203 protein-coding genes, 2 tRNA genes, 3 rRNA genes and 2 pseudogenes (1 of these 210 only partly in view) are annotated in these 228217 nt (G+C 69.1%); 75 read left to right on the top strand and 135 right to left on the bottom strand.

Annotated elements, in window-relative coordinates:
* Positions 1-657: 657 nt before the first annotated feature.
* On the bottom strand, positions 658-1821 hold the full coding sequence (locus BLT44_RS07535) for an acyl-CoA dehydrogenase family protein (RefSeq protein ID WP_010157774.1): 1164 nt from the start codon (positions 1819-1821) through the stop codon (positions 658-660).
* A 68-nt stretch (positions 1822-1889) separates the two neighbouring features.
* The gene (locus tag BLT44_RS07530; RefSeq protein ID WP_010157775.1) at positions 1890-3113 is read right to left on the bottom strand and encodes a CaiB/BaiF CoA transferase family protein; all 1224 of its coding nucleotides are present in this window, start codon (positions 3111-3113) and stop codon (positions 1890-1892) included.
* Positions 3114-3278: 165 nt separating this feature from the next.
* Between BLT44_RS07530 and BLT44_RS07525 the strand changes: the two genes are divergently transcribed.
* A complete protein-coding gene (locus BLT44_RS07525; protein WP_010157776.1) occupies positions 3279-4862 on the top strand; it encodes a PucR family transcriptional regulator in 1584 nt (527 codons plus the stop codon).
* Here BLT44_RS07525 and BLT44_RS07520 read toward each other — a convergent pair.
* The 3 genes from BLT44_RS07520 to BLT44_RS07510 all read right to left on the bottom strand — a co-directional run bounded on the left by BLT44_RS07520 (position 4856) and on the right by BLT44_RS07510 (position 8757).
* On the bottom strand, positions 4856-5497 hold the full coding sequence (locus tag BLT44_RS07520; protein WP_010157778.1) for a hypothetical protein: 642 nt from the start codon (positions 5495-5497) through the stop codon (positions 4856-4858). The two genes, BLT44_RS07525 and BLT44_RS07520, sit on opposite strands and share 7 nt — an antisense overlap.
* A gap of 4 nt (positions 5498-5501) precedes the next feature.
* Positions 5502-6041, bottom strand: coding sequence for an amino-acid N-acetyltransferase (locus tag BLT44_RS07515; protein ID WP_010157779.1), 540 nt, complete (start codon positions 6039-6041; stop codon positions 5502-5504).
* Between the two features lie 190 nt (positions 6042-6231).
* On the bottom strand, positions 6232-8757 hold the full coding sequence (locus tag BLT44_RS07510) for an ATP-dependent Clp protease ATP-binding subunit (protein WP_010157753.1): 2526 nt from the start codon (positions 8755-8757) through the stop codon (positions 6232-6234).
* Between the two features lie 179 nt (positions 8758-8936).
* On the opposite strand from BLT44_RS07510, the gene BLT44_RS07505 reads away from it, so the two are divergent.
* The 9 genes from BLT44_RS07505 to BLT44_RS07465 all read left to right on the top strand — a co-directional run bounded on the left by BLT44_RS07505 (position 8937) and on the right by BLT44_RS07465 (position 17103).
* Entirely contained in the window at positions 8937-9602 is a 666-nt protein-coding gene (locus tag BLT44_RS07505) for a hypothetical protein (RefSeq protein WP_010157754.1), read from the top strand.
* Positions 9599-9829: a helix-turn-helix domain-containing protein gene (locus BLT44_RS07500; protein WP_010157755.1), complete on the top strand. Its 231-nt coding sequence runs from the start codon at positions 9599-9601 to the stop codon at positions 9827-9829. The genes BLT44_RS07505 and BLT44_RS07500 overlap by 4 nt, the downstream gene beginning before the upstream one ends.
* A gap of 170 nt (positions 9830-9999) precedes the next feature.
* Entirely contained in the window at positions 10000-10860 is an 861-nt protein-coding gene (locus tag BLT44_RS07495; protein ID WP_010157757.1) for a MurR/RpiR family transcriptional regulator, read from the top strand.
* Between the two features lie 152 nt (positions 10861-11012).
* Positions 11013-11726 (top strand): tyrosine-protein phosphatase, encoded by a 714-nt coding sequence (locus BLT44_RS07490; RefSeq protein ID WP_074690094.1) that lies wholly within the window; start codon positions 11013-11015, stop codon positions 11724-11726.
* Positions 11723-12538: a metallophosphoesterase family protein gene (locus BLT44_RS07485; RefSeq protein ID WP_010154650.1), complete on the top strand. Its 816-nt coding sequence runs from the start codon at positions 11723-11725 to the stop codon at positions 12536-12538. Before BLT44_RS07490 ends, BLT44_RS07485 begins: the two co-directional genes overlap by 4 nt.
* Positions 12528-13556, top strand: a complete 1029-nt coding sequence (locus BLT44_RS07480; RefSeq protein WP_010154651.1) for an ABC transporter substrate-binding protein — start codon at positions 12528-12530, stop codon at positions 13554-13556. Before BLT44_RS07485 ends, BLT44_RS07480 begins: the two co-directional genes overlap by 11 nt.
* A complete protein-coding gene (locus BLT44_RS07475) occupies positions 13540-15249 on the top strand; it encodes an ABC transporter permease (RefSeq protein ID WP_081473268.1) in 1710 nt (569 codons plus the stop codon). The genes BLT44_RS07480 and BLT44_RS07475 overlap by 17 nt, the downstream gene beginning before the upstream one ends.
* 7 nt (positions 15250-15256) lie before the next feature.
* Positions 15257-16501, top strand: coding sequence for an ABC transporter ATP-binding protein (locus BLT44_RS07470; RefSeq protein WP_083351988.1), 1245 nt, complete (start codon positions 15257-15259; stop codon positions 16499-16501).
* Positions 16498-17103, top strand: a complete 606-nt coding sequence (locus tag BLT44_RS07465) for a histidine phosphatase family protein (protein WP_074690092.1) — start codon at positions 16498-16500, stop codon at positions 17101-17103. Before BLT44_RS07470 ends, BLT44_RS07465 begins: the two co-directional genes overlap by 4 nt.
* A gap of 243 nt (positions 17104-17346) precedes the next feature.
* Here BLT44_RS07465 and cls read toward each other — a convergent pair whose 3' ends face one another.
* The 13 genes from cls to tilS form a co-directional block, all read right to left on the bottom strand.
* Entirely contained in the window at positions 17347-18828 is a 1482-nt protein-coding gene (cls, locus tag BLT44_RS07460) for a cardiolipin synthase (protein WP_010157759.1), read from the bottom strand.
* A gap of 76 nt (positions 18829-18904) precedes the next feature.
* Complete coding sequence (locus BLT44_RS07455; RefSeq protein ID WP_010157760.1) at positions 18905-19084, bottom strand: hypothetical protein; 180 nt, start codon at positions 19082-19084, stop codon at positions 18905-18907.
* A gap of 55 nt (positions 19085-19139) precedes the next feature.
* A complete protein-coding gene (gene lysS, locus BLT44_RS07450; RefSeq protein WP_010157761.1) occupies positions 19140-20687 on the bottom strand; it encodes a lysine--tRNA ligase in 1548 nt (515 codons plus the stop codon).
* Positions 20688-20775: 88 nt separating this feature from the next.
* Positions 20776-21504 carry a Rossmann-like and DUF2520 domain-containing protein gene (locus BLT44_RS07445; RefSeq protein ID WP_074690090.1) on the bottom strand — a complete coding sequence of 243 codons (729 nt, stop codon included), beginning with the start codon at positions 21502-21504 and terminating at the stop codon, positions 20776-20778.
* On the bottom strand, positions 21501-23210 hold the full coding sequence (locus BLT44_RS07440) for a PH domain-containing protein (RefSeq protein WP_244887471.1): 1710 nt from the start codon (positions 23208-23210) through the stop codon (positions 21501-21503). Before BLT44_RS07440 ends, BLT44_RS07445 begins: the two co-directional genes overlap by 4 nt.
* The gene (locus BLT44_RS07435; protein ID WP_010154656.1) at positions 23207-23731 is read right to left on the bottom strand and encodes a PH domain-containing protein; all 525 of its coding nucleotides are present in this window, start codon (positions 23729-23731) and stop codon (positions 23207-23209) included. The genes BLT44_RS07440 and BLT44_RS07435 overlap by 4 nt, the downstream gene beginning before the upstream one ends.
* Before the next feature lie 23 nt (positions 23732-23754).
* Positions 23755-24279, bottom strand: coding sequence for a DUF3180 domain-containing protein (locus BLT44_RS07430; protein WP_010154657.1), 525 nt, complete (start codon positions 24277-24279; stop codon positions 23755-23757).
* Complete coding sequence (gene folK, locus BLT44_RS07425; RefSeq protein WP_029608000.1) at positions 24266-24805, bottom strand: 2-amino-4-hydroxy-6-hydroxymethyldihydropteridine diphosphokinase; 540 nt, start codon at positions 24803-24805, stop codon at positions 24266-24268. The genes BLT44_RS07430 and folK overlap by 14 nt, the downstream gene beginning before the upstream one ends.
* Positions 24802-26088 (bottom strand): dihydropteroate synthase, encoded by a 1287-nt coding sequence (gene folP / locus BLT44_RS07420; RefSeq protein ID WP_244887470.1) that lies wholly within the window; start codon positions 26086-26088, stop codon positions 24802-24804. Before folP ends, folK begins: the two co-directional genes overlap by 4 nt.
* Complete coding sequence (gene folE, locus BLT44_RS07415) at positions 26085-26672, bottom strand: GTP cyclohydrolase I (protein ID WP_029608003.1); 588 nt, start codon at positions 26670-26672, stop codon at positions 26085-26087. The genes folP and folE overlap by 4 nt, the downstream gene beginning before the upstream one ends.
* Before the next feature lie 4 nt (positions 26673-26676).
* Positions 26677-28800, bottom strand: coding sequence for an ATP-dependent zinc metalloprotease FtsH (ftsH, locus tag BLT44_RS07410; RefSeq protein WP_010154660.1), 2124 nt, complete (start codon positions 28798-28800; stop codon positions 26677-26679).
* Between the two features lie 141 nt (positions 28801-28941).
* Positions 28942-29499: a hypoxanthine phosphoribosyltransferase gene (hpt, locus tag BLT44_RS07405; protein WP_010154661.1), complete on the bottom strand. Its 558-nt coding sequence runs from the start codon at positions 29497-29499 to the stop codon at positions 28942-28944.
* Between the two features lie 4 nt (positions 29500-29503).
* A complete protein-coding gene (gene tilS, locus BLT44_RS07400; RefSeq protein WP_010154663.1) occupies positions 29504-30637 on the bottom strand; it encodes a tRNA lysidine(34) synthetase TilS in 1134 nt (377 codons plus the stop codon).
* Positions 30638-30736: 99 nt separating this feature from the next.
* On the opposite strand from tilS, the gene ppa reads away from it, so the two are divergent.
* Positions 30737-31231 (top strand): inorganic diphosphatase, encoded by a 495-nt coding sequence (gene ppa, locus BLT44_RS07395; RefSeq protein WP_010154664.1) that lies wholly within the window; start codon positions 30737-30739, stop codon positions 31229-31231.
* Between the two features lie 117 nt (positions 31232-31348).
* Here ppa and BLT44_RS07390 read toward each other — a convergent pair whose 3' ends face one another.
* The 6 genes from BLT44_RS07390 to BLT44_RS07365 form a co-directional block, all read right to left on the bottom strand.
* Positions 31349-32680 carry a M23 family metallopeptidase gene (locus tag BLT44_RS07390; protein ID WP_010154666.1) on the bottom strand — a complete coding sequence of 444 codons (1332 nt, stop codon included), beginning with the start codon at positions 32678-32680 and terminating at the stop codon, positions 31349-31351.
* Positions 32681-32827: 147 nt separating this feature from the next.
* The gene (locus BLT44_RS07385) at positions 32828-33298 is read right to left on the bottom strand and encodes a MarR family winged helix-turn-helix transcriptional regulator (RefSeq protein ID WP_010154668.1); all 471 of its coding nucleotides are present in this window, start codon (positions 33296-33298) and stop codon (positions 32828-32830) included.
* Positions 33299-33405: 107 nt separating this feature from the next.
* A complete protein-coding gene (locus tag BLT44_RS07380) occupies positions 33406-34581 on the bottom strand; it encodes an acyl-CoA dehydrogenase family protein (RefSeq protein ID WP_010154669.1) in 1176 nt (391 codons plus the stop codon).
* Positions 34578-36014, bottom strand: a complete 1437-nt coding sequence (locus BLT44_RS07375) for a beta-ketoacyl-[acyl-carrier-protein] synthase family protein (RefSeq protein ID WP_074690088.1) — start codon at positions 36012-36014, stop codon at positions 34578-34580. The genes BLT44_RS07380 and BLT44_RS07375 overlap by 4 nt, the downstream gene beginning before the upstream one ends.
* On the bottom strand, positions 36011-37579 hold the full coding sequence (locus BLT44_RS07370) for a class I adenylate-forming enzyme family protein (protein WP_074690086.1): 1569 nt from the start codon (positions 37577-37579) through the stop codon (positions 36011-36013). Before BLT44_RS07370 ends, BLT44_RS07375 begins: the two co-directional genes overlap by 4 nt.
* A 9-nt stretch (positions 37580-37588) precedes the next feature.
* Complete coding sequence (locus BLT44_RS07365) at positions 37589-38092, bottom strand: Lrp/AsnC family transcriptional regulator (RefSeq protein ID WP_010154672.1); 504 nt, start codon at positions 38090-38092, stop codon at positions 37589-37591.
* Positions 38093-38296: 204 nt separating this feature from the next.
* Here BLT44_RS07365 and BLT44_RS07360 point away from each other — a divergent pair, with 204 nt between their 5' ends.
* A complete protein-coding gene (locus BLT44_RS07360; RefSeq protein WP_083351986.1) occupies positions 38297-39616 on the top strand; it encodes an MFS transporter in 1320 nt (439 codons plus the stop codon).
* A 59-nt stretch (positions 39617-39675) separates the two neighbouring features.
* On the opposite strand, the gene BLT44_RS07355 is transcribed toward BLT44_RS07360, so the two are convergent.
* Positions 39676-40434, bottom strand: coding sequence for a FadR/GntR family transcriptional regulator (locus BLT44_RS07355; protein WP_010154674.1), 759 nt, complete (start codon positions 40432-40434; stop codon positions 39676-39678).
* A 248-nt stretch (positions 40435-40682) separates the two neighbouring features.
* On the opposite strand from BLT44_RS07355, the gene BLT44_RS07350 reads away from it, so the two are divergent.
* From BLT44_RS07350 to BLT44_RS07330, 5 genes are all read left to right on the top strand, one after another.
* Entirely contained in the window at positions 40683-42203 is a 1521-nt protein-coding gene (locus tag BLT44_RS07350) for an ABC transporter substrate-binding protein (RefSeq protein WP_010154675.1), read from the top strand.
* A gap of 145 nt (positions 42204-42348) precedes the next feature.
* A complete protein-coding gene (locus BLT44_RS07345) occupies positions 42349-43296 on the top strand; it encodes an ABC transporter permease (RefSeq protein WP_010154676.1) in 948 nt (315 codons plus the stop codon).
* A gap of 2 nt (positions 43297-43298) precedes the next feature.
* Positions 43299-44222, top strand: a complete 924-nt coding sequence (locus BLT44_RS07340) for an ABC transporter permease (protein ID WP_010154677.1) — start codon at positions 43299-43301, stop codon at positions 44220-44222.
* Positions 44222-46093 (top strand): dipeptide ABC transporter ATP-binding protein, encoded by a 1872-nt coding sequence (locus BLT44_RS07335; RefSeq protein WP_074690084.1) that lies wholly within the window; start codon positions 44222-44224, stop codon positions 46091-46093. The genes BLT44_RS07340 and BLT44_RS07335 overlap by 1 nt, the downstream gene beginning before the upstream one ends.
* A 143-nt stretch (positions 46094-46236) precedes the next feature.
* Positions 46237-47631 carry an amidase gene (locus BLT44_RS07330; RefSeq protein WP_010154681.1) on the top strand — a complete coding sequence of 465 codons (1395 nt, stop codon included), beginning with the start codon at positions 46237-46239 and terminating at the stop codon, positions 47629-47631.
* A 210-nt stretch (positions 47632-47841) separates the two neighbouring features.
* Here BLT44_RS07330 and BLT44_RS07325 read toward each other — a convergent pair whose 3' ends face one another.
* Positions 47842-48639, bottom strand: a complete 798-nt coding sequence (locus BLT44_RS07325; RefSeq protein ID WP_010154682.1) for an SDR family NAD(P)-dependent oxidoreductase — start codon at positions 48637-48639, stop codon at positions 47842-47844.
* Between the two features lie 64 nt (positions 48640-48703).
* Positions 48704-50176: an aldehyde dehydrogenase family protein gene (locus tag BLT44_RS07320; protein WP_010154683.1), complete on the bottom strand. Its 1473-nt coding sequence runs from the start codon at positions 50174-50176 to the stop codon at positions 48704-48706.
* A 147-nt stretch (positions 50177-50323) separates the two neighbouring features.
* Between BLT44_RS07320 and BLT44_RS07315 the strand changes: the two genes are divergently transcribed.
* Both BLT44_RS07315 and BLT44_RS07310 read left to right on the top strand, forming a co-directional pair.
* Entirely contained in the window at positions 50324-51460 is a 1137-nt protein-coding gene (locus BLT44_RS07315; RefSeq protein WP_010154684.1) for a 3-isopropylmalate dehydrogenase, read from the top strand.
* Positions 51461-51501: 41 nt separating this feature from the next.
* Positions 51502-52941 (top strand): MFS transporter, encoded by a 1440-nt coding sequence (locus tag BLT44_RS07310; protein WP_010154685.1) that lies wholly within the window; start codon positions 51502-51504, stop codon positions 52939-52941.
* An 84-nt stretch (positions 52942-53025) separates the two neighbouring features.
* On the opposite strand, the gene BLT44_RS07305 is transcribed toward BLT44_RS07310, so the two are convergent.
* Positions 53026-53370 (bottom strand): winged helix-turn-helix transcriptional regulator, encoded by a 345-nt coding sequence (locus BLT44_RS07305; protein ID WP_010154686.1) that lies wholly within the window; start codon positions 53368-53370, stop codon positions 53026-53028.
* Positions 53371-53448: 78 nt separating this feature from the next.
* Here BLT44_RS07305 and BLT44_RS07300 point away from each other — a divergent pair, with 78 nt between their 5' ends.
* The gene (locus BLT44_RS07300) at positions 53449-54105 is read left to right on the top strand and encodes an FMN-dependent NADH-azoreductase (RefSeq protein ID WP_010154687.1); all 657 of its coding nucleotides are present in this window, start codon (positions 53449-53451) and stop codon (positions 54103-54105) included.
* Between the two features lie 189 nt (positions 54106-54294).
* Here BLT44_RS07300 and BLT44_RS07295 read toward each other — a convergent pair whose 3' ends face one another.
* Entirely contained in the window at positions 54295-55320 is a 1026-nt protein-coding gene (locus BLT44_RS07295; protein ID WP_010154688.1) for an NAD(P)-dependent alcohol dehydrogenase, read from the bottom strand.
* A 169-nt stretch (positions 55321-55489) separates the two neighbouring features.
* Here BLT44_RS07295 and BLT44_RS07290 point away from each other — a divergent pair, with 169 nt between their 5' ends.
* Positions 55490-56569, top strand: a complete 1080-nt coding sequence (locus BLT44_RS07290; protein ID WP_010154689.1) for an NAD(P)-binding domain-containing protein — start codon at positions 55490-55492, stop codon at positions 56567-56569.
* A gap of 72 nt (positions 56570-56641) precedes the next feature.
* On the opposite strand, the gene BLT44_RS07285 is transcribed toward BLT44_RS07290, so the two are convergent.
* The gene (locus BLT44_RS07285) at positions 56642-57673 is read right to left on the bottom strand and encodes an NYN domain-containing protein (protein WP_074690082.1); all 1032 of its coding nucleotides are present in this window, start codon (positions 57671-57673) and stop codon (positions 56642-56644) included.
* 103 nt (positions 57674-57776) lie between these two features.
* The gene (locus BLT44_RS07280; RefSeq protein WP_074690080.1) at positions 57777-59240 is read right to left on the bottom strand and encodes an amino acid permease; all 1464 of its coding nucleotides are present in this window, start codon (positions 59238-59240) and stop codon (positions 57777-57779) included.
* 212 nt (positions 59241-59452) lie between these two features.
* Here BLT44_RS07280 and BLT44_RS07275 point away from each other — a divergent pair, with 212 nt between their 5' ends.
* Entirely contained in the window at positions 59453-60850 is a 1398-nt protein-coding gene (locus BLT44_RS07275) for an MFS transporter (RefSeq protein ID WP_010154693.1), read from the top strand.
* A gap of 205 nt (positions 60851-61055) precedes the next feature.
* On the opposite strand, the gene BLT44_RS07270 is transcribed toward BLT44_RS07275, so the two are convergent.
* The 10 genes from BLT44_RS07270 to BLT44_RS07230 all read right to left on the bottom strand — a co-directional run bounded on the left by BLT44_RS07270 (position 61056) and on the right by BLT44_RS07230 (position 71119).
* Positions 61056-61415, bottom strand: coding sequence for a DUF1048 domain-containing protein (locus BLT44_RS07270; protein ID WP_010154694.1), 360 nt, complete (start codon positions 61413-61415; stop codon positions 61056-61058).
* Entirely contained in the window at positions 61412-61795 is a 384-nt protein-coding gene (locus BLT44_RS07265; RefSeq protein ID WP_010154695.1) for a PadR family transcriptional regulator, read from the bottom strand. The genes BLT44_RS07270 and BLT44_RS07265 overlap by 4 nt, the downstream gene beginning before the upstream one ends.
* Before the next feature lie 265 nt (positions 61796-62060).
* Positions 62061-62753, bottom strand: coding sequence for a response regulator (locus tag BLT44_RS07260; protein WP_010154696.1), 693 nt, complete (start codon positions 62751-62753; stop codon positions 62061-62063).
* On the bottom strand, positions 62750-65461 hold the full coding sequence (locus tag BLT44_RS07255) for a DUF4118 domain-containing protein (RefSeq protein ID WP_074690078.1): 2712 nt from the start codon (positions 65459-65461) through the stop codon (positions 62750-62752). Before BLT44_RS07255 ends, BLT44_RS07260 begins: the two co-directional genes overlap by 4 nt.
* Before the next feature lie 2 nt (positions 65462-65463).
* Positions 65464-66165 carry a potassium-transporting ATPase subunit KdpC gene (gene kdpC / locus BLT44_RS07250; RefSeq protein ID WP_010157876.1) on the bottom strand — a complete coding sequence of 234 codons (702 nt, stop codon included), beginning with the start codon at positions 66163-66165 and terminating at the stop codon, positions 65464-65466.
* A gap of 72 nt (positions 66166-66237) precedes the next feature.
* Positions 66238-68439, bottom strand: a complete 2202-nt coding sequence (gene kdpB, locus BLT44_RS07245) for a potassium-transporting ATPase subunit KdpB (RefSeq protein ID WP_074690076.1) — start codon at positions 68437-68439, stop codon at positions 66238-66240.
* Complete coding sequence (gene kdpA, locus BLT44_RS07240) at positions 68436-70121, bottom strand: potassium-transporting ATPase subunit KdpA (protein ID WP_010154700.1); 1686 nt, start codon at positions 70119-70121, stop codon at positions 68436-68438. The genes kdpB and kdpA overlap by 4 nt, the downstream gene beginning before the upstream one ends.
* On the bottom strand, positions 70121-70210 hold the full coding sequence (gene kdpF / locus BLT44_RS15270; protein ID WP_040504909.1) for a K(+)-transporting ATPase subunit F: 90 nt from the start codon (positions 70208-70210) through the stop codon (positions 70121-70123). Before kdpF ends, kdpA begins: the two co-directional genes overlap by 1 nt.
* 67 nt (positions 70211-70277) lie before the next feature.
* On the bottom strand, positions 70278-70406 hold the full coding sequence (locus BLT44_RS16055; protein WP_280513596.1) for a hypothetical protein: 129 nt from the start codon (positions 70404-70406) through the stop codon (positions 70278-70280).
* A gap of 122 nt (positions 70407-70528) precedes the next feature.
* On the bottom strand, positions 70529-71119 hold the full coding sequence (locus tag BLT44_RS07230; protein ID WP_231291468.1) for a TetR/AcrR family transcriptional regulator: 591 nt from the start codon (positions 71117-71119) through the stop codon (positions 70529-70531).
* 104 nt (positions 71120-71223) lie between these two features.
* Between BLT44_RS07230 and BLT44_RS07225 the strand changes: the two genes are divergently transcribed.
* Complete coding sequence (locus BLT44_RS07225; RefSeq protein ID WP_010154702.1) at positions 71224-72225, top strand: SDR family NAD(P)-dependent oxidoreductase; 1002 nt, start codon at positions 71224-71226, stop codon at positions 72223-72225.
* 9 nt (positions 72226-72234) lie between these two features.
* Here BLT44_RS07225 and BLT44_RS16115 read toward each other — a convergent pair whose 3' ends face one another.
* From BLT44_RS16115 to BLT44_RS07205, 4 genes are all read right to left on the bottom strand, one after another.
* Positions 72235-72408, bottom strand: coding sequence for a YdeI/OmpD-associated family protein (locus tag BLT44_RS16115; RefSeq protein ID WP_342341524.1), 174 nt, complete (start codon positions 72406-72408; stop codon positions 72235-72237).
* Positions 72409-72762: 354 nt separating this feature from the next.
* Positions 72763-73737 (bottom strand): NAD(P)H-quinone oxidoreductase, encoded by a 975-nt coding sequence (locus BLT44_RS07215; RefSeq protein WP_074690074.1) that lies wholly within the window; start codon positions 73735-73737, stop codon positions 72763-72765.
* A 46-nt stretch (positions 73738-73783) separates the two neighbouring features.
* The gene (locus BLT44_RS07210; RefSeq protein WP_083351965.1) at positions 73784-74743 is read right to left on the bottom strand and encodes an IS481 family transposase; all 960 of its coding nucleotides are present in this window, start codon (positions 74741-74743) and stop codon (positions 73784-73786) included.
* Positions 74744-74835: 92 nt separating this feature from the next.
* Positions 74836-75357 carry an FBP domain-containing protein gene (locus BLT44_RS07205; RefSeq protein WP_244887469.1) on the bottom strand — a complete coding sequence of 174 codons (522 nt, stop codon included), beginning with the start codon at positions 75355-75357 and terminating at the stop codon, positions 74836-74838.
* A 280-nt stretch (positions 75358-75637) separates the two neighbouring features.
* Between BLT44_RS07205 and BLT44_RS07200 the strand changes: the two genes are divergently transcribed.
* Positions 75638-77116: a dihydrolipoyl dehydrogenase family protein gene (locus tag BLT44_RS07200; RefSeq protein ID WP_074690072.1), complete on the top strand. Its 1479-nt coding sequence runs from the start codon at positions 75638-75640 to the stop codon at positions 77114-77116.
* A gap of 21 nt (positions 77117-77137) precedes the next feature.
* On the opposite strand, the gene BLT44_RS07195 is transcribed toward BLT44_RS07200, so the two are convergent.
* Positions 77138-78343, bottom strand: a complete 1206-nt coding sequence (locus tag BLT44_RS07195) for an AI-2E family transporter (RefSeq protein WP_143026024.1) — start codon at positions 78341-78343, stop codon at positions 77138-77140.
* Positions 78344-78655: 312 nt separating this feature from the next.
* Between BLT44_RS07195 and BLT44_RS07190 the strand changes: the two genes are divergently transcribed.
* The gene (locus BLT44_RS07190; protein ID WP_010154706.1) at positions 78656-82030 is read left to right on the top strand and encodes a beta strand repeat-containing protein; all 3375 of its coding nucleotides are present in this window, start codon (positions 78656-78658) and stop codon (positions 82028-82030) included.
* A 124-nt stretch (positions 82031-82154) separates the two neighbouring features.
* Here the strand turns inward: BLT44_RS07190 and BLT44_RS07185 are convergent, their stop codons facing one another.
* Genes BLT44_RS07185 through BLT44_RS07160 form a run of 6 tightly spaced genes read right to left on the bottom strand, consistent with a single transcriptional unit; the run spans position 82155 to position 86142 of the window.
* A complete protein-coding gene (locus tag BLT44_RS07185) occupies positions 82155-83381 on the bottom strand; it encodes a C2 family cysteine protease (RefSeq protein WP_176783276.1) in 1227 nt (408 codons plus the stop codon).
* Complete coding sequence (locus BLT44_RS07180; protein WP_010154708.1) at positions 83378-83734, bottom strand: hypothetical protein; 357 nt, start codon at positions 83732-83734, stop codon at positions 83378-83380. The genes BLT44_RS07185 and BLT44_RS07180 overlap by 4 nt, the downstream gene beginning before the upstream one ends.
* Positions 83731-84045, bottom strand: a complete 315-nt coding sequence (locus BLT44_RS07175; protein ID WP_010154710.1) for a hypothetical protein — start codon at positions 84043-84045, stop codon at positions 83731-83733. The genes BLT44_RS07180 and BLT44_RS07175 overlap by 4 nt, the downstream gene beginning before the upstream one ends.
* The gene (locus BLT44_RS07170) at positions 84042-84407 is read right to left on the bottom strand and encodes a hypothetical protein (RefSeq protein ID WP_010154711.1); all 366 of its coding nucleotides are present in this window, start codon (positions 84405-84407) and stop codon (positions 84042-84044) included. Before BLT44_RS07170 ends, BLT44_RS07175 begins: the two co-directional genes overlap by 4 nt.
* Entirely contained in the window at positions 84407-84529 is a 123-nt protein-coding gene (locus BLT44_RS07165; RefSeq protein WP_010154712.1) for a methionine/alanine import family NSS transporter small subunit, read from the bottom strand. Before BLT44_RS07165 ends, BLT44_RS07170 begins: the two co-directional genes overlap by 1 nt.
* A complete protein-coding gene (locus tag BLT44_RS07160; RefSeq protein ID WP_176783275.1) occupies positions 84526-86142 on the bottom strand; it encodes a sodium-dependent transporter in 1617 nt (538 codons plus the stop codon). Before BLT44_RS07160 ends, BLT44_RS07165 begins: the two co-directional genes overlap by 4 nt.
* A gap of 75 nt (positions 86143-86217) precedes the next feature.
* On the opposite strand from BLT44_RS07160, the gene BLT44_RS07155 reads away from it, so the two are divergent.
* Complete coding sequence (locus tag BLT44_RS07155) at positions 86218-87417, top strand: heparan-alpha-glucosaminide N-acetyltransferase domain-containing protein (protein WP_231291470.1); 1200 nt, start codon at positions 86218-86220, stop codon at positions 87415-87417.
* Between the two features lie 50 nt (positions 87418-87467).
* Here the strand turns inward: BLT44_RS07155 and BLT44_RS07150 are convergent, their stop codons facing one another.
* Together BLT44_RS07150 and BLT44_RS07145 are read right to left on the bottom strand one after the other, a co-directional pair.
* On the bottom strand, positions 87468-90614 hold the full coding sequence (locus tag BLT44_RS07150; protein WP_010154715.1) for a hypothetical protein: 3147 nt from the start codon (positions 90612-90614) through the stop codon (positions 87468-87470).
* A gap of 270 nt (positions 90615-90884) precedes the next feature.
* Positions 90885-91631 carry a DUF429 domain-containing protein gene (locus BLT44_RS07145; protein WP_010154716.1) on the bottom strand — a complete coding sequence of 249 codons (747 nt, stop codon included), beginning with the start codon at positions 91629-91631 and terminating at the stop codon, positions 90885-90887.
* Positions 91632-91917: 286 nt separating this feature from the next.
* On the opposite strand from BLT44_RS07145, the gene BLT44_RS07140 reads away from it, so the two are divergent.
* Positions 91918-92904, top strand: a complete 987-nt coding sequence (locus BLT44_RS07140) for an endonuclease/exonuclease/phosphatase family protein (RefSeq protein WP_010154718.1) — start codon at positions 91918-91920, stop codon at positions 92902-92904.
* On the opposite strand, the gene BLT44_RS07135 is transcribed toward BLT44_RS07140, so the two are convergent.
* From BLT44_RS07135 to BLT44_RS07100, 8 genes are read right to left on the bottom strand one after another with little or no spacing between them, the layout of a single operon-like run.
* The gene (locus tag BLT44_RS07135) at positions 92895-93257 is read right to left on the bottom strand and encodes a hypothetical protein (RefSeq protein ID WP_010154719.1); all 363 of its coding nucleotides are present in this window, start codon (positions 93255-93257) and stop codon (positions 92895-92897) included. The two genes, BLT44_RS07140 and BLT44_RS07135, sit on opposite strands and share 10 nt — an antisense overlap.
* Complete coding sequence (locus BLT44_RS07130; protein WP_010154720.1) at positions 93257-93910, bottom strand: hypothetical protein; 654 nt, start codon at positions 93908-93910, stop codon at positions 93257-93259. Before BLT44_RS07130 ends, BLT44_RS07135 begins: the two co-directional genes overlap by 1 nt.
* Positions 93907-94476 carry an RNA polymerase sigma factor gene (locus BLT44_RS07125; protein WP_010154721.1) on the bottom strand — a complete coding sequence of 190 codons (570 nt, stop codon included), beginning with the start codon at positions 94474-94476 and terminating at the stop codon, positions 93907-93909. Before BLT44_RS07125 ends, BLT44_RS07130 begins: the two co-directional genes overlap by 4 nt.
* A 12-nt stretch (positions 94477-94488) precedes the next feature.
* On the bottom strand, positions 94489-95106 hold the full coding sequence (locus BLT44_RS07120; protein ID WP_010154722.1) for a hypothetical protein: 618 nt from the start codon (positions 95104-95106) through the stop codon (positions 94489-94491).
* On the bottom strand, positions 95103-95690 hold the full coding sequence (locus tag BLT44_RS07115; protein ID WP_074690068.1) for a hypothetical protein: 588 nt from the start codon (positions 95688-95690) through the stop codon (positions 95103-95105). The genes BLT44_RS07120 and BLT44_RS07115 overlap by 4 nt, the downstream gene beginning before the upstream one ends.
* The gene (locus BLT44_RS07110) at positions 95691-96065 is read right to left on the bottom strand and encodes a hypothetical protein (RefSeq protein ID WP_010154726.1); all 375 of its coding nucleotides are present in this window, start codon (positions 96063-96065) and stop codon (positions 95691-95693) included.
* Positions 96062-96253 carry a DUF2273 domain-containing protein gene (locus tag BLT44_RS07105; protein WP_010154727.1) on the bottom strand — a complete coding sequence of 64 codons (192 nt, stop codon included), beginning with the start codon at positions 96251-96253 and terminating at the stop codon, positions 96062-96064. The genes BLT44_RS07110 and BLT44_RS07105 overlap by 4 nt, the downstream gene beginning before the upstream one ends.
* Positions 96250-96765 carry an Asp23/Gls24 family envelope stress response protein gene (locus BLT44_RS07100; protein WP_010154728.1) on the bottom strand — a complete coding sequence of 172 codons (516 nt, stop codon included), beginning with the start codon at positions 96763-96765 and terminating at the stop codon, positions 96250-96252. The genes BLT44_RS07105 and BLT44_RS07100 overlap by 4 nt, the downstream gene beginning before the upstream one ends.
* A gap of 276 nt (positions 96766-97041) precedes the next feature.
* Here BLT44_RS07100 and BLT44_RS07095 point away from each other — a divergent pair, with 276 nt between their 5' ends.
* From BLT44_RS07095 to BLT44_RS07070, 6 genes are all read left to right on the top strand, one after another.
* Positions 97042-97383 carry a PadR family transcriptional regulator gene (locus tag BLT44_RS07095; RefSeq protein ID WP_010154729.1) on the top strand — a complete coding sequence of 114 codons (342 nt, stop codon included), beginning with the start codon at positions 97042-97044 and terminating at the stop codon, positions 97381-97383.
* Positions 97380-98276: a DUF5808 domain-containing protein gene (locus tag BLT44_RS07090; protein ID WP_074690066.1), complete on the top strand. Its 897-nt coding sequence runs from the start codon at positions 97380-97382 to the stop codon at positions 98274-98276. The genes BLT44_RS07095 and BLT44_RS07090 overlap by 4 nt, the downstream gene beginning before the upstream one ends.
* A gap of 28 nt (positions 98277-98304) precedes the next feature.
* Positions 98305-98964, top strand: a complete 660-nt coding sequence (locus tag BLT44_RS07085) for a hypothetical protein (protein ID WP_010154731.1) — start codon at positions 98305-98307, stop codon at positions 98962-98964.
* 129 nt (positions 98965-99093) lie between these two features.
* Positions 99094-99489: a PLD nuclease N-terminal domain-containing protein gene (locus BLT44_RS07080; protein WP_010154733.1), complete on the top strand. Its 396-nt coding sequence runs from the start codon at positions 99094-99096 to the stop codon at positions 99487-99489.
* Positions 99486-100463: an ABC transporter ATP-binding protein gene (locus BLT44_RS07075; RefSeq protein WP_010154734.1), complete on the top strand. Its 978-nt coding sequence runs from the start codon at positions 99486-99488 to the stop codon at positions 100461-100463. Before BLT44_RS07080 ends, BLT44_RS07075 begins: the two co-directional genes overlap by 4 nt.
* Positions 100460-101302, top strand: coding sequence for an ABC transporter permease subunit (locus BLT44_RS07070; RefSeq protein ID WP_010154735.1), 843 nt, complete (start codon positions 100460-100462; stop codon positions 101300-101302). Before BLT44_RS07075 ends, BLT44_RS07070 begins: the two co-directional genes overlap by 4 nt.
* 168 nt (positions 101303-101470) lie before the next feature.
* On the opposite strand, the gene BLT44_RS15265 is transcribed toward BLT44_RS07070, so the two are convergent.
* Both BLT44_RS15265 and BLT44_RS07065 read right to left on the bottom strand, forming a co-directional pair.
* Positions 101471-103402, bottom strand: a complete 1932-nt coding sequence (locus BLT44_RS15265; RefSeq protein ID WP_143026022.1) for a hypothetical protein — start codon at positions 103400-103402, stop codon at positions 101471-101473.
* Positions 103403-103469: 67 nt separating this feature from the next.
* Complete coding sequence (locus BLT44_RS07065; protein ID WP_074690064.1) at positions 103470-109985, bottom strand: DUF3320 domain-containing protein; 6516 nt, start codon at positions 109983-109985, stop codon at positions 103470-103472.
* Positions 109986-110227: 242 nt separating this feature from the next.
* Between BLT44_RS07065 and BLT44_RS16050 the strand changes: the two genes are divergently transcribed.
* Together BLT44_RS16050 and BLT44_RS07060 are read left to right on the top strand one after the other, a co-directional pair.
* Positions 110228-110470, top strand: coding sequence for a 3'-5' exonuclease (locus BLT44_RS16050; protein ID WP_143026021.1), 243 nt, complete (start codon positions 110228-110230; stop codon positions 110468-110470).
* Entirely contained in the window at positions 110467-111462 is a 996-nt protein-coding gene (locus BLT44_RS07060) for a 3'-5' exonuclease (protein WP_269208758.1), read from the top strand. The genes BLT44_RS16050 and BLT44_RS07060 overlap by 4 nt, the downstream gene beginning before the upstream one ends.
* Positions 111463-111551: 89 nt before the next feature.
* Here BLT44_RS07060 and BLT44_RS07055 read toward each other — a convergent pair whose 3' ends face one another.
* The 17 genes from BLT44_RS07055 to BLT44_RS06985 all read right to left on the bottom strand — a co-directional run bounded on the left by BLT44_RS07055 (position 111552) and on the right by BLT44_RS06985 (position 132395).
* The gene (locus BLT44_RS07055; RefSeq protein ID WP_074690062.1) at positions 111552-111770 is read right to left on the bottom strand and encodes a helix-turn-helix domain-containing protein; all 219 of its coding nucleotides are present in this window, start codon (positions 111768-111770) and stop codon (positions 111552-111554) included.
* The gene (locus BLT44_RS07050; protein WP_010154738.1) at positions 111763-114873 is read right to left on the bottom strand and encodes a type I restriction endonuclease subunit R; all 3111 of its coding nucleotides are present in this window, start codon (positions 114871-114873) and stop codon (positions 111763-111765) included. Before BLT44_RS07050 ends, BLT44_RS07055 begins: the two co-directional genes overlap by 8 nt.
* The gene (locus BLT44_RS07045) at positions 114870-116060 is read right to left on the bottom strand and encodes a restriction endonuclease subunit S (protein WP_081473271.1); all 1191 of its coding nucleotides are present in this window, start codon (positions 116058-116060) and stop codon (positions 114870-114872) included. The genes BLT44_RS07050 and BLT44_RS07045 overlap by 4 nt, the downstream gene beginning before the upstream one ends.
* Positions 116053-118017 carry a type I restriction-modification system subunit M gene (locus BLT44_RS07040; protein WP_010154740.1) on the bottom strand — a complete coding sequence of 655 codons (1965 nt, stop codon included), beginning with the start codon at positions 118015-118017 and terminating at the stop codon, positions 116053-116055. Before BLT44_RS07040 ends, BLT44_RS07045 begins: the two co-directional genes overlap by 8 nt.
* 189 nt (positions 118018-118206) lie before the next feature.
* Positions 118207-118485 carry a hypothetical protein gene (locus BLT44_RS07035; protein ID WP_010154741.1) on the bottom strand — a complete coding sequence of 93 codons (279 nt, stop codon included), beginning with the start codon at positions 118483-118485 and terminating at the stop codon, positions 118207-118209.
* Positions 118485-119465, bottom strand: a complete 981-nt coding sequence (locus BLT44_RS07030) for a caspase family protein (protein ID WP_010154742.1) — start codon at positions 119463-119465, stop codon at positions 118485-118487. Before BLT44_RS07030 ends, BLT44_RS07035 begins: the two co-directional genes overlap by 1 nt.
* A gap of 10 nt (positions 119466-119475) precedes the next feature.
* Complete coding sequence (locus BLT44_RS07025) at positions 119476-119847, bottom strand: TIR domain-containing protein (protein ID WP_010154744.1); 372 nt, start codon at positions 119845-119847, stop codon at positions 119476-119478.
* Positions 119848-120443: 596 nt separating this feature from the next.
* Complete coding sequence (locus BLT44_RS15255; RefSeq protein ID WP_143026020.1) at positions 120444-121100, bottom strand: hypothetical protein; 657 nt, start codon at positions 121098-121100, stop codon at positions 120444-120446.
* A gap of 39 nt (positions 121101-121139) precedes the next feature.
* Positions 121140-121946, bottom strand: coding sequence for a DUF4747 family protein (locus tag BLT44_RS15250; RefSeq protein WP_143026019.1), 807 nt, complete (start codon positions 121944-121946; stop codon positions 121140-121142).
* A 178-nt stretch (positions 121947-122124) separates the two neighbouring features.
* Positions 122125-123162 (bottom strand): hypothetical protein, encoded by a 1038-nt coding sequence (locus BLT44_RS07015; protein ID WP_074690058.1) that lies wholly within the window; start codon positions 123160-123162, stop codon positions 122125-122127.
* Complete coding sequence (locus BLT44_RS07010; protein ID WP_040504912.1) at positions 123152-124810, bottom strand: HsdM family class I SAM-dependent methyltransferase; 1659 nt, start codon at positions 124808-124810, stop codon at positions 123152-123154. Before BLT44_RS07010 ends, BLT44_RS07015 begins: the two co-directional genes overlap by 11 nt.
* 54 nt (positions 124811-124864) lie before the next feature.
* The gene (locus tag BLT44_RS07005) at positions 124865-126046 is read right to left on the bottom strand and encodes a tyrosine-type recombinase/integrase (protein WP_010154749.1); all 1182 of its coding nucleotides are present in this window, start codon (positions 126044-126046) and stop codon (positions 124865-124867) included.
* A 53-nt stretch (positions 126047-126099) separates the two neighbouring features.
* The gene (locus tag BLT44_RS07000; RefSeq protein ID WP_010154750.1) at positions 126100-126495 is read right to left on the bottom strand and encodes a hypothetical protein; all 396 of its coding nucleotides are present in this window, start codon (positions 126493-126495) and stop codon (positions 126100-126102) included.
* Positions 126496-126694: 199 nt separating this feature from the next.
* Positions 126695-127642 (bottom strand): abortive infection family protein, encoded by a 948-nt coding sequence (locus tag BLT44_RS06995; protein WP_081473272.1) that lies wholly within the window; start codon positions 127640-127642, stop codon positions 126695-126697.
* 25 nt (positions 127643-127667) lie between these two features.
* Positions 127668-131183 (bottom strand): MobF family relaxase, encoded by a 3516-nt coding sequence (mobF, locus tag BLT44_RS06990; protein ID WP_040504913.1) that lies wholly within the window; start codon positions 131181-131183, stop codon positions 127668-127670.
* Positions 131184-131343: 160 nt separating this feature from the next.
* Positions 131344-131478, bottom strand: coding sequence for a hypothetical protein (locus BLT44_RS16045; RefSeq protein ID WP_255180144.1), 135 nt, complete (start codon positions 131476-131478; stop codon positions 131344-131346).
* Between the two features lie 347 nt (positions 131479-131825).
* On the bottom strand, positions 131826-132395 hold the full coding sequence (locus BLT44_RS06985) for a TetR/AcrR family transcriptional regulator C-terminal domain-containing protein (RefSeq protein ID WP_010154754.1): 570 nt from the start codon (positions 132393-132395) through the stop codon (positions 131826-131828).
* Positions 132396-132433: 38 nt separating this feature from the next.
* Between BLT44_RS06985 and tet(33) the strand changes: the two genes are divergently transcribed.
* The gene (gene tet(33), locus BLT44_RS06980) at positions 132434-133657 is read left to right on the top strand and encodes a tetracycline efflux MFS transporter Tet(33) (RefSeq protein WP_074690335.1); all 1224 of its coding nucleotides are present in this window, start codon (positions 132434-132436) and stop codon (positions 133655-133657) included.
* A gap of 886 nt (positions 133658-134543) precedes the next feature.
* Here the strand turns inward: tet(33) and BLT44_RS06975 are convergent.
* Together BLT44_RS06975 and BLT44_RS06970 are read right to left on the bottom strand one after the other, a co-directional pair.
* Entirely contained in the window at positions 134544-135221 is a 678-nt protein-coding gene (locus tag BLT44_RS06975; protein WP_010154757.1) for a response regulator, read from the bottom strand.
* On the bottom strand, positions 135218-136639 hold the full coding sequence (locus BLT44_RS06970; protein ID WP_074690056.1) for a sensor histidine kinase: 1422 nt from the start codon (positions 136637-136639) through the stop codon (positions 135218-135220). Before BLT44_RS06970 ends, BLT44_RS06975 begins: the two co-directional genes overlap by 4 nt.
* 108 nt (positions 136640-136747) lie before the next feature.
* Between BLT44_RS06970 and BLT44_RS06965 the strand changes: the two genes are divergently transcribed.
* Together BLT44_RS06965 and BLT44_RS06960 are read left to right on the top strand one after the other, a co-directional pair.
* Entirely contained in the window at positions 136748-137356 is a 609-nt protein-coding gene (locus BLT44_RS06965) for a DedA family protein (RefSeq protein WP_010154759.1), read from the top strand.
* Entirely contained in the window at positions 137353-137934 is a 582-nt protein-coding gene (locus BLT44_RS06960) for a CDP-alcohol phosphatidyltransferase family protein (RefSeq protein WP_050803074.1), read from the top strand. The genes BLT44_RS06965 and BLT44_RS06960 overlap by 4 nt, the downstream gene beginning before the upstream one ends.
* Before the next feature lie 15 nt (positions 137935-137949).
* Here BLT44_RS06960 and BLT44_RS06955 read toward each other — a convergent pair whose 3' ends face one another.
* Positions 137950-138906, bottom strand: coding sequence for an AraC family transcriptional regulator (locus BLT44_RS06955; RefSeq protein ID WP_010154761.1), 957 nt, complete (start codon positions 138904-138906; stop codon positions 137950-137952).
* A 145-nt stretch (positions 138907-139051) separates the two neighbouring features.
* Here BLT44_RS06955 and BLT44_RS06950 point away from each other — a divergent pair, with 145 nt between their 5' ends.
* Together BLT44_RS06950 and BLT44_RS06945 are read left to right on the top strand one after the other, a co-directional pair.
* A complete protein-coding gene (locus tag BLT44_RS06950; RefSeq protein WP_010154762.1) occupies positions 139052-139921 on the top strand; it encodes an NmrA family NAD(P)-binding protein in 870 nt (289 codons plus the stop codon).
* The gene (locus tag BLT44_RS06945) at positions 139918-140415 is read left to right on the top strand and encodes an anthrone oxygenase family protein (protein ID WP_010154763.1); all 498 of its coding nucleotides are present in this window, start codon (positions 139918-139920) and stop codon (positions 140413-140415) included. The genes BLT44_RS06950 and BLT44_RS06945 overlap by 4 nt, the downstream gene beginning before the upstream one ends.
* A 31-nt stretch (positions 140416-140446) precedes the next feature.
* On the opposite strand, the gene srmL is transcribed toward BLT44_RS06945, so the two are convergent.
* The 4 genes and pseudogenes from srmL to BLT44_RS06925 all read right to left on the bottom strand — a co-directional run bounded on the left by srmL (position 140447) and on the right by BLT44_RS06925 (position 144232).
* Positions 140447-141565 carry a PheS-related mystery ligase SrmL gene (srmL, locus tag BLT44_RS06940; RefSeq protein ID WP_029608016.1) on the bottom strand — a complete coding sequence of 373 codons (1119 nt, stop codon included), beginning with the start codon at positions 141563-141565 and terminating at the stop codon, positions 140447-140449.
* A 174-nt stretch (positions 141566-141739) separates the two neighbouring features.
* Positions 141740-142208: pseudogene (locus BLT44_RS06935) on the bottom strand (helix-turn-helix domain-containing protein); the annotation flags it as partial.
* Positions 142205-143386 (bottom strand): Cmx/CmrA family chloramphenicol efflux MFS transporter, encoded by a 1182-nt coding sequence (locus BLT44_RS06930; protein ID WP_010154765.1) that lies wholly within the window; start codon positions 143384-143386, stop codon positions 142205-142207. The gene BLT44_RS06930 and the pseudogene BLT44_RS06935, both read right to left, overlap by 4 nt.
* A 249-nt stretch (positions 143387-143635) precedes the next feature.
* Positions 143636-144232 carry a TetR/AcrR family transcriptional regulator C-terminal domain-containing protein gene (locus BLT44_RS06925; protein ID WP_010154766.1) on the bottom strand — a complete coding sequence of 199 codons (597 nt, stop codon included), beginning with the start codon at positions 144230-144232 and terminating at the stop codon, positions 143636-143638.
* Between the two features lie 57 nt (positions 144233-144289).
* On the opposite strand from BLT44_RS06925, the gene BLT44_RS06920 reads away from it, so the two are divergent.
* Positions 144290-145507, top strand: a complete 1218-nt coding sequence (locus BLT44_RS06920) for a beta-ketoacyl-[acyl-carrier-protein] synthase family protein (RefSeq protein WP_331270899.1) — start codon at positions 144290-144292, stop codon at positions 145505-145507.
* 169 nt (positions 145508-145676) lie between these two features.
* Here the strand turns inward: BLT44_RS06920 and BLT44_RS16160 are convergent, their stop codons facing one another.
* From BLT44_RS16160 to BLT44_RS06885, 7 genes are all read right to left on the bottom strand, one after another.
* Positions 145677-146081 carry an MFS transporter gene (locus BLT44_RS16160; protein ID WP_074690052.1) on the bottom strand — a complete coding sequence of 135 codons (405 nt, stop codon included), beginning with the start codon at positions 146079-146081 and terminating at the stop codon, positions 145677-145679.
* 58 nt (positions 146082-146139) lie between these two features.
* Positions 146140-147291 (bottom strand): epoxide hydrolase family protein, encoded by a 1152-nt coding sequence (locus BLT44_RS06910; protein WP_029608018.1) that lies wholly within the window; start codon positions 147289-147291, stop codon positions 146140-146142.
* A gap of 37 nt (positions 147292-147328) precedes the next feature.
* Positions 147329-148099 (bottom strand): hypothetical protein, encoded by a 771-nt coding sequence (locus BLT44_RS06905; protein WP_010154770.1) that lies wholly within the window; start codon positions 148097-148099, stop codon positions 147329-147331.
* An 85-nt stretch (positions 148100-148184) separates the two neighbouring features.
* Positions 148185-149387: a hypothetical protein gene (locus BLT44_RS06900; protein WP_143026018.1), complete on the bottom strand. Its 1203-nt coding sequence runs from the start codon at positions 149385-149387 to the stop codon at positions 148185-148187.
* The gene (locus BLT44_RS06895) at positions 149362-150051 is read right to left on the bottom strand and encodes a response regulator transcription factor (RefSeq protein WP_010154772.1); all 690 of its coding nucleotides are present in this window, start codon (positions 150049-150051) and stop codon (positions 149362-149364) included. Before BLT44_RS06895 ends, BLT44_RS06900 begins: the two co-directional genes overlap by 26 nt.
* The gene (locus BLT44_RS06890) at positions 150048-151250 is read right to left on the bottom strand and encodes a sensor histidine kinase (protein ID WP_029608020.1); all 1203 of its coding nucleotides are present in this window, start codon (positions 151248-151250) and stop codon (positions 150048-150050) included. The genes BLT44_RS06895 and BLT44_RS06890 overlap by 4 nt, the downstream gene beginning before the upstream one ends.
* A gap of 297 nt (positions 151251-151547) precedes the next feature.
* The gene (locus BLT44_RS06885; protein ID WP_029608021.1) at positions 151548-152762 is read right to left on the bottom strand and encodes an FAD-dependent monooxygenase; all 1215 of its coding nucleotides are present in this window, start codon (positions 152760-152762) and stop codon (positions 151548-151550) included.
* Positions 152763-152890: 128 nt separating this feature from the next.
* Between BLT44_RS06885 and BLT44_RS06880 the strand changes: the two genes are divergently transcribed.
* On the top strand, positions 152891-153826 hold the full coding sequence (locus BLT44_RS06880) for a TetR/AcrR family transcriptional regulator C-terminal domain-containing protein (RefSeq protein ID WP_029608022.1): 936 nt from the start codon (positions 152891-152893) through the stop codon (positions 153824-153826).
* A gap of 130 nt (positions 153827-153956) precedes the next feature.
* On the opposite strand, the gene BLT44_RS06875 is transcribed toward BLT44_RS06880, so the two are convergent.
* Both BLT44_RS06875 and BLT44_RS06870 read right to left on the bottom strand, forming a co-directional pair.
* The gene (locus tag BLT44_RS06875; protein WP_196794976.1) at positions 153957-154805 is read right to left on the bottom strand and encodes a class I SAM-dependent methyltransferase; all 849 of its coding nucleotides are present in this window, start codon (positions 154803-154805) and stop codon (positions 153957-153959) included.
* Entirely contained in the window at positions 154798-155319 is a 522-nt protein-coding gene (locus tag BLT44_RS06870; protein ID WP_010154777.1) for a GNAT family N-acetyltransferase, read from the bottom strand. Before BLT44_RS06870 ends, BLT44_RS06875 begins: the two co-directional genes overlap by 8 nt.
* A gap of 484 nt (positions 155320-155803) precedes the next feature.
* On the opposite strand from BLT44_RS06870, the gene BLT44_RS16155 reads away from it, so the two are divergent.
* The 24 genes from BLT44_RS16155 (at position 155804) to BLT44_RS06750 (ending at position 178053) form a co-directional block, all read left to right on the top strand.
* A complete protein-coding gene (locus BLT44_RS16155; RefSeq protein ID WP_081473273.1) occupies positions 155804-156499 on the top strand; it encodes a helix-turn-helix transcriptional regulator in 696 nt (231 codons plus the stop codon).
* A 262-nt stretch (positions 156500-156761) separates the two neighbouring features.
* Entirely contained in the window at positions 156762-157832 is a 1071-nt protein-coding gene (locus tag BLT44_RS06860) for a DNA-methyltransferase (RefSeq protein ID WP_010154780.1), read from the top strand.
* 92 nt (positions 157833-157924) lie between these two features.
* Positions 157925-158398, top strand: a complete 474-nt coding sequence (locus BLT44_RS06855; RefSeq protein ID WP_029608024.1) for a hypothetical protein — start codon at positions 157925-157927, stop codon at positions 158396-158398.
* 210 nt (positions 158399-158608) lie between these two features.
* Positions 158609-159946 (top strand): hypothetical protein, encoded by a 1338-nt coding sequence (locus tag BLT44_RS06850; RefSeq protein WP_143026016.1) that lies wholly within the window; start codon positions 158609-158611, stop codon positions 159944-159946.
* 254 nt (positions 159947-160200) lie between these two features.
* A complete protein-coding gene (locus tag BLT44_RS06845) occupies positions 160201-161085 on the top strand; it encodes a bifunctional DNA primase/polymerase (protein ID WP_081473361.1) in 885 nt (294 codons plus the stop codon).
* A gap of 74 nt (positions 161086-161159) precedes the next feature.
* Positions 161160-161885: a DUF2637 domain-containing protein gene (locus BLT44_RS06840; protein ID WP_231291475.1), complete on the top strand. Its 726-nt coding sequence runs from the start codon at positions 161160-161162 to the stop codon at positions 161883-161885.
* Entirely contained in the window at positions 161878-162309 is a 432-nt protein-coding gene (locus BLT44_RS06835) for a hypothetical protein (protein WP_010154785.1), read from the top strand. Before BLT44_RS06840 ends, BLT44_RS06835 begins: the two co-directional genes overlap by 8 nt.
* A gap of 370 nt (positions 162310-162679) precedes the next feature.
* Positions 162680-163378 carry a hypothetical protein gene (locus BLT44_RS06830; protein ID WP_143026015.1) on the top strand — a complete coding sequence of 233 codons (699 nt, stop codon included), beginning with the start codon at positions 162680-162682 and terminating at the stop codon, positions 163376-163378.
* Positions 163375-164490 carry a ParB/RepB/Spo0J family partition protein gene (locus BLT44_RS06825; RefSeq protein WP_010154787.1) on the top strand — a complete coding sequence of 372 codons (1116 nt, stop codon included), beginning with the start codon at positions 163375-163377 and terminating at the stop codon, positions 164488-164490. Before BLT44_RS06830 ends, BLT44_RS06825 begins: the two co-directional genes overlap by 4 nt.
* Entirely contained in the window at positions 164474-164953 is a 480-nt protein-coding gene (locus BLT44_RS06820; protein WP_010154788.1) for a hypothetical protein, read from the top strand. The genes BLT44_RS06825 and BLT44_RS06820 overlap by 17 nt, the downstream gene beginning before the upstream one ends.
* A gap of 69 nt (positions 164954-165022) precedes the next feature.
* Positions 165023-165712: a hypothetical protein gene (locus BLT44_RS06815; protein WP_010154789.1), complete on the top strand. Its 690-nt coding sequence runs from the start codon at positions 165023-165025 to the stop codon at positions 165710-165712.
* Positions 165713-165725: 13 nt separating this feature from the next.
* Positions 165726-166895 carry a M23 family metallopeptidase gene (locus tag BLT44_RS06810; RefSeq protein WP_010154790.1) on the top strand — a complete coding sequence of 390 codons (1170 nt, stop codon included), beginning with the start codon at positions 165726-165728 and terminating at the stop codon, positions 166893-166895.
* Positions 166896-166967: 72 nt separating this feature from the next.
* The gene (locus tag BLT44_RS06805) at positions 166968-167282 is read left to right on the top strand and encodes a DUF6112 family protein (RefSeq protein ID WP_010154791.1); all 315 of its coding nucleotides are present in this window, start codon (positions 166968-166970) and stop codon (positions 167280-167282) included.
* Between the two features lie 82 nt (positions 167283-167364).
* The gene (locus BLT44_RS06800) at positions 167365-167688 is read left to right on the top strand and encodes a DUF6112 family protein (protein ID WP_010154792.1); all 324 of its coding nucleotides are present in this window, start codon (positions 167365-167367) and stop codon (positions 167686-167688) included.
* A 33-nt stretch (positions 167689-167721) separates the two neighbouring features.
* Positions 167722-169164, top strand: coding sequence for a TrbL/VirB6 family protein (locus tag BLT44_RS06795; protein WP_010154794.1), 1443 nt, complete (start codon positions 167722-167724; stop codon positions 169162-169164).
* A 185-nt stretch (positions 169165-169349) separates the two neighbouring features.
* Positions 169350-170813 carry an SCO6880 family protein gene (locus BLT44_RS06790; protein ID WP_010154795.1) on the top strand — a complete coding sequence of 488 codons (1464 nt, stop codon included), beginning with the start codon at positions 169350-169352 and terminating at the stop codon, positions 170811-170813.
* A gap of 53 nt (positions 170814-170866) precedes the next feature.
* The gene (locus BLT44_RS06785; protein WP_010154796.1) at positions 170867-172396 is read left to right on the top strand and encodes an ATP-binding protein; all 1530 of its coding nucleotides are present in this window, start codon (positions 170867-170869) and stop codon (positions 172394-172396) included.
* Positions 172393-172890 carry a hypothetical protein gene (locus BLT44_RS06780; protein WP_143026014.1) on the top strand — a complete coding sequence of 166 codons (498 nt, stop codon included), beginning with the start codon at positions 172393-172395 and terminating at the stop codon, positions 172888-172890. The genes BLT44_RS06785 and BLT44_RS06780 overlap by 4 nt, the downstream gene beginning before the upstream one ends.
* A gap of 59 nt (positions 172891-172949) precedes the next feature.
* A complete protein-coding gene (locus BLT44_RS06775) occupies positions 172950-173417 on the top strand; it encodes a hypothetical protein (protein ID WP_176783274.1) in 468 nt (155 codons plus the stop codon).
* Between the two features lie 71 nt (positions 173418-173488).
* Positions 173489-175291, top strand: coding sequence for a type IV secretory system conjugative DNA transfer family protein (locus tag BLT44_RS06770; protein WP_010154799.1), 1803 nt, complete (start codon positions 173489-173491; stop codon positions 175289-175291).
* A gap of 75 nt (positions 175292-175366) precedes the next feature.
* Entirely contained in the window at positions 175367-175891 is a 525-nt protein-coding gene (locus BLT44_RS06765) for a single-stranded DNA-binding protein (RefSeq protein WP_010154800.1), read from the top strand.
* A gap of 113 nt (positions 175892-176004) precedes the next feature.
* Positions 176005-176649: a hypothetical protein gene (locus BLT44_RS06760; protein ID WP_010154801.1), complete on the top strand. Its 645-nt coding sequence runs from the start codon at positions 176005-176007 to the stop codon at positions 176647-176649.
* The gene (locus BLT44_RS06755) at positions 176646-176846 is read left to right on the top strand and encodes a helix-turn-helix transcriptional regulator (RefSeq protein ID WP_010154802.1); all 201 of its coding nucleotides are present in this window, start codon (positions 176646-176648) and stop codon (positions 176844-176846) included. The genes BLT44_RS06760 and BLT44_RS06755 overlap by 4 nt, the downstream gene beginning before the upstream one ends.
* Positions 176833-178053: a tyrosine-type recombinase/integrase gene (locus BLT44_RS06750; RefSeq protein ID WP_029608026.1), complete on the top strand. Its 1221-nt coding sequence runs from the start codon at positions 176833-176835 to the stop codon at positions 178051-178053. The genes BLT44_RS06755 and BLT44_RS06750 overlap by 14 nt, the downstream gene beginning before the upstream one ends.
* A 169-nt stretch (positions 178054-178222) precedes the next feature.
* On the opposite strand, the gene BLT44_RS06745 is transcribed toward BLT44_RS06750, so the two are convergent.
* The 3 genes from BLT44_RS06745 to BLT44_RS06740 form a co-directional block, all read right to left on the bottom strand.
* Positions 178223-178296 (bottom strand) — tRNA-Pro (locus BLT44_RS06745).
* Between the two features lie 11 nt (positions 178297-178307).
* A tRNA-Pro gene (locus BLT44_RS15595) sits at positions 178308-178376 on the bottom strand.
* 180 nt (positions 178377-178556) lie between these two features.
* Positions 178557-179012: an aminoacyl-tRNA deacylase gene (locus tag BLT44_RS06740; protein WP_010154804.1), complete on the bottom strand. Its 456-nt coding sequence runs from the start codon at positions 179010-179012 to the stop codon at positions 178557-178559.
* Positions 179013-179155: 143 nt separating this feature from the next.
* Between BLT44_RS06740 and BLT44_RS06735 the strand changes: the two genes are divergently transcribed.
* Positions 179156-180052, top strand: a complete 897-nt coding sequence (locus BLT44_RS06735; protein WP_050803148.1) for an NUDIX domain-containing protein — start codon at positions 179156-179158, stop codon at positions 180050-180052.
* Here BLT44_RS06735 and BLT44_RS06730 read toward each other — a convergent pair.
* From BLT44_RS06730 to BLT44_RS06720, 3 genes are all read right to left on the bottom strand, one after another.
* Positions 180018-180857 (bottom strand): lysoplasmalogenase family protein, encoded by an 840-nt coding sequence (locus tag BLT44_RS06730; protein WP_074690046.1) that lies wholly within the window; start codon positions 180855-180857, stop codon positions 180018-180020. The two genes, BLT44_RS06735 and BLT44_RS06730, sit on opposite strands and share 35 nt — an antisense overlap.
* A gap of 42 nt (positions 180858-180899) precedes the next feature.
* Complete coding sequence (rraA, locus tag BLT44_RS06725) at positions 180900-181370, bottom strand: ribonuclease E activity regulator RraA (RefSeq protein WP_010154808.1); 471 nt, start codon at positions 181368-181370, stop codon at positions 180900-180902.
* A 184-nt stretch (positions 181371-181554) separates the two neighbouring features.
* Positions 181555-182019 (bottom strand): hypothetical protein, encoded by a 465-nt coding sequence (locus BLT44_RS06720; RefSeq protein ID WP_010154809.1) that lies wholly within the window; start codon positions 182017-182019, stop codon positions 181555-181557.
* 138 nt (positions 182020-182157) lie between these two features.
* Between BLT44_RS06720 and BLT44_RS06715 the strand changes: the two genes are divergently transcribed.
* The 3 genes from BLT44_RS06715 (at position 182158) to BLT44_RS06705 (ending at position 185052) form a co-directional block, all read left to right on the top strand.
* Positions 182158-182781 (top strand): TetR/AcrR family transcriptional regulator, encoded by a 624-nt coding sequence (locus BLT44_RS06715; protein WP_010154810.1) that lies wholly within the window; start codon positions 182158-182160, stop codon positions 182779-182781.
* A gap of 66 nt (positions 182782-182847) precedes the next feature.
* Complete coding sequence (locus tag BLT44_RS06710; RefSeq protein WP_010154811.1) at positions 182848-184416, top strand: MFS transporter; 1569 nt, start codon at positions 182848-182850, stop codon at positions 184414-184416.
* A gap of 267 nt (positions 184417-184683) precedes the next feature.
* A complete protein-coding gene (locus BLT44_RS06705; protein ID WP_010154812.1) occupies positions 184684-185052 on the top strand; it encodes a DUF4190 domain-containing protein in 369 nt (122 codons plus the stop codon).
* 22 nt (positions 185053-185074) lie between these two features.
* Here BLT44_RS06705 and BLT44_RS06700 read toward each other — a convergent pair whose 3' ends face one another.
* The 8 genes and pseudogenes from BLT44_RS06700 to BLT44_RS06665 form a co-directional block, all read right to left on the bottom strand.
* Positions 185075-186019, bottom strand: coding sequence for a DUF817 domain-containing protein (locus BLT44_RS06700; RefSeq protein WP_083351983.1), 945 nt, complete (start codon positions 186017-186019; stop codon positions 185075-185077).
* A 302-nt stretch (positions 186020-186321) separates the two neighbouring features.
* Positions 186322-188004 carry a ribosome biogenesis GTPase Der gene (der, locus tag BLT44_RS06695; RefSeq protein WP_010157820.1) on the bottom strand — a complete coding sequence of 561 codons (1683 nt, stop codon included), beginning with the start codon at positions 188002-188004 and terminating at the stop codon, positions 186322-186324.
* Entirely contained in the window at positions 188004-188786 is a 783-nt protein-coding gene (gene cmk, locus BLT44_RS06690; RefSeq protein WP_010157821.1) for a (d)CMP kinase, read from the bottom strand. Before cmk ends, der begins: the two co-directional genes overlap by 1 nt.
* The gene (locus BLT44_RS06685) at positions 188783-189973 is read right to left on the bottom strand and encodes a prephenate dehydrogenase (protein WP_083351982.1); all 1191 of its coding nucleotides are present in this window, start codon (positions 189971-189973) and stop codon (positions 188783-188785) included. Before BLT44_RS06685 ends, cmk begins: the two co-directional genes overlap by 4 nt.
* Before the next feature lie 212 nt (positions 189974-190185).
* Positions 190186-190917 (bottom strand): annotated as a pseudogene (locus BLT44_RS15895) (pseudouridine synthase); the annotation flags it as partial.
* Between the two features lie 152 nt (positions 190918-191069).
* A complete protein-coding gene (scpB, locus tag BLT44_RS06675; protein ID WP_143026013.1) occupies positions 191070-191756 on the bottom strand; it encodes an SMC-Scp complex subunit ScpB in 687 nt (228 codons plus the stop codon).
* A gap of 163 nt (positions 191757-191919) precedes the next feature.
* Positions 191920-192822: a segregation and condensation protein A gene (locus tag BLT44_RS06670; protein ID WP_010157824.1), complete on the bottom strand. Its 903-nt coding sequence runs from the start codon at positions 192820-192822 to the stop codon at positions 191920-191922.
* Between the two features lie 4 nt (positions 192823-192826).
* Positions 192827-193678 carry a ParA family protein gene (locus BLT44_RS06665; protein ID WP_010157825.1) on the bottom strand — a complete coding sequence of 284 codons (852 nt, stop codon included), beginning with the start codon at positions 193676-193678 and terminating at the stop codon, positions 192827-192829.
* Between the two features lie 68 nt (positions 193679-193746).
* Here BLT44_RS06665 and zapE point away from each other — a divergent pair, with 68 nt between their 5' ends.
* Both zapE and BLT44_RS06655 read left to right on the top strand, forming a co-directional pair.
* A complete protein-coding gene (gene zapE, locus BLT44_RS06660) occupies positions 193747-194856 on the top strand; it encodes an AFG1/ZapE family ATPase (RefSeq protein WP_010157826.1) in 1110 nt (369 codons plus the stop codon).
* Positions 194853-195473 carry a hypothetical protein gene (locus BLT44_RS06655; RefSeq protein WP_074690044.1) on the top strand — a complete coding sequence of 207 codons (621 nt, stop codon included), beginning with the start codon at positions 194853-194855 and terminating at the stop codon, positions 195471-195473. The genes zapE and BLT44_RS06655 overlap by 4 nt, the downstream gene beginning before the upstream one ends.
* Before the next feature lie 31 nt (positions 195474-195504).
* Here BLT44_RS06655 and BLT44_RS06650 read toward each other — a convergent pair whose 3' ends face one another.
* From BLT44_RS06650 to BLT44_RS06595, 12 genes are all read right to left on the bottom strand, one after another.
* The gene (locus BLT44_RS06650) at positions 195505-196806 is read right to left on the bottom strand and encodes a M1 family metallopeptidase (RefSeq protein ID WP_010154814.1); all 1302 of its coding nucleotides are present in this window, start codon (positions 196804-196806) and stop codon (positions 195505-195507) included.
* Between the two features lie 9 nt (positions 196807-196815).
* A complete protein-coding gene (locus tag BLT44_RS06645; protein WP_074690329.1) occupies positions 196816-200709 on the bottom strand; it encodes a Pls/PosA family non-ribosomal peptide synthetase in 3894 nt (1297 codons plus the stop codon).
* A gap of 308 nt (positions 200710-201017) precedes the next feature.
* On the bottom strand, positions 201018-202001 hold the full coding sequence (locus BLT44_RS06640) for a site-specific tyrosine recombinase XerD (RefSeq protein ID WP_010154818.1): 984 nt from the start codon (positions 201999-202001) through the stop codon (positions 201018-201020).
* Positions 202001-202684, bottom strand: coding sequence for an NUDIX domain-containing protein (locus tag BLT44_RS06635; protein ID WP_010154819.1), 684 nt, complete (start codon positions 202682-202684; stop codon positions 202001-202003). Before BLT44_RS06635 ends, BLT44_RS06640 begins: the two co-directional genes overlap by 1 nt.
* A complete protein-coding gene (locus BLT44_RS06630; RefSeq protein ID WP_010154820.1) occupies positions 202677-204371 on the bottom strand; it encodes a CTP synthase in 1695 nt (564 codons plus the stop codon). The genes BLT44_RS06635 and BLT44_RS06630 overlap by 8 nt, the downstream gene beginning before the upstream one ends.
* Before the next feature lie 44 nt (positions 204372-204415).
* Positions 204416-205678, bottom strand: coding sequence for an AI-2E family transporter (locus BLT44_RS06625; RefSeq protein WP_010154821.1), 1263 nt, complete (start codon positions 205676-205678; stop codon positions 204416-204418).
* Positions 205679-205715: 37 nt separating this feature from the next.
* Positions 205716-207407 (bottom strand): DNA repair protein RecN, encoded by a 1692-nt coding sequence (gene recN / locus BLT44_RS06620; RefSeq protein WP_010154822.1) that lies wholly within the window; start codon positions 207405-207407, stop codon positions 205716-205718.
* A complete protein-coding gene (locus tag BLT44_RS06615; protein ID WP_010154823.1) occupies positions 207404-208330 on the bottom strand; it encodes an NAD kinase in 927 nt (308 codons plus the stop codon). The genes recN and BLT44_RS06615 overlap by 4 nt, the downstream gene beginning before the upstream one ends.
* Positions 208327-209265 (bottom strand): TlyA family RNA methyltransferase, encoded by a 939-nt coding sequence (locus tag BLT44_RS06610; protein WP_010154824.1) that lies wholly within the window; start codon positions 209263-209265, stop codon positions 208327-208329. Before BLT44_RS06610 ends, BLT44_RS06615 begins: the two co-directional genes overlap by 4 nt.
* Complete coding sequence (locus tag BLT44_RS06605; RefSeq protein WP_010154826.1) at positions 209252-209467, bottom strand: hypothetical protein; 216 nt, start codon at positions 209465-209467, stop codon at positions 209252-209254. Before BLT44_RS06605 ends, BLT44_RS06610 begins: the two co-directional genes overlap by 14 nt.
* 35 nt (positions 209468-209502) lie before the next feature.
* Entirely contained in the window at positions 209503-210549 is a 1047-nt protein-coding gene (locus tag BLT44_RS06600; protein WP_010154827.1) for an HAD-IIA family hydrolase, read from the bottom strand.
* Positions 210549-211634: a hypothetical protein gene (locus BLT44_RS06595; protein ID WP_074690042.1), complete on the bottom strand. Its 1086-nt coding sequence runs from the start codon at positions 211632-211634 to the stop codon at positions 210549-210551. The genes BLT44_RS06600 and BLT44_RS06595 overlap by 1 nt, the downstream gene beginning before the upstream one ends.
* Positions 211635-211646: 12 nt before the next feature.
* Here BLT44_RS06595 and BLT44_RS06590 point away from each other — a divergent pair, with 12 nt between their 5' ends.
* Positions 211647-212651 carry a hypothetical protein gene (locus tag BLT44_RS06590; protein ID WP_074690040.1) on the top strand — a complete coding sequence of 335 codons (1005 nt, stop codon included), beginning with the start codon at positions 211647-211649 and terminating at the stop codon, positions 212649-212651.
* A gap of 5 nt (positions 212652-212656) precedes the next feature.
* On the opposite strand, the gene rrf is transcribed toward BLT44_RS06590, so the two are convergent.
* From rrf to speB, 7 genes are all read right to left on the bottom strand, one after another.
* Positions 212657-212773 (bottom strand): 5S ribosomal RNA (gene rrf, locus BLT44_RS06585).
* A gap of 125 nt (positions 212774-212898) precedes the next feature.
* A 23S ribosomal RNA gene (locus BLT44_RS06580) occupies positions 212899-216005 on the bottom strand.
* A gap of 466 nt (positions 216006-216471) precedes the next feature.
* Positions 216472-217997 (bottom strand): 16S ribosomal RNA (locus BLT44_RS06575).
* The 16S, 23S and 5S rRNA genes sit together here, the layout of an rRNA operon.
* Positions 217998-218519: 522 nt before the next feature.
* Positions 218520-219230: a cyclase family protein gene (locus tag BLT44_RS06570; protein ID WP_010154830.1), complete on the bottom strand. Its 711-nt coding sequence runs from the start codon at positions 219228-219230 to the stop codon at positions 218520-218522.
* Position 219231: 1 nt separating this feature from the next.
* The gene (locus BLT44_RS06565) at positions 219232-220656 is read right to left on the bottom strand and encodes a purine-cytosine permease family protein (protein WP_010154831.1); all 1425 of its coding nucleotides are present in this window, start codon (positions 220654-220656) and stop codon (positions 219232-219234) included.
* A 2-nt stretch (positions 220657-220658) separates the two neighbouring features.
* On the bottom strand, positions 220659-221087 hold the full coding sequence (locus BLT44_RS06560) for a nuclear transport factor 2 family protein (RefSeq protein WP_010154832.1): 429 nt from the start codon (positions 221085-221087) through the stop codon (positions 220659-220661).
* 50 nt (positions 221088-221137) lie between these two features.
* Positions 221138-222085 (bottom strand): agmatinase, encoded by a 948-nt coding sequence (speB, locus tag BLT44_RS06555; RefSeq protein WP_010154833.1) that lies wholly within the window; start codon positions 222083-222085, stop codon positions 221138-221140.
* Positions 222086-222198: 113 nt separating this feature from the next.
* Here speB and BLT44_RS06550 point away from each other — a divergent pair, with 113 nt between their 5' ends.
* Entirely contained in the window at positions 222199-222780 is a 582-nt protein-coding gene (locus BLT44_RS06550; RefSeq protein WP_010154834.1) for a helix-turn-helix domain-containing protein, read from the top strand.
* A gap of 8 nt (positions 222781-222788) precedes the next feature.
* Here the strand turns inward: BLT44_RS06550 and BLT44_RS06545 are convergent, their stop codons facing one another.
* From BLT44_RS06545 to BLT44_RS15890, 3 genes are read right to left on the bottom strand one after another with little or no spacing between them, the layout of a single operon-like run.
* Positions 222789-223919, bottom strand: a complete 1131-nt coding sequence (locus tag BLT44_RS06545) for a zinc-binding dehydrogenase (protein ID WP_010154836.1) — start codon at positions 223917-223919, stop codon at positions 222789-222791.
* Between the two features lie 2 nt (positions 223920-223921).
* A complete protein-coding gene (locus tag BLT44_RS06540) occupies positions 223922-225427 on the bottom strand; it encodes a purine-cytosine permease family protein (RefSeq protein ID WP_010154837.1) in 1506 nt (501 codons plus the stop codon).
* Positions 225424-225594 (bottom strand): hypothetical protein, encoded by a 171-nt coding sequence (locus tag BLT44_RS15890; protein ID WP_231291477.1) that lies wholly within the window; start codon positions 225592-225594, stop codon positions 225424-225426. The genes BLT44_RS06540 and BLT44_RS15890 overlap by 4 nt, the downstream gene beginning before the upstream one ends.
* Positions 225595-225822: 228 nt before the next feature.
* Here BLT44_RS15890 and BLT44_RS06535 point away from each other — a divergent pair, with 228 nt between their 5' ends.
* Complete coding sequence (locus tag BLT44_RS06535; protein ID WP_010154838.1) at positions 225823-226872, top strand: Lrp/AsnC family transcriptional regulator; 1050 nt, start codon at positions 225823-225825, stop codon at positions 226870-226872.
* Here BLT44_RS06535 and BLT44_RS06530 read toward each other — a convergent pair.
* Both BLT44_RS06530 and tyrS read right to left on the bottom strand, forming a co-directional pair.
* On the bottom strand, positions 226760-227554 hold the full coding sequence (locus BLT44_RS06530) for a nitrilase-related carbon-nitrogen hydrolase (RefSeq protein ID WP_010154839.1): 795 nt from the start codon (positions 227552-227554) through the stop codon (positions 226760-226762). The genes BLT44_RS06535 and BLT44_RS06530 overlap by 113 nt on opposite strands.
* Positions 227555-227563: 9 nt before the next feature.
* Positions 227564-228217 carry the 3' end of a tyrosine--tRNA ligase gene (gene tyrS / locus BLT44_RS06525; RefSeq protein ID WP_050803076.1) on the bottom strand. Its footprint extends 672 nt past the window's final position, so the window shows 654 of its 1326 coding nt (coding positions 673-1326); its start codon lies off the right edge, out of view — the gene reads right to left on this strand; it ends in the stop codon at positions 227564-227566.

Genomic DNA, 228217 nt, shown 5'->3' with positions numbered 1-228217 from the left:
GCGCGTGCCCGACGAGCGCCACCACCGTCGCGATCGCCGGCGTGAACATCATTGCGGCGGCGAGCAGCCCGAACCACAGGCCGTAGTCGGGCGCATCGGGGTCCATGCGCCAGAGGGGCAGCGCCACGAGCCACGCGAGGCCGCAGGCCACCATTGCGAAGAGCGCCACCGCGCCCCACGGTACGCGTGCCATTCGATCGGGGCGCGGCGCCGGAGCGGCTTCGCCGCCGCCCTCGGCGCCCGCCGCAGCGGTCGTGTGCGCAGATTCCGGTGACACGCACTCCCCCTCCCACTCGCCTGCCACCCTAGCTCACGGGCTGGGTCGGCCGCGCCTCAAGCGTACGTCCCGCCACCCACGCACCAGCGAGCCCCGCGCGGCGGGCCGGCGTCATGCAGGGGATTTGGCGTCGCGCAGGGGATCCGGCTTCGGCGTCATGCAGGAGATTCGGCGTCGTGCAGTGCCGCATAGCGCTTTCCGGCCCGCCCGACGCCGAATCTCCTGCACGGCGGAGGTTGGAGCAGCGGGTGGGTCGGCGGGCGCGTGGGTCAGCGCGCGGGACAGCGGGCACGTGGGTCAGCGCGCGGGACAGCGGGCGCGCGGGCGGGCGCGCCCGCGAGAGCGCCCGCCCGGCGCCGCGCACCGCCCGCGCGCCGCCCTCAGAAGGCCGCGATGCCCGTCAGCTCGCGCCCGATCACGAGCTGGTGCACCTCATCGGTGCCCTCGTAGGTGCGCACGGACTCGAGGTTGGCCATGTGCCGCATCACCGGGAACTCCGACGTGATGCCGTCTCCGCCGAGAATCGCACGCGCGGTGCCGGCGATCTTGATGGCCTCCCGCACGTTGTTGAGCTTGCCGACGGAGATCTGCCCGTACGTGAGGGTGCCCGCATCCTTCAGCCGCCCGAGGTGCAGCGCCAGCAGCAGCCCCTTCTGGTACTCGACGAACATGTCGGCGAGCTTCGCCTGGATGATCTGCTTGCCCCCGATGGGCGCGCCGAAGACCTCGCGCGACTGCGACCGCTCGACGGCCGCCTCGAGGCAGGAGCGCGCGGCGCCCATCACTCCCCACGCGATGCCGTAGCGGGCCTCGTTCAGGCACTTGAACGGCGACGAGAGCCCCTTCGACTTCGGCAGGATCGCGTCGGCGGGAATGCGCACGTCTTCGAGCACGATCTCGGTCTGCAGGGAGGCCCGCATCGAGAGCTTGTTCTCGATCGCGGTCGCCGTGAAGCCGGGGGTGTCGGTCTCCACGATGAAGCCGCGCACGATCCCCTCCTCGTCCTTCGCCCAGATGACGCCGAGCTTCGCGATAGTGGCGAGCCCGATCCACCGCTTCTTGCCGTTCAGCACCCACTCGTCGCCCTCGCGGCGAGCGGTCGTCAGCATGGTGTTGGGGTCCGATCCGCCCTGGGGCTCGGTGAGCCCGAAGAAGCCGATCGCCTCGCCGCGTCCCATGAGCGGCAGCCAGCGCTGCTTCTGCTCCTCGGAGCCGAACTTGTAGATGGCGCCCATCGCGAGCGAGCCCTGCACGGAGAGCGCGGTGCGGAACCCCGAGTCGACCGCTTCGAACTCCATGGCGACGAGCCCGTACGCCACGGAGGAGGCGCCCCGCAGCCCGTACCCCTCGAGGTACATGCCGAACGCGCCGAACTCGCCCACCTCGGGCAGCAGCTCGACGGGCAGGCGGCGCTCCTCGAACGCCTGATCGATGACGGGGCGGATGCGGCTCTGGGCGAACTCGCGCGCCTTGAGCTGCCACTCCCGCTCCTCCTCGGTGACGAAGTCGGCGACGTCGAACAGCTGGTCGATGGTGGTGGTCATGATGCTCCTCGGGAACGGTGTGCGGGAAGGATGGGGTGTGCGGTGCCGTATGGTGCCGTGCGGTGCGGTCAGCGCGCCAGCCAGCGAGCGCCCTGATGCTCGCCGATGCCGGGAGGCGGAACCTCGTAGCGCGCGGGGGTCTCCGACAGCGAGATGGGGGTCGACACCGAGCGCAGCGCGTGCTCCGCGCCGTCTGCGTCGGTCGCGGTGGTCGTCGCCACGGGGGCGAGGCCGAGCGACTCCGCGAGATCGAGGGCCTGCGAGATCGAGTTGACGCGGCCGGCGGGGATGTTCGCGGCGGTGCAGGCGTCGATCCACTCGGCTGCGGATCGCGCGCGCAGCGCGGTCTCGAGCTCCGCCCGCAGTGCGACGCGGTGCGCCACGCGCTGCGGGTTCGTGGCGAAGCGCTCGTCGGCGGCGAGCTCGGGGATGCCGAGCGCGTCGCAGAGCCGGGCGAACTGGCCGTCGGTGCCGACCGCGAGGGCGATCGGCTGGTCGGCGGCGGCGAAGGTCTCGTACGGGGCGATCGAGGGGTGCGCGTTGCCCATGCGCCCGGGGGCGACGCCGGTCTCGAGCGTCGACGAGGCCTGGTTCGCGAGCGCGGAGAGCAGTGAGCCGAGCAGGGTGACCTTCACGTGCTGCCCGCGCCCGGCGGTCGGAGACGCGGCGGCATCGCGGGCTCGCAGCGCGGCCTGGATGCCGATGACCGCGTTCAGCCCGGTGAGGATGTCGACGAGTGCGACGCCGACCTTGGTGGGCTCTCCCCCGGCCTCGTCCGATCGGCCCGTGATGCTCATGAGGCCGCCGACGGCCTGCACGAGCAGGTCGTAGCCCGGGAGGTCTCGGCCCTCGGCGTCGCCGAAACCCGAGATCGAGCAGAACACCACGCCCGGGTTCTCGGCCGCCACGGCGTCGTAGCCGAGGCCGAACTTCTCCATCGTCCCCGGCTTGAAGTTCTCGATGACGACGTCCGCGGAGTGGGCGAGCTCCCGGGCGCGCGCGAGCCCCTCCGGATCGCGGAGGTCGCAGACGACGGAGCGCTTGCCGCGGTTGACGCCGGCGAAGTAGGTGCTCTGGCCGACCGCGTTGACGGGCGGGCTCCACTGGCGGGTGCCGTCGCCCTCGGGGCTCTCGATCTTGATGACGTCGGCGCCGAGGTCGGCGAGGATCATCGTGGCGTGCGGCCCGGCGAGCACGCGCGAGAAGTCGGCGACGCGGATGCCCTGGAGGGCGCCAATCTGCGCGCCTCCGCTCTGCTGGCGGTCGTACTGCGGCTGCCCGGTGCCCGTCATCGGTGCGCTCCTCTTCCTAGCTGGTGGTGCCATCGGCGGTCGGACGGCGGCGTGCGACCCGAGCCGACTGCGCTGTTCGCTGTCGCCAGTGTATGCCGAACCGCGCTCGCGCCCGCTGTCGGGTGTGCATACCGATCACGACCGCCCCTGTGCAAGAATCGCACCATGGTCGCCTTCTCCCAGCTCCTCGCCATTCCGCATCTGCACCTGCGCCTCGTGCAGTCGGGCGCCGGGGATCCGGCGATCACCTGGGTGTCGAACACCGAGCTGCTCGACCTCGGCTCGTACCTCGAGGGCGGCGAGATCGTGCTCACGACCGGGCTCGCCCTCGCGCCCGACGACCGGCGCTGGCGCGACTTCGTCGCCGGCCTGAACCGCGCCCGCGTCGCCGCGATCGGCTTCGGCGTCGGCGTCAACCACGAGCGGATTCCGCAGCCGCTCGTGCAGGCTGCGAGCGCGTACCGGGTGGCGCTGTTCGAGGTCCCGCTGCCCACCCCGTTCATCGCCGTGAGCAAGGCCGTCGCCGAGCTGCTGCGCGCAGACGAGCTCGGCGCCGCCCGCGGCGCGCTGCGGGCGCAGCAGCGCCTCCTGGAGGGCGCCCGCGGCGATCAGCAGCCCGCCGAGGTGCTCGCGAGCCTCGCCCAGGCGACGGGCAAGCACCTCGCGCTCCTCGGCTCCGACGGCGGTGCGCTCGCGGCGACGGCGGGCTTCGCGGCGGCCGCCGACTCCGCCGACTCCTCGGAGGCGGAGCTCATCGATCTCGACGCGGGCGGGCGCTTCCGGCTCGCGGTGGCGGGGCGCTCCCCGCTCTCGCCGGAGGGCCGCTCCATCGTCGCCGCGGGCGCGATGGTGCTCGGACTCGCGCTCGGCGAGAATCACGCTGAGAACGCGCGCGAGCGTGAGCGATGGGAGCGGCTGACGGCGGCGCTTCTCGTGCATCGCGTCGACGCGCACGGCATCGGGATCCTCGCCCCCGGCCTCGCCGCCCCGGAACGCGTGCGCGTGCTCGCGCTGCAGGGCACCGCGGAGGATATCGCGGCGTGGCGGCGGAAGCCGCGCTCCGGCCTCGACCGCCTCGTCGCGCCGAACGAGTCGCCGGCGCCGGCTCCCGGGCTGGAGCGCGCCTGGCAGATCGTCGCCGACAGCCCGGGCTCGCTCGACGCGGCGCTCGCGTCGGCCGCATCCGCCAATCTCGACGCGGTCGTCGGCCGCCCGTCGACGCTCGACGACGCCCCGCACAGCAGAAGGTCGGCGGCGAGCCGGCTGCGCGCGCTCTCCCCCACCGCGCCGCTCTACACGGCGCCCCGCGTGCCGGCCGTGATCTGGGCGGATCGGGACACTCCACTCCTCGAGGCGCTGCTCGAGCTCGAGGGTGCAGCTCCGGAGCAGCTCGGAGCCCGGGCCGCGGGCGCCGGGGGCGGCCCGGGCGACGGCGCACGGATGTCGCGTCGCGTGCTCGGCCCCCTGTCGGAGCGCTCCGACGCGCGCGGCGGCACGGTCGAGAGCACCGAGGACCGCGCAATGCTGCGGGAGACGCTGCGCGCGCTCTTCATCGCGAACGGGCAGCGCGGGCCCGCGGCCGCCGCACTCGGCATCCATCGCAACACCCTCCGCGACCGCGTGGCGCGCATCGAGCGCGCGACGTCGCGATCCGTGAACGACCCCGACGACCGGGCCGAGCTCTGGCTCGCGCTGCGGATCGAGGACGCGGAGACCGCGGGCGACGCGGATCGCGCGGGTCGTCAGTAGAGGAGGAACTGCGCGGTGCCGGTGCCCTGCACGCCGGCGGCCGTCGTGCGGAGATGGTACGACGCACCGTCGGCGCTCACGGGGTCGCGGCTGATATCGCAGGTCTCCGGGCTCGACCGGGTGCGATCCCACGAGATCGCCTCGGTGGTGAGCGGCGCGCCCGGTTCCAGGATCACGGCGAGGTGCTCGGGGTTCTCCTGGCAGTCGGCGGAGCGCCACACCTCGTCATCGCCGCTCGCGATGACGAACTGGAGATTCGCGCTCCCGAGGTCGGCCGAGCAGGGCTCCTCCCCGGTGTTCTCGACGCTGAGGGAGAGCTGCGGCTGCTCGCCCGCGGCGTAATCGCCCTTGTCGGTCGCGGGCGTCACCGTGAGCTGGCCCGCCGCGCACGCCGCGACGTCGTCGCTCTCGCTCGCGGCGCCGCCCGCCTCGTCGGAGTCGGGCGACGGGGACTCCACGAGATCTTCGGGCACCTCCACCTGGCTCGCATCGGCGACGCCCCCGCTCGACCCCGGCCGCACGATGATGAGCACCACCACCGCGACGACGGCGAGGAGCGCCAGCAGCACGATCAGACGGCGGCGCAGGTACACCTTGCGGTCTTTCGGCCCCACCGGATCCTTCAGCGTCGACATGGCGTCAGCGTATCCGCTCGGGCTCCGAAAGATGCTTCAGCATGCGCGTGTTGCCCAGGGTGTTGGGCTTCACCCGGGCGAGGTCGAGGAACTCGGCGACGCCCTCATCGCTCGAGCGCAGCAGCTCGGCGTACACCTCGGCTGCGACCAGCTCGGTGTCTTCGCTCAACTGCTCGAAGCCGTGCCTGCCGAAGAACTCGGTCTCGAAGGTGAGGCAGAACAGCTCCTGGAGGCCGAGCGCCCGCGCCCGATCCTCGAGCGCGGCGAGCAGGCGGTGCCCCACGCCGCGCCCCAACCACGCCTCGGAGACGCCCAGCGTGCGCACCTCGCCGAGCCGCTCCCACATCACGTGCACCGCTCCGTAGCCGATGACGGCGTCGTCGCCGTCGACCGCGACCAGGAACTCGGGCACCGCCGCGTAGAGATCGACGAGGTCTTTGCCGAGCAGGATGCGTCGCGCGACGAGCGGCTCCATCAGGGCGACCATCTGCGGCACGTCTCCCGTGCGCGCGCTGCGGATGCGGATCTCGGGTGCGGCGCTCATCGTTCCAGTCTATGCCCGGCCGCCGGGTCGATCGGTGCTCGGGGCGCAAGGCGCACTCGGCATGCTCGGGGCACTCGGCGCGCTCCGGGCACTCGCCGCGCTCGGGGCGCTCGGCCCGCTCGGCGCCCGCGCCCCGCCGCAACGACGACGGGCCCGCTGCCGGAGCAGCGGGCCCGTCGGGGGTGCGGAGTTACTCGGTGATGCCGGGCGTCGCCGCCGTCGAGGCGACCGCCGCCGCGGCCGAGGCCGATGCGGCGCTCGCGTCGCGATCGGCTCGCGGCTCCGTCGCGAAGGTGAACTCGCCGTCGACGAAGTCGACCTTCACCAGATCGCCGGCGAGCAGCTCGGCGCTCAGGATGCGCTCCGACAGGCGATCCTCGATCTCCCGCTGCATCGCGCGACGCAGGGGTCGGGCGCCGAGTGTCGGATCGTAGCCCACCTCGGCGAGGCGCTCCCGCGCCGCCGTGGAGATCTCGATGTGCATGTCGCGATCGAGCAGGCGATCCTTCAGCTGCTTCACGAACAGGTCGACGATCTGCAGCAGCTCGGGCTTGGTGAGCTGCGGGAACACGATCGTGTCGTCGACGCGGTTCAGGAACTCGGGCTTGAAGTGCTTCTTGAGCTCCTCGTTCACCTTGCCCTTCATCATGTCGTAGCCGACCGACGAGTCGCCCTCGATCTGGAAGCCCACGGGGCCACCCGCGATCGCGGTCGACCCGAGGTTCGTCGTCATGATGATGACGGTGTTCTTGAAGTCGATCACGCGGCCCTGGCCGTCAGTCAGTCGGCCCTCTTCGAGGATCTGCAGCAGCGAGTTGAAGATGTCGGGGTGCGCCTTCTCGATCTCGTCGAAGAGCACGACGGAGAACGGCTTGCGGCGCACCTTCTCGGTGAGCTGGCCGCCCTCCTCGAATCCGACGAACCCGGGAGGGGCGCCGAAGAGGCGGGAGACGGTGTGCTTCTCGCCGTACTCCGACATGTCGAGCGAGATCAGCGCGTCCTCGTCGTCGAACAGGAACTCGGCGAGCGCCTTCGCGAGCTCCGTCTTGCCGACGCCGGTGGGGCCGGCGAAGATGAACGAGCCCGAGGGGCGCTTCGGATCCTTGAGACCCGCGCGCTGACGACGGATCGTCTTCGCGAGTGCCGAGATCGCTTCGTTCTGGCCGATGACGCGCTGGTGGAGCGCCTCCTCCATGAAGCGGAGTCGCGAGGTCTCCTCCTCGGTCAGCTTGAAGACCGGGATGCCGGTCGCCTGCGCCAGCACCTCCGCGATCAGGCCCTCGTCGACCTCCGCCTGCGTCGCGACGTTGCCCGAGCGCCACTGCTTCTCGAGGCGCAGCCGCTCCGCGATCAGCTTCTTCTCCTCGTCGCGCTTGTTCGCGGCCGCCTCGAAGTCCTGGCCCTCGATCGCCTGCTCCTTCTCGGCGCGGACGACGGCGATCTTCTCGTCGAACTCGCGCAGCTCGGGCGGGCTCGACAGGATCGACAGCCGCAGGCGGGCGCCGGCCTCGTCGATCAGATCGATCGCCTTGTCGGGCAGGAAGCGATCCTGCACGTAGCGATCGGCGAGGTTCACCGCGGCGACGATGGCGCCGTCGGTGATGGAGACCTTGTGGTGCGCCTCGTAGCGGTCGCGCAGGCCCTTCAGAATGTTGATCGAGTGCGGCAGCGAGGGCTCCGCGACCTGGATCGACTGGAAGCGGCGCTCGAGCGCCGCGTCCTTCTCGAAGTGCTTGCGGTACTCGTCCAGCGTGGTCGCGCCGATGGTCTGGAGTTCGCCGCGCGCGAGCATCGGCTTCAGGATGTTGGCGGCGTCGATCGCGCCCTCGGCGGCGCCGGCGCCCACGAGCGTGTGGATCTCATCGATGAAGATGATGATGTCGCCGCGGTTGCGGATCTCCTTGGTGACCTTCTTGAGGCGCTCCTCGAAGTCGCCGCGGTAGCGGCTGCCCGCGATCATGGAGCCGAGGTCGAGCACGTAGACCTGCTTGTCCTTCAGCGTCTCGGGCACCTCGCCCTTGATGATCGCCTGGGCGAGGCCCTCGACCACGGCGGTCTTGCCGACGCCGGGCTCGCCGATCAGCACGGGGTTGTTCTTGGAGCGGCGCGAGAGTATCTGCATGACCCGCTCGACCTCCTTCTCGCGCCCGATGACGGGGTCGAGCTTGCCCTCGCGGGCTGCCTGCGTGAGGTTGCGGCCGAACTGGTCGAGCACCTGCGAGCCCTTCGACTCGCCGCCCGACTCCGGCGCACCCACTGTGGCGCTCTCCTTGCCGGCCTGGTAGCCGGAGAGCAGCTGGATCACCGTCTGGCGCACGCGGTTGAGGTCTGCGCCGAGCTTGACGAGCACCTGCGCGGCGACGCCCTCGCCCTCGCGGATGAGCCCGAGCAGGATGTGCTCGGTGCCGATGTAGTTGTGGCCGAGCTGCAGCGCTTCGCGCAAGCTCAGCTCGAGCACCTTCTTGGCGCGCGGCGTGAACGGGATGTGCCCCGCGGGCGGCTGCTGCCCCGTCCCGATGATGTCGGTGACCTGCGCGCGCACGGCGTCGAGCGAGATCTCGAGCTGTTCGAGCGCCTTCGCTGCGACGCCCTCGCCCTCGTGGATCAGGCCCAGCAGAATGTGCTCGGTGCCGATGTAGTTGTGGTTGAGCATCTTCGCCTCTTCCTGGGCGAGCACCACCACCCGGCGAGCACGATCGGTGAATCTCTCGAACATCTCCTACCTCCTTACGGCGCCTGTTGCACGGTGAGGCGCCGCCGATGGAAACAGGCTACGGGGTGATGCCGGATCGCGGGGCCGTGTTCGCCGCAGGCGTGACGGGCGGTTGACGCGCGGCGCGATCCTCACGTACCTTATCGAACAACGATAATAACGATGATCGATAAGGAGTTGCCATGCCCGCATCGCAGGGATCGCCCCTCGCCCCGCGCGAGTTCAGCCCGCGCCGTGTGCGCGCCGACGCCATCGCCGTGCTCGCCCTGGGCCTCGTCGCCGCCGCCTCCGTCGTCGCGCTCGCGATCGCCGAGTACCTGCGGCGCTTCGTGCCGGGCGGCGTCACCTGGAGCGTCCCCGTGCAGCCGCTGGAGATCACGGCGACGGGCCTCGCCGTCTACGACCGCGACGGGGCCGCGACTCCGGCTGCGGTCGCGGGCGCGGTCGGTCGGCTCGACGTCGTCGTCTCCGACCTGAACCCCGTCTCGACCGTCTGCCTCGCGCTCGCCATCGCGGTCGCCTCGCTCACCGCGCTCACCGTCATCGCCTGCATCTCACGCCTGACCTGGAGCGTGCTGCGCGGCCGGTTCTTCACCCGGGCCGCGAGCCGTGCGCTCAGCCTGGCGACGTGGGTCGGGGCCGGCGGAGCGCTCGGAGCATTCGCCCTGTGGCACTTCGCCGCGAACGGAGTATCGGCGGCGCTCCAGGTGCGCGCCGCCGAAACGGGCGCGCCGGCCTGGTGGGGGTGGTACTGGATCATCCTCTTCGCACTCACGGCCTCCGGCCTCCTCGACATCGCGCTCCGGCGCGCCGTGCGCCTCGAGCGCGAGACCGAGGGACTCGTATGACGCCCGCCGACCCCGAGGAGGGGCACGCGATCCACTGCAGGCTCGACGAACTGCTCGCAGCGCGCGGTCTCACACTCACGCAGTTGAGCGAGCGAGTGGGGGTGAGCCTCGTCAACCTCTCCGTATTGAAGAACGACCGCGCCCGGGCCATCCGCTTCTCCACCCTCACCGCCATCTGCCGGGCGCTCGACTGCGAGGTGGGCGACCTGCTCGTCGTCGCGAACTGATCCCGCGGCGGGATCGGTCTGCCGCCGGAGCAGCCGAGTAGCCGCCCGCGCAGCCGGGCAGCCGACCCGCGCAGCCGGCCGGCCGACCCGTGCAGCCGACCCGCGCAGCCGACCCGCGCAGTCCATTCGCGCGACACCCGGCGTTCACCGGAGCCGCCTACCGTGAACGCATGCCGCCGACCCCGATGCCTCCCGCGACCCCCGCATCGGCGCTCGCGCTCATCCGCGCGTTCGCCGCCACCCTCGGCGAGCGCGAGGGCGCGGTCGCCCGCGTCATCCTCGAGCGCCCCGCAGAGGTGCCGCAGTGGTCGACGCAGGAGCTCGCCGCGGCGGCCGGCACGTCGACCGCCACCGTGATCCGCGCCTGTCAGCGCCTCGGCTTCCGCGGCTTCCAGCACCTGCGCCTCGAACTCGCGCGCGAGGCGCCGGCGCCGCTCGCCGAGCAGCCGACGCCGGGCGACACCGTCGACCACGTGTTCGAGAGCGCGCGCGCGGCCCTGCTCGTGGGGCGCTCCTCGATCGACCGGGGCGCGCTCGCCGATGCGGCGACGCTGCTCGCGGAGGCGTCGCGCGTCGTCTGCGCCGCCAACGGGTTCTCGGCTCCGCCGCTCCAGGACGCGGCGATGCGCCTGGCGACCGTGGGGCGACCCGTCGAAGCCCCCCTCGACATCCTTGCGCAGCAGTTCGCAGCGCACAGCCTGACGGCCGGCGACGTCTGCTTCGCGCTCAGCCACTCCGGCGCGAACGCGCACACGCTCGCGACGGTGCGCGCAGCGCGCCGCCGGGGCGCGCGCGTGGTCTCGCTCTGCAGCTACGACCGCGGGCCGCTCGCCGACCTCTCCGACGTCGCCCTCTCGACCGGCGCCGTCGGCACCCCGCACGCCGTCGACCCCTTCTTCAGCCGCCTCGGCCACTCCGTGCTGCTGCAGGCCCTCGTCACAGAGGTCGCGGCGCTGCGCGCGAGCGCCGGCGCCGACGCCGAAGACATGCGCGAGGTGGTCGTCGACGCCCTCGCCGAAGCGCACCCCTGAGCGCTGCCGGCCCCGGGTTCTCGATCCTTCCCCCGCCCGACAGCCGCGCGCCTCCCCGCGTTCACCGACGCGACACCCGGCCCCGAGATGCTGCTCATGTAATCGCATTTCACGCCCGGCGAAACGGGCCTCGCAGGCAGGAGAACGCAGCAGTGCACGTCATCACGCTCGAGGGCAGCTACAACGCGCGGGGCATCGGGAGCGGGCGCCGGCCGTGGCTCGTGCGGTCGGCCGGCCTCGACGCGCTCACGGCCGGCGGCGAGCGCACGCTCCGCGACGTCGGCGTCGATCTCGTCATCGACCTGCGGGAGGGCGCGGAGCACGCCGGGCGCTCGCACGCGATCCCCGTGCGCTCCGTGCCGCTCTACGGCGAGACCCCACCCGCCTCGGGAAGCCTCGAGACGGTCTACGCGGGGCTGGTGCGCGAGCGCGGCGCCCGCCTCGCCGCCGCCGTCATCGCCATCGCCGAGCACCCCGGCACCGCCGTCGTGCACTGCACGGCGGGCAAGGACCGCACGGGGCTCGTCGTCGCGATCGCCCGGCTCGCCGCAGGCGACGCTCGCGCCGACGTCGTCGCCGACTACGCCGCGTCGGGGGCGGCGGTGCGGCCGGCGCGGCAGGCGATCGCCGCGGCGCAGCTGTCGGGCCTCGGGCTGACAGCGGAGGCGCGCGCCGCCTCCGAGCGCCTGCACCTCGACAGCCCAGCGGAGGCCCTGGAGGCGGCGCTCGACATCGTCGACGAGCTCGGCGGGGTGGCGCACTACCTCCGCACGCACGGCGCCGGCGACGCCCACCTCGCGGCCCTCGCGGCCCTCGCCGAGCGGGCCGGCGGCCGCACCGCGGTCATCGCGGAGCCGGTCGCATGAGCCGCGACACCGGCCGGTTCACGGTGCTCCACGTGAGCGACCTCCACGCGACCGAGAGCGGCCTGCTCTACGACGCGGTCGACGGGGTCGGCCGCTTGGAGCGGGTCGGCGAGTACGCCCTCGCGACCGGCATCACCCCCGAGGCGGTCGTCGTGACCGGAGACCTCATCGAGCGCGGCAACCCCGGCGCGTACGCGGCCGTCGCGGCGGGGTGCGAGCGCCTGCAGGATCGCCTCGGCGCCCCCGTGCTCACCGTGCTCGGCAACCACGACGACCCCCGCGCCGCACGGGCGCTCCCCGGGCACATCGCCGGCCACACCGCCGCGCACCGCATCGACGGCTTCCGGGTGCTGCGCCTCGATTCGCACACCGGCAGCATCGACGCCGAGCAGCTCGCCTGGCTCCGCGACGAACTCGCCCGGCCGTCGGAGCGCGGCACGATCGTCGCCCTGCACCACGCCCCGCTCGGGTCGCCCCTGCCGACGCTCCGGCGCCAGGGGCTGCGCAACGCCGACGCCCTGCTCGGGGTGCTCGACGGCGCCGATGTGCGGGCGATCCTCGCCGGCCACTTCCACCACAGCCTCTCGGCCTCGGTGCACGGGATCCCGGTGTTCGTCGGCCCGTCGCTCGCCTACCACCAGGTGATGAACGCCGGCCCCGACGCCGTGGCCGGCCACGACTCCCCCATGTTCTCCCTCGTGCAGTTCACCGCCGAGGGCGTCAGCGCGTCGACCGTCGCGCTCCACTCCCCCGAACCCCTCTTCACCCAACCCATCATCCGCACCGCACAGAAAGCGACCCATGTCTCGTAATCGCTCCACCGGCGTCATCGCCGCCTTCGCCCTATCGGCCCTCGCACTCACCGGCTGCGCCGCCTCGGCAGACGCCGCCGATACCAGCGCCACCGACGCTGCGGAGGCGTCGACCATCACCCTCTACACCTCCGAGCCGCAGGAGAAGATCGACGCGATCGTCGCAGCGTTCGGCGAGCAGCACCCCGAGATCACGGTCGACGTCTTCCGCGCCGGCACCGGAGACCTCACCGCACGCATCGCCGCCGAGGAGAAGGCGGGCGACATCGGCGCCGATCTGCTCCTCGCCGCCGACGCCGGCACGTTCGAGGACTACGCGGAGCGCGACCTGCTGCTCGAGTACGCATCCCCCGAGGCGGAGGCGATCAACCAGGATCTCGTCGACCCCGAGCACTTCTACGTCGGCACGCGCCTCCTGCCGACCGTCATCGCCGTCAACACGAACGCGATCGACGAGGCGCCGACCTCGTGGCAGGATCTCACCGACCCCGAGTACGCGGGCAAGATCGCGATGCCGAACCCCGACGTCTCGGGGGCCGCAGCCTACAACGCGGCGGTGTGGCTCGACGAGGACGCGCTCGGCTTGGCTTGGCTCGAGGGCCTCGCCGCCAACGAGCCGCTCATCGCCGAGAGCAACGGCCCGGTCTCGCAGGCCGTCGCCGAGGGCAGCAGCCCCGTCGGCATCGTGGTCGACTCCCTCGTGCGCGACCTCGCCGCGGCGGGATCGCCCATCGAGGCCGTCTACCCGGAGGAGGGCGTTCCGTTCGTGTCGCAGCCGGTCGGCATCTTCGCCGACACCGAGGAGGCCGAGGCGTCGCAGCTCTTCGTCGACTTCCTCATCAGCCGGGAGGGGCAGGAGATCGCCGCATCGCAGTCGTACCTGCCGATCCGCGACGACGTCGAGAGCCCCGAGGGCGCACCCGCGATCGGCGACATCACGCTGCTGAACCCCGACCTCGAGACCATCCGGGCGTCACAGGCCGACGCCGTCGAGACGTTCAATGGCCTCTTCCAGTAGCACCCTCGCCCGGCCGCTCGCGGGCCCGACCGGCTTCGGCCGGGCCCGTGGGGGCCGCACTGGCCGCCCCGCACCACGGCCGCGCGCCCGGCTCGACGGCCTCGGAGCGGTGCGCGTCGCCCTGTGGTGCGCGGTCGCCGCGCTCGTGCTCGTGCCGATCGCCGCGATCCTCGCGCTGGCCGCGACCGGCGGCGGCTGGTCGGCGCTCGGCGATCCCGACGTGCTCGGAGCCGCACGCAACTCCCTCGTCTCCGCCGCGCTCTCGGCCGTGCTCGCCGTGGTGATCGGCACCGCCCTCGCCCTGCTGCTCGAGCGCACCGACCTGCCGGGCCGCCGCGCGCTCCGCATGCTCGCGCTCAGCCCCATGCTCATGCCGCCCTTCGTCGGCGCGATCGCGTGGCTCAGCCTCCTCGGCCCGTCGTCGACCGTCAACACGCTCTGGTCGCAGCGCTTCGGGGCGCCCCTGTGGAACCTGTACGGCGGCGACGGCGTCGTCTTCCTCCTCACCCTCCACAGCTACCCGATCGCGATGATGATCGTCACGGCGGCCCTCCGCCGCGTGCCCGCGGACCTCGAGCAGGCGGCCCGCATCGCCGGCTCGTCGGCGCCGCGCGCGCTCTGGGAGGTCACCACTCCGCTGCTGCGCCCCGCTATGCTCTCCTCGCTCACCCTCATCGCCGTGTCGAACCTCGCCGACTTCGGCATCCCCTCGATCATCGGCCTCCCCGAGCGCTACGTCACCCTCTCCACGCTCGTCTACCGCTACCTCCAGTCGGGCACGGTCGACGACCCGCTGGCCGTGGTCTCGGCCATCGGCTTCGTGCTGCTCGTCATCGCGCTGCTCGGCGTCGTCGTCGACCTCATGCGCGCACGCACCCGCGTCGAGCTCGACGCCCAGGCCGGCTCGCCGGCGCTGCTCCCCCTCGGCCGTGCACGCGCCGCAGTCGGGGCGCTGACGGCGACCGTCGTGCTGGCGGCCACCGTGCTCCCGCTCATCACGCTCGCGATCCAGTCGCTGCTGCCCGCCCCGGGCGTGCCGCTGAGCCCCGAGACCGTGACGCTCGCGAGCTTCGGCCGCGCCCTCGGCGCCTCGGGCACGCTCACCGGCATCGGCAACTCGCTCATGCTCGCGACCCTCGCCGGGCTCATCTGCGGGGTGCTCGGGCTCGGGATCGGCACGTTCGTCACCCGCACCCGCGCGCGCAGCAACCCCGCGCTGCTCGGCCTCTCCCTGCTGCCCCAGGCGATTCCAGGGCTCGTCATCGCCGTCGCGTGGCTCGTAATCGCGCCGCGGATCGGACTGTACAACACGCCGTGGCTGATCCTCTGCGCCTACCTGACGTCGTTCCTCGCGCTCGTGGTGCAGTCGGTGCACGCCCCGCTCTCCGCGACGCCGACCACCGCCGAGGAGGCGGCGCGCGTCTCCGGCGCCACCCGCCTGCGGGCGCTCTGGGACATCTCGTGCCGCATGGCCGTGCCCGCCGCGATCTCCGGCGCCGTGCTCGTCGCGCTCACGGCCGTGCGCGAGCTCACCCTCTCCGTGCTGCTGCTCTCGCCCGGGTCGCAGACGCTCGGAGTGGTCATCTTCAACCTGCAGCAGGCCGGCGCCTACAACGCGTCGTCAGCGCTCTCCCTCATCGTCGCCGTCGTCGGGCTCGCCGGCCTCGGCCTCACCGCCCGCACCCCCCGTTAGGAGCCCCGTGTCCTCCGTCGCACTCGAATCCGTCAGTCTCGCCTACCCCGGCGGCCATCTGGGCCTCGCCGACGTCGATCTCCGCATCGGAGACGGCGAGTTCATCGCGCTCGTCGGCCCCTCCGGATCGGGCAAGACCACGCTGCTGCGCACCGTCGCCGGCTTCATCGCGCCGACGGCCGGCACCGTGCGCATCGGCGATGCCGTCGTCGCGTCGCCCGGGCGCAGCGTCGAACCCGAACGGCGCGGGCTCGGCATGGTGTTCCAGCAGCACGCCGTGTGGCCGCACTGGAACGTGGGCCGCAACATCGAGTACCCGCTGCGGCGCGCGGGAGTCGGGCGTGCCGAGCGCCGCCGCCGCGTCGCCGAGGCCCTCGACCTCGTCGGCCTGCCCGGCGCCGAGCGGCGGAACCCGGCCACGCTCTCGGGCGGGCAGCGGCAGCGCGTCGCGATCGCTCGGGCGATCGTCGCGCGGCCGCGCGTGCTGCTGCTCGACGAGGCCCTCTCCGCGCTCGACGAACCGCTGCGGGATCGCCTGCGCCTCGAGCTCCGCGCGCTCACTCGCGAGCTCGGCTTGACCGTGGTGCACGTCACCCACGATCGGAGCGAGGCGCTCGCACTCGCCGACCGCGTCGTCGTCGTGGACGGCGGCCGCATCCAGCAGGTCGGCACACCCGCCGAACTGCTCGAACGGCCCGCGTCGGCCTTCGTCGCCGAGTTCGTCTCCGACGCTGCGATCCTGCGGGGTTCGCTCGACGCCGCCGGCTTCCGCGCCGACGGCCATCCGTTCGCGCTCGACGGCGCGCGGATCGACGGCGCGGCGGGGATGGCCCGAGCGGCGGGGATGACCCGAGGGGCCGGGACCGCGAGCGGGGCGGGCATCGCCGTCGACCTCGCCGTGCAGCCCGAGCACGTGCGCGCGATCCCCGACCCATCGGGGCCGGCGACCGTCACCTCGTCGCTCTTCGGCCGGAGCGGCGACGACCTCGTGCTCGACTGGCACGGCCTCGCCATCCGGTCGCGCGCGCAGGGCGTGCGATGCCCCGCGGGCACCCGCGTGCGCGTGGAGATCGAACGGGCCGCGGCCTTCCGCGCGGGCGCCGCCGGCGCGGAACCGGGGGCGGCGCGGAGCGCGGGGGCGGGGGCGCGGAACGGGGGCGCCGACGGCGCGGAGGGCGGCGCCCCCTCGGGCGGGCCCGACGCGGACCCCGCACCCGGCGCACCGCGCCGACCGGTTAGCGTGGGAGCATGACCACCGACACCCGCGCATCCTCCATCGTCATCGTCCGGCACGGCGAAACCGACTGGAACATCGGTCGCCGCATCCAGGGGCGCACCGACATCGCCCTGAACGAGCGCGGCCGCGCGCAGGCCGGCGAGATCGCGGAGCTGCTGCACGGCGAGGGCCCGTGGCGACGCGTCATCACGTCCCCGCTCGGCCGGGCGGCCGAGACCGCGCGGATCATCGCCGACCGGCTCGCGCTGCCCCCGGCGGAGGTCGTCGCCGACGTGATCGAGCGCGACTTCGGATCAGCGGAGGGCATGCTCGTCGCCGACGCGAATGCGCAGTGGCCTGGCCTCGACGTGCCCGACGCCGAGGGGCTCTCGGCCCTCGCCGAGCGCGGGTCCGCGGCCCTCGAACGCATCCTCCGCGATGCGCCGGGCGCGATCGTGGTCGCCCACGGCGCACTCATCCGCTCCGCGCTCACGGCGCTCGGCGGGGCGCCCGCGCCCCGCATCCTCAACGGGGAGGCCTGGCTGATGGAGCCCGCCGCCGGCCCGCATGCGGGTGCCGGGGTCGGGCGGTTCGCGATCCGGCGCCTCGGCACCCCGGCCGAGCAGCACGACTTCTGAGCGCCGCGCCGCCCCGTGCCGCCCGCCGGCCGCCCGCCCCGTGCCGCCCGCCCCGCGCCGCCCGCCCCGTGCGCGCCAGCTCTTCCGCCGAGACCGAGGGTTCGCGCCGAGACGGAGGGTATTCGCGTCGAGTATTCCCTCGCGCTCGAGAGGAACCCTCGGTCTCGGCGAGTCGGGGGCGTCCGAAGAAGCGAGCCGGGAGCGCCCGGACGAGAGCGCCCCCGCCCGGAGTGCCGGGCGCCCCTACTGGAGTGCCGAGGTGAGGCGCGCGAGGCCGTCGAGCAGCTGCGCGGGTAGCGACTGCTGCTCCCACTCCTCGAGGGTCAGCTCGCGCGAGTTCTCGCGGTAGTAGTCGGTGACCTCGTCGAGGTCGCGCACGAACTCGGCGCCGTGCACCACCATGGAGATCTCCATGTTGAGGCCGAACGACCGCTGATCCATGTTCGACGACCCGACGACCGCGACCTCCTCGTCGACGGTGAAGTGCTTGGAGTGCAGAATGTACGGCGGGCGGAACATCATGATGCGCACCCCCGCCCGCAGCAGCTCTTCGTAGTAGGAGCGCTGCGCGTGGTACACCATGGCCTGGTCGCCGACCTCGGAGACGAAGAGCTCCACCTCGACGCCGCGCGCCGTCGCGGCGCGCACCGCGTTCATGATCGAGCCGTCGGGCACGAAGTACGGGCTCGTGATGCTGATGCGCCGCTGCGCGGAGTACATCAGCGCGACGAACACCTGGAGGTTGTTCTCGCCCGCGTACCCGGGCCCGCTCGGCACGATCTGGCAGTCGAGGTCGCCGGGCTGGGCGACGGTGAACGCCTCCTCGGTGAGGTTCGTGAGGTACTCGCCCGTCTCCAGGTACCAGTCGCCCTGGAACACGGCCTCGAGCCCGAGCACGATGGGGCCCTCGACCCGCACCATGAGGTCCTTCCAGTGCAGCCCGCGGCGCCGATTCGAGCGCTTATTGTACGACGAATCGACGAGGTTCTGCGAGCCCATGAAGCCGACCGCGCCGTCGACCACCACGATCTTGCGGTGATTGCGCAGGTCGGGGCGCTGGTACTCGCCGCGCCACGGGCGCACGGGCAGCATGTACGACCACTCGGCGCCGATCTCGGTGAGGCTCTGCGCGGTGCGCTTCGACCCCGGGTTGCGCACGGCCGAGATGTGGTCGAGCAGCACGCGCACGGTCACGCCGCGGGCCACCGCCTCGCGCATGGCCGCGAACACGTCGTCGGTCGCGGCGTCGTGCACGAGGATGTAGAACTCGACGTGCACGTACTCCCGCGCACCGCGGATCGCCTCGGCGATGCGGGCGAACGACTCCTCGTAGTCGATGCAGATGGACGCCGTGTTGCCCTGCAGCATGGGCTGCGCGCCGAGCTGCCTGCCGAGCTTCACGACGCTGTCGAGGCCGGGGAGCAGGCGCTCGGGCGGCGTGATGAGATCCGCCTCCTCCTGGTCGGCGATCTGGGCGACGAAGTGGTTGATCGCGTCCTGCTTGCGCTCGCGCGACCGCGGGAGCCGCTTGCTGCCGATGATGAGGAAGAGCAGGAGCCCAGGGACCGGCAGCGCGAAGATCGCGATCAGCCAGGCCATCCCGGCCGTCGGGCGGCGATTGCGGGGAACGACGAAGAGTGCGACGATGCGGATCAGGTTGTCGACGACGAGCACGAACCAGGCCCAGACGACGGGCCAGTTGACGCCGAGCCAGTCGAAACTCATCCGGCTCCCTCCGTCACCTCAGCGCACTGAGCGCGCAGGTGCGCGCACCTCAACTGTAGCGGGGATCGCGCGGCGCTCAGGCGTCGTCGCGCGCCGGGAGCCCCGCCTTGGCGCGCTCCTCGGCCTCGATGCGCTGGTACGCCTGACGCTCGGTGCGGTCGGCTCGCAGGATGAGTCGCAGCACGAGCCAGAAGAAGATGCCGATCAGCACCGTCGGCGTCAACGACCAGACCGCGTTCAGCCACCAGTTATCCATAATGCCCCCAGTGTACCTGCGCTCCCCGGGCGAACCCGGGGAGCCCGAACCTCGACTACTTGACGAGCGGGAAGAGGATCGTCTCGCGGATCCCGAGCCCCGTGAGCGCCATGAGCAGGCGATCCATGCCCATGCCCATGCCGCCCGACGGCGGCATGCCGTGCTCGAGCGCGCGCAGGAACTCCTCGTCGATCGGCATCGCCTCGTCGTCGCCGCGCGCCGCTTCGGCCGCCTGCTGCACGAAGCGCTCGCGCTGCACGACGGGGTCGACGAGCTCGGAGTACCCGGTCGCCAGCTCGAAGCCGCGCACGTACAGGTCCCACTTCTCCACGACGCCCGGGATCGACCGGTGGTGGCGCGTGAGCGGGCTCGTCTCGACCGGGAAGTCCATGACGAACGTGGGGCGGGCGAGGCCGCCCTTCACGAAGTGCTCCCACAGCTCCTCGACGAGCTTGCCGTGGTTCGGGAGGTGCACGTCCACACCCTCGGCGTCCGCGATCGCCTGCAGGTCGGCGACGCTCGTCTCGGGGGTGATCTCGCGGCCGACGGCCTCGGAGAGGGTGCCGTACATCGAGATCCGCTCCCAGTCGCCGCCGAGGTCGAAGAGCGTGCCGTCGGCCCACTGCACCACGTGCGTGCCCTCGCGATCGGTGCCGACGTTCGCTGCGAGCGCGGCGTTCTGGATGAGCAGCTGCGTGAGGTCGGCGATGCCCTGGTAGTCGGAGTACGCCTCGTAGGCCTCGAGCATCGCGAACTCGGGGCTGTGCGTCGAGTCGGCGCCCTCGTTGCGGAAGTTGCGGTTGATCTCGAAGACGCGCTCGAGTCCGCCCACGGCGGCGCGCTTCAGGTAGAGCTCCGGCGCGATGCGCAGGTACAGCTCGGTGTCGAAGGCGTTCGAGTGCGTGACGAACGGGCGCGCCGAGGCCCCGCCGTGCATCGTCTGCAGCATCGGGGTCTCGACCTCGATGAAGGCGCGGTCGGCGAACGTCTGCCGCAGGCTGGCCATGGTGCGGGCGCGGGTGACGACGTTGATGCGCGCCTGCTCGCGCTGGATCAGGTCGAGGTAGCGCTGGCGAATGCGCGTCTCCTCGTTGAGCTCCGCGTACATGTTGGGGAGCGGTGCGATCGCCTTCGCCGCGATCGTCCACTCGCGCACCATGATGGAGAGCTCGCCGCGGCGGCTGGAGATCACCTCGCCGCTCACGAACAGGTGGTCGCCGAGGTCGGTGAGCTCCTTGTACCGGCCCAGCGACTCCTCGCCGACCTCGGCGAGGCTCACCATCGCCTGGATGCGGGTGCCGTCGCCCGCCTGCAGCGACGCGAAGCAGAGCTTGCCCGTGTTGCGCTGGAACACGATGCGCCCCGCGACGCCGACGATGTCGCCCGACGCCGTGTCCGGGGTCTCCTCCAGATGCCCGTATGCGGCGCGCACGGCGGGGATCGTCGTGGTGATCGGGAGGGCGACCGGGTACGCACCGCCCCCGAGGCCTGCGTCGGCGTTGAGCCGGTCGCGCTTCTCGAGACGCACCCGCTTCTGCTCGAAGATCTCTTCGGCGGTCGCCTCGGGGGCGCTCTCTGCGGGTGCTGCGGTCTGCTCGCTCATGGGGGCGGGGTCCTCCGGATCGTGTCGGCGTACCGACCCATCCTAGCTTCCGCTTGCGGCGGCGAGCGGGCGGCGGGCGCGGCCCGGCTCAGAGGTCGGGATCGGGCTCCCCCGCGATCAGCTCCTCCTCGACGGCGGCGCGCACGATCCCGCCCACGACGCGTTCGGGGCGGTCGATGCCGAGGGCCCGCACGGCGTCGATGCCCTGCCGCACGATCGCTCGGGAGAACTCGCCGGCTGCGGCGACCGCTTCGGCGTATGCCGCACGATCCTGCTCGGCGACGATCACGGGTTCGGCGCCCATCTCCACGGCGAGCGCCTGGCCGATGGGCAGCACGGGTGCGGGGGCGGTGACGGCCACGGTCGCCTCGGCGAGCCGGGTGAGGTCGAGGCTCGTTCCCGTGAAGACCATCGCCGGGTGGAGCGCGAGCGGGATGACGCCGACCGCGAGCGCCGGCGCGAATACCCCGTATCCGTGCTCGGGCGAGGTGTGGATCGCCAGCTGCCCGGGCTGCCACGCGCCGGTCGCGGCGAGGCCCCCGACCAGGTCGGGCAGTTCGCCGCCGGGCACCGCGAACAGCACGAGCTCGGACCGCCGCACCACCTCTGCGACGTCGAGCACCGGCACGCCGGGGAGCATCGCTGCGGCGCGCTCCCGGCTCTCGTCGCTCAGCGCGGTGATGCCGACGATCGCGTGCCCGGCGCCCGCGAGTGCGCGGGCGAGCACGGGGCCGACGCGGCCCGAGCCGACGACGCCGATGCCGAGCCGGGAAGCCGCGGCACCGCCGGCCGCGCCCGCGCCTCCGCCCGCGTTCACGCGCCGGGCACCCGGTCGTCGGACGCTGACGGATCCGCGCCCGCCGCGCCGGCCGCGCCCGCCGTCGGCTGCGCGCCGGGCGCCGCGGTGCGCGCGTCGAGAATGCGCTGCGCCTCCGCTCCCTGCACCCGCAGCACCTGGGCCGCCAGCGCGTCGAAGACCTCGCGTGCGGTGCCGAGCTCCAGCCCGCGCATCTCCATGCGCACGGGCCCGAGCACCGTGTGCGCGGAGATCGACGCGAGCCCGAGCATGCGGTGCACGAGCGGGCGTCGCAGCTGGATCGACTGCGCCCGCACGATCGGCATGATCGACAGCGACCGCGTCAGCACGCCGCGCCGGATGCGCAGGGTGGCGTCGTCGCCGCCCGTGTCGGCGAGCGCCAGGCCCGCGCGTCGGCGACCCCAGAGCAGCACCGCGCCCGAGCGCCGGCCGCCGCGCACGTACCCCTCCGCGGGCCCGATGAGCCCGTCGCGCAGCGTCTCGATCTCGTCGGCCTCGTCGCCCGTTCCGGGCAGCAGCGTCTCGATGACGCGGAGCACGTCGTGCTCCCGCCCGACGGGCAGCACGACGTTCTGCGTGGCGTTCTGACCGCCCTGCGCCACCGAGTGCCCGGCGGTCGTGATGCGCACCTTCCACCACCCGAGCGGTCGCCACAGCAGGGGCTGGCGCGCCTCCACGGCGTGGATGCGCCCGAACGGGATCGACTCCGTGATGGTCGACGTGAGCCCCGATCCGGTGCGCACCGCGTCGTCCGTGCGCGAGAGGGTGAAGTTGAACCCCTTGTTGAACTGCCCGAACATGACGCCGGCCATCACGATCAGCAGCGGCACGACGCCGAAGATCAGGAATGCCTCGAGCACGGCGCCGCCGATGACGATGCCGATGATCATGACGACGAGGACGACCGACTCCCAACTCAGCGCGATGCTCGCCGCCAGTCGACCGACCGGCACCCTGACGAGCGTCTGCGCTTCGAGCGCCCGCGGGTCGACGTCGGAGTCGACGAAGTCCTGGGCCCGAGCGGTGAGGCCGTCGCTCGCCGTGGTGTAGACCGACCCGTCGAGCCCCACCGGGGCCGCACCGGCGACGCCTGCGACGCTGCGGGGCTCGCCGCCGCGTCGTCGGGAGCCGGAGACCTGGAGGATCTGCTCGCGCACCGTCTTCGCGTCTCGATGGCCGAGGAAGGAGAGCTCGACCTTGCCGCCCTGCCCGGCCGTGACGACCTCGATCTTGGTGAGGCCGAGCGCGCGCGCCAGCAGTGACCGCTGCAGGTTCACGCTCTGGATGCGTTCGAGCGGGGCGCGCCGGTGCGACCGGAACACGACGCCGCCCCGCACCTCGACCGCGGTGTCGGTGATGCGGTAGGTCGCGAACCTCCACGCCAGCCAGGAGAAGAGCACGATCAGCAGCAGCACGAGCAGGATGCCGCCCAGCACGGCGAGGAGCAGGCCCTCGGCGACGAGGAACTCGTAGACGTCGACGAGGTCGCGGTCTCCGGAGACGTCGACGGACGAGTCGCCGTTCTCGAGGTTGTTCGCGAAGAAGAACTGCACGAAGTGGTCGCGGAAGTTCGCGACGATGATGCCGGCGATCACGATCAGCGCCAGCCCGCCGCGCAGCAGCGGGGACAGCGGATGCATGCGACGCCAGCCGTCCGCGTCGGAATCCCCCGGCAGCTGGGCGTCGACCTCGGGGTCGACGGTCACAGGCCCGACCTCCGCGCTTCGGCGAGCTGCACGAGCCGGTCGCGCAGCTGCTCGGCGTCCTCGGAGCGCAGGCCGGGCAGGTTGACGCCGGTCGCGGCGGAGGCGGTGACGAACTTGAGGGTGGCGAGGCCGAGCGCGCGCAGCAGCGGACCGCGGGTCACGTCGACGAGCTGCAGTCGGCCGTAGGGCACCGCGATGATGCGCTCGAACATGATGCCGCGTCGGAAGAGCAGGTCGTCCTTCCGCAGCACGTACCCGATGGCGCGCACGCGGCGGAAGGCGAAGATGGCGTTGATCAGGAAGAGCACCGTGATGACCGGAAGCCCGACGGTGACGACGAGCGGCGCCGAGCCGTCGGTCGAGACGAAGATCACGGCGAACACCGCCGCGAGCGCGACGACGAACAGCAGGTTGCCGACGAGATCCGCCCAGGCGTATGACGGGGATACCCGCTTCCAGTCCACCTGCTCCGTCTGCCACTCGGCTGCGGACTGTGCGTCGTCGACCTCACCCGTAGTCATGTGCCCAGTGTAGGGCCAAGCGGTCAGCGGTCTCGGGTGGCGACGGGATCGGCCGGCCCGCGCTCCGGGTCCTCGCCGCCCTCCCCGCCGGCCTCATCGGAGCCGTCGCCGGGCGGCACGCGGCACCACTGCTCGACGAGCGCGCCGCAGCCGAGCAGCACCGCGCCCGACACGAGGACCACCACCATCGGCCCCCACGTCGCGCCGCCCGCGGGTACGCTCCGCCCGGAGAGCGACAGCAGCAGGCCCGCCGCGAACCCGCCGAACAGCGCGCCGACGAGCTGCGCCGCGCGCGCCGTCACCAGCAGGCGGACGGCCTGGAACGGGTCGATCGCACCGGGCTGATTGCGGATCTGGCGCCGCAGTCGCAGGCCGAAGACGATCAGCACGGCGGCGACCAGAACGAGTGATGCTGCGAGCGGGGGCGGCGGAACGAGCGGAGCGTGCCCGCCGCTCGACAGCGCGAACTGCACGACGAGCCCGACGGCGGCTCCCATCGCGGCCGTCGCGAGGACGGCGAGGGGGTTGGTGCGCTCAATCCTGCGCATCGACCGCTCCGGGTTCGCGAGGCGCGGCGTGCGCCGGGACCGTGGTGTCGCCGATGCGGGCGAGCAGATCGGCCACCCGCCCGTGCCCCATCAGCACCGCCTCGGGATCGAGGTCGAGCCAGGGGGCGAGCACGAAGTCGCGCTCGTGGGCGCGGGGGTGCGGCACGTGCAGGCGTTCGTCGTCGATGACGCGCCCGCCGAAGAGCACGAGATCGATGTCGAGCGTTCGGTCTCCCCAGCGGGTCTCGCGCACGCGGCCGTAGCGCGTCTCGACGGCCTGCATCGCGTCGAGCAGGGCGTGCGGAGTCAGGGTGGTGCGCGCCCGCGCGACGCCGTTGATGTAGCGGGGCGCGTCGGGGTCGGGCCCCGCCTCCGTCAGCGCGATCGTCTCGCGCAGCGGGGAGGCCTCGAACCCCTCGATGCCCGGGGTCTCGGCGAGCGCCCGCTGGGCGGCGCGGATCGTCTCGCCGCGGTCGCCGAGGTTCGCGCCGAAGGCGAGGAGCACGGGCATGATCTGGGCGATCATGCGTGCGCTCCTTCGTCGGCGCGACGCTCGACGGTCACGGAGACGTCGGAGAACGTCTGCGCGATGGGCGCGTCGGGCTTGTGGACGGTGATGCGCGCGGAGCGCACACCGGCGAAGCCGAGGGCGACGCGGGCGACGCGCTCGGCGACGGTTTCGATGAGATCGACGGGATCGCCCGCGACCGCGTCGACGATCGCATCCGCCAGCTCCCCGTAGTGCACGGTGCGGGCGAGCGCGTCCTCCGCCGCGGCGCCTGCGAGATCCACCTCGACGACCGCGTCGATGACGAAGCGCTGCCCCTGCTCGCGCTCGAAGTCGAACACGCCGTGATGGGCGAACACCTCGAGGCCGGTGAGCGCGATGCGGTCGGGCGAGGCGGCCCGCGGCCGCCGTGCGCGCACGAGCCGCCGCGCGTCGCTCCAGGCCGACTGCACGGCGAGCGCCTGCCGCGTGCCGTGCACGTCGTGCACGCGCACGCCCCAGGACCCGGCCTCGGCGGCCAGCGCACTGACCACCGCGGTCGCGAGGTCGCGGTCGTGGGCGGGTGCGGCGGCGACGGGCTGGGCCGCCGCGCTCGCTGCTGCGCTCCGCGGCGCGGCCAGCCCGTCGATGGCCTCTCCCAGCATGCGCTTCCGAGATGCCCCGATGAGCACGGGGAAGCCGAGCGCGCGCACCTCGTCGAGCCCGGCGAGCAGCTGCCAGCCCTGCGCGCCGGTCTTGTCGAATCCCAGCCCGGGATCGAGCACGATGCGCCCCGGGTCGACGCCCGCGGCGACGGCGGCGCTCGCCCGCTCCGCGAGCGCGCGAGTCACGTCGCTCACGACGTCGGCGTAGTCGGAGCGCAGGTGCGCCGGGTCGGGCACGCCGCGCCAGTGCCCGATGATGAGCCCGGCGGCACCGCGACGGCTCGCGTCGGCGGCGGCGGCGAGCATCTCGGGGTCGTGCAGCCCGCCCGAGACGTCGTTGATCCAGCGCGCCCCCGCCGCAACCGCGGCACGCGCGGTGTCGGCGTGCAGCGTGTCGACGGAGACGCCGATGCTGCGGCTCGCGAGGGCCCGGATCACGGGGATCACGCGCTCCTGCTCGTCGGAGCTGCGCACCGGCGCGGCTCCCGGTCGGGTCGATTCTCCGCCCACGTCGACGAGGTCGGCGCCGAGGCGCGCGAGCTCGACGCCGTGGGCGATCGCCGCGTCGTGCTCGGCGTACGCGCCGCCGTCGCTGAACGAGTCGGGGGTGACGTTGAGCACGCCCATCACCACCGGGCGGGCGTCGCTGCGGCTCACGCCGCCCCGCCTTCGGGCCGGCCGATCAGCGCGAACACCGCCGCCTGCTCCGCGGCGCCCTCGAGCGACCCGCGCGAGGCGACGGTGATGATGGTGGAGTCGCTCTGGCGCACGCCTCGGTCGGCGACGCACCCGTGGCTCGCCTCCAGCACGACGAGCACGCCGTGCGGCCTCAGCCCGTCGTCGAGCGTCTGCGCGATCTGCTCGCCGAGGCGCTCCTGCATCTGCGGCCGGGCGGCGAGCACGTCGACGACGCGCGGGATCGCGCTCAGCCCGACGACCCGCTCGTTCGGCCGGTACGCGATGTGGGCGCGCCCCCGGAACGGGAGCAGGTGGTGCTCGCACATCGATCTCAGGGAGATGTCGCGCACGACGACGAGCTCGCCGGTGTCGTCGCCGACGGGCACCGAGTCGGAGAGCAGCACGGCGGGGTCGCGCCCCACACCCGCGAAGAACTCCGCATACGAATCGGCGACGCGGAACGGCGTGCTCGCGAGCTCGGGGCTGTCGGGGTTCTCCCCGATCGCGCTGATGAGCTCGCGCACCGCCGAAGCGATCCGCTCCCGATCCACCGTGTCACCCATCGTGTTACGGGGTGCTGTCGCGATCATCGCCGCCGGGCGCGCCGAGGTTGCGCGGGGGCAGACCCGGCTCGTCGGTCACCTGGGGCGGGACGGGGCCCGGCACGGGGTCGGCAGCGATCACGGGGCCGTCGTTGGGCGACTCGGGATCGAGACCGGCTCCGGGCTCGGGGTCGCCGACCGCGCGATCGTCGGTGCGCACCGCTGCGGGCACCTCGATCGGGGGGCGGCTCGACACCGGCCGGTCGCTGTGCGACAGCCAGGTCGGCCGCGGAGCGAGCTTCTGCACATTCGCGAAGATCTCGGCGATCTGGATGTGGTCGAGCGTCTCCTTCTCGAGCAGCTCGCGCGCGAGGGCGTCGAGGATGTCGCGGTTGCGCACCAGCACCTCGTACGCCTCGTTGTGCGCCTGCTCGAGCAGATCGCGCACCTCGGAGTCGATGGTCACGGCGACGCCCTCCGAGTAGTCGCGACTCTGCCCGAACTCCCCCATGAATGCGCCGGGCTGCGCCTGCCCCAGCTTCACCGGGCCGACGGTCGCCGACATGCCGTACTCGGTCACCATCTTGCGGGCCGTGCTCGTCGCCTTCTCGATGTCGTTGCCCGCTCCCGTGGTGGGGTCGTGGAACACGAGCTCCTCCGCCACCCGGCCGCCGAGGGCGTACGCGAGCTGATCCTGCAGCTCGTTGCGGGTCACCGAGTACTTGTCCTCCAGCGGGATCACCATCGTGTAGCCGAGCGCTCGGCCGCGGGGCAGGATCGTGATCTTGGTCACCGGGTCGGTGTGGTTCAGGCCGGCCGCGACGAGCGCGTGCCCGCCCTCGTGGTAGGCCGTGATGAGCTTCTCGTGGTCGCGCATCAGGCGCGTGCGCCGCTGCGGACCGGCGATCGACCGGTCGATCGCCTCGTCGAGGGCGCGGTTGTCGATCAGCTGCGCGTTCGAGCGGGCGGTGAGCAGCGCCGCCTCGTTGAGCACGTTCGCCAGGTCGGCGCCCGAGAACCCGGGGGTCTTGCGGGCGACGACCTCGAGGTCGACGTTCTTCGAGAGCGGCTTGCCCTTCGCGTGCACCTGGAGGATCTTCAACCGGCCGGGCATGTCGGGGGCGTCGACGCCGACCTGGCGGTCGAAGCGGCCCGGCCGCAGCAGCGCGGGGTCGAGCATGTCGGGGCGGTTCGTCGCCGCGATCATGATGACGTTGGTCTTCGGATCGAAGCCGTCCATCTCGACGAGCAGCTGGTTGAGCGTCTGCTCGCGCTCGTCGTGACCGCCGCCCATGCCCTGACCGCGTCGCTGGCCGACGGCGTCGATCTCATCGACGAAGATGATCGCCGGGGCGTTCGCCTTCGCCTCCTTGAAGAGGTCGCGCACGCGACTCGCACCGACGCCGACGAACATCTCGACGAAGTCGGAGCCCGAGATCGAGTAGAACGGCACGCCCGCCTCACCGGCGACCGCGCGCGCGAGCAGCGTCTTGCCCGTGCCGGGAGGGCCGTACAGCAGCACGCCCTTCGGGATGCGCGCGCCGACCGCCTGGAATCGGGTCGCGTCTTGCAGGAAGTCCTTGATCTCGTGCAGCTCCTCGACGGCCTCGTCGGCGCCCGCGACATCGGCGAACGTGACCTGCGGCGTCTCCTTCGAGACGAGCTTCGCCTTCGACTTGCCGAACTGCATGACGCCCCGGCCTCCGCCCTGCATCGACGAGAGCATCCACCAGATGAGCAGGCCGATGATGAGGAGCGGGAGGAGGAAGCTCAGCAGCGACCAGATCGGGCTGGGCTGCGGCACCTGATCGGTGTAGCCGTCCTTCAGATCGGCCGAGTTCACGGCCTCGACCACGTCGACGCCGCGCGGCAGCACGTAGTAGAAGTACACCTCTTGCGAGCCGGTCTTCTTGTCGGCCTGCTCGAGCTTCAGGTTGACCCGCTGGTCGCCGTCGATGATCTCCGCGTGCAGCGCCTTCCCGTCCGCGAGCATCTCGAGGCCGCGCTCCGTCGACACCTCGCGCGTGCTCCCGCCCGAGAGCAGCGACCAGCCGAGCAGCACGATGATCGGGGCGAGGATCAGGTAGAGCAGGGGCCCGCGCAGGAGCCGACGGCTCTTCGATGTGCTCTTCGTCGAATTCTCTGCCAAGTCTGGACCTTTCAGAAGGTGCGTGCCGGGAGATCCAGCATCGGTAAGCGTAGCCAATGCCACTGACATCGGTCTGAGCCGCGGGGATTTGTCCGCTCACGGCGCACTCGACGCTCCGGGCGCGCGAGGAGTTCGGTGCGCTTACTCGCCGCCGTACACGTGCGGCGCGAGCACCGCGACGTCGCGCAGGTTGCGGTAGTTCTCGGCGTAGTCGAGCCCGTAGCCGACCACGAACTCGACCGGGATGTCGAAGCCCACGTACGCGACGTCGACCTCCACCTTCAGCGCCTCCGGCTTGCGGAGCATCGTGCAGATCCGCACCGACTTCGCGCCGCGGCTCTCGAGGTTCTCCTTGAGCCACGACAGCGTCAGACCAGAGTCGATGATGTCTTCGACGATGAGCACGTCGCGCCCCGTGATGTCGGCGTCGAGATCCTTCAGAATCTTGACGACGCCGCTCGACTTCGTGCTGGCGCCGTACGACGAGACCGCCATCCAGTCCATCTGCGCGTGGAAGCGCAGCTCGCGCGCGAGGTCGGCCATCACCATGACCGCGCCCTTCAGCACGCCGACGAGCAGCGGGGGCTCCTCGGCGTAGTCGGCCTCGATCTCCCGGGCCAGTTCGGCGAGCCGCTGGTGCAGCTCGGCTTCGGTGTGCAGTACGACGGAGAGCTCATCGCCCAGATGTTTCGCATCCATGGGTCTATTCTTCCATCGCCGCGGGGGTGCCGGCGACACTGCGGGCCCCGGTGCCCTCCCGTCGCTCGCCGTCCGAGCCTCCCCGTCGCCTCCGCGGTGAACCGGTGCGCCGCGCGAACTCGATGCGACCGCCCGCCCGCGACACCGTGATGCCGGGCACCTCGAGCGGACCCTGGCCGCGCCAGTGGGTCACCAGTGCGGCGATCGCGAGCGTGTGCTCACGGCTGAGCTCGCGGCCGAACTCCGCCTCCGCCACCCGGCGGATGATGCGGTGGCGCAGCGCGGCCGGGTTCGCCGCCAGCGCGGCGACCGAGACCGCGATCCCCGCTTCGGCGTGCTCCACGATCTCCTCGATCTGCTCGGCGACCATCGCGTCGAACGCCTCCGCGTCCTCGCGGGCGAGATCGGCGGTGCGGGCCAGCGCCGCGGAGACGCCCGGTCCGAGTTCGCGCTCGAGCAGCGGCAGCACGCTCGCGCGCACCCGCGCACGGGCGAAGGCGGGCTCGGCGTTCTGCGGATCCCGCCAGGCGTCGAGACCCGCCTCCCGGCACGCCTCCTCCGTGACGGCGCGGGTGATCGACGGATCGGCGCGCACGAACGGGCGCAGCACGACGAGACCGTCCCCCAGCTCCCGGCGCGGTGGCACCCCCGAGAGGCTGCGCGCCCCCGAGCCCCGGGCGATGCCGAGCAGCACCTGCTCGGCATGATCGTCGCGGGTGTGTGCGGTCAGGATCGCGACGGCGCCGATCTCCCGCGCCGCACCCGCGAGCGCCCGGTAGCGCGCGTCGCGCGCCGCCGCCTCCGGCCCGCCGACCTCCGACGACTCCCGCACCGAGACGCGGCGCACCAGCACCGGCTCGAGCCCGAGCCCGCGCGCCTGCGACGCGGCACGCTCGGCCACCCGATCCGACCCGGCCTGCAGACCGTGATCGACGACGACGGCGCCCGCGGCGAACCCGTCGCGCTCCCCGACGTGCGCCACGGCCGCCGCCAGCGCGAGGGAGTCCGCGCCGCCCGACAGCGCCACGACCACCGGGCCCCGCTCGCCCGGGCCCCGCTCGCCCGAGCCTCTGCCGAACTCTTCCCGCAGCGCATCCCTGACGGCCTGACGGGTGGCGAGAAGCGCGGTCTGCAACATGTCTCAACGGTACCGGCAGGGCGCCGTCGGGTAGCCTGGACCCCGCATATGCACACTCGGCCGCTCGCGGCCGCTGACAGAAGGCACGGAGGAGCGCGCATGGCCGCAGCATTCGACGCTGTTATCGAGATCCCCAAGGGGAGCCGCAACAAGTACGAGGTCGATCACGAGACGGGGCGGGTGTACCTCGACCGCGTGCTCTACACGGGCTTCGTCTACCCCACCGACTACGGCTTCTTCGAGCAGACCCTCGGCGAGGACGGCGACCCGCTCGACGTGCTCGTGCTGCTCGACTACCCCGTCTTCCCGGGCGTCGGCATCAAAGTGCGCCCCGTCGGGGTGCTCAAGATGAGCGACGAGGCAGGCGGCGACGACAAGGTCATCGCGGTGCAGCACAAGGATCCGCGCTGGGCGCACATCCAGGACGTCGCCGATATTCCGGAGTACACCCGCAAGGAGATCGAGCACTTCTTCGAGCACTACAAGGACCTCGAGCCGGGCAAGTGGGTCAAGGTCGACGCCTGGGGCTCCGCGGCGGACGCCGAGCAGCTGATCGTCGAGGCGCAGGATCGCCTGAAGACCGCAGGGCACTGACCCGGCCGGCGCCGGCGGCCCGCGGTCGCTCGGCGCCGTCTCCGGAAGAACGAGTGAGGGGCTCGGGATCGCGAAGATCCCGAGCCCCTCACTCGTCGCCGGCCGGCCCGCGCCCGATCAGAAGGCGATGTACCAGGCGGGGTTCACGAAGTCGTACCAGCCGTTGTCCTGATTCGGGCGCATCTCGAAGTGCAGGTGGCAGCCCGTGCTCGCGCCGGTGTTGCCGACGTAGCCGACGACCTGGCCCGCCGACACCTGCTGGCCCGCGCTGACGGTCGCCCAGCCGATCATGTGGGCGTAGCGGGTCTGCCAGCCGTCCGGATGGTTGATGGAGACCATGTTGCCGCCGCCGCCGCCGTCCCAGTACGCCATGGCGACGGTGCCCCCCTTCGCCGCGAAGATGGGCGTGCCGCAGCCCGTGGCGAGGTCGATGCCCGTGTGATCGGGTCGGCCCGGGGGCCGGAAGCCCTCGGAGACGTAGAAGCCCGCGGTCGGGTAGATCCAGCCGTTCGAGCCGCCGCCACCGCCGCCGCTCGGAGGCGGTGCGCTTCCGCCGCCGCCGCCACCGCCGCCACCGCCGGGAGCCGGAGCACCGCCGCCTCCTCCGCCGCCGCCTGCTGCGGCACGACGGGCGGCCTCCTCCTCGGCGGCCTTCCGCGCCGCTTCGGCCTCCTTGCGCAGACGCTCGGCCTCGGCGCGCCGCTGCTCCTCCTCGATGCGCAGGCGCTCCTCGTACCCCTCGACGGTCTTCGTCGTGGTGTCCTTCAGCGCGGCGAGCTGGGTCTGCAGCGTCTTCTGCTGCTCCTCCTGCTTCCGCACCTTGTCGCCCTGACCGGCGACGGCCTCAGCCGCGGCCGCCTCCTTCTCCTCCTGCACCTGGCGCAGCTCCTCGCGCTCCTGCGCGGCGGCCTCCGCCTGCTTGCCGAGGGTGTCGGCGGTGTTCGCCGCCTGCTCGGCCTCCTGCGAGAGCGTCGTGTTGCGCTCGGTCGCCTTCGACATCGAGGCCATGCGGTCGAGCAGGGCGTCGGCGGTGCTGCCGTCGGAGTCGAGGAACATCTCGACGCTGCGATCCACCCCGCCCGAACGGTACATCTGGGCGACGATCGCGCCGGCCCGATCGGCGGCCTCGTCGGCCTCCTTGCGGCTCGCCTCGGCCTGCGTCTCGAGGTTCGCGGCCTTCTCCGACGCCGCCGCGAGCGCGTCCTCCGCCTCGTGCAGCTCGTCGATCGTCGTCGCGTGCAGGTTGCGCAGACGGTCGAGCTCCTTCTCGCCCTCCGCGATCAGCGACTCGATCTCCGTGACCTTCTTCGCCGCAGTCGACTGGTTCTGCTTCGCCTGCTGCACGTCGTCCCACGTCGGCAGATCTAGGGCCTGAGCCGGGGGCGCGTTGAACTGGGCGCCGACCAGCATTCCGGCGCCGATCGCGCACGCGGCAAACGCTCCGAGCACACGCCTCGTCGTGCTCGCCTTCCGTTTCTGCATTCTGCCCCCAAGTCGTGCAATATGCGCAGTTCTCCGGCAACGGTAGCATCTCGGTGCGGTGCGCGCCCAGACTCGACCGCCCGGCCGGGAGCCCCGGGCGGTCGAATCGGCCCCTCAGCCGTGCGACTCGCTGCCGCCATCCGCGCCGAGCGAGGCGCGGCTCGCCTCGATGAGACGCACCATCGACCGGTGCAGCTCCTGCAGTTCGGAGGCCGGCATGCCGAGGCGCTCCGCCATCCGCGCCGGCACCAGCTCGGCCTCCGATCGCAGCGCCTCCCCCGCCTCGGTGAGGGTGATCTCGAGACGCCGCTCGTCGGTCATGCTGCGGGAGCGGTGCGCGAGCCCCTGCGCCTCGAGGCGCTTGATCAGCGGCGACAGCGTCGACGCCTCCTGGTGCAGCAGCTCGGCGAGGGTGCGCAGATCGAGCGAGCGGTGCTCCCAGAGCGCGAGGAGCACGAGGTACTGCGGGTGGGTGATGCCCATCGGATCGAGCACCGGCTTGTACGCGGCCACGATGCCGCGCGAGGCGACGGTGAGCGCGAAGCAGACTTGGCGCTCGAGCGCCAAGGGGTCGTGCGAAGTCATGCGATCATCTTCGCAGACGTCGATGCCCGCCTCTTCCCATCTCCGCAATCACGGGCTATCGTGGCCCGAGACCGCCGACAAGGGCGTCGCCGGTCGTCTGCTTCCCGCTACTGCTCGTCGAGCAGCGCCGCGGCGAACATCGGGCGCGACGCGTCCGTGCTCGGCGGATGGAAGAGCCCCGCGGTCGCATCGCGCAGGAGCCTGCCCGCCTCGCCCCCGTTGTCGAAGCCCGCGCCCCCGGTGCAGGCGAGCGCCGTCTCGGCAGCCCGCCGCGCCGCCTCGCCCGCCGCGATGCGCGACGCGACGAGCCGGATCGGCCACCCCGAGCCGTGATCCACGAGGTCGTCGAAGTCGCGCGTGTACGCGTCGAGCTGCGCCGGGACCGCGAGGAACTCGCGATGCGCGTCGGCGAGACGGGTGCGCCACTCGGGCACCTCGGAGAGCCGTGCGTCTCGCGACGCGGATCGCCGCTGCTGCAGCGCCTCCGCGGCGACCTCGAGTGCGCGTCGCGCCACGCCGGCGTAGACCGACCCGACGAGCAGCTGGAAGTTGGCGGTGATCGCGAAGGTCAGCAGGTCGGGCGTGCGGCCGGGCGCGATGCGCCGCGCCACCCGGTCGGCGCGCATCACGGCGCCGTCGAGGCGGGTCGCCCGGCTCTGCGACGCCCGCATGCCGAGCACGTCCCAGTGATCCGACACCGCGATGCCCGGCGAGGTGCGCTCGATGAACCCGAAGACCAGCTGCGGGGCGCCCGGGTCGCTCGCGTCGAGCCCGTGCGCGATGAGCCGCGTCCACACCGGTGAGAGCGAGGTGAAGATCTTGGTGCCGGTCAACCGGTACCCGCCGTCGGGCTGCGGCTCGGCCGTCGTGTTCGACCCCTGCAGCACCCAGTCGTTCGCGGGCTCGCTGATGCCGAATGCGAAGATCTCGCCCGCGGCCGCCTCCTCGAAGACGTACGCGAGCGAGCGGTCCCCGCGCGCGAGCATCGCGGCGACCACCCCGGTGCACATGAGGTGCATGTTGATGCCGAGCGCGGTGCCGGGGGCGGCGCCCGCGAGGCGCTGCTGCAGACGCGACACCTCGTGCAGCGACAGCCCGGGTCCGCCGAACTCGGCGGGCACGAAGAGCTGCAGGTAGCCGCGCTCGCGCAGCTCGGCCAGGTCTTCGTCGAAGAAGCGGTTCTCGCGATCCACGACGGCGGCCCGCTCGCGGAACCGCGCGATCAGGTCGTCGGGAAGGTAGCGCTCGGCGAGAGCTGCATGCGCGCGCTCGCGATCGGTCACGGGGTCTCCTCCATCGTCTCCGGCGAGGTGCTGCTCGCCCGCATCGGGGTGTGCGTCGTCTCCATCGAGGCTCCGCCCTCGGGCGGCGCCTCGCCCGCTCGGCGCAGCAGAATCGCTCCGTTGTGCCCGCCGAAGCCGAACGAGGTCGACAGCACGGTGCGCAGCGCCGCCGCCCGCGCCCTGCCCGTCACGAGATCGAACTCGGGGAACTCGGGGTCGGCGAGGTTGAGCGTGGGCGGAATGCGCTGGGCTCGGAGCGCCTCGACCGAGATGATCGCCTCCACGACGCCCGCAGCGCCGAGCAGGTGCCCCGTGCTCGACTTGGTCGCGGTGAGGGGAATCGATCGCGCGCGGGCGCCGAGCGCCCGGTCGAGCGCCGCGAGTTCGGCGGCGTCGCCCGCGGGCGTGCCGGTGCCGTGCAGGCTCACGTGGTCGACGTGCTCGGGCGTCGCGCCCGCGTCGGCGAGGCACTGCGCGACCGCGCGGGCCGCGCCGAGGCCCTCGGGGTGCGGCGCCGTCGCGTGGTGGGCGTCGCTCGACGCGCCGAAGCCCGCGAGCTCGGCGAGCGGGGCCGCGCCGCGCGCCGATGCGCGATCCGCCGATTCGAGCAGGATCGCGGCCGCCCCCTGCGCCATGACGAACCCGGTGCGTGCGCGGTCGAACGGGCGGCTCGCCCGCTGCGGGGCCTCCTCGAATCCGGCGGCGAGCGCGCGCAGGTTCGCGTTCGAGGCGAGGTTCACCGGGCCGAGGCAATCCTCCATGCCGACGACGAGCACCGCGTCGGCGTAGCCGTGTCGAATGCGGCGCAGGCCCTCGCCGAGCGCGATCGCACCGCTCGCGCACGTCGCCGACACGCCCTGCGCGGGCCCCGTGGCCCCGTATCGCAGGGAGAGGATCGCCGCGGCCGCATCCGGGGCGCCGTACACGGCGAGCGCCAGCGGAACCGACCGCGGGCCGCCGGCGTCGAGTGCGCGCGTCGCGGCCTGCATGGCGTCGACCGGGCCGGAGCCGGTGGCGGCGATGATCGCCGCGCGATCCGCATCGCCCGCGAACGCAGACGCCCAGCCGCCCGCGAGCGCGTCGCCGCTGCCCTCAGCCGCAGCAGCGCCGCCCTCCGCCGCATCCGCGCCGCCCGCAGCCGCGCCGGCGCTGATGCCGGCCTGACGCAGCGCCTCATCCGCAGCCGCGATCGCCCACAGCTGCACCGGGCTGAGGCGCCGCATGAGCCCGGGCGGCACGAGCCCATCGGCCGAGAACCCGTCGACGCGGCCGCCGATGCGCACCGGCAGCGCTTCGAAGCCGGGCCCCTCGAGACGCCGGATCGCGCTGCGCCCGTGCACCACCGCGTCCCACAGCCCGTCGACGCCGAGGCCGCTCGGCGTCACGGCGCCCATGCCGGTGATGACGACGCGGCGCCCCTGCGGCGCGCTCACAGGCGCACCGCCGATCCGTCGAGCACGCGCTCGGCGGCCTCCGCGCGGCGCACCTTCCCGCCCACCGTGCGCGGCAGCGGCTGCAGCGCGTACCATCTGCGGGGCGCGAACTGCGGCGCCAGGCGCTCGGCGGCGAGCGCGGCGAGCGCCTCGCGATCCGGCGCCGCTCCGGCCTCGGGTTCCACGACGAGGGCGACGACGCTGCCGAGCGCGTCGTGCGGCAGCGCCACGGCGACCGCCGCCGCGATGCCGGGCGCGCCCGCGAACGCCCGATCGACCTCGTGCAGCGACACCTTGTGCCCGCCCGTCACCGCCATGTCGCCGGCCCGGCCGAGCATCTCCAGCCCGCCGTCGACGAGGCGCGCCTGGTCGTGCACCGTCGCCCAGCCGTCCTCGCCGCGCAGCAACTCGTCGGCCGTGCCCGCGAGATAGCCGTCGGAGCACGCGGCCGCCCGCACCCAGAGCGTGCCCGCTGCGCCGCCTCGCACCGGCGCGCCGGCTGCGTCGCGCACACTCACCTCGATGCCGGGGTACACCGAGATCGTCGTGCCGTCGCCGCCGCGGCTGTCGCCGATGAACCCTATCTCGGCGGCGCCGTAGTAGCTGATGAGGCGCACCCGCGGCAGCACGTGCGCGAGGCCGTCGCGGATCGCCGCCGGCAGGTTCGCTCCGCCGGTCACCACGAGTTCGAGCCGCGCGAAGGCCTCCGGGTCGCGGCGGGCGGCGTCGGTCAGCGCCTGCACCACCGCCGGCACCGCGACCACCCGCGTGACTCCCGCGTCGCGCACGCGGCCCGCGACGGCGAACGGGTCGAACGCGTCGGCCACGTGCACGCTGCCTCCCGTCGCGAGGCACTCGATCACGGCGTACAGCGTCAGGCTGTACGAGACGGGGCCCGGCGCGAGCGTCACGACGCCGGGGAGCGGCTCGAGGTGCGCGCTCGACACCGCCACGTTCTCCCGGTACTGGTGGCGCGTCTTCAGGAACGCCTTCGGGCGGCTCGTCGTGCCCGAGGAGAACAGGAGCAGGAACGCCTCGTCGCCGGGCCGCGCGGCGGGCGGCGGAGCGGGATGGGCGCGGCGCTCGCGATCCTCGAACTCGTCGAGGGTCAGAATCGTGCCGCCCCAGTCGCGCTCGGCGAGCGCGGCCGCGAGATCCGCCGAATCGGAGACGATCAGCCCGATCCCCGTCGCCAGCACCACGCCCACGCGATGCTCGAGCGGCCACCGCGGATCGATCGTCGCGGAGACCGCCCGGAAGCCGGCGAGGGACGCGACGAAGCGCGCCGCCGCGAACGCGGAGTCGACGCTGATAGCACTGATCGGAATGCCGCCGGTTTCGGGCGCGGGGCGGGGTGCTGCGCCGGGTTCGGGCGCTGCACCGGGGGCCTCGCCGGTGCGGGCCGCGAGCGGCGCGTGCAGCGCGTGCAGCTCATCGACGACGGCGAACGTGCGCCGCGACTGCTCGACGAGTGCGGCGTAGGTCAGTGCGCGCCCCTCCCCCGCGATCGCGAGTCGCTCGGGATGCTGCTGCGCGACGCGCAGGATCGCCGACGTGATGGGCATGCGGCCAGTCTACGCGCGACCGCCCGGCCCGTTCCTCAGCGCTCGTTCGCCCTGAGCGTGCGCGAGCAGCCCGGTGACGCGGTACGGGATCACCTCGCGCAGGAAGAGGCTCGTCGACGTGCGGGTGATGCCCGGGCAGAGTCGGATCTCCTCGCTCACGCGGTACAGATCGTCGGGGTCGCGGGCGACGACGCGCAGCAGCAGATCGGTGCTGCCGGCGGGCGCGAAGCACTCCAGCACCTCGGGGATGTCGGCGAGTGCCGCCACCGCGGCGCCGATCTGGTGCTGGTCGAGTTCGACCTGCACGCTCGCACCCACCGGCCGGCCGAGCGCCGCGGGGGTGACCCGCGAGCTGTGCAGACGCAGCGCGCCCGCACCCTTCAGCTTGTCGAGCCGCGACTGCACGGTGCCGCGCGCGAGACCGAGCTTGGCCGCGATCATCGCGGTCGGCACCCGCGCATCCTGATCAAGCAGCAGCAGGATACGTCGATCGGTCGCATCAAGTTCGCTCATTATGTCCACTTTCTGCTGGGTCACTGCATTCGCAATTGATCATATCGCTCAATTTCTCGAACGCCGCTTGCGCAGATCGACGCGATACGATGAACTCATTCACGTGCCGGCGGACACCCCCGCCGCACTCGGATCACCGCCCGCACCACCCCGCGGGCTGAACCATCGGACGCGCCACCCCTGCGCCCGAAGAAGGAGCACGCCATGCGCGCGACGGCACCAGCGACCGCGAACCCGCTCACCACCCCGAGCACCCCGCCCCTCCACGGCGCACCGGCCGCCGCGGCCCCCGCGCCCGCGGCACGCGCCCCCGAGGCGTCGACCGCGGTGCTGCACCGTCCCCGAGCCCGCGTCGCGCTCACCTCGCTGGCGCTCTTCGCACTGCTCGTCAGCGCGAACCTCAGCACCCCGCTGTTCCCGCTGCTTGAAACCCAGCTGGGCACCGGATCGCTCGGCATCTCGATCGCGTTCTCGAGCTACGTGCTCTCGCTCATCGCGGGCCTGATCCTGTTCCGGCGCATCGCCGACCGGGTCAACCGCCGCACCGTGCTCATCGCAGCACTCGCGGCCGCCGCGCTCGCCACCGCGGCCCTCGCCTACGCGCCGACGCTCGGCTGGTTCTGCGTCGCCCGCGCCGTGCAGGGCATCGCGGTGGCGTGCGCGACGGGCACCGGATCGGGGGCGCTGCGCGCGCTCCTGCCCGGCCGCCCCGCGCTCGTCGGCCGGCTCACGCTGCTCGCCACCTCGGGCGGTGTCGCAGCCGGCCCCCTCGCGGGCGGGCTGCTCTCGCAGGTCGGCGCGCCGCTCCAGACGCCGTACCTCGCCGTCGCGACCGTGCTCGCGGCCCTCGTACCGGTGATCATCGCCGTCGCGCCGCACGGCGAGTGCGCGCCGCCGATCGCCGGGATCGCGCTCGCCGATGCGCCCGATCCCCGACCCGACGGCCCGGGAGCGCACGAGCGCAACGACCCCGCCGCCGCGCGCGCATTCCGCATCGCCGCCGCCACCGGGTTCCTGAGCTTCATGGTCTTCGGCTTCTGCCTCTCGCTCGCCCCCTCCCACTTCGCGACCATCGCCGGCACCGACTCGCGCGTCGCCATCGGCGCGCTCGCGGCCGTCACGCTCGCCGCCTCCGCGCTCGTGCAGCTCGCGCCGCTCACGGGCGGCTGGCGCATGCCGGTCGGGTTGAGCGCGCTCGCGCTCGCGCTCATCGGGATCGCCGCCGCGGGCGGCGTCGGCGCCGTGTGGTTCCTCGTGCTCGCGAGCGCCGTCGCCGGCGCGGGTCAGGGCATCGCCTTCCAGGCGGCGTTCACGGCGGCCACCGCCGCGGTGCACCCGCTGCGGCACGCCTCCACGGTGAGCGCGGTCTACACGGTCACCTACCTCGGCAGCGCGGTGCCCGTCATCGCGCTGGGCGCGCTCGCCGAGCAGTTCGGCCTCGCGCACGCGGTGATCGTGTTCGCCCTCGCCGCGGCGGCGCTCAGCGCGGCCCTCGCCTGCGTCTCGGGCCGCCGCGCCCGCTGAGGCGCGGGAGGGCGGCGCGTTGCAGCGGGCGGCCCTTCCCGCTCCCCGACTCCCGGGCGCTACTCGGCGAGCGCCGCGAGCGCCCGCCGGTCGAGATCGCTCTCGACGAGCAGCCCGAAGCGGTCGGCGACGGCGCGCCGCGCGATCCGGCTCGCGAGCGCGCCGTCGCGCTGCTCGATCGCGACGAACAGACTCCGGTCGATCTCCGCCGATTCGAGCTTCAACCGGTTGTCGTGGTGCTCGTTCTCGACGTCGCGGCGGATGATGGCGCGCAGCACCCCCGACACCGCCTCGCCGGTGAGGCGCAGCACCTCGTTGCCGCTCGCCTCCCAGATCGCCTCGTGGAACTCGATGTCGGCGGCGGCGAACGAGTCGGCGTTGGCCTCGGCGTCGCGCTCCATCTGCTCGATGGCCGCGCGCATGCGCGCCAGTTGCTCGTCGTCGTGCCGCACGGCCGCGAGCCGGCTCGTCGTGCCCTCGAGCACGACGCGGTACTCGACGAGCGCGGAGACGTCGAGGGCGTCGGTGCCGACCAGGGCGCGCAGCGAACGGGAGAGCGGCTTCGACGACGGCGCGAGCACCACCGGGCCGCCCCGCGTGCCGGGGCGCGACTCGATGAGCCCCATGCTCTGCAGAATGCGGAGCGCCTCGCGCACGGTGGGCCGGCTCACGCCGAACTGCACCATGAGGTCGCGCTCGCTGGCGAGCTGCGATCCCACCGGGATGTCGCCCGAGACGATCGCCTGCTCGATCTGGTCGACGATGCGCTGGTAGGTGTGCACGGGAACCGCGGGCTCGAAGCTGTGGGTCGTGGACACCTGGGTCTCTTCCTGATCGGCGGGGCGGATCCGAGTCGCGTCGGCCGCGTGCTCCGATGATAGCGCCCACCTCAGTGGCCTTACCATGTATCCTGGTTCGAAATCTTCCGGGATTTGCACCACACTGCTTCAACACCCACGCCGATTCGCGAATACGCTGTGCAATGCGGATCGGCGACCGGGCACCGTCGCCCGACCCCACCCTCCATCCCGGCTTCGCCCCGCGAAGCCACAGTCACAGGAAAGCAATGATGCGACGTAAGAATGCGATTCTCACCACGGCCGCACTCGCGACCGCGGCCACCCTCGGCCTCGCAGGCTGCTCCGCGGGCGCCGGCAACAGCTCGTCCGACGGCGGAGAGACCCCCACCACGGCGACCATCGCCCTCACCGGCACGCCCACCAACCTCGACTTCACGACGACGGCGGGATCCGCGATCCCGCAGGCACTCATGTCGAACGTGTACGAGGGCCTCGTCGAGCTCGACCAGTCGGGCGAGATCCAGCCGCTGCTCGCAAGCGAATGGACCGTCAGCGACGACCGCAAGACCTACACCTTCACCCTGCAGGAGGGCGTCACGTTCTCGAACGGCGACGAGTTCACCGCCGACGACGTGAAGTTCAGCTTCGACCGCGTGAAGACCGACTGGGTGTCGAGCCTCAAGGCGAAGATGGACGTCGTCGACAGCGTCGAGGTCGTCTCGCCGACCGAGGTCGCCGTCACCCTGACCAAGCCCTCCAACGCCTGGCTCTTCAGCCTCGCCACGCCCGTCGGCGCGATCTTCTCCGAGGACGGGGTCGACGACCTCGCGAACACGCCGGTCGGCACCGGGCCCTACGCCGTCGAATCGTGGACGCCGAACGAGAGCCTCGTCTTCGACACGCGCGACGACTACTGGGGCGAGGCGCCCGGCGTCGAGCAGGTCACCCTGCGCTACTTCGCCGACGCGACCGCCACCACCAACGCCCTGCAGACCGGCGACGTCGACGCGATCGCGAACCTGCAGGCCCCCGAGCTGCTCTCGAGCTTCGAATCCGACGACAAGTTCGTCGTGACGACGGGCACGTCGAGCGGCGAGGTGTCGCTCTCGCTGAACAACAAGGCGGCGCCCTTCGACGACGTGCGCGTGCGCCAGGCGGTGCTGTACGCCCTCGACAAGCAGGCGATCCTCGACACCGCGTGGAACGGCTACGGCTCGCTCGTCGCGACCTACGCCGCGCCCACCGACCCGTACTACGAGGATCTCAACGACGCCTACCCCTACGACCCCGAGAAGGCGAAGGAGCTGCTGCAGGAGGCCGGCCAGGAGAACCTCGACATCACCTTCACCGTGCCGACCCGCCCCTACGCGCAGGCCGTCTCCGAGATCGTGGTCTCGCAGCTCAAGGACGTGGGCATCAACGCCACCATCGAGTCCTCCGAGTTCCCGGCGGTGTGGCTCGACGAGGTCTTCACGAAGCACGACTACCAGATGACCACCGTGCTCGCCGTGGAGGCCCGCGACATCCTCACGGTCTTCAACGACCCGAACTACTACATCGGCTACGACAACTCGAAGATCGCTCCGATCGCCGAGGAGGCGGACGCCGCCGATGAGGAGGGCTACGTCGCGGGCATGAAGCAGGTCGCCGAGCAGATCGTCGACGACGCCGCATCGGGCGTGCTCTTCCTCTTCCCGAACATCACGGTCGCGAAGGCGGATCTCCAGGGCATGCCCGAGAACGCCATCATCGAGGCGCTCGACCTCACCAACCTCAGCTGGAACTGAGCGGATCGGCGGTGCTGCACCGCTGACCCCTCCCCTCCAGTGCGCGAGAGCGCAGTCGGGGTCACCCGAGGCGAACGCCGAAGACCACGACTGCGCTCTCGCGGGCGCCGCACCCCCACCCGCCACCGAACCCGAGGAACCCCGCATGGCCATACGGATCCTGATCAACCTCGCGAGATTCGCGGTGACCTACGTCGTCGCCACGGTCGTCGTGTTCCTCTTCATGCGCCTGATCCCGGGCGACCCCGCCCAGATCGCGCTCGGCGTCAACGCCACCCCCGAACTGCTCGAGCAGACCCGGGCCGAGTTCGGCACCGACCGCCCCCTGATCGTGCAGTACTTCGAATGGTTCGGCGGGCTCCTCACCGGCGACTTCGGCACCTCGTACGTGACGCGCACCGACATCAGCCCCATGGTGCTCGACCGCGTGCAGGTCAGCCTCATCCTGGTGCTCACCGCGATGGTCGTCGCCCTGCTCGTCGCGATCCCGCTCGGCACCTGGGCGGCCGTCAAGCACCGCAACTTCTCGGGCGTCGCCATCGGCCTCGGCTCGCAGATCGGCGTCGCCGTACCCGGCTTCCTCGCGGGCATCCTGCTCGTCATCGTCTTCGCCGTCGGCCTCGGCTGGCTCCCCGCGAACGGGTGGACGGCCCCGGCGGTCGACTTCGGCGACTTCATACGCCGCCTGATCCTGCCCGTCGTCGCGCTCGCCTCCGTGCAGGGCGCGATCCTCACCCGCTACGTGCGCTCCGCCGTGCTCGAGGTGATGAGCGAGGACTACCTCCGCACCGCCCGCGCCAAGGGCCTCAGCAAGAACGGCGCGCTCCTCAAGCACGGCCTGCGCAACGCCGCCATCCCGGTCATCACGGTGACGGGCGTGCAGATCGCCGCGCTCATCATCGGCGCCGTGGTCATCGAGCGCGTGTTCGTGATCCCGGGGCTCGGCTCGATGCTGCTCGACGCCGTCGGCAATCGCGACATGCTGACCGTGCAGTCCGTCGTGATGGTGCTCGTCGCCATCACCCTGATCCTCAACCTCGTCGTCGATGTGCTCTACACGCTCATCGATCCGCGTCTGCGAAGGAGCGCCTAGCCATGAGCACGCAACAGGTTCCCACCCCACCCGCGCAGGCCCCGCGCACCAGCGCGATCAGCGCTCCGGGCAACGCCTCCACGAGCGTCGTGTCGAAGCCGGGCAGGCGCCGGCTGTCGGCCACGCTGCTCATCGGGCTGATCCTCATCGGCCTCGTCGCCCTCGCCGCCATCGTGTCGTTCTTCTGGACTCCCTACGATCCGACGCAGGCGATGCCCGCGGATCGCCTGCAGGGATCGAGCCTCGCCCACCTCATGGGCACCGACAAGTACGGCCGCGACGTGTTCTCCGCCATGCTCTACGGCGCGCGCATCACCCTCTTCGTGGGGGTCATCTCGGTCGGCATCGCCATCGTGATCGGCACGCCGCTCGGCATCCTCGCCGGCATCCGCGGCGGCTGGATCGAAGAGGTCATCATGCGCGCCTCCGACATCGCCCTCGCGTTCCCCGCGCTGCTGCTCGCCATCATGTTCAGCGCCGTCTTCGGCGCCTCGACGCTGACGGCGATGGTCGCCATCGGCATCGCGACGATCCCCGGCTTCGCCCGCGTCGCCCGCTCGGGCACGCTCCAGGTCATGACGACCGAGTACGTGCTCGCGGCCCGTGCGGCGAGCCAGTCGCGATTCCGGATCGCCCTGCGCCACGTGCTCCCCAACATCATCGGCATGGTCGTCGTGCAGTCCTCCGTCTCGTTCGCGCTCGCCGTGCTCGCGGAGGCCGGCCTGAGCTTCCTCGGTCTGGGCACCCCGCCGCCCACCCCGTCGTGGGGGCGCATGCTGCAGGAGTCGCAGCAGTTCCTCGGCACCGAGCCGATGCTCGCCGTCTGGCCGGGCATCGCCATCGCCATCGCGGTCATGGGCTTCAACCTGCTGGGTGACGGCCTGCGAGACCGCTTCGATCCGAAACTGAACGGGAGCCGCGGCTGATGCACACCGAACTCACCGCCTCGCACGCCGAGCGCACCGACCTGCTGCTGCGGGTCGACGACCTGAACGTGCGCACGCCGTACCGCACCCTCGTCTCCGACTTCTCTCTCCACATGGCGCACGGCGAGCGGATCGGCCTCATCGGCGAATCCGGATCGGGCAAGTCGATGACCACGACGGCGCTGCTCGGCCTGCTCCCCAACGGCGTCACCGCCGACGGATCGGTCGAGATCGACGGCTACGCCGGCAATCTGCTGCGAGCCCCCGAGTCCGACCTCATGAAGCTGCGCGGCAACGACATGGCGATGGTGTTCCAGGAGCCCCTCACCGCACTGAACCCGCTGATGCGCGCCGGTGACCAGGTGGCCGAGATCATGCTGCAGCACAAGCTCGCGCCCAACAAGTCGGAGGCGCACCGCCGCGCCGTCGAAATGCTCGACGCAGTGCACCTGCCCGACCCGGCGCAGGCCGCGCGCGCGTACCCGCACCAGCTCTCGGGCGGGCAGCGGCAGCGCGTCATGCTCGCCATGGCGCTCGCCAACGATCCATCGCTGCTGCTCTGCGACGAGCCGACCACCGCGCTCGACGTGACCGTGCAGCGCCAGGTGCTCGATCTCATCCTCGAGCTCGTGCGCGAGCGGGGCACGGGCCTGCTGTTCATCACCCACGACCTCGCAGTGGTGGCGAACATGTGCACGCGCGTGCTCGTCATGAACAACGGCGTCGTGGTCGAGGAGGGCACCACGGAAGACGTGTTCACCCGCCCGACCCACCCCTACACGCGCGGGCTGCTCGCCGCATCGGACCTCGACGCGGTCGACGCCGACGGGCGCCTCTTCACCGTGGCGACGGCGCAGGAGTACGTGCCGCCGACCCTCGACGCCGAGACCGCGGCGGAGGCCCCAGGCGCTCACGCCGCCGAGGCCGGGGGCGCTCACGCCGCGGAGGCCGCGGGCGCGCACGCCGCCGGCCCCGCATTCACCGACCCCGCACCCGCCGCACCGCGCGCAGCCGCCCCCGAGGCGCCGCGTGCCACCGCCGAGGCGCCGCGTGCCACCGCCGAGCCGGTGATGCGCGTCACCGACCTCGTGCGCACCTACACGCGCGGCCGCACCAGCCTCTTGAAGCCGGCGCCCGAGGTGCACGCGCTCAAGGGCATCTCCTTCGAGGTGCCCGAGGGCGGCCGGCTGGGGGTCGTCGGCGAGTCGGGATCCGGCAAGTCGACCCTGCTGCGCATCCTCGCCGGCCTCGACCAGCCCACCTCGGGCAGCGCCGTCGTCGCGGGCAACGAGGTCAAGGGCGCCAAGGAGGCGCAGCTGCGCGCGCTGCGCCAGAACCTCCAGATCGTGTTCCAGGATCCCATGGGCTCGCTCGACCCCCGCATGACGGTCGAGCAGATCATCTCAGAGCCGCTGCTCGTTCCCGGTCGCGGGGAGACCGCAGCCGATCGCAAGCGCATGGTCGCGGAGATGCTGGAGGCCGTGGGGCTGCCCGCGTCATCCGCCGAACGCTTCCCCCACCAGTTCTCGGGCGGCCAGCGGCAGCGCATCTCGATCGCCCGCGCGCTCATCTGCCGGCCCCGCGTGGTCGTCGCCGACGAACCGGTCAGCGCGCTCGACGTCTCCGTGCGCGCCCAGGTGCTCAACCTGCTCGCCGACCTCGTCGACGAGTACGGGCTGACGCTCGTCTTCGTGTCGCACGACCTCAACGTCGTGCGGTACCTCTGCGACTCGGTGATCGTGATGCAGTCGGGCGAGATCGTGGAGGCGGGCGAGACCGAGACGGTGTACCGATCGCCGCAGCACCCGTACACGAGGCGGCTCATCGACTCCTCGCTGACGCTGCGCCAGGAGCTCGCCCACACCGCGTAGCGGACGCCACGTCCGCCCCCGCCGCGCCGTCCGTGAGAGATTCGCCTTCCGCAGGCCGTTCGCTCCCCATCGGTGCTCACCGAAGCCGAATCTCCCACCGACGCAGACGTCTGCATTCCGCACCCTCGACGAAAGGCCCCCGAATGACCTCGCACGCCTCCCTCGACGCCGCCGCGCTCGGCGCGCACTACGCCGACGGCACCCTCACCCCCAGCGCCGTCGCCGAAGACGTCATCGCCCGCGTCGAGTCGCGCGAGCCCGAGCTCAACGCGCTCTACCTGTTCGACGCGGCGCAGGTGCGGGCCGACGCCGCCGCCTCGACCGAGCGCTGGCGCACCGGCGCGCCGCTGAGCCCGTTCGACGGCGTGCCCGCGACGGTGAAGGAGAACATCGCCCGCGCCGGGCAGCCGAAGCCCGCGGGCACCGCGATCCCGAACCCGCCGATCGCTGCGCAGAACGCCCCCGCCACCGACCGGCTGCTCGAGGCCGGGGCGATCATCGTGGGCTCCACGACGATGCCCGACTGGGGCATGCTCTCCTCGGGCGTCTCGAGCCTCCACGGCATCACGCGCGGCGCGCTGAACCCGGCGCACACCTCGGGCGGGTCGAGCGCCGGCGCCGGCACGGCCGCGGCGGCCGGGTACGGACCGTTCCACATCGGCACCGACATCGGCGGGTCGATCCGCCTCCCCGGATCCTGGCAGGGGCTCACGGCGCTCAAGCCCAGCGAGGGGCTCATCCCGCTCGACGCCCCCTACGTGGGCCGCGTCGCCGGGCCGATGACGCGCACCGCCGCCGACGCGATGCGGCTCATGTCGATCGTCGCGCGCCCCGACCCCCGCGACTACCTCACGCGCCCCTACGCCGAGATGGACTGGACGCCCGAGCCGCTCTCCCCCGCCGGCCTGCGCGTCGGGCTGCAGCTCGACGCCGGCTCGGGCCTGCCGGTCGAGCCCGAGACGCGGGCGATCATCGAGAGCGCCGCCGCCCGGTTCGCAGACGCCGGCGCGACGGTCGAGACGCTCGACCCGTTCGTGCCCGCCGCGGTGCTCGAGGGGCTCGTGAACTTCTGGCGCAGCCGATCCTTCGCCGACTACGAGGCGCTCAGCGCGGAGGATCGCGCCGTCGTGCTCCCCTTCATCGCGGAGTGGTGCATCGCCGGCGCCGAGTTCTCGGCCGCGCAGACCGTGCGCAACCGCGGCATGATCGAGGAGATGGCGCGCCTCACGCGCGCCGCGACCCAGCCGTTCGACCTCGTGCTCTCGCCCGTCACGCCGGTGGCCGCATTCCCCGCCGAAGACCCGATGCCCATTCTCGACCCGCTCGAGACGATGGGGCACATCTCCTTCACGGCGCCCTACAACATGTCGGGGCAGCCCGCCGTCTCGATCGGAGCGGGCGTGCAGCGCGACGGGCGCACCGTCGGCCTGCAGATCGCCTCCGGCATCGGCAGCGACGACCGGCTGATGCGGGTCGCGCTCTGGTTCGAGGGCGCGCGCGGCGGCGACGCCGAGATCGACTGGACGCAGGTGGCCTGAGCGCCGCGCGCCCGGCGCCTCCGCGCCGCCCCACCCCCGCCGAGACCGAGGGTTTCGCCCGAGAGCGAGGGATTCCCTCGCGCAGATTCCCTCGCGCTGGGGCGAAACCCTCGGTCTCGGCGCGGAACAGAGCGCGCGGAACGGGGCGCGCCGGGAAGGGGCGCGCCGGAAGGGGCGCACCGCGCCGGGAAGGGGCGCCCGCGCCGCGCCCTAGGAGGCGGGCGGCGTGAAGCGGCCGTCGATGGCCGTCCAGCCGCCGTCGACGAAGAGGGTCGACCCCGTCACGAACGAAGACGCGTCCGAGGCGAGGTAGACGACGGCGCCGGCGAGCTCGTCGGGCCGCGCCCAGCGGCCGAGCGCGGCCTTCTGGGCGTACGCCCCGTACCACTCGTCGTTCGCCTTGATCTGCGCGGTGAGCGGGGTCTCGACGACACCGGGGGCCACCACGTTGACGCGCACGCCCTGCGCGCCGTACTCGGCGGCGGCGGTCTTCGCGAGCTGCACGAGGCCCGCCTTCGTCGCCGCGTAGACGCCCTGGCCGGGCTCGACGACCTGCGCGCGGATCGACGCGAAGCCCACGATCGATCCTCCCCCATTGGCGGCGAACCGGGCGCCGAAGTGCCGGATCAGCTGGAACGAGGCGCGCAGGTTGAGGTTCACGACGCGGTCGAACTCGTCGAGCGAGTAATCCTCCATGCGCTTGCGCACGTTCGTCGCGGCGGTGAACACCAGCGCGGCGGCGGTGCCGAAGCGCTCGGCGGCGGCCTCCACGGCGGCGTCGTCGAGCACGTCGATCTGGAACGCCTCGGCGACTCCCCCGCGCTCGGTGATGAGCGCGACGGTCGCTTCGGCCCCCTCGAGCGAGTAGTCGGCGACCACGACGTGCGCGCCCTGCGCGGCGAGCGCCTGCGCCGATTCGCGGCCGATGCCGCTGCCCGCGCCGATCACGACCACGGTGCGCCCGTCGAGGCGGAAGAGCTGCGAGTAGTCGATCGGCGTGTGGCTCATGCGAGGGCCTCCAGGGTCGGTGCGGGATGTGGTTCGGATTGCGGTTCGGGATCGCGGTGCGGCGTCAGCCGCGCGCCCGAGGGCGGATCATCGCCATGCGGGTGACGGTGAACTCCTCGATGGCGAACCGGGGCCCCTCGCGGCCGATGCCCGAATCCTTCACGCCGCCGTACGGCATGATGTCGGAGCGGAAGCCGGGGATCTCGTTGACGACGACCCCGCCGACCTCGAGCCGGTCGATCGCGGCGAACGCGGTTTCGAGCGATGCGGTGTAGACGGCGGCCTGCAGCCCGTAGCGGGAGTCGTTGACGAGGTCGATCGCGGCGTCGACGGAGTCGACGGCGGTGAGGCAGACGACGGGCCCGAAGATCTCCTCGCACCACACGTCGACGTCGGCGGGAACGTCGCCGAGCACCACGGGGTTCAGGTGCGCTGCCGCCCCGTCGCCCGGTCCGTCGGTGAGCAGTTCGGCCCCGGCGGCGAGCGCGCGGTCGATCATGGCGCGGATGCGCTCGCCCGATGCGGCGTTGATCACGGGCGCCACGTTCGTTGCGAGGTCGCGGGGGTCGCCCACGACGAGTTCGCGCATGCGCTCGACGAGACGGGCGGAGAAGCGCTCCGCGATCCCGCGCTCGAGCACGACGCGCTGCACCGAGATGCAGGCCTGCCCGTTGGCGTAGAAGCCGCCGCGCAGCACGGCGTCGACGGCGGCTTCGAGGTCGGCGTCGGCGGCGACGATGAAGCCGGTGTTCGAGCCGAGCTCGAGCACGGCCTTGCGCGGTGCGGCCTGCTGGGCGATGAGGTGCCCGATCTTCGCCGATCCGGTGAAGGAGACCACGGCGGCGCGGGGGTCGCGCACGAGCGTCTCGCCGACGACGGGGTCGCCGTTGACGAGCTGCGCGGCGGCCGCGGTCACGCCGTGCGCGTCGAGGATCTCGCGGGTGATGGCGAGCAGTTCGATCGTGGCGAGCGGCGTGTTGGGGGCGGGTTTGATGATGACGGGGCAGCCGGCCGCGATCGCCGGGGCGAGCTTGTGCGTGGCGAGCAGCAGCGGGTAGTTGAAGCCCGCGATGCCGATGACGATGCCGGCGGGCTTGCGCGTGTAGTAGCCGATCATGCCGCGGCCGAGCTCCTGGAGGTCGAGGGGCACGGTCTCGCCGTGGATGTGGGAGACCTCCTCCGCGGTCGCCTCGAGCGTGACGATGGTGCGGTTCACCTCGGTGCGGCAGTCGACGCGGGGCTTGCCGGTCTCGAGCACGAGGAGGTCTTCGAGGTGCTGCGCCTCGGCGCGCACGCGGGCGGTGAGGTCGGTGAGGATCGCCTTGCGCTGGGCGGTGGTGAGGGCGGCGACGGCGGCTCGCGCCTGCTCGGCGGCGTCGAGGGCGTCGAGCGACTCCTGCCGACCGCTCACGGGGGCGCGGCCGATGACGCTGCCGTCGAAGGGGAAGACGATCTCGGCGCTCGCCTCGATCGCGCGCCACTCGTCGCCGATGGGCAGTGCTCCGGCGGGCGCGATGAGATCGAGTGCGTCAGGCATGTCGGTTCCTCTGCAACTGGTGGCGGATCCGTTCGGGTGCGGCTGTGCACACGAACCCTTCGCGCCGAGTGGTCTTACCATTTAATATAGATCACCACAGGCCCATCTCCAAGGCGCGAGCGGCCGCACGTTCTCGAAAGGATCGACATGACGAAGAGCTACGCCATCGCCGTACTCCCCGGAGACGGCATCGGCCCCGAAGTCGTCGGCTGCGCGCTCGAGGTGCTCGACGCCGCCGAGGAGCGCTACGGGTTCCGCACCGAGCGCAGCACCTTCGCGGCGGGCGCGAACCACTACCTCGAGACCGGGGAGCTCTTCGACGCGGTCGAGGCGCAGCTGCGCGACAAGGAGGCGATCCTGTTCGGCTCCATGGGCGACCCCCGCGTCACCCCCGGCATCCTCGAGCGCGGGTTCATCCTCGAGATGCGCCAGCGCTTCCAGCAGGCCGCGAACGTGCGCCCCGTGCGCCTCTACCCCGGCGTGCCGACCCCGATCGCCGACCTCACGCCCGAGCGCTGCGAGATGGTGATCGTGCGCGAGAACACCGAGGGCGCCTACGTGGGCCGCGGATCGACCGTGCACGCGGGCACCCCGAACGCCGTCGCGATGCAGGAGTCGCTCAACACGCGCGCCGGCATCGAGCGCGTCGTCGACTTCGCGTTCCGGCTCGCCGTCGGGCGCCGGCGCAGGCTGACGCTGTGCCACAAGACCAACATCCTGGTCGCCGCCGGGCAGCTGTGGCAGCAGGTCGTCGCAGATGTCGGCGAGCGCTACCCCGAGGTCGAGGTCGACTACGTGCACGTCGACGCGATGTGCTTCCACCTGCCGCTCACCCCCGAACGATTCGACGTCGTCGTCACCGACAACCTGTTCGGCGACATCATCACCGACCTCGGCGCCGTCATCCAGGGCGGCCTCGGCGTCGCCACCAGCGCCAACCTCAACCTCGACGGCAGTGCGCCCAGCATGTTCGAGGCCATCCACGGCTCGGCGCCCGATATCGCCGGGAAGGGCTGGGCCAACCCCGCCGGCGCGATCCTCTCGCTCGCGCTCATGCTCGGCCATCTCGGCGAGGGCGAGGCCGCGCGCGCCGTGGAGGCCGCGACCGTCGAGGTGCTCGGTTCCCTGCCGGCGCTCGCGGGCACCGACATGGGCGCGACGACGGCGGAGCTCGGAGCGAGGATCGCCGCGATCGTGCACGACGGTCGCGCCGACACGGGCCTCGTGCCCGACTCGCTGCTCGGCGTGCTCGCGGGCCTCGCACCGTCGCGCCTCGCGGGCTGACGCCCGTCGGGGTATCTCGCCCGCACCGATAGGCTGATCGGATGGGAAGTGCGGATCGGGGCAGCAGAGGCCGCCTCTCCCGCACCCCGCCGCGCTGGGCCACCGTCGCCGCGCTCGCGTACGCGGGCCTCTGCTCGTCGTTCATGTTCACGCTCGTGGTGCCCCTCCAGGCCGAGTTGCCGCGCCTGCTCGACGCGTCGCGCGAGGACACCTCCTGGGTCGTGACGATCACCCTGCTCGTCGCGGCCATCGCGACGCCGATCTCGGGCAGGCTCGGCGATCTCTTCGGCAAGAAGCGAGTCGTGCTGGTGCTGCTCGCCCTGCTCATCGTCGGGTCGGTCATCGCGGCGGTCGCCGGCACGATCGTCGGCGTGATCGTCGGGCGCGCGCTGCAGGGCGCGGTCACCGGGGTGATCCCGCTCGGCATCGCGATCATGCGCGACGTGCTGCCCCCGAGCCGCCTCGGCACCGCGGTCGCGCTCATGAGTGCGACGATGGGCGTGGGCGGCGCCGTGGGCATGCCGCTCGCCGCCTACCTCGCGCTGAACGCAGACTGGCACGCGCTCTTCTGGCTCGCAGCCGGGCTCGGCGTGCTGGGGGCGCCGCTCATCGCCTGGTGCGTGCCCGGCGATGTGCTGCGCTCGACGGGCCGGCTCGACCTGCTCGGCGCGCTCGGCCTCGCGGCGGGCCTCTCGGGCGTGCTGCTCTTCGTCTCCCGCGGCGGGCAGTGGGGGTGGGCGTCGCCGCTCGCCCTCTCGACGATCACGGGCGGCGTCGTCGTGCTGCTGCTCTGGGGCTGGTACCAGCTGCGGGCGCGGGATCCGCTGCTCGATCTGCGGGTCGCCGCCCGCCCCGCCGTGCTCTTCACCAACGTCGCCGCGATCGGCATGGGGTTCGCGCTCTTCTCCTCGAACGTCGCCTTCCCGCAGCTGCTCGAGCTGCCCGTCGCCTCGGGCTCCGGATTCGGACTCGACATGATGGAGGCCGCTCTCGTCGTGATGCCGGCCGGGATCGTGATGATGATCCTGTCGCCGCTCTCAGGCTGGCTCGAGCGCACGGTCGGCCCCCGCCCGCTCTTCACCGCCGGCACCGCGGCGATCGTGCTCGCCTACGTCTTCGTGCTGCTCTGGTCGAGCGAGGTGTGGCACGTGTTCGTCGCGAACCTCTGCATCGGCGTGGGCATCGGGTTCAGCTTCGCCGCCATGCCGATGATCATCATGCGGTCGGTGCCCGCGCACGAGACGGGCGCCTCGAACGGGCTGAACGCGCTCTTCCGGTCGATCGGCACGTCGAGCGCCTCCGCCGTGATGGGCGGGGTGCTCGCGTCGATGACGGTCGAGTTCGGCGGTCAGGCGATTCCGAGTCGCGCGGCGTTCGACGTCTGCTTCTGGCTCGCGATCGCGGCGGGAGCGGCCGCCCTGGTGCTGTCGCTGCTGATCCCCCGTTCAGGCGGCGAGCGGCGGCCGGCCCTGCCCGGCTGACGCTCCGCCCGCACCGCCGACCCCGAAGCCCGAAACGCGAAGCGCGGATCGCCACGCCCCGACCGCAATGCCCGGCTCGTCTCGCTACTCGCGCGGCCTTCCGGGCGCGAGGTTGGCCGAGGCCCATCGACCGAGATCGTCGAGCACGGGCACCAGCTGTTCACCCCCGGGAGTGAGGGCGTACGTCACCGATACCGGTGGTCCGGGCGACACCGTGCGCGAGATGAGCCGCACCTCGGCGAGTTCGGCGAGCCGATCCGAGAGCACCGCGTCGCTGATGCCGGGCACGGCGCGCCGCACCTCGGCGAAGGCGAGCGATCCCCCGCCGAGCGCGTCGATGATCATCCCGTTCCAGCGTTTTCCGAGCACGGAGAATGCGAGGCTGACTGCGGCGTCGCATGCGTGCCGATCGTGCCCGGAGTCTGTCATGCCCCCATTCTACGGTGCTACACTCGCCGAAGTCGCTCTGAAAATATGAGCGACTCACCACAGTAGAACGGAGTCCGCGTGACCTTCTTCCGCCTGGATGCGAGCATCCTCCCCGCCACCTCCGCGAGCCGCGCGCTCGGCGACCGCGTCGAGCAGGAGTGGACGGCCGCTCACCCCGACTCGACGGTCGTGCGCCGCGACATCGCTGCAGAGCCGATCTCCGCCGAGGTCTGGCGAGCCGCCGTCACCGGTGGATTCACCCCCGAAGACGAGCGCAGCCCCGAGCAGCGCGACGCGCGCGCCCTCGCGAGCACCCTCGCCGATGAGCTCATCTCGGCCGACGCCCTGCTCTTCGACGTGCCGCTCTACAACTACGGGCCCTCGCAGCACTTCAAGACCTGGTTCGACGTCGCGTACACCGACCCGCGCATCGACCCCCAGGGCACGGCCCTGCAGGGCAAGCCGGCGACGCTCATCACGGTGATCGGGGGCAACTACGGGCCCGGCACCCCCAAGGAGGGCTGGGACCACTCCACTCCGTGGCTGCGGCGCGTGCTCGAAGACGTCTGGGGCCTCGACCTGCGCATCGTCGAGCGTCCCTTCACGCTCGTCGGCGTGAACCCCGCGCTCGACGACTTCGCCGACCTCGCGGCGTCGCTCAAGGAGCAGGCGGAGCAGGACGCGACCCGCTCGGGGCGCGAACTCGCCGAGCTCCGGGCGCAGCGCTCCGCCTGACCGGCGGGGTCGCTCCCCGCTCGCCGAGCCCCTGCCCGCTCGCCGAACCCCTCTCCGCGCGCCGAGTCCCTTCCGTGTAGACGCCGTCTCGGCAGGGGCTCGGCGCACCCGCAGGGGCTCGGCACGGTAGCGGGGGCCCGGCACAGTAGCGGGGGCTCGGCGCGGTAGCGGCGACTCGACCGGGCGCTGCTACGGCACGATCACGGCGCGGCCGCGCACCTTGCCCGCGTGCAGATTGTCGTAGGCGCGGGGAGCGTCGGCGAGCGAGTACTGCTCGACGTGGATGCTGATCGCGCCGCGCTTGGCGAGTTCGACGACCTCCATGAGCTCAGTACGCGAGCCCCAGTTGATCGCGCGGCCGGCTACGTCGAGCGGCACCGTGGTCTGGCCGATCGGCACCGACCCCGGGGCCACTCCGACCACCACGATCTGGCCGCCGGTGCGGATCATGCCCGCCGCGAGATCCGCCGTCGGCTGAATGCCGACGAAGTCGAAGACCGCCTCGGCGCCGAGACCGCGCGTGAGCTCCTTGACCGAGCCGATCGCGTCGGGGTTCGACAGGAACGCCGCGTCGGCGCCCACCTCGCGGGCGAAGTCGAGGCGATCCTGCGCCACGTCGAGCACCACGACGCTCGTCTGCGTCAGCGCCTTCAGCAGCTGGATCGCGACGTGCCCGAGGCCGCCCGAGCCGATGACGACCGCCGTGCTGCCCGGCGTCAGCTTCGGCAGCGCCGACTTGATCGCGCGGTACGGCGTGAGCGCCGCGTCCGTGAGCGAGACGTTCTGCACGGGGTCGAGATCGCCGATCGGCACGAGGTGGCGCGCGTCGTCGACCAGCATGTACTCGGCCATGCCGCCGTCGCTGAAGATGCCCGGGGCGCGCATGCCGTGCTCGCAGTTCTGCTCCTCGCCGCTCGCGCACGGGTAGCAGCGCCCGCAGCCCCACGGGCCGTAGACGATGACGCTCTCGCCCACCTCGAGCCCGGTGACCCCGGCGCCCAGTTCGGCGACCGTGCCCGCGACCTCGTGCCCGAGCGTGAGCGGCAGGGGCTTGAAGTAGTAGTCCTCGGCGCTCGTGCCCATGATGAACTCGTCGGAGTGGCACGCGCCCGCAGCGGTCACGCGCAGCAGGATCTCTCCCGGCCCGGGCGCGGGCTTCTCCACCTCGACCAGCTCGGGGCGGCTTCCGATCTCACGGTACTGCAGTGCCTGCATGGTGCACCTGCTTCCTCCGGGCTCGTGGCCCGGTACGTGCGCGATGTCGCGCGGGGCGTACGGCGCGTCGGGGTGCGGCGGCCTTCTCCAGGCTACTCCTGCAGCTGTCGGCGCACAGGGCGGCGGCGGTGCCGGGAATGGGCGAGCCGCGGCCGCCGTTGCACCCCGTGTGAGCGACCCCGGCATTCTCGACAGCGTCGTGATCGGCGCCGGCCAGGCCGGGCTGTCGGCCTCCTTCCACCTGCGGCGCCTCGACATCCCGCACGTCGTGCTCGACGCGGACGCGGCGCCCGGCGGAGCCTGGCAGCACCGCTGGGACGCCCTCACGATGCGCGACGTCCACGGCGTCGCCGAGCTGCCCGGCTCCCTCCCGCCCGCACGCAGCCGCGAGCGGGCGAACACGGCGATCCCGCAGTACTTCACCGCGTACGAGCGGGAGCACGATCTTCCGGTGATCCGGCCCGTGCACGTCGACCGGGTGCAGAACGACGCCCGGGATCCCGAACTGCTCGTCGTCTCGGCCGGCGAGCGGAGCTGGCGCTCGCGCACCCTCGTGAACGCGACGGGCACGTGGTCGCAGCCGTTCGTGCCGCGCTACCCGGGCATGGAGACGTTCGCCGGCGAGCAGCTGCACACGGTGGCCTACCCCGGGCCCGAGCACTTCATCGGGAAGCGCACGCTCGTGGTGGGCGGCGGGGCATCGGCCGTGCAGTTCCTGGGCGCCATCGCCCCGCTGACCGACGTCGTCTGGGCGACCCGGAGCGAGCCCGTGTGGCGCACCGACGAGTTCACCCCCGAGGCCGGCGCCGCATCGGTGGCGCTCGTCGAGCAGCGCGTCGCGGCGGGCCTGCCGCCGCAGAGCGTCGTCAGCGTCACGGGTCTCATGCTGCGCGAGCAGGAGCGGGAGGCCGAGCGGCTCGGCGTCTACCGCGCGCGGCGCCCGATGTTCGCGCGCATCGAGCCCGACGGCGTGCGGTGGCCCGACGGCTCGTTCGAGCGCGTCGACGTGATCCTCTGGGCCACCGGGTTCCGCCCGGCGATCGCCCACCTCGCACCGCTGCGTCTGCGAAGCGCCGCAGGGGGCATCCGGCTCGATCGCGGCGGGCGCGGCACGACGGCGGTGGCCGACACGCGGGTGCAGCTCGTCGGGTACGGGCCGTCGGCGAGCACGATCGGTGCGAACCGCGCGGGGCGCACGGCCGCCTCGGGGGTGCGCCGATACCTGCAGCGCAGCGCTCGGGCGGCCTGACGCGCCGACACCCGGCGCGGATCGAGCCGGGGATCGCGCCGGGCACCGCGGGCGGCTGCGGCCCCAGCCCGGTCAGATGCTCTGGTCGCGCAGACGCACCAGCCGCTCGTGCCCGGTCTCCTCGAGCTCCGCGACATCGGAGCGCGACTTCAAGAAATCGGAGAAGGATCGGAACCCGAGCGCCTTCTCGTTGAACGACGGATCCATGCGGCGCATCTGCTGCTTGACCGCAGAGCTGTAGAGCCAGCCCGAGTCGTCCTTGTCCTGGCTCAGCCAGAGCGCTCGGATCAGCAGACCGGTGACCGCGATCTCCGCGTCCTCCCCCGACTCGATCGCGTCGCCCGGCTCGACCGCGTTCGCCGCGTCCTGCGCCGCGTCGAGCGCATCCGCGAGCCGCTGATCGGCTGCACCCTCGGCGTCGTCGCCCGCACCGGCGTCGGCATTCGGATGCTCGGCGGCTCCCCCGCGGCCGCCGCGGCCGCGCGAGCGCTTCGGCTGCTCGTCGCGCTGCGCCGACCGCGCCGCGGCGCGCGGCACCGCTTCGACGCCCGGGAGCGCGTCGTACGAGGCGAACTCGTCGCACGCCGCCGTGAGCGCCTTCGCCGTGGATCCGGCGACGCCGACGCCGACGACGTACCGGCCGAGCCGCTTGCACCGCTGCGCGAGGGGCACGTAGTCGGAGTCGCCGGCGACGATGACGACGTGCGTCAGATCGTCGAGGCGGAACATGTCTTCCACCGCATCCACGGCCAGGCGGATGTCGGCGCCGTTCTTCGCGTACGCGGCGGCCGGGAAGAGCTGCACGAGGTCGACCGCTCGCGAGACGAGCTGCGACCGGTACTCGGCGTTCATCGGCGCCGACCAGTCGGCGTAGGCGCGGGTGAGCACGAGGGTGCCGAACGACGACGCGTAGTCGATGATCGCGCCGACGTCGACCACCGCGGCCCGCAGGCGCTCGGCGATCTCGGGCTCGGAGGGGTTCTCGGCGATGCGCTGCCGATCCCGCGCGAACGAGTTGCGCCCGTGCACCCGGTCGTACCAGGAGAGCACGATGTTATCGAAGTCGAGGTAGACCGCGACTCGGCCGTTCTGTGTATCCGCCATTCCTCAAGTGTGCCATCGAACAGCGGACACGCCAACGGCGCGCGGCGCGCTCACGCGGACGGGGCGCGGCGCGGCGCGCGCACGCGAACGGCGCGCGGCGCGCTCACGCCTCGAGCGCCGCCGATGCCTCCGCCCGCGCGCGCTTCGCCCGCGCGCGACGCACGAGCGGCCAGCACACGACCAGCACGCCGGTCGCGATGAGGCTCGTCCACACCTGGGTGCGGCCCGTCTCGGTCGTGAGCATGATCACGAGCACCGCCGCGATGGCCGCGATGAGCAGCAGGTTCAGCCACGGGTGCAGCCACATCTTGAGCTTGAGCCCGGCGACCTCCTCCGGCGTCATGCGCGAGCGCATGCGCATCTGCGTGAGCGCGATGAAGACGTAGACGAAGAGGGCGACGAGGCCAGCGGAGTTCATGATGAACGAGAACACCCCGGAGTCGGGGGCGGCGAAGTTCACGATGGTCGCGACGACGCCGCCGATCGTCGAGGCGAGGAGCGCGGCCACGGGCACGCCGTTCTTCGCCTTCTTCGCGACGAACCTCGGCGCGAAGCCCTGCTCGGCGAGCGAGGAGAACATGCGCGACGCCGAGTAGAGGCCGGAGTTGAGCACGGAGATGACGGCGGTGAAGATGATGAGCTGCATGACGATCGCGGCTCCCGGGAGCCCGAAGAGCTCGAAGACGTAGGTGAACGGCGCCGATGCCACGTCGACGGGCTCGGGCAGCTCGTCCCACGGAACGATCGTGGTGATGACCAGCACGGCTCCCACGAAGAAGAGCAGGATGCGCCAGATCACGGTGCTGGTGGCCTGACGGATGCCCTTCGCCGGATCCTCCGACTCCGCCGACGCCATGACGGCGATCTCGGTGCCGAAGTACGAGAAGATGACGAGCGCCACACCGGTGAACGCGACGCCGAAGCCGTTCGGGGCGAAGCCGCCGTGCTCCCAGAGGTTGGGGATCGAGTAGGTCGCGTTCGGCCAGAGGCCGAAGGCGAACAGCGCACCGGCGCCGAGGAAGACGACGATCGCGAGCACCTTGACGCTCGCGAGCCAGAACTCGACCTCGCCGAAGGTGCGCACGGAGATCAGGTTGGTGCCGACGAAGATGGCGAGCAGCAGCAGCGAGCCGACCCACGAGGGCAGCACGGGGAACCAGCCGTGCAGCGTCTCCCCGCCGAGCACGGCCTCGTAGGCGAGCACGCCGACCCAGAAGTACCAGTAGAGCCAGCCGACGAGGTACGCGGCCCAGTCGCCGAGGCCGACGCGGGCGTACTCCATGAACGAGCCGATCGCGGGGCGCGCCGCCGCCATCTCGCCGAGCATGCGCATCGCGAGGAACACGAGCAGGCCGCCGATGAGGTACGAGAGCACGGCGGCGGGGCCGACGGTGCGGATCACGTTGCCCGACCCGACGAAGAGGCTCGCGCCGATGATGCCGCCGAGCGTGATCATGGTGACGTGGCGCGGGCGGAGCTTCTTGTGCGCGAGCGGCACCGTTCCGGCCGACGTCTCGGGCGATACCGGCTTCGAGTGCCCGGGCGCGGGGCGTGATTCGGAGTTCATGTCGTGCTGGGGGCCTCACTGGTTCGGATGCGGGTGCCGGCTGGAAACCAGCCGGAAACAACCTGCAAATGTTAAGTCAATGCGGCCCAACCGCGAAATCCGGGCCCCGCCCGGACGGCGGAAGCCGAGTTGCGGCACCGTATCTTAAATCGTATATTATTACCGATCCGGCTCGTCACAGGGCCGTAACCCCGTCACAAAGGAGTGCTCCTATGTCTCCAGCATCCGCACCAGGATCGCTGACCCCGACCGGAACGATCGCCACCACGGGCGACCGCCGCCGCGTCGCCATCGCCACCGTCGTCGGCACGACCGTGGAGTGGTACGACTACTTCATCTACGCCTCCGCGGCGGGCCTCGTCTTCAGCCAGCTCTTCTTCGAGCCCGCGGGCTCCGCGGTCGGCACGATCCTCTCCTTCCTCACGGTGGGCATCAGCTTCCTCTTCCGCCCGCTCGGCGCGTTCCTGGCCGGCCACTTCGGCGACCGCTTCGGCCGCCGCATCGTGCTCGTCGTCACCCTCATCCTCATGGGCGCGGCGACCGTGCTCATCGGGCTCCTGCCCACCTACGGTCAGATTGGCATCGCCGCGCCGATCCTGCTCATCCTCCTCCGCATCCTGCAGGGCGTCTCCGCCGGCGGCGAATGGGGCGGCGCCGTGCTGATGGCCGTCGAGCACGCACCCCGCGATCGACGCGGGCTCTACGGGGCGATGCCGCAGATCGGCGTGCCGTTCGGACTCCTGCTCGCCAGCGCCATGCTCGCGATCATGAACATCGTCTTCCCCGGCGACGCCTTCCTCGAGTGGGGCTGGCGCATCCCCTTCCTCTTCTCCATCGTGCTCATCCTCGTCGGCTACTGGGTGCGCCGCCGCGTCGAGGAGAGCCCGGTCTTCACCGAGATCGCGGAGCGCAAGGAGCAGACCGGCGCCCCCATCGTGAAGCTCTTCGCGCGCTTCACACCGCTGGTGATCCTCGCCGCCCTCGTCTTCGCGGGCAACAACGCCGTCGGCTACATGACGACCGGCGGCTACGTGCAGAACTACGCGACGAACCCCGAGGGCCCCGTGGGCCTCGATCGCGGCGCGGTGCTGTGGGCCGTGACCGCCTCGTCGGTGACGTGGCTCGCCGCGACCTTCTTCGCCGGATGGATCTGCGACCGCATCGGCCGGCGGACCACCTACATCCTCGGCTGGGTGCTGCAAGGCGCCGCGCTCTTCGCGCTCTTCCCGCTCGTCAACACCGCGAACCCCCTGCTGCTCGCCGCGGGGCTCATGCTGCTCACCGTCGGGCTCGGCCTCACGTACGGCCCGCAGTCGGCCTGGTACTCCGAGATGTTCCCCGCCTCCGTGCGCTTCTCCGGCGTCTCCATCTCGTACGCCATCGGCGCGATCCTCGGCGGCGCGTTCGCCCCCACCATCGCCGCGTGGCTGCAGCAGAAGACCGGCACCTCGATGTCGGTCACGCTGTACCTCGTCGGCATGACCGTGGTCGGCCTCATCGCGACGCTCCTGCTGCGCGACCGCAAGGGCATCTCGCTGCGCCCCGGCGACGAGGAGGAGCAGCGCCAGGGCATCTACATCTGGGAGCCGGCGAGCGCCCCGAAGCAGTAGCTCCCCCCCCCCTCCCTGCCCCACCGCCGCCCGCCCCCGAGCGGGGTCACTTCGGGAGGGTGTCGCATCGATTGCGGTGCCCGACACCCTCCCGAAGCGACCTCGCTGCCGGAGACGGGCATCCGGCTTCGGGAGCGCCCCCGGTCGGCGCTCCCGAAGCGCTACGGACCACCGGCGGACTGGGCTGACGAGGCGGATCAGGCGGTCAGGCGGCCTCGGCGGCCGCGATCGCGGTGCGCAGGCGTGCGCGCTCCTTGTCGATCCACTGCCGGTCGGAGTATGCGGCGGCGAAGGACTCGGCGAACTCCACCGGGTCGTCGCCGACGATGTCTCGCACCGTCGCCCCGTCGAGCACCGCGCGCTCCCACAGGTCGGCGTGATCCGTCACCATCGCGGCGAGCACCGCGCCGTCGCTGACCATGCCGTAGTACATGAAGTAGCGCTGCAGCGCTCGCGCGACCTCTCGGTAGGGCGCGGGCAGCGCGTCGATGCGCGCGATCGCGGCCTTGTACTGCTTCTTGTCGTCGAGGGAGCCCGTGAGCGTCTCGATCCATTTCGCGGTCATGCGTGATCTCCATTCGTGAGGTGCGGGTTCGTGGCGCTGACGCCCGGGCTCGGGGCCCATGCGGGGCGCAGGGCGTCGATGTGGGAGGCGAGGAAATCCCAGGATTCCCAGAAGCCCGCCAGTCGTTCTCGGCCGGAGGCATCGAGCGAGTACACCTTGCGGGGCGGCCCCTTCTCGGAGGGAACCCTCTCGACCGAGACGTACCCCTTCTGCTCGATGCGCACGAGCAGGGCGTAGATCGTGCCCTCGGCGATGTCGGCGAAGCCGCGCTCCCGCAGCGAGGCCGTGATCTCGTAGCCGTAGGCCGAGCGCTCGGCGAGGATCGCGAGCACGATCCCCTCGAGCGTGCCCTTCAACATCTCCGTCATCTGCGTCGCCATGCGGTGCCCTCCCTACTCTGCGTCACTCACTACCCTTATAAAGTAACACTAGGTACCGCTACTTGGCAACACCGAATAGTGCACTAAGCGACCCCCTCCGCCACTCCCCCTGCGGGGTCACTTCGGGAGGGTGTCGCCCCGGTTACGGAGCTCGACACCCTCCCGAAGTGACCCCGCTCTCAGAAGAAGAGGCGGCGGGGCGGGGCGGCGCTGACGGCGGGGCGGCGCTGACGGCGGGGCGGTGCACGGGGCGGGGCGGCGGGGCCTACACCGTGACGTTCTCGAGGCGGTAGCCCATTCCCGCCTCGGTGATGAGGTGGACGGGGTTCGCGGGATCCGCCTCGATCTTCTTGCGCAGCTGCGACAGGTACAGTCGCAGATACCCCGTGTCCTCGATGTGCTCCGACCCCCAGATGGTGGTGAGCAGCGTCTGCCGGGTCACGAGGCGCCCGGGGTTGCGGATCAGCAGCTCCAGAACCTGCCACTCGGTCGGCGTGAGCCTGACCTGCTGCTCCCCCTCGGGGGTCGCGCGTGTGACGCTGCGCGCCGCGAGATCGACGGTGACGTCGCCGAGCCGCACCACGGGCACCGCCTCGTCGCGCACGACGCGGCGGGCGAGCGCGCGGATGCGGGCCAGCAGCTCCTCGATGGCGAACGGCTTCGTCACGTAGTCGTCGGCGCCCGCGTCGAGCGCATCCACCTTGTCGGCGGCGCCCGCGCGCCCCGAGACGACCAGAATCGGGGCCTGCGACCACCCGCGGATCGCCTCGATCACCTCGATGCCGTTCAGCGCCGGCATGCCGAGGTCGAGCAGGAAGAGGTCGGGCCGGTGATCGATGGCGGCCGCGATGGCCTGCGCGCCGTCGGCCGCCACGAACACGTCGTATCCCTTCGCGGTGAGCGTGATGCGCAGCGCGCGCAGGATCTGCGGGTCGTCGTCGGCGATGAGGATCTTCACGAGCGGGGGCCTCCTGACGGTGCAGCATCGCGGGCGGGGTCGGAATCGGGCGCGGAGTCGGTGCCTGGCGCGGAGCCGGTGTCGGGTTCGGAGTCGGTGCCTGGCGCGGAGCCGGTGTCGGGTTCGGGATCGGCTCCGGGTGCGACCGGCAGCGAGACGACCATGGTGAGCCCGCCGCCCGGGGTGCCCTCGGGCAGCAGCGTGCCGTGCATCGAGTCGACGAAGCCGCGGGAGAGGGCGAGCCCGAGGCCGAGACCCGAGGTGTTGTCGGTGTCGCCGAGGCGCTGGAACGGTACGAAGATGTCGTCGTACTTGTCGGCGGCGATGCCGGGCCCGTGGTCGATGATGCGGATCTCGAGGCGATCGGCGAACGTACTCGTGGTGACCGTGACCCGCTCCCCCGCGGCCGTGTAGCGCGACGCGTTCGCGAGCAGGTTCACGATGACGCGCTGCAGCAGCACCGGATCGGCCTGCACCGCCGTCTCGCCGTGCTGCAGGGCGAGCGAGACCTCGTTCGGCCCCATGCCGAGCTCGTCGAGCGCCGGTGCGATGACGGCCTCGGGGTCGGTCGGAGCGACGCGGATCGACAGCGCTCCGGCCTGGATGCGGGTGACGTCGAGCAGGTCGGTGACGAGGGCGCCGAGCCCGTCGAGGCTCTCGGCGGCGGTGTCGAGGAGTTCGCGCCGGTCCTCCGCGCTCAGCTCGATGCCGGGGGCCCGCAGCCCGCCGATCGCGGCAGTCGCGGCGGCGAGCGGACGGCGCAGGTCGTGGCTGAGCGCCGAGAGCAGCGCGCCCCGCACCCGGTCGGATGCGGCGATGGGCTCGATCTCGCGGGCGGTGCGCTCGAGGCGCCGGTGCTCGAGCGCGGCCGAGAGCTGGGACCCGACGACCGTGAGGAGGCGGCGCTCGGAGGCCGCGAGTTCGGCGCCAGTGAGCTGCAGGGTCGCGTCGTCGCCGACGGCGATGTCGATGCACGCCGGATCGCCCTCAGCAGGGGCCGGCGCGGCGCCCTCGGCCCGCACTCCGATCCCGGCTCCCGCGCCGGCTCCCGCCTCGGCCCCGTCGGGCGCTGCCGGCACCGCCGACTCGCCCGATGCGGCGAGCACGGTGCCGCCGGCGTCGACGAGCCGCACGGCGCTCAGCCCGAAGGCCTCGCGCGTGCGGTCCACGAGCGCCTGCAGCGCGTCGTCGCCGCGCAGCACGCTCCCCGCGATCGTCTGGATGAGCTCGGCCTCCGCGGCCGAGCGGCGGGCGGCGCGGGTGTACCGCGCGGCGCGGTCGACGATCACGCTGACGAGCACCGCGATGACCACGTACAGGGCGACGGCCAGCAGGTGCAGCGGTTCGTGGATGTGCACCGTGTGCAGCGGCTCGATGAAGAAGAAGTCGAGCGTGATCCCCGAGAGCACCGCGGCGAACAGGGCGGGCCAGAAGCCGCCGACGAGCGCGACGAGCACGACGAGCAGCTGGTAGCTGAGCACGTCGCTCGTGATCGAGTCGTCGCTGCGCAGCGAGGCGAGGAGCCAGGTGAGCAGCGGGCCGCCGACGAGCGCGAGCGCGAAGCCGAGCACCCTGCGCCGCGCGGTGAGCGCCCCGGTGCGGCGCGGCAGCGCGAGCCGGCGCGCGCCCTCCGCGTGATTCACCATGTGCACGTCGATGTCGCCGGATTCGCGCACCACGGTCGCGCCGATCCCCGGCCCCGTGAGCGCGGCGACGAGGCGCCCGCGCCGGCTCGCGCCGAGCACGAGCTGGGTGGCGTTCACGGAGCGCGCGAATTCGACGAGCGCGGTCGGCACGTCCTCGCCGATGACCTGGTGGTAGCTGCCGCCGAGCTTCTCGACGAGCGTGCGCTGCTGCGTGAGGGCGGCGGGGTGCTCGGTGCGCAGCCCGTCCTGGCTCGACACGTGCACGGCCAGCAGCTCTCCGCCGGCCGAGCGCGCCGCGATCCGGGCCCCGCGGCGCAGCAGCGTCTCCCCCTCCGGGCCGCCCGTGAGCGCCACCACGACCCGCTCCCGCGCCTCCCAGGTGCTGCTGATGCCGTGCTCGGCGCGATACCCCTTGAGGGCCTGGTCGACCTCGTCGGCCAGCCACAGCAGCGCGAGCTCGCGCAGCGCGGTCAGGTTGCCGATGCGGAAGTAGTTGGAGAGGGCCGCGTCGATGCGCTCGGCGGGGTACACGGAGCCGCCCGAGAGGCGGTCGCGGAGGGCCTGCGGGGCGAGGTCGATGACCTCGATCTGATCGGCGCCGCGCAGAAAGCGGTCGGGCACGGTCTCGCGCTGCGGGGCGCCCGTGATCTGCTCCACCACGTCGTTTAGCGACTCGATGTGCTGGATGTTGAGCGTCGAGATGACGTCGATGCCGTGGTCGAGCAGCACGTCGACGTCTTGCCAGCGCTTCTCGTGGGCGCCGCCCGGCGCGTTGGTGTGGGCGAGCTCGTCGACGAGGGCCACCTCGGGCGCGCGATCGAGCACCGCGGCGAGGTCCATCTCCTCCAGTTGCACGCCGCGGTGCGTCACCCGGGTGCGGGCCACCTCGGGCAGCCCGGCGGCCATCGCCGCGGTCGCCTGCCGCCCGTGGGTCTCGACGAGGGCGATCACCACGTCGACGCCGTCGGCGCGCATGCGCCGGGCCTCTTCGAGCATGGCGAACGTCTTGCCGACGCCGGGGGCGGCGCCGAGCAGCACCCGGAGCCGCCCCCGTCTCGTCATCGTCACTCCTCGGTTTCGGCGGGCGCCGCGCCGGGCTGCCCGTTCCGCCCCGCGTCGAGGCCCGCGCCGGCGGCCTGCACCGGGTGCGTCGCATCGAGCGCCACGTTGAGCTCCAGGATATTCACTCGCGGCTGTCCGAGGAATCCGAGATCGGCGGCGCGCGTGTGCGCCGCGACGAGATCGAGCACCTCCCCCACGTCGAGGCCCCGGGCTGCGGCGACGCGCTCGGCCTGGATGCGCGCGTACGCCGGGCTGATGTGGGGGTCGAGCCCCGATGCGGAGGCGGTCACGGCGTCGGCGGGCACGGCCGACTCGGGTACGCCCTCGAACGCGGCGATGTCGGCCCGCCGCTGCTCGACGGCGGCGACGAGGTCGGGGTTCTCGGGGCCGAGGTTCGACCCCGAGGATGCGGCCGCGTCGTAGCCGTCGCCCGCGGCCGAGGGGCGGGGCTGGAAGTACTCGGGCAGGGGCGCGCCGTCGGCGTCGGCGAACGACTGGCCGATGAGGGACGATCCGACGACGTCGCCGTCGGGCCCCGAGACGAGGGAGCCCGCAGCCTGCGCCGGTGCGACGAGGTGCGCGACGCCGGTGATGAGCAGCGGGTAGCCGATGCCGAGGACGAGGGTGCCGAGGGCCATGGCTCGGAGGGCGACTCCGATGGTGCGGAGCTGCGGGCGGCCCGCGAGCCGGGTGCGTGCGTGCATGTGAGACAGCTTTCTGTGCGTTGGGGGGGGGCGAGGATCGGGGGCGCGTGCTGCGGACGGAATCGCCGCCGGTCAGAATCCGGGGATCAGCCGCACGGCCTGGTCGATGAGCCAGATGCCCGCGAACGGCGTGATGAGGCCGCCGAGCCCGTAGAGCGCGAGGTTGCGACCGAGGATCTGCGACGCGCTGCCCGCCCGGAAGCGGACGCCGCGCAGCGCGAGCGGAATGAGGAACACGATGACGATCGCGTTGAAGACGATCGCCGAGAGCACCGCGGAGGCCGGCGAGTGCAGGCCCATGATGTTGAGCACCGCGAGCTGCGGGAACACGCCCATGAACATCGCGGGGATGATCGCGAAGTACTTCGCGATGTCGTTGGCGATCGAGAAGGTCGTGAGCGCGCCGCGCGTGATGAGGAGCTGCTTGCCGATGCGCACGATGTCGATGAGCTTCGACGGATCGGAGTCGAGGTCGACCATGTTGCCGGCCTCCTTCGCGGCGGAGGTGCCGGTGTTCATGGCGACGCCCACGTCGGCCTGCGCGAGCGCCGGCGCGTCGTTCGTGCCGTCGCCCGTCATCGCGACGAGGTTGCCGCCCTCCTGCTCGCGGCGGATGTACGCGAGCTTGTCCTCCGGCGTCGCCTCGGCGAGGAAGTCGTCGACCCCCGCCTCCTGCGCGATCGCGGCGGCGGTGAGCGGGTTGTCGCCCGTGATCATGACGGTCCGGATCCCCATGCCCCGCAGCTCCGCGAACTTCTCGGGGAGCCCCTCCTTGACCACGTCCTTCAGGTGCACGACGCCGAGGATGCGGGCGGGCGCTCCGGGGCGGTGCTCGGCGACGACGAGCGGCGTGCCGCCGCTCTGCGAGACCTCGGCGACGCGCTGCTCGAGCTCCGCGCGCACCGCGGCCGGCAGCGCGGCGCGGTCGGCGGCGCTCGCCGCGAGCCCGGCCTCGGCGCCGCTCGTGCCGCCCGACGCTCCCACCGCCGCGACCTCGGCCCGCTCGGCCCGCTCGGCCTGCTCCACCTGCTCCACCCAGGCGGCGATCGCGGAGCCCGCGCCCTTGCGGATGCGGGTGCCGTCGGGCAAGTCGAGGCCCGACATGCGGGTCTGCGCCGTGAACGGCACGATCTCGCCGGCCGGCCGCCGGTCGAACCGGCGCCCCTCCGCCTCGGCGAGCTCGACGATCGAGACGCCCTCGGGAGTGGGGTCGGCGAGCGACGAGAGCGCCGCCGCCTCGACGAGCTCCTGCTCCCGCACCCCGTCGAGCCGCAGGAACGCGCTCGCGCGACGATTGCCGTAGGTGATGGTGCCGGTCTTGTCGAGCAGCAGGGTCGTCACGTCGCCGGCGGCCTCGACCGCGCGGCCCGACATGGCGAGCACGTTGCGCTGCACGAGCCGATCCATGCCGGCGATGCCGATCGCGCTGAGCAGCGCGCCGATCGTCGTCGGGATGAGGCAGACCAGCAGTGCGGCGAGCACCGTCACGCTGACGGGCGCCGCGGCGTAGCTCGCGATGGGGTTCAGGGTGAGCGCCACCACCACGAAGATGATCGACAGGCTCGCGAGCAGAATGTTCAGCGCGATCTCGTTCGGCGTCTTCTGGCGCGCAGCGCCCTCGACCAGCGCGATCATGCGGTCGACGAAGGTCTCGCCCGGCATCGAGGTGATGCGCACCACGATGCGGTCGGAGAGCACGCGCGTGCCGCCGGTCACCGCCGAGCGGTCGCCGCCCGACTCGCGCACCACCGGGGCGGATTCGCCGGTGATCGCCGACTCGTCGACCGAGGCGATGCCCCAGACGATGTCGCCGTCGCCGGGAATGAGCTCCCCCGCCCGCACCACGACGTGATCGCCGAGGCGCAGGTCGGAGGAGGCGACCGGCTCGAGCGTCGCGCGATCCGCCGCCGCGTCCGCCCCCGCGTCGTAGTGCGCGACGCGCTGCGCCGTGGTGGCCGCCCGCGTCTGCCGCAGCGAGTCGGCCTGCGCCTTGCCGCGCCCCTCGGCCACCGACTCCGCGAGGTTCGCGAACAGCACGGTCACCCACAGCCAGACGGCGATGGCCCAGGTGAAGGAGGCGGGCACGGGCGAGCCGCCCGAGTCGGCCGGGCCGCCCGAGTCGGCCGGGCCGCCGACGAAGGGCTCCGCGACGGCGAGCACCGTGGTGAGTGCGGCCCCGACCCACACGATGAACATCACCGGGTTGCGCCACTGCCGGCGCGGGTCGAGTTTGCGGAGAGCGCCGGGGAGTGCGGCGCGCAGCATGGAGATCATGACATCAGCCCTTCAGCCAGGGGACCCAGCGCGAGAACGGGGAAGAACGTGAGCGCGGTGACGAGGAGCGTCACCGCGGTGAGCATGCCGACGAACAGCGGCCGGTGGGTGGGCAGCGTGCCCGCCGTGGTGGGCACGCGATCCTGCGCCGCGAGCGAGCCCGCGAGGGCGAGCACGAGCACGATGGGCACGAACCGGCCGAGCAGCATCGCGACGCCGAGCGCGATGTTCATCCACGGCGTATTCGCCGTGAGGCCGGCGAACGCCGAGCCGTTGTTGTTCGCGGCGGAGGTGAACGCGTAGAGCACCTCGGAGAGGCCGTGCGACCCCGGGTTCCAGATCGAGGTCGCGATGACCTCGTCGCGCACCCCCGGCACCGCGAAGCTGAGCGCCGTGCCGGCGAGCACGAGCGTCGGGGCGATGAGGATGTACAGCGCGCCGAGGGTGATCTCGCGAGTGCCGATCTTCTTGCCGAGATACTCGGGGGTGCGGCCGATGAGCAGGCCGGCGATGAAGACCGCGATGATGGCGAGCACGAGCACGGCGTAGAGCCCCGATCCGACCCCGCCGGGCGACACCTCGCCGAGCATCATGTTCAGCATCGGCAGCATGCCGCCGAGCGCGGTGTACGAGTCGTGCATCGAGTTCACGGCGCCCGTCGACGTGCCCGTGCTCGTCGTCGCGAAGAGCGTCGACCCCACGATGCCGAAGCGCCACTCCTTGCCCTCGAGCGCGCCGCCCGCCAGCTCGGGCGCCGTGCCGCGGCCCGCGCTCTCGATCGCGGTGAGCAGGGCGAACGAGGCGACGTAGAGGATCGCCATGACGCTCACGATCGCGAGGCCCTGCCGGGTGTCGCCGACCATGCGGCCGAAGGCGCGCGGCATGCTGAACGGGATCAGCAGCATGAGCACCACCTGCGCGAGGCTCGTCCACGGCGTCGGGTTCTCGAAGGGATGCGCCGAGTTGGCGTTGAAGAAGCCGCCGCCGTTCGTGCCGAGCAGCTTGATGGCCTCCTGCGACGCCACCGGCCCGCCCGGAATGCTCTGCGCGGCGCCGCTCAGCGTCGTCACGTCGGTGAACCCGGCGAAGTTCTGCACCACGCCGCCGACCGCCAGCACGACGGCGGCGATCGTCGCGAGCGGCACGAGCACGCGCACGGTGCCGCGCGTCAGGTCGACCCAGAAGTTACCGATCGTGCCCGAGCGGCGGGCCGCGAAGCCGCGCACCAGCGCGACCGCGACCGCCATGCCGACGGCCGCCGACACGAAGTTCTGCACGGCGAGGCCGGCGATCTGCACGGTGTACCCGAGGGTCTGCTCGGGCGAGTACGACTGCCAGTTCGTGTTCGTGACGAACGACACCGCCGTGTTGAACGAGAGGTGCTCCGACGGCGCGGGGAGCCCGAGCGCGTAGGGCAGCCACGGCTGGAGGCGCTGCAGCGCGTACACGATCAGCACGCCCACCGCGGAGATGATGAGCACGCCTCGCAGGTACGAGCGCCACGTCTGCTCCGCCCGCTCGTCGACGCCGATCGCCCGGTAGACGACGCGCTCGACGCGCCAGTGCTTGGGCGACGTGTACGTCCAGGCGAGGTAGTCGCCGAACGGCCGGTACAGCACCGCGAGTAGGAGCGCGACGGTCGCGATCGAGGCGAGCGCGACCAGGGCGGTCGACCCGGCCATCAGAAGCGCTCCGGCTTCAGGAGCGCGACGACGAGATAGGCGAGCGCCCCGACGGCGAGGAGCGCGGCCAGCGCTTCGAAGACGATCACAGCCGCTCCACCCCCTTCGCCAGCACGCCGATGAGCGCGAACACGGCGATCACGCCCAGCACGGTGATCAGATCCAGCACGGGATCTCCATTCGAGAAGCGCCGACCGCCGCAGCGGCCGGGAGCCCGTCCTTCGGGCTCACCCCCTGATCGAACACCCGGGCGGCCCGCTGCGCGGCGATCCTCACGGAATCCATACGGCCCCGCCGCGATTGCTCACGCGACGCTCACACCGCCGCGCCCCGGGGCGCTCCGGCGGGCTGCCGCGCCCTGGGGCGGTTCGGCGCGCTGCGGCGCGTTGCCGGGGAGCTGCGGCGCGTTACCGCGGCGGTGCGACGATGCCGTGCATCACGTGCGCGACGATGCCGCGCAGGCGCTCCTCGCTGTGCACGGCGCCGGTGAGCGCGGCGTACGCGGTGATCGCGATGAGGTGGTCGGCGAGCAGGATCGCGTCGACTCCGTCGCGGAGCGCTCCGTGCTCGGCTGCGCGATCGATGCGCCGCTGCACCCACTCGCGGATCGGCGCGGCCAGGCGGTCGTTGAGCGCCGCACCGATCTCGGGGTCGGCGGCGGTGACGGCGATCAGGGCGCGGGCCACGCCGAGCCCCTCGGCGCGCTGGAGCTGCCGTGTCGATTCGGTGAGCCAGGCGAGGAGGTCGGCCGCCAGGTCGGGCGCCGCATCGCCGGTGTCGTGCGGCAGCGGGATGTGCGCGGGCAGCGCGCCCTCGACGAGCGCCTCCCCGAGGATCGCGGCCTTGTTCGGCCACCACCGGTAGATCGTCTGCTTCGAGACGCCGGCGTCGGCCGCGAGCCGCTCGATGGTGAGCGCCTCGTACCCCTCGCCCGTCACCGCGCGGCGCATCGACGCCAGCACGGCCCGGCGGGCGGTTTCGCTTCGCGGTCTCGGCACGCAATCAGGGTACTCGGGTGTACCGTGGTGCATAAGTGGACGCACCGTTGCGAAACACGATTCGCCCCGGTTCCGACGCGCCCGCGCTCAGCGAAGGAGACATCATGGCACTCACGGCTCGATCCAGCATCGGCGACTGGCTCGCGGACCCCGCCGGCGGCGAACTCGTGCGCGGGCTGCTCGCGCAGTCCGGCGCCGACCCCGCATCGCTCGCCCCCGTGCTCGGGCTCCCCCTGCAGCAGCTCGTCACCCTCAGCCAGGGCGCGATACCCCAGTCGGTCGTCGACGACCTCGTGCGCGCGGCGAACGGCGGCGAGCTGCCCGAATCCGCCGAGGAGACCGGGTGGACGGAGCGCATCACGCCCGGGCGCTTCGCCGGGAGGACCATCGTCGTGACGGGCGCCGCGTCGGGCATCGGCCGGGCGACCGCGTCGCGCATCGCGCGCGAGGGCGGCCGCGTCGTCGCCTGCGACATCGCAGCTGAGAAGCTTGAGGCGCTCGCCGCCGAGCTGCCCGACGCCGACATCGTCGCCGTCGCCGGCGACCTCACCCGGCAGGATGCGATCGACCGCGTGATCGCCGCCGCGGGCGACCGGATCGACGGGCTCGCGAACGTGGCCGGCGTCAACGACGACTTCTCGCCCGCGGGCGAGACGCCCGACGCCGTCTGGTATCGGGTGATCGCGATCAACCTCACCGCACCGTTCAAGCTGATGCGCGCCGTGCTCCCGGCGATGGAGGCGGCCGGGCGGGGCGCGATCCTGAACGTCGCGAGCGAGGCCGCACTGCGCGGCAACGCGTCGGGCAACGCCTACACCGCCAGCAAGCACGGCATCGTGGGCGTCACGAAGTCGGCGGCCTTCATGTACGGGCCGCGCGGGATCCGGGTGAACGCGGTCGCCCCCGGCGGCGTCGCCACGGGCATTCCGATGCCGCCGAACATGTCGGAGGCGGGGTCTGCACGGCTCGCGCCGTTCCAGCAGTCGATCCCGACGATCGCGACGGCCGAGCACCTCGCCGCGTCGATCACATTCCTGCTCTCGGATGACGCGGTCAACATTAACGGCGCGATTCTCGCCTCCGACGGCGGGTGGTCGGTGCAGTAACGGCGCAGATCAGGGCTCGCGCAGTCTCGCGAGGAGCGCGGCCGCGCGCCGCGCTCGGGTCTCGGGCCGCACGGCGGTGGCGATCGGGTGGAGGGCGCTGTAGCGCGCGCTGCGACTGAGCGCCTCGAAGGCGGATCGCGCCGCCGCGTCGGCGGCGAGCGCGCTCGCGAGCTCCTCGGGCACGGCCATCGTCGCGGCGCCCGCGCGCGCTCGACCTCGGCGCGCCCCCGCGGGCGCAGACGCCCCTCGGCCTCGAGCCGGGCGATGATCTCGACGTTGCGCTGCGACCACATCGAGCGCGCGCGCCGCGGGGTGAAGCGCTGCAGAAAGGTGTCGGCGTTGCGCGACCGCTTCTGCCCGTCGATCCACCCGCTGCAGAGCGCCGCCTCCAGGGCCTGCTGGTAGCTCAGCGACGTGGGGGTGGTGGTGCCCTTCTTGGCGAGCACCACCCACCCGCCGTCGTGCGCGCCCTCATGGGCTGCGAGCCACGCCCCCCACGCCGCGGCGTCGGCGAACACGGCGGGCTCGGCGAAGACGTCAGCCGGCGACATCGAGGATCACCTTCCCGAGGTGCCCGCCCGCCCGCAGCATCTCGTGCGCGCGGGCGGCTTCGGCGAGCGGCACCCGCGCGTGCACGGGCAGCGAGATCTCGCCGTTCTCGAGCAGCGGCCACACGAGTTCGGCGGTGCGCTCGAGGATGCGCTGCTTGTCGTGCGGTGCGCGCGAGCGCACCGTGGTGCCGATGACGCGGGCCCGCTTGCCCATGAGCGCGGCCACGTCGAGTTCGCCGGCGGCGCCGCCCAGGGTGCCGATGATGACGAGGCGGCCGAACTCCCGCAGCATCGCGACGTTGTCGCGGAGCGCGGGGCCGCCGACGATGTCGAGGATGATGTCGGCGCCGCCCGCGTCGCGCACCGCCGCCGCGATGTCGGTGGTGCGCCGGTTCCAGGCCTCGGCGGCCCCGAGGCGCCGCACCTCGGCGACGGCCTCGTCCGATCCGACGGTGGTGAGCACGCGCGCGCCGAGCGCGCTGGCGAACTGGATCGCGAAGGTGCCGATGCCGCCGGTGCCGCCGTGCACCAGCACGGTCTGGGGTTCGGGTGCCGCTCCCCCGTTGCCGCCGGCGGGCTCGGCGCGCAGGCCCCCCTCGATGACCAGGTTCGAGACGACGGTCGCCGCGACCTCGATGATGCCTCCCGCGTCGGCGAGCGAGAGCGCGGGCGGCGCGGGCACGACCTGCGCCTCGGGCACGGCCACGACCTCGGCGTACCCGCCGCCCGCGAGCAGCGCCACGACCGGCTCGCCGGTGTCTCGGCGGTGCCCCGAGACTTCGAGGCCCGGCAGGTCGGAGGCCCCCGGGGGCGGCGGGTAGTGCCCCGCGGCCTGGGCGACGTCGGCGCGGTTCACTCCCGCCGCGACGACGTCGATGAGGATCTCGCCCTCGCCCGCAGCCGGTTCCGGCAGATCGGCGAGTTCGAGTCGGTGGTCGTCGGTGATGGTGATGGCGCGCATGGGCCCACGCTAGACCCGGCCGCGCGCCGCCGCTAGCTGTACTTGGTCATGAGGTTGGTGCCAGTCGGCTGATCGGGGGACGGCCGTGTGCGGCGGTGTGAGGTCGAGCGTAGTTGTAGTGCTCCAACCACGCATCGAGCGCGGCGGTGCGATCGTCGTTCGATGCGTAGGGGCGTCGATATGCCCACCCGTCGGCCAGGGTGCGGTTGAACCGTTCGGCCTTGCCGTTCTGCCACGGTGAGCGTGGACGAATCAGGACGTGAGTGGCCGTCAGCGCGGCCAGAGCGTTGCGGAACGCGCGGGAACGTCGGTAGGCCAAAGCGTTGTCCGTCATGACCTGACGGATGCGGACCCCGTGGCTCGCGAAGAACGCGGCGGCGTCGGCCATGAACGTCGCGCAGGTGGTCGCCTGCTCATCGGGCAGGACCTGCGCGAATGCCAACCGGGTGTGGTCGTCCACGGCGACGTGGACGTAGTCGAAGCCGATGCCGCGTTTACGAACCTGCTCGGAGCGGCCGTGGGCGCGCCAGCCCCCACCGTCGGGGATGCGGCCCAGCTTCTTGACGTCGACATGGACCAGATCACCGGCACGCTCGCGTTCGTAACGGTGATCGGTGGCCCGTGAGGCACGGATCACTTCTCCGGTCACGCGATCGATATCAGCCAGACGTGGAAGGCCGGCCCGGCGGATGATCCGCCCGGCTGTCGAGGGCGAGACACCGAAGCGGGCTGCCAACTCGAACGCGTTGTCCCGGTCAGCGATCCTGGCCGCTACGACCGCCGTCGCGATCTCCACCGGTGTGGCCGTCGGCATCGATTTGGGCCTGGAGGAACGGTCTTCCAGGCCAGCCGGTCCTTGGCGGCGATAGCGACCCCACCAGCGGTGAGCACACGTGCGGGAGATCCCCATCTCCTTGGCCACATGGGACACCGGACGACCCGCAGCGATCCGTTCGCACAGGATCTGGCGGCCACGAATAGTCAGAACAGCATTACGGTGGGACAAGAGAAGGCCTCCCTCGGCGATGACTTAGACACCACCAATGATGGGGGCCTTCTCCCTTCCCCTCGTGATACCAACCTCATGACCAAGTACAGCTAGCGCCCGGTGATCAGCATGTCGGCGAAGCCGGCGACCCGCTGCTGCAGCCGCTCGATGCGGCGCCGCCGGTCGGCGTCCATGTCGAAGCCGTCGTAGGGTGCGGGCGGATCGGCGCGGACCACCCAGGAGCACTGGAAGTTGCGGCACAGCAGGCTGCCGACGGTGTTGCCGCGCCGGCCCGATTCGCCGACGCGTCGAGCGGAGAAGAAGACCACCTCGTTGATGAGACGGGGGTCGCGGCACCACTCGCAGATCTGCCGCCGCTGGGGCGCCGCGTTCGACTGGCGCAGCAGCACGCCGGCCGGCGCACCGTCGGGGGCGGGGAGCACCGCGTAGGCGCGACCCGCGAACTTGGGGTCGTGCCAGCCGAGGTAGTCGAGGGAATCCCAGTCGCGGGTGTCGAGGTCGTCGGGCAGCCCCGCTACGGAGACCTCTTTTCGCGAGGCGTTGATGAAGCTGGAGCGGATGGTGTCTGCGGTGAGCGGAAGCATGAGCGTGTCCTGTTCGAACGGGGGCATTCGGCCGGGACGCCGAGCGTCGGCGTCGGCGGCGCGTCGCTCGGGTGCGACTCGAGATGCCCGGGTGTGGGTGGGAGGGCCCGCGCCCCGACGGGGGTGCGGGTGCGTCTCGGCGGGGCCGCGGCACGCGGCGCGCATCGCCGAGCGGCGGAGTCAGCTGTCGAGGGCGGAGACTCCGCCGACGACCTCCCCACGCCCCAGGGGCATTCGCTGCGCATCGTTCACCCGGCAACGGTAGCATGCGGATCGGAGAGCACCGCTGCGATCGAGAAGGAGCACCATGTCTGCTGAGTACGACGTCATCGTGATCGGAGCCGGCCCCGTCGGCGAGAACGTGGCCGACCGCGCCGTGCAGGGCGGCCTCTCGGTCGCCCTGGTCGAGTCCGAGCTGGTGGGCGGCGAGTGCTCGTACTGGGCGTGCATGCCCTCGAAGGCGCTGCTGCGCTCGGGCGAGGCCGTGCGTGCCGCCCAGCGGCTCGACGGCGCGAAGCAGGCGGTCGGCGGCTCGGTCGACGTCGCCGCCGTGCTGCGCCGACGCGACTCGTTCACGAGCCGATGGGACGACTCCGGCCAGGTCGAGTGGGTGGCGGGCGCCGGCATCGAGCTGGTGCGGGGCCACGGCGCGATCGCGGGCGAGCGCGAGGTCACGGTGCGCGCGGCGGAGAGCGGCGCGGCCGCCGACGCCCCTGCGGCGGGCACGGTGCTCCGGGCGCGCCACGCCGTCGTCGTGGCGACCGGCTCGGCGGCGCTGCTGCCCGATATCGACGGGCTGGCCGCCGCGAGCCCCTGGACGAACCGCGAGGCGACGAGCACCGAGGTGATCCCGCCCCGCCTCGCGATCGTCGGCGGGGGCGTGATCGCCGCCGAGCTCGCCACGGCGTTCGCCTCGCTCGGCTCGCAGGTGACCGTGCTCGCGCGGAGCGGGCTGCTCTCGGGCCAGGAGCCCTTCGCGGGCGAGCTCGTGGGCGACGCGCTGCGCGAGCTGGGCGTCGACCTGCGCCTCGGCACCTCCCCCGCCTCCGTGGAGCGGAGCGACGACGGGGTCGTGCGCATCACGACGGACGGCGGCGACACCGTCGAGGCCGACGAGATCCTCGTCGCGACCGGCCGCGTGCCCCGCACCTCCGATCTCGGCCTCGACAGCGTCGGCCTGGAGCCGGGCGCCTGGCTCGACACCGACGACACGCTGCTCGTGCTGGGCGCCGACGGGGCGCCGCTCCCCGGCGAGTGGCTGTACGCCGTCGGAGACGTGAACCACCGGGCGCTGCTGACGCATCAGGGCAAGTACCAGGCGCGAGCGGCGGGCGATGCGATCGCCGCCCGCGCGAACGGCACCGCGCTGCGCGACGAGCCCTGGGGCCGGCACGCGGCGACCGCGGATCACGCGGCGGTGCCGCAGGTCACCTTCACCGACCCGCCGATCGCGTCGGTCGGATTGACCGCGGCGGCAGCCGAGAACCAGGGCCTCAACACGCGCGTCGTCGACTACGAGCTCGGCGACGTCGCGGGGGCGAGCCTGCACGCCGACGGCTACCGCGGCACGGCCCGCATGGTGGTCGACGAGGATCGCGGCGTGCTCGTCGGCGCGACCTTCGCGGGCCCCGACGTGCACGAGCTCGTGCACGCGGCGACGATCGCCATCGTCGGCGAGGTGCCGCTCGAGCGGCTGTGGCACGCCGTGCCGTCGTACCCGACGATCAGCGAGATCTGGCTGCGGCTGCTCGAGTCCTACGGGCGGTCGAACGACCGGCTGGCGTAGCCCCGCGATCCGGCGCCCCGCTCACGCCTCGGCGCTCGGCACGCCGTCCGCGGGCTCGTCGGCGCTCGTCTCCACGGCGAGCGGCCGCTCCCCCGGGGGCAGCCGCTTCATGTCCTGCGCCGGGAACACGACCTTCTGCACGATGATGATGACGCTCGCGGCGACCGGGATCGCGACGAGCGCGCCGAGGATGCCGCCGAGCGCGCCGCCCCCGACCGCGGCGATCACCACGAGGGAGCCCGGCACGGCGACGGCGCGGCTCATGATGCGCGGGCTGAGCACGTACGCCTCGATCTGCATGTAGACGAGGTAGTAGATGCCCGCGGTGAGCGCGGTCATCGGCGAGTTCACCAGGCAGACCGCGGTGATGATGATCGACGCGCTCAGCGTGCCGACGAGCGGGATGAGCGATCCGACGAACGCGATGAGCGCGAGCAGCGCCGGGAGCGGGGCGTCGATGATGCTGAGGAAGATGAGGCTCAGCACGCCGTTGCAGAGTGCGAGGCTCACCTGGCCGATCACGTACCGGCCCACGGCGCCCGACACGTCTTCGAGCAGTTCGCGGAAGCGGGGGCGGTGGTAGGCGGGCACGAAGCGCACGGCGAGGCGCTTCATGGCGCGCATGGAGGCCATGAAGTAGAGGGTCAGGATCAGCACGATGATGACCCCCGTCACCCCGCCCGCGATGCCCGCGCCGACCGCGACGATGCCGCCGCCGATCTCGCCCAGGTTCGTCGGATCCTGCAGGAAGTCGAGGGCGCCCGAGATGGCGCTGTCGAAGTCGGTGCCGAGCTGGCCGGTGAGCCACGCGTACCAGTCGGAGTGCACGATGTCGTCGACCATCTGGGGGGCGTTCTCGACGAGATTCGTGATCTGCTGCACGAGCACGGGAACGATCGCGAGCAGCACGCCCGCGAACGCGAGGAGCACTCCGCCGACGACGACCGCGACGGCGGCGGGCCGCGGCAGCCTGCGCTCGATGCGCGAGACGATCGGGTCGAGGCCGAGCGAGAGGAAGAGGGCGACGCCCACGTAGACGAGCACCGTGCCGAGCTGGCCGATGATCGCGCCGATGAGCAGGGCGACGAGCACGCCGAGCGCGCCGAGCAGGCCGAACGTGAAGGGGTTGATGCGAGCGCCGTTGCCCCAGGGGATGTACCCCGGGCTCGACACGGCCTTCCCCGGCCCCTCTTCTGCACTCTCTTTCGCAGCCCACCACCGCAGCATGTCGTTCCCCTTCGTCCGGGTGCCGCGCAGCGCCACCCGGTGCCAGTCGACCACTCGGCGGGGTGCGGGTCAAGCTCATCCCGTTGCGGGTCGTCGCGTGTCGCGGCGGGCGAGCGGGGCCGCGTCGCACCGCGCGCAGCACTCGGGGGTGCACCCGCGGGTGAAAGCGCGGGTGAAAAACTGCCGCAGCGTACCTGGGCGCCACGTCGACTGGGCTATCTTTCACGCGGGGGACGTGAGTGATCACGGTCAATTCACTGTTGAACCAGGCATGAAGATCACTCAACATGTCGCAGAGGTATCTGGGAGCACATGTTGTCATCGTCTGGCGTACCGCGCGCACGCACGCATCGTCTGCGATCTCGCGCCGGTCGCGCGATCGCCCTCGCCGCGACGGCCGCCGTCGCTCTCTCGGGGCTGGTGATCGGCTCGGCCGAGCCGGCAGCCGCCGCCGTCGAGAACATCCAGTTCGAGACCCCGAACAACTCCAGCGTCATTCTCGGCGACCTCGCGAGCCGTTCGCAGCGCGGCCCGGTCGCCATCAGCGGCATCGGCCCGTACACCGTGCGCGGCACCGACGCGAAGTCGGGCGAACCGTACGAGTTCGTGACCGACTGGAACTACTCGGCCACCAATATCGGCTGGCAGCGCGAGAGCGACGAGCGATCCAGCTCGATGTCGTTCAGCTCCGCGACGAACGTCCCCTTCCTGGGCCGCACCGGCGCCCTGCAGCTGACGTCGGGCGGCAACTGCGCGAACAACAACACGTTCGGCGGGCTCACGACGTACTGCTCGTCGTTCGGGCCTGAGGTCTACTCGCAGCCGTTCACCGCGACCGTCGGCCAGGCGGTGTCGTTCGACTGGGCGGCGCAGCGCCTCAGCGACGACTACGAGGTCTACGCGTACCTCGTGCGGGTCGACGGCCAGGGGTACGGCACGCCGGCCGATCACACACTGATCGCATACGGCCGCGGCGGCACTCAGAACTGGACGACGTCGAGCAAGACGATCCCTGCCGACGGCACCTACCGGTTCCGCTTCGTCAACGGCACGTACGACCAGACCGGCGGCTTCGCCATCGGCTCGAACATGTACATCGACAACGTGCTCAAGCTCGGCCAGGCGAACCCGATCGACTTCGGGCAGCTCTCCGACCGGGTCGTCGCCGACGGCCCGCTCACGGTCAGCGCGACGGCGCCGGGCGGCGCCGTGACCTTCAGCACGAGCACCACCTCGATCTGCGCGGTGAACGGCAGCACGGTGACCTTCACCGGCAATGTGGGCACCTGCACCATCGTGGCCAACCAGGCCGGCGGCGGCGAGTACGTACCCGCCGAGACCACCCCGCAGTCCTTCCGCGTGCTCGCGGCGCGCACCGCGCCCGTGAACGCCGGTCTCCCCTTCATCACCGGTTCCACGAACGAGGGCGACACCATCTCCGTCAACGAGGGCACCTGGCTCGACGGCGGATCCCCGATCACGGCGACGCGCGTGCAGTGGACGCAGTCGGTGAACGGCGGCCCGGCGACCCCGATCGCCGGCGCCACGAGCGACTCCTGCTACCTCGTCGACTCCCCCGGCAGCCAGCTGCGCGTGAGCGTCACGAAGGTGAACGCGATCGGCGAGACCACCTCGGTGTCGACGCCGCTGAACGGCTTCGTGTGCGGCGCCCCCGCCGCCCCGGTGTGGACGCCGCAGTCGCTCGGCGATCCCGTCGCCGGCAACGCCGTCTCCGTGACCTTCACCGCGAGCGGCGCGACCAAGCCGACCTACTCGGTGGTCGACGGCGCGCTCCCCGAGGGGCTCGCGCTGAACGCCACCACCGGCGTCGTGTCGGGCACCCCGACCGGGGCCGGCGCGTACGCGTTCACCCTGCGCGCGACGAACCCGACCGGCACCGCCGATCTCGAGGTCTCGGGCACCGTCAACGCGGCTCCCGGTGCGATCACCGGCGGCCCCGCCGCCTTCGTCGTCGGCAGCGGATCGACGGGCGCCGTCGCCGCGACCGGCACCCCCGCTCCCGCCTTCACCGTCACCGCGGGCGCACTGCCCGCCGGCGTGACGCTCGACCCGGCCACCGGCGCGTTCTCGGGCACGCCGACCACGGCGGGCGAGTACGCCTTCACCGTGACCGCGTCGAACGGCATCGACACGGCGACGACCCGCGAGTTCACGGGCACCGTCGAGGAGGCTCCGAACTGGAGCATCGCCGTCGGCTGGGCCCCCGAGGTGGGCGAAGCGCTCGACGTGACCTTCACCGCGACCGGCACCCCGGCGCCGACGTACTCGATCAGCGCGGGCGCACTGCCCGCGGGGCTCACCCTCGACGGGGCGACGGGTCGCATCAGCGGCACGCCGACCGAGGCAGGTCCGTACTCGTTCGTGATCCTCGCGACGAACACGCAGGGCACCCAGGGCCTCAACGTCTCGGGCACCGTCGTCGCCGCGCCGGGCGCCATCACCGGGGACCCCGGGCACTGGATCGTCGGTGCGGGCGCGACCGGAACGCTGCAGGCCGGCGGCACCCCCGCTCCGGTGTACGTGGTGACCGCGGGCGAGCTGCCGCAGGGCGTCTCGCTCAACCCGCTCACGGGCGCGTTCAGCGGTTCGCCGACGACGGCCGGCGAGTACGCGTTCACCGTCACCGCGACCAACGGCGTCGGCACCGATGCGACGCGCGAGTTCTCGGGCGTCGTCGACCAGGCCCCGGTCTGGAATGAGCACGATGGCCTCGCGCTGCAGACCGGGGTCGCCGTCTCCACGGCGTTCACCGCCTCGGGCACCCCGGCTCCGACGTACGCGATCCTGTCGGGCGCGCTGCCCGAGGGGCTGTCGCTGAACGAGACGACCGGTGAGATCATCGGCACGCCGACCACCGCGGGCTCCTACTCAGTGACGTTGGGCGCATCGAACGGCATCGGCGATCCCGTGCCGCTCGAGCTCACCGGCGTCGTGACCGACGCTCCCGTCTGGGTCGATCGCACCATCGGCGACCTGCGCGTGGGCACCGCGTTCACCGACGGCGTCTTCGCACAGGGCACCCCCGCGGCGACCTACTCGGTCACGTCGGGCACCCTTCCGGCGGGCCTCGCCCTGAACGAGCTCACCGGCGCCATCACCGGCACGCCGACGCAGTCGGGCGCCTTCGCGTTCACCATCACCGCGTCGAACGGCGTCGGCGAGGCGATCGCGCAGGAGTTCTCAGGCACCGTCGTGAAGTCGCCCGCGCAGGCCCCCGGGTCGACGGTGAAGCTGCCCCAGCTGCAGCAGGGCAAGTACCTCGAGATCGACCTGAGCGAGGGCGTCGATTCCGACCCCGCGCCGACGTACCGCGTCACCAGCGGCGCGCTGCCCGAGGGGCTGAGCCTCGACCCGGTGACCGGCATCCTGAGCGGCACCCCGCTGCACGAGGGGCCGTACTCGTTCATCATCACGGTCGACAACGGCACCGGTGAGCTGCTCACCTTCGCGTTCGAGGGCTACGTGGACGCCGCGGATGCCGCTGCGCCCGCTCCCGCAGCGCCGGGTGATCCCGCAGCACCCGCCGGCACCGGCTCCGGTTCGGGCGGCGGGCTCGCCACCACCGGTGCGGACTCGGCTCCCGCAGCTCTCCTCGGCGGCGCACTGCTGCTGATGGGCGGGCTCGTCGGCGGGCTCGCGCTGGCCCGCCGCCGCCGCGTCGGCTGAGCTCCGCGCTCGACTCGCGCATCACCTGCGGGTGCGACGAAGCCCCCGGATCCGATCAGGATCCGGGGGCTTCGTCGTGCGCACCCGTTCCGAGCGCCTGTACGCCGCTCCCGTTCCGAGCGCGCTACTCCGTGACGTTCGTCATCGTCGCCCGCCAGAACAGATCCTCGACGTCCGCAGCACTGACGCGGAACTCGCCGCCGCCGTCGGCGCTGTTGCCGGGGCCCCACGGGTTGCGCATCCACACGCTCCCGTCGGGGTCGATGCGGGTGATCACGTACGAGTGCGAGGTGACGACGTCGACCTCGCGGGAGTTCCCGTCGGGGTCGGTGACCGTGATCTGGTGGTCGCCGCTCCGGGGAGACGAGATGACGACCTGCCCGCCGTCGTCGAGCACGTCGCGCAGCTCGTCGACCTGATCGGCGTCGAGGCCTGCGTAGTTGCCGTTCTCGATGACGTCGACCGGGTGCCCGGTGATGATCTCCATCGCCTCGGCGGGCACGCCGCCGTCGATGAAGTCGTACCCGTACTCCTGACGGATGGCCGCCTCGTAGAGGGCGGCGATCGACGGCTTGTCGCCGCCGAAGATCCACCAGTCCCAGTCGCTCTGCTTCGCCCCGTTGTCGAAGACGTACTCGACGAAGACCTCTTCGGGCTCCCCGTTCGCGTAGAGGGTGACCCAGTACCCCTCCCGCTCGGCGTCCCAGCGCACGTGGTCGCGGATGAACGCGTCGCCGGCGTCGGTGTTCAGCAGCGCCACGACCGAGCTCAGCATGAAGCAGTCGCCGATGCTGCCCTGCGCCACGTCGTCGGGGTCGAAGGCGTCGTCGTCGAGGATGTTGTCGGAGACCCGCTCATCGGGGTCCTCCGCATCGTTGAACCAGCCGAACGGATCCCACCAGGGCCGCCCGTCGCCCTCCTCGCCGATGGCGGCGCGCAGTTCCGCGGCCGCAGTCGCCGCCGCCTCCTGCAGCTGCCCGAGCGCCGCCGTCGCCGCGAACTCCGCCCGCAGACCCGTCAGCGCCGCGCCGAGGTCGAGCGGGTTGCCGCGCAGCGCACGGGCCGAGCGGTCGACGTCGTCCTGCGCCTCCGCGAAGGCCGACGCGGCCTCGCGCTGCACCGCGGCGTACCGGCGCAGCGTGGAGCCCGCCGCGTCGAGTGCATCGGCGATGTTCAGGGTCTCGGGCAGCGTCCGCTCGAGCGCCGCCCGGTAGGCGTCGGCCGCCGCACCCGTCCAGGTGTCGGGCCGCGCGCGGGCCGCCTCGTTCCGGGCGCGCTCGGCGGCCTGCGCGCCGCTGCGCAGGCTCGCCGCGGCCGTCTCGACGGCGGCCGGATCGCCGAACCCGCTCACCACAGTCGCCACCGCAGGTGCACCGCGGCCTGCGCGCCGTCGGCGGCGCCCGACTCCTCAGCGCCCGGCTCCGCCACGTCGGGCCCCTCGACGTTCAGCACCTCGACGACGCAGTGCGGATGCACGCGCACCCGGTCGCCCGCGGCGAGCGCCGACTCCGAGACGCCGAGCAGCCGGGCGCTGCGACCCGGCTCGCTCACCGAGACGCCGACCGTCGCCCCGCAGATCCGCGTCTGAGCGCCCGCCGGCACCGTGCGCTCGACGCCGACGAAGCCGAGCAGCCCGACGGCGACGACCGTCCCCGTGAGCGCGACGCCGCCGATGCTCGCGGCGATCCAACCCCCGCGTCTCATGGTCGCGCCCCGCTTCCGGGCGCAGCATCGGCCTCGCGGGGCTCGTCGACCTCGATCGCCGCGGCGGTCTGCGTGCCGTCGGGGCTCGCGAAGATGTCGATCACGCGCACGGATCCTCCGTCGGGAAGCGGCGCCGACTCCCCCGGGCCGAGCTCGACCGCGGTGCGGCCTGCGGGGCCCGAGATGCCGAAACGGGCCGCGAGGCCGCCGCCGGCTTCGGAGGGCCGGAGCGTCGTCGCGATGAACCCGATCGAGCAGGTCGCACCGCGTCGCTGCGCCCCCTGGCGCAGCAGTTCGGGCCGCGCGCTCACAGTCGCGGCCCCGCGCCCGCGCCAGAACCGCTGCCGGGAGGCGCACCGACGGGCGAGCCGCCCGCCCCCGGACCGATCGCCGCGCCGAGGCGCCCGATGCCGGCCGTGAGCTCCTCCTCGACTGCGTTCAAGTCGGCGAAGGTGTCGCGCACCCCGGTCTCGAGGTCGGCCCATCGCCTCGTCAGGCGCTCCGCCTCCCGACGCATCGCGGCTTCGAACGCCGCGACGGCGCTGCCGAGCACCGCCGGCCCGAAGGCCCCCGCGCCCGGCATCGTCGGTACGGCCTCCGCCGCATCCTCCGCCGCGACGCGCAGCCTTCTGCGGATCGCGGCCACGTCGCCGTCGTCGATGGCGAGGGTCATCAGTCGTCCTCGCCGACTCCGCTGACGTCGGGGTGCTTGCGCAGGCGCAGAATCGACCAGGCGAGGCCGCCCCAGAGAATGCCGATGGAGAGCACCATCATGATGAGTGCGCCGGTGGTCATCGCGTTCCTCCAGTGGTGCGTCGCTGCGCGGACGTCTCGCGGGCCTCGGTGATGAGGTCCGTCATCTCGGTGCGGAGCCGGTCGGGCTCGTCGGGAACGAAGCTCGTGGCGTCGCTGCGGCGGTACGCCCGGTAGCTCATCGCGAACGAGAATACCGCGAGCAGGGCGATGGCGCCCCAGCCGATCGTCGTGATGAACCAGGTCGGAAACCCGCCGTAGCCCGCCGTGAGGTACTCGGTGACGCCGCGCACCAGAATGACGGCGAGGATCACGGGGGTGACCGCCGATACGGCGAGCGTCCAGACCCGGCCGAGCTTCAGCGACGAGAGCGCATTGAGGTGCGCGCGCAGGCTCGGCACGGCGCGGAACACCCAGGCGACCAGCACGAGGGTGGCGACGGCCGAGCCGGTCACGCCGATGTTGTTCACGAAGGCGTCGAGCACGTCGAGCACGTTCAGGCCCGAGGTGGTGCCGAACAGCAGCACCGACGGGATGCCCGCGGCGAGGCCGACCGTCACGGCGACGCGGCGCGTCGACCATCCGGTCTTGTCCTGCAGCGAGCCGGTGACCACCTGGTAGATCGAGAGCAGCGATGAGAACCCGGCGAGCACGAGCGACCCGAAGAAGAGCACGCCCATGACGGCGCCGGCGGGCATCTCGCTGAGCAGCGTGGGGAACGTCATGAAGGCGAGCGCGACGCCGCTCAGACCTTCGAGGTCGTCGATCTGCACGTTCTGGGTGTAGGCGAGGAAGCCGAGGGCGGCGAACACGCCGATGCCCGCGAGGATCTCGAAGCCGCAGTTCGCGAACGCGACGACGAGGCCCGACCCGGCGAGGTCGCTGCGCCGCTTCATGTACGACGAGTACGTGAGCATGATGCCGAAGGCGATCGAGAACGAGAAGAAGATGTGCCCGTAGGCCGCGAGCCAGACGCCGGGGTGCGCGAGCGCCGCGAAGTCGGGCTCGAAGAACTGGTTGATGCCGTCCCAGGCACCGGGCAGCGTCATCGCGTAGATCACGATGATCACGAATACGATCACGAGCAGGGGCAGCGTGATGCGGTTCGCGCGATCGAGGCCGCGTCGCAGGCCGAGCGACATCACGACGATGGCGGCGATCCACACGATCAGCAGGGTGACGAGCACGGCGGGCACGAAGTCCAGGGTGACGCCGGGGGCGTCGGCGAGCTGGAGGTAGTCGCCGGTGAAGAACCCGACGGCGTCGTCGCCCCACTGGCGCCCGAAGCTGAACCAGACGAAGCCGAGGGCCCAGGCGATGATCACGGCGTAGTAGGTCAGGATGAGGAAGGAGACACCCACCTGCCACCAGCCGAGCGGCTCCGCCTTGCGGTTGAGCCGCTTGAACGCGAGCGGCGGCGCGGCGCGGTACTTGTGGCCGATGGCGTAGTCGAGGAAGAGGATCGGCAGGCCCGCCGTCAGGAAGGCGACGAGGTAGGGAATCAGGAAGGCGCCGCCGCCGTTCTCGTAGGCCACTCCCGGGAATCGCCAGATGTTGCCGAGGCCGACGGCCGAGCTGATGGCGGCGATGATGAAGGCGCTTCTGCGGCCCCACGTTTCGCGCTCGGGGGCGCTGGTCTGCACTGATTCTGTCACGCAGTCACGGTAGCAGGCGGGCCGTCCGCTCGCGAAGCCCGTCCCACTGCCTGGGAAGCGCGAACGGCGGTGCTCTTGTTCTCGCTTCCGGGCCTGAGCGAGAATAGCGGCATCGTCTCTCCCGCGTCCCGTCTCCGAGCGCAGATCGCGCGACTCGGGCCTCCGGCGCGCATCGCGGGCGTCGACCTCGCCCGCGGGCTCGCCGTGATCGGCGTGTTCGCGGCCCACCTGGCGGTGATCTCGCCGCTCGAGTGGAGCGACCCCGGCACCTGGTCGGGCCTGGTGGAGGGGCGCTCGGCGGTGCTCTTCGCCATGCTCGCGGGGGTGTCGCTCGGCATCGTCTCGGTCGCTGCGGAGCGCCGCCGGTTGGCGAGCGCGGTCCCGGCACCGGCGCCGCTCTTCGGGCTGCGCACGCAGCTGCTGCTGCGCGGCGTGCTGCTCTGGCTGCTCGGCATCTGGCTCGACGATCTCGAGGTGCCGGTGTACGTGATCCTGCCCGCCTACGGAGCGCTGTTCGTGCTCGCGATCCCCTTCACGCGGCTCGCCCCGCGGGCGCTCTTCGCGATCTCCGCGGCGCTCGCCCTCGGGGCGCCGTTCGCCGTGCAGTGGATCGACGACGCGGTCGCCCGCAGCGACGGCCCGCTCGCGGTCGAGGAGTCGCTCCGCCTCATCGCGTGGAACTACCCCCTGCCGCTGTGGCTCGCGTTCCTGCTGTGCGGCATGGCGGCGGGCGCGCTGCTCATGCGCTCGCGCAGATACGCGTGGCCGCTGCTCGGGGCGGGCGTGCTGCTCGCCGTGCTCGGGTACGGAGTGGTCGGGTCGATCGCGCGCGCCGCAGAGGGCGCCGAGGCGCGCGCGTTCTCAGACGGCGCGGGCGCATGGTGGGTCGCCGCGCTGAGCGACGCCCCGCACGGCTCGGGCGTGGGCGAGGCGCTCGGCTCGGGCGGGTTCGCGCTCGCGGTGACGGGCGCCGCGGTGCTGCTGTGCCTCACGCCCCTGCGCTGGATCGCGCTGCCCCTCCGCGCCGTGGGCTCCATGCCGCTCACCGCGTACGTCGTGCACATCAGCATCTGGGCGGTCTGGATCGCGGTCGAGACCGCCCGCGATCCGGGGCTCGACCCGTCGGCCGGGTTCCGGGACCTCGACCCGTTCTGGCCGACGACCGCGGGCGTGATCGCGGGGTGCACGCTGTGGGCGCTCACCGTGGGGCAGGGCCCGCTCGAATGGCTGCTCGGCAGGATCACGAAGGCGCCCGCGCGCTGGCACCGCCCGTGAGCGGTCACTTCCGTGCACTCAGAGCTTCAATACTGCACGGCACTGACCGGTCACGGCTCGAACGGGAACCCGCCCTGCGCCTCCCGCAGCTGCGCGAGCAGCCCCGTGCGGCTGCGTCCGTGCGCGAACTCGCCGGCCTCGACGTACGCGAGCACGCTGCGGCCGTCGGGCAGCGCGGGCGCCGTCAGGTCGAGCTCGCCCCGCATGAGGAGCGAGTGCACGAACGGCTCGATGAGGGCGTCGTCGAGGTCGCGGCCGGCGAGCTGCACGATCGGATGACGCGCGACGCCCGGGCCGCCGAGGCCCGGCCCGGCCTGGGCTCCGGCTTCGAGCAGCCTGATGAGCAGCAGCCGGTCGTCGGCGCCGAGCGTCGGGTTCTCGAACAGCACGTTGATCGGGGTCAGGTGCGACAGCTGCACCGACGCGTCGAGGTCGTCGAGGTCGTCGAGCAGCAGGAACGCGATCTCGGCGCGGTTCCGCGGGTCGGGGTTCGCGAGCGCCGCGTCGAGCACGTAGCGGCGCGGCGGCATGCCGAGCACGGTGTCGAGGAACTGGTTGAGCGACCCGGTGAGCGCCACGCGGTGCACGTCGCCGAGCCGCGCGTAGGCCGCTTCGGCCTGCTCGAAGGCGACGGGGTGCCCGAAGACGACGCTCGAGTAGCGGTCGTCGGCGAGGATGTGCGATCCGAACTCCTCGCCGGCCCCCACCGCCCACTGCAGCTGCGGCACGCCGATCACGGCCGAGTAGAGGGTCGCGAACGGATTCGATGTGTCGGGGGCCGCATGCTGATCATCGCCGCGAATCGTATCGTGAGCTGAGTCGGGAGCCGTGTCGAGGGCCGAGTCGGGTGCCGCGTCGGCGTCGCCCTCCGCCTCCGCCGCCTCCGCCGCCGCCGCGAACGCGGGCCGCACCCGCTCCAGCATGCCGCCCGAAGCGCGCCAGTCGTACGCGTCGCGCCAGAACACCGCCTGCACCGCGGGCAGTGCGCTCGCGGTCGGCAGAAAGCCGGGGATCGCCGATCCGCCGGGGCGTTCCCGCGTCACCACGGGGTACAGCCCGTCGGGGTCGCGGTCGGTGACGAGCGACAGCAGATCGACCGGCACCCCGGCGAAGAGCCGGGCCTGATCCTCGAACGAGAGCCGCGCCTCCTCGGCCGCCGCCGCGTCGACCGGGAACGACATGAGCAGCCCGCGCCCGTCGTGGGCGAAGTGCCACACCCAGTAGTGGTCGTCGGCGCGCACCCGCCCCCGCACCGCGTCCGGGCGCACCGATGATCCTGCGAGGTGCGGCCCGCGCCACGCGATCTCCTGCGGGGCGGGCTCCCCCGCGACCTCCGTCGCGAGCGATGCGATCACCCGGGTGCGCTGCCGCAGCTCCCACGCGCGGGTGCCGCGCATGATGTCGACGACCGCGTCGGCCCTCCCGATCACGATGATCGCCTGCGGCTCCTCACCGGTGCTCGGATCGGGGGCGCCGGCGACCAGCGCCACCGCGTGCCCGTTCACCCACCACATGGGCGCGCTCATGATGCCGATGCCGCGCATCACGCGCGCGACGGGCGTCTTGCGCTCCATGCCCGTCTTCGGTTCGCGCGCGTGCATCTCGAAGGCGGCGCCCCACCGATCCTCCATCGCATCGCTCAGCCCGCCGACCCAGGCCTGCAGCACCTCCACCGTCCAGGGCTCCGCGACCGCGAGCACCGTGCGCAGCACGCGCCCGTCGTCGTCGCGCAGGTCGCGGCCGCCCACGCTGAAGGTGCGATCCTTCCAGTCGACCGACCCCGGGTCGGTGCTCCACCACGCCTCCGTGATCCGCTCGATCTGCGCCACCAGCTCGGCGTGCGTCGAATCGCGCGGCAGCCCGTAGCCGAGGCGCTCGTGGTCCGCCGGCCGCTGCTGCTCCGGGTAGGGGCACGCCGCGAACAGGTGCTCGATCTGCCGGCGGCGCTCGTCGGTCGCGCGCCCGGCGACGTCGTCGACGGTGAAGGATCCGCCGAGCCGGTACGGCCGCCGCACCGCGTCCGCGAACCCGAAGTCGTCCATGCCGAAGTCGTTCAGGCTGCCGATCTCGAGCAGGTTGCGCGTCACCCGCCAGTGCTCCCCGTCGAACCAGACCGCGCCCGAGATGATCGGCAGGGGCTGGTCGCCGAGCATGCGGAACTCGAGCTCGTGCTCGCCCGGCTCGCCGCGGCCGTTCTCGGCGGGGGCGGCGATCAGCTCCCGCAGATCGTCGGGAATGCCGTCGAGCATGCGGGCGATGAGGATCAGCCGGGCCTCCTCCAGCAGCTCCTCCGGATGCGCGGCGTCCGCCGCGTCGCCCGCGGAATGCGCCTCCGCGCCCGACAGCTGGTCGGCGATGAGCTGCCCTGCGGCGCTCGTGATGAACTCGGAATCGGGATCCTGCATGAGCACCAGCACCCGGCCGTCGTCGGCGAACGTCCACACCGTCGTCGTGCCGCCCCGCGACCGCAGGCTGAACCGCGACGCCTCGAGCGCCGTGTCGCGCACCCGCACCTCGCCCTGCCCCGCGAGCGTGCTCATCAGCCACGCGCGCCGGCGCAGTTCGAGGGGGTGCTCGCCGTGCATGATCAGGTCGTGCACCGTGATCTCGTCATCGGCGAGCACCGCCATGCCGCCGAAGGCGTACTCGCGGGGCAGCACCACGAGGATCTGCCGCAGCATGCTCGTCATCGGCTCGCCGTCCCAGCTGGTGAGGAGCACGCAGCACAGCTCGCCGCGATCCCACATCTCGGCCCGGTCGATGCTCACCGCGACCATGAGGAAGTCGAGGATGCCCTCGGGCTCCTGCGAGACGCCCACCAGCTTCGGCGTGCGCACGAGCGGGGCACCCCACGCCTGGTGGAGCACGCGGCGCACGCCCTGGGCCCACGTGTCGGCAACCTCCGCGTAGCCGCCCGGCGGCAGCTCGCGGTCTGCGGGGGCGCCCTCGGTGAGCGTCCTGTCTTCATTCGGGTCGTAGCCGCCGAGCGGCAGAATCCAGACGCCCTGCGACTCCTCCCCCTCCACCCCCTCGAACGTGAACTCGTCGTCGGGCGATTCGACGATCAGGTACTCGACGAGGCGCTCGCAGAAGTCCGGCACCGCGTCGAGGCCGAACGGGGGCTCGTAGATCGGCAGGTCGTCGTCGCCCTCGGGCTCATTCGATCCGCTGGCGCTTCCGGTCGTGTCTTCGGTCATCGCTCACTCGCCGTTCTCGATTCGGACCCGTACGCCGCTTACGCTAGCAAACCCCGTGGCGCTCGCGGCAGGGGCGCGGGCTCGGGGCGCCCTCCCTCCGCCTCCACACCTCCCCCACCCGCCGCTGCCACCCGCCGCTTCGGTGAGAGATTCGCCGTCGGTGAGACCGTTCCCCACCCAAACGTCTCACCGACGCCGAATCTCCGACGCTGGCGAGGGCCCGCGGGCCGCCGCGCGGGAGCAACCCGCGGGTTGCACCGCGCTCGGGTGTCAGCGCCCCGCGAGCAGCTCGGGCAGACCCACGTTCGGCAGGGCGATCCACCCCTCTCGGCGCGCCCGATCGAGCAGCTCCGGCGGGGGCGGTGTGCTGCGTCCGGTCGCCGAGCTGCGCGCCGCGAGCGCGGCGATGACCGCGTCGAAGGCGTCGGCCGAAGCGACCATCAGGTCGCGGAACGCGTAGACGTCGAACCACGGCGCCGCTGCGCCGATCTCGCCGAGCAGCCGCTCACGGCGCTCCGCGTGCGCACGGTATCCCATCGTTGCGAACCCCCAGTGCCGCAGCGTCGCGCCCGGGTAGACCTCGACCACATCGCCCGCGCCGGAGCGGTCGACATCGGCCCCGCTCTCCTCGAGACGGGCGAGCAGTCCGGCGCACCGCATCGCGGTGAGCCCCAGCCGATCCGTGGAGACGCTCAGCGGCCAGCGCCCGGTCCGTTCGCGCACGTCGCGGTCGGTCGCCCGATACGCGAGCGTGCGGCGCCAGGCGATCCCGCCATCGGGCGGCGTGGCATCGCGATCTCGAGCGGCGTGCGCCGCGACGAAGCTGACGAACTCGTCGGGCCATCCGAAGGCGCAGTCGATCCCGAGCTGGGCGACGCGCGGCATGGTCTCGACGATCTGCGCGTCGTCGACGCCGAGCTGCAGGTGCTGCAGCTCGGCGCGAGCGTCACCCCACTCGACCACGGCGAGCGCGGTACCCGTGCGCTCCGCGGCGAGGTCGACTCCGGCTGTCAGCATCCGACCATTTTAGGCGCGGCCGTGTCTCCGGCCGGGGGCGCTGACTGCGCCCCCTCCGCCTCTACACCTCCGCCACCCGCCGCTTCGGTGAGAGATTCGCCGTCGGTGAGACCGATCCCCACCCAAACGTCTCACCGACGCCGAATCTCTGACGCTGGCGAGCGCCGGCGCCCGACGCCCGCGAGCCACTGGGAGCAGAGGTGCCCCGGCACCTCGCCTCCGCATACACTCGGTGAGGGGGCCGCCGTTCGCATCGCGAACACTGACCGGAAAGTGACGGTGACACATGCCTCGCCTCCCGCACCCCAGCCGCTCACGACGCCCGATCGCCATCTGCGGCTCGCTCATCGGCGCACTCGGCGTACTGCTCTCGCTCGTGAGGTTCGTCGACTCCGCCGGGTCATGGATCGTGCCGACGCTGCAGGCGGGTGCGCCCTGGGCTGCGGGCGCCGCCGCCGTGGGGGTCGTCTCGGTGCTGCTCGCCCCGCGTTCACGGACGGCGTGGGTCTGCGCGCTCGTGTCGGCGGCGAACATCGGCGCGGCCCTGATCCTTGTCGCACCCGTGCCCCCGGGGGAAGCGGCGACGGGAGCCGCGGCTGCCGACCGCGCGACGGTGGTGTCGTTCAACGCGCTCTACGGCAACGGGGATCCCGCTGAGCTGCTCGCGGAGGCTCAGGCGCTCGATGCCGACGTGCTGCTGCTCGAAGCGGATCACGACTACGTCGCACGTCTCGACGCCGCGGGGGCCGCGCAGCGTTTCCCGTACCGCCTGGTGAGCGATGCGTCGGGCGGCGCGGCGACCGCGATGCTGTCTGCGACGCCCCTCGACGAGGTCGCGCTGGCGCCGGAGGATGAGATGCGATTCGCCTCGTGGGCCGCCGACGTGCGCATCGGCGGCGAGACGGTGCGCGTGCGCGCCGTGCACCCGGTGCCGCCCCTCGACGGGCGCGCGGAGGTCTGGCGCGACGAGATCGGCGCGCTCGACACCTGGGTCTCGTCGACGCCCGGTCCGCTCGTCGTGGCGGGCGACTTCAACGCGAGTGCCGCGCACCCGGTGTTCCGGGGGCTCTGCGCGGGGCCCGGAGCGCTGGCGGGGTGCGGATCGATCTTCGCCCCTCCGACCTGGGCGCCGCGCGAGTGGATTCCACCCGTGCTGCCCCTCGACCACGTGCTGACGCGCGAGCTCGCGGTGCTCGACCGCGGGGCGTTCCGGGTGTCGGGTTCGGATCACCGAGCGGTCTGGGCGACCGTCGCGCCCGTCGGTCAGCGCTGAGCGGCCGCCTCCGAGGCGGCCTCATCCACGTGACCGACGGTGATGCGAATCTGCGCGGGCAGGCCCGTGAGCTCCAGCACCACCGCGGCGATGACGCGGTGCAGCTCGTGCACCGTCTCGACGACGCTGCGCGTGCGCACGAGGCCGACGGAGCACTCGACCGAGACCGCCTCACTCCCCCGCTCGATGCGCACCGCGGAATTTCCGCGCTCGCCGAGGCCGAGCAGCCTGGCACCCGCGTCGATGACCGCACGGGTGCTGACCCCGCTGCGCAAGAGGGATGCGACGCCGGGCACGGCGAGCGCGGCCGCCTCGATGCGGGAGGCCAGCAGTTCGTTCGTGATCGCGCTCATCAGTGCTCCTCACTCTCCGTTCCGATCCCGTCGCCTCGGCGGCCTCCGAATGACGACGGCACCCCGTGCACGTCCTGCACCACGATGTCGATCCCGGCGAGGTTCAGCAGCGCGTGGGCGGCGATGCGCGCCTCGATCGCCGCGCGCAGCTGGGTCACCGCGGCCTGAATGTCGACCCCGTGCGCCACGCTCACCTCGGCGCAGATCGTGACCGGTTGGCCGGGTTCGGTCGGGTCGCCGTCGATCCTCACCCGCCCGATGAGCACCCCGGCGACGTCGTTCTCGGCGGCGCGCACCATGCCGCGCACGGCGCCCTCGGTGATGCCGAGATCGGCGGCGGGCTCGGGGCTCGGGATCGGGATCCGCCGCCCGGCACGCGCGTCGAGCGAGATGCCCGCGAGGATGCCCAGCACCCAGCTCTCGTCGGCCTCGGGCTCGGCTCGCGTGTCGGCGGCGAGCAGTTCGGGTGAGAGCTGCCGCAGTCGCTGCAGCGCGTCGAGCGCGATGCGGCATCCGGGCGAGCTCTCGATCTCGGGGTTCACGGGGCTGCGCCCGGAGTCGAGGTAGTCGGAGAGCTGCTCGATGGTGTAGCCGTCGAGATCGTCGGGTTCCATGCCGAGACCGTCGGGCGTCGGGCTGTTGAGGTCGTTCATCGCCACTGCTCCATCCGAACGATGATGTCTTTTCGTGCGCGTGCCAGCAACCCCCGCACCGTTGAACGGGAGATCTGCAGTTCGTCGGCGATCTCGTCGTACGAGCTCCCGCCGATCTCGCGCATCACCCAGCACTCGCGCTGGAGGTGCGGCAGCTCCTGGAGCGCCGCGTGGAGCGCGGCGATCCCGGCCCGCGCCTCGGCCTGCCGCGGCGGCGCCGAGCGCTCCGCGGCGGGCAGCTCGACCGTGTCGAGCGCGGCGTACGGCCGCGCCGCCCGCACCCGGTCGATCGCTTTGCGGCTCGTGATGCGCATGAGCCAGCTCTTCACCTTTCCCGGGTCTTCGAGCCCGGGCAGCTGCTCCCACGCCGTGACGAACGCCTCCTGCACCACGTCGTCGACGTCGGCCGTGCCGTTCAGCAGCCGCCGGGCGTACGCCCGCATCATGGGCGTGTACCGCCGCACGAGCACCGCGAACGCGGCCGCGTCGCCGTCGGCTGCGCGCCCCGCGACGATGCGGTCATCGGCCGCTTCGACGCCGGGGGCGCGATCTCCACCACTCACCACGCGTCGATCCTCTCACTGCACCCGCGGCTCGCCCGCGGCGACCCGCGAGCGGAGGCCTGAGCGAATCGACAGCAGCATCGGGGTCTCCCGGCCGGTGAGCAGCGCGAGGTTCTCCGCGAGTCGCCCCACGACCTCGGCGATCTCCCGGGGCGAGGCGTGCTGTCGCGGGGTGACCTTCACGTGGAGCACGTCGACGCCGCGCAGTCTGCGGGAGGTCACGCGCGACGAGAGGATCTCGCTGCGGTTCGCCAGCGCACCGGTGAGGGCGTCGGCGGCGAAGCCGTGGCCGATGGTCACGGCGCCCTGCGCCCCCTCGCGGGCTTCCTCGCGCAGCACCGTGCCGCTGCGCCCGCCGCCGAGCCGCGCGATGATCACGATCGCGATCACCACGACGGCGAGCAGGACGGCGAGCACCGCGATGGCGAACCAGCTCACCGGGCTCGCCTCGGCGATGCGCGTCGCGGTCGAGGCGGCGCGCATCCACTGCGCGGCCGACTCCGCCGCCGTCTTCCATGCCGACCCGATGTCGGGCAGGAGGGCGGCTGCGGCTGCGGCCGCTCCCCCGACGATCAGCACGATGCCGACGACGAGCAGCACGCTGCGGTTGATTCCGCGCCGGGTGGCGTTCATCGTTCTCCTCCTTCTCCGTCTGCGGGCTTCGCGATGCGCGCGTGCACCTTCGGGCTGGGCGACAGGTCGTAGCGGGCGACCTCCTCTGCAGCGAGATCGCGCACGCGATCCTTCTCGATCGTCTGCCCCGGGGCCGGTCGCACCGTCACGTCGATGCTGCGCGAGCCGACTCCCACCACGACCGCACCGGGCGCGAGGTCGAGGGATCGGCGTAACTGCTCGGCGACCGCAGACGCGAGCACCCCGTTGTCGCACACCACCGCGATCGGGTGGCCGCTCAGCGAGTGCCTCGGCCGGCGACCGGGTGCGACGGCGAGCCAGACGAGCGCGAGCCCCGCGATCGCGGCGACTGCGCCGCCCGCGACGACGGCTGCCTGCGGCTCGGCCTCGGGCAGTCCGGTCAGCGCGCGCAGGCCGTCGCCCGGCGCCACCAGCAGCGGGCCCAGCCCGGCGAGCCAGCGCACGATCTCGATGCCGGCGAACACCGCCGCTGCAGCGAGCACGACGAGCACGGTGACGGCCGCGACGGTGCGCGGAGAATGGGTCTCGCGACGCACGCCCAGGTGCAACACCTGGTGCGACATCTATCTCACCCGCTTTCTCTCGGTGGTGACGGCCCCGTTCACGGTGACGGAGATGCGCCGGATCTCCCGGCCCGTCATCCGTTCCAGGTCGTGCGCCAGAGTGGTCTGCAGGGCGCGCATTTGCTCGAACACGGGGGCCTGCGCACGGATCGCCTCGGTGTCGGCGAGGTCGGGGATCGGAAGCCGCGTTGAGAGCCGCACCGCGATTCCCCCGCCCCACTCCGAGACCTCGGCGTGCACGTCGCCGCGGGCGACGCCGATGGCGTGCGCCGATGCCTGCGTCACGATCTTGCCGATGACGCGCTCGTGCACCTGCACGCGCCCGGGCGGCCGGGTGTCGGTGGGTTCGATCGCGCCGTCCCTGCCGGCGCTCATGATGAGGTGCGCCGCCCGGTGAACGCTCCGACGAGCGCGCGAGCGTCGAATCGGCCCGACACCAGGCCGCCCACGAGGGCGCCGAGCGCCATGAACACGGCGACGAGCAGGAAGCCCCAGAACCCGAAGATCAGGGCGGCGAACGCCAGCACGGCGCCCGCCGCCGCCCCGGTCATGGTCGCGTTCACGAGACGCGCGTATCGGCGTCGGCGTCGTCGGCGTCGTCGCCCGGCAGGTGCACGTCGTTCACGGCGACGTTCACCTCGACGACCTGCAGCCCGACGAGACGGGTGATCGCACCGGCGACGGCGCTGCGCACGTTCTCGGCGACCTCCTGGATGGGGGTCGGGTAGTCCACGACGATGGTGAGGTCGGCTGCGACCTGCGTCTCGCCCACCTCGACCTTGACGCCCTGGGTCAGGTCGGTGGCGTTCATGGCGTCGCGCAGCGCGCCGAGCGCCCGTGCTCCGCCGCCGCCCAGTGCGTGCACTCCGGTGACCTCGCGAGCGGCGATGCCGGCGATCTTCGCGACGACGCCCTCGGCGATCGTGGTGCGTCCCGCTGATGCGTCTGCCGCGGTGCCGGCGCTCGTCGTCGACGACACGTGGTCGACGCGGGGTGCGCCGCTGCGGTTCTTGCCGCCCGTAGTGGTCGACGCGGTGTCGAGCTGTGCAGAGGTCTGGGTCTCGTTCGTAGCCATGTGCACTACCTCCTGTGTCTGTGGGCGGTTGACGGGCCGCCCGTGGTGTCGAGCGAAGGATCATCGCTCTGCAGATAGGACGCAGGTGCGGCCTCAGGTGTCACAAAAAATGTCACACATTTTTTGGCGGAAGGCGAGGGGCTGGTGCTCGGCGGCCGTGAGGGGTCAGTGGTGTGCGGTATTCGGGTGCGATGTGCACGCTGCTGACCGCTCACGCGCGACTCGGAGCGCTGCCGGACCGGCGACTCGCTCCAGAGAGCACCTAAGCTGTGGGGCATGCCCACCAGCGACCGCACCGCGCAGCTGCGCAAAGGCGTGCTCGAGCTCGCGATTCTCGCGGTGCTCGACCGCGATGAGTGCTATTCGATCGAGATCATCGATCGGCTCGGGGAGCATCCGGCGCTCACCGCCACCCCGGGCACGGTGTATCCGCTGCTCGCGCGCCTCGACAAGGCCGAGAAGGTGGCGACCCGCTGGGCCGAGGCCCCCGGCGGCCCGCCGCGCAAGTACTACCGTCTCACCGACGAGGGCCGTGCCGCGCTCGCCGAGGGGTCGACGGCGTGGACCGCGCTGAGCGGGGCGATGCACCACATCCTGCACCTGGAGGGGACGGAGTGAATCGGTATCTGCACGAGGTCGAGGCGCAGCTCGGCGCACTCTCCCGGCGGGATCGGGCCCGCGCGCTCGAAGCCCTCTCCGCGCAGCTCGGCGAGCTCGCCGACGCCGGCATCGATCCGGCCGAGGCGCTCGGGCCCGCGGAGCAGTACGCGGCGGATCTGCGCGACGCCCTGACCGGTGACGCGCCCGCCGCCGACTCGCGGCTGCGCGTGCTCGGCGTGCCGCTCGAGCTGCGCGGCCCGGTGAGCGCCGAGGTGCGCTCGCGCACGTGGGATCCCGACAGCCCCCGACTCCTCGTGCCGCGGCTCTTCGGCGCCGGGTGGACCGTGAACCTCGGCGCCCTCGCCGTGCGCCTGCGGCTCATCCGCCCCGATGACGCCACGAGCGACGTGCTCGACCGCGTGCCGAAGAGCGCTGTGAGCGGCGCGCAGCTCGTGCCGCTGGCGATCGCGGCGGCCGCGGCCGGATCCCTGGCGCTCGCCTGGCGGGGCCTCCCCGATCGCGTCGCGACGGGATTCGGGCTCGGCGGACGGCGCACCGGCACCGGATCGCGGCGCTCGCTCATCGCCGCCGTCGCGGTCGGCGCGGTGCCCGCGCTCTGGGCGCAGCGGCGGCGGGTGCCCGTGGAGGATCGGCTCGTGCGCGCCGCGAGTGCGACCACGCTGGCGACGCTCTCGACCTCCGTCGTGGCGGCGACCGTGCTCGATGCCCGCCGCCCCCGCGGGCGCTGGGGCCTCCTCCTTGCCGCGGCGCTGCCCGCGGGTCTCGCCGCCGCGCTCGCGGTGATCGTGCTGCCGCTGCGCGCCGGGCTGCGCCGCGCGTGGCGGGACGCGCGGGCGGAGGGCGCTGCGGAGGGCACTGCGGCGGGCGCTGCGGCGGAGTCTTCGCAGTAACCGCGCCGCGGCATGGGAGCATGAGGGCATGGCTCTCTACGACGCGACCCTGGCCCGCACTCCCGGGCTCGTGTCGCGCCGATCCGCGCCCCGCACCGCCGTCGCCGTGGTCGTGCTGGTGCTCTGCGTGATCGGGATCGCGTGCGCAGTGGCGAATTACCAGGAGCTGGCCGAGTACGCGCGCCGCAGCGCGGAGGAGTCGTCTCGGCCGCGCTATCGGGCGATGCGGGGGCTGGGGGTGCTGCCCGCGGCGATCGTCGTGCTCGCGACGATCTTCGGCGTCTTCGCGGTCGCGGCGCTGCTCGGGTCGGCGACGCGGGTGTGGGTGCGCGCGGAGACGGGCACGCCCCTGCGGCGGCGCTTCACGGGGTACCACGCGCTCACCCCCGACGCGTTCGACCGGCTGCACGCGGCCTTCGCCTCGGGTGACTCGGCGAGGTACACGCCGCTGCCCGAGCAGACCCGCGGCGCCGACGGCGTGGTGCTCATCTGGACGGCCGATGCGGATCGCGAGGGGTACGTCGGCATGACCTGGGGAAGCCGCGGCAGGTCGACCCGCAACGCGCCGCTCATCCGTCTCGCGGGCGATCGGTTCGATGCGCTCGAACAGGCACTGCGCGAGCGCCTCACCACGCCGCAGGGCGCGGCTGCCCCCGCTCCCCCGGGGTCGGCGCCATCGCCCGAGTAACCCGGTAACCCGGTGACGCGGGGGCGGATCCCGAATTGACATCACTACTTTGCATTGCAAGGATGTAGGCAATACCGATCGACCCACTGGCGACGCCCCCGCGCGCCCGCACTGCGAAGGAAGCTGCGCATGAATCTCGACGTCCCCTCCCTCAGCGGCACCGTGTGGCTGCTCATCGGCATCGTGCTCGCCGTGCAGACGCTGCTGCTCGTCATCGGCTTCGTCGTGCTCGTGCGCACGCCGACCGAGCGCGTGCAGTTCGGCCGCAAGTGGCCGTGGGTGCTCATCATGCTGTGCCTCAACATGATCGGGCCGATCCTGTTCCTCGTGGCCGGCCGCCGCCCCGCACCCGTCGCCGACTCCCCCGTGGCCGCCTCGTCGCACGTCGCGAGCACCGTCGCGAGCCTCTACGGCGCGCGGCCGGGGTCGACTTCTGCGGCGCCGGGGGCGACCGGCGCGACCGAGGCTTCCAGCGCGACCGGCGCGACCGGCGCCTCCGGCTCGAGCGACGAGGCGCAGCGATGACGTGCGCCGCGAGTGCCGCCGCCGGTGCCCCCGCGCTCGAGACGCGCGCGCTCACGAAGCGGTACGGCGGGCGGCTCGCCCTCGACGGGGTGAACCTGCACGTCGAGCGGGGGTCGGTGTTCGGCTTTCTCGGCGCCAATGGGGCTGGGAAGACGACGGCGATCCGGATCCTGCTCGCCCTGGCCCGCGCCAGCAGCGGCACCGCCCGCCTGCTCGGCCACGCGCCCGGCAGCGCCGAGGTGCGCCCGCTCATCGGCTACTGCCCCGACGTGCCCGGGTTTGCGTCATGGATGACCGGGCGCGAGGTGCTCGAGCAGGCCGCGACGCTGTTCCAGCTGCCGAAGAGCACGACCCGGCGCCGCGTGCCCGAGCTGCTCGACCTCACCGGCCTGGCCGACACCCGCGCCCGCGTCGGCGGATACTCCCGCGGCATGCGCCAGCGACTCGGGCTCGCTCAGGCCCTCATCAACAGCCCGCAGCTGCTCGTGCTCGACGAGCCGACCTCCGCGCTCGACCCGATGGGGCGGCGCGCGGTGCTCGAACTGCTCACCGAACTCAAGGGACAGACCACCGTGTTCTTCTCCACGCACCTGCTGCCCGATGTCGAGCGGGTGTGCGACGACGTCGCGATTCTCAGCGACGGCCGCGTCGCCGCCGAGGGCCCGCTGCGCGAGGTGCGCGCGCGGTTCGGTGGATCGCGCGGCCGGCTCATCGTCGAGACCGACCAGACCGAGCGGCTTCAGGAGGCGCTGCTCGCTCCGCCTGAAGTGGGCGCCGGATCGGGCTTCGCGCTCGACGTGGCCGAGGAGGCCCCCGGATCGCGCGCACTCGTGGTCACCGTCGACGACGTGGAGGACGGCGCCGCCCGCGTCGCCGCCCTGGTCGGCTCGCTCGGCGCTCGCCTCTACCGCCTCGAACCGCGCGAGGCGAGCCTCGAAGACGTGTTCGTCGACCTCGTGGAGGGCGCCCGATGAACGCGCTGCTGCCGCTGCTGCGCCTGCGCACCCGAGAGATCGTGCGCACCTGGCGCATCTGGGTGCTGCCCATCGTGCTCGTCTTCTTCGCCGCGAGCGGTCCGGTGATCACGCGGTACACGAACGAGCTGCTCGCGGGAGCGCTCGGCGGCGAGGCCGGGGCGCTCGCGCTGCCCGACCCTACCGCTGCGGACGCCGCCGCGCAGTGGGTCTCAGACCTGTCGCAGCTCGTCGTGTTCGTGGTGGTGATCATGGCCGCCGGCGCAATCAACGGCGAGGTGCGCTCGGGCGTCGCGTCGCTGCTGCTCGTGAAGCCCGCGTCGCGCGCGGCGTACGTGGTGAGCCATGCTGTGGTTCTTGTGGGGTTCGTTGCCGTTGCGGCGTTTGTCGGGGCGCTGGTGTCTTGGGGCGTGACCGGGGTAGTGTTCGCGGATGATGTTGGTGGCTTTGGTGGCGCTGGCAGCGGTTCTGCCGGCGCTGCTGCTGCCGCCGGTGAGGCCGGCGGCAGTCTCGGGCCGCTGCTCGTGGCGACGGCGCTGTGGGTGGTGCTCGCCACGCTGCTGATCGCGGTGTCGCTGCTCGCCTCGGCCGCGTTCGACGCGATGGCCGCGGCTGCGGCTGTCGGCGTCGGCGCGTTCTTCCTGCTCGCCGTCGCCGGCGCGGCCCCTCGCCTCGCCGAGTTCACACCCGCGGGCCTGCTCCCGGCGGCGGTGGCGGTCGCGTCGGGCACTCCCCCGGAGGGTGCTGCGCTGTGGTGGCCTGTCGGGACCGGGGTTGGGGCCAGCGTCATGCTGGTTGCGGTGGCCGTGGGGGTGTTTCGGCGGCGGGAGTTGCGGTGATGGGTGAAGATCTCAGCTGCACGAGTTCAACCGGCGCCTCCTTAGCGCCGCTACCCCGGTCTATTCGAAGTTGAAAGAGTTCGGACAGACGGTCAGGAAGACGGGACTGGTTCCTTTCCTTCCAGGAATCCGCCTACACCCTGCAGGAATCTCTCTGCGAGCACGGCGTCAGCTCTTGGTATTCGTCAAGTGCTTGCCGATGTACCCGACATAGATTTTCCCCGTGCCGGACACATCATCGTAGTAGTGAACCCGAGGCGCGAAGGTGTCGCGATGTGCAGGCTTGAAGTGAGCCGCCATCAGTATCTTGCCGGAAGGATCCACCTCTTGCGGAACAGGAAGCAAACGCTCACTCCTCCATTTGGTGTTGTTTAGTACGGTTTCACTTTCGGTACCCGCATGCTTCTTCGGAGAGCATTTGGTCCCCTCCACGCGGTCATCGCCAAGATACATGTGCACTGATCCACTGAACTCTCCCGTTGCTCGCGCTTCGGCGTAGTCATACAAGACCCGTACAAACTCCCACACGGAGGTCGAGTACAGACCACTCACGTATCGTCGGTCGATCTCAAGGGCGATATCCGGATTACCCGTGAACTCCACTCGTTCGAGGGCGACGTGTTGCTTCTCGCCAGGGGTGATGCGCGCAACGAGTTCTTCGATTGAACCGGGCGCCTTCCATACCTCCTCCTCCGGTTCAACATACGCACTTTCTGCATGGCCCGTGCGAGCGAGGCGCTGCCGCAAAACCTGAATTTCGCGGTGCGAATCAGCCCCTTCAATCTCGGCTTGGATGAGATCTAGTTCCAGATCATCAAGTCGACGCCGCAAACGAGCAGCCTCCACCTTGAGGTCTTCCTCGACCTCGGCAGCCTCTTGCAGTTGTTCTTCAGCGACTCGAACTTCTGCGACCTTCGACTCGATGAATGTGTCGAGTTCGTCAATGTGGTTTGGCGCTGGGCTCTCAAGGCCAAGCCATCGTCTCACAGCATTTGCCGCTCGCTGCCATCCTGAAACCGCCAGTGAAGTGCCGGCCACCTGAGTTGTAGTTTCTTGAGGGACATCGAGTGGCGGCAATCCGCTCTGCGGCTGAGGCTCATCCGCATGTTCAACTCGTGTGGTCGGCGAGAGCGCCTCTTTTCGCAGTGAGGCGGCGACGATGGTGGCTACGCGCTCGTTGCGCACCATTCCGACTTCAGCCCGGCGCAGAAGATCGATCATGCGCCGTACATCGCTCGGAAGCTCCATCTCAACGATGCGACGACGCGTGGCTTCTGCATGGCGGATCTGAAGAGGGCGCCCAACCTTCTGACCTCGCAGCGATCGCGCGAAAGTTGCGGGACCCAGCCACTTATGGCGCACAGAGTCGGATGGATCGTTGAGTTGAACGTTCGGCAGAAATGTCCTGACTCGCCCTCGTTCGATCTGATGTCCGTCGGGAAGCAAGTCATTGAGTTCTACCATTGCGTCGGCGTAGACGACGAACGTGGCTGCAATTCCAATGCTCTGTGCGGTAAGACTGGCGATCGCTCCCTTCCAGGCTTCGTCATGCGCGCGGTCGATGCTTCCAGCCACGATTACCGACGCGGTTCGATCGGCATCGGCGATTGCGGCGAACACTCGTTCAACGTCGCCCGGACGAATGACTATCGGTTGCCCTGTGAGAGGAGTCAGGCCATCGTGCACGTCTACGGCGCTTAACAGGTTTCGCACAACTTTTGGCGGCGCCACCTTGCGCAGCGAAGTGTCATGATCCGCGTCTGCGAGGTCAGTTTCGATAACGATCGTCTGCCGATCGGATCTGGCCGTCGGCAAGGACGCGGCATAGAGGGAGACGATCCATCGCCCGTGAGGGTTGGTTTCAATAAGGCGGTAGAGCCGCCGCCGACTGGAATCCTGCGCATGGTCATCATGGATGACGTGAAGCTCGGATCGTCGCCCGAGCCGATGCGTACCCGGGCCCTGCCAGTCGACTACCTCGAGATCGGCGCCTCGGCCTCGACTCTTATCTCGCAGCCACAGGCGAAGTTGATCTTCGACGGTGCTGACAGCATCGTCCTGATCGTTGAGTCGAAGAATTGCTCGATATCCAACGGCCACCGTAGGCTCCTTTTCCGTTCAAGGTCCTTCGCAATGAAGCTACGCGATACTCGCTCGACAACTGAACTTACGCCGAGAGTCCAATACGCCACAGGGATCCAGCTCTCCGAATCCGGCTCGTCTCCTCGGCGAAACGCAGTGCAGCCTGCAATCTGATTGCAATACCGGCAGTAACGCGCTTTCCACCAAACAGCGCGAGCGCTTCACGTTGAATCGCCTCGTCATCCACGCCTCCCGAGAGCTCCGCGACAATCGCCATTGCGTTAGCAATCTCTTCTAGAGCCACCGACTCAATATCCCGTCGGTCCTCTCCAGCGGTTCGCCGCGCGATCGTATAAGCGGCAGTGGAGCTGCCTTCCGGCCAAATGAAATTGCCGTTCTCGCTCGTTGGAAGTCCCTCTGGCGAACACGCCAGAATACTCGCGGCCCGGCCACCAGACACGCGCGAAAGGCCGAAAGCTTCTCCCACAAGCTTCGCCAGCCGCTGGCGATGCACCGGCCCTTCCGTCTGGACGACGGAGTGGATCATTCCGCGCACTTGCTCGACCGCATGAGCGCGCGGCAGCGCATCGAGCGCGTCCGTCGACCCGGTCCCGACTCCATGCGACCATGGGCGAAAGAAACGAAGCCGCTCATGAACGATTCCGGGAGCAGAAGAGACATCTTTTTCCACGATAGGAACAGCAGCAGAGCGCAGAACCCCCGCTACCCCAAGAGCGTTACCCTCACGGGGAGGCACTTCGAGACTTGAGACGATCACTTGATGTTCATCGATACTGCTCGACGGCTGCACGTCGTGCAGCGGCTCGACCGGCGACGGCTTTTCCATGAAGGCCCGCTGGTCAGCAGCCCGGTGAACAGCTTCAGACAGTCGAGTGAGAGCGCCCTCGCGATCCTGCAGCCATTCGGGAAGCCACACTCGCTCAACCGCGGGCCACCGCATAAGATTCTCCAGTACTTCCACGGGAAGACCGTCACGATCTGCGACAGTGCGACGCATGCGCCACGACTCTCCGTCAAGAAGCACCGCGACGAGAGGTCGATCCGGATGCTCTGCAGTGGCGACACTGATATCGACGCGGAAATCAGAAAGACCGAGATCCGTCTGCACCGCAAACCCTCGCATGCGCAACTCGGACGCAATCTCGTCGCGATGCCGATCGACCAAGGGCTGCACTGCGGTACCGAGAGACGAAGCTTGTACGCCGCGCGCTGCAAGCTCCATGTAAGCCTTCAGGTGCTTGACTCCCACGGAAACCGTATTCTCGACACGGAGATCGTCGGGGTCAAAACTGGCGAAGAGGATCACCTGGCGTCGCGCGCGAGTGATGGCGACATTCAGACGCCGCTCACCGCCCGCTCTGGTCAGCGGGCCAAAGTTCAGCGGCACGAAGCCCCGATCGTTTGCGCTGAAGGCCACTGAGAAGAGAATGGTGTCACGTTCATCGCCTTGTACATTCTCGAGGTTCTTGACGAATAGTCCGTCACGCTCCTCCAACGCTGCTGCGAGACGCTCATCCGGATGGTCTCGCAGCATCGCTTCGATCAATGCGCGCTGCTGAGTGTTGAACGTCACAATGCCGAGAGAAGGTGCATCTCCTTCGCTCTTTTCAAATCTGCGGGCGACTTCATCGATGATCGCTTGCGCTTCTATGAGATTTGTACGGAGCAGTTTGCCCTTTCCTGTTCGGTTGAATGTTCCCTCGACCCGAATGAGAGAGATACCGACATCCGCTGAACCGGAAGAACTGAGCGGCGCGGGGAAAGACGACAGGCGGCTGTCGTAATAGGTGTGGTTACTGAAGGAGATAAGTGTCTCGTCTTGGCTTCGGTAGTGCCAGGAAAGCCAGCGCTGAAGCACCCGAGCTTGGACACACTCGGTGAGGATCGACTCTTCGTCGACGACAGACTGTCCCTCATCTTCATGTGCAAGGTCGTCGTTGATCTGCGTCTCTGCAATACTCGTCGGCGGCATCTGTTTGCTATCGCCGACTACTACCACCGAGTTGCCACGCCCCATGGCACCGACCGCGTCTGCCACTCGGATTTGCGAGGCCTCATCGAATACGACGATGTCGAACATTCCCGCCTTCGCAGGAAAGAAACGCGCTACCGACTCAGGGCTCATCAGCACGCACGGCGCAATCTGCAAAATGATCGATTCGTAGTTCTCAAACAACGCACGCACACTCATGCCGCCTCGCTTGCGACCGAGTTGACGCTTCAACTCCCCCATCGCTCCACCTGCAAAGCCGGGGTCTATTCTGCGCTGTTGGATGACCTGCTGCGGAATCCAACGGGGCAATTCGGCGCGAATTCCGGATGCAGTTGTGGTGAACCTCGAGATGGTCCGGTTGTGGGATCCTCCATCGAACGCTGTGAGACCTTGGGAGTCCTGACGCTCAACCAGCACGGAGGATGCCATACCCTTGTCGAAGGCTAGGGTTGCCCGATCTGCAGGAACGCGGCCAGTCTTCAAGGCCTCGTAAGCTTCGACGAGTCCCGCCTCGCGCAATGGCTCGAGCTGGCGCAGGAAAGTGTTCCAGCGGTGTAGTGACAGCGGCGTCTCGACGTCCAGATGGCGTCGCCCCCGAGTCGAAATCCACGCATCGACAATGCCTTGTTCGCCTGCCCAATCTGACATCCGCGCAATGTGGCGATCGGATTGGGAGCCCAGCAGTGATTCGAGGGAGCGCCATGCATGGGCGTACCGCCGAAGAGCGTCGGCTGCTGCTGGATCGTTGGGCGAGCCCGCGTATATGGCCCGGAGATTGTCCAACAATGGCTCGGGAAATGTGCCTGGCTTCGCGAGCGCTTTGACGAGCCAAGTCAGCCAGTCGAGATGCTGAACTACAGGCGCAGCTCCTGGGGCGATGTACGGATTCCAACCCTGCGGCACAAGCCGGATCGGCAGACTCGTCAGGCGCTGCACGATTCCGTGAACAGCCTGCGAAGTCCGCACGATCTCAAGCGTGAGACCCGAAACGCCTTTCGCCGGAAAAGTTCGGGGGTCAATTCGGAGCGCGGTGCCGAACTCCAGGAGTACTGCTCGTTGGCGCCGCTTGCGCCCGAAGAATCCGGATGCGTCAGCGGCGAGAGCCTGAGCGTGGCTCCGGCCCACATCGCTTGCTAGGCACTCGACTCCGACCGTCTGCGACCAACTCGGCGTGTGCTCGGAAAGCTGCAGTAGAGCGTCACGGTTGAACCTCAGCTCGCCGGAGTCGAGATGAGTACGCAGCGCATCAACGGCGTCGAGAGGGTAGCGGGGTGCAGAAAGCAAGGTTGCCCATGCTTCTACCTGTTCTGGCGTTTTCACCATACGCAGAACCTTCGGATCTTGGCCTGCGTTGAGCAAGTTGCCGAGCGCGATATCGAACTCGCGAGCGGCAGCATGGATTTGCTGATCCGTTCCCTGTCCAGGCAAAAGCTGTACGAAGCCCCACGGATGCTGTTGCTCCGGCCGCGCGAGGTCCGCGGACTCCGGCAACGCACGAAGAGCCGATCGGAGGCTCTCAGCGATCTCAGGCGTCGCACCTCTCACGAACGCTAGCGGGACGGGCAATGTCGGAGTGCTTTCGTCCGCGGCGAGAATCCGTTCTCGTGCCTCGTAGAAGGAGAGCCCGAAAGCGTTCGGCTCGTGCAATCGCTCTGCATAGCGACGCAAAGCAGCGCTACTCGACCGGTTCGCCTCTCGAGCGGCGAGCAGCGAAGCCTCATCCGCCTGGGCTGCGGCATCCATGGCAGCCGCGATCTGGGCGCGGACGGCAGCGGGACGCGCGCCCTTATCGTGCAGATCGAGACTGAGTTTACTGAGCCCCACTACGTCGAGCCGCTGTTTCACTACGTCAAGCGCAGCCCTCTTCTCTGCCACGAATAGCACCTTCTTGCCTTGCGCAATGGAATGTGCGAGCAGGTTCGTGATTGTCTGCGACTTACCAGTGCCCGGAGGTCCTTCGAGTACGAACGTGCGGCCTGCAGCGGCATCCACCACGGCCTCGGCTTGGGAGGAGTCAGCCGGCACAGGCAACTCTGAGACGACAGCGTCGAGGTCGACGTTCCCAGCGTCCCTCGCCCGGTCAACGAATACCTCTGTGGGAGTGTGCACCAAATGCTCGACGAGCGAATTTGATGCGAATGTGTCCCAGCTTTCGTCTATGTCCTTCCATAGCCGGAACTTCGCGAACTGCAGGATCGCGAGGTCGACAGAATCATCCACGGTGAACGACAGCTTCGCCTCAGATAGGGCTTTACGCGTGGCGGCAAGAGCCGCTGCAAGGTCAATACCCGATTCGTCGCGCGTCGGGTTTGATAAGCCCGGTATCTCAAGACCGAACGACACTTTGAGCCTCTCGAGCAGGCAATAGTTGGGCGTCGACTCTCCCGTGTCGTCGAGGGTGATGCGATAGCTCTGACCCCGAGAGGCTGTGCTGAGGTTCACGGGAACGAGAATCAATGGCGATCTCAAATCTCGATCGCCGTTGTTCCAGCGAAGCATACCTAGCGCTAGATAGAGGTTATTCGCGCCGGTCTCCTCGACGAGGGTCCGCGCTTTATACCCCAGGGCTCGTAACCGTGCCGCATAGTTCTCTTCCGCAATGTCAATGAACACTTGCTTACGGTCGGTGAGTTGTGTCGCGCGCGCACTCTCGGGAAGGGCGAAGCCGGACTGTATGCCTCGGGACCGGTCAAGCTGCGATACGCGATCAGCGGGCACCAGCGTCACCGGAGTTCCCGAATTGATCAGATCCTCGAAAACCGCAAGCTGCGGCTGAGGAACCGCGAGAGAGTGCCCCGCCCGTGTCGTGTAATTGATCAGGCGATTGCGCAGGCTGAGATCGAGTAGGGCGTTCTTCCATTGCGTGATTCGCTGTGGAAGGCTGCGTGGTGTTGCCTCGTTGGGCCGGGAAGCGGCTAGGACGTAGTCAAAATCTGCAGCGCCCGCGGCGACCCGGTATTCCCTGACGACAACTTCACCGGCCTCATCGAGCGTTCGGCTCGGCAGCGGAAGAACCCCGTTCTCCCTGGACCGGAATACGTCGGTGATACCGGTGAAGTGAGACGCGCCACGCGGCAAGTGATCAAGCATCGGCTTACGTGTCGCCGTCTCGAAGCTCTCGCCGAGCGGGATGCAGGTCGTCTCCACCAGTCGAATGGCGCCGAGGCCGACATGGTTGATGGCCTCCGACGCATCGAGCTCTGCAGCAGTGTCGAGCGAGAACTCGTATCTCCAGTACCCCAAGAACACATGCCCCGGAACGAACCAGAGTGTGCTGTTCACGCCGAGCTCTTCGAGAACAGCGGCAAGCGTAAGGGTAGTGTCGAGGCAGGTACCGAGCCTCCCGGCCAGCACCTCCTCGGGGGTTCGCACCTTCTGCCCGACAAGGCCCCAGCTTGCGGGCGGCTCCGCATACCGGATGTCACGATTCTGCATGGCGCGGTAAGCAGCTTTGACCATTTCATCGACGCGCTCCGGGTTCGCGGACTGGTACCCGTCGAGCGTTGCACTCCCAGTCTCATCTCCCAGGATCTCTGCCGTCTCGCTCGCGACCTTTGAGATTTCGGCAGCGTTGGGCTGCACAAATGCAGCGATGAGTTCAAGACCGAGTTGCTCTGGCGCTCCGGTCCACTGATTCGATGCAAGGATGGTGACCGGGTGCTGCAATTCGGCAATTACTCGCCCATCTGCGCTCCGAAGCGTGACACGGAGGCTTCCCCGATGCACGGTGTCGAGAGCAAGCATTCTGGCGGGATCAAGCTCAAAGGCGACGTCGCGCAATGTGACAGGATGCTCGCCGTCAAGATCAACGAGCAGGATCTTAGGGTCGCCCAGCATTCCCACCGGGCTGAGCGATTCAACTTCCACCGACGCCCCGCGAAGCTCAGGGCCCCGGTAGTGCACGTCGATCTGCTCGACGACGCCGATGCGATTGTGTGCAAGCGCGTAGCTCAGCACATCTGTAGCGAGCGCCTCGAGCTTCGCCGTTTCCTCCGTCATCGGAGGGAGAAATTCCTTTTGTTCACGGTCGTCGAGCTGCTCCGCTCGGTGTTCTACTCGCTGCGATCCCACGGTCGGAGCTGTCGGAATACCCGCGGCGGCTTCCTGATGTTCCTGATCCGATGTGCTTTTCTGAATGTCGGCGAATGGCTGCATTGCCGTAAGTGACTGCAGTTTCAACTGCGTCAGTCGCCCTCGTTGCTCGGAGGCATCGAGGTCCGCGAGCAGGATTTCTGCAGAGTCGAGTGCTCGATAGGCTTCAGCCGCCGAAAACGATTCTCCATGGGCCCACCGGTTCCGAACCGAACGTAGTTCGCTCGCACAGTTGGAAGCTTGTCGGGAAATCGAGTGTTGAAACGGGTAGCCGAGTGTGCCGAGTCGCTCAGTCAGCACTCGCAGCTGAAGCAACAGATCTGCCGGGTTATACGATTCGAAATGCCGCCCGTTCAGTTCGTCTTTCGTTCGGAGCACCGAGGTCCAGTCAGTGACGTCGGGCAGCACCTCAGACATCCGTTCGGTGATGAACGGTTGCAGTCCCGCTGAGAGGGCATCAAAGCCCTGCCCCACCAACACTCGAGTTTCGACCACGCTGACTTCCTCGCTTTCAGCCTATGAGGATGCCGTGACCTTGCGCACCCGAAGCACTAGGAGAGAGTGTAACTAAGACATCCGACGCTGAAGACTGCTCGCCCACTCTGCGGGACCGACTGCATGCTCTTTCTGCTTGCGGAAGCTACCTTTGAGTTGCAGTGCAGCAGGTGCCTTCCGAACAACCAGAATGGCCGTATCGCAGGATACCCTGCCAACGACATAGCAAGGAGCAAGGATTTATGTCGGGTTTCGCAGTGATCGATTTCGAAACGACAGGTTTTGTGCCGGAACGAAACGACCGCGTCGTTGAAGTCGGTGTGGTGCTGCTCGATGAAACAGGTCAGCAGGAACACTCCTGGACGACGCTGGTGAATCCCCGACGAGATGTCGGCGCGAGCCATGTGCACGGGATCAGCGGCGGTGACCTGCTTGGCTTGACGCCCCAGAGTTCTCGGAGATCAGCGATGAGATTCTCACCTTGATCGCCGGACGTGCAGTGGTCGCGCACAACGCGACGTTCGATATGCGGTTTCTCCACAATGAGCTTCTGCGTTCTGGCTACCAGCTTGACGATCGTCCGCGTGCGTTGTGCTCCATGAAGTGGTCCGGGCGTCTGCTCGGCACGGCGAAGCTCGCGCATTGCTGCGAAGCACTTGGCATTCCCCTCGATGATGCCCACACTGCGCTCGCGGACGCGGAGGCGACCGCGCAGTTGCTCAGCAAGCTCATGGAACTGGGCAGCTCGCACGCCGACTGGACGGCGGAACTGACCGCAGCGCGTTCATTCGCATGGCCCGCATCACGGAAACGCCGAGCGACCCGTCTGGCGATCAGACAGTCGAATGCCTCTGCGCAACCGGGGTCATGGATGGCCGAGGTGCTGAACGACGCGTGGATCCCCGGAGGTGCGACGAGTGAGGCCTCATACCTCCTCGCGTTGAATGACGCTTTGCTCGATCTCCACATCTCCAAGTCGGAGGGACGCGCACTGCTCGAGGTGGCGCAAGACTCCGGCATCTCCGGATCTCGCATGTTGGAGTTGCACCGCGAGCATCTCCGGCAGCTCGCGGCGGAGGCCTGGTCCGATGGCGTGCTCACCGATGAGGAGCTCTCGGATCTCTGCAGGGTCGCAGTCAATCTGAACCTCACCGAGGCTGATGTGGCGTCGGCATTGGATGGCACTCGCGAGGCACGTGCAGAACCTCGCGAGACGCTCCTTCAACCCGGCGATCGGGTCGTGTTCACCGGTACACTGCGACGGCCTCGTGAGGACTGGATCAGCGAGATCACTACGGCAGGTCTCACTACTGGCGCCATCACGAAGTCGACCAGAGTAGTCGTCGCGGCGGATCCCGATTCACTAAGCGGCAAAGCCGAGAAGGCGCGCGCTTACGGAGTGCCCGTCATCGATGAGCAGGCCTTCGGGAGGCATTTCGGCGAGTACCTGTCGATGGACCACCCTATGGCGCTGTGAATATCCTGAATCAGCGCACTAGCCAAGAAGCTCCCCGCGATCACGGTGATCGTGGGGAGCTTCTTGGCATCTCGATAGTCGCCGCTCAGTCAGCCTTCGTAGCTTCCTACATGAAGCGACAGCCCCAGGGCTTCGGCGATCTTGCGCAGCGTCACCGTATTGACATCGCCTCCGGCCTCGACGCGAGCCACCGACGGCCGGGAAACCCCCGCGCGGTCAGCCAGCTCATGTTGACTCCAGCCGGCAGCTTCGCGAGCTTTCTTGATCTGATCGGCGATGGCCCGCATGTCCGCGGATGCTTCAGGCATCACCGTTCCCCGGTTCGTGATGCTCGGTGTGCATCTTCTGGGCAGTAATCGCCAACAAGGATGCGAGCACCTCGGGGTCGGCCAGCGCCTTCTTGATCTCGTCGGTGTTCTGGAACGCCTGGAACATCGCGTAGTCACTGGCGTCCGAGAACTTCGTCGATCCCTTCAGCTGCTCGACGTTGTTGCGCTTGGCCATGGCCACAGCTTCTTCATCCGCGTCGAGGAACCCCCAGTACGCTGTGATGAACCCAGCGATACTGCCCGGATCCGCATCGATGCCCTTGTCGCTGAACAGCTCGTTGACTGTGTCTATTGCTTCTTCGAGAGGGCCCCGAGGCTTCGAGCCGATTCCGCCCGGCTCGGTGGTGAATTTTGGCAGCTCGATGGCGATGCCTGTGTCGGTGATGTAGTCCACGCGGAAGTCGGCGTTGACCTTGTCGGGGACGAGCTTCACTCCCCCGAGCTGCACGCCGTCCATGTAGCTGCCATCGTATTCCTCGGGCGTCAGATGCAGGTTACGTGCCAGCAGGGTCATGAGTACCGCGCGCAGGCGCAGGTCCTCATCGTCGTAGTCGACGATCTGGGAGAGGAACTGCCACGCGTTGCGGTAACTAATCGCATCGGAGCGGAACTGCTTCAGTTCTTCCGTGCGGACCTTGTCTTTGGTGAGACGCGCCTGCTGCAGACCCTGGCTCCAGGCGAATTTGATCGGTCCGAGAGCGGACTGGATTGCCTCACCGCCGAGCTCTTCAATGTACGCCTGAGCCACAGCACGCATCTGCGCTTCGGTGTAGAGACCCACGGCGTCCAAGCGCTCGGCGAGCTCGTACAGGGCGTTCGCATCCACTTCGCCTTCGACGCGCGCGTCGGTGTAGTACCGGGCAAAGTCCTTCTGGATGTTCTCCGGTGAGTTGACGAAGTCCACGACCATCGGCGCAGACTTGCCCGGGTACATGCGGTTCAGACGAGAGAGCGTCTGCACCGTGGCGATGTCGCTGAGGACCTTGTCGACGTACATCGCCATGAGCCGTGGCTCGTCGAAGCCGGTCTGGAACTTGTTCGCAACGATCAGCACCTTGTAGTCGTCCTCCTCGCGGAAGGCGCGTGCGACGTCGCTGAGCGCGTTCATCAAGACTTCGGTAACTTCTTCGCCGGCGTCGTTCTTGACGGAGCCGGAGAACGCGACGAGGGTCTCTAGCCCGGTGTAGCCCTTGTCAGCGATGTAGGCGTTCATCTTCTCCGACCACAGGACAGCTTCTTTGCGCCCGGAGGTGACGACCATGGCGCGTGCCTGACCGTTTAGCATGTGGGCGACATTGCGTCGAAAGTGCTCGACAACGACCTGCACTTTCTGCGCGATCGCGGTGGGGTGCAACCGAGTGAAGCGCACGATGTCTTTCACCGCGCGCCCGGTCTCGACCTCGGTGTCGTCGTCTTCCGACTCGAGGGTGTTCTTCACCCGCAGGAACATGTCGTAGGTCGAGTAGTTTGTGAGCACGTCAAGGATGAACTGCTCTTCAATCGCCTGCGCCATCGTATAGGTGTCGAACGCCTCCCAGCGCTCTTCCCCCGGTACCTGAGAGCCGAACAGTCGCAGGGTTTTTGCCTTCGGCGTGGCTGTCAGCGCGATGAACGTGATGTTCGAGCTTGCGGCGATCGCCGAGTCTGTTGCTGCAAGGAGATCATCTGCGCTGAGCTCTTCGTTCGGGTCGAGATCCAGATCGACGAGCAGACCCTTGAGCGCGCGAGCGGTGGACCCAGACTGCGAGGAGTGCGCCTCATCGGCGACGACAGCCCAGCGGCGGCCATGCAGATCCGCGGTGTCCTCGATCAGCTTCATCACGTGCGGGAACGTCTGCAAGGTACAGGTGATGATGTGGTTGCCCTCGAGCAACGCAGCTTTGACCTGGGCGGACTTCGCACCGGAGGCGTCGCCGATGTTGACAACCAGACCTGCGCTGGACTGCACGAGGTTCATGTCGTCGCGCACGTTCTCATCAAGCACGGTGCGGTCAGTGACGACGATGACCGAGTCGAACATCGGCTGGGCATCTTTGCCGACGTGGCGGATCAGGCGGTGGCTGAGCCAGGCGATGGTCTTGGTCTTGCCGGATCCAGCGGAGTGCCAGATCAAGTAGCGCCCACCGGCGCCCTGCTGCTCGATGTCGGCGACGACGCGCTCGACAGCGCGCAGCTGATGGAAGCGAGGGAAGACCAGCCGCCCATCGCCCTTCTTCGAACGGTTCGGCTCAAACAGCGCGAAGTTTCTCATGATGCGCATGAACGTCGGGCGCGCGAGAATCTCACGCCACAGGTAGTTGCTCGCCGAGCCGGTTTCTGAGGGCGGGTTGCCCGCGTGACCGTCGGTGCCCTGATTGAACGGCAGGAAGAACGTCTCAGCGCCCTGCAGCTTGGTGGTCATGTACACGAGGTCGTTCGACACCGCGAAGTGGACGAGCACGCGACCTGGCTGCAGCAGCGCGCGGGTCGGACCAGGCATGCGATCGTTCTTGTACTGGGCGATCGCGTGATTGACGGTCTGCGTGTTGTCAGTCTTCAGCTCGAGCGTGGCCACCGGCAGACCGTTGGCGCACAGCACGACGTCGATGGTCTCGTTGCTCCTGGTGTCGAAACGCACCTGACGCAGGACACGCAGGCGCACGGCATCAGACTGCTCGAGTACACGGAGCAGGTTCGGGTTCTCCGGCGGGAACTCCATCAGCGGGCCGAAGCTCGCTGCCGGGCGGCCGATCTGCGCGAACTTGAACCCTCGGCGCAGCACGCCGAGCAGGCCGCCGACGGGATGCCCGGTGATCGGGTCCATCTTCGTGAACTTGCCCAGCTCCTTGATGATGTGGTCCAGAAGCTTGCGCTGTGCGAGCTCCAGCGCACCATTAGTGAGATCAGACGGCACAGCCTTCTCGTACTCATCAGGGTACTGGGTCGCGAGCCAGTGAAGCACATCAGCCGGCACCATCGCGCGGGCGATGTCCCAGTCAACAGCGTTAGGCTCTCCGGCGTTCTCGTAGAGCCAGCCGCGGTCGGCGAGCTCGTCGCAGAGGTTTGACTCGAACTCGTGCTCGAGGATCTGGTGGTGGCTCATGCCACGTCCTTTCGGCCGGTCACGACATCAGTGATGAGAGCCGCACGGCGTTCGGTGAGGAGAGATTTGAGTTCAGCGACCTTCGCCAGCATGGCGTCGATCTTGCCGGTGACCTCGTCGAGGTGGTCGGCGATGCGCTGTTGCTCGCTGAGCGTCGACGGATATGAGATGTGCGTCATCTTCAACCCGATCACATCGACAGTCGGTACTGGGCCATTCTTAACAAGCGAGGAGATTGAGATCTCGGTCATTGCGTAGGCCAAGAATCGCGGGTTCACGACTCCTTCACGTGGCACAAGTGCCTGCATATTGTTGTCGATGCAGGCAGGCTTGGTTGTCTGCACAAAGCGAGCGAGCATGAGCGCCGCGCCGATCTTCGCCATCAGGATGCTCCCGGGCGGAATAACTCGGGCTCCAAGCTCAACAGCGGTACTTCTGCTCACGGTGTTCTCGTCATAGGCCAAATAGCCATTTATGGCCGAAGATAGGGACCCCACCTTGTAGAACGGTAGCTCTTCTGACGAAACACCTTGATACTTGTCAGGAAAGCCAGATCCTGAGGCGATATCTACCACAAGGGTCAGCTGCACCCGGTTTGGCACGCTCTGCAGTTCTCGAAGAATGGCAGCGGACCTGCGTTCCTCCAGCTGCCCCGCAAGCTCGTCCATCTTCGCGATCATCACGTCGATCTCGCCGGTTTCGCGGTCAAGGTAGTCGGCGATGCGTTGCTGCGAGTCATAGTCGACGTCGAGAACCCTTAGTTCTTGAACAAACCTCGGGGTGATTCGTCGAAGATTTCCCACACCTTGAAGTGCGGAGGCACCTTCGTCAAGGAAAGGCTGGCTTTGGAAGCAATACTGAAGGAATCGAGCATCGGCCGTATCGCGAGCCCTCACGACATGCACTTCTGTTGAAGCCAGCCCCAGCTCGGTGTCGATTTCGGCGATGATGGTACGTCCGGCTTCGAATGTTGGAGTGATTTTGGGAATCAGAATGTCACCCCGACTGAACTGGGTATAGCTCTGCTTGTTCGACCATGCCAACCTGCCAGCGTAGTCAGCGCGCCCTCCTGGCCACACTGCTTCAAGGGGCATGAATGAAACAACCGTGCCTTCAGCAAGCTCTTTGAAGTCGACAGAGAGAGGGTTCACTTCACCGAACTTCCACAGCGGCGCTGTCTCACGCATCGCGATGCACCGCCTCGAACATCTCAGCCAGCTCGCCCATCAGGCGAGACACATCGGCGTCGATCTCCTCGAGCGGGCGTGGCTCCTCGGGCACATAGAAGATGCGCGTGAAAGGAATCTCGTTGCCTGGCTTGGCCTTCTTCTCATCCCAGGCAGCGCCTTCAGCGAAGGGCAGCACCTCGCGCTGCATATGCTCGTCGAGGTCTTCGCTCATCGGCACACGCTCGGTGATCTTCCAGCCGTCCAGCAGCACTGGGTTGCCCTTGCGATCGATGGCCAGCGGAGCAGTATCGTCCTGCACGCCAAGAGCCTGGGCAACTGCGTCGACAAGGCCAATGGGTGCCTTCAGGCCTGCGCTCTTGCACCGCTGACTGAAGAGTACGGGCAGGCTGTTCCATGCGATGCCGTCGAGGCCGCGGATGATGTCGGCGTGCGCGTCGGTGTAGTTCTTGTGCTCGGCGATGGTCTCGAGAGCTTCTTCGGTGAACACGGTCGCGCGACGGGCCTGCTTGAACACAGTGACGTCGCGGAACATGAAGTCTTCCTTGGTGAGCACGCGCGAGATTGCAGGATCTGCGTCTTCGAACTGCTTGTAGGCGTCGTGCACGAGCTGGCGCTTGGCCTTGCCCATGCGGCGACGCTTGTCACCCATCGCCTTGCGCATCGGATCCCACAGACCAGAGCCGTCGATCAGCTGAATCTTGCCCTGGCGCTCGGCCGGCTTATTGGTGTCGAGGATCCACACGTAGGTGGCGATGCCGGTGCCGTAGAACATCTGCGTCGGCAGTGCGATGATCGTATCGATCAGATCTTCGTCGAAGAGCCATTGCCGGATCGCGTTCGGGCCCTTGTCGGAGTTGAACAGCGGCGAGGCGTTCGAGACCACGGCAGCACGGCCGCCGTGTCCGGCCTTGCCTGCGGGAGCGAGCTTCGAGGCGCAGTGCACGAGGAAAAGCATCTGACCGTCGGACTTGCTCGGCAGACCGTGTGAGAAGCGCGAGCCGGGCACCTTTGACTGCTCGACGACGCTCTTGTACTGCTTCTCCCAGTCGCCACCGAAGGGCGGGTTCGAGAGCACATAGTCGAACTGACGGTCGGCGTACTCATCGCGCAGCAGCGTATCGCCCTGGCGGATCGCGTCGGGCAGTCCGCCCTGAATCAGCAGGTCAGCTTTACCCAGTGCGAACGCCGAGTCCATGAGTTCCTGACCGAACAGGTTCACCTCGATGTCGGGATTCAGCTCGGTGAGGTGTTCTTTACCGACCAGCAGCATGCCGCCGGAGCCGGCAGTCGGATCGTAGATCGAGCGGGTGGTGTTCTGGCCGGTGAGGGTTTCTTCATCGGACGCGAACAGCAGGTCGACCATGAGCTTGATCGCATCGCGCGGGGTGTAGAATGCACCGGCTGCTTTGCCCTTCTTATCGAAGGCACGGTACATGACGTTCTCGAACAGGTCACCCATCGCGGTATTGGATACTGACTCCGCCGAGAGATCAAGAGTCGAGAAGTGACGGACGACCTGGTGCAGCGTGTTGGCGTCGGCGAGCTTCTTCACGAGGCGCGGGAACTCGAACGAGGTCCAGATGTCGGCGATGTTGTGCGAGAAGCCAGCGACGTAGTCAAGCACAGATGCTTCAACGTGATCATCGGTCGCCGCGATCGCTTCGAGGCTCAGCGGCGAGGTGTTGTAGAAGCTCAGTCCGAAACGGCGCTTGACCTCCGCGTCGATGAACCGGACGGGTGTGTCCTTCTCGATCAGCCCGTTGACGACCGTGATCAGGTCGGTCTTGGTGGCGGTGAGTAGGCACTCAAGACGCCGCAGCACAGTGAACGGAAGAATGTAGTCGCCGTACTCGGTCTCTTCGACGACGTTGCGCAAGAATTTATCGGCGGTGGCCCAGACGACGTTCTCCGTCGTAGCGACGCGCTGCGTTTGCGGGGGCGTGGTGATGGTCATGGAACCTCTTTTTTGGTGGCCTGACACGTGAAAGCTTGTATCAAAAAGTTTACATTGCGACTTGACCTTGCCCATGGAGACACGCCCCTGACGACGAGTCGACTGCCTCGCTCGAGGAGATCCGGGCGGATCAACAGATGGCGAGAGGTGCCCCCCGACATGGCGTCGGAGGACACCTCTCGCGGCGGCTCAGCTGAGAATGTCGACGATGACGGGCAAGTACTTCAGAACCTGTTCCCGGTCACTCTCCCGCTCTTCGGTAGATAGGTCCGAATAGTGCGTCCGGATCTGCGATTCCCACCGCGCCACCAGCTCGGGCGGAATCACGAGCGAACCGTCAGCCCGACGCTCGCAGCGGGAGTGGACGTACTCCTGCCAGTGCGCCCATCTCTCATGCTCGATCGCCGCAAGCCGATCGACCGTTTGCTCCGCGAACAGCGCCTTACGAACCTTGTCCACAGCAGGCATCAGATCAAATCCGCATTCACCAGCGCCCAGTAGTGCTGCCCAAGCGCCGTGAGTTCGCAGGACTTCGACTCCATGGCCGCGTGCCACATGTGCGGTGCACCGACCGGGCGAACGAGATTGACGCTCTCCATCGCCTGGAGCACCGCAAATTCGGCGTTTCGAGCCGGATCCGGAGCTGGCACCTCATCAGGCTCATGCCCCGCACGTTCCGGCTCGTACGACGGGTCGAGCTGAAGCACGGTGGACTGGCTCACAAACAGCTGGGTCAGCATGCGTAGCTGACTCGCTTCGATCGGTGCGGCCGCTTCCCGAAGCGAGACGAAGTTCTTCACATTGGTCTTGAACACGGGTCGCTGCGCCCAAGGACCCAGCGATTGGTCGATGTGGGCATACACGCTGCCTGGCGTCACTGCGCCAAGCAGGTTCGCCGCAGCTCCATTCAACGCATCGACCAGTAGGTTCGTGAACAGCCCGGAGCCGTTGGACTCCATGGCATATTGCTCAGCGGTTGACGCAGTAAGGATCGTAATGCCCTCGTTGAGCTCCGCGATAGGACTCGTTGCGGCTCCTCCCCCTGCGAAACCGCTGTGGCAGCTGTCCAAGATGATGACCTTGTTCTTGGCTGGAGACCCGTTGGCCATCACTAGCACTTCCGACAAAGACAGGCCGTCGTGACCGGCTTCGCAGTCGCTGGCGCACAGGTACCCGCCGACGCCATCGAGGAACCCGTGTCCAGAGAAGTAGAAAAGTGCAATCTCTGCGTCGCCTTTGAAGAGTTCTGCGACGGCGCTTCGCAGGGCATTCTTGGAGATCGCTGAGCCTGGCCCGGATGCGACCATCAAGTTCGGCTGGGCGAAGTTAACGCGGTTGTCCGCATGGCGCTTCAACACTGAGTTGACCGCGTGCGCATCATTCACGGCGCCATGCAGGCTGCCGATCTGATCATAGTGGTCAATACCGACAATCAAGGCCTTTCGCATCGATTGCCTCCTAGAGCCCGTCGATGAAGCCGGAGATATTGCTGTCGCTCCAGGCGACTGTCCGCACACCAACGAGAGCGGTGCGGTCGTCCGAGTACGCCCAGATGCCCAGCAGCGGCTTGCCTTCTTCCTTCGCGCACTGGATCTCCCACTTCTGGCCCTCCGAAGTGAGGGAGTTCTTGCTGACGAGGGCGATGACGCCATGGGAACGACGAATACGAGTGCGTACCTTGTCCTTCCACCCGGACTCGTAGGCCTCCTTCACCGACATGTCGATGAACTCGTAGGGAGAGCGCGGTCCGAGCGACTGCCCCTTCAAGAAATCACGCTGCCGCACGTCTTCCACAGCAAACGCAACGAACACAATCTTTTTCTCAGCCATGAAGGCCTCCTTAACCGTTGAGCTGCGACACTTTTGGCCGCTGTGAAGCTCTCAAATGAGGCTACCCACGACCACCGAAATCGAGACCTAGCCAGGGCCTTGATGGCGCGCACGCTCAGCAATTGAACCTGCGAACTCGGGCCTTTGGAGCTTCCGCCCGCACGAGGGTCCGAAGGTGGCAAGAAGCGATACGGAACGAGATCGCCGGCTACGTCGACCTCGACGGCGCGAGGCACGACGAGGGACCCTTGTTTCCTAGCAGTGACACTAGCGGCGACATCGTCCAAGATCGACACCGCCTCAGCATGCAAAAACCCCGAAAAATCATTGATTTCCCGGGGTTTCTGACTACTTTCTGGTCGGGCTGACAGGATTTGAACCTGCGACCCCTTGACCCCCAGGTATCCCGTTCGAGCCGATTCGTTGATTTTCCGGGCGCCTCTGCCCGTCAAACCGTGTCATTTCATCTCATGGGTTGCATCAATTGCATGGTTCTGGTCCCGGTTTGGTCCCGGTCCATCAGCTGACGGCGGCCAGTGCTACCAGTGGGGTTACGTCCGGGGAGTTCCCCTACTAAGTACGACTCGGGACTGCCTCTAGTCGTCGAGCAAAAGTAGGGAGGGCTTTACAACATTAGGGTCAGCCTCCGACTCCCCTCCTTTACGATCACGAACCTCGTCACCCTCTCGATCTACATTCATGACGTTTTCCTTTGCTATTGCGCCCGCCACCTGCATAAAGGTTCTAACGACCGCCGTCAACTCAAGAAGTGCGTACCACCAGAGCCAGAAGGACAGGAACACAGCAGCGTAATGCGCAGGGGCGCTCATGACCGTGATTCCGTGAGGTACGACCTTGTACCCGGTACCGATAGCGATCGCAAGAAACGAAACTAAGACGAGCCCGATCTGCGCCATCGCCGACCAAGCGAATGTGAAAAGTAGGTTCTGAAACGATGAGTATTTGGCCCCCTTGGGGACCAAAGTTGACCATCGCTTTATTCGCTTATCTCCCGGCACCCCCAGTGCGATACCTGCTCCGGCGATTGCGGCGCCAAAGCTCAGAGCAGAATAGAGAAGTGCATAGTTTGCTAACTCCTCGACATTCAATGCGCCCAGCGGGATAAGGGGCGCCAAGAGCGTCGTCGCCGCGCCTAGGAGTAGTGCCACCCAGAATGCAGGATCCCGCAGGAGCTGCTTGCGTCGCCCCCATACCTCGTCGCGCCAGAACCCGGGTGATCTCTTCTTTCGCATTTCACACCTCCTGGTTATGCGGCGGGCTTCGGAAAGGAGTTATGCAGTCGCACCCTCATCGTCGACAATCATTTCGATAGAGGCGTCCTTGATGGCATCTAACTCATCAAATGCAGATGCACCTCGATCAATCTCGACCTGCCGCTTCCTTGCGTACCGTTCGAGGTTGATGGTCTTGTTTCCTGCTTCACCATAGGCCTGGCCTACGACAATGACGTTCTTCAGTGAAGAGATCTTCTTGCGTGCGAGGCCCAAGATGTCATGCACGATTCCCTTGCTCTTCGAGAGTCCTTCACCTCGCGGCGCAACAAGTTCGACGCGGGCACTCGCAGCGCTGGATTCTTCCGCATATCGATGGATCTCATTGCTGTCGTCCGACCAGTCGAGGTTCGGCTGGTTGACCGCCACTGTCACCTTCTTAACAGTTTCAAGTTCACGGACAGCCTTGTCGAACTCTTCGGAGGTGACCTGGTTGAGATCAATACTCAACTGCTTGTATCCGGCGTCGCGGCCAAGAGCCTGAAGATACCGCTCGAGGAGCGCGGTTGAAATCCCTGGACGTTTTCGCTCAATGGCGACGAGGCGTGACTTAGTGTTGAAGATCGCCCAAACTGCAATCGCGAAGACACCTTCTTCTCGCTCTATCGATTCTTCGGCGCCAGTTTGCTCGTTGTAGAAGACCGGGACGTCGTCTTCATTTCCAGAGATAAATCTCAGGGCCACGACATCCGCGTCGATGCGGCTTGATTCCGTAACGGCAACGACCTGACCCAGCACACGTTTCCGGCTCTCACGGGCTGAAGCAAGATCAGCGACCATCGCAACAAACTGCTCATAATCGATCACGCCCGAGGCGTCTCGCCCGTGGATTGAGTACGCCGCGATGCTTCTCAGCCGAGTTCGTTTTCCAGCCAATACGTTTCCAATCTATCCAGCCCACAATTCTCATGTGCTTGCTTACAAAGCACGAGGCACCCAAACTCGATGTTTCCGAGTCCTCAATTTCTATTCCAGGTCTTCCACGCTAAGAAAGCGGTAAAGCCAGAATCCGCCTATCCCTCGCGTCTCGATGCATATTAACCGGGGTTGCATCGATCACACGTCGGATCATCTCCGCGATGAAGCGGTCGGGCCGAAGGTCTGCCGGGACTCGTTCCCAGGGAAGATGCACCGGCGGGAGGTTCGCCAAGGCGACGTCGATTTCGGTTGGCTCGACGTGCTCTTCGGCTTCTTCTTCAGAGTCTTCATCTGTACCGACGCCGGCTTCAGCGAGTGGGTCTTCCCCGTCTCCCTGGTCGTCGTCAGCTTCCTCGACAGACAGATGGCTTCCGTAGTCGATGACGATGAGCGATACCGCGTGGTACGCATCGTCTTCTCGGCCGAGCTTCTGCAGGAGGTCGATGAGCCAGTCAGCTTTGTCTGGTGATTCGTCGAAGATGGTCGAGCGCAGACCGTAGACGAAGCCGAGGGCCGCAAGTGGGTGTCGGAGTCGCAGGTTTTTTGCGTCACCGTAGGACTCCTCGACTCGGTTGGCAGCGTTCTTGCCGAAGCTAGAGTCCATTCGCTTCGTGCTGATCAGAAGCTCTGGTCCCGCTGCCCAGTTGGACATCACGACGTCCACTTGTTTGAGGTAGTTCTTTCCGAGGATGTTCGCGGTCGAGGCCGCTGCACCTGCGGGTGGAGTCTTTGCCTGCAGCCGCTTCCATAGCGCTTCGCGCTCCTTGACTGTGACTTTCTTGAGGAGACTGACCACGGGGGCCGGAAGTATGCGTGGAGCTGATGGGCGCGGCCAAACGGCGTCGCCGTCGAACCCTGCTCGCCTGAGCTCATATGAGAGCCACACATCGAGCGCAAGAGCAGGCACGCCTGTTGTCGTCGGGGCTTTCAAGTAAAGCGGCACCCCGAGCAGACGCTTCAGTGTTTCGTAGTCCGGCTCATAAGACAGAGCACCGCTGCCGTCTTTGCGCCAGGGGTTGCTGTACGCACCGTTGGGAGCAGCGTCAGCAACGATGCGATCAAAGATCGCCCATGCTTTCGCCTTGGTTGATGGTTCAGCGGCCACTGCGCCCCCTAGCTACACGGCGTTCGGTCAATGCGGCGTGAGCGTCACGCACCTGTTCGAGCTCAGACTCGGTCACGAGTTGAGAGTTGATGAGGAGCACCTCGTCAACGAGGCTCACAGTCTTCATGAGTTCTCCCTGCCGCAAGAGCTTGGCGACGTCTGGTTTGATAACGCGCAGCTGATCAGCATGCGTCCGAACGAGATCGAGAGATGGCATTGCCCAGACATCGGCTTCCCTCGGCTCGAGTTTGAGGATCCCTCCCCCATACGAGCGCCCGACCATCTCCGCGTTCAAGAGCGTGACGGAGTTTAGGCTTGCGAGCGGCAGAAGCTCGCGGCCGAGTTCGCGATGTTTCTCGTCGAGGTAGACGCCGTGAACAGAGTTGAGGTGGTGTGCTCCAGCGGTGTTGGTCGTCAGGCGCGGAGTATCGGCGTTCATGCACGTCAGCAGCAGGTCAGCCGCTGGCAGCAGGGGCACCCGGTACCAGGGCTTCCTGACCCGGCATTTATATGCCTCGTCCACGCCTGCAACATGTCCAGCATCGATATATGCCCGTGCCGCCTCGGAGTGCTTTTCGGAGGGACGGAACAACCAAGTGGCTTTGCCCTGTTGTCCCAACCTGGTCATTGTGTCGCTGGACAGTTCCAGCCCGCGCAGGTGCGAGCTTCCCGGTGGGGAGAGTCGTACGAGGTCCTTGCGGGTGAGGCCCAGCTCCTTCACGCGGGCTGGTGAAAGCGCGAAGTAGCGGTTGTTGCCGGTCACCATGCCAAGAGTCGTGTCGCCCCAAGTGTCGAGGCTGGTGAAATGTCCTGCAGCGCGAAGAGTGCGGAGAGGCTCCACCGCATCAGGAGCAACCAGCAGACCAGTCCACTTGCCGGACGGGTCGGCGGGCTTCCACGTCAGGGGACCGTCAAGCGAGGTGAGCGCATCGGCATCTTGCGCCTGATAGATCGTCGCCTGATCTGTTGGACCTTCGTTATACCCGTCCGCGAGCAGAAGCACCACATCAGCCTCAGCTTCCGGGAAGACCTGCTCTGTGAACAGCACAAGCTGGACACTCCGGAAGCGATCAAAAAGGAACTGTCGCACCGCAGCGGCGTAGTTCACGCTGAGCAGCTCGGCTGGAAGCACTAACCCCATTCGCCCACCATTTTTGAGGAAGAGCGCCGAGTGGATCGTGAACGCAGCCCAGCTTGAAGCGAGAGCGGTGAGGGAAACTCCGGCTTTCAATGCAGCCGCCCGTGACCGTGTTCGAGACTCACCCGAGAAATCTTGGTAGCGGATATACGGAGGATTTCCGACAACGACTGAATAGTGGGCCTCTGGCTCAACCAGGAAGAAGTCGCTGACGGTGATATTCGCCGTGCCCCCAGCTTCTTCGATACGACGACGCGCGACCTGCGCACTATGTTCGTGGATCTCCACGCCATCGACTCCTGGCGTCGGGATTCCGAGGTTGCGAAGCCGTCTGACAGCTTCGACGAGGAACGCAGCGTCTCCTGCGGAGGGCTCGAGCACTGTGTCGTCGAGGTCGCGAATCGCCCAGTCAGTGATGAATCGGGTTATGGGCTCAGGGGTGAAAAACGCACCGCGAGCTTTGCGCAGCTCTGTCGTATCGACAGGGGCGGTCACGGCAGATTCGAACATGTCTTCATTCTGCCGTACACCACCGACATCTTCGGGATCCGCAGCCGCATTGCGTCACGCCGTCCGCCCGAAGGCCTGTTCCAGATACCCAGCCGTCGCTGGGTTCACAGTCTCGTTGCGGCGGATGTAGTGCTCTCGCGTGATCGCCGGATCGCTGTGGCCGAGCAGCTCAGACGCTAGTTGGAGGCCACCGATCTCGTTGATCGCAGTGGCCGCTGTGCGGCGGAACCGGTGCGGGGTAACGTCGGGAACACCTGCGCGGTCCATGACGTCGCGAAGCTGCCTCCGGACGTTGTTCGTCGTATGCGGAGTACCGATGCGGGTCGAGAACAGCAGCGCGTCAGGGTGGGTGAACCGGATCTGCTCCAACCTCTCCCGGACTGCGCGGAGCGTGAAGCTTGGAAGGGCGACTCGGCGCACCGAACGGGCCGTTTTCGGATGATCCTGCCGATGCGTGGGCTCCCCCTTCCTGCTGATGATCGTGCCGCAGATCCTCACTGCAGGGATCGGCGCGTCGAGGTCGAGATCCCCGAGACGAATCGCGAGCACCTCACCGATACGGGCCGAAGTGCCAAGTAGCACCTCCACGATCTGACCGAGTTGCCCATCTGGGCGCGGACCGGCCGTGACCTCCCGCTGCTCCCACGTCCTGATTCCAGACCGGATGGCTGCGATCTCTTCCCAGGAATAGACGTCCGGCGTTCGAACCGGACGGCGCAGACGCGAGACATGATCCATCGGATTGCGTGACAGGATTTCGTGGCGGACCGCGAGAGCGAGCGCGAGGCGGAGGACGACACGCGCTTGCCGGGCACGGTTGTAGCTCTGCTTCGCGAGTTGCTTGAGGAAGTAGTCGCAGCGCGCGACACCGATCTCGCGGAGTGTGACTTCCTTGAAGAATGGGAGGACGAGAGTTCGCATGTTCCGCTCGTATAGGAGCCGGGTGGTTCGAGAGAGCCGGTCCTCGAGCTCCATGTCTTCCAACCAGTACGAGACAAGTGCGGGGAACGGGCTATCTGCGGTCATACCGGAGAACCCTGGCTGGAAAAGGTCTCGCTCAGCGAGCTTCTTCTTCAGAGCACGTTCGGCTGCAGCGCGGGTGTCGGCGGTGACTTGGACGTGGCGGCTCTTGCCGTCCCAGTCGCGGTATCTCGTGCGGGCAACATACCGCTTCTGGACGGTGCGGGAGGTCGCGATAGTGCCGAAGGTGCCGATGGGGGTACGGGGTCTAGCCACGAGTCGCCACCCCCGTTTCCCAGGGCTGGTCGTCTGGTGAAGTAGTGCTGACGCTATCGAGTTGTGGAGATTGCATCCCTCAAGTCTGAAGAGTCTGCACTCAATGACGAATTTCCCGCTTGCAGCGACGAGGTCTGCACTCGGTGCTCACAGATACGGGTATGAGCGAGCCGGATGAGGCTCCACGGCCCGATCCAGAGGAATTTCATCCCGTTCCACAGCAGCAGGAGGAACAGCAGGTAGAGCGCCTGGTTCCAGCCGTACTGGATGAGGGTGATGCACATGGCGGCGGCGAAGAGGTAGATGCCGCCGAACAGCATCGCTGGGACACCCCATTTGAGGCCTCGGCGGGTGCGGATCTTGTCGAGCAGGATGTTCGTGGGCATGCGGCGGCGCAGGAAGATGCGGGTGCGGACGCTGGCGTTCCACAGACGCTGCATGAGATTCATGATGGCCTCACTTTTCACACGGGAGCACTTCGATGTGGCTGGTCCTGTGTGGTGAGTGCCCCGAGGCTTCTTGGGGCGGTCTGCTCCGCCCGACGTCAGGCTTCGCGCGTGGTCTGTCCTGCCATTTCGCAGTCTACGCTGCTCGGTTGGAGTGCGGAAGAGCGGTGGAGTTCCGCTTGCGGATTGGAGTGGAGAAGCGTCAGAAGGAGGAGCCCAGCGCAGCCTTTTGCTCATGGGAGGTTTCGTGCCAGGTGTCGGCGATGAACTGCGCGACTGCAACAGTCGAGTTGAACACGAGGCGTGCATGTCGTGGAGTCGCGGGGCTCTCGTTGACGGAGCCATGCCCGTCGCCGATTGAGTTGCGTGCCTCCGCGACGGACTGCACGAGAGTGGAGAGGGCGCGCATCGCTTTGCGGAGGGCGTCGCTGCCGCGCTTGCTGCCGTCTACCGCGTCGGCATTGATCGCGAGTGCCGATGCGGTGCTTGCGAAAAGAGCCGGGAGCTCGTCTCGTTCGGAGAACTCGATATCCAGATCCGTGAGCACGATCTTGCACTGGCTCTCGAGGAGGTTCTTGCAGGAGGAGATCGCCGCAGCGGGATCTGAGCTGAGGTCGCGGTTGATTAGATCGAGGTGACGGCGCAGCACAGAGTTCTCGGTGAGGTCGGGCGTCTTGGCGAGCGTTAGCTCGGTTGGGGCGTAATACGCGGAAATCTGACGCCAGCCATAGATGATGCGATCTCCGAAACGGTCTGTCTCGATGAGCTCATACCCATCTCGGCGGAGGGTGTCATTGTAGGCAGCGACCATCGCGGCAGCGGCGTCTGGATCGTCGCGGACAATGGGATGGACTGTCTCGGCTAAGAAGTTGAGGAACGTCTCGTCGCTGCCGTTACGAAGCTGGAAACGGTCGTCGTTGAAGACCCAGTCATCCTCCCAGTCCCAGTTGTTCACCATGTGCTGGTAGATGTCGCCGCTGGCAGTGCGGTACCTGTGGTCTCTGCTCGGCAGCTCCTCCAAGTCGTAGAGCCGGGCGAGGAACTGCGGATGCTGCAGCCGCCCCGACCAGTCGTACTCGGAAAGCGAGAGCCAATCGAACACGTTTGAGCGCGTCTGGCGAGAGATCCGCGCGCGGTTCGTTGGCGTCATGCACTAAGAATATCGGCCGCATACATCAGGAAATCGACCGCCTCTGACTCCGTCTGGACCGCACTTCCTCCGGGGAGTGCTCGGTCTGCTGAAGGCTCACGAGCACGCCCTGGGCGCGTTCGTAGTCGACGCGCTGAGCATCGTCGCCGGGCACCGCTCCGAGTGGGCTGCTCGAGGTGACGCCCCACCGGTCGCGGTACGCAATGACCGCCCGTGCCGCAGCCTCACCCTCTGCGGGAGCGGTCTCGTCGAGTCCCGTCAACCAGGGCTCTGGCTGCTTGAGGAGCTTCTCGACCAGGGCATCGATGCGCTGCTCCATGAGCTGCTCCCGCTCGTCGAGGGCTTGCCTCATCGCGGGATCGGTGATCCCGGTCGCGCGCGGGACCAGGCCGGCGATCATCCTGGCGGTCCGCTGCGGAGCAGGCTGGTAGGCCGCCGTGATGCGCTGGAGCCTGTAACGCAGCAGCGACCCGAGATCCTGCACCTCGTCCAGTCCTCCAACCTGGATGATGCGCGGGAGAAGACTGTCGATGTCGTGCCCGTCGGCTTCGAGCCTGCGCAGCTCGGTGGTGAGGATCCCGAAGGCGTCTGTCTCGACGAGCTCGTCGATCGTCTCCGCCGTGAGGCCTCCGGCGTGCAGGAGGGCGATCCAGCGTTCCTGTCCGGCGACTTGTGCGATGGTGTCGTACTCGGCCGCGAGTTGCTCGAGTGAGCCCCAGAAGTCCTGCTCCACGGTGATCGTGTCGTGTGCGGAGAGCTCTGCGCCAGGGTGCTGCAGGATCCCGTAGAGGATGCTCCGGGCGGTGTTCTGCAGGTCCTCACGGTGCTGATGCTCCTCGAGGTGATGCTCGTCGGTGGCGACGTAGACGCGGTTGGATTCGCGGCCGCGGGTCATCGCGACGTAGAGGGATTCTCGGGTCACTTCCGGTGAGTGGACGACCGCGTGTGCGGTGTCGACGGTGGCCCCTTGGGCACGGTGCGCGGTGACGGCGTAGCCGAGGTCGACGTGCTCGGCGACGTAGCTCACGGGCAGCGTGATCGTGGTGCGCCGCTTCGATCCTGCCCGCCGCACGGTGAGGGATCCGTCGTCGTTCGCATGGGCGACGTGCCAGCGGTCGCCGTTTTTCACCCAGCTTCGCCCGAGCGAGAGGCGCCGATTGTTCTCGCGGGTGATGATGAGATCTCCGCGGGAAACTTCGTTGCCGTCATGGAGTTTGACGCCGTCCACAGCGACGTCGCCCTGGAGGATTCGGTCGGTGCGGGCGCGGGTGTTGAGCGCAGAGACCGTGTCGAGGGTTTCCGCGATCAGCACCGTGCTCTTTCCCGCTGCGAGGTCTGTGCGCCAGGCTTGGTAGGCGGCTTCGAGAATCTCGTCATATCCGCCCGGCGTGACGCGCTGGTGCGCAATGTAGGTATCGATGACGTCGGTGTCGCCGATCCGCAACTGCAGGGACGCCTGCTTCTCCCAGTCGTTTCGGAAGCGACGCACATCGACCAGTTCCGGGGCGTCGCCGCGGTCACGCACGAGCATCCCGAACGCGCCGCCCGCGTCCACCGCTGCGAGTTGCGCCCAATCGCCCACGAGCAGCACTTTCGCGCCGACCTGCTGGGCGTGACTGGTGATGGCATCGAGCGCGAACGTGCCACCCAAGGAGGCTTCGTCGATGATGACGAGCTGTCCGCGCGTGAGGTTCCATTTCCCGAGGCGATGCTCATGCAGCCACTTCGCCGTGTTCTCCGTCCCGATCTCCAGATCCCCGGCGAGGACGTCGGCGGCAGCGGCCGAGGGCGCGAGCCCGGTCACCGAGCCTGGCCCGTAGCGTCGCTCCCAGGCTCGGCGCAGGGCACGCATCGTTGTGGTCTTCCCAGTCCCTGCGGGGCCGACGAGTACGTCGAGGACGCGGCCGGAGACGCCGATCTTCGCGATCGCCTGCTCCTGGTCCACCGACAGGGTGTGCCCGTCGCGGTTCTTCGTTCTGGCAGCGTCCTCGATCCATGCCAGCGGTACGGTCGGCGCCGACCGATCATTCGACGCGCCAAGGAGTCGGTCTTCTGCCGCGAGCACCTGCTCGGAGGAGAACACCGTTCCGGCTTTGGGTCGGAACACGCTCGACCCGTCCGCGCGACGAAACAGCGAGGGGCTCTTCGCGAGCTCGGGCGGAGTGAGGCGCAGCGAGACCCGTTCTGCGGCATCGACGATCTGCTGGGTGATGACGTCCCGGTCGTTCGCGGACGCGAAGCGGAGAGCCATCGTCTGTCGCACGGCCTCCGCGTGGAGGTTCCACCGTTTCCACGTCGCTCGCCGGTCACCGACCTGCTGCACCACGACCTCGGCGACCTCCTCGAGATCCTCCAACGGGATATCGTCTGCCCGCAGCAACGGTTCGTGCTCACTACCGGCGAGCAGTGCCGACGCCCAGGTTGGCGCGTCCTCACCCAGCAACGCGGTCGCGCGTTCTCGCCACTGGGAGGTGAGATCGCTGAGAGAGTGCTGCTGCTTCGGGGGCCGAGTCTCGAGCGTGGCCTGCTGCCGGAACTGCCACACCAGCTTCGGGGACGGCTGCCTCCCGTGCTTCGAGACGTAGTCGTCGACCAGCCGGTCTTTGACCTGCTCGATATCGCGAGTACGGGAAGAGAACTCGTCCATCAGCTCCTGCGGCACGCCAACGATCTCCCACGCCGTGGAGCGCCCCGCACCGCGCTCACGGGCTTCCCACCCGACGCCGAGGATCTGAGTGAGATGGTCCGAGAGGACCGCGTTGTAATGCTCCGATAGGCCGGTGACGGCGGCGTGGATAGCGCGAGAATCGAGCGTGCGCCACTTCCCGTCATGAGCTGCTTGCACGCGGTTGGCGACGACAATGTGCGTGTGGAGTTGTGGATCCGCGGCCCGAGAATCGTAATGATCGTAGGCAGTCGCAATCACACCCCGCACGTCGACTTGCGCGACGGCGCCACGCGCCCCTTTCGCGCCGACCCTGGTCATCGCGACGTCGCGCTCGAGTAGGGCGATCATGTCTCGGATCGCTGCGTGGTGAGCTTGGGCAATGAGTGCTTGCGTGCCGCCGTCGGCAACTGCCCAGAGGGTCGAGACGGACTTCGGGACCGAGAACGTGAGATCGAACCCTGCGACCGGCGCATTCGTTGGCTTCTGTGCTTCCTCCGCCTCGATCAGCGCTTGCTGCGCGGTACGCTCACCTGCGGTAAGGGACTTCGGGAGCTGATCGAGGCGGCGCTGCGTCCGCTCGCCCGCGGTGGCAAACTTTCGGTACGGACGCCCCAGTTGCTCGCCGCTGTTCGGATCCTGCCCGTGCCCCATGAGGCGCCGTAACTGCTCCTCGCTCACCGAGGCACCGACGGCGATCTCTCCGGCGAGTCCTGGGAGGCCGGCCCCGAGCCAGATGCCGGGAGGCGTTCCTGCTTCAAGGTAGTACCTTGTCAGCGCTGACGACGCATCGCGATCCCCGTCGCCAGCGACAACTGCGTTCAGCAGGTACCGGTACCCGTCCCCAGCGGTCATGACCCTGATCGAGATCGTCACACTGGGCAGGTGCGCCGCAGATCTTGGGATCTACCCTCGGAAGGCGGAGAGCGCGATGTTTGCGTCAATGCAGGGAGATAGCGAAGAGCGCGCTTCAACGGAGATGCTCGAATGGGTCCACGACGGATTGGACTCCGTGGTCGCGGCAGACGTAGACGATTCACACGCCGTACCCGTCGGCGCCGCTCGGCTCGGGGTCGCATTCTGCGCGGCAGACGTTACAGAGCCGGTGCTCGTTGCTCCCCCAGACCGTGACCTCGATATCGTCGGGGATCTCCATTCCGTCGAACTCCATATGCGGAGGTTAGCTGTCGCGGATTGAGTCGTGTCAAGATGCGGCACCGATGCTAAACCGCCGTTACCTATGGTCATCGCGCCGGTCACGCACTCGACGCTTAGTTCTTGAGGTACTCGAGGACGGCGATGACGCGCTTGTTTCCTGTGCGCTCGTTAAGGTCGAGCATGGTGAAGATGCTGCTGATGTGCCGTTCCGCGATCGCGACGCGACATGCATACGGTCCCTGATTTGCTCGTTAGTGAGCTCCGTAGCCATGAGCGAATCGTCAGTATCGCGGAGGAGGTGCTGCGGGAGCGGGAAAGGATTGACCTTACCGACGCAGAGACCCAAAGCGCGAGCATCCCTCATCGCTTTGATGCCAGCCCTTCAACCATTGCAACTAACCCGAACTCGAAATCTAGGTCTTGATCGACAGGCTCACATCCGTTGTCGAGCGCTGTTTGTTCTTCTAGTACGAAACCGACCGTATAGCGGCTGATAGCCATGAGAGCTCGGACCGCAGAGACCTCAGCGAATCCTTCGGACACGAGAAACTCGATCTGACTTTCGGGGGCATCCGAGCCCGCTGGCATCTGGTCACTCTTTTGACGGTGAAACTCTGCGTGCAGCCGTGCTCCATCCCGGACTGCCAGAAGCGCTGTCCGGAAGCTCCGCGCGTTGCGCAGGAGAAAGTCGTCCCAGCGCTCCCCTGACTCTGGGAGTGAGGCGTGGTGTTCGCGATCAAGCACATCAGCTGCGAGCGATCCGAGCAGGTGGCCCTTTGTCCGAAAGTGCCAGTAGAGCGCTGGCTGCTGCACCCGCAGATGCGCAGCCAGCGCCCGCGTGGTGAAACCGTCGATCCCCGTGTTATTGAGCACATGCCTCGCACCGCGCAAGACTGCTGCACGATCGAGTCGCGCTTGTTTCTGAGCCATGCTTGCACTTTATCATCGATAACTTTATCGTTGATAAGGTGTCATCTCTCACTTCCGCTCGTGGCTCGTTGGCCACGGTCCTCATCACGGCTAGCCTCGACGCCGCCGGCATGGGCCTGGTGATGCCGATTCTCCCCGCACTGCTACACGAGGCAGGGGTCACCGCTGATGCGGTTCCGCTGAACGTCGGAGTGCTGATCGCGCTCTACGCGGTAATGCAGTTCATCTTTGCCCCCGTACTGGGAACACTGTCGGACCGATTCGGCCGCCGCCGGGTGCTGCTTGTTTCCCTGGCCGGTGCGACCGTCGACTATCTCGTGCTCGCCACGACATCCGCTCTGTCGGTGTTCTATATCGCCCGTGCAGTGGCTGGGATAACCGGAGCGACCAATGCGGTCACCGCCACCGTGATCGCCGACATCACGCCACCCCACCAGCGCGCCAAGCGTTTCGGTTTACTCAGTGCCTGCTATGGCGGCGGAATGATCGCGGGGCCAGCCATGGGTGGACTGTTCGGTGCCATCTCGCCACATCTGCCGTTTTTGCTCGCTGCTCTTCTCTCAGCGAGCAATCTGGCACTCACCTTTATCTTGTTACGCGAGACCCGTCCTGATTCCCCTGCGCGCTCTGCGTCGCTCGCTCAGCATCGTGGTCGCCCCGGCCTCAGCGCGGTGCCTGGGATTACCTTCCTATTAGTCGCATTCGGCCTTGTTCAATTCATTGGGCAGGCTCCAGGTGCGACCTGGGTGCTGTTTACTGAACACCGCCTCGACTGGAGTCCCGTCGAAGTTGGAATCTCCCTGTCCGTCTTCGGGATCGTACAGGTTCTCGTGCAGGCCCTCCTTACTGGCCGCATCGTGGAGTGGATCGGTGAGGCAAAAACAGTCATCATCGGGTGTGTTACCGACGCCTTGGGTCTCGTAGGCCTGGCGATTGTCACTGACGCATTTTCCATGGCGCCTATCTTGGCGGCACTGGGGATCGGTGGCATCGGCCTCCCCGCTCTGCAAACCCTTCTCTCCCAGCGCGTCGATGAACAGCACCAAGGGCGCCTCCAGGGTGTGCTCGCCAGCATCAACAGCGTCACATCGATCTTCGGACCGGTCGCTTTCACAACGATCTTCGCGCTCACTTACATCAACGCCGACGGCTTCCTCTGGCTCTGCGCCGCAGCACTCTACGTGCCCTGCGTGATTCTCATCATGCGTGGTACAGCAGCGTCCCCGAAGTTCGGCTCATGGGCGAGCGGCGACTCGATGTGAGTTGTGAGACGTGAGCAGGAGCAACACGGCGGCGACACTGCTTCGCCATGGCCGACTAGCGAGACGGCGCCACCGGGAAACTCGGCATCATCTACCAAGGACAGGTCAGCTGGGAGCCTGATAGACCCATCGAAATGTGCGTGCCGATCGCGGAGAAAGGCCGGGCGCATCGGATCGAGCCATAGCACCATGAGTCTTCACGGAAGTGCGTTGACGGAGACTTCGTTGTGAACCGGGCCAAGGGAGAGCTGGAGGCCCTCTCCGAGTGGCTTGCCGATGACATGAGCTGGACGCTCATCGAGAAATCCACACACAGCGGCCCCAGTGCAGCCCGAGAGGTGCGCCCGCCGTTCTCCCGAGCGGGTGGAGGTCATTTCTGTCGTCACCCACGGACGACGCGCTTCCTGCGACGGCTACCTCGAGGCTGGAGGAATGCGCGTCCGTTTCAGCCATGCGTTCCGCTTCGTCAGCACCCCCAAGACCGCGATGATCGCAGAACTGCGACGCTACTGCATCGAGACGCAGGTTGACTGAGGCCTGTGCGGACAGCACGAACGACCCTTAAGCCCGTAATCTGGGAACCGCAGAAACTACCCGATCGAAACGCAACTACTTTGCCGGCCCTACGGGGTTGGCTCGCGGTCGTCGTCCTTGGCCGCGACCGTGCGCAGGAGGTGCTTGTAGCCATCCCTCGCGATCATCACGCGCATCGAAACCGTCACGACGCTACTGCCTTCGACGATCAGGGGAGCGGGGACTGATCGCGGACGCGCTGTCCACTTTGGTTAAAAGATTGCGCCGCTGTAGACGACCGCCATCTAGATGCCGACGATGACCATGCTCTCGAGTGCGCCACTACCCACCATTAGTGTGGTCAGGGTCGGCTTCAGGTGATGAGTCCATGTCGGTAGGCGGTGATGGCGGCGTGGACACGGTTGTCGATGCCGAGGGTGTTGAAGAGCTGGGAGACGTATTGCTTGACGGTGCCTTCGGACAGATGCATGGCCCTGCCGATCTGGGCGTTGGAGAGTCCGCGAGCGATGTGGGTGAGGAGCTCGATCTGGCGCTCGGTGAGCAGGGCAGTGAGTTCGTCTCGCGCGGTTCGGGTGCGGTGGCCCGCTCGTTGCTCGGCGGCGAGCCAGCGGGCGACTCGAGGGGAGAACGCGCCTCCGCCGTGCGCGAGGGCCCTGACGCCGGCAATGAGTTGCTGAGGTTCGTCGGACTTGAGGAGGAAACCGAGGGCGCCGGCGTTGATCGCATCGGCGATGAGATGGTCGTCGGAAAAGGTGGTGAGCATGGCGATCGGAAGCTCGGGCAGTCGGTGCCGGATCTCACGGAGAGCTCCGATGCCGTCGAGTCGTGGCATCTGGATATCCAGCAGTGCGACGTCAACGCGGTGTGTTGCCGCGGCGTCGACGGCCTCGTGGCCGTTGCTGGCGAGGGCGGTGATGTCAAGGTCAGTGGCGGAGGCGAGAATAGCGGCGACGCCGGTGCGGACGAGCTGGTCGTCATCCGCGATCAGGACACGGATCGGCGGGGTGTCGGTGCGATCCTCCGGGGTCATGGCGCGGGAACCGTTCCGATCCTGCTGACCTGGTCGGAGGCGAAGCAGACGACGTGGACGTCGACTCGTTCGAAGAAGCTGATTTCCGCCTCGTAATAGTGACAGGTCTCGTCGGGGCGAGGCGGGAACTCATCGCGTGGAGGATCGAGCATCTCCAGGGCGGGGAGGGATCGCTCGACCGTCTCCTGGGTGTCTCCGACGGAGATGTCCGCAAACTGTGCCGTGGTCATCACCGATAGCGTGTTGGCGAGCACGAAGTAAGCGACCGCGATGAACACGAGTGCGCCGAGGATGGCTGTGGGAACGGCGATGGCAGCACGGGTGGCGCGGGATCGAAGGATCGCGGCATCGTCCTCGGCGGCGACGATGTCGCCATCAGGTGCTGCGCTGTCCGCGGATGGGCGTGCGTGCGCGGGAAGGGTGAGGGTCAGTGCGAACTCGGTCGGCATCTGATGGACGGTGAGGGCGCCGCCCAGCATCGCGGCGCGATGCCGCAGGCCATGCAGTCCGAATCCACCATCGAGCGGATGGGCTGAGGACGCCTCCTTGTCACGCGGATTGCAAACGATCGCAGTGACAATATCGCCCTCGACCTCGATGCGCACGGTGACCGGTTGCCCAGGAGCGTGCTTGGACGCGTTGGTGAGCCCTTCCTGCACCACCCGCGCGACAGTGTTGAGCGCTTCATCGCTGAGTCGGTCGGACAGATCTGCGGCGATGTGCGTTTCCACGTGCATCTCGGCCTGACGAGCACCGGTCACTGCTTCGTCGATGCTCGGGGAGCTCCATCCGGCAGCCGGGTCTTCGGACTGGCGCAGCAGTCGAACGGCGAGGCCGAGCTGATCCGCCGCGTCCGCTGCGATCGTGCGGATACCGGAGACCTCTGCCCGGTCGGTATCCGGAAGCGTGGGTGTGAGGGAGAGCTGTCCGAGCCGGACGGCGATGAGCGTCAAGGAGTGGCCGAGGCCGTCGTGCATCTCCGCGGCAAGGCTCATCCGCTCTCGTTGCAGGACCTCACGGGTCTGGCTTGCCCGTCGTCTGGATTCGATCGCGGCAAGCTCCCAGCCTCGGCGGTGAAACTCTCGCCTCTGCGACACCGCGCGCCGCGTGGTCAGCGGTGCGGCGAGCACCAGGGCGGTCAGCAGACCATACACAAGGCCCTCGACGATCTCCTCGACTCGCAACTCGGGGAGCCTGACGACGGTAGCGGCGAGCACGGAACCAGCAAGGATCACGCGCACCCGCGCAGCCGGGGTTGCGAACATCAGCACGATCGCAGCAGTCGCAATAAGGCTCAGCACCAGCACGGGAGCATCGGGCAACCAACGCGTGGACGTGCCGCCGCTGATCGCGACGACGCATCCAACGATGGTCTGCCGACGGCGGAGTGTCGCGGGATCATTGGAGCTACCACTCATACTCCCAATCTATGCGCGCGACTCCGCCCGGTGAACTCACGATCGTTAGGTCATGAATGGGCATTCGGCAATATCGGCACGTTGACCCGTGAATCTACCGTCGTATGCATGGTCGATCTTCTCCGCATGTTCCTTGCGCAGGCAGGCGAGCACGTCACGCTCCTGCTCGCCTGCATGCTCCTGTTCGCGGCCCTTGACGCAGCCCTCGGTATCGGTGCTGTCCTCCCGGGGGAAACGGGCATCGTCCTGGCCGCGGTCACGCTCTCTGACCGTGCCGAGCTGCTCGCCGCCGGTGTGTTCGTTGCTGCGCTGGGCGCATTCCTCGGAGATCATGTGGGGTTCGCGGTCGGACGCGGTCTTGGAGCCCGCCTCGGCGACACCAGACTGATCAAGCGCCTGGGCCGGGACCGCTGGGAGAAGGCACGATATTACGTTGCCGGCCGGTTCTGGATTGTGATCCTCGCCCGTCTGCTTCCGGGTATCCGCACCCTTGTCGCTGCTGCAGCCGGCGCCTCAGCGGTGCCATACTCGCGGTTCGCAACCGCTTGTGGTGTCGCGGCGTTGCTTTGGGCGGGGCTTTGGGTCGTCGGTGGTGCGCTCATCGGAAACGCACTGCTCGACGTCGTTGAGCGCTACACTCTGCCCGCACTCATCGTCGTGGCCGCTGCACTCGTCCTTTGGCTCTTCGCACGCCACAAGCGTGGGGTGCGCGCATGAACCGCATGTCCTCGGCACACCCGCGCCCCGACTGGGCGACTCTGCCCAATCTCATCACCTTGCTGCGGCTTGGGCTCGTGGTTCCGATTGTCATCCTCGTCCTCCACCATGCCCAGCCGGTCCTCACTGTCGTACTCCTGGCGGTCTTCGGCGCAAGCGACTGGATCGACGGCTATCTCGCTCGCGCCCTGAACCAGGTCAGTGCCACGGGAGCGGTACTCGATCCTGTCGCAGACCGCGTCGGCGTTGCGACGATCGCACTCGCCCTCGCCGTAGCAGGTCATCTCTCCCTCGGAGTCGTTCTCACCATCGCAGCCGTCGACGCTGCACTTGCCGTCACTTACCTGGTGACTCGTCCTGCACGAGCGCCGAAGGTCTCCCGTGTCGGCAAGGTACGTACCGCGGCGCTTATGGCAGGCCTTGCGCTCATCGGAGTCAGCTTGGTCCCCGCGCTCCATCCAGTCGGAGCCGCAGGCAGAGTCCTTTGCGTCGTAGGAGCGTTCCTCCACGCTGTCGCAGGATTCGGCTACGTCCGCGCTCTCCTCCGTGACAACCGCGCAGATCCGCCCGATATGTGAGCCCAGGCCGTTCAGCTATCTTCTCCGGCGTCCACGCAGAGAGCCGGGGGTCTGGCCGTTGACCCGGGTGAAGGCGCGGTTGAATGCGGCCTCTGACTGATAGCCGAGTTCGGAGGCGAGGCGTGCTACGGTGATGTCTTCTTCGCGCAGCCGTGATGCGGCGATGCTCATGCGCCAGCGGGTGAGGTAGGCGATCGGTGCTTCGCCGGTCAGTGCGGTGAAGCGGCTGCTGAACGACGACCTGGACATCATGGCGGCCCTGGCGAGACGACCGAGGTTCCATTCGTCGCCGGGGTTGTGGTGGATCGCTTCGAGTGCGCGACCGATTCTGTCGTCTTCGAGTGCGCGCAACCAGCCTGCGGGGGCCGTCGCGTCGCTGATGAGCCAGGAGCGGATCGCCTGTACGACGAGAACGTCGGCAAGTCTGGTCGCGACGGCTTCGCCTCCGATCTGCGGGCAGGCGAGCTCGCCTGCCATGAGGCGCAGGGTGTCCTTGATCGAGGACGCGGCCGAGAGCGTATCGCCGCCGATGAACATCACGGGGGGAAGCGTGCGCATCAGTTCGCGTGCGGCAGGCTCGTCGAAGGAGACGACACCACAGATCAGCTGTGCTGCCCGGCCGCCGCCCCCGTGCTGGAGGATCGAGTAGCTCGTGCTCAGGTACTCCTGGGGAAGGAGGTCGACCCTCGGGCCGCGACACGCGTCGGCGTCACCCAGCAGGTCGTGGCCCAGGCCGTGCGGAACCAAGGCGAGGTCTCCGGCGCGCAACTCGATCGGGTCGGTTTCGGGCAAGCGCAGCCAGCAGGACCCGGCCGTAACGACGTGAAAACTCACCGAGTCAGCGATCGCGGGCATTTCCAAGGCCCAAGGCTCCGAGAGTTCGGCGTGGCAGTAGAAGGTGCTGCGCATTCGTAGCGTGTGGAGCACGCGCGCCACCCGATCCTGATATTCGAAACGCGAGATGCCCTCCATCCTGCAATCGTGTCACATCCCTGAACGGATATGTCCGTTGGATCAGACGAATAAGCAAGAACTTTGCCTATATGGGCATGGTTCTACCGGTCACTACCGCATAGCGTCGAAGAACAATCAATCGAAGCTCACAGGAGGAACCGACATGTACGTCATCGCAGGAGCCACAGGCAGGGTCGGATCGGTGACCGCACGGACACTGCTCAATGCCGGGGCTGGGGTGCGCGTGCTGGTGCGCCGCCAGATCGATGCGGAAGCATGGGCGGCACAGGGTGCCGAGACCCGCGTCGTGAAACTGAGCGACCAGACGGCGTTGAGCGACGCGCTTGAGGGAGCGTCCGGGTTCTTCGCGTTGCTGCCGTTCGATCTGACTGCCGACGACCTCGATGCGCACGCCGATGCCCTGATCGCTTCGATCAGCGGCGCGGTCGCGGATCGGCGGGTACCGCACGTCGTCATGCTGTCCTCGGGCGGGGCGGATCTGGCCGAGGGCACCGGCCCGATCGTGGGGTTGTATCGGCTCGAGCGAGCGCTCCTCACGACCGGCGCGGTTGTGACTGCGCTGCGTTCGGGGCATTTTCAGGAGAAGGTCGTCGACGTGATCGACGTCGCTCGTGACACTGGCGTCTACCCGGTGTTCGCAGCGTCAGCCGAGACGCCGGTTCCCATGGTCGCCACTCGCGACATCGGTGTCGCCGCCGCCCAGACGCTGCTCTCCCCGCCCGCTCGCAGCGAGAATGTCGATATCGTCGGTCCTGCCTACTTGGAACGCGATGTCGCCACGGTGCTCGGTACCGCGCTCGGGCGCGAGCTGCACGTTGCGACGATGCCTGAGGACACCTGGACCGGGGCACTAGTCGATGCGGGATTCCGTCCGCATATCGCCGAGAGCCTCGCCGAACTTTACCGGGCCGACGAGCAAGGGCTGCTTGCCCCGCGCGGCGACCGCATTATCCGTGGGGAGTCGAGCCTCGAGGTCACGATCGATCGTCTGCTCACCTCCGGCTTGGGGTGACGATCGTGTTCGACTGTATTTCCACGATCGTGCTTGCCGCCGGTGTCGTCACCAACGGGCTGCTGGCCGGAGTGTTCTTCGCGTTCTCCTGCGCGATCAGCCCCGAATTCAGACACATCGACGATCGCAGCTACGTCAGAGCGTTCTGCGCCATCAACGGGGCAATTCTCAACGGCTGGTTCCTCAGCGTTTTCCTCGCCGCACCACTCACTACCGTCGCAAGCGCGATCCTGGCCGTCGGCCGAGAGGACGCATCGACTTTCGGATGGCTCGTCGTGGGCGCTGCCTGCTCGATGCTCTCCTTCGGCATCACTGCCGCCGGGAACGTGCCGCTGAACCGCGCGCTCGACCGGGCATCCGCAGATACGGCACAGCGGCTCCACGACACGCGCAAGGGTTTCGAGGCGCCCTGGAACAGATGGAACCACACACGAACCGTCTTGAGCACTGCCGCACTCATAACGCTGGTGATCGCCCCATTCGGTCAGAGTTGAAGGGAGGCTTCGCAACGCAGGCATATCGGGTTCAGATGAGTTCCATCACCGGCCCCTCGTGGACGGCACGGTAGATCGTGTTGCGGATCGAGTTGGCCTGATCTGCGGTGAGTGTCCGGTCGATCGGGCGAAGCACGATCCGCAGCAGCACATTGACCTGCCCCGGCCGCGTCCCCAACCGCGCTCGTGCGGTCTCGGGCAGGTTCTCATGCTCGGTACGGCTGAGTACTGCGACGGTCTCGATCAGGTCAGTGTCGTCACCGAGCGCCGTGCGTATGCGATCGCCAAGGGTCTCCTCGTCCTCTTCGTCTGTGACGACCACGGAGATATCGCGTCGGGCCGGTGGCAGCGTGGATACATGCCGCCACGGTTCCAGGGTCAGCATCTGCTCGGCGATCCTCGGGTCGGTGGCTCGCAGATAGCGGATGTCCGGGATCGCCTTGCGCAGCATGAGCGCCCGTTCGAGCCCCATCCCGAGCGCCAGTCCCGACCACTGCTCGGGGTCGAGCCCTGAGTCGCGCAGCACCGCTGGGTGGATGCGTCCGCACTCGGCGAGTTCGAGCCATTCACCGTCATGCCGAACATCGATCTGACGCCCGCCCACAGTGTAGGGGTGCTCGGCCTCGCTGATCCTCCACTCGGCTCCTGGGAGAACGGCATCGACCAGTTCTCCAATCATGTCGAGCATGTCCTCGTCTCTGGTGCCTGGCGTGCTGCGGATGCGCCACAGGTCGACCTGGTGAGGTTCTCCGACGTGGCTGCGGTCGACGGCGTCGCGTCGATACACGAGCCCCGGCGCGACGATCAGTTCATCGACATCTCCGCAGCCGACGTAGGCTTCCAGCGCGGTGGGGAGCTCCGCGCTCATGTGGCTGCGCAGCATGGCCGTCGGGCTGATGTATCGGGTGTAGCGGCGGGCGCGGGTGACATCGCTCCGGGCATACCCGAGGCGGTCGTAGTTCGCGGTGATCGAGACGATGGGAGAGCTGCGCACGTACCGGATCGTGCTGCCCCAGCTGCGTTCGAGACTTGCGACGACGGCGCTCAGAAGAGCTTGGATGGCATGTTCACCCTGGGCGGGATCGGTGAGATCCCGAAGGTCGAGGGCGCGGCAGAGTTGTTCAGGGGTCAAGTAATCGGCATGAGCCATGAGAGTCTCCAACAGGATTGTGGGCTGATGAACGAGGAGAACACCCCCGGCCGCGCCTGCGGAGACCCAGTGAGCTATAGGCGCACGTCGAGAACCCCGCGGCCGTTACCCGGCCGGGGGCTGGAAAATCGCTGCTGCCAACTCATGGGAGGAATTCTAGCAGGAATCGACTCGGCCGTTCGGGATGTGTCCGGTCTTCATTCACGTCGGTGTGCACCATGTGACCGGGGCGCTCAGCCACGATCCTCTGCGGCTCCCGGTTTGTTGCGCCGGTCGGGTCGATCGTCGCTCGGCGGTTCAGCCCGAGATGTGCGAGCAGGCGCGTGACCATACGGCGGCTGATATTCCTACCGCTCTGTTCCAACTCGAAGGCGATTCGTGAAGCCGACCACTTGTGGTGACGTCGCATGGTTTCGATCATCACCACGATTTCGTTCCGCGGTGCCGTTGGCTGGCGGATTGGAGTAGACGCACGGTCGTGCAAGCCGGGTTCACCGAATCGGCGGTAACGTCCGACCCATTTGGATGCGGTGGCTCGAGAGATGCCCATCTCGGCGGCGATATGCGCGAGAGGTCAAGTCCGACAACGCGCGATGAGTCGGCGACCGCCTTCGACCGTCAGGGGAGAGTTTGCGTGCGTCACTTGACCGCTTCGCTCTCGACGGGTGCAATCAGCCGAAGAAGGAGAACTGCGAGCAGCAATGCCGTTGCGGTCGCGATGGCGGCCACCCAAACGGGCCCGAGCGCGCCCGGCATAACACTGAGTGCGACAGCGGCAAGTACGGGACCGACGGCTGCGCCCACGTTGAGCGCCGCTGTCGCATATGACCCGGCCATGGTGGGCGCACCCGCCGCCGCATAGAGCACTCGCGTGATCAGCGTGCTGCCGACAGCGAACCCCAACACACCCTGAACGAAAACGAGTCCGAGCAGGGCAACGGGGTTCGTCGCGAATATCGCCAACGCGAGCCACCCGAGCACCAGAACGCTGCCACCGCCCACGATGACGATTCGGGGTCGGGCATCCGAGAGCCGTCCCGCAACGGTGACACCGGTGAAGGAGCCGACGCCGAAGAGCACAAGCGCCACCGACACCCACCACTGGCTCAGACTGGCGGTCTCTGTAACGATCGGCGCGAGGAAGGTCAGTGTGGCGAAGGTCCCGGCATTCACCAGGGCAGCGAGCAGCATCGTCAAGACGAGGCGCGGGGAGGCAAGCTGAGCCAGCTCCACCCGCAGCGAGGTCGAGGACGGATCCTCCCTTGACGAGTTGTCAGTTTGAGTGGTGAAGCCCGCGGCGATGCCGATCGCAGCGGGGACGCAGAGAAAAGCGATCGCCCAGAACGTCGACTGCCAACCGAGTGCCGTACCAAGCAGAGCACCCGCGGGGACGCCGGCGACGGTTGCGACGGTGGTACCCGCCAGCAGAACCGCCACGGCCCGACCTTTGGCGTCAGGTGCCACGAGTTGCGTCGCCGCTCGCAGCGCGACCGCCAAAAAACCCGCATTGACGATCGCGGCGATCACGCGCGTGATGAACAGTGCAGTGAAGTCCGGCGTGAGTGCCCCTACGACATGGGACAGCGCGAACACGATCACGCAACCCAAGAGTGTCGCGTTCACGGGGAGGCGACGAGTGAGCGCGGCCATCGCAGGTGCGCCGATCACCATACCTGCGGCGAATGCCGAGGTCAGGAGACCAGCAGTCCCCACGGAAACGCCGAAGTGAGTGGAGATGTCGGGCACGAGGCCGGCGAGCATGAACTCGGAAGTGCCCATGGCGAAGACCACCAGGGCAAGAAGATAGAGAGCGAAAGGCATCGAGATAGCTCCGAAGCGAGAGTACGAACAAGAGAACGTCTCGTCACCACGGTCAGCGCCCAAAGAAACGCCCGAATGTCGTACTGCGTGCAGTACTGGGCGGCAGAGCTAGGGGCTCAGCGGAGGTGAGGGGCTGACGGCGTGACCGAAAGCCCCTGAGTGTCCGATTCAGGGCTCGACATACGGCTCATCGTACCCGTCTGCGCCGCAGTTCCCAAGAAGCGTCAACAACCTCCTGGCCGGCAAGAACTAGTTCTCATCAGCCAGTCGAAGGGATAGCGTGGCTGCCACGTCAACGGATGACGGCCCTCCTGGGAACCCTGCCTGAGAGATGAGCACGGCTCCGAAGACCGCGCTCCAGAATGTCTTCGTAGCACGGTCAATGCCCTGGTCGGTTGTCCATCCGTGTTCTCTCTGCACTCGCTCCAGAAAACGTTCGGATCGGCGGAACAGAAGACCAAGGCCAGCCTCGATAGCCGGCTGCACCATGGGATTCCCGCGCGCAAGGCCGAGCGCACTCACGACAACGGTCGTGGACGGCATAGTGAGAGCGGTTCGAGCGAGCACTCGTCGCAGAGCATCTGGCGTTGGCGCCCGGCGCCCCGCCTTCTGGAGACGTTCGGTATCCAGTAGCAGAAGCCCGAAAGCGGCATCGATGTACAACGCATCCTTCGAGCCGAAATGGTGGGTGATCTGGTTGGGGTACACCCCAGCCGCCTCCGCGAGCTCGCTCACCGTGACATCTGCGGACTTGCGATCCCTGAAGAGCGTCATCGCAGCGTCGCGAATCCTCCGGCGTGTGTCGACCCCGCGAATGGTTTGGCTGCGCTGATCCATACTGGCCATAACTCAATTGTATGTGATACAACTGGCTTGTATGCCATACAAGCCAGGAGGATGCAGATGCGAATCGCAATGACGGGATACGGTGCGGTGACCCCACTGGGACTCGGGGTAGATGCTCTGTGGTCGGGGTTGATCGAGGGGCGCTCGGGAGTGCGCGAACTGGAGAGACTTGATGTCGCGTGGGCAGACCTCCCGGTTCGTGTCGCCGCTCCTGTGACGGCCGACCTCGAGGCGACTCTGGGCGGTGTCCGTGCGAGGAAGCTCGACCGAAGCCAGCAGATGGCCCTCATCGCAACCGACGAGGCGTGGCGCGACGCAGGCCTTCGCGACTGTGATCCCGAACGCCTAGCGGTGTCCGTCGGAACCGGCGTGGGTGGAGTGCAGACCCTCCTCGACCAAGACGACGTACTTGAGAGTCGCGGTCCGCGGCGAGTGTCACCGCGAACCGTGCCCATGCTGATGCCCAACGGCGCTTCGGCTCAGATCAGTATCGAGTACGCAGCTAAAGCCGGAGTCTTCACACCCGCCTCAGCCTGTGCGTCAGGAGCGGAGGCGATCGCGTTGGGTGCTCGACTCATCAGAGACGGAGACGCGGACGTAGTGATTGCAGGCGGAGTCGAAGCGGCGATCACACCTTTGACCCTCGCCGGTTTCGCCCAAGCGCAAGCTCTCGCCAAACCGGACGGCGGCCCTCCGGAGCGGCTCTCCCGGCCGTTCGACGCCGAGCGCCGAGGCTTCGTACTCGGCGAGGGTGCCGGCATCGTGATCCTTGAAAGCGAAACCCATGCTGCCGCGCGTGGCGGGCGCGTCCACGCATGGCTTGCCGGGTGGGGCATCACCTCGGACGCGCATCACATCACCGGCACCGAACCGAGCGGAACCGGCCAGATCCGCGCCATTCACAAGGCACTCACAGTCGGCGTCCTCACAACGAACGACGTCGACCACGTGAATGCCCACGCGACCGGAACGATCATCGGCGACCGCGCCGAAGCGCAGGCGCTCCGTACAGTGTTCGGCGAAAGCATGAACGTCACGGCTCCGAAAGGTGCGCTGGGCCACCTGGTCGGAGGGGCCGGAGCCCTCGAAGCAATCATCACGGCACGAACCCTTGAATCGGATGTCATTCCCGCAACCGCCAACCTGCAGAACATCGACCCCGAGATTCATCTGGACGTGGTCTCGGAGACTCGCCGCAAGTCAGTACGAAGCGCGGTCAGCAACTCCTTCGGGTTCGGCGGGCAGAACGTGACGCTTGCAATGTGCGCCGCATAGGATCAAGCTCGTCTGCGAGCCCGACCACGGGATGCACAACGAGTCCTTTGAAGTTCAGCCCGTACTTGTTCTTGTCGAGCTTCCTACCCGGCCAGGTTCGCTCGGCGTGCGAGAGCGAGCAGGATGAGTGCTTCGAGCGCGAACGCCGCGGCGATGAGCGGAAGTGCAGCTATCCCGAGCCCGGATATGGCAACACCGCTGATCGCGGCTCCCATAGAGACGCCGAGGTAGGTCCCGGAGGTGTTGAGTGCCAGCGCTTGCCCGGCGACAGAGCCATCGCCGCGACAACCCGCAGTATCATCAGCACGGCGAAAGACGGAGCTACAGCTGCTGTGGATTTGGTGAAAATGAAGACCAACAGTGCGAATCCGAACAGGCGCCGACGTGAGGCGTGGGCAAGGACCACTGTCGCAATCGGTGCGGCCAGGGCGACCGTCAATGAGGATACCGCGACGAGCTGCCCGGTTTGCCCCTCGGTAACACCGAGATCATTCGTAAGCTCAGGCAAGACGCCCGCGATTACATAGTCGCCGGTGTAGAGCACAAACGCTGTTGCGAACAACCAAGCGTGCATCTGACGTATCCCCTCTGAACGGAGGCCCTGGCCCCACAATGTCACTTGTGTGCCGTGCTCACCGCAGCGGCCGGAAGAACTCCCTTACATCGTCCAGCAGCAAATCGGGTTCCTCGAGTGCGGCGAAGTGTCCGCCGCGCTCTTCGACATCCGTCCAGCGGACGATGTTGTTCGCCTTTTCTTCCGCGAAGCGCAGTCCGACGTCGTGCGCGAACACGATCACCGCAGTGGGCACCCCGGAGCTTGAGGGTTCTGCGCCCCAACCTGCATCCTGCGCATAACCTACGTACGCCGCCGACCCGCCCGTCGCCGTGAACCAGTACAGCGACGCGTTGTCGAACAGGAACTGCTCACCAACGATTTCAGCAGCCGGTACATCTGCGGGGTGCGTCCATTCCTGGAACTTGTCATGGATCCACGCGAACTGGGCGACGGGACTGTCCGTGAGCATCGCACCGATCAGTCCCGGCCGTGTCGACTGGATCGCGATGTAGCCGAACTCTCTCTGCATGAATTCGCCGACCCGTCGCATCCGATCCTGTTCGATCGGAGTCAACGCCGCTGCGGTTTCCTCATCGACCTCGCCGACAAATGAGCCCACCGACCCGTTCGCATGCACGCCGATCACGCGCTCAGGGGCGAGCCGTCCGATCTCGGGAGCGACACCCGCGCCCACATCGCCTCCTTGCACGGCGAACCGGTCGTAGCCGAGTCGAGTCATCAGCTCGAGCATCACCGCGGCGATGTCGCCGCGTTTCCAGTCGTGTCCGACCAGTGGCGTAGAGAAGCCGAACCCTGGATGTGACGGGACCACAACATCGAACGCGTCGGCCGCATCGCCGCCGTGCGCGACCGGATTGGTCAGAGGCCCGATCAACTTCTCGAACTCGAGGAACGATCCCGGCCAGCCGTGCATCAGCAGCAGCGGTGTCGCCTCCGGATGCGGCGACCGCACGTGTACCGCGTGGATGTTCTGCCCGTCGATGCTCGTGATGATCTGCGGCAGGGCATTCAGGCGTTCCTCGGTGGCGCGCCAATCGTGCTCGGCCCAGCGCGCGATGAGGCTCTGGAGCTCGGACGACGGGATGCCGGTGCTGCGATCATCGACTGGAAGCGGATGCTCGAATCGGGCGTTCGCGAGGCGTGAGCGGAGGTCTGCGACGGCGGCCTCCGCGATCTCGACGCGGAAAGTCTGGATGGTCTCGTTCATGTGCATGTCTTCCTTCTTGTTGGTGTGCTTGGAGTAGTCAGCGTGTCTTGTGATTCTTGGGTGAGAGCCTTCCTGCGGTCGCCAGTGTCGTCATGCCCCAGACCAACCATCCGCCGTACACGAGCAGGCCGGTAGCGGGATCGTCGGCGGGGCTCCGCGCCACGCCCCACAGCCCTGAGACGCCGAGGGATAGCAGGAGGAGGCCGCCGATCAGAGCGACAGGTCGCACCCATTTCGGCGCGGGGCGATTCCACCAGCGCATGGCGATCACGAGCGCCGGTACCGCGGCGAGGGATACTGCCACCGTTATATAGAAGGTCGCATCGACGACGCCTACCGTGTCAGGCGGGGCCGCAACGTCGATCCCGAACGCCCAGAGCGTCTTGAGTGTTGGATAGACGAGCGACGCGGCGATCCCGATGAGGGGCATCCAGGCAGGCACTGGTACGCGCAGATCGCGTCCGGGTCTGAGCGGGTTCGGTAAGAACCACAGGCTAAAAAGCGCGATTGCGGCCCCGAGCGAAACGCAGGCGGAGATCGGATCCACTGGGAACGGGATCGCCCCGACCGCTCGCAGCAGATGCAGGAGCAACAGCGTGCACGCGGTCGGCAGCAGCAGTGCCGTCGCGATGAGCAGCCCGGCGTAGCGCTGCCCCGTCGTCCGTGCGAATACACGGGCCAGAACAGCGACGACGATGCCTGCCAGGACAAACCAGCTCGGCGAGTTGACTGCGACATAGTCTGCGGCCGAGTGCAGGAGCGCGAGGACGCCGACGGCGGCCCCTAGCCCGAGAGCAGCCCAGCTCACGGTCGACCCTCGAGTCTCCACTCGATTCGATTCAGAAGTTTGTTGAAGCATTCTCTTTCTTTCCAAGTCGTGGTGGACCGCGAGGTCATACGTTCTCGGCTCGGCGGTGCAGGGCATATCCCCACGTCGCGAGCGCCAGAAGTGGCCCCCAAAGCCAGAACGGGAAGACTAAAGCCGTGGTCAGCAGAGGTATCGCGATCCCAGTAGGCGACTCACCCGCGAGCAACAGAGAGTCGAGTCCAGCAGCGGTGAATAGGACGGCCACGGTCAGTGCGGGAACGACGGCCACCCCCGTGGGGATTGCCCTACCTCCGACACGGCCGAACCAGCGAGGCACCCGCGAGCCCCACGGCAGGATGAGTCCGAGCGTCAAGACGCCTCCAGCGAGCATCGCTGAGCCGAGGATGAGACCGTTGGCGAATGTCAGAGAGGGGTCGTCCGACTCATGCGGGTTTCCGAAAAGTGGCCATGGCGTCAGCCAGCTGAGCCGCGCGATGACGTACGGCAGCGCGCAGCACGCCGCGATCACCGTGATGGCGACACGGTGCCGAAGCACAAACACCCCGGCCGCTCCCGGAGTGCGGTACAGAAATGACGCGCCGACCAGGAACCAGATCCCCGCGAACAGCATTAAGACCAGTGGCGTGACAGAACGTACGGTGAGCAGATCCACGGCGAAGTCAAAGTACAACGAGCGAAGCGGGGTCGGTCCGAGCAGCAGGACGCCCATCACGGAAAGACCGGCGAGTGTGGCGAACACGCGCATTGCGGGCGTCCTCATCGCGAACACGGCGAGCGCGAGAAGGATCAGGGGCAGTAGGTATGCGAGCGTATAGCCGGCGATGGCGAGTCCGCGCAGGCCAGTCAGACCGACCGCGCACGCCATGCCAATGGCAATGGCGACGCCGCTCAACAGCGGAGTCATGCCGTGCCTGCCGAACAGCGCTGATAGTCCGACTGCAGACGCCATTGCGCCGACGCATGCTTGGAGCGCAGCAGCGGCAATCTGGCCGAGGGCAGTGCTGTTGAACAAATGGTGGATCGGCGCCGGGTTCGGACGAGCAGCGTAGGGGCTGAGCTCTGGCGCGACCAACCACACCAGACTCGCTGAGAGCATGAGGACGCCGAGCGCAGTGCCAAGCCAGAGCAAAGCCCGCACGCGGGATTCCGGCGTACTTGTCCGAGGAAGAGCAGTGGCGTTCATGGCATCTACTCTTCCGAGAGAGACGGCCGAGATCATCGCTCCGGCAGGCGAGAGCGGCTCACCTGAGCGGGTGATCTTCACCAACCGCTGAACTGTCGCCCGGTTGCACAAGGCCGTTCTCGTACGCCCAGATCACGACCTGGATGCGATCGGAGAGCCCCAGACCCGCGAGTACGGCCTTCACGTGTGTCTTCACAGTGTTATCGGTGAGGTAGAGCTTCGAACCGATCTCAGCGTTAGAGGCCCCGCGTGCCAGCAGCGCGAACACCTCGCACTCGCGCGGTGTGAGCGCGTCGAGGAGTCCGTCGGACGGCAGCACCTGGCGGCGCACGTGTCGCAGCAGTGACGCCGCGGCGCGCGGGGCAACCGCGGCGTCTCCTTCAGCGACTCGGATCACCGCATCGCACAGATCTGGCGGTCGCGTATCCTTTGTGAGGAAGCCACTGGCACCGGCCTGGATCGCGCCGAACACATACTCGTCCAAGTCGAAGGTCGTGAGGATCAGTACCCTGGTCTGCGGGCTCACTCTGAGAACCTCGACAGTGGCTGCGATGCCGTCCATGCCCGGCATCCGCACGTCCATGAGGACCACGTCGACGCGATGCGACAGGACAAACGACACGGCTGCCGCTCCGTCGTCGACACCACCTGCGACCTCGATGCGAGGGTCGGCGCCGAGCACCGTGCCGAGCGCTTCACGCAGTAGCACCTGGTCGTCGGCAAGCAGCACCGAGATCGGTCTGTTCATGAGGATTCCTCAACGGGCAGTGTCGCGCGCACGCGCCAACCATGCCCCTTCCGAAGGTCTAGGTCGCCGCCCGCGCGCCGTACCCGCTCGACAAGGCCGATCAACCCGGTCCCGTGCGAGTCTGCCGCTCGGCGCAGAGGACCTTGTCCGCCGTCGTCACCCACCGTGACAACGGTCTCCGTTTTCTGCCAGTCGAGGCTGACGTCGATTCGCATCGGTGGCCGGACATGCCTGATCGCGTTGGTGACCGCCTCTTGGACAACGCGGAATGCCGCGAGATCGGCGTCAGGCGCCAAGCGTCGCGGGGTGCCCTGCACAGTCAGCTCAATCGTATGCTCAGCACTATTGGCGTGTTCGACTAGCCCGGCGATCGCATCGACCCCGGAGACCGGTGTCAGCGGACTTGCGTCAGGATCTCCGAGCGTATGGATCATGCTGCGCAGGCCACGCATGGCCTCGCGTCCGGTCTCCGCGACGCGCTCGAACGCGGCATCGGCCTCCGGACTGTTGCGGGAGGCGCTGGATTCGGTCACAATACGAGCGGCCTCTGCCTGGGCGATCATCACCGTTAGCGAGTGCGACACGACGTCGTGAAGATCCCGGCTGATCCGCGCCCGTTCTTCGCTGACAGCATGTTGCATCGATTCTTGAGCTCGCCGGTACTCTGCGAGACGCGACTGGCGTGCTAGCGCACCGAGAGCCCACGCCGCAAGGATCGCGGCGATGAGGCTTACCGTCTCAAACAACAACGTCATGCGATCGCTGAAAGCGGTTTGCACTGCGCTTGCCGCGGTGATGAGGCCGACCCCGAGTAGGCCAGTAATCAGGGCGCCGAGCGAGTGCCGGCGGTTCTGGCTCGAGGCCAAACGCCACAGCAACAACAGGTAGGCGACGCTTGACGGCAGGAGCGCTGCGCTACCGATGCCAGGAACGATCGTGAACGCGAGGAGGAGCATTAGCACCGATCCACCGACGAACGCCGCGATCGGACGCCCGGTGCAGAAGAACCCGGTCACATGCAGCAATACGAGGAGGGTAATAATCCATGTGAACTGCCCGTGGCTTAGCGGTTCGGGTGCCGCTTGTAGCAGGCCCACAACCGTCAAAGGCAAAGCGAGAACGATCATGATCGTGGCAGCGACAATCTCCCCTGACACGGTTCGCCGGCGCAGCCGGCTGGGAAACTCGCGATCGCTCATCACAACGCCATTATCCGACAGGAGCGAATGTGCCGCCTCACCCGCGAGAGTGAGACGACCCTAGTGAGGGCCTTGTCCTCAGCACCCCTCGGCTGTAGACCTGGGCCGCCGCCGCGCCCGGAACATACGAGTCAGCATCTGCGCACTGTGCCTTAGTCGGATATGCGAGTGATCCCCAATGGCTGCGCCCACGGTGAATCCGGCTTGGAAGCGTGTGACGGGAACACCGGCGTTGGAGTTCGAGGGCGTCAGTCGGTGTCGCTAGGGAGTGACATCTCGTCCCCAACGACCGCAACGTCATACGTTGAGACCGGCCCGAGGATAGTGTGGCAGCTCGATGTCGGTGGATTTGTTGAACTGCTTCTGCATGAATCCTCGCATCGGCCAGCGGGTAGCCCAGGACATCGATGCTTGGACAAGACGGATGGTGAGGTCGTTCATCGGGGCGAATCCTCCCGTGCCGCCCGCGAGCTGCTGGGCACCCTCGGCATAGGGGCGCACTATCCGGTCGTAGGCTTCGAACGCGGCAACATGCCCCGCCCCGGTACTGAGTTCTCCTGCCAGGACGTAAGCCCCGACGAGGGCGACGCTGGTGCCCAGCCCGCTCAACGGGCTCGGGCACGCCGCCGCATCGCCAATCAACGCAACCCTGCCATTCCACCACCGGTCGAGGTCGACCTGACCCATAACGTCGAAGGAGAAGTCTGATGACGTGCGGGCGGCTTCGAGCAGCTGGGGCGTTCGCCAGCCGGCGTCCGCGAAACGCTCGTCGAGGAGCGCAACCTGCGCGAGGCGGTCATGTCGGTTGTGGCGGATCATCTCGCCTCGGCGCAGGCGGAAGCTCAGCGCTGCCTTGGACTCCGTCCTGACCCTACCCGGCCGGACGGAGGCGACGAGCCCGCCGGCACGGTTGTACGTCTGGTACCAACCGTTTAGGTCGTCAAACGCGGGGGCTGTAAACCATGCCGTGTACAGGTCGAGAGGCTTGACGAATTGCTCTTCAGCCCCGAAAGTCGCAGCACGCACGGCCGAGTGGAGGCCGTCGGCGCCGATGACGAGGTCGAAGCGACGTGCTGGCGCGTGGCGGAAGACGACCTCCACGCCGCTGGCGTCCTGGGTGAGCCCCGTGATTGTGTCGTTGAAGAGGTATTCAACCTCGCTGTCGAGTTCACGGTAGAGCAGATCGACGAGATCTCCCCGAAGGATCTCGATCTCGGAGATGAATCCCTCCCCATCGAAGTCATCGGATCTGATCGCTGCGCGTGGGTGGCCGCGCTCGTCGACCCAGGAGATGCCGGCCTGGTCAAGGCAGATGCTGCGGGCATCTTCGAGCAGGTCCATGCGCTCGATCACTGTGCGCCCAGCTCCACGCAGGTCCACCGCCTGCCCGCCCTGCCGTGGCGTTGGCGCGATTTCAACAATCGTAACCGCGAAGCCGTACTTGCGTAGCCAGTACGCACAAGCCAGCCCAGCGATGCTTGCACCCGAGATGAGTATTCGTTGCTCAGTCATGCCGCCACCCTAGGAACCCCCGAGTAGAACGAGCAATCGCGTACTAGTACAGCTGGTATCCCTGGGCAGGGAGATCATGATGATCGCGGTGTTTGCCGATCGGCGGTGTTCTAGTACAGGATGAAGAGATGAGCACCTCGTCGACGACTATTGCCGCTGAACTGCGCGACCAGATCGTTTCCGGTGCCCTGCTGCCCGGAGAGCAGCTTCCCTCTGCGCGAGAGATCATGCGAACCCGGCACGTCGCCATCGCCACGGCCAGCCGGGTGCACGCGCTGTTGCGCGCCGAAGGACTCGCGCTCCCCGTGCCAGGGGTCGGAACCGTCGTGGCGGGAGATCGCAACGGCGGCGCGGCCCGCCTTCGTACCCGTCGGCCGAAGAACCGACATACTCAGTCTGCAGTACAGGGAGCTGCACCACTCAACGTCGAGCGGATCACGGCTGCGGGCATCGCGATCGCCGACAACGAAGGTGTGGAGATGCTCTCGATGCGCAGAGTCGCTCATGTACTGCGAACCCAGCCGACGTCGCTGTACCGGCATGTGACCAGCAAAGAAGACCTCGTCTTGCGGATGATGGAGTACGCCCTCGGAGAATGGTCCCCCGTGGCCGGAAACGGCGATTGGCGAGATCGGCTGATCCAGGGTCACCGGGAGCTCTGGCGGGTCTTCCGCCGTCATCCGTGGCTCGCACCGCAACTTTCAGTGACCCGCCCGCAGCTCCTCCCCGCGGCGCTATCCTTCGCAGAATGGGCGATCCAGACATTGGGGCAGGCCGGCATTAGCTCCGAGGAGGCGTTCGAGGCGCACCTGCTCCTGTTCACGCAGATACGCGGCATGGCCGTCCTGCTCGAGCCGGAGGCTGAGGCCGAATCTGCTTCCGGGGTTGACGCCGACACGTGGGTCGAGGAGCGCATGGATGTGCTCCGGGATCTGACTTACCGGGATCATCATGCTGGCCTGCGATCGCTCGTCGGATCTGGCTATGAGCTCGATCTGGATCGACTCTTCGAACGAGGCGTGGGTCTTCTCGTCGACGGCATCGCTTCTCGACTCGACTCCTAATGCTGCACTTCCAACGTCAGCAGGAGTGCTATGGCGTGCGAACTAACCGACTGGAGAGCGCGCGACCCGATCACGAAAGTGGACGCGACGACCAGGGCGCGTTCGCGACGGTCGACACAATTGTGGTTTCTCACCGCTTGATCGCACGGGTGGCGATGTAGGCCGGGAAATACTGCGCAGTGATGTCTGCGTGATGTGGCGCTTCAGTGAGATCGGTGAGCATGAAACCCGCTGACAGTTGCCCGCCGATCTGCTCGGTCAGCGAGTGACTGTATTCGATGGGGCCATCTCCGTAGGCGCGCAACCGGTCGTATTCCGAGAGGTCGAGTGAGCTGAAGGGAAGCCGATGGCGCACGACGAGCTCTTGTTGATCGAGCGACACTTCGTCGAAGAGGTAGACATTGGGGTTCATGAACCCGGTGAGGAGCAGTCCGCCGGGCCGGAGGACGCGGAACGCCTCTGCCCAGACCGGAGCGAGGTCGGGGCAGAACACGTTCGACACGGGGTTGACGATGATGTCGAACGCGTCGTCGTCAAAAGCGCTGAGGTCCCGCATATCGCCCAGAACAGTGTGAATCTCAAGCCCCTCACGTGCGGCGACCTCGTCGTCACGGGCAAGCTGCCTGGGAGAATTGTCAAACACCGTTACGGTGGCGCCCGCGGCTGCGAGGATAGGCCCCTGCTGACCTCCACCAGAAGCGAGGCAGAGCACGCGCACGCCGACCAACTCTGGCGGAAACCAATTGCGCGGTGTGGATTCATGGCCGATGAGGACCACAGACCAGTCGCCTTCGCGCGCGCGTTCAATGATTTGAGTGTCGACCGGTTGCGACCATTCGATCTCGTTGTCAACGAGACGATCCCATGCGACACGGTTATGTGCAACTGGATCTAAGTCTTCTCCAATGACGGCCGGCCCTAACACGCCGCTGGAACGCTCCCTCGCGTTAGGGGTCATCGAGTCAAGCCCATCAGTCATCTCGAAGCCTAGACGGAAAATCACTAGGGCTTGACATTCTCAGCGTCACCCCGAGTCCTGTAGGCCGTATCAAGGCGACTGAGCTACTCGTCCTATTGGCCGTGTCGTCGTGGAATCCGACCGAGCGGTAGTAGCGGATAGCGTCCTCGTTCGAGCGTTGAATCACGGCACGGATGCGCTGTACTCCGGTTCCCTCTGCGATGGCTGCAGTAGCATGTGACAGGCTCCGGCCGAGGCCCAATCCTCTCGCACTGACTGTAACGAACGTGGCGATGTCCGCCATGTCGTTCGGCAGGTCCGCATGGAAGCGCTCAAGGGCCTGGAAGCCGAGGATCCCCTCGTCAGTGTCTGCTAGGAGGCAGCTGATGCAGTGGGAGCCGGTGATGAACCATTCCGCGAACTCGGGGCCGGACAGCGGAGTATCGATCGCGGTCTTTCCACCTTCGGCAATGATGCTGTTCAGTAGGCGGGCCAACTCTTCTGCGTCGTCGATTTCAGCCTGGCGAATGTGCATACAAACACCCTAGTTCCAGGCTGGAATTCCTCGGATCACCCGTCCGGGTGACCCGGTCTCACCCGACTGAGCGATGATTTGAGCCGCCACCCGCGGAAGAGTGGAAGACATGAATACCGCCGCTCTTGCTTCTACAGGAGAATCAAATACTTCGGTCGGAACCCTGAGCTGGTTTGACATTTTGCTCCAGTCATCACGCTTTCTGCAAGTGTTTATGACTCGTCACAAGACCCAGCGGTTGAGGCGATGGTAAAGCAGTTGTCCGGGGTAGGAGCCGAGCGTGGTGGTATTGACAGCATCTGAATTGTTTAGCAGCCAAGGTCCGCCGCTAACAGTCCGCGAGCAGCACGCAGATGCTCCCTCGGGTCCAGTTATTGCTGAAGCAGTAAAGGTCATCTTCGGAATTTCAGGTTGGGCAAGAGTCTCCTCCTTTGGAGACTCGGTGACCCTCAACACGGGCACGATATTGGTAGTCCCAGCTGAGATGGCGTGCTCAGGATTTCCATTTGGGCACGCTCGAACGATTACGTTGTATCTCAATCCGGAGTATCTAACCGATCAAGTCCGTTGGCTCCCTAACGCACATCCACTCGTGCATCACCTACATCAGGCACTCGACGGCGATACCGGGTTGCAATCACTGCAGCTCGCGGCGACGAGCACGCAAGATCTCGCTCCGCTGCTTTTGCAGCTTGCTCGCCCTCCCAATAACGACTCAAACTTTTTCGCACTCCTGGCTGGGGTGGCTGAGGTGTTTGATGCACTCGGACGACTTGCGGGCACACGTTCTTCCTGTGCCGCAATAGCGGATGCGGTGCCAAGTCGTGAAGTCCTCACTGCGCTATCGCTGTTGCGATCGGATCTGAGCGCTCCGTGGCGGATCGATTCCTTAGCACGGGCCGTCTCGCTATCGACCTCACAACTCACCCGGCTGTTCCGCACCCAGGTTGGCGTATCGCCAGGAGCCTTCCTGAACCAGCTGCGGGCGGATCGGATGGCGGAGCTCCTCGCATCTACACATCTCACGGTCGGCGAAGCTGGAGTGTCCGTCGGCTGGCCTGACCCGGCGGTCGCCTCGCGGTCGTTCAAGCAACGGTACGGACTCGCGCCCAGTACCTACGCGAACTTCTACCGTACCGCTGACCGTTGTCGTTCCGAGCTTCCGTCGCCGGCCCGGTGATTTGGTGCTGTCGACTCCTGGATGCTCATCGGACGTGGTGCTCGTTGATAGCCGATCGTGTGTGGGAGAACGGAGCTCGGGATTTCAGGGTCGCGCAGTTCGCTCGTGGGATGCGGGGAGGCGGAGTAGCTTCTCTGTTTCCAGGCTGTTCGGGGGTGCCGCGACGTGGGCTCAGGAATGCTGGGACGGCCCGTACCTGCTGGGTGATCCTGATCGTCGCACACGGCGGCGAACAGGCCCCGAACAGCAGGGAGCCCTCGTCATGCCAGACCCCACGTCGCCCGGCCCGGGCGCCGCCGCCCTTCCGTCCCCGGCCTTCACCGATGGCCGCGTCACGCTCTACCACGGTGACGCGGTCGAGCTTCTGCGACTGCTGCCCGAGGCCGGCGCCGACGCGCTGGTATCGGATCCGCCGTACGGGTTGAACTTCAACGGGCAGGCCTGGGACGACGCGGCCGGGTTCCGCGAGTCGCTCCCGCATCTCGACACGGCGGGAATGACGCCGCCGGAGGTGTTCGAAGCGTGGTGCGGCGAGTGGGCTGCGGGTGCGCTGCAGGCGTTGAAGCCGGGTGCGCATCTTGCCGCATTCGGCGGTGCACGCACATGGCATCGCATGGTGCGCGGCCTGGAGAACGCAGGCTTCGAAATCCGCGACCAGATTGCATGGCTGCACACCACCGGGATGCCCAAGAGCATGGATCTCTCGCACGCAATCGACAAGCACTTGGGCGTGCAGCGTGCAGACCGGATCGTGCAGCACAGTGAGCACGAGGGCGTCCTCGGCGCAACGCGTTCGGTGCTGTCCAAGGGCACCCCGGTCACCGAGGAAGCTGCACGCTGGGAAGGGTGGGGCACAGCACTGCGCCCCGCGTTCGAACCGATTATCATCGCCCGCAAACCACTGTCGGACAGCATCGTCGGCAACGTCCTCGAGCACGGCGTCGGCGGCATCAACATCGACGGTGGCCGATTCGCCGACGAGCGGTGGCCTACGAACGTGGCATTCGATCCGGGGCAGGCCGACGCGCTGGATGTGCTGACCGGAACGTGGCAGGGCGAGTCGCTGTCGCGGAAGTTCCCGATCTTCCGGTTCGAGCACAAGCCCACCGCCTCTGAGCGGCCCCGCGCCTACGGCGTTTCACACACGACGGTGAAGCCTCTCGCGCTCATGCGCTGGCTGGTCGCCCTCGTCGCCCCGGTCGGAGGTGTCGTCCTCGAGCCGTTCGCGGGCTCGGGCACCACCGTGCAGGCAGCAGCAGCCGCAGGGTTTCGGGTGGTCGCGTTCGAGAAGAACGCCGGCTACGTCCCGCTCATCCGTTCCCGCATGGAATAGTGACCGGCCCGCAGTGGCCGCGGCGCACGGGCGGTGCCCTACCTGAGAGGTAGGCCGTCATCTGGCGAGCCAGCACCGTAAGCGGAGGAACCATGACGACGAGCGAAATGCACGCAGAGGAAGAACGCCCGCAGCGATCGGTGTATCTCGGGGTGATCATCTGGTCTGATGACCCGGACGTTGAGCCGACGGTAATCGCGGACCGGAACCCGGTGACGTTGGCGCGCAGCCTCGCCCTCACGATTCACGAGATGCTCGCCGACATCAACCTGTACGTGGGCGCGACCGAGTTCCTGCAGGAACAGCCGCCGCCACAGGACTGGGCTCTGCCCGAGGACGTCGACGACTGGCTGGAGGCGCTTCGTGCGGGAAGCCCGTATCCGTCGTACTCGTTCCACCAGGTGCCAATCACCGGCGGCGTCGACGGGACGAACCATACCGTCGTGAATCGCCACCTGCAGCAGGCCCTGCATGATCGCGAGCAGGCGCTCGCCGCCGACACCGACGCCACGTCCCCGGCCCCCGCATCGTCTCGGCCGGCGCCCGGCCCGGCTGGGTGGGGATGACGATGCGGCGCAGATTCTTGACCGTACGCCGCAGATCTGGTCCGTCGGCTCGACCGGGCCGACGCGAATCACGTAATCCGGAAGGGGCTGCCTGTGCTTCAGCGGTCCTGGTCGCCGCTTGAATCCCTGGTCCCTGATCGAAGGAGTATGCCCATGTCAGATCCGACCCTCCCGCCCGCGTCCGAACCGGCACCGCTGCGTTCGCATCGCGTGACGATCGAGTTCGACGTCCTCGCCCGTTCCCAACCCGAAGCCGACCACCTGGTGAACGAAGTGCTGATCGAAGAGATCGCAGGCCCGCCAGAGCAGCTCCGCACGGACGGGGATCGCGTGTTCGGCGAAGACTTCGGCGACGACGTGGCGCACGTCCTCTCCTGGGCTTCCCGCAGCGAATCGACTGCCGCTTCGCCGTCCGGGGCGGTGCCGTCGCCGGAGTGGGCACCGTTCGAGGACTCGGGGGTTCCAGAGATCGTCGCCCGCATGTTCCCGCCGTTCCCGTCCGAAGACGATCATCGCCGCGCGGATGGGTCGCTCAACGAGGACGCGTTCGAGTTCGAGGTGCAGGAATGGCGAGACGCGTGCTTGGAGCTCGCAGTCCAGGCTGCCCAGTTGCCGGATCTTCTGGCGCGGCTCGAACAGCTCGAGCATGCGCAGACCAGTCAGGCACGGATCGACGAGGCAGAACGCGTGCGGGACGGGCTCATCGATCTCCTCGACCGCGACCCGCTCCCGGTCGAGCCGCGCAAGGAGGACTACCTCGTGACCATCGCGCCATCATTCGAAGGCGAAGTCGAAGACATGCGGTTCGCATGGGATCACTCGCAATGGCGATCCGACTTCACCGCTGCAGCCCTCCGACGCGACCACACCCTCCGGGAACTCCTCACAGCGGGCGGGCCGCGCACGACGTACCTGCCCGAGCAGTTCCACCGCGACTGGGTTCCCGCCGACCTGATCGCACTCCACACGCTGCGCTCCATCGTCGAATCCGAACAGCCGACCCTCGGGATCTCGATCGAACGGGAACAGGCAGCACAGCTCGAGGCACTCCTCGCCGCCGCGGATCCCGAGGTGCGCGTCATCGATCCCGACGATCCATCCGGGGTCGAACTGTATGCGGGGCCGGCCTCGGAAGCGCATGCCTGGCTCCCGTCCGGCGTCTACGAAGCGACCGGTCCCGACGGCACAGGCGAGTTCCGGGTCGTCGTCGGTCCCATCCCTGGAAGCGAGGGCGTGATGGCCTCGGCCGGGTTCCCGCCGCTCGAGCACGATAGCGCCGCGCTGAGCGAGATCGCCCGCATCCTCGAACACGACACCGAGGTGGCTGACCCGGCGACGGTGCTCGCGCACATTAACGAGACGGTCACGGGCACCGGCCGCATCGGTGCGCTCCCCAGCGATCTCGCCCGCGCGCCCGAGCCGCTGACCCGGCTCGAGCGGGGCGTGCTGCTGAGCGAGCTGCTCGCCGAACGGGAACAGCACCTGGATCCTCCCGCGGACGGTCCCGAACCGCGCGCACCCGAGACGGGGCCGGAACGAAACCTCTAGCACGCGCCGGCACGACTTCCGGGGAGGCGGAGCCTGGCGGGTTTGACGATGCGGCGCAGATCCTTGACGATTCGGCGCAGACCGCTCCGGAATCCTCGCCAGGGCTTCCCTGGCCGGGTAAGGGTGGAGGCCTCAGAGAATGCTTGCGAGCGGACTCTCCCCAAGCCCCGGCAGCACCGCTGCCGCACCTTCTGGAAGACGCCGTACGCGGGCCGCAGAGCTCCTGCGACGTCATCGGAAAGGGGGTGATTCGGGTGTCTCGTCTTGACCCTACCGGCCGGCCGATCCCCCCGAAACTTCCCGGCACGCTCGCGGACGCCGCGGTCGCGTATGCGCAGGCGGGCATCCCGATTTTCCCGTGCGTGCCCGGCGAGAAGAACCCGCTCATTAAGCGTGGCTTCCACCGCGCCACTACCGATCTGCGACAGGTTCGACGGTGGTGGCGCCGTACTCCGGAGGCGAACATCGGGATCGCTACCGGCCGCGGAGTTGAGGTGCTGGACGTGGACGTGCACGCCATCGGGACCGGGTTCCCGCTGCTGCGGACCCTGCACCGCTCCGGGCAGATCAGCGGATGGGCGCAGGCCGTACGTTCCCCGGCGGGCGGCATCCATCTGTACTACCCAACCGATCCAGCCCGTGAACAACGGTCCTGGGCACGCGGAACGGCGCATCTGGATTTCCGAGGGCTCGGCGGCTACATCATCGCCCCGCCCTCCATCGTCACCACCGATCACGGGCCACGCCGCTACGAGCTAATCGCGACGGGTCGCAGTCCCCGCCCGATCGACGCCGACGCGATCCGTGAGTTCCTCACCCCGTCACCGGCCCCGGCCAGCACGACCGCGGCTCCGGCTCGTGGCGGGGCCGGAGCCGAGCGCCTCGTGGCCTGGGTCGCGCGGCTGCCCGAGGGGAACCGGAACGCTGGCCTGTTCTGGGCCGCGTGCCGCCTGGTCGAGGCCGGCCTCACCGAGGCGGAAACGCACGCCGTGCTCGAGCCCGCCGCCCTCGCGACCGCGCTGGACGCACGGGAGATCGCTGCGACCATCCGGTCGGCGCACCGCACCGCGAGCATCGCCCCCGACCCGGCCGAATCGAGAACGGGCGCCTCCAGCGATCTGACGGGGATGGGCAGGTAGCCCTCATGCACGCCCCGGCCCCCTTCGAGCACGCACCGCGCCGGGGCGAGCCTGCGGCCGGAGTGACGAGGCTGGTGATCGTGCTCGCGGTGACGGGGACGATCCTGCTGGCACTGGGCGCGTTCTGGCTCTCCTTCACCACCCTGATGGATCTTGCCGTCTTGTCCGGCATCCCGTCGGGGCAGGCGTGGGTGTGGCCGTTGATCGTCGACGGCGTGATTCTGGAGGCCACGATCAGTGTCGTCGCTCTCCGCAACTCGGCTCCCGCCGCGAGGCGGTTCGCCTGGCTGCTGCTCGCGGCCGGGGCCGGCGTGTCGGTCGCAGCGAACGTCACTCACGCCGTCGTCGCTTCCGATATCCGGGTGCCCGCCGTGATCGCAGCCGTGGTCGCGTCGGTGCCGCCGCTGGTGCTGCTGGCGATGACGCATCTCACCGTCGAACTCACCCGCAACGCCACCCCGCCCGGCGAGCCGCTCCGCGACGGCCCTTCATCGAACGGAGCCTCGAGCACCGCCGAGATCGAGAGCAGTCCCGAAACTGAGGCAGGGCAATCGCCCGCGCCGCGAGCGATCCAGACCGCACCGCCGACACCCGCCGCGACAGACCGGTCAGCGGAGGAGGCGCCTACGGTCTCGCCCCGGCGCGGTGACCGGGAGCAGGCGCGGGCTCGGGCACTCGCGTTGCATGCGCAGGGCGTCCCGAAGCGGCAGATCGCCGCCGAGGAAGGGGTGCATCCGACCACGGTGGGCCGATGGCTGAACGCACCTGATGAGCAACAGGACGGAGCCAATCATGACTGACCCCACCAGAGCGGACCCGATCCGTGCCGCCGCGACCCGTGACGAGGCCGCCCGCCGTGCCACGGCGGAGGCAGAGCGTGCCGCGACGAGCTCGGAGACTCGCAGCACGCAAGATGATAAAGCGTCGAGGTTCGCGACCCACGGAGACCCCACCGTCACCACAGGCGCCGAGACGGAGGCGCAGCGTGCCGGGGTGCAGTGGGTGCGGCCGACCGATCTTGCTGCCCGTGCCGGTGGCGCGGTCGTCGATCGGGGCGCGCAGTGGAATGCCCTGCTGCACGAGGCCGCCCTCGACGGGATCCGTGAGGGCCGCGCCCAACTCCACGAGCGGCTCGCACAGCGACAGGACGACCTCGAGCCTGCGACGACGACCTCGGGTCGGGCCATGCGGCCCGTGGCCGAGAGGACGGGGGTGAGCCGATGACCCATTCGTGGCCCGGCACCGCCCGAGTGCCGGACAACACCCCGACCCTCTAAGCACCTAATCACGCACCGGAAATCCTGGGCGTGAGATGCGCACAGACCCTCCCAGGGGAGGGCCTGCCGGTCTCGTGCGGCCTGCGCCGTGGCACCGTGCTGCCGTTCGCGGGCGACTGTGTCGATTGACCGGATGAGGGTCGTACCTCTCTTCCATCGACGGATCTTTCTTCTCAGGAGTCGCTATGTACCCCCAGTCTCATCACGAGCCCCACGACCAGGCACCGGATTTCACCACGAGTGAAGGCCTGCGCGCGCTACTCACGGAGCTCAACGAGCACAACGCGTGGGCGTCGAGCCCGGTCGCAGCCGAGCTCATGGTCTACGCCACGCAGAAATACACGCCCATCGCGAAGGCCTGGCACCGGGATCCGGCCGATGCCGCCTACGAAGCGTTCCTCGCGATGCGCACCCCGACCACCCTCGCCGCCGATGATCCGTGGGCGGTGATCACGCGGGCGGTGGCGCTCGGCATCGCCGCCGAGGTGCACGCCGACCGGAACATGACCAGCCAAGACAAGGCCCGCCGACCTTCGAAGCGCCCCGCGGAAGAGCCGATGCGGGCCGGGCATTATGAGGAGTTCTTCTACGACGTGCACCCGCACGCCCATTCCCTCGTGCAGCACGGCGGAGAAGATCATTCGGTGGACCGGGTGATCCGCGCGACGTGCGTGTTCCTCGTCCTCACCGACTGGCCGGCCCGCCCCGTCGAGCAAGCGGTCGACTACATTGCTCACCGCGTCACCGGCCTGTCGTCGCGCAGCGCCGCGGTGGAGGTCGTCTCCAAGGAGCTGCACATCGCGCATCGGCTGGGCTACACCGCCGAGACCTGGGCGGCACTGGTGCGCCTGGTCGTCGGCACGACAACCGGGAAACGTAAGAGCGGGCCGTACGGGTTGTTCGCCCGCGTGCTCCTCGGCGATGACGTCACCGATCTGTTGCGGGACGAGGCGCTCGTGTCCGCGTCCCGGCGCAGCGCCCAGCCCGGCACGGAAGGAGACGGGGGTGCGTCATGAGCCGCGGGCATCTCGTGCTCGAGCATGCGATCGACGAGATTAGTATCGGGTTCAGCTTCCGCCGCGACGTCGAGGAGGATCTCGACGAGCTGTGCGCGTCGATCGAGCGCTTCGGCGTCATCCATCCACCCGCGGTCACCGAGCAGTATTCGCTGATCTCCGGCCGACGCGTGCTCGCCGCGCAGAAGCGACTCGGCTACCGAGTTACTCCGGTCTGGATCGTGCACGGTGTGTCCGACAAGCTCTCCCAGGTCCTCGCGATCCGCGACGAGGAAACGCTCCGCAAGGCGTTGAAGCCGCTCGAGCAGGCCGAGCTTTACGACGAGCTGAAGAAGCTGTACGCCGAGGAGAACGCACGCAAGCAGCAAGCCACCCAGTTCGGAGCCGCTACCGGCCCGGATCAGGGCGGTTGGGAGCCGGGCCGCGGGGCGGGAGGTGACGGTGGTGTCGATTCGACACCACCGCAGAGCGCGCCCAAGGGCGAGGGACGTAAGACTCGGGTGCAGGCGGCGAAAGCGGTTACCGGGCAGGACTCGCACGGCAAGCTCGACCAGGTCGTCGAGCTGAAACAGATTGCCGCCTCGGACGAGGAACATCCTGAGCTGCGGCAGGCCGCAGCGGAGGCGCTGCTCGAGCTCAACACCGACGGGAAAGTGAACGGCCGCTACCTCCGCGTGAAACTCCTCCAAGCACTCATGTTGCTCGAGCGTTGGTCCGCGCACCCCGATGAGCCGGACGCGATCCGGCAGGCGGCCGGATCCGAGCTCGCCCAGGTGCGGGCGCAGGAGCATCCGAAGGATGCCCTGCATGACGCGAATCGTGCGATCGCGCGTCTCACGCAGCTCCGCAGGGACGCTGCGGCTGCCGCCCCGCGCGAGGGATGGAAGGACGCTGACCCGCTGCTGCGGGAAAAGCATCAGGTCCGCAAGCTCGTCGACCTGCTCCGTCGCGAGCATGGCTGGTGGGACCGCTTCGACCCGACTGTGTTCGGGACGCACGCCGACGCGGAGCAGTGGGAGCTCGTCGAGACGAGCATCACCCAGGCCGGTGTCTTCCTCGACGCCGCCCGCGAAGCCAGAACCCAGGAGAGTGCTGATGCCAACGTTTCCTGATCCGCAGCAGGACGCCGCTGAGCTCGGCGAAGCCGCCCGCGGCCTCGCGCACGCGACCCGCCATATCGAGCACCCGGCCGATACCTACCAGGTGCTCGGGTCGCTGCACTATGCGCTGACGAGTGTGCAGCAGTCGCTGTCGCAGTTGGCGTCCTGGCATCACCAGCACAGCGGCTACGCCGCGACCGACGATGGGAACCAGCAGGCCGGGCAGGAGCACGCCGAGAAAGCCGGAGGCTGGGCGCGGATCGCTGCCGCGTCCCTGGACCAGGTCGTTGACCTCGTGATGCGCGCGCAGGGCGAGAACGGGCGGATCGCCTGGCAGCCCGACCCGTCACGGGCCGCGCTCCCGAGCGAGCGGTCTCCGCTGGCCGAAGTCCTCCGCGACCGGGAGGCCGAGCTCGCCGCCGAGCAACGGTCGCCGGGCGAGCGGCCGGATCCCGGCGGTGGCGTGACGCGCTGACCACGAGGACGACCTACCGGGTGACGCACCTATCGGCTGACCGCTGCTCACCACCCGGGAAGGCCCGCCATGTCCTCGCCGCAAACTGAATATCGTTCACGTCGGCGTCGCCGCCTCATCATCACGCTCGTCGCCACCGGCCTGGTCCTGCTGCTGCTTGCCGGGATCGGGATCTACGGGCTCCTCACCGGCCCCGCACCATCCGGCACCGATCGCGATACGCCTCCGGCGACGCCAACCGCACCGCAGACGCCGGGCGAGAATCCCGACGGGACGAAGCTGGATCCGCTGCCGCGCACGGACGACCCGCAGGAGTATGTGCGGGCCATCGCACGGGCGCTGTTCGACTGGGACACGTTCACGCTCCTCACCCCGAATGATCATCGCGGCGTCCTGATCGAGGACGCCGACCCCTCCGGCACCGAAACACCGGGCCTGATCACCGACCTCGACGGCTACCTACCGTCGGCGTCGACGTGGCGAGATCTCGCCGAGTACCGCACCCGCCAGCACCTCGAGATCGACCAGATCTCCGTTCCCGCGCAGTGGGAGGAAGCGGTCGCCGTCTCCGACGGGCAGATCGCTGAGGGCACGATCGCATACACCGTCGAGGGCACCAGGCACCGGGAAGGCGTCTGGTACGACGACCCGGTCGAAAGCGCGCACCCGGTCTCCTTCACCGTGTTCGTCGCCTGCGAACCAGTATTCGACCGCTGCCATCTGCTGCGCCTGTCCCAGCTCGACAACCCCCTCCGATAAGCGGGAGGCGCGCATGAAGAAGTTCCTCGCCGTCGGCGTCATCGCGCTCTTGCTCGCCCCGATGCTGGGTCTGCTGAGCATCGGGGTGCTGATGAACCCCGCCGTCATCCACCAGGCGAACTGCATCGCCACCGGCATTCGGCTCGGCCCGATCCCCGACGAACTCGAAGTGACGACGAAGGACGGCACCCGGTTCATGCTGAACAAGCAGCAGCTCACCCACGCCGGCACGATCATCACCGTGGGAGGAAACACGGCAGGGGCAGGCCGGGACGGGATTCTCGTCGCGCTCATGGCCGCCCTCACCGAGTCCACCCTCCGGCAGCTCGCGAACACCAGCACCTATCCCGAGAGCGGCGACTATCCCAATGACGGCGATGCCTCCGATCACGACAGTTTGGGCCTCTTCCAGATGCGGCCCCAGGCCGGCTGGGGCACCGTCGCCGAGCTCATGGACACCACCTACCAGGCGCGCGCCTTCTATGGCGGACCGGACGGCCCGAACTTCCCGAGCCCGAGAGGGCTCTTGGATATTCCGGGCTGGCAGCAGATGGACAAGGGCGAAGCGGCCCAGGCAGTTGAGGTCAGCGCCTACCCGGATCGGTACCAGAACTACGAGCCCGTCGCTCGCACGATCCTCGACGCCCTCACAGTGCCTGACGGCGGCTCGGGCGAGGGCGCACCGGGCGATGAGACGATCCCCGAGACGACGCGGCTCGTGTTCCCGCTGCCCACCGGCACCTACGTCCGCACATCAGGGTTCGGGCCGCGCGTCGACCCGATCACCGGGGAGTCGAGCTTCCACTCCGGCACCGACTGGGCAGCGCCCGACGGGACGCCGATCTTCGCGCTCGCAGACGGGCGCGTCGTCTACGCAGGCATGGTGGATGGCTTCTCAGGGCAGATCACGATCGAGCACACCATCCGCGGCAAGAAGGTCGCAACGATGTACGTGCACATGTGGGCGCACGGGATCCAAGTCTCCGCAGGTGATCGTGTCACCGCCGGGCAGCACATCGGCGATGTCGGCAGCAGCGGCCACTCCACCGGCGCGCACCTGCACTTCCAAGTTCACCCAGGCGGCGCGGGCCAGCCCGCGATCGACGCCGAACCCTGGCTTGCCGAGCACGGCGTCGAAGGCATCGACGCGCCGACCGGCGGCGGACCCGGCTGCGCCGCCTGACCCCCGAACCGGGCGCCGTGCGGGGGCCGTACCTGTGCGATGCCAGATCCCGCGCAGCGTCAGGAGTCCCATATGCATTCGCTTGTCTTCCTCACCAGCAGATTCGCCCTCGTCGCCGCTGAGAACGTCTACCCGGATCTCAGCGGCGTCGGCGGCCGTTCCACACTCATCTCGATCGTCGGCGCGCTCCTCACCTTCGTGCTGATCGTCGCCGTGCTGATGCTCGTCATCTCCGGCACCGTCTGGGCGGTGTCCTCCTCAAGCGGGAACGCGCAGGCCGCACAGAAAGGCAAGGTCGGCGTGTTCGTCGCACTCGGAGCGGCGGCACTGGCAGGAGCAGGGGTGGCGTGGATGAACTTCTTGCTGCGCCTGGGCGACACGCTCTGACCGGCCTGGCGGGGTCCGTACCTGTCGCGGTGACCCCTCCTCACATCCGGGGACGGGGCGTCTGCCCGCGAAGGAGCCCACCATGCTTGCTGTCCTCGACACGCTCACGACCGTCGCCGCGGCACTGCCCGCGAACATCGACATCAGCCCGAACGATTCGGGACTGCCCGGTATCGCGGCGCTGCGCACCATCGTCGGCGCCGTGATGACGATCGGTCTGATCCTGTCGGTGCTCGCGCTCATCGTGTCCGCCGTGGTCTGGGGTTTCGGATCCAATTCCTCAAATCCCCATCTCGCCAGTCGCGGGAAGGTCGGCGTGCTGATCTCCTGCGGCGCGGCCATCGTGACCGGCGCGAGCGTCACGCTGATCAATTTTTTCTGGACCGTGGGCCAGACCGTCTCCTGAAAATCCGGCACCTCGAAGGAAGGGAGGGGTGTCGTGGCTCTGTGTGACGTCCCCATCATCTCGAACGTCTGCGACACGGTCGGCGAGACCGCCGCGACGCTGATCTCGGCCCCGTTCGACTGGCTCGCGCAAGCCATCGGGCAAGCCGCGTCGTGGATCTTCCAGGGAGTTTGGGCACTGTTCGACTCCACCACCCTGGTCGATATCAGCGGCGGCGGCTACATCGGCGTGTACAACGTGATCTTCGGGATCGCGATTTTCCTGATGCTGATCTTCTTCTGCCTGCAACTGATCACCGGGCTGATCCGCCGCGACCCCGGAGCGCTGTCTCGCGCGGCGCTCGGGCTCGCCAAGAGCGTGCTCGGCTCGTTCCTCGTGATCACCATCACCGGCACCCTCTTGGAGGTGGTCGATCAGCTCTGCGTCGGGATCATCCAAGCCACCGGAACGACCCTCGAGGAGATGGGCGGGAAGATCGGCGTCCTGGTCGCCGGCCTGACCGCAATCAATCTCACAGCGCCCGGGGCGGGAGCGATCATCACCATTTTCCTGGCGTTTCTCGCGATTTGTGCGGCAGCGATCGTCTGGTTCAGCCTGCTAGTGCGCAAAGCCCTCATCCTCGTCGCCGTCGTGATGGCCCCGATCGCGCTATCGGGGTCCTCGTGGGATGCGACGAAGGGATGGTTCGGGAAGTGGGCCAGCTTCGTGCTCGCGCTGATCTTCTCGAAGCTCGTGATCGTGATCGTGTTCCTCGTCGCGATCAACCAGGTCAACGCCCCGATCGACCTCGACCTGTCGTCGATCGCGGACCCGATCGCGGGCATCGTGTTGATGTTCATCGCCGCGTTCGCGCCATACATGGTCTATAAGTTCATCAGCTTCGTCGGCTTCGACATGTACCACGTCATGAGCGCGGAGCAGGAGTCCAAGCAGGCCATGAACCGGCCGGTGCCCATGCCCGGCAAGCCCGATGGGAAAGAGCCCCCGCGCGTCCTCGAGGACAACAAAGGCAGCAACGGCGGAGGTGGCGGGAACCCGCCCCCGCCTGGTGGCGGTGGAGGAGGAGGGAATCCTCCGCCGCCTCCTCCTGGCGGCGGCGGTGGCGGCGGAGCCGGAGCCGGAGGCGCTGCAGGTGGCGGCGCGGCGGGCAGTGGAGCCGGTGCTGCCGGCGGCGGTGCGGCGGCCGGAGGCGCAGGTGCCGGGGCTGCGGCAGGCCCGATCGGGATCGCGGCCGTGGCCGGAGCGAAGGTCGCCAAGGGCGCAGCCGAGGCCGGCCCGAAGCTCGGTGCCGCGATCGGCCGTTCCGCCGACGCACACGCGGGAGCGGCAAGCGACGGGCAGAACCCTCCGCCTCCGCCGGATCGGTCGGTGCCACCGACCCCGAATGCGCCGTCGCAGCCACCTGCGAAGCCGGCAGCTCCGCCCCCGGAGGGGCCGAAGAAGCCGCCGCCTTCGCCCTCGGGCGGGCCGAAGTAGCAGACCGTCGAGGACGCAGAGAAAGGAGGTGAGGCCGCCGTCGATGCGGGCGGTGGTGCGACATGCCCGGCACGGGTCAGCCAGCGACCTGGCTCGTGCCCGGTACGCATCACCGTCCGCTTCTGCGCTCTGGGGCGCGTACCTGATCGGCGACCGTGTCTCTTCGTCTGTTCAGGAGCATCCTCATGGCGACCACCGCTTCCACCACGACCGAGTTCGACCTGTCCCCGGTGAAGTTTTCCAGACTCACCCGGCGCGGCATCATCCTCGGCCTCTCCCTCCCGCAGGTGATCGCCCTCAGCGCCGCAGTCGCCGTGTTCGTCGCCTCCCTGTACGCGGGAGGCCCGGCCGCGCTCTATACGGCACCGATCTGGGGCACCGCACTCGGCCTCGCCTGGGTGCCCGTCGGCGGCAGGAAGCTCGTCGAATGGGTGCCCATCACCCTCCACTGGCTGCTCCGGCAAGCCCTGCGACAGACTCGCTATCGGAAGCGGGTCGTGAAGCCACGCCCCGCAGGAACGCTCGCGCTCCCCGGCGATGCGGCGCCGCTGCGCCAGTACCAGGATCCCGAGACCGACGCGGTGATGGTGCACGACCCGCACGGGCAGACCCTCACCGCACTGCTGGAGGTCACGCATCCCTCGTTCATCCTCCTCGACCCCGGCGAGCAGGAACGCCGCGTCCACGCCTGGGGCAGAGTCCTCTCCACCGCATGCCGGTCGACCCGGATCGCCCGATTGCAGGTGCTCGAGCGCACCGTCCCCGACTCCGGGTCCGGGCTCGCACAGTGGTGGACGGAGCACGGCCACGACGACGACTCCTGGGTCGCGAGAACCTACCGCGAGCTCATCGACCGGGCAGGCCCCGCCGGAGAACGGCACATCTCCACCATCTCCCTCTCCCTGGACATGCGCGCAGCCGGTCGCGCGATCCGCACCGCAGGCGGCGGCATGAAGGGCGCTGCCGCGGTGCTGCGACAAGAGATGCAGACCCTCACCACGGCGCTGCGCACCGCCGACCTGAAGCCCTCCGACTGGTACACGCCAGGACAGCTCGCGATCATGCTGCGCTCCGCCTACGACCCCGCGATCGCCGCGACCCTGGAACGGGCCGGCGATATCGGACAGGAGCTCGCCGCCGCCGGCCCCGTCGCCGTCGAGGAGACCTGGGACCGGCTCCGCTCCGACAGCGCACATCATGCGGTGCTGTGGATCTCCGAATGGCCGCGCTCGCTCGTCTACCCCGGATTCCTCGCCCCGGTGCTGCTCTCCAGTGGCATCCGCCGCGCCTTCACGCTGCTGTGCGACCCGGTGCGCTCGGACCAGGCGGCACGAGACATCCGGAAGAAGAAAACCGAGTACATCTCCGACGCCGCGCAACGGCAGAAGGTCGGGCAGATCGAGGATGCGCAGCAGACCGCCGAATACCAAGACGTACTCCAGCAGGAATCCGACCTCACCAGCGGACACGGCGTCCTCCGCTACACCGGGCTCATCGCCGTCTCCGCGACGACCGAGGATGAGCTCGAGGCGGCAGTATCCGCGATCGAGCAGGCCGCGATCCAAGCGTCGTGCGAGACGCGACGCCTCGTCGGGCAGCAGGCCCAGGCGTTCGTCGCGGCAGCGCTACCGCTGTGCCGCGGGATCTGACCGCGGGCGTACCTGATCGGTGGTATCGGCTGTGCGACAGGAAGGCCCCGGTCATGGGAGATCACCAGCGTTCGAAGAAGCTCTACTCCACGGTGCTCGTGGAGGACGGGACCGGGCGGCGCGCCCGCCAAGCCCGTGAGCGTGCCGCCCGCCAAGTCATCGCCCGCGAGCACGCCGACCAGCGGCAAGTAGTTCGGCAGAAGCTTCAGGCCGAGCGTGCGGAGGCACGCTCCACGAACTATCTTCCGCGGGGAGGCGAGCCGGGAGCGGCGGCGCTCGGTTCGTATCGGGGGTTCCGGGTGCCCGCACACCAGGACACATCGGCGGCGCTCCAGGGGGCGTATCCGTTTCTCGCGGAGGGTGGGCTCGGCTCTCAGGGCGTCTTCGTCGGGCAGGACATGTACTCCGGAGGCAGCTTCGTCTATGACCCCTGGGTGCTCTATGAGCGCGGCATCATCACCGCCCCGAACCTGGTGCTGGCGGGCATCGTCGGCTCGGGCAAGTCGTCGCTGGCGAAGTCGCTGTACACGAGGTCGATCCCGTTCGGGAGGCGCGTTTACGTCCCCGGTGACCCGAAGGGCGAGCACACCGCGGTCGCCGAAGCCGTGGGCGGGAAAGCGATCGTTCTCGGCCACGGCCTCCGCAATCGGTTGAACCCCTTGGACGAGGGGTACCGTCCTGCCGGGATCTCCGACAACGAGTGGGCGGCGACCATCGCCTCCCGTCGCCGCGATCTGATCGGGGCGCTCGCAGAGACGGTGCTCGAACGATCCTTGACGCCCCTGGAGCACACGGTCATCGATATCGCCCTTCAGTCGGTCGTCTCCACCGCATCGGTGCCGATCCTCCCGATGATCGTCGACCGCATCCTCGCCCCCGATACAGGCGGTGATGATCGTCTCGCAGAAGATGGGCGCATGGTCGGGCATGCGCTGCGCAGGCTCGTCTCCGGAGACCTCGCCGGATTGTTCGACGGACCTTCGACCGTGTCCTTTGATCCGACGCTGCCGATGATCACCCTGGATTTGTCGCGGGTGGTGGAGAACTCCACGCTGATCTCGGTGCTGATGACCTGTTCCTCGGCGTGGATGGAATCGGCGCTGTTGGATCCCAACGGCGGACAACGCTGGGTCGTCTACGACGAGGCGTGGAGGCTGATGTCGCATCCCGCGCTCCTCAAACGCATGGACGCGCACTGGAGACTGGCCCGCCACTACGGAATCGCGAACCTGCTCATCTTCCATAAGCTCACCGACCTCGACAACGTCGGCGACCAGGGCTCCGCCATGAGATCCCTCGCCAACTCGCTCCTAGCGAATGCAGAATCTCGCATCATCTACCGGCAGGAATCCGACCAGGTCGGCACCACCGGAAAGACCCTCGGCTTGACCGGCACGGAACAGAGACTCCTCCCGAGCCTCGGCACCGGGCAGGGGCTGTGGCGGATCAAGGAATCCAGCTACGTCGTGCAGCATCAACTCCACCCGGATGAGCTGCGAGCCTTCGACACGACCCAGCGCATGACGCAGGCCCAAAATCCGCGGAAACACGCCGGTCCAGGCGGGTCGGAAGACGTGTCATGAGCCTACCGAGCCCCGGCCCCGAGCACCAGGGGCCACCGTACTCGGAAGCCGAGCTCGTCCAGCGGATGGAGTCGCTCACGACCGGGCTGGAGGAGATCGCGGAACGCTACTCCGAGCACATCGCCCTCGGATGGGAAGACCCCGAGGTCTTCGGCGCCGGGCACTTCGTCTTCACGCCCTGGAACAGCCACATGTATCGCTTCGCGATCGAGGAACGCTACGCCGACACCGACTGGGAAGACCCCGACCGCGTCCCGACCTCATGGACGTGGGTCTCCGAACTGCGCGTCAGAGGAATATCGGGCGACTTGCCCTGGATGGCGATCTCGGGCGGTGAAGTCGCACCAGGTGACTACGCCGAGCTGCTGCAGGAGGCAGAGATCTGGGCGAAGGGCACCTCCGCGCTGCTGGCACGCGAGCAAGCCCTCGACCCTGACGAGATCACGTTCCGCGGCCGGGAAGCGGAGGGTCCGGGTCGCACCTTGCAGACATGAGCCTTCGACCCCGCACGCGTAAACCGACCGCTTCGACTCCCAGCCCCGAGGCGGTAGTGGTGCCGCCGGTGCTGCCGCAGATCCTGCTCGAGGCGGTGAACGCCGACACGCTGATCGTGACAGTCAACGGAAACAAGCTCGCCGCGACCCCGATCCGCCGCGACCAGATCGCGCAGACCGTGACGGAGCTCGTCGCCCGCCTCGATTCGCCGACGCGGGTGGAAGTGCGGGAGATGGATGGCAGCATCCATGCCGACGTCCTCACGCCTCCCGCCCCGCGCTCGCCATTCGCACCGGCCGAGAACACGCAGAACGCGGCCCCTGTGCCGAGCTTGCTGGAGTTCACCGGAGAGGGGTTCATCGCGGGCGAGGACGTCGCGGTCGCGCTGATCATCCGGCACGCCTCCGCCGATCACACCGGGACTGTGCGAGCGCTCCTCGACCGTGGCGAGGTGCCGCAGATCGCGGGCGAAGTCCTGCTGTTCGGGCGGATCTCCGGCACCGCATCCGTGCAGTCCATCACCTAGCCGTCGGCCCGGCTGCTGCCGCACCTGCTTCCTGACCCCTCCGTATCGGGGCAGGAAGCAGGTGCGTTGTCATGTCCGGGCCAGTGCAGGCGAAACCCGCCAACGACATCTTCATCAATCTCGCCCTCGGAGCGCTTGTCGCGGCCGCCGCGTTCGCGCTGCTACTCCGACTCGCGGGCTCCGTCACCGCGTTCCTCACGGGCCTGCCGGAGCCCGAAGGCGGGATGACGTCCGGCATTGGCGTCCTCGCAACCCCGACCGATCCGGGGACGGCGCTCGGAGCGGAGGGCCTGAGCCCGATCTTGTACTGGATCGTCGTCACGATCTTCCTCCTCGCGGTGGTCGCGGTCGGGTGGGTCGTGGCGCGCCTGATCCTGCGGGCGCGTGCGACCACGGATCCGCACCGGCTGGCAGGCACCGCCTCTGCGGTGGAGATCGCCCGCGCCGCCTCCCCGAAAGCACTCGTCAAGAAGGCCGCCACGCTGCGACCCTCCCTCGTCGGGAAGGTCGCCCCGCACGAGGTCGGGTATCTCCTCGGGCACGGGAAAGGCGGGCAGGTGTGGGCGACGGTGGAGGATTCGATCCTCCTCATTGGGCCACCGCGTGCCGGGAAAGGTTATTTCGTGGCCCTGAACGCGATCCTGGACGCCCCAGGCGCGGTGATCGCGACGTCGACCAGGCCCGACAATCTCACCGCGACGATGCAGGCACGAGCACGCAAGGGGAAGGTCGCGGTGTTCGATCCGCAACAGCTCGCTCCCGGCCTGCCCGCGGGGATGCGCTGGTCGCCCGTGCGCGGCTGCCACGACCCCCTGACCGCGATGATCCGCGCCAAAGGCCTCGCGACAGCAACCGGGTTTGGTGGCGTGCAGGACGCCGGCTTCTGGGAAGGGAAAACCACGGCCGCGATCCAGGGGCTGCTCCACGCCGCAGCGCTCGACGGCCGCGATGCGAAGACCCTGTACCAGTGGGCGCTGAACCCGACGCTCGCAGCCGACGCCGCGCGGATCCTCTCCTCGCATCCTGACGCGGCCGAAGGGTGGGCGGATTCCCTCGACGCGATGGTCCAGGCAGACCCCCGCACGAGAGACTCGATCTGGCAGGGCGTCTCGCTGGCGTTCTCCGCGCTCGCAGACCCCCGCGTGCTCGACGCGGTCACCCCCGCGCCCGGCGAGGAATTCGATCCAGAAGCGTTCCTCCGCGACAACGGCACGCTGTATCTGCTCGCGACCGGCGCCGGGGCTGGAGCATCGTCGGCGCTGGTGGCGGCCTTCATCGAAGACCTCGTCGAGACCGCCCGCAAGATCGCCGCCCGTTCACCGGGCGCCCGCTTGGATCCGCCACTGCTGCTCGCGCTAGACGAGATCGGCAACCTCGCCCCGCTTCCGTCGCTGCCGACGTTGATGGCGGAAGGCGGAGGGACGGGGATCACGTCGCTACCGGTGCTGCAGTCTCTCGCGCAGGCGCGGGAAAAATGGGGCGAGAACCAGGCGAACGCGATCTGGGACGCCTCGATCGTGAAGATCATCCTTGGCGGGGCCTCCAACTCCCGCGACTTGCAGGATCTCGCGACATTGATCGGCGACCGGGACGAGACCACCGACTCGATCACGACCGACGCCTACGGGTCGCACTCGAATCAGCGATCGATCCGCAGGGTGCCGATCCTCCCGCCGGACGTGTTGCGAACCTTGCCATTTGGCACCGGCGTCGTGATGCTCCGCACCGCCCGTCCGATCATCACCAAGCTCCGCCCCTGGACCGCACGCGCGGACGCGACGCAGCTCCGCGCCGACCGTGCCGAGGTCGAACAGGCCCTCCAGCAGGGCTCCACGACCGTGGCCTCTCCGGAGCCAGACGGGGAGACCGCGTAGGTCCTGGCCGGGTCCGTACCTGTCTGGTGACCCCGACATACTCCGTGCCGGGGCGCGAGCAGAGGAGTAAAGCTGATGGCCGAAGAACCGCAGGAACAGACCCAGGAGCAGCAGCCGCAGAAGAAGAAGCCGCTCTGGGGATTCATCGCCTCCGACCCGGAGCTGACGTTCACCAGCAGAGGCGATGCGCGCTTCTATGCCCGGATCGGTGAGCCGAAGTCTCAGCCCGAACCCGACGGCACGTTCACGGACCTGCCCCCGCAGTTCGGTGACCTGGTGATGTTCCGCAAGTCCGCAGAGCGCGCCTTCGCGAAGTTCCAGAAGGGCGACAACTTCATCGCCGTGGTTGAACCCCGCGACTACGTCAACAGCGAGGGCGTAAAGAAGCAGCAGTTCGTCGCCTCCCGCATCGGGCACGACAATAACACCACCGACTACACCGTCGAACGCCGCCGCCCCGAACGCGACGCCGCGCAGCGAGACACGGCGACCCGTGACCAGGTGCAGCAGGCCCTCGCCGAACGCGAAGCGCAGCTCGATCCCGAAGCCCCCGCGACGGCGGGCGCCGACCCGGAGCAGCGGGAAGCCGTCGCCCGATGACGCGGGTGCGGCAGCCAGCGCCCGTGTCTCCTCCTGGCCGCCGCACCCGCCCTCTGATTCGGGGCGCCGCCCAGCGGCGCACTCCTCTTTCTCCTCGTGGATGGAGCTCTCTGATGAACACCGATACCAGCCCGTCCAGTATTGACGGCGACGAGCCGAACGTAACGGATGCGGCGCTGCCGCCCGAGGTCGAGGCGCAGGCTCGGCAGGTCGCGAAGCAGGCCTACGCCAACGACATCGCCGCGACACTCGGCGCGGTCCCGAGACCGATCAACTGGCGCACCCTGCCCCCGCAGGATCTCGAGCAGGAACTCCTCGACCTCAACGCCTGGGTCGACTGGCTCCGCCACACCTATGGGCTGCCCGCCCAGGTCGTGCCCCCGATGTGGCATCGGCATCCCGAGTTGCTCTGGGAACTTTCGGCGCTGCGGCAGCACTGGCTATTCTGCTTCGACCCGCAAGCCAAAGGCAACCAGGCCCTCGCCTGGCACTACGACTTCGCCATCGCCAGGGAGCGGCTGCGGGACTGGGTCACGATCTCCGGTACCCGGCTCGACCGCGACCGCCCCACCCGCAGCACAGCGTGGCCGGGCGGTGAAGCCGAGGACTGGACCCCGCCCGACACGACCGAGCGCCCCGTCACGAATCGGACGGAGGACTTCCTCGCCTTCGTGGAAGAACAGATCGTCGCACGGCGGGCCGAGCAGGACGCCACGATCCGCGAGATCACGAACCTCGAGTGGCAGGAACAGCGATGAGCGACCAGCCAGTCCTGACCTCACCGCTCCTCGACAGTCACGAGGTCGCGGCGCTCCTGAAGGTGTCGGAGTCAACGCTGTCGCGGTGGCGCGCAGACGAGAAAGGGCCTCCCTTCCTCAAGCTGGGCGGCATCACCCGGTATCGGCTCGACGCAGTCGAAACCTGGCTGGAGTCTCTGAGCAATGAGCGGCGCTGACAGCGGCCCGTCGCCCATTCCGCCGATCGGGGTGAAGGTCGCCACCGATCTCGAGTACCGCCGATCCGGTATCCGCGCCCGGGCAAGATGGACAGACCCGGAGACGAAGAAGAGGATGGTTCGTGCGCTCGTCGTTCCCGACGAAGAAGCCGCCGAGGAGTTCTTTCAGAGTCTGCAGGCCTCTGCCAAGATCGGGCTCGACCGTCGTATCTCGCTGTCGGAGTACGTGACCTTTATCGGCGACCGTTGGATGCGTGGGCTGGATCCCACCTCCACGGTTGACGGATACAAAGTCGGGCTCCGCCTGCGCGTGCTGCCATCTCTGGGGCATCTCCCGATCTCGCAGATCACGGCAGGCATGATCGATCGCACGATCGATGAATGGGAGAAACACTGCTCCGCCTCGACGATCAAGAACACGATCGCACCGCTCGTGCGCGTGCTCGACGAAGCAGTCCGCGACGACGTCATCCCGAGCAACCCTGCTCGCCAGCGTTCGCGCCGCAGCCTCGGCAAAACCGCACTCACCGTCGTCGAGAACGACTCGTCCCCGCGAGTGCACGCTCTCAAGGATCTTTCGACGCTCAACTCCTTGGCAGATGCTTGCGGCAAGGTCCACCAGAGCTATTCGGACTTCGTCATGCTTTGCGCGTTACTCGCTTCCCGAGGATCCGAAATCGCGGGGCTCCAGGTCGGCGACGTGGATTGGGATCAGCGTATCGTAACGATCCGACGCCAAACCTTTCCCGGCTCCGGCGGGCTCGTCACGAAGCAGACCAAGGGGCGCGAGATTCGACACGTCCCGATCCTGCAACACCTCGAGCCCGTCCTCCAACGCCTTACATCTGATCGCGCACCGGAGGAGCGACTCCTCACCGGGCCACGCGGGGGTGTCCTCACAACAGCGACCGTTCGCGATGCCACGAAGTGGGATGCGCTGGTCTCCCAGCTCGGGCTGCCGAACCTCACCCGGCACGGCCTTCGGCACACCGGAGCGACCTGGCTCGCCGACGCGGGCATCCCGCTGCACGTGCTCCAAGGCATCCTCGGACACAAGTCGCTGGAAACCACGCGAGGGTATCTGCACCCCGATACCCGACACCTCGCCGACGCCGCAGCGCAGGCCAACGCATTCCTCAGCGGTCAAAATACCAAGGGCGCCGAACGATCGGCGCGGAACTCGCGTAGTCCTTCGCTCAGTCGATGACGGGAAGGCGAATCACGCCGATTGGTCCCGGTTTGGTCCCGGCTCGTCATAAGCAGGCTCATCGGGCTTACTCCCGCACGAGAACTCCGGAACGACCGAGGCTTACATAAACCCTCCGCGGGAACGACGAAGCCCCGGTGAGATTTACCGTCTCACCAGGGCTTTTCTGTCGGGATGACAGGATTTGAACCTGCGACCCCCTGACCCCCAGTCAGGTGCGCTACCAAGCTGCGCCACATCCCGTTGTTCACTTCTCAGGCTGAAACAGTCGCTAACCCACTTGACCCCCAGTCAAGTGCGCTACCAAGCTGCGCCACAGCCCGTTGTTCTTCAGCTTCGCCGGTCAGAGTCTGGCCTGCGCTGCCGAGGCAACCCCTCTATATTACCCACACTCGGAGGGCGGATCGAACCAACGGCGAGAAATCGCGCCACAGCCGCAGAAACCCGGGCGCGCCACCCACTACGAAGCCGATCAGAAGACCAACGCGAGCCCGCGAAGAGACTCACTCAGCAGCGAGATCGACGACGGCAGCAGAATACGCATCCACCAGCTCATCGGCCGCCACCAGCGCCCCGTACTCGGCACTCCCAGAGCCGATCGCGATCCGGCGCCCCGCCAACCGGGCATCGAGCACGACGGGCCAGGATCCCGCAGCTCCCAGCGGCGTGATCGTGCCGCGCACGTAGCCGGTCGCAGCGAGCGCGCCGTCGGCGTCGGGCAGCGACAGCTTGTTGACGCCGAGGTGCGCCCGCAGCTTCGCCCACGAGAACTGCGCGTCGACGGGGGTGAGCACGAGCACGAAGCCCCGCTTCGTCTGCACCACGATCGTCTTCACGAGTTCGACGCCCTCGACGGGCGCGGGCCGCTCCCCCGGCGTGCGCGCGACAAACGAGACAGCAAGCCCGCGCGCGGCGGCGTCACGGGCAGCGGCGGCGTAGGGCTCGACATCGGTCGACATGCATCCTCCTCGAACAGCACAGAACGCGGCAGGGCCGGAATCACCCGCCGCACCGACCACAACGCCCTGACACCATCCGCGCATTCCCGCAATGGGGCGACCGACACGCGCGCGAAGCGGCAGGTCGCAGATACGCTGTGACCATGAGCGACCTTCGAAACCCCGGTGACGCCTGGGTCACGGCGGGCGACGGCGGGCGCTACTGGGGCCGCTTCGGCGCCGCCGGGCTGCTGGCCTACGACCACGCCCGCGACGCGATCCTGATGCAGCACCGCGTCACCTGGAGCGACCACGGCGACACCTGGGGCATCCCGGGCGGCGCCCGACACGAGGGCGAGTTCGCGAACGACGGCGCGATCCGCGAGGCGCAGGAGGAGGCGGGCGTTCCCGATGACGCGGTGCGCCCCCGCTACACCCACGTGCTCGACCGCGAGGGATGGACGTACACGACGGTCATCGCCGACGTGGTGCAGCAGTTCGAGCCCGAGATCACCGACCCCGAGAGCCACGCCCTCGCGTGGGTCGCGCTCGAAGAGGTCGAGAACCTGCCCCTGCACCCGGCGTTCGCGTCGAGCTGGCAGATCTTGCGGCCCCTGCTCGGCCCGCCGCCCACGGTGGTGGTCGACGCCGCGAACGTGATCGGCAGCGTGCCGAACGGCTGGTGGAAGGATCGCCGCGGCGCCGCCGAGGGCCTGCGCGACCGCCTGCACCGCTACCTGGAGACCTCGAACGGGGTGCGCGCCGGGTTCCTCGACCTCGCCGAGCCCCGCGTGCCGGGCCTCGACCGCGTCTACCCCGACTGGATTCTCGTGGTCGAGGGCAACGCCCGCGGCATCGACAGCACCGACCGGGTGCGGGTGCTGAGCGCCGCCGAGACGGGCGACGACACGATCGTGAGCGCCGTCGAGGCGCTGAGCGCGAGCGGATCGATCACCACGGTCGTCACGAGCGACGCGGAGCTGCGCGTGCGGGTCGGCGCCGCGGGCGCCACCACGGTGCGCGGCGTCAAGAAGCTGCTGAGGATCCTGCCGGAGGCATAGCGGGGCCCGCGTCGCCGGGCGCCTGCACGGTGTTGCTGCCGGCACCGGGCGCCTGCGCCGAGCTGCCGCCGGTACCGGGCTGCTGCACCGGGCTGCCGCCGGCACCGGGCACCTCGCCCGTGGGCGCGCGCCGCCGCAGCGCCGCCACGATGCCGTACGCGAGCAGGCCCTGCCCGATCGTGTAGGTGAGCATGACGACGCCGCTCGTCCAGGTGGTGCTGCCCGGCACGAACAGCCGGAAGGCGAGGATCGCGTCGGAGAGCAGAAAGAACGCGCCGCCCCACGCGATGACCGGGCCGCAGCGCGTGGCGAGCGCGGCGGTGCCGACGAGCACGAGCCCGTACGCCATGACGGGGATCGACAGCGACTTCGTGTGCGGCAGCAGCAGCGCGATGAGCACGAGGTACGCGATCACGTACACGAGGCTCCAGGCGGGCAGGCGACGCCGCGCGACGCCCGGCACGCGCCAGAGCAGCACGATGTAGGCGAGGTGCGCGATCCCGAAGCAGACGAGCATTGCCGGCAGCTCGCTGTCGAGCATCGGGAAGAACGTCGCGGCGCCGTCGCCGAGCCACGAGCCCGCCAGGGCGGCGAGCAGCAGGGCGAGCGCGCCGGCGGGCACCGGGCGGATGCGCAGCTCGGGTACGAACGCGACCGCCGCTATGACGCCGGCGGCGAGCGCCGGCATGAGCAGCAGCTTGGTCCACCCCTCGAACGCGTACTGCCCGAAGCAGGCGATGACGTGCACGAGCGACACCGCGACGTACGGCACGAACGGAAGCGAAGCTCGAAAGCGCTCGGTCATACTCGCATCATAGGCCGGGCCACGCCCGGCTGGCGGGGCGGGTTACGCCTCGACCAGGATCCCGTCTTCGTCGCACCACACGGTGACGCCGGGGCGGAACTCCACTCCCCCGATCTCGACCGGCACGTCGACCTCGCCCGCGCCCGTCTTCGTCGACTTCGCGGGGTTCGATCCGAGCGCCTTCACGCCGAACGGGAGCGTGCCGATCGCGACGCGGTCGCGGATCGCGCCGTGCACGATGAGCCCCGCCCACCCGTTGTCGCAGGCGAGCTCGGCGATCTGGTCGCCCACGAGCGCGGTCTCGAGCGAGCCGCCGCCGTCGATCACGAGCACGGCGCCGTGCCCGTCGCTCGAGAGCGTCTGCCGAATCAGGGCGTTGTCTTGAAAGCACCGCAGCGTGCGCACCGGCCCGGTGAACCCGGTCATGCCGCCGATGTTCTGCAGCTGCAACGACACCGACCGCAGCTCGCTGCCGCGCTCGTCGTAGAGATCGGCCGTACTGATCTGCGCCATTTTCTTCCCCCTCACGCCCGTCATCGGGCTGACCGGCGTGGTGCCGGTCGTCTGAGTGTCACGTTACCCGCTCCCTCCGACAACGGGTGGAATGACCGCCAGCTCGGCGAAATGCGGCGCAATGCGGCGATCGACCGCGTGCGGCGAGCCCTCGAGGCTGCGACTTCGGTGGGGCTCGCGCGGCCTATCCCGTGCGGGAACCCCGTCGAGAACCGAGCATGACGTACCCCGCGAAGACGCCGAACAGCACGAGCATGGAGAGCTGCATGCAGGCTCCCGCGTGCGGCGCCCACTCGAACAGGCTCACGAGGGAGCCGATGGGAAGCATTCCCGTCAGAGCCCCGCCGACACCGGCACCGATCGCACGCGCACCGACCGAGATATCCCCTTTGAGTGTCGACTCGTGACTGATGCGCGCGATCCACACGCCGAGCCGTGCACCGAGACCTGCAATGCAGCCCGCTGCGACCCCGGGAACCACCACCAGAACGAACACCCACCCGAGCGACCACCGGGAATCGGGATGCACCGCGGTGTTGACCGCTCCTGCGCCGAGAAACACCACCGCGGCCAGCAGCGCTCCGATCGGGGCGAGCTGGTTCCACCCGGGTGGCTTCGACTCCGGTTCCGACTCCGAGTTCGACGTCACCCCAGCGCTCTAGTCCGCCGTCACCGACGAGCATCCGGAATTTCCCACTGTACAAATGTACATGTACACATGTACATTAAGCAGAGGCACCCAGTGCCACCTCGACTCACGCCCGAATCGACCACGAAAGGAGCAGCCATGCACGAGACCACCGAATCCGCCGCGCAGGCCGCGCCCGCTGCGCAGGCCGCACCCGCCGCTCCCCGCCGACGGGATCCCGAGGGTCGGCGCCGCGCGATCCTCGCCGCAGCTACCGAGATCATCGTCGAGGAGGGCGCCGCGGCACTCACCCACCGCGCGGTCGCGAAGCGCGCCTCCGTGCCGCTCGGCTCGACCACCCAGTACTTCACCTCGATCGACGACATGCGCGAGTGCGCCCTGCAGCAGCTCGCCGACGAGATCGACGAGTCGATCGCGCGGCTCGAGCCGTTCATCGCGACCATCTTCGAGCGCCCCGACCCCATCATCGACGAGCTGCTCGCCTACCTCGAAGACCCGCGCACCGTGCACGCCGACATCGCGCTCATGACGAGCGGCACCACCGACCCCCGGCTGCGCGCCCTCGCGCTGCGCTGGCCCGAGCGCATCGTCGCCCTCCTCTCGACGCAGGTGGGCGAGGAGCGCGCCGTCGCCATCGCCGTCTTCCTTGACGGGGCGACCATGCACGCCGGGCTCACCGGCACGCCGCTCGGCCGCGACGAGCTCACCCGCGTGCTCCAGGCCCTCATGACGATGCCCGTGCCGGGCTCGGCGCACACGTAGCGAAACGGCCGGCCCCGACACCCACACGCACGACCCCAGACCGAATTCAGAAAGACCGTGATCCCCATGTCCGACCAGCGCATCGCACCACACTCCGCACCGCACCACGCACCGAAGCCCGCACCGCTCAGTCGAGCGCGCCGCTGGGCCGCGCTCAGCGTGCTCACCGCGAGCCTGCTCGTCATCACCATGGACATGACGATCCTCAACATCGCACTGCCCGAGATGGCGGCCGAGCTGCACCCCACGAGCGACCAGCAGCTCTGGATCATCGACGTCTACTCGCTCGTGCTCGCCGGCCTGCTCGTCTCGTTCGCCGCGATCGCCGACCGCTGGGGCCGCAAGCGCATGCTGCTGCTCGGCTACTCCATCTTCGGCGTCGCGTCGCTGCTCGTGCTGTTCGCCACGAACGCCGAGTCGGTCATCGCGATCCGCGCGATCCTCGGCATCGGCGGCGCGATGATCATGCCCATCACCCTCTCGCTCATCCGCGTCATCTTCACCGACGCCCGCGAGCGCGCCACGGCCCTCGCCATCTGGGCGGCGGTCTCGGGCCTCGGCGCCGCCGTCGGCCCGCTGCTCGGCGGGCTGCTGCTCGAGTACTTCTCGTGGCACGCGGCGTTCCTCGTGAACGTGCCGCTCATGCTCGCCGGGGTGATCGCCGGCATCGCGATCCTGCCCGAATCGCGCGTCGCGCACACCGGCCGCTGGGACTTCCTCGCCGCAGCGCTGTCGCTCGTCGGCATGACGCTGCTCGTGTGGGCCATCAAGACCTTCGGCAAGGAGGCGAGCCTGCTCGTACCCGAGGCGCTCGTCGCGTTCGCCGCCGGCGCCGCCCTGCTCGCCTGGTTCGTGGTGCGCTGCCTCCGCAGCGCGTCGCCGCTGCTCGATCTCAGTCTCTTCCGCAACCGCGTCTTCTCGGCCGGCGCCATCGCGGCCCTCGGCTCGACGTTCGCGATGATCGCCGCCCTGCTGCTCATCGCGCAGTGGCTGCAGCTCGTCGACGGCGCGTCCCCCGTCGAGGCCGGCATCCGCCTCTTCCCCATCGCGATCACCGGCGCCCTCGCCTCGCTCACCGCCCCCGTGCTCGCCCGGCGCATCGGCGCCCGCGCCGTGCTGGCGGGCGGCCTCGGCTTCGCGGGCGTCGGCATGCTCGTCATCGGCCTGCAGCCGGGCACGCTCAGCACCCTCACCGTGATCATCTCGCTGTGCTTCATCGGCGCCGGAACGGGGTCGCTCGCCATCGCCTCGGCCATGATCATGCACGGCTCCCCTGAGGAGAAGGCCGGCAACGCGGGCGCCATCGAGGAGACCTCGTACGAGCTCGGCGCCGTGCTCGGCGTCGCCATTCTCGGCAGCGTGTCGGCGCTGCTCTACCGGGCCGAGTTCGTCGCCTCGGGGGCGCTCGCGGGCGTCGAGCGGGCGCTCGCCGGGCAGGCCGAGGAATCGCTCGGGGCGGCCGTCTCGATCGCCGACGAATTGCGTCTCCCCGAGCTCGGGCAGCAGGCTGGCGTCGCCTTCACGCACGCGATGCAGGCGACCGGGATCGCCGGCGGCCTCATCATGTTCGCCGTCGCGGCGGCGGTCTTCCTCATGACGCCCAAGGGCACCGACGTGTCGCAGGCCGCGCACTGACGGCGGGGCTGGGCGTGGGCTGGTGCCGGGCTGGACGCGGGGCGCGGGCCGCGGGCCGCAAGCCGGCGGGACCCGACCGGCATTCCGGCGGCACCCTGAGCCGACCCCGAGCCGCCCCTGACGCGTCCCTGACCCGGGCGCCGCGACACGCGGTACCGGGGTCTCATGCGGGCCATACCGCAGGCGGACGCGGCGCCACCCCGCCCCGACCTACCGTGGAACCATCACCGACGAACACCCCGTTCGCCGCCCACGAGAGGAGCCGCCATGAGCGCCACCACCACCCCCGACACCCGCTTCGCCGACACCACGCCGCTCGCGGCGAGCAGCGCCGCATCGAGCGGCTCCGAGCCGTTCCCGAGCGGCCCGGTCGCCATCGACGACCACTCCCGCGCGTTCTCGATCACGAGCTTCGTGCTCGGCATCGCCTCCGTGGTGAGCGGATGGACCTTCTTCGCCCCCATCACCGGCCTCGTCTTCGGCATCCTCGCACTGCGCCGCAACACCCGGGATCGCACCCTCGCCCTCTGGGGCGTCTGGCTGAACGCCGCGATGCTCGCACTCTGGGCGCTCGCCGGCATCATCGCCGTCGCCGTGTTCGGGTTCGGTGCGCTCGCCCTCGCAATCGCCGCGTGACGACGCTTCAGCGGCTCCCCCCTCACCCCGCGTCCGGTCGCCTGGGGCGGTACACCCAGGTGACCATGACGACCGAGATGATCATCAGCAGGAACCACGAGACGATCTTCTGCCCCGAGACGAGCTCCCACCCGTCCACCTGACCGGGGTACAGCCACGCACCCGAGAGCGTGGCGACGTTCTCGGCGATCCAGATGAACAGCGCGACGCCGACGAACACGAGCAGCACGGGCACCCGCAGTGTCGCCCGCCAGATGCGGAAGTGCATGAGCGTCGGGGCCCACAGCAGCACCACGACCGCGAGCAGCAGCCACCGCGCGTCGAAGACGTAGTGGTGGGTGAAGAAGTTCGCGTAGATCGCGACCGCCGCGACGGTCGTCGCCCAGATCGGCGGGTACCGCGTGAAGCGCAGATCGTGCAGCCGGTACACGCGCACCATGTACGAGCCGACCGCCGCGTACATGAACCCGCTGAAGAGCGGCACCGCCCCGATGCGCAGCACCCCGTCGGCCGCGTACGCCCACGAGCCGACGTCGGTCTTGAACAGCTCCATCGCGGTGCCCGTGATGTGGAACAGCACGATCACCCACAGCTCGCGCCCGCTCTCCAGCCGGAACACGAGCATGCCGACCTGGATCGCCACGGCGGCGATCGTCAGCGCGTCGTTGCGGGCCAGCGCGGCGTCGTCGGGGTACCAGAGCCGCGCGGCGACGATCACCACGAGCATCAGCGCCCCGAAGATGCAGGCCCACGCCTGCTTCAGCAGGAACACCGCCGCCTCGATGGCGACGGCGCGCGGGCCCGAGGCCGGCCGGCCCGCGAGCAGGCGGTTCGCGGCGCGGTCGATCGTGCGCTCCAGGCGCGTGAGCTGCCGCCCCGGGGCGCCGTCGCCGGTCTCGCGAGTCTCGGGAGCCCCGGGCGTCTCGGGCGTCTCGGGTGTCTCGCCTGGAGTCTCGGGTCGCGCCATGCTCAGAGGCTAGCGCGCCCTCGCTGGGGGTGCGCCCCGCGACCGGCGGAGCGCCGCGACCGGCGGCGCGCCGCCGCGCCGCTCGCCCCTCCCCGCTCGCCGCTGCACCGGTTTCTCTCCGGTGCACCACGTATACACAGGTGCTCCGGCGAAAAAGGTGTGCAGTGGCGCGCGCGGCGGCACGCCGAAGTCGGCGGCGCCCCCGCAGCCGGCGGAGCGCCGCGACCGGCGGCATGCCGAAGCCGGCGGCACCCCGCGACCGGCGGCACGCCGCAGCCGGCGGCACGCCGCCGCGCTCCGCCCTAGGGGCGGGGGCGCCGCTCGCGGATGCGCATGTTGATCACGATGGGGCTGCCCTCGAAGCCGTAGCGCTCGCGCAGGCGCCGCTGGATGAAGCGGCGGTACTGCGGGTCGAGGAAGCCGGACGTGAAGAGCACGAATGTCGGCGGGCGGTTCTGCACCTGGGTGCCGAAGAGGATGCGCGGCTGCTTGCCGCTGCGCAGCGGGTGCGGGTGCTCCTGCACGAGCTCCGCCACGAAGGCGTTGAACTTGCCGGTGGGAATGCGCGTGTCCCACGACTCGAGCGCCGTCTCGAGGGCCGGCACGAGCTTCTCGAGGTGGCGGCCGGTGCGCGCCGAGATGTTGACGCGCGGCGCCCAGTCGACGTGCGCGAGATCCTGCTCGATCTCGCGCTCCAGGTAGCGGCGGCGGTCGTCGTCGAGCATGTCCCACTTGTTGAAGGCGAGCACGAGTGCCCGCCCCGACTCGAGCACGAGGTCGATGATGCGCAGATCCTGGTCGGAGATCTCCTGCGTCACGTCGATGAGCACGACGGCGACCTCGGCCTTCTCGAGCGCTGCGGCGGTGCGCAGCGACGCGTAGAAGTCGGCGCCCTTCTGCAGGTGCACGCGACGGCGGATGCCGGCGGTGTCGACGAACGTCCACACGCGGCCGGCGATCTCGACCTGCTCGTCGACCGGATCGCGCGTAGTGCCCGCGACGTCGCTGACGACCGCGCGCTCCTCGCCCGCGGCCTTGTTCAGCAGGCTCGACTTGCCGACGTTGGGGCGGCCGAGCAGCGCGACGCGGCGCGGCCCCAGCAGCTTCGGCTGCGCGACGGAGGACTCCTCGGGGAGCGCCTCGACGACGGCGTCGAGCAGGTCGGCGACGCCGCGTCCGTGCAGCGCCGATACCGCGCGCGGCTCGCCGAGCCCGAGCGACCACAGCTGCGCGGCCTCCGCTTCGAGCACGGCGTCGTCGACCTTGTTCGCGACGAGGAAGACGGGCTTGTGCGTGCGGCGCAGCAGCTGCACGACGCGCTCGTCGGTGGCGGTCGGGCCGACGCGCGAGTCGACCACGAACATCACGACGTCGCACAGCTCGATCGCGACCTCCGCCTGCAGCGCCACTGACGCGTCGATGCCCTTCGCGTCGGGCTCCCAGCCGCCCGTGTCGACGAGGCTGAAGCGGGTGCCCACCCACTCCGCCTGGTAGGTGACGCGGTCGCGGGTGACGCCGGGCACGTCTTCGACGACGGCCTCGCGGCGGCCGAGGATGCGGTTCACGAGGGCCGACTTGCCGACGTTCGGGCGGCCGACGATGGCGACGACGGGCAGCGACTCGGCGACGGGCTCGCGGAACCCGAGGAACTCGCCCTCGTCGCTGATGATCGCCACGTCGTCGTCCTCGAGGTCGAAGCCCTCGAGGTTGGAGCGCATGGCGCGCAGACGCTCCTCGTCGGTGACGCTGGCGTCGAAGCCCTCGCCGAAGACGATCTCTCCCTCGTCGGCGGCGCGCACGGGGGCGTCGTGCACGGTCGCCTCGTACGTGTCGGCCTCGTCGTACTCGGGGTCGGCGGCGACCTGGCTGCCGTCGGGGGTCACCTGCATGACCTCGGGCCCGACGTACTCGGGGGCCTCGACCTCGGGCGCCTCGGCGCGCGCGTCGCCGCGCTCGGCTCCCGTTGCGGGGTTCTGCTCGCTCATCATTCGCTCTCTTCCGCGGCGCGCTGCGCCGCTCGTACGATATCGACCACAGCCTGCACCGACTGCTCGAAGTTCAGGTCGCTCGTGTCGACGAGCGTCACCCCGGCTGCGGGGGTGAAGAAGTCCACGACCAGCGCGTCCTTGGCGTCGCGCGCCTCGATGTCGGCGAGCACCTGCTCGTGCGTCAGCCCCGCCAGCTCGCCCGCGCGCCGCTGCGCGCGCACTGCGGCGGAGGCCGTCATGAGCACGCGCACGGGGGCGTCGGGTGCGACCACGGTGGTGATGTCGCGCCCCTCGATCACCACGCCGGGCAGCTCCGATTCGGCGACGATGCGCCGGAACATCTCGTTGAGGCGCTCGCGCACCGGCGGATGCTGGGAGACGCGGCTCACGAGCCCGCTCACGGCGTGCTGGCGGATCGCCGCGGTCACGTCGTGGGCGACGCCGTCGCCGAGGTCGACCGTCACCCGCTGCGGTCCGTGCAGCGTGATCGTGTACGTCCAGGCGTCGAGGATCGCCATGACCGCCTCGGGGTCGTCGAGGTCGGCGGCGCTCTCGACGGCCGCCCACGCGAGCGACCGGTACGCCGCGCCGGTGTCGAGGATGCCGAAGCCGAGCTGCTCGGCGGCGGCGCGCGACACGCTCGACTTGCCGCTGCCCGCGGGGCCGTCGATGGCGACGAGCAGCGGGGCGGTGCGATCCGCCTCCGTCCGATCCGCTTCGGCCTGCGCCGCTCCGGTCGCGACGGTCAGTGCAGCGGCAGCTGATGCAGCATCAGTCACAGCGTCCTCCATCCGCGTTCGACGAGATCGGCGACCGCGCGTTCGGCGACCTCCGGCAGTACCGCGATCTCCGCGAAACCGATCTGGGCGCCCGGCGAGTGCTCGAGGCGCAAGTCTTCCATATTAATGCCCAGTTCTCCGAGTTCGGTGAGCAACTTCGCGAGCTGCCCGGGCGAATCGTCGATCAGCACCGTGATCTGGGTGAACCGCTCCGACGAGCCGTGCTTGCCCGGAATGCGCGAGACCCCGTTGTTGCCCGCCGACAGCAGGTCGGCGATGCGTCGTCTCGCTCCGGTGCGGGCCGGATCGCGGAGTGCGTCGGCGAACGCGGCGACATCCGCGGCGAACGCGTCGAGCAGCTCCACCACGGGAGCGCTGTTCGCACCGAGGATCTGCACCCAGAGCTCGGGGTCGCTGGAGGCGACGCGCGTGGTGTCGCGCAGCCCGCCGCCCGCGAGGCCGATCGCCTGGTCGGAGGCCGGCACGAGGCGCGCGGCGAGGAGGCTCGACACCACCTGCGGCAGGTGGGAGACGAGCCCGACGGAGCGGTCGTGCTCCTCCGGCGTCATCTCGATGAGCACGCCGCCGAGGTCGAGCGCGACGGCCTCGACCAGCGCGAGTGCCTCCGCGGGCGTCTCGCCGTCGCGGCAGATCACCCACGGCCGCCCCACGAAGAGGTCGGCGCGCGCCATGATCGCGCCGCCGCGCTCCCGGCCCGCCATCGGGTGCGAGCCCACGTAGCGCGAGAGGTCGATGCCGCGGCGCACGAGCACGGCGTAGGGCGCGAGCTTCACGCTCGCGACATCCGTGACCACGGCCTGCGGGTAGGTGCGGAGCGCGCGCTCCACCACGTCCGCCGTGACGTCGGGCGGGGTCGCGATGACGACGAGCGCCGGCGCGTCGTCGCCGGCCGACCGCACCCGCCCGGCGCCGTAGTCGGCGGCGAGCGCGACGGTCGTCGGCGACAGATCCTCGAGCGTCACGTCGACGCCGCGCTCGCGCAGGCCGAGGCCGACGCTGGCGCCGAGCAGCCCCGCGCCGATGATGTGCACCGGGCCCCGGGAGCGCGCGACCAGCGCGGCCCGCTCGCCGACGGGGCGCAGGTGCGCGCCGCCCGTCTCCGCACGCGTACCCGCGTCCGACCCCGCGCCCGCGTCCGCTCCTGCCGGAGGCCGCACGCCGCTCATCGCCCGCCCTGCTTCCGTCCGCCGCGGCCGTGCGGGTTGCCGCGCGCCGCTGTACCCCGCATGCCGCGGGCGCCCTTGCCGTCGCCGGGCCGCCCCGCGGTGATCTCGCCGCGACGGCGCGACCGGGAGGCGCCGCCGGATCCGCCGCCCTGCGCTTCACCGCGCTCCGGCGCCCCGCCATCCGGCGCCCCGCGATCCGGCGCCCCGCGATCCGGCGCCCCGCCGTCCTCGGCGGCCGAGAGCAGCGCACCGCGCTCCCCCGCCGACAGTTCGCGCAGCTCGCCGACGCGCAGGGTGCCGAGGTGCAGCGGCCCGAACTGGCGGCGCACGAGCTCGACCACCGGATGCCCCACCTCCGCGAGCATGCGCCGCACGATGCGATTGCGCCCCGAGTGCAGGGTCACCTCCACGAGCGAGTGCGCGGCGCTCGACCCGCCGGGCAGCAGCTTCGCCCGATCCGCGCGGATCGGGCCGTCGGCGAGCTCCACCCCGTCTTTCAGCCGCTGGATCACGGCGGGCGAGACCCGGCCGCGCACCTTCGCGATGTACGTCTTCTGCACGCCGAAGCTCGGATGCGCGAGGCGATGCGCCAGCTCGCCGTCGTTCGTGAGGATGAGCAGACCGCTCGTGTCGGTGTCGAGGCGGCCGACGTTGTAGAGCCGATCCTCGACCGCGTCGGTGAACTCGCGCAGGTCGGGCCGCCCGTTCTCGTCGCTCATCGTCGAGACGACGCCGCGCGGCTTGTTCAGCACGAAGTAGCGCTTCGACACGTCGAGCTGCACCACCACGCCGTCGACCCGCACGTCGTCGTTCTCGGGGTCGATGCGCGAGCCGAGCTCCCGCTCGACCACGCCGTTGACCGACACCCGTCCGCTGGTGATGAGCGTCTCGCACGCCCGGCGCGACGCCACGCCCGCGTGGGCGAGCGCCTTCTGCAACCGCACGCGGCCGTCGTCGGGCGCCTGCCCGGGGTCGCCCGGCGAGCCGCCCGAGCCCGCTGCGCGCTCCGGGCGATCCCACCCGAACGCGGCCAGATCGACCTCGGCGCCCTCGCCGTCGACGGAGAACGACCCGCCGAACTTGTCTTCCGAGCGATTCATTCGTCGAATCCTTCCGTGGGTTCTTCGAGCAGTGGGGAGATGGGGGGCAGTTCGGAGATGTCTCCGATGCCGAGATACCCGAGCAGCGCGTCGGACGTGCCGTAGAGGATCGCGCCCGTCTCGGGATCGTGCCCGGCCTCCGCGACGAGCCCCCGACCGAGCAGCGTGCGCACCACCGAGTCGACGTTCACGGCGCGGATCGAGGCGATCGCCCCGCGCGAGATCGGCTGCCGGTACGCGATGACGGCGAGCGTCTCGAGCGCCGCCTGCGAGAGGCGCGCGGGCGACTGCTGGTGCACGAAGTCCGCCACGATCGGGTCGAGGCTCTCCCGGGCGTAGAAGCGGTATCCGCCGGCGACCTCGCGCAGCTCGAACCCGCGCGGAGATCCGGCGCCCGTGCCCGACGCTTCGCCGACGGGTGATTCGCCGGGTGCCGCGGCGCCCGCCCCGCTCGCCCCGTCGAACTCGGCGACGAGGGCCGTCAGGGCGGCGCGCACCTCGCGCACCGGGCGGTCGGTAGCGGTGGCGAGCGCGACCGCGCTGAGCGGCTCGTCGGCGACGATGAGCAGCGCCTCCAGCTGCTGCGACAGCGTGTGCGCGCGGCGCGCGGCGGCGAGCTCTCCGCCGCCGTCGGCAGCGTCGTCCGCCGCGTCCGCCGCATCCGCCTCTGCGAGCGGGGTCACTTCTGGTGCGTGTCGCGCCGCGACACCCCCCGAAAGTGACCCCGCTCCGGAGTCGGGCCGGGCGTCGGGCCGGGGGGAGTCGGGCCGGGCGGAGTCGGGCCGGGCGGAGTCGGGCCGCAGGGCGGAGGGCCGCGGGGCGGAGGGCGGGGCGGCGCCGTCGTGCTCAGTCATAATCGTTCCCTAAGGTAGCAAGCTCGTCATCCGACCAGCCCTCGCCCACCCACTGCACGTACAGCTCCCCGAGCGGCTCCGCCTGCTCGAAGCTCACGGCGGCGCGGCGGTACAGCTCCAGGATCGCGAGGAAGCGGGCCACCACCACTCCGCGCTCCTCCACTCCGGCGACGAGTTCGCGGAAGGATCGGGCTCCCCCGCCCGCAGCGGCGCGCGACCCCACGGCGGCACCTGGCGCGTCGTCCGTGCCCCCGTCGGCGACGCGCAGCAGGGCGACCACGACGGCGGCCTGCTCGCGGATCGACACGAGCGGCGCGTGCAGGTGGTCGAGGCCGACCGTCGGAATCTCGCGCGGCGCGAAGGCGAGCGTCGCGATCGCCGCGAAGTCGGCGGCGCTGAGCGTCCAGACGAGTTCGGGCCCGCGCGAGCGGTACTTCGCCTCCAGCGGCACCTGCCGAGGGTGGCGGGCGCCCTCGGCGTCGAGGCGATCCCGGAACCAGGCGCTCGCCTGCTTGAACGCCCGGTACTGCAGCAGCCGGGCGAACAGCAGGTCGCGGGCCTCGAGCAGCGCGATGTCGTCGGCGTCGACCGCCTCGCCCTGCGGCAGCAGGCTCGCGATCTTCATGTCGAGCAGCGTGGCGGCGACCACCAGGAACTCCGAGGCGCGGTCGAGTTCGACGACGCCCTGCCCCTCGATGGTCGTGAGGTACGCGATGAACTCGTCGGTGACGAGGCTGAGGGACACCTCGGTGATGTCGAGCTCGTGCTTGCCGATCAGGGTGAGCAGCAGGTCGAAGGGGCCGTCGAAGACGTCGAGGCTGACGCGGAAGCGGTCGTCGGCGGGCACGGGATCCGCGCCGGCCGCAGCGGCTCCCGGATCCGTGTCCACCACCATGGCGCTAGGCGACGGCGCCGCGCTGCACGAGCTCGCGGGCCAGCTTGAGATACGCCTCGGAGGCGGCGTTCGACGGCGCGTAGTCGAGGATCGGCTTCGCGGCGATCTGCGCGTCGGGCAGTTTGACGGTGCGGCCGATGACGGTGTCGAAGACCTTCTCGCCGAACGTGTCGACGACGCGCTCGAGCACCTCGCGGGCGTGGAGGGTGCGGGCGTCGTACATGGTCGCGAGGATGCCGTCGAGTTCGAGCGCCGGGTTCAGGCGGTCGCGCACCTTGTCGACGGTCTCGACGAGCAGGGCGACGCCGCGCAGCGCGAAGTACTCGCAGGCGAGCGGGATCAGCACGCCGTGGCTGGCGGTGAGGGCGTTGACGGTGAGCAGCCCCAGCGAGGGCTGGCAGTCGACCAGGATGACGTCGTAGTCGTCGGCCACCTTGCGCAGCACGCTGCCGAGAATCTGCTCGCGCGCGACCTCCGTGACGAGGTGCACCTCGGCGGCCGAGAGGTCGATGTTGGCGGGGATGACGTCGAGCCCCGGGGTGGCGGTCTGCTGGATCGCGTCGCGCGGATCCTTCACTTTGCCGAGCATCAGATCGTAGATGGTGGGCACGTCGTGGGCGGGCACGCCGAGGCCCGCGGAGAGGGCGCCCTGCGGGTCGAAGTCGACGGCGAGCACCCGCCGACCGTAGCGTGCGAGGGCGGCGGCCAGGTTGATGGTGCTGGTCGTCTTGCCGACGCCGCCCTTCTGGTTGCACATCGCGATGATGCGCGCGGGCCCGTGGCGGTCGAGTCGCTTCGGAGCGGGAATGACGCGTTCGGGTCGCCCTGTCGGCCCCAGTTCGACCTGTTTCGCCATACCCGGTCTCCTCCCGCTCGCTGACATTCCATCCTAGCCTGGCGCGTGCATCGCTAGGATCGGGGAACGTGACCGGACCGCGCGCGACTCCCGGCGCGGCCGCGCGGCTGCGCTCCGCGGTGGAGCGCTCGGCGGCGCAGAGCGGGATCGTGCTCGATGCGGCGCAGAGCGCCCTGCTCGCGGAGGTCGCGGAGGCGGCGGAGCTCTGGGAGCGCCGCGCCGACGATGCACCGGTCGGCGTGTTCGTGCACGGCCCCGCCGGCCGCGGCAAGACCCGGCTCGCCGCTGAGATCTTCGCGGCGATCGACGCGCCGCCCGGCGCCAAGCAGCGCGTGCACTTCCACCCGTTCTTCCAGGAGCTGCAGCGCCGCTTCGGCGCGCGGATGACCGCTCGCGATGCGATCGAGTCGACCGTCGCCGAACTGCTCGACGGGGCGCGCGTCTTCTTCTTCGACGAGCTGCACGTGCACGATCCGGGCGGTGCGAGTCTGCTGAACCGCCTCGTCGCCGAGCTGGTCGCGCGTCGCATTCCGACGCTGCTCACCTCGAACTACGCGCCCGAGGGGCTGCTCGCCAACCCCGTCTTCCACCACGTGGTCGAGCCGAGCGTCCGCCTCATCCGCGAGCACTTCCTGGTGCGCACGCTCGACGGCGGAAGCGACTACCGCATGGTGGCCCCCGCGGCCCGCCCCGAGCGCGGCTTCGGATCGGGGCGCTGGATCGCGTTCGGTGCCCGGGGTGACGCGGCGAGCGCCGCCCGCACCGCCGGGCTCGCCCCGCCCGAGCCGCACGAGCCGACCACGGTGCTCGACGGGCACCGCGCTCTGCGCGCGCTCGCGGTGCGCCGCAGCGAGGCGACGCAGGGCGTCGGAGCGACCGCCGAGGTCTGGTTCGACTTCGCCGATCTGCTCGAGGCGCCGTCGATCGCCGAGGATTATCTGGAGCTCGCCGCCGCGTTCGACCGCTGGGTGCTCGTCGACGTGCCGCCGCTGTCGGAGGCGAGCCGGGAGGCGCGGCAGCGGTTCGTCGGCCTCCTCGACGTGCTCGTGCACGCGGATGCGCCGCTCACCGTGCTCGCGCGCACCGATCGCGCGGGGCTCGTCGACATCTCGGATCCGCCACCCGACCTCTTCCGCACCGTGAGCCGGCTGGCGCTGCTGGGTGAGGGGGCGGTGTGACGCCGGCGCCCGTGCTCGCCTCCTTCGGCGCGCGCATCGCGTGGCGGGCACTCGGGGGCGGCGAGGATCGCCGCACCGTCGCCCACGCCCTCCTCGCAGCCCTCCTCGCGCCCGGCGCGCCGGGCGCGGTGCGCATCACCCGTCAGTGCCCGTCGTGCGGGAGCAGCGCGCACGGTGCGCCGGCCGCGCAGCTGCGCGATCCGCGCCCCGCCGACCCGGCCCACCCGGGTGGCCGCGCCGCCCCGCTCGTCGGCATCGGCTATGCACCCGGCCTCGTCGCGGTCGCCGCAGCGCCCGCCGGTGCGCGCGCGTTCGGCATCGATCTCGAACTCGACGACGCCCGTACGCGGGCGCGCGTCGCCGAGGCGCTCGGCCGAAGCGCCGGCGTCTGCGACTGGACACGGATCGAAGCGGTCGCGAAGGCTCGCCGCACCGGGCTGCGCGGCGACTACGCGGGCGTCGACGTGACCCCGCTCCCCGACGGCCGGTGGATCGCGCACGCCGGTCGCAGACGGGCGGCCGGGCAGCCGGGCGCCGCCGTGCTCAGGGGCGCCGACCTGCGCATCGCGCCCGCCCCGGGCGGGCCGGCCGCGATCCTGAGCCTCGCCTGCGAGTGATCGCGCCGGCACTCGACGGAGCGGCGCCCTCCTACCGTTCGAGCGGCACGGGCAGTTCGGGCAGCGCTTCGTCGCCGAGCCACGAGTCGATGAGCGCGTCGACCCGCACCGGGCTGAGCGACCGGGCGAGCGCGACGAAGTCGGCCGTCGAGACGAGCCGGTGCCGGTGGGCGCCCGTCCACGCCACCAGCAGTTCGCGGAACGCCGCCTCTCCCATAACCCGCCGCAGCGCCTCGAGCAGCAGCGCTCCCCGCTTGTACACGCGATCGTCGAACATGTCGTCGGGCCCGGGGTCTGCGAGCAGCAGATCCTGCGGCAGCGCCGCCAGCCGCGCGTGGTGCGCGGCGGCGAGCGCGGCGATCGCGGGGCCGCCCGACTCCTCCGACCAGATCCACTCGGCGTAGCAGGCGAAACCCTCGTTGAGCCAGATGTCGCGCCAGCGTGCGACGCCGACGCTGTTGCCGAACCACTGGTGGGCGAGCTCGTGGGCGATGAGGCGCTGCTCGCCCGGCGCCTCGTGATTGCGACCGAACGTCGCCATGCCCTGCGCTTCGAGGGGGATCTCCAGCTCCTCCTCGGTGACCACGATGGTGAGATCCTCCTGCGGGTAGGGGCCGAACCACGCCTCGAACGCCTCGATCATGCGCGGCACGGGTGCGAAGGCGCGCTGCGCGAGGCGGGCGCGGGCGGGCGGCGCCACGAGCCGCGCCCGCGCGCCGAGCGGGTACTCGGCGTACTCGCCGATGTGGGCGGCCACGAGATAGGTCGCGGTGGGCACGGAGCTCGTGAACGTGCGGGTCGTCTTCCCGGATCGGCCGGTGACCGGGCCGGGCACCCCCGTGACCGCGGCGAAGAAGCCGCGATCGGTGGTGACCGAAATCGTGTAGGTCGCGCGGTCGTCGACCCGGTCGTTGCAGGGGAACCAGGTGGGGGCCCCGGTGGGCTGCGCCGCGACGAGGGCGCCGTGCTCGAGCTCCTCCCACCCGATCCGGCCCCAGCGCGACCGGCGGGGTGCCGGTCGACCCGAGTAGTCGATGTCGAGCTGCAGCGCGGCGCCCGCGGCGGCCGGAGCGCCGAGGCGCACCGTGATCGCGTGCGCGGATCGCTTGATGTGCCGCTGCAGCACCCCGTCGACGCGCACGCCGTCGGCGCTCAGCCCGACCAGGTCGACGCGCAGCTGATCCGTCTCGACCAGCACGCGCACCTGGAGGCGCGCGCGGCCCTCGAGCCGGTTCGTGCGCGGCTTGTACCGCAGCGCGAGATCGTAGTGCGCGACGGCGTAGGCGGGGTCGCCGCTCGTCGGGGTGTAGGGGTCGCTCATCGCTCGCAGCACGCCGCTCGGCTACTTCGTCGACTGGTAGGCGCGGAGCTTGAGCGCCCGCCACGGGCCGATGGGGTTGCCGCTCCAGCGCGACCCGACGGGCACGCGCTCGCCGCGCATCACGAGCGATGCCGGGCCGACGGTGGCGTGCGCGCCGATCTCGGCTCCGGGCAGAATGACGCTGTGCGGGCCGAGCGTGGCCCCCGCGGCGAGTTCGACGGTATCCATGCTCATGATTCGATCATGGAACAGGTGGGTCTGCACGACGCAGCCCCGGTTGACGGTGGATCCGTCGCCGAGCGTCACGAGGTCGGGCTCGGGCAGCCAGTACGACTCGCACCACACCCCGGCGCCCACCCGGGCTCCGAGCGAGCGCAGCCAGACGGCGAGCGCGGGCGTTCCGGCGGCGGCGCGGGCGAACCACGGGGCCGCGAGCATCTCGGTGAACGTGTCGCTCACCTCGGTGCGCCACACGAAGCTCGACCAGAGCGGGGCCTCGCCGGCGCGGACCGGCCCGACGATGATCCACTTCGCCGCCGTCGTCACCGCGGCGGCGACCGCTCCGGCTGCGAGCATGACGACTCCCGAGAGCAGCGCCGTCCAGACCGGGCCGGCCGTCTCCCACAGCCACGCGAATGCGAACAGCACGGCGAGGCCGAGCGCGGTCGTCGCGAAGACCGCGAGCAGCCGGCCCAGCTCCCACAGCGCCCGCGCCGCGCGCAGCCCCGCCCCGGGATGGTAGGTGCGGCGGTCGTCGCCGCTCTGCGCGAGCCGGCGCAGCCGCACCGGGGGCGACCCGAGCCACGACGACCCCGCCTTCGCCTTGCTCGGCGCGACGGAGAGCACGGCGACGAGCGCATCCTTCGGCACGCGGAGGCCCGGGCCCGCCATGCCCGAGTTGCCGAGGAAGGCGCGCTTGCCGATGCGCACACGCCCGATGCGCATCCATCCGCGATGCAGCTCGTACGACGCGACCATCGTGTCGTCGGCGAGGAACGCCCCGTCGTCGATGCGCGTCATCGCGGGGATCAGCAGCACGGTCGACGCCTCGACGTTGCGGCCGACGCGAGCGCCGAGCAGTCGCAGCCAGACCGGTGTGAGCAGGCTCGAATAGAGCGGGAACAGGAAGCCACGGGCCGCGTCGAGCAGCCGCTCGGTGGTCCAGCTCTGCCAGCCGATGCGGCTGTGCACCGGGAACGTGCCCTCGGTGAGACCGATCGCGAGCAGGCGCACCAGCACCACCACGGCTCCGGCGTAGACGACGCCCGTGACGAGCACGGCGGGCACCAGCCACGCGAGCGCCGCGAGCATGGCGCCGCCGAGGGAGTCGGCGCCGCGCAGGCCGGCGGCCACCACGACACCGCCCGCGGCGAACGCGGCGACGGGCAGCAGGGCGAGCACCACCGACGAGAGACCGTAGGCCAGGCGCCACGCGGGTCGCCGGGGCGGCCGCCGATCGGGCCACTCCCCCGCGCGGCTCCCGCCGACCCGCACGGCGGGCGATCCCGCCCACGTCTGCTGCGCTTTCACGCGGCCGAACACGGCCGAGCCCGGGGCGATCTCCGCCCCGTCGTCGATGCGCGCGCCCGGTGCGAGCGTGCTGCGCGCGCCCACGGTCACGTCGCTGCCGATCCGCACCGCTCCGATGCGCAGCAGGTCGCCGTCGATCCAGTACCCGGTGAGGTCGACCTCGGGCTCGATCGCCGAGCGCGCGCCGACCGCGAGCATGCCCGTGATGGGCGGCAGGGTGTGCAGGCTCACGTCGGCCGCGATCCGCGCGCCGAGGGCGCGCGCGTACACCGTGATCCACGGCGCGCCGGCGAGCCCGACGGCGTCGATCTGCTGCGCGAACTGCTCCGCCAGCCAGAGCCGCAGGTGCACCGCCCCGCCCCGGGGGTAGTCGCCCGGTCGCACGCCCGCGAGCAGCAGGCGGGCGACCCCCGCGGCGATCGCCATCCGGCCGAACGGCGTCCAGAGCACGAGGATCGCGAGCAGCACGACCCACACCGGCGCGCTCGGCAGCACCGCGATCCCGGTGGTCAGCTGCAGCACCGTGCCGGCGGCGAGCAGTGTGACGAGCCAGCGCAGCCCGCTCGCGATGCAGAGCGGCGCCCCGGCGAGCGTCTGCAGCCACTGCGTGCGCCGCGGGGTGGGTGCGGGTTCGTGGAACCCGTCGTCGCCCTGCGCATCGGCGACCGCCGAGACCGCCTTCGCCATCGATCCCAGGCGGGGCACGTCGTAGATGTCGGCCACGGTGAACTCGGGAACGCGGGCGCGGATGCGCGAGACGAGCTGCGCCGCCGCGAGCGAGCCGCCGCCGAGATCGAAGAAGTCGGCGTCGCGCCCCGCCACGGGCACGCCGAGCACGGCCTGCCACTGCGCCGCCACCCACTGCTCGCCCGCCGTCAGCCCCGTCGCCGTCTCGGCGCGCACGCCGGGCAGCGGCCACGGCAGCGCGGCCCGGTCGACCTTGCCCGAGGTGCGCACCGGCAGCGCGTCGACCACGGCGAGCAGCGGCATCACCCCGGCGGCGAGGCGCTCCGACAGGTGCTCGCGGGCGAGCGCCCGATCGAGCGATTCGCCGCCCTCCACCACGAGGTAGCCGACCAGCACGGGCACGCCCGACTCGCTCGCGCGCACCGCGGCTGCGGCGGCCGTCACGCCCGGCAGCTCCTGCAGCGCGTGCTCCACCTCGCCGAGTTCGATGCGGCGCCCGCCGACCTTCACCTGATCGTCGGCCCGGCCCAGAAACCGCAGGCCGGTCGGCTCGTAGCGCACCAGGTCGCCCGAGCGGTAGGCGCGCTCCCACCCGAGCTCGGGCATCGGCGCGTACTTCTCCGCATCCTTGGCCGGATCGAGATAGCGCGCGAGACCGACGCCGCCGATGATGAGCTCACCCGCCTCGCCGGGGCCCACGCGGCGCCCCGCGCCGTCGACCACCGCGAGATCCCAGCCGTCGAGCGGCAGCCCGATGCTGATGGGCGAGACGCCGTCGAGTCGGCATCCGCAGGCGACGACGGTCGCCTCGGTGGGACCGTAGGTGTTCCACACCTCTCGACCGGGCTCCACCAGGCGGGCTGCCAGCTCGGGCGGGCAGGCCTCGCCGCCGAAGATCAGCAGGCGCACGTGCTCGATCGCCTCGGCGGGCCACATCGCGGCGAGCGTGGGCACCGTCGAGATGACGCTGATGCTCTGCCGCACCAGCCACTGCGCGAGGTCGGCTCCGGCCCGCACGATGGCGCGCGGCGCGGGCACCAGGCAGGCGCCGTGCCGCCACGCGAGCCACATCTCCTCGCACGAGGCGTCGAAGGCCACCGAGAGGCCCGCCAGCACGCGGTCGCCCGGGCCGAGGGGGTCGTGCGGCAGGAACATGCGCGCCTCGGCGTCGACGAAGGCCGCGGCGGAGCGGTGGGTGACGGCCACGCCCTTCGGCACGCCGGTCGAGCCCGAGGTGAAGATGATCCAGGCGTCGTCGTCGGGCGACGGATCGGCACCGACTCCGTCCGGCTCACCGGGTGCCGCGCGCACCGCATCTCGCTGCTCGCGCAGCACGAACCCGTCGTTCCCGACGATGCCCACCACCCCGGCCTCGCCGAACACGAGCCGCGCCCGCTCGTCGGTGTCGTCGGCGTCGACGGGAACGTAGGCGGCGCCCGCCCGCAGAACGGCGAGGATGGCGATGTAGAGCTCCTGCGACCCCGAATCGACGCGCACGCCGACCCGGTCGCCGCGACGCACCCCCGACGCGCGCAGCTCGGCCGCCCTCCGCTCGACGGCGACGAGCAGCTCCCGGTAGCTCAGCGCCCCCGATCCGGCGTCGAGCGCGGAGGCCTCGGGGTGCGACGCGGCGCTGGCGCGCAGGATGTCGATGAGCGTGCGCTCGGGGGCGGCCTCCGCTCCGCGGGTGAGGGGGATCTGCGATTCCTGCGGCTGCTGCGGCTGCTGCGGTTGCTGCGGCTGCTGCGGCTGCGGCTGCGGCGGCTCGCTCGGGGTGGCGTTCACGGGTCGGTGTCTGCTTCGCTGTCGGCGTCGGGGCCGCGACTGCCCGTTCGGCGGCCGCGGTCGGTCTGCTTCGAATATGTCACCTGCGGCGGAGGGCGCGAGGCGGTATCGCCGAGAGTTCGGCCCCGCTCGCCGAACGTTTGCCGTTCGGCCATCCGCCGTTCACCTGCGGAAGGGGCGGTGCCGGGTGATGCGCGCGCCGGCCGGTGCGAGCGAGCCGGCTACTTCGCGCGCGGGTGGGCGAGCAGGTAGTGCTCCCGCAGCGTGTCGGCGGTGACCTGCGTGTAGATCTGCGTCGTCGTCACCGAGGCGTGCCCCAGCAGTTCCTGCACAGTGCGCACGTCGGCGCCGCCGGCGAGCAGGTGCGTTGCGAAGGAGTGGCGCAGCGTGTGGGGCGAGACCTCCTGGGCGAGTTCGGCGCGCTCCGCCGCCGCTTTGATCACGAGCCAGGCGCTCTGCCGCGAGAGCCGAGCCCCGCGCGGGCCCACGAACAAGGCGGGGGTGCCGGATCCGCGCGCCGCCATCGCCGGCCGCGCCCGCACGAGGTAGGCGGCGAGCGCCGCCCCCGCGTAGCTGCCGTAGGGCACGATGCGCTGCTTCGCCCCTTTGCCGGTCACCTGCACGAAGCCGCCGTCGCCCAGCGCTGCGACGGGGTCGTGGGCGGCATCCGCGTGGCCGGGCGCGGCCAGCAGGTCGTCGAGGTCGAGGGCGGTGACCTCGCTCACGCGTGCGCCGCTCGCGTACAGCAGCTCGAGCAGTGCGCGGTCGCGGAGGCCCACGGGATCGTCGCCGCCCGCCGCGGCGAGCAGCGCCTCGACGTCGGCGATCGGCAGGGCCTTCGGGAGGCGCTGCGCCCGCTTCGGGGTGCGCACCCCGCTGCCCGCGTGCGTCTCGAGCAGCCCCTCCTCGAACAGGAACCGGTGCATGCTGCGCACGGTCGAGAGTCGGCGCGTGATGGACGCGGCCGCGAGCGGCGGCCGCTCCGCTCCGTCATCGCCGGTCTGCGGGCTGGCGAGCTCGGCGACGTAGGCGGAGAGGGTCTCCGGGGTGACGCTGCCGAGGTCGGGCACCCCGCGACGCTCGAGCCATGCGGCGTACGCGGCGAGGTCGCGCCGGTAGGCGGATCGACTGTTGGCCGAGAGCCCGAGTTCGAGCGCGACGTGGCGCAGAAACCGCTCCGTTCCCTGCGCGACGCTGAGCGGCATCAGTGCGAGAGCTCTCCCCGCACGGCGTCGCGACCGCTCCACGGCAGCTCGGGATCGCGCAGCGTGCGCCAGCCCCGGGCGCGGGCGGCGGCGGCGGCGAGCACGGCGTTCGCCGTCACGGTGTTCTGCATACGACCGTCGAGCACCGCGTCCACCGCCGCGTCGAGCGGCACCCACTGCGGATGCAGTTCGGCCTCCTCCTCGGAGCGTACGTAATCGTGCTCGACGGGCGACAGGCCGCGCGCTGCGAAGATGCGCATCGCCTCGGTGGAGCTGCCGGGGGCGAGGAATACGTCGAGCAGCAGATGCCAGTGCTCGGCCTGCAGGTCGACCTCCTCGGCGAGCTCGCGCTGCGCGCCGGCGAGCCCCGATTCGCCCGCGACGTCCATCAACCCGGCCGGGATCTCCCATAGGCGGTGCCCGGTGGAGTGCCGGTACTGCTTGATGAGGAGCACACGATCCTCATCGTCGATGGCGAGCACGGACACGGCGCCCGTGTGGTCGAGGTACTCCCGCTCGAGCTCCGCGCCCGCGAACTCGAAGCGATCGCGCCGCATGTTCCACACGGCGCCGTGGGCGAGCACGGTGCTCTCCTCCACTCGCACGTCGTCGGCGCGCTCGTCGGCGAGGTCGCCGAACGCGTCAGCGCCCTCGCGCGGCGTCGCGCCGACGACGTCACTCACCGTTGTCGACCTCGAACAGCTGGGCGGCGTCGCGACGGTGGATCGCGGCCTCGACGAGCCCGGCGAACAGCGGGTGCGGCGTGCCGGGGCGCGAGCGCAGCTCGGGGTGCGCCTGCGTCGCGATGTAGAACGGGTGCACGTCGGTCGGCAGCTCGACGTACTCCACGAGGGCGCCGTCGGGGCTGGTGCCCGAGAACGAGAGGCCCGAGGCGCCGATCTCGTCGCGGTAGCGGTTGCTGACCTCGTAGCGGTGGCGGTGGCGCTCGGTCGCGGTGGGGGCCCCGTAGAGCGATGCCGCGAGCGACCCGTCGGCGAGCGCCGCCTCGTACAGGCCGAGCCGCATGGTGCCGCCGAGGTCGCCGCCGTCGATGATGTCGACCTGCTCGGCCATCGTGGCGATGACCGGAACCGGGGTCTCCGGGTCGAACTCGGTGGACGACGCCCCCTCGAGGCCGGTCACGTTGCGGGCGTACTCGATCACCATGCACTGCAGGCCGAGGCAGAGGCCGAGCGTCGGGATGTGGTTCTCGCGGGCGAAGCGCAGGGCGCCGAGCTTGCCCTCGATGCCGCGGATGCCGAAGCCGCCGGGCACGCAGATGCCGTCGACGTCGCCGAGCGCTTCGAGCGCTCCCTCCGGCGTCTGGCAGCTGTCGGAGGGCACCCATCGGATGTTGACCTTCGTCGAGTGCGCGAAGCCGCCGGCGCGCAGCGCCTCGGTGACCGAGAGGTAGGCGTCGGGCAGATCGATGTACTTGCCGACGAGCGCGAGCGTCACCTCGCCCTTCGGGTGGTGCACGGCGTCGAGCACGGGCTGCCAGCCCGCCCAGTCGACGTCGTTCGAGCGGTCGGCGAGCCCGAGGTTCTGGACGATGATGCTGTCGAGGCTCTGGTCGTGCAGCAGCTGCGGCAGGTCGTAGATGCTCGGCACGTCGATCGCGTTCACCACGGCATCCTCGTCGACGTCGCACATCAGCGCGATCTTGCGGAGGTTGTCGTCGGTGACCGGCCGGTCGCTGCGGAGCACGAGGGCGTCGGGCTGGATGCCGATCGAGCGCAGCGCAGCGACGGAGTGCTGGGTCGGCTTCGTCTTCTGCTCGCCCGAGGCGCCCATGAAGGGCACGAGCGAGACGTGCACGAAGAAGACGTTTCCGCGCCCCAGCTCGTGGCGCACCTGGCGCGCCGCCTCGAGGAAGGGCTGCGATTCGATGTCGCCGACCGTGCCGCCGACCTCCGTGATGATCACGTCTGGGCGCGGCGTCTCGGACGCCTGCAGCCGCATGCGCCGTTTGATCTCGTTAGTGATGTGCGGAATCACCTGCACGGTGTCGCCGAGATACTCGCCGCGGCGCTCCTTGGCGATGACGGTCGAGTAGATCTGGCCCGTGGTCACGTTCGCGGCCTGGGAGAGGTCGATGCCCAGGAATCGCTCGTAGTGGCCGATGTCGAGGTCGGTCTCAGCACCGTCGTCGGTCACGAAGACCTCGCCGTGCTGGAAGGGGTTCATGGTGCCCGGATCCACGTTCAGATAGGGATCAAGCTTCTGCATGACGACGTGCAATCCGCGCGCTGTCAGCAGGTTTCCGAGACTGGCGGCGGTGAGGCCCTTGCCCAGCGAGGAGACGACACCCCCGGTCACGAAGATGTGTTTGGTGATTCCGGCCTGGTCCGCGCTCTGCTCTGTTCCCACGGGCTTCAATCCTATCAGTTCGATTCGTTCACTGGTGCGCGGGTTCAGCGCAGTTCCTGGCGGGGCACCCACACCTGCTTGATGATCATCAGCAGGGCGGCCGTCACGGGGATCGCGACGAGGGCGCCGAGCAGCCCGAGGAGCGTGCCGCCGGCGAGCGCGCCGATCACGACGAGCGCGCCGGGCACGGAGACGACGCGGTTCATCACGCGCGGGGTGAGCAGGTACGACTCGACCTGCATGTAGATCAGGTAGTAGATCGCGGCGATGATCGCGGTCGTCGGGTCGTTGAAGAGGGCCACGACGGTGACGAGCACGGTCGCGACGACCGATCCGATCAGCGGGATGAGCGCGAGGAAGAAGACCCCCACCGCCACGAGGCCCGCGAACGGGACGTCGACGATCGTCATCATGACGAATCCGAGCACCGCGTTGATGAACGCGAGGATGACCATGCCGTTGACGTACCCGCCGACCGACTTCGTCACCTGCTCCGTGATGTCCATCACCTTCGCGCGGCCCGATCTCGGCACGAGCGAGTAGAAGGCGCGCTTCATCGATCGCAGCGAGGCGAGGAAGTAGAGGGTCAGTATGAGCACGATGAGGCCGGCCGTCAGCCCGTTGGCGACGCCGATGCCCGCCTGCCACACGCCGCCGGCGACCTGCGCCCAGTTCTCGGGATTGCTCACGAAGTCCTGCCCGATCGCGAGGAGCTGGTCGAAGTCGATGAACTTGCCGAACCGCTCGTTGAGATCCTCGAACCAGGGCTGCCGCATGATGTCGCGCACGAGCCAGGGTGCGCTGCGCACGAGCAGCGTGATCTGGTTCGCGATCATCGGGATGACGAGCGCGAGCAGCCCGGCGATGATCGCCACGAAGCCGCTGAAGACGACGGCGATGCCGATCGGCCGCTTCAGGCCGCGTCGCTGCAGCGCGCGCACCACCGGGTCGAGGCTGAGCGCGACGAACAGCGCGGAGGCCACGTACATGATGATCGTCGTGAGCTGCTGGATCATGCCGCCGAAGAGCAGGGCGACGAGCACGCCGAGCGTGATGGTGAATCCGAGCTGGAACGGCCCCCGGATCACGAATTCGCGCGTGCGCGCTTTCGCCCGCTCCTCGCGGGCGTCGACGGCGGCTTCGCGCGCGTCTCGGTACATCTCGCGCGTCTCGGCGTCCATCTGCTCGAGGTCGGCGTGCTTCACATCGGGGTGCGTATCCAGGTACGCCGCCTTCGTCGCCGCGTCATCGCTGATATCGGGCTTCCCCGCGCCGCGGGCGCTCAGCCGGCCGAACCACTTCACCATGTGTGGAGCGTAGCAGTGACCGCGGACGCTGCTGCGCTCACACGGACTCGCGCAGCGACAGCAGTTCGGCGGCGTGCTCGAGCGCGCTCTCGGAGTCGCTCAGCCCGGAGAGCAGACGCGCCATCTCGGCGAGCCGCGCGTCCCCGTCGAGGCGCCGGCAGCTGCTCTCGGTGAAGCCCCCGGCCGAATCCTTCACGACCTGCAGGTGGTTCGACGCGAAGGCGGCGACCTGCGCGAGGTGGGTGACCACGATGACCTGCGACGTGCGGGAGAGCCGTGCGAGGCGACGACCGATCTCGATCGCCGCGGCGCCGCCGACACCTGCGTCGACCTCGTCGAAGACAAAGGTCGGCACGGGGTCGACTGCGGCTACGACGACTTCGAGCGCCAGCATCACGCGGGAGAGCTCGCCCCCGGAGGCGGTCTTCGCGATGGGTCGCGGGGCGGCGCCGGGATGCGGGCTCAGCAGCAGCTGCACGTCGTCGCCACCGGATGAGCCGAGCGCGGGCGACTCCGCCACGTCGACTACGAACTCGGCGTCGGGGAGCGCGAGCTGGCGCAGTTCTGCGGTGACGAGCTGCGACAGGCGCGCGGCCGCTTCGGTGCGCTGCTCCGTCAGGCGCGCGGCGAGCGCGCGCTCCCGCTCGGTCTCGGCGTCCAGGCGCTCCGCGAGCTCGTCGACCAGTCCGCCGTCGCAGTCGAGCTCGGCGAGGCGCTCGGCCGCCGCCTCCGCGGTCGCGATCACGGCGGCGCTGTCGGCGCCGTACAGCCGGAACAGTCCGTTCAGCGCGGCGAGCCGGTCGTTCGCCCGCGCCAGTTCCCCGGGCCCTTCCTCGTCGAGGTCGCCCGCGTAGGCCGCGAGCTCCGTCGCGGCGTCCGCGATCTGGAAGCTCACGCCGCGCAGTGTCTCGAGCACGGCCGCGAGCCGCGGGTCGAAGTTGGCGACGCGCTCGAGCTCGCGCACGGCCTCGTCGACGAGACCTCCCGCGTCGCGCGCGAGCGGGTCGTCCGATTCGCTGGCGAGCGCCTCGTGCGCCGCCGATGTCGAGGCGCGGAGTGCCTCGACGTTGCTCAGCAGCTCGATGCGGGCGGCGAGCTCGGCCTCCTCCCCCGCCTGCGGGTCGACCGCCGCGATCTCGTCGAGCTCCGCCCGCAGTCGCGCGGCCTCGGCGGCGCGCTCGTCGCGCGTCTCGGTCAGCTCGCGCACGCGCTCGCTCAGCAGCTGGCGCTCGCGGTGGCTGACGCGGTATTCCGCGAGCGTCTCCGCGATGGCCGCCCCTCCGAAGCGATCCAGCGTGTCCCGCTGCGCCGCGGCCGATTTGAGGCGCAGCTGCTCGGACTGGCCGTGCACGGCGAACAGGCGATCGGCCAGACGGCCGAGGCTGCCGACGGGGGCGCTCGCGCCGCCGACGCCCGCGCGGCTGCGCCCTTCGGCGCTCACCGTGCGGCTGAGCACGAGCTCGTCGTCCTCGATCTCGCCGCCCAGCTCGTCGACGATGTCGGCGACCGCAGGGTCGGCGGTGCGCACGATGCCGTGCACGCGCGCCTGCGACGCACCGGCGCGCACGGCTCCCGCGTCGCTCCGCTCGCCCATCAGCAGCCCGAGCGCGCTGACGACCATGGTCTTGCCCGCGCCGGTCTCACCCGTGATCGCGGTGAACCCCGGGCCGAGCGGCACCGTCGAGTCGACGATCACGCCGAGATCCCGGATTCTGAGTTCTTCGATCATGCGACCTCCCCACCGCGTCGGCTGCCGCGCCATCCCGACGTCGGCAGGTGGAACTTGCGAACGAGCCGGTCGGAGAAGACGCCGGCATTCAAGCGTGCCAGCTTCACCGACTCCGCGGATCGGCTCACCGTCACCACGGAACCCGCCGGCAGCTCGGTGCGCCGCCGACCGTCGCACCACAGCACCCCGGGGCCGATGTTCTCGGGCAGAATGCGCACGCGCAGCTCCGAGTCGGTGCCGGTGACGAGCGGGCGGTCGAACAGCGCGTGAGCGGCGATCGGCACGATGAGCATCGCCTGCACGGTCGGCCACACGATCGGGCCGCCGGCGGAGAAGGCGTACGCCGTCGAACCGGTGGGGGTGGCGAGCACGACTCCGTCGCAGGCGAACGTCGATATGGGCCGGCTGTCGACTCCGATCTCCACTTCGAGCATGCGGCGCTGCTTCTCGACGCTCGCCTCGTTGAGCGCCCAGGTGTCGGCGATCAGCCGCCCGTCGAGCGTCGCCCGCACGTCGACGGTGAGGCGCTCTTCGACGGTGTAGTCGCGTCGCAGCACCCGGTCGATGGTCGTCGTGAGGTCGAAGCTCTCCATCTCGGCCAAGAAGCCGACGTGGCCGAGATTCACACCGACGATCGGGCATTCCGATCCGCGCAGCAGTTCGGCGGCGCGCAGGATCGTGCCGTCGCCGCCGAGCACGATGGCGGCTTCGAGCTCGGTCACCGCGGCGTCGGCGCCCAGCAGGGCGGTGCGCTCGACCTCCAGGTGCGGGGCGAAGTCTGCGCGATCCTGCGCGTCGAACACGGGTACGACGTCGGCTTCGAGCATCGCCGTCACCGCCTCGACGGTCGCGGCCACCGCCTCGTCGCGGTGCGTGTGCGAGACGATCAGGATCCGCCGCGGTTCGTCGAGCTGCATGCTCATCGCCCTTCGTCCACTCGTGCTCGGTCGGTCGTCGCTCGCGCTTCGCGGGCTCCGGTGAGCTCGGCGATGCGCGACTCCCATTCTGTCGGAACCGCCTCGCCGGCGCGCACGAAGCCGCCGAGGAATTCGCGATTCCCGTGTGCACCCGTCACCGGGGAGGCCGCGAGGCCGCTCAGCGCGAACCCGTGCTCCTCCGCGGCGCGCTGCACGCCGAGCACCGCGTCGCGCCACTGCTCGGGGGCGGTGACGACGCCGTCCTTCACACGGCCCACCTCGAACTGCGGCTTGATGAGCAGCACGAGCTGCGCGTCGGGAGCGGCGCACGCGGCGATCGCGGGCAGCACGAGGCGCAGCGAGATGAACGACAGGTCCGCCACCACGAGCGTGGGCGGCTCGGTCACCCCAGTGTCGGCGACGAGGTTCGCCGGCGTGAGCTCGCGTGCATTGCGGCCCTCGACGAGCTTGACGCGCGGATCGTCGCGCAGCTCGGCCGCGAGCTGGTCGTGGCCGACGTCGATGGCGAGCACGGCGCGAGCGCCGCGTTCGAGCAGCACCTGCGTGAAGCCGCCGGTCGAGGCCCCGAGATCGAGCGCGATGCGGCCGGCGGGGTCGACGCCGAACTCCTCGAGCGCTGCGAGCAGCTTGTGCGCGGCTCGGCCGACGTAGTGATCGTCGTCGGCGACCGTCACGAGATCGCCCGATGCGACGCGCACTCCCGGCTTCGGCGCGGCGGCACCGTTGACCGACACCCGGCCGGCTCCGATGAGCTCCGCCGCCCGGCTGCGCGATCGTGCGAGTCCGAGCTGCGGCAGCACCCGGTCGAGACGCTCGGCGTCGCCCGCCCACACCGCGCGTCGCTCGGCGTGCGGCAGCCCCGCGGCGTGCGGCAGCCTCGCGACGCCCGGGCCGTCCGCCCGCGGATCACGCCCCGCCATGATCACCCCGCTGGAGCTCGGCGAGCAGCTCGTCGTGCAACTGCTCGAACTGCGCGGCCCGCTGCGGCAGCGGCTGGGACTCGATCAGCTCGATGCGGCTCACGAGGCCGTCGACCTCCGCCTCCGCGCCGACGGCGCCCCGGGCGCGCTCGTGCGCCGCCGTGTCGCGGTGCTCGCTCTCACTCCGGTCGGTCTCGCCCATGCGTCAAGCCTAGCGAGCACCGCCGACACGCCGGCTCAGGCCGCGCGCCAGTGATCCTCGTACAGCGCCTCCGGCACCTTGAGCCCGTAGATCGCGAGCCCCGATGCCCAGATCGCCGCGCACCCCGCCCGGAGCAGATTGATCGCGGAATCCCCCTCGGCGACGACCGAGGCGATGTGGCCGTCCATGCGCACCTTCGCGGTGCCGACCTGCATGGTGCCGTCCTTCAACTGCTCCGTCGACGGGTACGGTTCGTGCAGCTCCGACAGCGAAGCGACGATGTAGTCGGGCCGCATGTCCTGCGAGGCAGCGATGAGCTGCTTCGGGCGGTCGACGCCGGTCAGCACGTGCAGCGACGGGATGCCGGCCGCGACGGCGCCCTTGATGTCCGTGTCGAGGCGATCCCCGATCATGAGCGCGTTGCGCGTGCCGAAGCGCTCGAAGGCCGCTTCGAAGATCGGCGTCTCCGGCTTCCCGGCGAAGACCGGCAGCCGCTGCACCGCGGTGTGCACCGCGGAGACGAGCGTTCCGTTGCCCGGCGCCAGACCGCGCGCTACGGGAATCGTCCAGTCGGTGTTGGTCGCGATCCAGGGAAGCGGCTCGCGCCCCGGCTCCTCAGCCAGGGCGAAGGCGGCCTCCGCCAGATGCGCCCAGCCGACCTCGGGGGCGAAGCCCTGCACGACGGCGGCCGGATCCTCATCGGCGCTTCGCGTCACCTCGAAGCCCGCCTTGCCCAGCTCGTCGACGAGGCCGTCGCCGCCGATCACCAGCACCCGGGATCCCGGTGCCACCGTCTGCCGCAGCAGCGTCACCGCGGCCTGGGGCGACGTGACGATCTCGTGAGCCTGCGTCTGCAGCCCCAGCTCGCGCAGGTGCGCCGCCACGGTCTCGTCTGTGCGCGATGCGTTGTTCGTCACGTAGCCGACGCGCACGGCCTGCGACGCCCGGTTCAGCTCCTCCACGGCGTGCGGGATCGCGTGCGGCCCCCGGTAGATCACGCCGTCGAGGTCCGCGAGCAGCAGCTCGCGACCCTCGATCGGCGCTGCGCCGAGCGCGGTGGATCGTCTGCCGAACAGCCCCATCAGTCGCGCCGCTCCGCATCCGCGTCCGGCTCGTCGCCGTCGGCTGCGGCCTCGGCTGCTCCGTCGGCGTCAGCGCCGGCGCCCGCGTCCCGGTCCGACTCGCCGCCGATGATTCCCGCTGCGGCGAGCAGTTCGTCGACCTCGTCCTCGATCGACATCTCCGCATCCGCCGCCGAGGCGGCTTCAGCGCCGGGCTCCCCCGCGGCGACCTCGTCGGCGGCATCGCCGAAGCCACCGTCGGCGTCATCGTCGGCTGCTTCATCGGCGGCCTCGTCCGCTGTCTCGCGAGCGACGGCTGCGCCATCGGCCGCGTCGGGATCGACGGCCTGGAATTCGCCGATCACCTCCTCCGCGGCCTCGCTCTCCAGCTCCGCCTCGCGCTCATCGTCGATCTCGTCCTCGTAGACCTCGAAGACTTCGAGCTCATCGAGCGATCCGTGGTGCGCCTGCAGCGCCCGCGCGGCGCGCTCGGCGTGCGCCAACCACTGCGCCGCCTCCCTCGACCGGCCGAGGTCTTCGAGCACCGCCGAGTACGCGGCGAACAGGTCGGGGCTCCACGAGAACGCCTTCGACGGGTTGAGCTCGGGAATCTCGAGTTCGAACAGCGCCTGCTGCGTCTGCCCGAGGTCGAGCCTGGCCCCCGACATCGCGATCGCGAGATGCACGCGCTGCTCCGTGTCGAGACGCGAAGCGTCCACGTCGAGCCCGGTCTCGATGGCCTTGTCGGGCCGGCCGAGGCCGCGCTCGCAGTCCACCATGAGCGAGACGTGCCCGTCGAGGCCGCTCAACCGCCGGTACGTGCGCAGCTCGCGGAGGGCGAGCGCGAAGTCGCCCGTGCGGTACGCCGTGATCGCGAGCGTCTCGCGTGCCACGGGAATGCGGCCCGCACGACGGTTCGCCGAGAGGGCGTGCTGGTGCGCGAGCTCGGGATCGTCGTCGATGAGGAAGGCCACCATCGCCAGGTGCCGCGCGACGCGCTCCTGCACATCGGCCTGCAGGGTCTTCAGCTCATTGCGCGCCGAAGGGTGCAGATCCTTCGGCTCGACCTCATCGGGGAGCACGGGGTCGCGGTGGTCCGAGCGCACCGGGCGCAGCTCGTGCTGCAGCCGTTCGGCCTCGGTGAACGTGCGGTCGCGACCGCCGCGATCGCTCCGGCCCGCACCGCGGGTGCCGCCGCGGCCGTAGGCGGGCGCAGCATCGCGCTGCGGACGGCGATCGTCGCGGTCGCCGTACTCCCGGCGCGGAGGGCGGTCGCCGCGGTCGCCGCGGTCGTCGCGACGGGGCGAGCGGAAGTCTCGATCGTCGCGACGCGGACGACGGTCATCCCGGTCGCCGTACTGCGGACGGCGGTTGTCGCGGTCGCCGAACTCACGGCGCGGTCCGCGATCGTCGCGCTGCGGACGGCGGTTGTCGCGGTCGCCGAACTCACGGCGCGGTCCGCGATCCTCGCGCTGCGGGCGACGATCATCCCGGTCGCCGTACTGCGGGCGGCGGTTGTCGCGGTCGCCGAACTCACGGCGCGGTCCGCGATCGTCGCGGTTGCCGTTCTGCGGGCGGCGATCGTTATCGCGTTGCGGACGCCGGTCGCCATCGCGCTGCGGACGACGATCGCCATCGCGCTGCGGACGGCGGTCGCCATCGCGCTGCGGACGCCGGTCACCATCGCGGTGGTCGAAGCTCCGCCGCGGTCCGCGGTCGTCGCGGTTGCCGTACTGCGGACGCCGATCGCCATCGCGCTGCGGACGCCGATCGCCATCGCGCTGCGGACGCCGGTCACCATCGCGCTGCGGTCGCCGGTCGCCATCACGCTGCGGACGCCGGTCGCCATCGCGGTCGTCGAAGCTCCGCCGCGAACCGCGGTCATCGCGGTTGCCGTAATCCGGGCGGCGCCGATCGCCGTCGTTCGCAGGTCCAGGGCCGCGCCCGTTCCGATCGCCGTCTCCGCGCTGTTTCCGGGGTCCACGATCCGAGAAGTCGTTCCGACCGGGTCGTTCGTTCATAGGAAGCCTCCGAAGATCAGCGCTGTTGAAATGTCGATAACAAGCGAAAGGGCCGCACAATGTGAGCCAGCATTGGCTCTCACTGTACGACCCTTTCTGTAAAAGGTGTCCGGCGGTGTCCTACTCTCCCACAAGGTCCCCCTTGCAGTACCATCGGCGCAGTCAGTCTTAGCTTCCGGGTTCGGAATGTGACCGGGCGTTTCCCTGACGCTATAGCCGCCGTAACTCTATTCACATATGACCACACCCACCCCAAGGGTGGCTGCGTGGCCGTACGTCTAGAACCACAAAGTGGACGCGAAACAATCGTTACAAACACACATCATGCCCCACCACAAAAGGGTGGGAAGAAATCAAGTCATCGGCTTATTAGTACCAGTCAGCTCCACACATTACTGCGCTTCCACATCTGGCCTATCAACCCAGTAATCTACTGGGAGCCTCACACACACAAGGTGTACGGAGATCTCATCTCGAGGCCGGCTTCCCGCTTAGATGCTTTCAGCGGTTATCCATCCCGAACGTAGCCAACCAGCCATGCCCTTGGCAGAACAACTGGCACACCAGAGGTCCGTCCAACCCGGTCCTCTCGTACTAGGGTCAGATCCTCTCAAATCTCCAACGCGCGCAGAGGATAGGGACCGAACTGTCTCACGACGTTCTAAACCCAGCTCGCGTACCGCTTTAATGGGCGAACAGCCCAACCCTTGGGACCAACTCCAGCCCCAGGATGCGACGAGCCGACATCGAGGTGCCAAACCATGCCGTCGATATGGACTCTTGGGCAAGATCAGCCTGTTATCCCCGAGGTACCTTTTATCCGTTGAGCGACAGCGCTTCCACAAGCCACTGCCGGATCACTAGTCCCGACTTTCGTCCCTGCTCGACCTGTCAGTCTCACAGTCAAGCTCCCTTGTGCACTTACACTCGCCACCTGATTGCCAACCAGGTTGAGGGAACCTTTGGGCGCCTCCGTTACTTTTTGGGAGGCAACCGCCCCAGTTAAACTACCCACCAGGCACTGTCCCAGAACCCGATCAGGGTCCGTAGTTAGATATCCAATATGACCAGAGTGGTATTTCAACAACGACTCCACCCAAACTAGCGTCTGAGCTTCACAGTCTCCCACCTATCCTACACAAGCCACACCGAACACCAATACCAAGCTGTAGTAAAGGTCACGGGGTCTTTCCGTCCTTCTGCGCGTAACGAGCATCTTTACTCGTACTGCAATTTCGCCGAGTTCACGGTGGAGACAGCTGGGAAGTCGTTACGCCATTCGTGCAGGTCGGAACTTACCCGACAAGGAATTTCGCTACCTTAGGATGGTTATAGTTACCACCGCCGTTTACTGGGGCTTAAATTCAAAGCTTCGACCCGAAAGTCTAACCTCTCCTCTTAACCTTCCAGCACCGGGCAGGCGTCAGTCCGTATACATCCACTTGCGTGTTAGCACGGACCTGTGTTTTTAGTAAACAGTCGCTTCCCACTGGTCTCTGCGGCCACCACACCCTTTCCGGAGTAAATCCGTATAAGTGGATGGCCCCCCTTCTCCCGAAGTTACGGGGGCATTTTGCCGAGTTCCTTCACCATGATTATCTCGATCTCCTGAGTATTCTCTACCTGACCACCTGAGTCGGTTTGGGGTACGGGCAACAGCAAACCTCACGTCGATGCTTTTCTTGGCAGCATAGGATCACCTGCTTCCCCTAACGGGTCCGCATCATGTCTCACCCAAAGCCGAAAACTATTCATAATCGACGGGCTACACATTTACACCGGGACAACCATCGCCCGGCACAGGCTACCTTCCTGCGTCACACCTCACGCTCACCACCCCAGTTCGGGTTCGCAACCGCCACCCGCACATCACCCGAAGGATCCGTAACAGGCTTTGGATAGCTGAGCACTACTGGTTAGGTCTTTGACGGTTTACCGCCGGTACGGGAATATCAACCCGTTGTCCATCGACTACGCCTGTCGGCCTCGCCTTAGGTCCCGACTTACCCAGGGAAGATTAGCTTGACCCTGGAACCCTTGGTCTTCCGGAGGACGGGTTTCTCACCCGTCTTTCGCTACTCATGCCTGCATTCTCACTCGTGTAGCATCCACGACTGGTTCACACCGCCGCTTCACTCGCCACACGACGCTCTCCTACCCATCCATACGGCTGGACCACGAAGGCCTACCTGTTATATGAATGCCACAACTTCGGTGGCGTGCTTGAGCCCCGTTACATTGTCGGCGCGGAATCACTTGACCAGTGAGCTATTACGCACTCTTTCAAGGGTGGCTGCTTCTAAGCCAACCTCCTGGTTGTCACAGCAACTCCACATCCTTTTCCACTTAGCACGCGCTTTGGGACCTTAGTTGGTGATCTGGGTTGTTTCCCTCTCGACTATGAAGCTTATCCCCCACAGTCTCACTGCTGCGCTCTCACTTACCGGCATTCGGAGTTTAGCTGACGTCAGTAACCTTGTAGGGCCCATCGGCCATCCAGTAGCTCTACCTCCGGCAAGAAACACGCAACGCTGCACCTAAATGCATTTCGGAGAGAACCAGCTATCACGAAGTTTGATTGGCCTTTCACCCCTATCCACAGCTCATCCCCTCAGTTTTCAACCTAAGTGGGTTCGGTCCTCCACGACGTCTTACCGTCGCTTCAACCTGGCCATGGATAGATCACTTCGCTTCGGGTCTAGGACATGCGACTGAACCGCCCTATTCAGACTCGCTTTCGCTACGGCTACCCCACACGGGTTAACCTCGCCACATATCGCTAACTCGCAGGCTCATTCTTCAAAAGGCACGCCGTCACAGATACAAAGCCTGCTCCGACGGATTGTAAGCAAACGGTTTCAGGTACTATTTCACTCCCCTCCCGGGGTACTTTTCACCTTTCCCTCACGGTACTAGTCCGCTATCGGTCATCTGGAAGTATTTAGGCTTATCAGGTGGTCCTGACAGATTCACACGGGATTTCTCGGGCCCCGTGCTACTTGGGATACACACCACGCGGTAAAACCATTTCGGATACGGGACTCTCACCCACTCCGGTCGCCCATTCCAAGGCGTTCTCCTATAGCTTCACTCTCACGCTCGAAGGAAAGCAGCCCTTCACGGCACGTCCCACAACCCCGACCATGCAACCCCTGCTCGGTATCACACATGACCGGTTTAGCCTGATCCGGTTTCGCTCGCCACTACTCCCGGAATCACTATTGTTTTCTCTTCCTGTGGGTACTGAGATGTTTCACTTCCCCACGTTCCCTCTACCCGCCCTATATATTCAGGCGGGAGTCACCAGGTACGCACGCGCCCTGGCGGGGTTTCCCCATTCGGAAATCCTCGAATCACAGCCCGTTTATCGGCTCCCCGAGGCTTATCGCAGATTACTACGTCCTTCTTCGGCTCCAGATGCCAAGGCATCCACCGTTTGCTCTTAGAAACTTGAAATCACATACATATGTTTGAAACACACACACCCCCCCGCAAACGGGACGGCATGTGCGACCAATGAAATTATTAGTATCAGCAGCACCACACCACACACACCCCCACACCCCAAAAGAGTGATCCGGTATCCATGATCTGACACTGCAAGATGCTCGCGTCCACTGTGTAGTTCTCAACGTACGGTCGATCCCACCCCCGAAGACAACACGTCCTCCGACAGCGGGTCAGGAACCAGTCCACCAAACCCAAAGGCTCAGCCGGCTGGTCTCCCAGGACCCAATAGTATGCACCCACAAGCACAGCCCGAACATTCCACCTGTTCCAACCATCCCCTCACGGAAACGGCGTACTCCAGCAAAACACCCAAACCGCACTCTTGTCATATGTTCCACCCATGAGCGACTCGCACAGAACATTCGCCTGTGAACGAGCCAATCTGCGGCACATAGTGCCGAGTGCTCCTTAGAAAGGAGGTGATCCAGCCGCACCTTCCGGTACGGCTACCTTGTTACGACTTAGTCCTAATCACCAGTCCCACCTTCGACAGCTCCCTCCACAAGGGTTAGGCCACCGGCTTCGGGTGTTACCGACTTTCATGACTTGACGGGCGGTGTGTACAAGGCCCGGGAACGTATTCACCGCAGCGTTGCTGATCTGCGATTACTAGCGACTCCGACTTCATGGGGTCGAGTTGCAGACCCCAATCCGAACTGAGACCGACTTTTTGGGATTCGCTCCACCTCACGGTATCGCAACCCTTTGTATCGGCCATTGTAGCATGCGTGAAGCCCAAGACATAAGGGGCATGATGATTTGACGTCATCCCCACCTTCCTCCGTGTTGACCACGGCAGTATCCCATGAGTTCCCACCATAACGTGCTGGCAACATAGGACGAGGGTTGCGCTCGTTGCCGGACTTAACCGAACATCTCACGACACGAGCTGACGACAACCATGCACCACCTGTTTACGAGTGTCCAAAGAGTCCTGTATCTCTACAGTGTTCTCGTATATGTCAAGCCTTGGTAAGGTTCTTCGCGTTGCATCGAATTAATCCGCATGCTCCGCCGCTTGTGCGGGCCCCCGTCAATTCCTTTGAGTTTTAGCCTTGCGGCCGTACTCCCCAGGCGGGGAACTTAATGCGTTAGCTACGACACAGAACCCGTGGAACAGGCCCTACATCTAGTTCCCAACGTTTACGGCATGGACTACCAGGGTATCTAATCCTGTTCGCTCCCCATGCTTTCGCTCCTCAGCGTCAGTTACGGCCCAGAGATCTGCCTTCGCCATCGGTGTTCCTCCTGATATCTGCGCATTCCACCGCTACACCAGGAATTCCAATCTCCCCTACCGCACTCTAGCTTGCCCGTACCCACTGCAGGCCAGAGGTTGAGCCTCTGGTTTTCACAGCAGACGCGACAAGCCGCCTACGAGCTCTTTACGCCCAATAATTCCGGACAACGCTTGCACCCTACGTATTACCGCGGCTGCTGGCACGTAGTTAGCCGGTGCTTTTTCTGCAGGTACCGTCACTTTCGCTTCTTCCCTACTAAAAGAGGTTTACAACCCGAAGGCCGTCATCCCTCACGCGGCGTTGCTGCATCAGGCTTGCGCCCATTGTGCAATATTCCCCACTGCTGCCTCCCGTAGGAGTCTGGGCCGTGTCTCAGTCCCAGTGTGGCCGGTCACCCTCTCAGGCCGGCTACCCGTCGTCGCCATGGTGAGCCATTACCTCACCATCTAGCTGATAGGCCGCGAGTCCATCCCGAACCGAAATTCTTTCCACCTACACACCATGCGGTGATAGGACATATCCAGTATTAGACGCCGTTTCCAGCGCTTATCCCAGAGTTCGGGGCAGGTTACTCACGTGTTACTCACCCGTTCGCCACTCATCCACCCCCAGCAAGCTGGGAGCTTCAGCGTTCGACTTGCATGTGTTAAGCACGCCGCCAGCGTTCGTCCTGAGCCAGGATCAAACTCTCCGTAAAAAACGATTGCCCCCCGCGCTCGGGAAAAACGAGCCACCGGGAAGCGAGTTCAATCTGGCAACAGAACCATCAAAACTGACGATTCTTGTTATCCAAAAAAGGAATCTCCCGCACCCGCACCAACGTGCGAGTGCCGGGGATTTTACATCAAATTGGCATATGACAATTTAAGTGCACACTATTGAGTTCTCAAAGACCAGACACCACCCGTCACCCCCAACCAAGAGAGCTCCGAACAGCAACCTGTCCAACTTACCACTAGTTCGTGGTGAGAAGCGCATGTAAATGAGCCGGACCGTTTCAGTCCGGCTGCGTCGCGCTGACAAGGGAATACATTACGGCCACCGAGCCCCACCCGGCAACACCAGCACGCATCCCGGGCGTGTCCCCGCACGAATCCGCCGATTCACGTGACAGACACCCACCGGACACCCCACCCCCTCCCCGCACCCGAACCGGCCCGCACCCGCCCAAACCCGGCCAGAACCGCAGCACGCGCACGCAGCCCGGGCGCGCCGCGCATCAGTCGGCGTGGTCGAAGCGCGCGACAGCGCGGATCGGCGATCCGTCCGATCCATCGAGGCGGAGGGGCAGCAGCGACATCTCCACGGAGCCCGGCAGCTCCGTCAGGCGAGTGAGGTTCTCGACGATGACTCCGTCGCCGCCGAGCCAGAACCGGTGCACGGGCATCGGGTCGGCGCCCGCATCGGCCCCAACCGCATCGGCCTCGCCCGCATCGGCCCCACCCGACTCGACACCACCTGCGGTCGGGTCGGGGCTGAAGCAGTCCACGCCGAGCACGCGGGCGCCGCGCTCCCAGAGCAGCCGCGCGAGGTCGAGCGAGATCGACGGATGGCAGAGCGCCACGGCGGTGCCGAAGTGCGCGTCCCAACCGGTCGCGATGCAGACGATCGACGGGAGGCGATCCGGAATCGCGTCGGCGAGGCGCTCCCGGGTGATCGACTCCCCCGCAGCGGCGGGCTCCGGCCCCACCCGGAGCACGCGCGCCGCCCCGACGAGGAGCTCGAGCGGGATCCGCTCGACGGTGCGCGCGCCCGCGATCGAATGGGCGGGCGCATCGAGATGCGTGCCCGTGTGCGTGCCCAGGTCGAGGCGCGCCACCGCCACGCCATCGGCGCCCACCGTGAGCGCCGGCGCGATCCTGACCTCCGGGTCGCCCGGGTAGACGGCCATGCCGGCCGTCACCGGGAGACTCAGATCGACGACGGGCATCTCAGTCGCCGAGTCGCAGGGCTGCGGTCTGGTCAGCCCCGTCGAGCAGGTGACCCGTGGGCTGCGCATCGCGCGGATCGACGAGCCCGAGCCCTCCGCGGCGGCCGATCCCGAGCATCAGGCCGAGATACAGGCCGAAGCTGATGACGAACGCGGGAATGTTCGCCCCGATCGGGCTCGGCGCGACGTACGCGAGCACGTAGGAGAGCACGGCGCCGACGACCCACACGAGCACGGCGATCCAGTTGACGCCGCCCCGGTACCAGTACCGACTCTCGGGCCGCTCGTGCAGGATCTGGCGCGAGTACCCGCGACGCTTCAGCAGGTAGTAGTCGGCGATCATGATGGCGAAGACCGGCACGAAGAAGGCGCTGATGATGAACAGGAAGTCGGTGAACTGGTTCAGCAGGCCGAGGAAAGTCGACCCGATGATCGACACGATGCCGAGCACGATCGCGGTCGGCAGGAACCGCAGGTGCCACTTCGACTGCGCATTGACCACCGATGTCACCATGCCGAAGACCACCATCGTATTCGTCGCCATGACCGAGAGGAAGATGGCGATGCCGAGCGGCCAGCCGAACTCGGCGACGATGACGGAGGGGTCGAACGGCGTCGCCTCGTGCCCGCGCAGCAGGACGGCGCTGAAGGCGACGAGGCCGAGGAACATGGCGATCGTCGTCGACAGCGTGTAGCCGATGCCCGAGCCGACGATGCCGGCGGTGCTGCTCTTCGCGTGACGGTTCATGTCGGCCGAGAGCACCGTCCAGGAGATCGCGGTGGCGATCACCATGTCGAGCGTGATGAACGGCGTGCCGCCGAGCGACGCGTCGACGGGCAGGGCGGCGAACTCGCCGAGACCGAAGGAGCCGAAGGCGGCCGCGAACACGAAGCCCATGACGATGAGGATCGCGAGGGCGAGCCACGGCTCGACGCGCGAGATGCCCGTGTGCCCGAAGATCGCGAGCACCACGACGATCGCCTGGCACAGCGCCGAGAAGAGCATCGGGTTCGAGAAACCGGTGGCCTCGTGCACGAGGTAGTTCACCGTGACGCCGGCGAGCATCGCCTGCACCCAGCTCCACCCCATGAGGATGATGAGGTTCGCCGCGGCCGGCAGGATGCTGCCGCGGATGCCGAACGAGCCGCGCGTGAGGGCCATCGTCGGGAGTCCGGTGCGGGTGCCCATGTTGCCGATGAGCACGAGCACGACCACGCCGATGAGCGTGCCCGCCACGATCATCGCGCTGGCCGTGCCGAACGACACCGCGGGGGTGAAGAGCGTTCCGGTGAGCAGGGTGGTCACGACGAGGTTCGCGGCGAGCCAGATCATGCCGATGTGCAGCAGCGACTGGGTGCCGCGCACGGGGCCTGCGGAGTCGTGCTGGCCGTCGAGGGTGACGGCCATGGTCTCGGGACTGGTCATGATCAGAGCGCCTGATCGCTCGTCGGGGCGCCGGCCGGCACGGTCGACAGGTGCTCGTGGATCGCGATCAGCCCGTCGGGCTGCGCGCTGTCGGCGCGGAAGACGATGCTCTCGCGCTCGACGTACGAGTCGGGGCCCTCGGCGGAGTCGATGCTCGTGGCGACGGTGTGGCTGAACACGGCGCCTCCGGGGAACGTCTGCACGAGGCGGTCGGTCGACGTGCAGGAGGTGACGCGCCAGCCGGAGGCGACCCATCCGCTCCAGAGCGCTTCGTACTCGGCGCGCGAGTCGAGCCGCGCGGCCTCGGGGTGGAAGACGAAGCTCGCGTCGGCGGCGAACCCGGCGAAGTACGCCTCGGTGTCGGTCGCGGCGAATGCTTCGATGATGGCGTCGGCGGCGGCGAGTACGGCGGCCTGGTCCGGGATCTGCATGGGTGCCTCCATTGGCGTGGCGTGTGCGGCGTGTGCGGAAGCGGCGGGCGTCAGTCGCGCGCCGCCATCGCGCTGACGAGCTCGTAGACGACGTGGCTGGCGGCGACGGCGGTGATCTGCGCGTGGTCGTATGCGGGGGCGACCTCGACGACGTCGGCGCCGACGATCTGGAGATCGGCGAGCCCGCGGATGAGGCGCAGCATCTCGCGACTCGTGAGTCCGCCGGCCTCGGGCGTGCCGGTGCCGGGGGCGTGAGCCGGATCCAGCACGTCGATGTCGATCGAGATGTAGAGCGGCTTGTCGCCGACGCGGGCGCGGATCTTCTCGAGCGCTGCGGGAATGCCGTGCTCCTCGACGAATTCGCTCGTGACGATCTGGAAGCCGAGCTTCACATCGTCTTCGAGGTCGCTCTTGCCGTAGAGCGGGCCGCGGGTGCCGCCGTGCATGGAGGCGGTGAGGTCGATGAGCCCCTCCTCCGACGCACGGCGGAAGGGGGTGCCGTGGGTGGTCGGGGCGCCGAAGTACGTGTCCCAGGTGTCGAGGTGGGCGTCGAAGTGCAGCACGGCGACGGGGCCGTGCTTCTTGTTGATCGCGCGCAGCAGCGGCAGCGCGATGGTGTGGTCGCCGCCGATCGTGACGATCTTGTCGACCCGCTCGCCGAGCTCGGTCGCCGCCTCCTCGACCTGTCGCACGGCCTCGTCGAGGCTGAAGGGGTTCGCCACGATGTCGCCGGCGTCGACCACCTGCTTGAGGGAGAACGGCGAGACGTCCTGCGCCGGGTTGTAGGGGCGGAGCAGGCGCGACGCCTCGCGCACGTGGGACGGGCCGAAGCGCGCGCCGGGCCGGAAGCTCACGCCCGAGTCGAACGGCACGCCGACGACGGCGATATCGGCGGCGGGCACGTCTTCGATGCGGGGCAGCTTCGCGAATGTCGCGATGCCTGCGTACCGGGGGGTCTGGCTCGCGTCGACGGGGCCCTGGGGCGTGTGAGAGGTCACGATGCGGATCGTCCTTCCGTGTTTCCTATAGGTAAACAAGTGAGTCCTCCAAGTGAACTCGCCTTCACTATAGGCTGGAGATCGCAGAGAGGTCAACGCGAAGGGCGGCAGGCATGCGACCGATCCACCCCACGGCGGCCGCCGAGGCCATTCGCATCGGCGCGAAGCTCCGCTCCTCGCGCCTCGCGCAGGGCCTCACCCTCGAGCAGCTCGCCCAGGCGACCGGACTCACGAAGGGGTTCATCAGCCGCGTCGAACGCGACGACACCATGCCGAGCGTGCCCACCCTCGTCCAGCTCTGCCAGGCGCTGTCCCTGCAGGTCGGCAACCTCTTCGAGGAGCCGGAGCTGCAGCTCATCCCCCTCGACACGGCGCCCGCCATCAACATGGGCGGCACCGGCGCCGACGAGCGCCTCGTCACGCCCCGGTCCGAGGACCGGGTGCAGGTGCTGCGCTCGACGCTCGCGCCGAATGCCAGCGGAGGCGACCAGCTCTACACCGTGAACTGCAGCCTCGAATCGCTGCACGTCATGACGGGCGATCTGGCGATCGCCTTCGCCGATCGGCAGATCGCCCTGCAGGCGGGCGACACCCTCACGTTCCCCGGTCGCACGCCCCACACCTGGAGCGCCGGCGCCGCCGGCGCGGAGGCCGTCTGGGTGCTCGTGCCCGCCGCCTGGAGCGGCTCGGCCTGACCCCGCGGCTACCGCTCGAACAGGATCACGCTGCGCGTGCGCTCCCCGCGCCGCATCGCGTCGAACGCCTCGTTGACCTCGTCGAGGCCGACGCGCGCGCTGATGAGATCGTCGAGCGGGAGCGCGCCCGAGAGGTACGCGCCCGCGACGCGGGGGAAGTCGCGCGCCGGCACCAGCCCGCCGTAGTTCGAGCCGATGATCGTCTTGCCCTCGTACGCGAGCAGCAGACCGTCGATCTCGACCTTCTGCCCCTCCGGCGGCAGCCCGACGAACACCGCACGGCCGCCCGGTCGGATCAGCTCGGGCAGCTGCTGCATCGTCGGCACGCGACCGATCGCCTCGAAGGCGACATCCGCGCCGCCGCCGGTGGCCTCGTGCACCCGCTCCGCGAGGTCGGGCCCGCTCAGCAGCGCGCGGGTGGCGCCCGCGCGCTCGGCCTCCGCGAGCTTCGCCTCGGAGACGTCGACCGCGACGATCGGATTCGCGCCCGCGAGGCGCAGGGCCGCGATGATGGACAGGCCGACGCCGCCGGCCCCCACCACGACCGCGGACTCGCCCGCGACCACCCGGGCATTGTTCGCGACCGCCCCGTACCCCGTGCCGACCGAGCATCCGATGAGGCTCGCCACGTCGAACGGCACGCGCTCGTCGATCTTGATCGCCGCGAACTCGGGCACCACGATCCCCTCGGCCATGGCCCCCGTGGCGAGGTACGGGAATGCGGCCGAGCCGTCCGCCGCGTCGCTCCACCGCGTCGTGCCGTCGGGCAGCAGCGAGTCGTTCGACCTCGCGCGGGTGCACGCCCAGGGCTTGCCCCCGGCGCACTCGCCGCAGCGCTGGCACGCCTGGTGCCAGGCGATGACGACGTGATCGCCGACGGCGAGGCCCCGAACCCCGGCGCCGACGGACTCCACGACGCCGGCCGCCTCATGCCCCATGACTGCGGGGAGCGGTACCTGCCACTCGCCGTCGAGCACGTGCCGATCCGATCCGCACACCCCCGCCGCGCGCACCGCGACGCGCACCTCGCCGTGCTCGGGCGCAGCCAGCGCCAGCGTCTCGACCGACAAGCGGTCGCCGTCGGTGCCGCGGAACACGGCCGCCCGCACCTGCATCGTCTCGGTCTTCGTCTCGGTCATCGCTACTTCCCTCCAGCGGCCGCAAACGGATCGGTCCGGCCGTACGCGCCGCGGCCGCGACGCACGTAGAGCAGCCAGTTGACGACGAGGTAGACCGCGATCGCGATGACGACGGTCGGCACCGTCGCCGTGGCGAAGCGGAAGATCGGCAGCGTCTCGAGCGTGATCGGGTTGTAGACCCACAGGTAGAAGACCGACGCCACGACGATCGCCAGCATCGCGGCGAGGTTCACCCCGCCCGTGAAGCGCAGCGGATCATCCGCACGGCTCGCGTACAGCGCGCGCAGCGGCACGTTCTGGCGGCGCAGGATCAGGTAGTCGGCGATGATCACGCCGCAGATCGCCGCGATGAAGGCCCCCGAGATGACGACGAACGTCATGAACTGGCCGTACATGAAGCCGGGGAACAGGGCGAGCACCGCGGGGAAGAACAGGAAGACCGCGCAGAGCGCCGGCCAGCGGAGCCCGGCGAGCACCCGCCCGCTCGACTGCTTGATGGCGAGCACCGTCGAGTACGCGATCGACGCCATGCTCGTGACGTTCGCGAAACCGACGAAGAGCAGGGTGAGGATGCCGAGCACCGGGCCGCCGAGCGGCACCATCCACGCGGTCGGGTCGGCTGCGCCGAGCATGAGCGCGGCCGCCATGCCGACCACCTGGGCCACCGCGGTGCCGATGAAGATGCCGCCGTAGGCCGGCCACAGCGCCGCCCGCGGCCCGCGCGTGAGGCGGGCGAGCGTTCCCATCACGGGCCACCACGAGAGCCCCGCGCCGAGGTTGAACTCGACGGCCATCGCGAAGTTCAGCGTCTCGTCCGCGAACGGCGCGAGCGGCTCGGCGGCGAACAGGTCGGCCCAGGAGTGCTGGGACATGAGCAGCACCATCATGAGCGCGACGATGACGAGCAGGCCGGGCGCGACGAAGCGGTTCAGCCTGCTGATCGCCACGGGGCCGCGTGAGAGCAGGAACCAGCCGGCGAGGATCGCGGCGAGCGCGAACACCGTGACGACGGGCCCCTCCACGTCGAAGCCGGTGCCGAACGCCTGATTCGAGATCTCCGTGAAGGCGCGGCCGAACATGACGCCGAGCAGCGAGCTCCACCCCATCTCGGTGACGAGCACGACGGTGAACACGACGATCGCGACGCCCACGGCGCCGAAGACCGACTTCAGCGCGCGGTACTGCTCGACGCCGAGGCGCTGGCTGAGCAGCACGCTGCCGAGCACCATGATGGCGAGCCCGAGCGTGTTGCCGAGCAGCATCGCGGCGATGCCGTCGCCGAAGCCGACGAGCAGCACCGTCGATCCGCCGGTGAGGAACGCCCACGTCGCGATCGCGAGGCTGAGAGTGACCCAGCTGAAGTCGGCGGCCTTCCACGTGCGCTCTCCCTTCGTGAGCGGCAGCGAACCGAACGTGGCCTCCTCGGCGACGGCGGCCTCGACGCGGAGGGCCTGGGTCTCGGTGAGTTCGTCGGATCCGGCTGCGCGGCGACGGGCGGTGCCGCTCACAGCGCGCCCGCGATCCACGAGCCGATCGCGATGACGCCGACGACGCCGAGGAACAGCGCGAGGCTGCCTGCGCCGAGCTTCGCGTGCACCGGGTCCGCGGTTTCGTGCGCCTCGATGTGGGTGAGACGCCGCTCGAGCTCTTCGGCGAGCCGAGTATCTGCGTGCATGGGACAAACCTCCTTGTGTATCCGTTCGATCCCGCTTCCGCTCCCGCGGAGAACGCAGCAAGCCTAGGCGAGGCCCGAGCATTTCGTTCCCTCGATTCGCCCGCAGATGCGCGAATGACGCATTTTACGTACGATCGTGCGCGACCGCCCTAGAATTGCCGTGTCCTGCTGCTGATCTGCGCAGGCACGACCGGTGGATGCAGGCCGGAGCGAGGGAGAGCCGGAGCGATGGAGACCGCGAGCGAATCGACCGAGCTGCGCAGACGCGTGCTGCGCGGCCTCCGGGAGAACGGGCGCGCGAGCTACTCGCGCATCGCGCAGGAGCTCGGAGTCAGCCGCCGGCAGGTGACCCAGATCGTGCAGAGCGCGATCGCGCGCGGCGAGCTGCGGCTGACGGTCTCCATCAGCCCCGACCTGCTCGGGCTCGAGCGCTTCGCCTACCTCCAGCTGTCGGTGTCGGGCCCCATCGCACCCGTGCGTGCGGCCCTCGCCGCCATGCCCGAGTCGACCTTCGTCGCCGACATCAGCGGCCACCACTCCATCGACGTCGAGGTGCGCGTCGGCGCCGACCCGCACCTGCGCACCACCGTCGACCGGGTGCGCGAGCTGCCCGGTGTGGACGAGGTGCGCACGCACCTCTACGAGAGCATCGAGGTCAACCGCTACTCGCCGCTGCGCACCGGGCGCACCTCGTTCGTCGTCGACGACGCCGATCGGGCGCTCGTGAGTCGGCTGCAGCGCAACGGGCGCGCGTCGTTCCGGGAGCTCGGCGAGGCCGCGGGCATCTCCCCGAGCGGCGCCCGTCTGCGCTTCGAGCGCCTCACCCGCAACGGGGCCGTGAAGGTCGTCGGCATCCCGGTGCGGGGCGCCCTCGCCGCCCCCGACGGCGTCGGCTCAGCCGATCGCCTCGAGACGCCGTCGCTCGGGGTGGGCGTCAAGATCCGCGGCGGGATCGCGGCCGCCCTCGCGAGCGTGCGCACCCTCGACCCCGAGTTCATCGCGACGACGATCGGCGACTACGACCTCATCGTCACGCTGTCGGCCGACGGATACGAGGAGCTGCTCGACCAGGCCGACCGACTGCGCACCCTCCCCGAGGTGGTGCGCATCGAGACGTGGGCGAACCTCAGAATCGTGAAGGAGCAGTACGGCGAGGGCGACCGGATCAGCGCCAGCCCGCGTACAGCTCCGGCCGATGATCGCGCAGGTACTGCGCTCCCGCCCCGACCGACGGCCGCTCCGGGTCGGACGCCTCGGGATCCGGCACCTCCACGATGAGCAGTTCGGGATCGGCTCCCGCCGCACCCAGCACCGCGCCCTCGAAGCCCGCGACCACGCTGAGCCCCGCGAACACGCCGCCGACGTGATCCGCGTACGCGACGACCACGCGGTTCTCGGCGGCGCGCGCCCGCACGAGCAGCTCGGGCACGTACGCGGAATCGCCGTCGATGGCGGTCGGCACGAGCAGCAGATCGGCGCCGTGCGCCGCCGCGAACCGAGCGGGCTCGGGGAACTCGATGTCGTAGCAGATCTGGAAAGCGACCCGTCGGCCGTTCCACGCCGCCACGCGCGGCGGCTCGGTCGATGCGGTGAAGGCGAGGCGCTCGTCGGCGCCCCAGAGGTGCACCTTCTCGTAGCGCAGCACCTCGGCACCCGTCGCATCCCAGAGGCCGGCGGCGATCGCGAACGTGCCGTCGGCGCGGGCGAGCGGCAACCCCGCCGCCACCGCGATGCCGGCCTCCTGCGCGATCGCGGCGACCGCGCTCGGGAACCCCGCCACGCGGTCCGCCGTCAACCACCCCGCCAGCTCGACCGGGGCGTACCCCGTGACGAAGAGCTCGGGGGTGAGAAGCAGCTCCGCACCCGCCTCCCGCGCATCGGCGGCGGCGGCGCGGATGGCGGCGAGGTTGGCCGCGGGGTTCAGCGGCTCGGCGGCCGCCTGCAGCAGGGCGATGCGCATGGGCGGAGCCTACTCGGCCACGACGCCGGCGAGCGTCTTCTTGCCGCGACGCAGCACCGCGACACCGCCGTGCAGCAGATCGCCGCTCTCGAGCACGCGATCCTCCGACTCGACCGCGACGTTGTTCACGTACACGCCGCCCTGAGCGATGGCGCGCCGCGCCTCGCCGAGGCTCTTCACGAGGTCGGCATCGACGAGCAGCTGCGCCACCGGGGTGCCGACCGTGCCGGTCGCCTGCGCCAGCTCGGAGACGGCCCCGCGCAGCGAAGACTCGTCGAGCGCCGCGAGATCGCCCCGGCCGAACAGCGCCTCCGATGCGTCGATCGCGCCCTGCGCTGCGGCGGCGCCGTGCACCAGCGTCGTCACCTCGAGTGCGAGGCGCTTCTGCGCGGCCCGCTTGAAGGGCTCGGCCTCCACCTGACGCGCGTAGTCCTCGATCTCGGCGCGCGACAGGAACGTGAACACCTTGAGGCGGTCGATCACATCGGCATCCGCCTGGTTGAGCCAGAACTGGTAGAACGTGTACGGCGAGCACATCTCCGGGTTCAGCCAGATCGCGTTGCCCTCGCTCTTGCCGAACTTCGTGCCGTCGGCGTTCGTGATGAGCGGCGTGCCGATGGCGTGCGCCGAGGCGCCCTCGACCTTGCGGATCAGCTCGGTGCC

The sequence above is a fragment of the Leucobacter chromiiresistens genome, from assembly GCF_900102345.1.
Classification (GTDB): domain Bacteria; phylum Actinomycetota; class Actinomycetes; order Actinomycetales; family Microbacteriaceae; genus Leucobacter; species Leucobacter chromiiresistens.
Note: the sequence above shows the minus strand (reverse complement) of the source record. Positions and strands in the feature narration are given on the sequence as shown.

What these genes read in the sequence shown, in the direction of transcription:
- BLT44_RS07000 (WP_010154750.1), bottom strand. Translation starts at nt 126,495, where the DNA reads ATGAATCTCATGCAGCGTCTGTGGAACGCCAGCGTCCGCACCCGCATC.
- BLT44_RS07200 (WP_074690072.1), top strand. Translation starts at nt 75,638, where the DNA reads ATGTCTGCTGAGTACGACGTCATCGTGATCGGAGCCGGCCCCGTCGGC.
- BLT44_RS07295 (WP_010154688.1), bottom strand. Translation starts at nt 55,320, where the DNA reads ATGCAGGCACTGCAGTACCGTGAGATCGGAAGCCGCCCCGAGCTGGTC.
- BLT44_RS16045 (WP_255180144.1), bottom strand. Translation starts at nt 131,478, where the DNA reads ATGGAGTTCGACGGAATGGAGATCCCCGACGATATCGAGGTCACGGTC.
- BLT44_RS16050 (WP_143026021.1), top strand. Translation starts at nt 110,228, where the DNA reads ATGTCGGGTTTCGCAGTGATCGATTTCGAAACGACAGGTTTTGTGCCG.
- folE (WP_029608003.1), bottom strand. Translation starts at nt 26,672, where the DNA reads ATGGGTGACACGGTGGATCGGGAGCGGATCGCTTCGGCGGTGCGCGAG.
- BLT44_RS07110 (WP_010154726.1), bottom strand. Translation starts at nt 96,065, where the DNA reads ATGAGCGCCGGCAGGGACGGCGCGATCGAACCCACCGACACCCGGCCG.
- BLT44_RS07325 (WP_010154682.1), bottom strand. Translation starts at nt 48,639, where the DNA reads ATGAGCCACACGCCGATCGACTACTCGCAGCTCTTCCGCCTCGACGGG.
- BLT44_RS06550 (WP_010154834.1), top strand. Translation starts at nt 222,199, where the DNA reads ATGCGACCGATCCACCCCACGGCGGCCGCCGAGGCCATTCGCATCGGC.
- BLT44_RS07030 (WP_010154742.1), bottom strand. Translation starts at nt 119,465, where the DNA reads ATGCGAAAGGCCTTGATTGTCGGTATTGACCACTATGATCAGATCGGC.
- BLT44_RS06665 (WP_010157825.1), bottom strand. Translation starts at nt 193,678, where the DNA reads ATGGCGAAACAGGTCGAACTGGGGCCGACAGGGCGACCCGAACGCGTC.
- BLT44_RS06610 (WP_010154824.1), bottom strand. Translation starts at nt 209,265, where the DNA reads ATGGCGGGGCGTGATCCGCGGGCGGACGGCCCGGGCGTCGCGAGGCTG.
- BLT44_RS06730 (WP_074690046.1), bottom strand. Translation starts at nt 180,857, where the DNA reads ATGACCGAGCGCTTTCGAGCTTCGCTTCCGTTCGTGCCGTACGTCGCG.
- BLT44_RS06895 (WP_010154772.1), bottom strand. Translation starts at nt 150,051, where the DNA reads ATGAACAGACCGATCTCGGTGCTGCTTGCCGACGACCAGGTGCTACTG.
- BLT44_RS07145 (WP_010154716.1), bottom strand. Translation starts at nt 91,631, where the DNA reads ATGCTGACAGCCGGAGTCGACCTCGCCGCGGAGCGCACGGGTACCGCG.
- BLT44_RS06785 (WP_010154796.1), top strand. Translation starts at nt 170,867, where the DNA reads ATGGGAGATCACCAGCGTTCGAAGAAGCTCTACTCCACGGTGCTCGTG.
- BLT44_RS06815 (WP_010154789.1), top strand. Translation starts at nt 165,023, where the DNA reads ATGTCCTCGCCGCAAACTGAATATCGTTCACGTCGGCGTCGCCGCCTC.
- BLT44_RS07215 (WP_074690074.1), bottom strand. Translation starts at nt 73,737, where the DNA reads ATGCGCGCCATCACCATCACCGACGACCACCGACTCGAACTCGCCGAT.
- BLT44_RS07205 (WP_244887469.1), bottom strand. Translation starts at nt 75,357, where the DNA reads ATGCCCCCGTTCGAACAGGACACGCTCATGCTTCCGCTCACCGCAGAC.
- BLT44_RS06530 (WP_010154839.1), bottom strand. Translation starts at nt 227,554, where the DNA reads ATGCGCATCGCCCTGCTGCAGGCGGCCGCCGAGCCGCTGAACCCCGCG.
- BLT44_RS07275 (WP_010154693.1), top strand. Translation starts at nt 59,453, where the DNA reads ATGTCTCCAGCATCCGCACCAGGATCGCTGACCCCGACCGGAACGATC.
- BLT44_RS06830 (WP_143026015.1), top strand. Translation starts at nt 162,680, where the DNA reads ATGGTCTACGCCACGCAGAAATACACGCCCATCGCGAAGGCCTGGCAC.
- BLT44_RS06710 (WP_010154811.1), top strand. Translation starts at nt 182,848, where the DNA reads ATGTCCGACCAGCGCATCGCACCACACTCCGCACCGCACCACGCACCG.
- BLT44_RS07310 (WP_010154685.1), top strand. Translation starts at nt 51,502, where the DNA reads ATGGGAAGTGCGGATCGGGGCAGCAGAGGCCGCCTCTCCCGCACCCCG.
- BLT44_RS07010 (WP_040504912.1), bottom strand. Translation starts at nt 124,810, where the DNA reads ATGTTCGAATCTGCCGTGACCGCCCCTGTCGATACGACAGAGCTGCGC.
- BLT44_RS06920 (WP_331270899.1), top strand. Translation starts at nt 144,290, where the DNA reads ATGCGAATCGCAATGACGGGATACGGTGCGGTGACCCCACTGGGACTC.
- BLT44_RS07050 (WP_010154738.1), bottom strand. Translation starts at nt 114,873, where the DNA reads ATGAGCCACCACCAGATCCTCGAGCACGAGTTCGAGTCAAACCTCTGC.
- BLT44_RS07100 (WP_010154728.1), bottom strand. Translation starts at nt 96,765, where the DNA reads ATGGCTACGAACGAGACCCAGACCTCTGCACAGCTCGACACCGCGTCG.
- BLT44_RS07435 (WP_010154656.1), bottom strand. Translation starts at nt 23,731, where the DNA reads ATGACTACGGGTGAGGTCGACGACGCACAGTCCGCAGCCGAGTGGCAG.
- BLT44_RS07510 (WP_010157753.1), bottom strand. Translation starts at nt 8,757, where the DNA reads ATGTTCGAGAGATTCACCGATCGTGCTCGCCGGGTGGTGGTGCTCGCC.
- BLT44_RS06950 (WP_010154762.1), top strand. Translation starts at nt 139,052, where the DNA reads ATGTACGTCATCGCAGGAGCCACAGGCAGGGTCGGATCGGTGACCGCA.
- BLT44_RS06760 (WP_010154801.1), top strand. Translation starts at nt 176,005, where the DNA reads ATGAACACCGATACCAGCCCGTCCAGTATTGACGGCGACGAGCCGAAC.
- BLT44_RS06700 (WP_083351983.1), bottom strand. Translation starts at nt 186,019, where the DNA reads ATGGCGCGACCCGAGACTCCAGGCGAGACACCCGAGACGCCCGAGACG.
- BLT44_RS06970 (WP_074690056.1), bottom strand. Translation starts at nt 136,639, where the DNA reads ATGAGTGGTAGCTCCAATGATCCCGCGACACTCCGCCGTCGGCAGACC.
- BLT44_RS06770 (WP_010154799.1), top strand. Translation starts at nt 173,489, where the DNA reads ATGTCCGGGCCAGTGCAGGCGAAACCCGCCAACGACATCTTCATCAAT.
- BLT44_RS06880 (WP_029608022.1), top strand. Translation starts at nt 152,891, where the DNA reads ATGAGCACCTCGTCGACGACTATTGCCGCTGAACTGCGCGACCAGATC.
- BLT44_RS07085 (WP_010154731.1), top strand. Translation starts at nt 98,305, where the DNA reads ATGGCTCTCTACGACGCGACCCTGGCCCGCACTCCCGGGCTCGTGTCG.
- BLT44_RS07305 (WP_010154686.1), bottom strand. Translation starts at nt 53,370, where the DNA reads ATGACAGACTCCGGGCACGATCGGCACGCATGCGACGCCGCAGTCAGC.
- BLT44_RS07270 (WP_010154694.1), bottom strand. Translation starts at nt 61,415, where the DNA reads ATGACCGCGAAATGGATCGAGACGCTCACGGGCTCCCTCGACGACAAG.
- BLT44_RS06960 (WP_050803074.1), top strand. Translation starts at nt 137,353, where the DNA reads ATGAACCGCATGTCCTCGGCACACCCGCGCCCCGACTGGGCGACTCTG.
- BLT44_RS06625 (WP_010154821.1), bottom strand. Translation starts at nt 205,678, where the DNA reads ATGGTGAAGTGGTTCGGCCGGCTGAGCGCCCGCGGCGCGGGGAAGCCC.
- BLT44_RS07525 (WP_010157776.1), top strand. Translation starts at nt 3,279, where the DNA reads ATGGTCGCCTTCTCCCAGCTCCTCGCCATTCCGCATCTGCACCTGCGC.
- BLT44_RS06705 (WP_010154812.1), top strand. Translation starts at nt 184,684, where the DNA reads ATGAGCGCCACCACCACCCCCGACACCCGCTTCGCCGACACCACGCCG.
- BLT44_RS06740 (WP_010154804.1), bottom strand. Translation starts at nt 179,012, where the DNA reads ATGTCGACCGATGTCGAGCCCTACGCCGCCGCTGCCCGTGACGCCGCC.
- kdpA (WP_010154700.1), bottom strand. Translation starts at nt 70,121, where the DNA reads ATGGCCGGGTCGACCGCCCTGGTCGCGCTCGCCTCGATCGCGACCGTC.
- BLT44_RS07195 (WP_143026024.1), bottom strand. Translation starts at nt 78,343, where the DNA reads ATGCTGCGGTGGTGGGCTGCGAAAGAGAGTGCAGAAGAGGGGCCGGGG.
- BLT44_RS06750 (WP_029608026.1), top strand. Translation starts at nt 176,833, where the DNA reads ATGAGCGGCGCTGACAGCGGCCCGTCGCCCATTCCGCCGATCGGGGTG.
- BLT44_RS07530 (WP_010157775.1), bottom strand. Translation starts at nt 3,113, where the DNA reads ATGACGGGCACCGGGCAGCCGCAGTACGACCGCCAGCAGAGCGGAGGC.
- BLT44_RS06890 (WP_029608020.1), bottom strand. Translation starts at nt 151,250, where the DNA reads ATGAGCGATCGCGAGTTTCCCAGCCGGCTGCGCCGGCGAACCGTGTCA.
- BLT44_RS07035 (WP_010154741.1), bottom strand. Translation starts at nt 118,485, where the DNA reads ATGCCTGCTGTGGACAAGGTTCGTAAGGCGCTGTTCGCGGAGCAAACG.
- BLT44_RS07360 (WP_083351986.1), top strand. Translation starts at nt 38,297, where the DNA reads ATGCGCGCGACGGCACCAGCGACCGCGAACCCGCTCACCACCCCGAGC.
- BLT44_RS15890 (WP_231291477.1), bottom strand. Translation starts at nt 225,594, where the DNA reads ATGCACGCAGATACTCGGCTCGCCGAAGAGCTCGAGCGGCGTCTCACC.
- BLT44_RS07265 (WP_010154695.1), bottom strand. Translation starts at nt 61,795, where the DNA reads ATGGCGACGCAGATGACGGAGATGTTGAAGGGCACGCTCGAGGGGATC.
- BLT44_RS07485 (WP_010154650.1), top strand. Translation starts at nt 11,723, where the DNA reads ATGAGCCGCGACACCGGCCGGTTCACGGTGCTCCACGTGAGCGACCTC.
- BLT44_RS07280 (WP_074690080.1), bottom strand. Translation starts at nt 59,240, where the DNA reads ATGAACTCCGAATCACGCCCCGCGCCCGGGCACTCGAAGCCGGTATCG.
- BLT44_RS07170 (WP_010154711.1), bottom strand. Translation starts at nt 84,407, where the DNA reads ATGACCCTCGCCATCGACGACGGCGACGTGGCCGCGATCCGCAGAAGG.
- BLT44_RS07335 (WP_074690084.1), top strand. Translation starts at nt 44,222, where the DNA reads ATGCACACCGAACTCACCGCCTCGCACGCCGAGCGCACCGACCTGCTG.
- BLT44_RS06765 (WP_010154800.1), top strand. Translation starts at nt 175,367, where the DNA reads ATGGCCGAAGAACCGCAGGAACAGACCCAGGAGCAGCAGCCGCAGAAG.
- BLT44_RS07075 (WP_010154734.1), top strand. Translation starts at nt 99,486, where the DNA reads ATGACGTGCGCCGCGAGTGCCGCCGCCGGTGCCCCCGCGCTCGAGACG.
- BLT44_RS07025 (WP_010154744.1), bottom strand. Translation starts at nt 119,847, where the DNA reads ATGGCTGAGAAAAAGATTGTGTTCGTTGCGTTTGCTGTGGAAGACGTG.
- BLT44_RS07350 (WP_010154675.1), top strand. Translation starts at nt 40,683, where the DNA reads ATGATGCGACGTAAGAATGCGATTCTCACCACGGCCGCACTCGCGACC.
- BLT44_RS06570 (WP_010154830.1), bottom strand. Translation starts at nt 219,230, where the DNA reads ATGCCCGTCGTCGATCTGAGTCTCCCGGTGACGGCCGGCATGGCCGTC.
- BLT44_RS06535 (WP_010154838.1), top strand. Translation starts at nt 225,823, where the DNA reads ATGGAGACCGCGAGCGAATCGACCGAGCTGCGCAGACGCGTGCTGCGC.
- BLT44_RS06790 (WP_010154795.1), top strand. Translation starts at nt 169,350, where the DNA reads ATGGCGACCACCGCTTCCACCACGACCGAGTTCGACCTGTCCCCGGTG.
- BLT44_RS07535 (WP_010157774.1), bottom strand. Translation starts at nt 1,821, where the DNA reads ATGACCACCACCATCGACCAGCTGTTCGACGTCGCCGACTTCGTCACC.
- kdpB (WP_074690076.1), bottom strand. Translation starts at nt 68,439, where the DNA reads ATGATCTCCATGCTGCGCGCCGCACTCCCCGGCGCTCTCCGCAAACTC.
- BLT44_RS06875 (WP_196794976.1), bottom strand. Translation starts at nt 154,805, where the DNA reads ATGACTGATGGGCTTGACTCGATGACCCCTAACGCGAGGGAGCGTTCC.
- BLT44_RS06735 (WP_050803148.1), top strand. Translation starts at nt 179,156, where the DNA reads ATGAGCGACCTTCGAAACCCCGGTGACGCCTGGGTCACGGCGGGCGAC.
- BLT44_RS07190 (WP_010154706.1), top strand. Translation starts at nt 78,656, where the DNA reads ATGTTGTCATCGTCTGGCGTACCGCGCGCACGCACGCATCGTCTGCGA.
- BLT44_RS07120 (WP_010154722.1), bottom strand. Translation starts at nt 95,106, where the DNA reads ATGAACGCCACCCGGCGCGGAATCAACCGCAGCGTGCTGCTCGTCGTC.
- BLT44_RS06600 (WP_010154827.1), bottom strand. Translation starts at nt 210,549, where the DNA reads ATGGGGCTGTTCGGCAGACGATCCACCGCGCTCGGCGCAGCGCCGATC.
- BLT44_RS06855 (WP_029608024.1), top strand. Translation starts at nt 157,925, where the DNA reads ATGACGACGAGCGAAATGCACGCAGAGGAAGAACGCCCGCAGCGATCG.
- BLT44_RS07340 (WP_010154677.1), top strand. Translation starts at nt 43,299, where the DNA reads ATGAGCACGCAACAGGTTCCCACCCCACCCGCGCAGGCCCCGCGCACC.
- ppa (WP_010154664.1), top strand. Translation starts at nt 30,737, where the DNA reads ATGGCCGCAGCATTCGACGCTGTTATCGAGATCCCCAAGGGGAGCCGC.
- srmL (WP_029608016.1), bottom strand. Translation starts at nt 141,565, where the DNA reads ATGGCTCATGCCGATTACTTGACCCCTGAACAACTCTGCCGCGCCCTC.
- BLT44_RS16055 (WP_280513596.1), bottom strand. Translation starts at nt 70,406, where the DNA reads ATGGATTCCGTGAGGATCGCCGCGCAGCGGGCCGCCCGGGTGTTCGAT.
- BLT44_RS07055 (WP_074690062.1), bottom strand. Translation starts at nt 111,770, where the DNA reads ATGCCTGAAGCATCCGCGGACATGCGGGCCATCGCCGATCAGATCAAG.
- folK (WP_029608000.1), bottom strand. Translation starts at nt 24,805, where the DNA reads ATGATCGCCCAGATCATGCCCGTGCTCCTCGCCTTCGGCGCGAACCTC.
- hpt (WP_010154661.1), bottom strand. Translation starts at nt 29,499, where the DNA reads ATGGATGCGAAACATCTGGGCGATGAGCTCTCCGTCGTACTGCACACC.
- lysS (WP_010157761.1), bottom strand. Translation starts at nt 20,687, where the DNA reads ATGAGCGAGCAGACCGCAGCACCCGCAGAGAGCGCCCCCGAGGCGACC.
- BLT44_RS06670 (WP_010157824.1), bottom strand. Translation starts at nt 192,822, where the DNA reads ATGGTGGTGGACACGGATCCGGGAGCCGCTGCGGCCGGCGCGGATCCC.
- tilS (WP_010154663.1), bottom strand. Translation starts at nt 30,637, where the DNA reads ATGTTGCAGACCGCGCTTCTCGCCACCCGTCAGGCCGTCAGGGATGCG.
- BLT44_RS06545 (WP_010154836.1), bottom strand. Translation starts at nt 223,919, where the DNA reads ATGACCGAGACGAAGACCGAGACGATGCAGGTGCGGGCGGCCGTGTTC.
- BLT44_RS07455 (WP_010157760.1), bottom strand. Translation starts at nt 19,084, where the DNA reads ATGGATAACTGGTGGCTGAACGCGGTCTGGTCGTTGACGCCGACGGTG.
- BLT44_RS06715 (WP_010154810.1), top strand. Translation starts at nt 182,158, where the DNA reads ATGCACGAGACCACCGAATCCGCCGCGCAGGCCGCGCCCGCTGCGCAG.
- kdpC (WP_010157876.1), bottom strand. Translation starts at nt 66,165, where the DNA reads ATGCACGCACGCACCCGGCTCGCGGGCCGCCCGCAGCTCCGCACCATC.
- BLT44_RS06805 (WP_010154791.1), top strand. Translation starts at nt 166,968, where the DNA reads ATGCATTCGCTTGTCTTCCTCACCAGCAGATTCGCCCTCGTCGCCGCT.
- BLT44_RS07465 (WP_074690092.1), top strand. Translation starts at nt 16,498, where the DNA reads ATGACCACCGACACCCGCGCATCCTCCATCGTCATCGTCCGGCACGGC.
- BLT44_RS07080 (WP_010154733.1), top strand. Translation starts at nt 99,094, where the DNA reads ATGAATCTCGACGTCCCCTCCCTCAGCGGCACCGTGTGGCTGCTCATC.
- BLT44_RS06925 (WP_010154766.1), bottom strand. Translation starts at nt 144,232, where the DNA reads ATGGCCAGTATGGATCAGCGCAGCCAAACCATTCGCGGGGTCGACACA.
- BLT44_RS06780 (WP_143026014.1), top strand. Translation starts at nt 172,393, where the DNA reads ATGAGCCTACCGAGCCCCGGCCCCGAGCACCAGGGGCCACCGTACTCG.
- BLT44_RS07495 (WP_010157757.1), top strand. Translation starts at nt 10,000, where the DNA reads ATGCCGCCGACCCCGATGCCTCCCGCGACCCCCGCATCGGCGCTCGCG.
- BLT44_RS06560 (WP_010154832.1), bottom strand. Translation starts at nt 221,087, where the DNA reads ATGCAGATCCCGGACCAGGCCGCCGTACTCGCCGCCGCCGACGCCATC.
- BLT44_RS07385 (WP_010154668.1), bottom strand. Translation starts at nt 33,298, where the DNA reads ATGACTTCGCACGACCCCTTGGCGCTCGAGCGCCAAGTCTGCTTCGCG.
- BLT44_RS16160 (WP_074690052.1), bottom strand. Translation starts at nt 146,081, where the DNA reads ATGCACGCTTGGTTGTTCGCAACAGCGTTTGTGCTCTACACCGGCGAC.
- BLT44_RS06685 (WP_083351982.1), bottom strand. Translation starts at nt 189,973, where the DNA reads ATGAGCGGCGTGCGGCCTCCGGCAGGAGCGGACGCGGGCGCGGGGTCG.
- BLT44_RS06995 (WP_081473272.1), bottom strand. Translation starts at nt 127,642, where the DNA reads ATGACGCCAACGAACCGCGCGCGGATCTCTCGCCAGACGCGCTCAAAC.
- BLT44_RS07150 (WP_010154715.1), bottom strand. Translation starts at nt 90,614, where the DNA reads ATGACCGAAGACACGACCGGAAGCGCCAGCGGATCGAATGAGCCCGAG.
- BLT44_RS06810 (WP_010154790.1), top strand. Translation starts at nt 165,726, where the DNA reads ATGAAGAAGTTCCTCGCCGTCGGCGTCATCGCGCTCTTGCTCGCCCCG.
- BLT44_RS07255 (WP_074690078.1), bottom strand. Translation starts at nt 65,461, where the DNA reads ATGACGAGACGGGGGCGGCTCCGGGTGCTGCTCGGCGCCGCCCCCGGC.
- BLT44_RS07095 (WP_010154729.1), top strand. Translation starts at nt 97,042, where the DNA reads ATGCCCACCAGCGACCGCACCGCGCAGCTGCGCAAAGGCGTGCTCGAG.
- BLT44_RS06800 (WP_010154792.1), top strand. Translation starts at nt 167,365, where the DNA reads ATGCTTGCTGTCCTCGACACGCTCACGACCGTCGCCGCGGCACTGCCC.
- BLT44_RS07135 (WP_010154719.1), bottom strand. Translation starts at nt 93,257, where the DNA reads ATGAGCGCGATCACGAACGAACTGCTGGCCTCCCGCATCGAGGCGGCC.
- BLT44_RS06605 (WP_010154826.1), bottom strand. Translation starts at nt 209,467, where the DNA reads ATGGGCGAGACCGACCGGAGTGAGAGCGAGCACCGCGACACGGCGGCG.
- BLT44_RS06820 (WP_010154788.1), top strand. Translation starts at nt 164,474, where the DNA reads ATGCCAACGTTTCCTGATCCGCAGCAGGACGCCGCTGAGCTCGGCGAA.
- BLT44_RS07165 (WP_010154712.1), bottom strand. Translation starts at nt 84,529, where the DNA reads ATGACCACCGGCGCACTCATCATGATGGTGCTCTCCATCGGCATTCTC.
- BLT44_RS06870 (WP_010154777.1), bottom strand. Translation starts at nt 155,319, where the DNA reads ATGCACATTCGCCAGGCTGAAATCGACGACGCAGAAGAGTTGGCCCGC.
- BLT44_RS06565 (WP_010154831.1), bottom strand. Translation starts at nt 220,656, where the DNA reads ATGACCAGTCCCGAGACCATGGCCGTCACCCTCGACGGCCAGCACGAC.
- BLT44_RS07320 (WP_010154683.1), bottom strand. Translation starts at nt 50,176, where the DNA reads ATGCCTGACGCACTCGATCTCATCGCGCCCGCCGGAGCACTGCCCATC.
- BLT44_RS06965 (WP_010154759.1), top strand. Translation starts at nt 136,748, where the DNA reads ATGGTCGATCTTCTCCGCATGTTCCTTGCGCAGGCAGGCGAGCACGTC.
- BLT44_RS07500 (WP_010157755.1), top strand. Translation starts at nt 9,599, where the DNA reads ATGACGCCCGCCGACCCCGAGGAGGGGCACGCGATCCACTGCAGGCTC.
- BLT44_RS06885 (WP_029608021.1), bottom strand. Translation starts at nt 152,762, where the DNA reads ATGACTGAGCAACGAATACTCATCTCGGGTGCAAGCATCGCTGGGCTG.
- BLT44_RS07070 (WP_010154735.1), top strand. Translation starts at nt 100,460, where the DNA reads ATGAACGCGCTGCTGCCGCTGCTGCGCCTGCGCACCCGAGAGATCGTG.
- BLT44_RS06835 (WP_010154785.1), top strand. Translation starts at nt 161,878, where the DNA reads ATGACTGACCCCACCAGAGCGGACCCGATCCGTGCCGCCGCGACCCGT.
- BLT44_RS07505 (WP_010157754.1), top strand. Translation starts at nt 8,937, where the DNA reads ATGCCCGCATCGCAGGGATCGCCCCTCGCCCCGCGCGAGTTCAGCCCG.
- BLT44_RS06860 (WP_010154780.1), top strand. Translation starts at nt 156,762, where the DNA reads ATGCCAGACCCCACGTCGCCCGGCCCGGGCGCCGCCGCCCTTCCGTCC.
- BLT44_RS07285 (WP_074690082.1), bottom strand. Translation starts at nt 57,673, where the DNA reads ATGGCGGATACACAGAACGGCCGAGTCGCGGTCTACCTCGACTTCGAT.
- rraA (WP_010154808.1), bottom strand. Translation starts at nt 181,370, where the DNA reads ATGGCGCAGATCAGTACGGCCGATCTCTACGACGAGCGCGGCAGCGAG.
- BLT44_RS07315 (WP_010154684.1), top strand. Translation starts at nt 50,324, where the DNA reads ATGACGAAGAGCTACGCCATCGCCGTACTCCCCGGAGACGGCATCGGC.
- BLT44_RS07480 (WP_010154651.1), top strand. Translation starts at nt 12,528, where the DNA reads ATGTCTCGTAATCGCTCCACCGGCGTCATCGCCGCCTTCGCCCTATCG.
- BLT44_RS07115 (WP_074690068.1), bottom strand. Translation starts at nt 95,690, where the DNA reads ATGTCGCACCAGGTGTTGCACCTGGGCGTGCGTCGCGAGACCCATTCT.
- BLT44_RS07520 (WP_010157778.1), bottom strand. Translation starts at nt 5,497, where the DNA reads ATGTCGACGCTGAAGGATCCGGTGGGGCCGAAAGACCGCAAGGTGTAC.
- BLT44_RS07330 (WP_010154681.1), top strand. Translation starts at nt 46,237, where the DNA reads ATGACCTCGCACGCCTCCCTCGACGCCGCCGCGCTCGGCGCGCACTAC.
- BLT44_RS07040 (WP_010154740.1), bottom strand. Translation starts at nt 118,017, where the DNA reads ATGACCATCACCACGCCCCCGCAAACGCAGCGCGTCGCTACGACGGAG.
- BLT44_RS06955 (WP_010154761.1), bottom strand. Translation starts at nt 138,906, where the DNA reads ATGGAGGGCATCTCGCGTTTCGAATATCAGGATCGGGTGGCGCGCGTG.
- BLT44_RS15255 (WP_143026020.1), bottom strand. Translation starts at nt 121,100, where the DNA reads ATGCGAAAGAAGAGATCACCCGGGTTCTGGCGCGACGAGGTATGGGGG.
- der (WP_010157820.1), bottom strand. Translation starts at nt 188,004, where the DNA reads ATGAGCGAGCAGAACCCCGCAACGGGAGCCGAGCGCGGCGACGCGCGC.
- BLT44_RS06755 (WP_010154802.1), top strand. Translation starts at nt 176,646, where the DNA reads ATGAGCGACCAGCCAGTCCTGACCTCACCGCTCCTCGACAGTCACGAG.
- BLT44_RS07130 (WP_010154720.1), bottom strand. Translation starts at nt 93,910, where the DNA reads ATGAACGACCTCAACAGCCCGACGCCCGACGGTCTCGGCATGGAACCC.
- BLT44_RS06975 (WP_010154757.1), bottom strand. Translation starts at nt 135,221, where the DNA reads ATGACCCCGGAGGATCGCACCGACACCCCGCCGATCCGTGTCCTGATC.
- BLT44_RS07045 (WP_081473271.1), bottom strand. Translation starts at nt 116,060, where the DNA reads ATGCGTGAGACAGCGCCGCTGTGGAAGTTCGGTGAAGTGAACCCTCTC.
- BLT44_RS07225 (WP_010154702.1), top strand. Translation starts at nt 71,224, where the DNA reads ATGGCACTCACGGCTCGATCCAGCATCGGCGACTGGCTCGCGGACCCC.
- BLT44_RS07370 (WP_074690086.1), bottom strand. Translation starts at nt 37,579, where the DNA reads ATGCCCATCACGTCGGCGATCCTGCGCGTCGCGCAGCAGCATCCCGAG.
- BLT44_RS07475 (WP_081473268.1), top strand. Translation starts at nt 13,540, where the DNA reads ATGGCCTCTTCCAGTAGCACCCTCGCCCGGCCGCTCGCGGGCCCGACC.
- cls (WP_010157759.1), bottom strand. Translation starts at nt 18,828, where the DNA reads ATGAGTTTCGACTGGCTCGGCGTCAACTGGCCCGTCGTCTGGGCCTGG.
- BLT44_RS06930 (WP_010154765.1), bottom strand. Translation starts at nt 143,386, where the DNA reads ATGCCTTTCGCTCTCTATCTTCTTGCCCTGGTGGTCTTCGCCATGGGC.
- BLT44_RS07430 (WP_010154657.1), bottom strand. Translation starts at nt 24,279, where the DNA reads ATGCGCAGGATTGAGCGCACCAACCCCCTCGCCGTCCTCGCGACGGCC.
- BLT44_RS06985 (WP_010154754.1), bottom strand. Translation starts at nt 132,395, where the DNA reads ATGGCTCAGAAACAAGCGCGACTCGATCGTGCAGCAGTCTTGCGCGGT.
- BLT44_RS07345 (WP_010154676.1), top strand. Translation starts at nt 42,349, where the DNA reads ATGGCCATACGGATCCTGATCAACCTCGCGAGATTCGCGGTGACCTAC.
- BLT44_RS07140 (WP_010154718.1), top strand. Translation starts at nt 91,918, where the DNA reads ATGCCTCGCCTCCCGCACCCCAGCCGCTCACGACGCCCGATCGCCATC.
- BLT44_RS06910 (WP_029608018.1), bottom strand. Translation starts at nt 147,291, where the DNA reads ATGAACGAGACCATCCAGACTTTCCGCGTCGAGATCGCGGAGGCCGCC.
- BLT44_RS16155 (WP_081473273.1), top strand. Translation starts at nt 155,804, where the DNA reads ATGGCGTGCTCAGGATTTCCATTTGGGCACGCTCGAACGATTACGTTG.
- BLT44_RS06640 (WP_010154818.1), bottom strand. Translation starts at nt 202,001, where the DNA reads ATGCCGCTCAGCGTCGCGCAGGGAACGGAGCGGTTTCTGCGCCACGTC.
- BLT44_RS06615 (WP_010154823.1), bottom strand. Translation starts at nt 208,330, where the DNA reads ATGAGCATGCAGCTCGACGAACCGCGGCGGATCCTGATCGTCTCGCAC.
- BLT44_RS06825 (WP_010154787.1), top strand. Translation starts at nt 163,375, where the DNA reads ATGAGCCGCGGGCATCTCGTGCTCGAGCATGCGATCGACGAGATTAGT.
- BLT44_RS07180 (WP_010154708.1), bottom strand. Translation starts at nt 83,734, where the DNA reads ATGAGACGCGGGGGTTGGATCGCCGCGAGCATCGGCGGCGTCGCGCTC.
- recN (WP_010154822.1), bottom strand. Translation starts at nt 207,407, where the DNA reads ATGATCGAAGAACTCAGAATCCGGGATCTCGGCGTGATCGTCGACTCG.
- BLT44_RS07515 (WP_010157779.1), bottom strand. Translation starts at nt 6,041, where the DNA reads ATGAGCGCCGCACCCGAGATCCGCATCCGCAGCGCGCGCACGGGAGAC.
- BLT44_RS07365 (WP_010154672.1), bottom strand. Translation starts at nt 38,092, where the DNA reads ATGAGCGAACTTGATGCGACCGATCGACGTATCCTGCTGCTGCTTGAT.